201 protein-coding genes (2 of these 201 running past the window's edge) are annotated in these 230686 nt (G+C 64.1%); 129 read left to right on the top strand and 72 right to left on the bottom strand.

Annotated features, from left to right (window positions below; translation table 11 throughout):
* The 18 genes from ACVWW6_RS33910 to ACVWW6_RS33825 all read left to right on the top strand — a co-directional run.
* Window positions 1–716 carry the 3' portion of an ABC transporter substrate-binding protein gene (locus tag ACVWW6_RS33910; protein WP_011086451.1) on the top strand. 517 nt of this gene lie to the left of the window's left edge, so only the last 716 of its 1233 coding nucleotides appear in the window; the start codon falls outside the window, past its left edge; the stop codon is at window positions 714–716.
* Window positions 717–740: 24 nt separating this feature from the next.
* Window positions 741–1079 carry an NIPSNAP family protein gene (locus ACVWW6_RS33905; protein WP_011086452.1) on the top strand — a complete coding sequence of 113 codons (339 nt, stop codon included), beginning with the start codon at window positions 741–743 and terminating at the stop codon, window positions 1077–1079.
* 35 nt (window positions 1080–1114) lie between these two features.
* The gene (locus tag ACVWW6_RS33900; protein ID WP_011086453.1) at window positions 1115–1909 is read left to right on the top strand and encodes an SDR family NAD(P)-dependent oxidoreductase; all 795 of its coding nucleotides are present in this window, start codon (window positions 1115–1117) and stop codon (window positions 1907–1909) included.
* A gap of 32 nt (window positions 1910–1941) precedes the next feature.
* Window positions 1942–2685: an SDR family NAD(P)-dependent oxidoreductase gene (locus ACVWW6_RS33895; RefSeq protein WP_038966228.1), complete on the top strand. Its 744-nt coding sequence runs from the start codon at window positions 1942–1944 to the stop codon at window positions 2683–2685.
* A gap of 1165 nt (window positions 2686–3850) precedes the next feature.
* Window positions 3851–4903 (top strand): NAD(P)-dependent alcohol dehydrogenase, encoded by a 1053-nt coding sequence (locus ACVWW6_RS33890; RefSeq protein WP_038966229.1) that lies wholly within the window; start codon window positions 3851–3853, stop codon window positions 4901–4903.
* A gap of 1150 nt (window positions 4904–6053) precedes the next feature.
* The gene (locus tag ACVWW6_RS33885; RefSeq protein ID WP_038966206.1) at window positions 6054–7724 is read left to right on the top strand and encodes an aromatic/alkene/methane monooxygenase hydroxylase/oxygenase subunit alpha; all 1671 of its coding nucleotides are present in this window, start codon (window positions 6054–6056) and stop codon (window positions 7722–7724) included.
* A gap of 84 nt (window positions 7725–7808) precedes the next feature.
* Window positions 7809–8849, top strand: coding sequence for a 2Fe-2S iron-sulfur cluster-binding protein (locus ACVWW6_RS33880; RefSeq protein ID WP_456682201.1), 1041 nt, complete (start codon window positions 7809–7811; stop codon window positions 8847–8849).
* Window positions 8850–8904: 55 nt separating this feature from the next.
* Window positions 8905–9975: an aromatic/alkene monooxygenase hydroxylase subunit beta gene (locus tag ACVWW6_RS33875; protein WP_028170759.1), complete on the top strand. Its 1071-nt coding sequence runs from the start codon at window positions 8905–8907 to the stop codon at window positions 9973–9975.
* A gap of 6 nt (window positions 9976–9981) precedes the next feature.
* Complete coding sequence (locus ACVWW6_RS33870) at window positions 9982–10353, top strand: MmoB/DmpM family protein (RefSeq protein WP_011086461.1); 372 nt, start codon at window positions 9982–9984, stop codon at window positions 10351–10353.
* 135 nt (window positions 10354–10488) lie between these two features.
* Window positions 10489–11511, top strand: coding sequence for an amidohydrolase family protein (locus tag ACVWW6_RS33865; RefSeq protein ID WP_456682200.1), 1023 nt, complete (start codon window positions 10489–10491; stop codon window positions 11509–11511).
* Between the two features lie 5 nt (window positions 11512–11516).
* On the top strand, window positions 11517–12350 hold the full coding sequence (locus tag ACVWW6_RS33860; protein ID WP_456682199.1) for an iron-sulfur cluster assembly protein: 834 nt from the start codon (window positions 11517–11519) through the stop codon (window positions 12348–12350).
* Between the two features lie 105 nt (window positions 12351–12455).
* Window positions 12456–14087, top strand: coding sequence for a molecular chaperone GroEL (gene groEL / locus ACVWW6_RS33855; protein WP_028170761.1), 1632 nt, complete (start codon window positions 12456–12458; stop codon window positions 14085–14087).
* A gap of 212 nt (window positions 14088–14299) precedes the next feature.
* A complete protein-coding gene (locus ACVWW6_RS33850; RefSeq protein ID WP_011086465.1) occupies window positions 14300–14794 on the top strand; it encodes a hypothetical protein in 495 nt (164 codons plus the stop codon).
* 99 nt (window positions 14795–14893) lie between these two features.
* Entirely contained in the window at window positions 14894–16960 is a 2067-nt protein-coding gene (locus tag ACVWW6_RS33845; protein ID WP_456682198.1) for a sigma-54-dependent Fis family transcriptional regulator, read from the top strand.
* A gap of 15 nt (window positions 16961–16975) precedes the next feature.
* Entirely contained in the window at window positions 16976–17425 is a 450-nt protein-coding gene (locus tag ACVWW6_RS33840; protein WP_028170764.1) for a hypothetical protein, read from the top strand.
* On the top strand, window positions 17422–17730 hold the full coding sequence (locus ACVWW6_RS33835) for a hypothetical protein (RefSeq protein ID WP_028170765.1): 309 nt from the start codon (window positions 17422–17424) through the stop codon (window positions 17728–17730). The genes ACVWW6_RS33840 and ACVWW6_RS33835 overlap by 4 nt, the downstream gene beginning before the upstream one ends.
* Before the next feature lie 8 nt (window positions 17731–17738).
* A complete protein-coding gene (locus ACVWW6_RS33830; protein ID WP_028170766.1) occupies window positions 17739–18854 on the top strand; it encodes a WD40 repeat domain-containing protein in 1116 nt (371 codons plus the stop codon).
* Between the two features lie 45 nt (window positions 18855–18899).
* Window positions 18900–19082, top strand: a complete 183-nt coding sequence (locus tag ACVWW6_RS33825) for a hypothetical protein (RefSeq protein ID WP_028170767.1) — start codon at window positions 18900–18902, stop codon at window positions 19080–19082.
* Window positions 19083–19091: 9 nt separating this feature from the next.
* Here the strand turns inward: ACVWW6_RS33825 and ACVWW6_RS33820 are convergent, their stop codons facing one another.
* The 4 genes from ACVWW6_RS33820 to ACVWW6_RS33805 all read right to left on the bottom strand — a co-directional run bounded on the left by ACVWW6_RS33820 (window position 19092) and on the right by ACVWW6_RS33805 (window position 24483).
* On the bottom strand, window positions 19092–19412 hold the full coding sequence (locus tag ACVWW6_RS33820) for a hypothetical protein (protein WP_404522808.1): 321 nt from the start codon (window positions 19410–19412) through the stop codon (window positions 19092–19094).
* Window positions 19413–20136: 724 nt separating this feature from the next.
* Entirely contained in the window at window positions 20137–20664 is a 528-nt protein-coding gene (locus tag ACVWW6_RS33815) for a hypothetical protein (RefSeq protein ID WP_028170769.1), read from the bottom strand.
* Window positions 20665–20678: 14 nt separating this feature from the next.
* Window positions 20679–22007: a hypothetical protein gene (locus ACVWW6_RS33810; RefSeq protein ID WP_456682197.1), complete on the bottom strand. Its 1329-nt coding sequence runs from the start codon at window positions 22005–22007 to the stop codon at window positions 20679–20681.
* A 67-nt stretch (window positions 22008–22074) separates the two neighbouring features.
* Window positions 22075–24483, bottom strand: a complete 2409-nt coding sequence (locus ACVWW6_RS33805; protein WP_456682196.1) for a hypothetical protein — start codon at window positions 24481–24483, stop codon at window positions 22075–22077.
* Between the two features lie 509 nt (window positions 24484–24992).
* Here ACVWW6_RS33805 and ACVWW6_RS33800 point away from each other — a divergent pair.
* The 11 genes from ACVWW6_RS33800 to ACVWW6_RS33750 all read left to right on the top strand — a co-directional run bounded on the left by ACVWW6_RS33800 (window position 24993) and on the right by ACVWW6_RS33750 (window position 34905).
* A complete protein-coding gene (locus ACVWW6_RS33800; protein WP_456682195.1) occupies window positions 24993–25691 on the top strand; it encodes an RNA polymerase sigma factor in 699 nt (232 codons plus the stop codon).
* A gap of 141 nt (window positions 25692–25832) precedes the next feature.
* Window positions 25833–26657, top strand: a complete 825-nt coding sequence (locus ACVWW6_RS33795) for a flagellin (protein ID WP_456682194.1) — start codon at window positions 25833–25835, stop codon at window positions 26655–26657.
* A gap of 73 nt (window positions 26658–26730) precedes the next feature.
* Complete coding sequence (fliD, locus tag ACVWW6_RS33790) at window positions 26731–28410, top strand: flagellar filament capping protein FliD (protein WP_456682193.1); 1680 nt, start codon at window positions 26731–26733, stop codon at window positions 28408–28410.
* A gap of 22 nt (window positions 28411–28432) precedes the next feature.
* Window positions 28433–28852: a flagellar export chaperone FliS gene (locus ACVWW6_RS33785; RefSeq protein WP_456682192.1), complete on the top strand. Its 420-nt coding sequence runs from the start codon at window positions 28433–28435 to the stop codon at window positions 28850–28852.
* 174 nt (window positions 28853–29026) lie between these two features.
* Window positions 29027–29299: a hypothetical protein gene (locus tag ACVWW6_RS33780; RefSeq protein ID WP_028170776.1), complete on the top strand. Its 273-nt coding sequence runs from the start codon at window positions 29027–29029 to the stop codon at window positions 29297–29299.
* A gap of 214 nt (window positions 29300–29513) precedes the next feature.
* The gene (locus ACVWW6_RS33775) at window positions 29514–30182 is read left to right on the top strand and encodes a flagellar hook assembly protein FlgD (protein WP_028170777.1); all 669 of its coding nucleotides are present in this window, start codon (window positions 29514–29516) and stop codon (window positions 30180–30182) included.
* Window positions 30183–30201: 19 nt separating this feature from the next.
* Window positions 30202–31467, top strand: coding sequence for a flagellar hook protein FlgE (gene flgE / locus ACVWW6_RS33770; protein ID WP_161535445.1), 1266 nt, complete (start codon window positions 30202–30204; stop codon window positions 31465–31467).
* A 3-nt stretch (window positions 31468–31470) separates the two neighbouring features.
* On the top strand, window positions 31471–31731 hold the full coding sequence (locus ACVWW6_RS33765; protein ID WP_028170779.1) for a hypothetical protein: 261 nt from the start codon (window positions 31471–31473) through the stop codon (window positions 31729–31731).
* 24 nt (window positions 31732–31755) lie between these two features.
* Window positions 31756–32211 carry a flagellar protein FlgN gene (locus tag ACVWW6_RS33760; RefSeq protein ID WP_456682191.1) on the top strand — a complete coding sequence of 152 codons (456 nt, stop codon included), beginning with the start codon at window positions 31756–31758 and terminating at the stop codon, window positions 32209–32211.
* 21 nt (window positions 32212–32232) lie between these two features.
* On the top strand, window positions 32233–33981 hold the full coding sequence (flgK, locus tag ACVWW6_RS33755; RefSeq protein ID WP_456682190.1) for a flagellar hook-associated protein FlgK: 1749 nt from the start codon (window positions 32233–32235) through the stop codon (window positions 33979–33981).
* A gap of 15 nt (window positions 33982–33996) precedes the next feature.
* Window positions 33997–34905 carry a flagellin gene (locus ACVWW6_RS33750; RefSeq protein ID WP_161535442.1) on the top strand — a complete coding sequence of 303 codons (909 nt, stop codon included), beginning with the start codon at window positions 33997–33999 and terminating at the stop codon, window positions 34903–34905.
* 261 nt (window positions 34906–35166) lie between these two features.
* On the opposite strand, the gene ACVWW6_RS33745 is transcribed toward ACVWW6_RS33750, so the two are convergent.
* From ACVWW6_RS33745 to ACVWW6_RS33720, 6 genes are all read right to left on the bottom strand, one after another.
* The gene (locus tag ACVWW6_RS33745; protein WP_456682189.1) at window positions 35167–36486 is read right to left on the bottom strand and encodes an ATP-binding protein; all 1320 of its coding nucleotides are present in this window, start codon (window positions 36484–36486) and stop codon (window positions 35167–35169) included.
* Entirely contained in the window at window positions 36483–37196 is a 714-nt protein-coding gene (locus ACVWW6_RS33740) for a response regulator (RefSeq protein WP_038966216.1), read from the bottom strand. Before ACVWW6_RS33740 ends, ACVWW6_RS33745 begins: the two co-directional genes overlap by 4 nt.
* A gap of 100 nt (window positions 37197–37296) precedes the next feature.
* Window positions 37297–39258: a MacB family efflux pump subunit gene (locus ACVWW6_RS33735; protein ID WP_456682188.1), complete on the bottom strand. Its 1962-nt coding sequence runs from the start codon at window positions 39256–39258 to the stop codon at window positions 37297–37299.
* A gap of 1 nt (window position 39259) precedes the next feature.
* Entirely contained in the window at window positions 39260–40492 is a 1233-nt protein-coding gene (locus ACVWW6_RS33730; protein WP_028170786.1) for an efflux RND transporter periplasmic adaptor subunit, read from the bottom strand.
* Window positions 40489–42015 carry an efflux transporter outer membrane subunit gene (locus ACVWW6_RS33725; protein WP_456682187.1) on the bottom strand — a complete coding sequence of 509 codons (1527 nt, stop codon included), beginning with the start codon at window positions 42013–42015 and terminating at the stop codon, window positions 40489–40491. Before ACVWW6_RS33725 ends, ACVWW6_RS33730 begins: the two co-directional genes overlap by 4 nt.
* A gap of 254 nt (window positions 42016–42269) precedes the next feature.
* Window positions 42270–42635: a hypothetical protein gene (locus tag ACVWW6_RS33720; protein WP_049832366.1), complete on the bottom strand. Its 366-nt coding sequence runs from the start codon at window positions 42633–42635 to the stop codon at window positions 42270–42272.
* A gap of 348 nt (window positions 42636–42983) precedes the next feature.
* Between ACVWW6_RS33720 and bamA the strand changes: the two genes are divergently transcribed.
* Together bamA and ACVWW6_RS33710 are read left to right on the top strand one after the other, a co-directional pair.
* A complete protein-coding gene (gene bamA / locus ACVWW6_RS33715) occupies window positions 42984–45446 on the top strand; it encodes an outer membrane protein assembly factor BamA (RefSeq protein ID WP_456683214.1) in 2463 nt (820 codons plus the stop codon).
* A 743-nt stretch (window positions 45447–46189) separates the two neighbouring features.
* Window positions 46190–46405 (top strand): hypothetical protein, encoded by a 216-nt coding sequence (locus tag ACVWW6_RS33710; RefSeq protein ID WP_161535439.1) that lies wholly within the window; start codon window positions 46190–46192, stop codon window positions 46403–46405.
* Between the two features lie 551 nt (window positions 46406–46956).
* Here the strand turns inward: ACVWW6_RS33710 and ACVWW6_RS33705 are convergent.
* Complete coding sequence (locus tag ACVWW6_RS33705) at window positions 46957–59343, bottom strand: beta strand repeat-containing protein (protein ID WP_456682186.1); 12387 nt, start codon at window positions 59341–59343, stop codon at window positions 46957–46959.
* Between the two features lie 1309 nt (window positions 59344–60652).
* Between ACVWW6_RS33705 and ACVWW6_RS33700 the strand changes: the two genes are divergently transcribed.
* From ACVWW6_RS33700 to ACVWW6_RS33635, 14 genes are all read left to right on the top strand, one after another.
* Window positions 60653–61537 (top strand): helix-turn-helix domain-containing protein, encoded by an 885-nt coding sequence (locus ACVWW6_RS33700; protein ID WP_456682185.1) that lies wholly within the window; start codon window positions 60653–60655, stop codon window positions 61535–61537.
* A 190-nt stretch (window positions 61538–61727) separates the two neighbouring features.
* Window positions 61728–62801 (top strand): ABC transporter substrate-binding protein, encoded by a 1074-nt coding sequence (locus ACVWW6_RS33695; RefSeq protein WP_028170792.1) that lies wholly within the window; start codon window positions 61728–61730, stop codon window positions 62799–62801.
* A gap of 60 nt (window positions 62802–62861) precedes the next feature.
* A complete protein-coding gene (locus ACVWW6_RS33690) occupies window positions 62862–63686 on the top strand; it encodes an ATP-binding cassette domain-containing protein (protein WP_028170793.1) in 825 nt (274 codons plus the stop codon).
* Window positions 63683–64939 carry a sugar ABC transporter permease gene (locus tag ACVWW6_RS33685; RefSeq protein ID WP_028170794.1) on the top strand — a complete coding sequence of 419 codons (1257 nt, stop codon included), beginning with the start codon at window positions 63683–63685 and terminating at the stop codon, window positions 64937–64939. The genes ACVWW6_RS33690 and ACVWW6_RS33685 overlap by 4 nt, the downstream gene beginning before the upstream one ends.
* Before the next feature lie 27 nt (window positions 64940–64966).
* On the top strand, window positions 64967–65695 hold the full coding sequence (locus tag ACVWW6_RS33680; protein ID WP_456682184.1) for an SDR family oxidoreductase: 729 nt from the start codon (window positions 64967–64969) through the stop codon (window positions 65693–65695).
* Between the two features lie 22 nt (window positions 65696–65717).
* On the top strand, window positions 65718–67343 hold the full coding sequence (locus ACVWW6_RS33675; RefSeq protein ID WP_456682183.1) for an FGGY-family carbohydrate kinase: 1626 nt from the start codon (window positions 65718–65720) through the stop codon (window positions 67341–67343).
* A gap of 170 nt (window positions 67344–67513) precedes the next feature.
* On the top strand, window positions 67514–68845 hold the full coding sequence (locus ACVWW6_RS33670) for an extracellular solute-binding protein (RefSeq protein WP_456682182.1): 1332 nt from the start codon (window positions 67514–67516) through the stop codon (window positions 68843–68845).
* Window positions 68842–69879 (top strand): ABC transporter permease subunit, encoded by a 1038-nt coding sequence (locus tag ACVWW6_RS33665; RefSeq protein ID WP_080667992.1) that lies wholly within the window; start codon window positions 68842–68844, stop codon window positions 69877–69879. The genes ACVWW6_RS33670 and ACVWW6_RS33665 overlap by 4 nt, the downstream gene beginning before the upstream one ends.
* A gap of 4 nt (window positions 69880–69883) precedes the next feature.
* Entirely contained in the window at window positions 69884–70804 is a 921-nt protein-coding gene (locus ACVWW6_RS33660) for an ABC transporter permease subunit (protein WP_028170799.1), read from the top strand.
* Between the two features lie 9 nt (window positions 70805–70813).
* Window positions 70814–71575, top strand: a complete 762-nt coding sequence (locus tag ACVWW6_RS33655) for a glycerophosphodiester phosphodiesterase family protein (protein WP_028170800.1) — start codon at window positions 70814–70816, stop codon at window positions 71573–71575.
* Window positions 71572–73101 (top strand): alkaline phosphatase D family protein, encoded by a 1530-nt coding sequence (locus tag ACVWW6_RS33650; RefSeq protein ID WP_456682181.1) that lies wholly within the window; start codon window positions 71572–71574, stop codon window positions 73099–73101. The genes ACVWW6_RS33655 and ACVWW6_RS33650 overlap by 4 nt, the downstream gene beginning before the upstream one ends.
* Window positions 73102–73198: 97 nt before the next feature.
* A complete protein-coding gene (locus ACVWW6_RS33645; RefSeq protein WP_456682180.1) occupies window positions 73199–74146 on the top strand; it encodes a sugar-binding transcriptional regulator in 948 nt (315 codons plus the stop codon).
* A gap of 45 nt (window positions 74147–74191) precedes the next feature.
* Entirely contained in the window at window positions 74192–75316 is a 1125-nt protein-coding gene (locus tag ACVWW6_RS33640) for a zinc-dependent alcohol dehydrogenase (RefSeq protein ID WP_456682179.1), read from the top strand.
* Window positions 75317–75357: 41 nt separating this feature from the next.
* Entirely contained in the window at window positions 75358–75735 is a 378-nt protein-coding gene (locus tag ACVWW6_RS33635) for an NUDIX hydrolase (RefSeq protein ID WP_456682178.1), read from the top strand.
* 6 nt (window positions 75736–75741) lie between these two features.
* Here the strand turns inward: ACVWW6_RS33635 and ACVWW6_RS33630 are convergent, their stop codons facing one another.
* From ACVWW6_RS33630 to ACVWW6_RS33605, 6 genes are all read right to left on the bottom strand, one after another.
* Entirely contained in the window at window positions 75742–77361 is a 1620-nt protein-coding gene (locus ACVWW6_RS33630; RefSeq protein ID WP_456682177.1) for an inositol monophosphatase family protein, read from the bottom strand.
* Window positions 77362–77431: 70 nt separating this feature from the next.
* Window positions 77432–78736, bottom strand: a complete 1305-nt coding sequence (locus ACVWW6_RS33625) for an ABC transporter substrate-binding protein (protein WP_456682176.1) — start codon at window positions 78734–78736, stop codon at window positions 77432–77434.
* A gap of 29 nt (window positions 78737–78765) precedes the next feature.
* Complete coding sequence (locus ACVWW6_RS33620; protein ID WP_456683213.1) at window positions 78766–79590, bottom strand: carbohydrate ABC transporter permease; 825 nt, start codon at window positions 79588–79590, stop codon at window positions 78766–78768.
* A gap of 50 nt (window positions 79591–79640) precedes the next feature.
* Window positions 79641–80570 carry a carbohydrate ABC transporter permease gene (locus ACVWW6_RS33615; protein WP_456682175.1) on the bottom strand — a complete coding sequence of 310 codons (930 nt, stop codon included), beginning with the start codon at window positions 80568–80570 and terminating at the stop codon, window positions 79641–79643.
* The gene (locus ACVWW6_RS33610; RefSeq protein WP_456682174.1) at window positions 80567–81733 is read right to left on the bottom strand and encodes an ABC transporter ATP-binding protein; all 1167 of its coding nucleotides are present in this window, start codon (window positions 81731–81733) and stop codon (window positions 80567–80569) included. The genes ACVWW6_RS33615 and ACVWW6_RS33610 overlap by 4 nt, the downstream gene beginning before the upstream one ends.
* Window positions 81734–81739: 6 nt before the next feature.
* Window positions 81740–82564, bottom strand: a complete 825-nt coding sequence (locus tag ACVWW6_RS33605) for a metallophosphoesterase family protein (protein ID WP_456682173.1) — start codon at window positions 82562–82564, stop codon at window positions 81740–81742.
* Between the two features lie 408 nt (window positions 82565–82972).
* Here ACVWW6_RS33605 and ACVWW6_RS33600 point away from each other — a divergent pair, with 408 nt between their 5' ends.
* The 15 genes from ACVWW6_RS33600 to dusA all read left to right on the top strand — a co-directional run bounded on the left by ACVWW6_RS33600 (window position 82973) and on the right by dusA (window position 106101).
* A complete protein-coding gene (locus tag ACVWW6_RS33600; RefSeq protein WP_304565636.1) occupies window positions 82973–83263 on the top strand; it encodes a hypothetical protein in 291 nt (96 codons plus the stop codon).
* Window positions 83264–83807: 544 nt separating this feature from the next.
* Window positions 83808–86495 carry a pyruvate dehydrogenase (acetyl-transferring), homodimeric type gene (gene aceE / locus ACVWW6_RS33595; RefSeq protein WP_456682172.1) on the top strand — a complete coding sequence of 896 codons (2688 nt, stop codon included), beginning with the start codon at window positions 83808–83810 and terminating at the stop codon, window positions 86493–86495.
* Window positions 86496–86518: 23 nt separating this feature from the next.
* Complete coding sequence (locus ACVWW6_RS33590) at window positions 86519–88087, top strand: dihydrolipoyllysine-residue acetyltransferase (protein WP_011086502.1); 1569 nt, start codon at window positions 86519–86521, stop codon at window positions 88085–88087.
* Between the two features lie 17 nt (window positions 88088–88104).
* The gene (gene lpdA, locus ACVWW6_RS33585; protein WP_456682171.1) at window positions 88105–89850 is read left to right on the top strand and encodes a dihydrolipoyl dehydrogenase; all 1746 of its coding nucleotides are present in this window, start codon (window positions 88105–88107) and stop codon (window positions 89848–89850) included.
* 45 nt (window positions 89851–89895) lie between these two features.
* Entirely contained in the window at window positions 89896–91230 is a 1335-nt protein-coding gene (locus ACVWW6_RS33580) for a dicarboxylate/amino acid:cation symporter (RefSeq protein WP_304552424.1), read from the top strand.
* 60 nt (window positions 91231–91290) lie between these two features.
* The gene (locus ACVWW6_RS33575; RefSeq protein WP_456682170.1) at window positions 91291–92463 is read left to right on the top strand and encodes an acetyl-CoA C-acetyltransferase; all 1173 of its coding nucleotides are present in this window, start codon (window positions 91291–91293) and stop codon (window positions 92461–92463) included.
* Window positions 92464–92586: 123 nt separating this feature from the next.
* On the top strand, window positions 92587–93312 hold the full coding sequence (gene phbB / locus ACVWW6_RS33570) for an acetoacetyl-CoA reductase (protein WP_011086506.1): 726 nt from the start codon (window positions 92587–92589) through the stop codon (window positions 93310–93312).
* A gap of 68 nt (window positions 93313–93380) precedes the next feature.
* Window positions 93381–95657 (top strand): NADP-dependent malic enzyme, encoded by a 2277-nt coding sequence (locus ACVWW6_RS33565; RefSeq protein ID WP_161535365.1) that lies wholly within the window; start codon window positions 93381–93383, stop codon window positions 95655–95657.
* A gap of 48 nt (window positions 95658–95705) precedes the next feature.
* The gene (locus ACVWW6_RS33560) at window positions 95706–97028 is read left to right on the top strand and encodes an NAD(P)/FAD-dependent oxidoreductase (RefSeq protein ID WP_456682169.1); all 1323 of its coding nucleotides are present in this window, start codon (window positions 95706–95708) and stop codon (window positions 97026–97028) included.
* A gap of 76 nt (window positions 97029–97104) precedes the next feature.
* Complete coding sequence (locus tag ACVWW6_RS33555) at window positions 97105–98496, top strand: cytochrome ubiquinol oxidase subunit I (protein ID WP_456682168.1); 1392 nt, start codon at window positions 97105–97107, stop codon at window positions 98494–98496.
* Window positions 98493–99497, top strand: a complete 1005-nt coding sequence (gene cydB / locus ACVWW6_RS33550) for a cytochrome d ubiquinol oxidase subunit II (RefSeq protein ID WP_456682167.1) — start codon at window positions 98493–98495, stop codon at window positions 99495–99497. The genes ACVWW6_RS33555 and cydB overlap by 4 nt, the downstream gene beginning before the upstream one ends.
* Before the next feature lie 49 nt (window positions 99498–99546).
* Complete coding sequence (locus ACVWW6_RS33545) at window positions 99547–101385, top strand: sensor histidine kinase (protein WP_456682166.1); 1839 nt, start codon at window positions 99547–99549, stop codon at window positions 101383–101385.
* Window positions 101378–102754, top strand: a complete 1377-nt coding sequence (locus ACVWW6_RS33540; protein ID WP_456682165.1) for a sigma-54-dependent transcriptional regulator — start codon at window positions 101378–101380, stop codon at window positions 102752–102754. Before ACVWW6_RS33545 ends, ACVWW6_RS33540 begins: the two co-directional genes overlap by 8 nt.
* A gap of 149 nt (window positions 102755–102903) precedes the next feature.
* Window positions 102904–104622 (top strand): class I poly(R)-hydroxyalkanoic acid synthase, encoded by a 1719-nt coding sequence (gene phaC / locus ACVWW6_RS33535; protein WP_456682164.1) that lies wholly within the window; start codon window positions 102904–102906, stop codon window positions 104620–104622.
* Between the two features lie 483 nt (window positions 104623–105105).
* Window positions 105106–106101 carry a tRNA dihydrouridine(20/20a) synthase DusA gene (gene dusA, locus ACVWW6_RS33530; protein WP_456683212.1) on the top strand — a complete coding sequence of 332 codons (996 nt, stop codon included), beginning with the start codon at window positions 105106–105108 and terminating at the stop codon, window positions 106099–106101.
* A gap of 53 nt (window positions 106102–106154) precedes the next feature.
* Here dusA and ACVWW6_RS33525 read toward each other — a convergent pair whose 3' ends face one another.
* The 6 genes from ACVWW6_RS33525 to ACVWW6_RS33500 form a co-directional block, all read right to left on the bottom strand.
* Entirely contained in the window at window positions 106155–106823 is a 669-nt protein-coding gene (locus ACVWW6_RS33525; protein ID WP_304553772.1) for an outer membrane protein, read from the bottom strand.
* A 220-nt stretch (window positions 106824–107043) separates the two neighbouring features.
* On the bottom strand, window positions 107044–107598 hold the full coding sequence (locus ACVWW6_RS33520; RefSeq protein WP_028170824.1) for a TIGR02281 family clan AA aspartic protease: 555 nt from the start codon (window positions 107596–107598) through the stop codon (window positions 107044–107046).
* Window positions 107599–107626: 28 nt separating this feature from the next.
* Window positions 107627–107830: a DUF1289 domain-containing protein gene (locus ACVWW6_RS33515; RefSeq protein ID WP_011086518.1), complete on the bottom strand. Its 204-nt coding sequence runs from the start codon at window positions 107828–107830 to the stop codon at window positions 107627–107629.
* Window positions 107831–107874: 44 nt separating this feature from the next.
* Window positions 107875–109470 carry a sensor histidine kinase gene (locus tag ACVWW6_RS33510; RefSeq protein ID WP_038966223.1) on the bottom strand — a complete coding sequence of 532 codons (1596 nt, stop codon included), beginning with the start codon at window positions 109468–109470 and terminating at the stop codon, window positions 107875–107877.
* 137 nt (window positions 109471–109607) lie between these two features.
* Window positions 109608–110885 (bottom strand): sodium:proton antiporter NhaD, encoded by a 1278-nt coding sequence (nhaD, locus tag ACVWW6_RS33505; RefSeq protein ID WP_304552532.1) that lies wholly within the window; start codon window positions 110883–110885, stop codon window positions 109608–109610.
* A gap of 21 nt (window positions 110886–110906) precedes the next feature.
* Window positions 110907–111779: an NAD(P)-dependent oxidoreductase gene (locus ACVWW6_RS33500; RefSeq protein WP_011086521.1), complete on the bottom strand. Its 873-nt coding sequence runs from the start codon at window positions 111777–111779 to the stop codon at window positions 110907–110909.
* Window positions 111780–111963: 184 nt separating this feature from the next.
* Here ACVWW6_RS33500 and ACVWW6_RS33495 point away from each other — a divergent pair, with 184 nt between their 5' ends.
* The 5 genes from ACVWW6_RS33495 to ACVWW6_RS33475 all read left to right on the top strand — a co-directional run bounded on the left by ACVWW6_RS33495 (window position 111964) and on the right by ACVWW6_RS33475 (window position 117166).
* Entirely contained in the window at window positions 111964–112401 is a 438-nt protein-coding gene (locus ACVWW6_RS33495) for a VOC family protein (protein WP_011086522.1), read from the top strand.
* 55 nt (window positions 112402–112456) lie between these two features.
* Window positions 112457–113593: an Mrp/NBP35 family ATP-binding protein gene (locus tag ACVWW6_RS33490; protein WP_028170828.1), complete on the top strand. Its 1137-nt coding sequence runs from the start codon at window positions 112457–112459 to the stop codon at window positions 113591–113593.
* Between the two features lie 203 nt (window positions 113594–113796).
* Window positions 113797–114888: a TRAP transporter substrate-binding protein gene (locus ACVWW6_RS33485; protein ID WP_028170829.1), complete on the top strand. Its 1092-nt coding sequence runs from the start codon at window positions 113797–113799 to the stop codon at window positions 114886–114888.
* Window positions 114889–115114: 226 nt separating this feature from the next.
* A complete protein-coding gene (locus tag ACVWW6_RS33480) occupies window positions 115115–115870 on the top strand; it encodes a hypothetical protein (RefSeq protein WP_246740275.1) in 756 nt (251 codons plus the stop codon).
* 207 nt (window positions 115871–116077) lie between these two features.
* Entirely contained in the window at window positions 116078–117166 is a 1089-nt protein-coding gene (locus ACVWW6_RS33475; RefSeq protein WP_028170831.1) for a TRAP transporter substrate-binding protein, read from the top strand.
* Window positions 117167–117556: 390 nt separating this feature from the next.
* Here ACVWW6_RS33475 and ACVWW6_RS33470 read toward each other — a convergent pair whose 3' ends face one another.
* Complete coding sequence (locus ACVWW6_RS33470; RefSeq protein WP_028170832.1) at window positions 117557–117793, bottom strand: hypothetical protein; 237 nt, start codon at window positions 117791–117793, stop codon at window positions 117557–117559.
* A 381-nt stretch (window positions 117794–118174) separates the two neighbouring features.
* Here ACVWW6_RS33470 and ACVWW6_RS33465 point away from each other — a divergent pair, with 381 nt between their 5' ends.
* Window positions 118175–118849 (top strand): response regulator transcription factor, encoded by a 675-nt coding sequence (locus ACVWW6_RS33465; protein ID WP_011086528.1) that lies wholly within the window; start codon window positions 118175–118177, stop codon window positions 118847–118849.
* A 1-nt stretch (window position 118850) separates the two neighbouring features.
* Entirely contained in the window at window positions 118851–120287 is a 1437-nt protein-coding gene (locus ACVWW6_RS33460; RefSeq protein WP_304552534.1) for a sensor histidine kinase, read from the top strand.
* A 39-nt stretch (window positions 120288–120326) separates the two neighbouring features.
* Here ACVWW6_RS33460 and ACVWW6_RS33455 read toward each other — a convergent pair whose 3' ends face one another.
* The 6 genes from ACVWW6_RS33455 to ACVWW6_RS33430 all read right to left on the bottom strand — a co-directional run bounded on the left by ACVWW6_RS33455 (window position 120327) and on the right by ACVWW6_RS33430 (window position 126635).
* Window positions 120327–121613 (bottom strand): M20/M25/M40 family metallo-hydrolase, encoded by a 1287-nt coding sequence (locus ACVWW6_RS33455; protein ID WP_304552535.1) that lies wholly within the window; start codon window positions 121611–121613, stop codon window positions 120327–120329.
* A gap of 121 nt (window positions 121614–121734) precedes the next feature.
* The gene (locus tag ACVWW6_RS33450) at window positions 121735–123336 is read right to left on the bottom strand and encodes a TRAP transporter large permease (RefSeq protein WP_028170834.1); all 1602 of its coding nucleotides are present in this window, start codon (window positions 123334–123336) and stop codon (window positions 121735–121737) included.
* Complete coding sequence (locus tag ACVWW6_RS33445; protein ID WP_011086532.1) at window positions 123333–123872, bottom strand: TRAP transporter small permease subunit; 540 nt, start codon at window positions 123870–123872, stop codon at window positions 123333–123335. Before ACVWW6_RS33445 ends, ACVWW6_RS33450 begins: the two co-directional genes overlap by 4 nt.
* A gap of 293 nt (window positions 123873–124165) precedes the next feature.
* The gene (gene moaA / locus ACVWW6_RS33440) at window positions 124166–125200 is read right to left on the bottom strand and encodes a GTP 3',8-cyclase MoaA (protein WP_456682163.1); all 1035 of its coding nucleotides are present in this window, start codon (window positions 125198–125200) and stop codon (window positions 124166–124168) included.
* 119 nt (window positions 125201–125319) lie between these two features.
* The gene (locus ACVWW6_RS33435; RefSeq protein ID WP_456682162.1) at window positions 125320–125805 is read right to left on the bottom strand and encodes a hypothetical protein; all 486 of its coding nucleotides are present in this window, start codon (window positions 125803–125805) and stop codon (window positions 125320–125322) included.
* A gap of 137 nt (window positions 125806–125942) precedes the next feature.
* Window positions 125943–126635 (bottom strand): HAD family hydrolase, encoded by a 693-nt coding sequence (locus tag ACVWW6_RS33430; protein ID WP_011086535.1) that lies wholly within the window; start codon window positions 126633–126635, stop codon window positions 125943–125945.
* A gap of 151 nt (window positions 126636–126786) precedes the next feature.
* On the opposite strand from ACVWW6_RS33430, the gene rpiA reads away from it, so the two are divergent.
* The 3 genes from rpiA to gor are packed head-to-tail and all read left to right on the top strand — an operon-like array spanning window position 126787 to window position 129501.
* The gene (gene rpiA / locus ACVWW6_RS33425) at window positions 126787–127512 is read left to right on the top strand and encodes a ribose-5-phosphate isomerase RpiA (protein ID WP_011086536.1); all 726 of its coding nucleotides are present in this window, start codon (window positions 126787–126789) and stop codon (window positions 127510–127512) included.
* A 2-nt stretch (window positions 127513–127514) separates the two neighbouring features.
* Window positions 127515–128066 carry a DUF2059 domain-containing protein gene (locus ACVWW6_RS33420; RefSeq protein ID WP_456682161.1) on the top strand — a complete coding sequence of 184 codons (552 nt, stop codon included), beginning with the start codon at window positions 127515–127517 and terminating at the stop codon, window positions 128064–128066.
* A gap of 46 nt (window positions 128067–128112) precedes the next feature.
* Window positions 128113–129501 (top strand): glutathione-disulfide reductase, encoded by a 1389-nt coding sequence (gene gor, locus ACVWW6_RS33415; RefSeq protein ID WP_011086538.1) that lies wholly within the window; start codon window positions 128113–128115, stop codon window positions 129499–129501.
* 13 nt (window positions 129502–129514) lie between these two features.
* Here the strand turns inward: gor and ACVWW6_RS33410 are convergent, their stop codons facing one another.
* Window positions 129515–130522: an alpha/beta fold hydrolase gene (locus tag ACVWW6_RS33410; RefSeq protein ID WP_456682160.1), complete on the bottom strand. Its 1008-nt coding sequence runs from the start codon at window positions 130520–130522 to the stop codon at window positions 129515–129517.
* Between the two features lie 373 nt (window positions 130523–130895).
* Between ACVWW6_RS33410 and ACVWW6_RS33405 the strand changes: the two genes are divergently transcribed.
* On the top strand, window positions 130896–131345 hold the full coding sequence (locus ACVWW6_RS33405) for a hypothetical protein (RefSeq protein ID WP_211433979.1): 450 nt from the start codon (window positions 130896–130898) through the stop codon (window positions 131343–131345).
* 140 nt (window positions 131346–131485) lie between these two features.
* On the opposite strand, the gene ACVWW6_RS33400 is transcribed toward ACVWW6_RS33405, so the two are convergent.
* Window positions 131486–132625, bottom strand: a complete 1140-nt coding sequence (locus ACVWW6_RS33400; protein WP_456682159.1) for a hypothetical protein — start codon at window positions 132623–132625, stop codon at window positions 131486–131488.
* A gap of 402 nt (window positions 132626–133027) precedes the next feature.
* Between ACVWW6_RS33400 and ACVWW6_RS33395 the strand changes: the two genes are divergently transcribed.
* Window positions 133028–133231, top strand: coding sequence for a hypothetical protein (locus ACVWW6_RS33395; RefSeq protein WP_038966238.1), 204 nt, complete (start codon window positions 133028–133030; stop codon window positions 133229–133231).
* Here ACVWW6_RS33395 and ACVWW6_RS33390 read toward each other — a convergent pair.
* The 5 genes from ACVWW6_RS33390 to ACVWW6_RS33370 form a co-directional block, all read right to left on the bottom strand.
* Window positions 133216–133401 (bottom strand): hypothetical protein, encoded by a 186-nt coding sequence (locus ACVWW6_RS33390; RefSeq protein ID WP_038966239.1) that lies wholly within the window; start codon window positions 133399–133401, stop codon window positions 133216–133218. The two genes, ACVWW6_RS33395 and ACVWW6_RS33390, sit on opposite strands and share 16 nt — an antisense overlap.
* Before the next feature lie 75 nt (window positions 133402–133476).
* Window positions 133477–134706, bottom strand: a complete 1230-nt coding sequence (locus ACVWW6_RS33385; RefSeq protein ID WP_456682158.1) for a carboxylate-amine ligase — start codon at window positions 134704–134706, stop codon at window positions 133477–133479.
* Between the two features lie 20 nt (window positions 134707–134726).
* Window positions 134727–135554 carry a class II glutamine amidotransferase gene (locus ACVWW6_RS33380; protein ID WP_028170843.1) on the bottom strand — a complete coding sequence of 276 codons (828 nt, stop codon included), beginning with the start codon at window positions 135552–135554 and terminating at the stop codon, window positions 134727–134729.
* A 102-nt stretch (window positions 135555–135656) separates the two neighbouring features.
* Window positions 135657–136253, bottom strand: coding sequence for a redoxin domain-containing protein (locus ACVWW6_RS33375; RefSeq protein WP_028170844.1), 597 nt, complete (start codon window positions 136251–136253; stop codon window positions 135657–135659).
* Between the two features lie 41 nt (window positions 136254–136294).
* Complete coding sequence (locus tag ACVWW6_RS33370; protein WP_456682157.1) at window positions 136295–138055, bottom strand: MOSC domain-containing protein; 1761 nt, start codon at window positions 138053–138055, stop codon at window positions 136295–136297.
* Between the two features lie 185 nt (window positions 138056–138240).
* On the opposite strand from ACVWW6_RS33370, the gene ACVWW6_RS33365 reads away from it, so the two are divergent.
* From ACVWW6_RS33365 to ACVWW6_RS33345, 5 genes are all read left to right on the top strand, one after another.
* Window positions 138241–138621: a nuclear transport factor 2 family protein gene (locus tag ACVWW6_RS33365; protein WP_011086548.1), complete on the top strand. Its 381-nt coding sequence runs from the start codon at window positions 138241–138243 to the stop codon at window positions 138619–138621.
* Window positions 138622–138985: 364 nt separating this feature from the next.
* Window positions 138986–139447 (top strand): tellurite resistance TerB family protein, encoded by a 462-nt coding sequence (locus ACVWW6_RS33360; RefSeq protein ID WP_028170845.1) that lies wholly within the window; start codon window positions 138986–138988, stop codon window positions 139445–139447.
* A 2-nt stretch (window positions 139448–139449) separates the two neighbouring features.
* The gene (locus ACVWW6_RS33355; RefSeq protein ID WP_028170846.1) at window positions 139450–139812 is read left to right on the top strand and encodes a hypothetical protein; all 363 of its coding nucleotides are present in this window, start codon (window positions 139450–139452) and stop codon (window positions 139810–139812) included.
* A complete protein-coding gene (locus ACVWW6_RS33350; RefSeq protein ID WP_011086551.1) occupies window positions 139809–140447 on the top strand; it encodes a TerC family protein in 639 nt (212 codons plus the stop codon). The genes ACVWW6_RS33355 and ACVWW6_RS33350 overlap by 4 nt, the downstream gene beginning before the upstream one ends.
* 48 nt (window positions 140448–140495) lie before the next feature.
* Window positions 140496–141077 (top strand): TIGR00645 family protein, encoded by a 582-nt coding sequence (locus ACVWW6_RS33345; protein ID WP_011086552.1) that lies wholly within the window; start codon window positions 140496–140498, stop codon window positions 141075–141077.
* Between the two features lie 101 nt (window positions 141078–141178).
* Here ACVWW6_RS33345 and ACVWW6_RS33340 read toward each other — a convergent pair whose 3' ends face one another.
* Both ACVWW6_RS33340 and ACVWW6_RS33335 read right to left on the bottom strand, forming a co-directional pair.
* On the bottom strand, window positions 141179–142147 hold the full coding sequence (locus ACVWW6_RS33340; protein WP_456682156.1) for a helix-turn-helix domain-containing protein: 969 nt from the start codon (window positions 142145–142147) through the stop codon (window positions 141179–141181).
* A 161-nt stretch (window positions 142148–142308) separates the two neighbouring features.
* On the bottom strand, window positions 142309–143247 hold the full coding sequence (locus ACVWW6_RS33335; protein WP_456682155.1) for a LysR family transcriptional regulator: 939 nt from the start codon (window positions 143245–143247) through the stop codon (window positions 142309–142311).
* Window positions 143248–143410: 163 nt separating this feature from the next.
* On the opposite strand from ACVWW6_RS33335, the gene ACVWW6_RS33330 reads away from it, so the two are divergent.
* Complete coding sequence (locus ACVWW6_RS33330) at window positions 143411–143989, top strand: hypothetical protein (protein WP_456682154.1); 579 nt, start codon at window positions 143411–143413, stop codon at window positions 143987–143989.
* Window positions 143990–144040: 51 nt separating this feature from the next.
* Here the strand turns inward: ACVWW6_RS33330 and ACVWW6_RS33325 are convergent, their stop codons facing one another.
* The gene (locus ACVWW6_RS33325; RefSeq protein ID WP_011086556.1) at window positions 144041–145123 is read right to left on the bottom strand and encodes a substrate-binding domain-containing protein; all 1083 of its coding nucleotides are present in this window, start codon (window positions 145121–145123) and stop codon (window positions 144041–144043) included.
* A gap of 114 nt (window positions 145124–145237) precedes the next feature.
* Between ACVWW6_RS33325 and ACVWW6_RS33320 the strand changes: the two genes are divergently transcribed.
* Complete coding sequence (locus ACVWW6_RS33320) at window positions 145238–146722, top strand: aldehyde dehydrogenase family protein (RefSeq protein WP_456682153.1); 1485 nt, start codon at window positions 145238–145240, stop codon at window positions 146720–146722.
* A 201-nt stretch (window positions 146723–146923) separates the two neighbouring features.
* The gene (locus ACVWW6_RS33315; RefSeq protein ID WP_038966250.1) at window positions 146924–147187 is read left to right on the top strand and encodes a hypothetical protein; all 264 of its coding nucleotides are present in this window, start codon (window positions 146924–146926) and stop codon (window positions 147185–147187) included.
* 4 nt (window positions 147188–147191) lie between these two features.
* On the opposite strand, the gene ACVWW6_RS33310 is transcribed toward ACVWW6_RS33315, so the two are convergent.
* Window positions 147192–148088 (bottom strand): alpha/beta hydrolase family protein, encoded by an 897-nt coding sequence (locus tag ACVWW6_RS33310; RefSeq protein ID WP_456682152.1) that lies wholly within the window; start codon window positions 148086–148088, stop codon window positions 147192–147194.
* Window positions 148089–148269: 181 nt separating this feature from the next.
* Here ACVWW6_RS33310 and ACVWW6_RS33305 point away from each other — a divergent pair, with 181 nt between their 5' ends.
* The 3 genes from ACVWW6_RS33305 to ACVWW6_RS33295 all read left to right on the top strand — a co-directional run bounded on the left by ACVWW6_RS33305 (window position 148270) and on the right by ACVWW6_RS33295 (window position 151879).
* Window positions 148270–149658: a class II 3-deoxy-7-phosphoheptulonate synthase gene (locus ACVWW6_RS33305; RefSeq protein ID WP_028170853.1), complete on the top strand. Its 1389-nt coding sequence runs from the start codon at window positions 148270–148272 to the stop codon at window positions 149656–149658.
* 4 nt (window positions 149659–149662) lie between these two features.
* Window positions 149663–150016 carry a diacylglycerol kinase gene (locus tag ACVWW6_RS33300; protein ID WP_027544511.1) on the top strand — a complete coding sequence of 118 codons (354 nt, stop codon included), beginning with the start codon at window positions 149663–149665 and terminating at the stop codon, window positions 150014–150016.
* A 105-nt stretch (window positions 150017–150121) separates the two neighbouring features.
* A complete protein-coding gene (locus ACVWW6_RS33295) occupies window positions 150122–151879 on the top strand; it encodes an NAD+ synthase (protein ID WP_456682151.1) in 1758 nt (585 codons plus the stop codon).
* 121 nt (window positions 151880–152000) lie between these two features.
* Here ACVWW6_RS33295 and ACVWW6_RS33290 read toward each other — a convergent pair whose 3' ends face one another.
* From ACVWW6_RS33290 to ACVWW6_RS33270, 5 genes are all read right to left on the bottom strand, one after another.
* Entirely contained in the window at window positions 152001–152393 is a 393-nt protein-coding gene (locus tag ACVWW6_RS33290) for a cytochrome C oxidase subunit IV family protein (RefSeq protein WP_028170855.1), read from the bottom strand.
* A 9-nt stretch (window positions 152394–152402) separates the two neighbouring features.
* Window positions 152403–153125, bottom strand: a complete 723-nt coding sequence (locus tag ACVWW6_RS33285) for a heme-copper oxidase subunit III family protein (protein ID WP_039184281.1) — start codon at window positions 153123–153125, stop codon at window positions 152403–152405.
* A gap of 15 nt (window positions 153126–153140) precedes the next feature.
* Window positions 153141–153848 (bottom strand): cytochrome c oxidase subunit 3, encoded by a 708-nt coding sequence (locus tag ACVWW6_RS33280; RefSeq protein WP_456682150.1) that lies wholly within the window; start codon window positions 153846–153848, stop codon window positions 153141–153143.
* On the bottom strand, window positions 153845–155620 hold the full coding sequence (locus ACVWW6_RS33275) for a cbb3-type cytochrome c oxidase subunit I (RefSeq protein ID WP_456682149.1): 1776 nt from the start codon (window positions 155618–155620) through the stop codon (window positions 153845–153847). Before ACVWW6_RS33275 ends, ACVWW6_RS33280 begins: the two co-directional genes overlap by 4 nt.
* A gap of 68 nt (window positions 155621–155688) precedes the next feature.
* Window positions 155689–156522 carry a cytochrome c oxidase subunit II gene (locus ACVWW6_RS33270; RefSeq protein ID WP_011086566.1) on the bottom strand — a complete coding sequence of 278 codons (834 nt, stop codon included), beginning with the start codon at window positions 156520–156522 and terminating at the stop codon, window positions 155689–155691.
* A gap of 554 nt (window positions 156523–157076) precedes the next feature.
* Between ACVWW6_RS33270 and ACVWW6_RS33265 the strand changes: the two genes are divergently transcribed.
* On the top strand, window positions 157077–157985 hold the full coding sequence (locus ACVWW6_RS33265) for a DUF2189 domain-containing protein (protein WP_028170858.1): 909 nt from the start codon (window positions 157077–157079) through the stop codon (window positions 157983–157985).
* 42 nt (window positions 157986–158027) lie between these two features.
* Here the strand turns inward: ACVWW6_RS33265 and ACVWW6_RS33260 are convergent, their stop codons facing one another.
* Entirely contained in the window at window positions 158028–159227 is a 1200-nt protein-coding gene (locus ACVWW6_RS33260) for a DUF2865 domain-containing protein (RefSeq protein WP_456682148.1), read from the bottom strand.
* A 141-nt stretch (window positions 159228–159368) separates the two neighbouring features.
* Complete coding sequence (locus ACVWW6_RS33255) at window positions 159369–159674, bottom strand: hypothetical protein (RefSeq protein ID WP_028170860.1); 306 nt, start codon at window positions 159672–159674, stop codon at window positions 159369–159371.
* 290 nt (window positions 159675–159964) lie between these two features.
* On the opposite strand from ACVWW6_RS33255, the gene cysS reads away from it, so the two are divergent.
* From cysS to ACVWW6_RS33235, 4 genes are all read left to right on the top strand, one after another.
* The gene (cysS, locus tag ACVWW6_RS33250; protein ID WP_456682147.1) at window positions 159965–161347 is read left to right on the top strand and encodes a cysteine--tRNA ligase; all 1383 of its coding nucleotides are present in this window, start codon (window positions 159965–159967) and stop codon (window positions 161345–161347) included.
* 115 nt (window positions 161348–161462) lie between these two features.
* On the top strand, window positions 161463–161954 hold the full coding sequence (locus ACVWW6_RS33245; RefSeq protein ID WP_456682146.1) for a GNAT family N-acetyltransferase: 492 nt from the start codon (window positions 161463–161465) through the stop codon (window positions 161952–161954).
* Window positions 161955–162132: 178 nt separating this feature from the next.
* Window positions 162133–163746, top strand: a complete 1614-nt coding sequence (cimA, locus tag ACVWW6_RS33240) for a citramalate synthase (RefSeq protein ID WP_456682145.1) — start codon at window positions 162133–162135, stop codon at window positions 163744–163746.
* A gap of 129 nt (window positions 163747–163875) precedes the next feature.
* Entirely contained in the window at window positions 163876–164253 is a 378-nt protein-coding gene (locus tag ACVWW6_RS33235; protein ID WP_456682144.1) for a VOC family protein, read from the top strand.
* Between the two features lie 181 nt (window positions 164254–164434).
* Here the strand turns inward: ACVWW6_RS33235 and ACVWW6_RS33230 are convergent, their stop codons facing one another.
* Window positions 164435–165040 carry an LOG family protein gene (locus tag ACVWW6_RS33230; protein ID WP_028170865.1) on the bottom strand — a complete coding sequence of 202 codons (606 nt, stop codon included), beginning with the start codon at window positions 165038–165040 and terminating at the stop codon, window positions 164435–164437.
* 200 nt (window positions 165041–165240) lie between these two features.
* Here ACVWW6_RS33230 and ACVWW6_RS33225 point away from each other — a divergent pair, with 200 nt between their 5' ends.
* The 4 genes from ACVWW6_RS33225 (at window position 165241) to ACVWW6_RS33210 (ending at window position 169888) form a co-directional block, all read left to right on the top strand.
* On the top strand, window positions 165241–167196 hold the full coding sequence (locus ACVWW6_RS33225) for an ABCB family ABC transporter ATP-binding protein/permease (protein ID WP_456682143.1): 1956 nt from the start codon (window positions 165241–165243) through the stop codon (window positions 167194–167196).
* Window positions 167197–167273: 77 nt separating this feature from the next.
* Window positions 167274–167978, top strand: coding sequence for a phosphatidylserine decarboxylase (locus ACVWW6_RS33220; RefSeq protein ID WP_257784524.1), 705 nt, complete (start codon window positions 167274–167276; stop codon window positions 167976–167978).
* Window positions 167979–168065: 87 nt separating this feature from the next.
* Window positions 168066–168947 (top strand): CDP-alcohol phosphatidyltransferase family protein, encoded by an 882-nt coding sequence (locus tag ACVWW6_RS33215; protein WP_028170867.1) that lies wholly within the window; start codon window positions 168066–168068, stop codon window positions 168945–168947.
* Window positions 168948–169168: 221 nt separating this feature from the next.
* Window positions 169169–169888 carry an RraA family protein gene (locus ACVWW6_RS33210; protein WP_038966252.1) on the top strand — a complete coding sequence of 240 codons (720 nt, stop codon included), beginning with the start codon at window positions 169169–169171 and terminating at the stop codon, window positions 169886–169888.
* A 9-nt stretch (window positions 169889–169897) separates the two neighbouring features.
* Here the strand turns inward: ACVWW6_RS33210 and ACVWW6_RS33205 are convergent, their stop codons facing one another.
* Window positions 169898–170191: a hypothetical protein gene (locus ACVWW6_RS33205; RefSeq protein WP_028170869.1), complete on the bottom strand. Its 294-nt coding sequence runs from the start codon at window positions 170189–170191 to the stop codon at window positions 169898–169900.
* Window positions 170192–170292: 101 nt separating this feature from the next.
* Here ACVWW6_RS33205 and ACVWW6_RS33200 point away from each other — a divergent pair, with 101 nt between their 5' ends.
* The 8 genes from ACVWW6_RS33200 to ACVWW6_RS33165 all read left to right on the top strand — a co-directional run bounded on the left by ACVWW6_RS33200 (window position 170293) and on the right by ACVWW6_RS33165 (window position 180142).
* Entirely contained in the window at window positions 170293–171117 is an 825-nt protein-coding gene (locus ACVWW6_RS33200; RefSeq protein ID WP_456682142.1) for an SDR family NAD(P)-dependent oxidoreductase, read from the top strand.
* A gap of 214 nt (window positions 171118–171331) precedes the next feature.
* Window positions 171332–172105 (top strand): motility protein A, encoded by a 774-nt coding sequence (locus ACVWW6_RS33195; protein WP_011086581.1) that lies wholly within the window; start codon window positions 171332–171334, stop codon window positions 172103–172105.
* A gap of 24 nt (window positions 172106–172129) precedes the next feature.
* Window positions 172130–172960 (top strand): OmpA/MotB family protein, encoded by an 831-nt coding sequence (locus ACVWW6_RS33190; protein ID WP_011086582.1) that lies wholly within the window; start codon window positions 172130–172132, stop codon window positions 172958–172960.
* Between the two features lie 256 nt (window positions 172961–173216).
* On the top strand, window positions 173217–175115 hold the full coding sequence (locus tag ACVWW6_RS33185; protein ID WP_456682141.1) for a potassium transporter Kup: 1899 nt from the start codon (window positions 173217–173219) through the stop codon (window positions 175113–175115).
* 140 nt (window positions 175116–175255) lie between these two features.
* Window positions 175256–177187 (top strand): potassium transporter Kup, encoded by a 1932-nt coding sequence (locus ACVWW6_RS33180; RefSeq protein WP_161535336.1) that lies wholly within the window; start codon window positions 175256–175258, stop codon window positions 177185–177187.
* A 310-nt stretch (window positions 177188–177497) separates the two neighbouring features.
* Window positions 177498–177824: a rhodanese-like domain-containing protein gene (locus tag ACVWW6_RS33175; protein WP_028170872.1), complete on the top strand. Its 327-nt coding sequence runs from the start codon at window positions 177498–177500 to the stop codon at window positions 177822–177824.
* An 8-nt stretch (window positions 177825–177832) separates the two neighbouring features.
* A complete protein-coding gene (locus tag ACVWW6_RS33170; RefSeq protein ID WP_456682140.1) occupies window positions 177833–179011 on the top strand; it encodes an aminotransferase in 1179 nt (392 codons plus the stop codon).
* Window positions 179012–179017: 6 nt separating this feature from the next.
* Complete coding sequence (locus tag ACVWW6_RS33165) at window positions 179018–180142, top strand: polyamine ABC transporter substrate-binding protein (RefSeq protein ID WP_011086587.1); 1125 nt, start codon at window positions 179018–179020, stop codon at window positions 180140–180142.
* A 103-nt stretch (window positions 180143–180245) separates the two neighbouring features.
* Here the strand turns inward: ACVWW6_RS33165 and ACVWW6_RS33160 are convergent, their stop codons facing one another.
* The 6 genes from ACVWW6_RS33160 to ACVWW6_RS33135 form a co-directional block, all read right to left on the bottom strand.
* Window positions 180246–181178 carry a lipid A biosynthesis lauroyl acyltransferase gene (locus ACVWW6_RS33160; RefSeq protein WP_456682139.1) on the bottom strand — a complete coding sequence of 311 codons (933 nt, stop codon included), beginning with the start codon at window positions 181176–181178 and terminating at the stop codon, window positions 180246–180248.
* 8 nt (window positions 181179–181186) lie between these two features.
* Window positions 181187–182464 carry a beta-ketoacyl-ACP synthase gene (locus tag ACVWW6_RS33155; RefSeq protein ID WP_011086589.1) on the bottom strand — a complete coding sequence of 426 codons (1278 nt, stop codon included), beginning with the start codon at window positions 182462–182464 and terminating at the stop codon, window positions 181187–181189.
* A 12-nt stretch (window positions 182465–182476) separates the two neighbouring features.
* Complete coding sequence (locus ACVWW6_RS33150) at window positions 182477–183688, bottom strand: beta-ketoacyl-ACP synthase (RefSeq protein ID WP_161535333.1); 1212 nt, start codon at window positions 183686–183688, stop codon at window positions 182477–182479.
* Window positions 183685–184155, bottom strand: a complete 471-nt coding sequence (locus ACVWW6_RS33145) for a 3-hydroxyacyl-ACP dehydratase FabZ family protein (RefSeq protein ID WP_161535332.1) — start codon at window positions 184153–184155, stop codon at window positions 183685–183687. The genes ACVWW6_RS33150 and ACVWW6_RS33145 overlap by 4 nt, the downstream gene beginning before the upstream one ends.
* A gap of 10 nt (window positions 184156–184165) precedes the next feature.
* The gene (locus tag ACVWW6_RS33140) at window positions 184166–184453 is read right to left on the bottom strand and encodes an acyl carrier protein (RefSeq protein ID WP_007592476.1); all 288 of its coding nucleotides are present in this window, start codon (window positions 184451–184453) and stop codon (window positions 184166–184168) included.
* A 235-nt stretch (window positions 184454–184688) separates the two neighbouring features.
* The gene (locus tag ACVWW6_RS33135) at window positions 184689–185030 is read right to left on the bottom strand and encodes a hypothetical protein (RefSeq protein WP_028170878.1); all 342 of its coding nucleotides are present in this window, start codon (window positions 185028–185030) and stop codon (window positions 184689–184691) included.
* Window positions 185031–185351: 321 nt separating this feature from the next.
* On the opposite strand from ACVWW6_RS33135, the gene ACVWW6_RS33130 reads away from it, so the two are divergent.
* Window positions 185352–185978: a ParB-like protein gene (locus tag ACVWW6_RS33130; protein WP_028170879.1), complete on the top strand. Its 627-nt coding sequence runs from the start codon at window positions 185352–185354 to the stop codon at window positions 185976–185978.
* A gap of 15 nt (window positions 185979–185993) precedes the next feature.
* On the opposite strand, the gene ACVWW6_RS33125 is transcribed toward ACVWW6_RS33130, so the two are convergent.
* Window positions 185994–186149, bottom strand: coding sequence for a hypothetical protein (locus ACVWW6_RS33125; RefSeq protein WP_165448149.1), 156 nt, complete (start codon window positions 186147–186149; stop codon window positions 185994–185996).
* 275 nt (window positions 186150–186424) lie between these two features.
* On the opposite strand from ACVWW6_RS33125, the gene ACVWW6_RS33120 reads away from it, so the two are divergent.
* Window positions 186425–186568 carry a hypothetical protein gene (locus ACVWW6_RS33120; protein WP_165448150.1) on the top strand — a complete coding sequence of 48 codons (144 nt, stop codon included), beginning with the start codon at window positions 186425–186427 and terminating at the stop codon, window positions 186566–186568.
* 19 nt (window positions 186569–186587) lie between these two features.
* Here the strand turns inward: ACVWW6_RS33120 and ACVWW6_RS33115 are convergent, their stop codons facing one another.
* Entirely contained in the window at window positions 186588–186791 is a 204-nt protein-coding gene (locus ACVWW6_RS33115) for a hypothetical protein (RefSeq protein WP_011086594.1), read from the bottom strand.
* A gap of 89 nt (window positions 186792–186880) precedes the next feature.
* On the opposite strand from ACVWW6_RS33115, the gene ACVWW6_RS33110 reads away from it, so the two are divergent.
* The 3 genes from ACVWW6_RS33110 to ACVWW6_RS33100 all read left to right on the top strand — a co-directional run bounded on the left by ACVWW6_RS33110 (window position 186881) and on the right by ACVWW6_RS33100 (window position 190662).
* Window positions 186881–187669, top strand: a complete 789-nt coding sequence (locus ACVWW6_RS33110) for a Crp/Fnr family transcriptional regulator (RefSeq protein ID WP_232675185.1) — start codon at window positions 186881–186883, stop codon at window positions 187667–187669.
* 276 nt (window positions 187670–187945) lie between these two features.
* A complete protein-coding gene (locus tag ACVWW6_RS33105; RefSeq protein WP_165405372.1) occupies window positions 187946–188113 on the top strand; it encodes a hypothetical protein in 168 nt (55 codons plus the stop codon).
* The gene (locus tag ACVWW6_RS33100; protein WP_456682138.1) at window positions 188110–190662 is read left to right on the top strand and encodes an HAD-IC family P-type ATPase; all 2553 of its coding nucleotides are present in this window, start codon (window positions 188110–188112) and stop codon (window positions 190660–190662) included. Before ACVWW6_RS33105 ends, ACVWW6_RS33100 begins: the two co-directional genes overlap by 4 nt.
* Here the strand turns inward: ACVWW6_RS33100 and ACVWW6_RS33095 are convergent.
* The 3 genes from ACVWW6_RS33095 to ACVWW6_RS33085 all read right to left on the bottom strand — a co-directional run bounded on the left by ACVWW6_RS33095 (window position 190659) and on the right by ACVWW6_RS33085 (window position 193750).
* On the bottom strand, window positions 190659–191162 hold the full coding sequence (locus tag ACVWW6_RS33095) for an MgtC/SapB family protein (protein WP_060911555.1): 504 nt from the start codon (window positions 191160–191162) through the stop codon (window positions 190659–190661). The two genes, ACVWW6_RS33100 and ACVWW6_RS33095, sit on opposite strands and share 4 nt — an antisense overlap.
* Window positions 191163–191184: 22 nt before the next feature.
* Window positions 191185–191766, bottom strand: a complete 582-nt coding sequence (locus ACVWW6_RS33090; protein ID WP_456682137.1) for a peroxidase-related enzyme — start codon at window positions 191764–191766, stop codon at window positions 191185–191187.
* A 244-nt stretch (window positions 191767–192010) separates the two neighbouring features.
* On the bottom strand, window positions 192011–193750 hold the full coding sequence (locus ACVWW6_RS33085; protein WP_028170883.1) for an ATP-binding protein: 1740 nt from the start codon (window positions 193748–193750) through the stop codon (window positions 192011–192013).
* Window positions 193751–194189: 439 nt separating this feature from the next.
* Between ACVWW6_RS33085 and ACVWW6_RS33080 the strand changes: the two genes are divergently transcribed.
* Window positions 194190–195158 (top strand): catechol 2,3-dioxygenase, encoded by a 969-nt coding sequence (locus ACVWW6_RS33080; RefSeq protein WP_011086600.1) that lies wholly within the window; start codon window positions 194190–194192, stop codon window positions 195156–195158.
* Window positions 195159–195161: 3 nt separating this feature from the next.
* Here ACVWW6_RS33080 and ACVWW6_RS33075 read toward each other — a convergent pair whose 3' ends face one another.
* Together ACVWW6_RS33075 and ACVWW6_RS33070 are read right to left on the bottom strand one after the other, a co-directional pair.
* Window positions 195162–198686: a molybdopterin cofactor-binding domain-containing protein gene (locus tag ACVWW6_RS33075; RefSeq protein WP_456682136.1), complete on the bottom strand. Its 3525-nt coding sequence runs from the start codon at window positions 198684–198686 to the stop codon at window positions 195162–195164.
* Window positions 198686–199168, bottom strand: coding sequence for a (2Fe-2S)-binding protein (locus ACVWW6_RS33070; protein ID WP_456682135.1), 483 nt, complete (start codon window positions 199166–199168; stop codon window positions 198686–198688). The genes ACVWW6_RS33075 and ACVWW6_RS33070 overlap by 1 nt, the downstream gene beginning before the upstream one ends.
* Before the next feature lie 249 nt (window positions 199169–199417).
* On the opposite strand from ACVWW6_RS33070, the gene ACVWW6_RS33065 reads away from it, so the two are divergent.
* The 8 genes from ACVWW6_RS33065 (at window position 199418) to ACVWW6_RS33030 (ending at window position 207700) form a co-directional block, all read left to right on the top strand.
* On the top strand, window positions 199418–200875 hold the full coding sequence (locus ACVWW6_RS33065) for a 6-hydroxynicotinate reductase (protein ID WP_456683211.1): 1458 nt from the start codon (window positions 199418–199420) through the stop codon (window positions 200873–200875).
* On the top strand, window positions 200872–201771 hold the full coding sequence (locus ACVWW6_RS33060) for a UPF0280 family protein (RefSeq protein ID WP_456682134.1): 900 nt from the start codon (window positions 200872–200874) through the stop codon (window positions 201769–201771). Before ACVWW6_RS33065 ends, ACVWW6_RS33060 begins: the two co-directional genes overlap by 4 nt.
* A 27-nt stretch (window positions 201772–201798) precedes the next feature.
* On the top strand, window positions 201799–202383 hold the full coding sequence (locus ACVWW6_RS33055; protein ID WP_011086605.1) for an amino acid synthesis family protein: 585 nt from the start codon (window positions 201799–201801) through the stop codon (window positions 202381–202383).
* A gap of 80 nt (window positions 202384–202463) precedes the next feature.
* Complete coding sequence (locus ACVWW6_RS33050) at window positions 202464–203666, top strand: ABC transporter substrate-binding protein (protein ID WP_271556445.1); 1203 nt, start codon at window positions 202464–202466, stop codon at window positions 203664–203666.
* 174 nt (window positions 203667–203840) lie between these two features.
* Window positions 203841–205730, top strand: coding sequence for an ABC transporter permease (locus ACVWW6_RS33045; RefSeq protein ID WP_456682133.1), 1890 nt, complete (start codon window positions 203841–203843; stop codon window positions 205728–205730).
* Window positions 205727–206518, top strand: a complete 792-nt coding sequence (locus tag ACVWW6_RS33040; protein ID WP_028170890.1) for an ABC transporter ATP-binding protein — start codon at window positions 205727–205729, stop codon at window positions 206516–206518. Before ACVWW6_RS33045 ends, ACVWW6_RS33040 begins: the two co-directional genes overlap by 4 nt.
* On the top strand, window positions 206515–207219 hold the full coding sequence (locus ACVWW6_RS33035; RefSeq protein ID WP_011086609.1) for an ABC transporter ATP-binding protein: 705 nt from the start codon (window positions 206515–206517) through the stop codon (window positions 207217–207219). The genes ACVWW6_RS33040 and ACVWW6_RS33035 overlap by 4 nt, the downstream gene beginning before the upstream one ends.
* 25 nt (window positions 207220–207244) lie before the next feature.
* Window positions 207245–207700, top strand: coding sequence for a MarR family winged helix-turn-helix transcriptional regulator (locus ACVWW6_RS33030; protein ID WP_011086610.1), 456 nt, complete (start codon window positions 207245–207247; stop codon window positions 207698–207700).
* Between the two features lie 113 nt (window positions 207701–207813).
* Here the strand turns inward: ACVWW6_RS33030 and ACVWW6_RS33025 are convergent, their stop codons facing one another.
* A complete protein-coding gene (locus ACVWW6_RS33025) occupies window positions 207814–209010 on the bottom strand; it encodes an amidohydrolase family protein (protein WP_456682132.1) in 1197 nt (398 codons plus the stop codon).
* A gap of 156 nt (window positions 209011–209166) precedes the next feature.
* Here ACVWW6_RS33025 and ACVWW6_RS33020 point away from each other — a divergent pair, with 156 nt between their 5' ends.
* The 4 genes from ACVWW6_RS33020 to ACVWW6_RS33005 all read left to right on the top strand — a co-directional run bounded on the left by ACVWW6_RS33020 (window position 209167) and on the right by ACVWW6_RS33005 (window position 212085).
* Window positions 209167–209940: a ferredoxin--NADP reductase gene (locus ACVWW6_RS33020; RefSeq protein WP_011086612.1), complete on the top strand. Its 774-nt coding sequence runs from the start codon at window positions 209167–209169 to the stop codon at window positions 209938–209940.
* A 106-nt stretch (window positions 209941–210046) separates the two neighbouring features.
* Complete coding sequence (locus tag ACVWW6_RS33015; RefSeq protein ID WP_028170891.1) at window positions 210047–210373, top strand: hypothetical protein; 327 nt, start codon at window positions 210047–210049, stop codon at window positions 210371–210373.
* A 109-nt stretch (window positions 210374–210482) separates the two neighbouring features.
* Window positions 210483–211739, top strand: coding sequence for a cytochrome P450 family protein (locus ACVWW6_RS33010; RefSeq protein WP_161535322.1), 1257 nt, complete (start codon window positions 210483–210485; stop codon window positions 211737–211739).
* 112 nt (window positions 211740–211851) lie between these two features.
* Window positions 211852–212085 (top strand): hypothetical protein, encoded by a 234-nt coding sequence (locus ACVWW6_RS33005; protein ID WP_028170893.1) that lies wholly within the window; start codon window positions 211852–211854, stop codon window positions 212083–212085.
* Window positions 212086–212107: 22 nt separating this feature from the next.
* Here ACVWW6_RS33005 and ACVWW6_RS33000 read toward each other — a convergent pair whose 3' ends face one another.
* From ACVWW6_RS33000 to ACVWW6_RS32985, 4 genes are all read right to left on the bottom strand, one after another.
* On the bottom strand, window positions 212108–213361 hold the full coding sequence (locus ACVWW6_RS33000; protein WP_161535321.1) for a DUF763 domain-containing protein: 1254 nt from the start codon (window positions 213359–213361) through the stop codon (window positions 212108–212110).
* A gap of 153 nt (window positions 213362–213514) precedes the next feature.
* On the bottom strand, window positions 213515–214438 hold the full coding sequence (locus tag ACVWW6_RS32995) for a PepSY domain-containing protein (RefSeq protein ID WP_456682131.1): 924 nt from the start codon (window positions 214436–214438) through the stop codon (window positions 213515–213517).
* A 180-nt stretch (window positions 214439–214618) separates the two neighbouring features.
* Entirely contained in the window at window positions 214619–215422 is an 804-nt protein-coding gene (locus ACVWW6_RS32990; RefSeq protein ID WP_456682130.1) for an ABC transporter substrate-binding protein, read from the bottom strand.
* Window positions 215423–215436: 14 nt separating this feature from the next.
* Entirely contained in the window at window positions 215437–216414 is a 978-nt protein-coding gene (locus ACVWW6_RS32985) for a tripartite tricarboxylate transporter substrate binding protein (RefSeq protein ID WP_456682129.1), read from the bottom strand.
* A gap of 110 nt (window positions 216415–216524) precedes the next feature.
* Between ACVWW6_RS32985 and ACVWW6_RS32980 the strand changes: the two genes are divergently transcribed.
* The 7 genes from ACVWW6_RS32980 to ACVWW6_RS32950 all read left to right on the top strand — a co-directional run bounded on the left by ACVWW6_RS32980 (window position 216525) and on the right by ACVWW6_RS32950 (window position 222719).
* Window positions 216525–217229, top strand: coding sequence for a TetR/AcrR family transcriptional regulator (locus ACVWW6_RS32980; RefSeq protein WP_456682128.1), 705 nt, complete (start codon window positions 216525–216527; stop codon window positions 217227–217229).
* Window positions 217230–217258: 29 nt separating this feature from the next.
* The gene (locus ACVWW6_RS32975; RefSeq protein WP_456683210.1) at window positions 217259–218143 is read left to right on the top strand and encodes an amidohydrolase family protein; all 885 of its coding nucleotides are present in this window, start codon (window positions 217259–217261) and stop codon (window positions 218141–218143) included.
* Window positions 218140–219441, top strand: coding sequence for a C4-dicarboxylate transporter DctA (gene dctA / locus ACVWW6_RS32970; RefSeq protein WP_456682127.1), 1302 nt, complete (start codon window positions 218140–218142; stop codon window positions 219439–219441). The genes ACVWW6_RS32975 and dctA overlap by 4 nt, the downstream gene beginning before the upstream one ends.
* A gap of 67 nt (window positions 219442–219508) precedes the next feature.
* On the top strand, window positions 219509–220222 hold the full coding sequence (locus tag ACVWW6_RS32965; RefSeq protein ID WP_011086622.1) for a PIG-L deacetylase family protein: 714 nt from the start codon (window positions 219509–219511) through the stop codon (window positions 220220–220222).
* Window positions 220219–220902 carry a 4-carboxy-4-hydroxy-2-oxoadipate aldolase/oxaloacetate decarboxylase gene (locus ACVWW6_RS32960; protein WP_456682126.1) on the top strand — a complete coding sequence of 228 codons (684 nt, stop codon included), beginning with the start codon at window positions 220219–220221 and terminating at the stop codon, window positions 220900–220902. Before ACVWW6_RS32965 ends, ACVWW6_RS32960 begins: the two co-directional genes overlap by 4 nt.
* 27 nt (window positions 220903–220929) lie before the next feature.
* The gene (locus tag ACVWW6_RS32955) at window positions 220930–221799 is read left to right on the top strand and encodes a hypothetical protein (protein ID WP_456682125.1); all 870 of its coding nucleotides are present in this window, start codon (window positions 220930–220932) and stop codon (window positions 221797–221799) included.
* A complete protein-coding gene (locus ACVWW6_RS32950) occupies window positions 221796–222719 on the top strand; it encodes a DUF1932 domain-containing protein (protein ID WP_456683209.1) in 924 nt (307 codons plus the stop codon). Before ACVWW6_RS32955 ends, ACVWW6_RS32950 begins: the two co-directional genes overlap by 4 nt.
* An 18-nt stretch (window positions 222720–222737) precedes the next feature.
* Here the strand turns inward: ACVWW6_RS32950 and ACVWW6_RS32945 are convergent, their stop codons facing one another.
* The 3 genes from ACVWW6_RS32945 to ACVWW6_RS32935 form a co-directional block, all read right to left on the bottom strand.
* On the bottom strand, window positions 222738–223043 hold the full coding sequence (locus ACVWW6_RS32945) for a hypothetical protein (RefSeq protein WP_060913046.1): 306 nt from the start codon (window positions 223041–223043) through the stop codon (window positions 222738–222740).
* Between the two features lie 175 nt (window positions 223044–223218).
* Window positions 223219–224424 (bottom strand): amidohydrolase family protein, encoded by a 1206-nt coding sequence (locus ACVWW6_RS32940; protein WP_456682124.1) that lies wholly within the window; start codon window positions 224422–224424, stop codon window positions 223219–223221.
* 79 nt (window positions 224425–224503) lie between these two features.
* A complete protein-coding gene (locus tag ACVWW6_RS32935; RefSeq protein ID WP_304552682.1) occupies window positions 224504–225745 on the bottom strand; it encodes an amidohydrolase family protein in 1242 nt (413 codons plus the stop codon).
* A 142-nt stretch (window positions 225746–225887) separates the two neighbouring features.
* Here ACVWW6_RS32935 and ACVWW6_RS32930 point away from each other — a divergent pair, with 142 nt between their 5' ends.
* Entirely contained in the window at window positions 225888–226307 is a 420-nt protein-coding gene (locus ACVWW6_RS32930) for a nuclear transport factor 2 family protein (protein WP_456682123.1), read from the top strand.
* 174 nt (window positions 226308–226481) lie between these two features.
* Window positions 226482–227390, top strand: a complete 909-nt coding sequence (locus ACVWW6_RS32925; RefSeq protein ID WP_028170907.1) for an amino acid ABC transporter substrate-binding protein — start codon at window positions 226482–226484, stop codon at window positions 227388–227390.
* Between the two features lie 66 nt (window positions 227391–227456).
* Here the strand turns inward: ACVWW6_RS32925 and ACVWW6_RS32920 are convergent, their stop codons facing one another.
* Entirely contained in the window at window positions 227457–228683 is a 1227-nt protein-coding gene (locus ACVWW6_RS32920) for an MFS transporter (RefSeq protein WP_456682122.1), read from the bottom strand.
* 92 nt (window positions 228684–228775) lie between these two features.
* Here ACVWW6_RS32920 and ACVWW6_RS32915 point away from each other — a divergent pair, with 92 nt between their 5' ends.
* Together ACVWW6_RS32915 and ACVWW6_RS32910 are read left to right on the top strand one after the other, a co-directional pair.
* Window positions 228776–229261, top strand: a complete 486-nt coding sequence (locus ACVWW6_RS32915) for a MarR family winged helix-turn-helix transcriptional regulator (protein WP_028170909.1) — start codon at window positions 228776–228778, stop codon at window positions 229259–229261.
* Window positions 229262–229263: 2 nt separating this feature from the next.
* Window positions 229264–230686: the 5' portion of an FUSC family protein gene (locus ACVWW6_RS32910; RefSeq protein WP_456682121.1), read on the top strand. Its footprint extends 626 nt past the window's final position; 1423 of the gene's 2049 nt are visible here — the first part of the coding sequence; the start codon lies at window positions 229264–229266; the stop codon falls past the right edge of the window.

Raw genomic sequence — 230686 nt, 5'->3', positions numbered from 1 at the left:
CCGACTATGCGTTCGGCCATGCTGCCGAGGCGGACGCGGCGAAATTCGTTAAGGCGGCCGGCGGCACCGTGCTCGGCTCGGTCCGCTATCCCTTCGGGTCGACCTCGGACTTCTCGTCCTTCCTGCTGCAGGCTCAGTCGAGCGGCGCGAATGTGATCGCCTTTGCCAATTCCGGCAATGAGCTGATCAACTGTCTGAAGCAGGCCCAGGAGTTCGGTCTGGACCAGGGCGGCGCGCGCATGGCGGCGCTGGTCGGCTATGTTACCGACGTCATCGGCATGGGCCTGTCGACGGCCAAGGGCCTGTCGCTCACCGAGACCTTCTACTGGGATCTCAACGAGCGAACGCGCGCCTTCATGAACCGGGTGAAGCCGCGCCTGGCAGCAAACGTCTATCCCAACATGAGCCAGGCCGGCGACTACGCTTGCGTGCTGCACTACCTCAAGGCGGTGAAGGAGCTCGGCGCCGAGCAGGCCAAGCGCAACGGGCGCGAGGTCGTCGAGCTGATGAAGAAGATGCCGACCGACGACGACTGCTTCGGTCAGGGCATGATCCGCGCCGACGGGCGCAAGATCCATCCGGCCTATCTCTTCGAGGTGAAGAAGCCCGCGGAGAGCACGTCGACCGGCGACGTCTACAAGCTGGTCTCGACGCTGAGCGCAACCGAAGCGTTCCGGCCCCTCGACGAGGGTAGCTGCGCGCTCGTGCGCAGCTGAGAGAGCCAACCGGGAGATCCTCCGATGACCGAGCAAGCCATTGTCGACCTGCGTGTCTACACCATCCGCCTGCGGAAGATGGCGGAGTTCATCGAGGTGTTCGACCGGCTCGCGATACCGGTCCAGCTCAAATATCTGGGGCGTCCGCTTGGCATGTTCACGAGCGCGGTCGGGCCGCTCAACCAGATCGTTCATCTCTGGGGTTTCCCCGACATGGGAGAGTTCGAGCGCCGGCACGCCGAGCGCGACAAGGATCCCGACTGGCCGGCTTACTTGCAAGCCTCAGAGCATCTCATCGTCGCGCAGGAGAACCGGCTGATCCGCAGGATCGAGCTGCTGTCCTTGTCCGGCCTCGCCACCTGAGGCGCCAATCGCCTTTCCAACCTTGGAAGCCCCGCATGGCATGGATCAATCTTTCCGCGAAAGTTGCCGTCGTCACGGGCGGTGGTGCGGGCATCGGGCGCGGCATTGCGCTCGGCCTTTCGGCGGTTGGCGCGACCGTCGTCGTGCTCGACCGCGACGAGGCCGGCGCGGCTGTCGCGGCGGAGATTAGCGCAAGCGGTGGCCGCGCGGAGTTCCTAGCCTGCGATGTCACCCGCGATGACAGCGTCGCGCGCGCCGCCGGCGAGGTGGCGGCGAAAGTCGGCGAAGCCACAATCCTCGTCAACAATGCTGGCACGATGTTGCCGGGCGGGCTCGACACCACGAGCATGGCGGATTGGGACCGCATTCTGTCATTGAACCTGACCGGTTACCTGCGCTGCGCGCGGGCCTTCGGAGAGCCGATGCTGGCGCGCGGCGCAGGCGCCATCGTCCATGTCGCATCGATCTCGGCCTCATTTCCGCAGAGCTACAGCGGCGCCTACAGCGTGAGCAAGGCCGGCGTGGCCGTGCTGTCCCGCCAGCTCGCGGTCGAATGGGGACCGCGCGGCGTACGCAGCAACGTCGTCAGCCCGGGCATGATCCGCACGCCGATGACCGAGGCCATCTATCAGACCCAGGGCGTGTACGAGGCGCGGCGGGCGTTGGTGCCGGCACGGCGCATCGGCCGCCCCGAGGACATCGCCGATGCGGTAGTCTTCCTCGCGAGCGAGCGCGCGAGCTACATCACCGGTGAGGAGATCGTCGTGGACGGTGGCTTCACCCGGACGCTGATGGGCACGATTCCGCGCCCGGGCTTCGAGAAGAGCTGAGCTCGGCAAATCGGGTCGAACGGGAGGGTGTGGTGCTGCTCGAGGGAAAGGTTGCCGTCATCACCGGCGCCGGCTCCGGGATTGGAGCGGCGATTGCGCGACTGTTTGCCGTCGAGGGGGCGAAAGTCTTGCTCGGTGATCTCGCCGAAGGCGGAGCCGCGCTTGCGGCCGGGCTTGCCGCCGATGGTCACGCGGCGGGCTTCCAGCATGTCGACGTCACCGATGAGGCCTCAGTCGCCGAGCTGATGCAGGCAGCCGTCACGCTGTTCGGCCGGCTCGACATCCTCGTCGCCAATGCCGGCATTCCCGAGCGCAAGTCGCCGATCCACGAGCTCGATCTCGTCGACTGGCGCCGCGTGATCGACGTCGATCTCACCGGGGTGGCGATCTGCAACAAGTTCGCCGCAGGCATCATGCGTGCGACCGGTGGTGGCGCGATCGTCAACATGGCGTCGATCCTTGCTCACGTCGGTCAGGAAAACAGCAACGCCTATTCGGCCGCGAAAGCCGCGGTGGTCAATCTCACGCGCTCAGTTGCGTTGACCTATGCGCTCCAGGGTATTCGCGCGAACTGCGTTTCTCCGGGCTATGTCGATACGCCGTTGCTGGCCAAGTTGCCGGAGGCGACCCGCCAGGCGATGCTGGTGCGGCAGCCGATCGGGCGCTTGGCGCGGCCTGGGGAGATTGCTGAGGTTGTGGCCTTTCTTGCGAGCGACAAGGCCTCGATCATCACGGGCGCGTGTGTCAATGCCGACGGCGGCTACACGGCAATCTAATTGATCGCGTCGCGCCGGCGTGGCTATGGCGCAGAGCTGACGATTTTGGATCAGCTTGGATTAGGCTAGCCTGAGTTAGCTCAACTTGGCCCATGATGGATTGGACAGAGAGTTCAAGTTCTTCAATAAGTTAGAAGGCGGCGTGTGCACGATGTGTGCACGGAGAGATCAACAAAAATCTACCGACACCCAATTTGGGGAGCCAACAGCGCTCCAATTTCTGGGCTGGTGACGACTGGTTTGTCTGCGGCAGTCCCGCAGACTGTCGCGTTCAAGACGTCTGGGTAGGTTCAAATCCTGTCCCGGCAACCAACGATCGATACTAAGTCGCCAAGAAGCCCGGCCTCCGGAAGGAGGTCGGGCTTCGTTTTGCCCGCAGCAAAGCTCAAGATCGCGGCCAGATCGCCGTTGAGCACGATTCCTAGCTCGTTCCCGTCGGGCAGAAGCGTCACCCGCTCAACCAAGGAAGCCCATACGCCAGATACGAATAAGCAATAATGCCGGCTTGCTGCGAATTGTAGATCTGCGCGCGAGAATACTAGGACTCAGTTCTGACCTTGCGTGAGATGGACAAAGCTGAAGTCAAGATTTGCCCCGTCTTTGGCATACTGCCGCTCTGCTTTGGTCAGGTTCACGACATCTCCTTTCGAGAACAGATCCAGTAAGAAGATCGGGACGTCGAGCGCATACGGCTCCTTGCGATGACCGTAAGCTCCAGCTCGAAAGGTGAGGACGGAGACGCAAATAGATCAGGGCGAAATTGGCACACTCAGATGGTTGGGGATCTCGAGATCGAAGGCGCGCCGGTGGAAGTCGCCTCGTGGGCCACGCGGATCATCGAGTGGACCGGTTTGGCCATCCAGTTAACCTCCTTGCGCGGCAAGCAATGCGCAGCAAAGTCCAGCTGCTCTCCTTTTTGTCGTGCTTAGCTTGACCATCGATCCTCCCAATGGTGGAGGACTTTAGATAACGCTGATCCGTGCCTGGTAGTATCGGGCTGTTTCAGCACGGTGATCTATCATCTTCGCGCTGCGCCGCAGCAGGACTGTTGGCGCGTATCCAACAGTGGCTGTTGGCGCCGCGACACAAATCCGCTGGCACAAAAAATGCTGAGGCTGAAATCGCCGATGGCGCACCGAAGTTCGCCGGGGAGACGGAGGAAATGATGAGAGCCCAAGTATTGAGAGCCTACGACGAGAAACTTTCCAACGACCTTTGGGTCGGGGAAGAGAAGGTGCCTGATCCGAAGTTGACGAAATCAACCGACGTCATTGTCCGCATAGGTGGTGCGGGCGTATGCCGAACCGACCTTCACATCGTCGAAGGCGTGTGGAAGCCGCACATGGATCCGAGCGGTGACAAGCTGCTTCCCCTCATTATGGGGCACGAAAATGCAGGCTGGATCGAAGAAGTTGGCAAGGAAGTCGAGGGACTAAAGAAGGGCGATCCTGTCATCGTCCATCCGAAGATCAGCGGCGGGACGTGTCTCGCCTGTCGCCGAGGATTCGACATGCACGGTCCTGGAACGTTCCCAGGCCTCGATTGCAACGGCGGCTATGCAGAGTTCCTTTGCACCTCAGAACGCAACATCGTCCCGCTGCCACGGACTTTGGCGCCAAAGGATGTCGCGCCATACGCCGATGCAGGCCTCACCGCCTATCGCGCTGTCAAGAAGGCCACGCGTCACCTTTTGCCAGGCGAATCTTGCGTTGTTATCGGTGCGGGAGGATTGGGCCACATCGGAATCCAGTGCCTCAAAGCGATGTGTGCGGCCGACATTATTGTCGTCGACAAGTCCGAAGCATCGCTGAAACTAGCCGAAAAATCGGGCGCCGATCATCTCGTGAAAGCTGACGGCAACGAAGTGGAAGCCGTTCTGGGTCTGACCGGCGGAAACGGTGCGGAAGCGGTGATCGATTTCGTCGGCGAGAAGGGCACGACGTCGAAGGGCCTGGCGATGACTCGTCCGATGGGCAGCTACTACGTCGTCGGTTACGGCGAAGACATTCGGGTGCCGACAGTCGACATGGTGATAACCGAGAAAAACATTATCGGCAATCTGGTCGGCACGTGGGCCGAACTAACCGAGTTGATGGCCCTTGCGGACCGAGATCTGGTTGAACTTGCCACGACCGAGTATCGCCTTGCGGACGCCAACAAGGCCTTGCACGATCTCAATGCAGGCGAAATTCATGGGCGGGCCGTGTTAATCCCTTGAAGGATAGCTGCATCATCCATCGCGAGCATGCATTTCCTCGCGATGGATCGAGCGAGCGGCCGTCGTCATGCCCGTGTGGTGTCGTCTGACGCCGTCACCGGAGCCCAGCTGCGTGAGATCTTATGCTGGTCACGCGCTGCAACAGTTCAATCAGATCGGTTTCACACAAGCTCATATCGCAGTGCAAACACCGCAAGGGTGGAGGAGTGGTCTGATCTCCGGAGTCTCATTGTACGCCATCGTCTCAATTTGCATCGTTGTCAATCTCATATCGACAAGATCGCTTAGGAACGCCGCATGAGGTTCGTCCTCGTCAATGGCAGAACACCGTGGCTGAAGACGTTCTGCATGTCTTGCTGCGAGCCCATTCACGCTCACTATCTGAGAGAATTCAGTACCGGTCTCCCTTTCTGCGATCACGATTGCTACGCCCAGTACACCGAGCGCTGGATCGAGAAGGTTCGGCAATCAAAACGGTCGGCCGGTTTCGAGGACTATCGCTAGTCCGAATGGACCGGGCAACGAACCAGTCTCGTATGCGCGGCCTTCAACGTGAAAGACGCCTGTCGCATCGAGCGGACCGCGTTCGATTCCGAAAGCGCTCGACGTATTGCCCGGGGCAATTTCTGGCACTGTTGCAGCGCAAACATTGCGCCGCGAAGTGGCGGTCTCCGCGTTGCGCCGATTCTCATTTTGCAACTCTTGTCGCAGTTTGCATTTCCGCAGGTCGCTAACTGGGAGCCGCGAAGTCTCCGTCAGCGCCGATCCTCACCTCCGGCAATCAGAAATCAATTTGGCGGGGCAAGAGAGCGCTGGCACGCCCATTGCAAAGCTGTTTGGGACAACAACGCTGACTGCTCCGTCCGGGGCGAGCCGCGAAAAGAACGAGGGAAGGGGATGTCAAGCTGAGGGCGAACCTTGCGCGGGGTCACTCAATTGCGATCGGAGGACGGCTGGGTCCGAAGATCGCTCCTGATCATCCCTGAGGTGTTCCACAGTCATCCTGAGACCCTTGCCGATATCAAACGTCCGGCCGCGCAAACGGTCGCGAGGTGGCCCGTAACGCACGGGTAAGCACTGCTCGGTCCGCGAAGGTCCAGGCAGGCGGAATATCGATGTGGTTTCTGACCCGATCAGGAGGAAAGACGAGATGTCTGGAACGCTAACACTCAACAAGATCACCGCCCAGCGCGGCATTTCCGTCGGTGAGGCTGCAAAGAAGATTGCAGATCTCGGATGGAATCCGTCCTACGTCCAGGAAGCGATGACCTTCCCCACCGACTACAAGATCACGAAGGCGCCCAAGGATCCGATGAAGCAGGTCCTTCGCTCCTATTTCCCGATGCAGGAGGAAAAGGACAACCGCGTCTACGGCGCCCTCGATGCCGCGCTTCGCGGCGACATGTTCCGCAACGTCGAGCCACGTTGGGTCGAGTGGATGAAGCTGTTCCTGGCGATCATCCCGTTCCCGGAAATCTCGGCGGCGCGTTCCATGGCGATGGTCGGGCGCCTCGCACCCGGCGAAGATCTCCGTACTGGCTTCACCATGCAGATGGTCGACGAATTCCGTCACTCGACCATCCAGATGAACCTGAAGAAATGGTACATGGAGAACTACATCGACCCGGCCGGCTTCGACATCACGGAGGAGGCGTTCGGCAAGTGCTACGCCACCACGATCGGTCGCCAGTTCGGTGAAGGATTCATCACCGGTGACGCCATCACGTCGGCGAACGTCTACCTGACCGTCGTCGCCGAGACGGCGTTCACCAACACGCTGTTCGTCGCCATGCCGTCGGAGGCGGCGCGCAACGGCGACTATGCGCTGCCAACCGTGTTCCTCTCGGTTCAGTCGGACGAGAGCCGCCACATCGGCAACGGCCACTCGATGCTGATGTCGATGCTGAAGGAGCCGGAGAATCACCTGCTGCTCGAGCGCGACATGCGCTATGCCTTCTGGCAGAACCATGCCATCGTCGACGCGGCGATCGGGACGTTCATCGAATACGGCACCACGAACCGCGACAAGAACAAGGAGTCCTACGCGGAGATGTGGCACCGCTGGATCTTCGAGGACTATTACCGGACCTATATGCTGCCGCTCGAGAAGTACGGCATCAAGATCCATCATGACGACGTGCAGGCCGCCTGGAAGCGGCTGACCGAGAAGCACTACGTCCACAAGGTCGCCCAGTTCTTTGCCGTCGGCTGGTCGGCGAACTTCTGGCGTATCGAGGCGCAGACTGAAAAGGACTTCGAGTGGTTCGAGCACAAGTATCCGGGCTGGTATGCGCAGTTCGGCGAGTTCTGGAAATGGTACGAGAAGCTGTCGCATCGGGGTCAAACCAACATCCTATTCAACAGCGACGTCGGCTACGTCTATCCGCATCGTTGCTGGTCGTGCCTCGTTCCGTGCCTCATCCGTGAGGACATCGTCACCGACGAGATCGACGGCAAGCTGCACACCTTCGCCCATGAGCTCGATCGGTGGACGGCCGTCGAAGCGTTCGCCGGCGAGTACCAGGGTCGTCCGACCCCGGCGATGGGGCGGTTCAGCGGCCGTCGCGAGTGGGAAAGCGTCTACCACAATGTGGATATTGCCGACGCCATCAAGGATCTCGGCTTCGTGCGCACGGACGGCAAGACCTTGGTCGCGCAGCCGCATTTGCGCTTCGACCAGAAGGAAATGTGGACGCTCGACGATGTCCGCGGCCACATCCTCAAGAGCCCGCTACAGACGCTGCGGGAGATGAGCCCGGCCGACCGCGAGAAGCATCTCGCCGAGTATCGCAAGGGATTCACTATCAATCCCTGCAACTAAGTGAGACGGAAGGGGCCGGCTGCGGCCGGCTCCTTCCCGATCGCTCCCCGGAAGATATGAAAGCGTTCGTTTGAGGAGGCCCCTATGGGCGCGCCCGCTAATGTCGTTCGCCTGCAACCGGTAGGCATAGAGTTCGAGGTCGAGGAGAACGAAACTGTTCTCGACGCTGCGTTTCGCCAAGGGATCGCGCTGCCGCATGGCTGCAAGGAGGGGCAGTGCTCGGCGTGCAAATGCGTCCTTACCGGAGGCGATGTCGAGTTGAAGAAATACTCGACGTTTGCCCTGAACGAGATGGAGCGAGGCCAGGATTACATCCTGCTCTGTCGGACCTTGGCATACTCGGATCTGGAGGTGGAGCTCCTCAACTATGACGAGGAAGTGCTGTCGAAATCGATTCCCGTCAAGGATTTCACGGGCACCGTTACGAGCGTCTCTGCACTGACCCATGACATCCGCCGCCTCGAAATCACACTGGAGCAACCTCTGAAGTTCTGGGCGGGTCAATATGTCGACATCACGCTCCCGGGACCAGAGACGATTACGCGCTCGTTTTCCATGGCAAATTCGCCGGGCGAAAGCCAAAATCTCGCGTTCATCATCAAGAAGTACCCCAATGGGCGCTTCTCCTCACGACTCGACGGAGATCTCGCCGTCGGAACCGAAGTCGGAATCAAAGGACCCTACGGGACCTGCTTCCGACGAGAAAACAAAACGGGAGCCATGATCCTGGTCGGTGGCGGATCCGGAATGTCGCCGCTGTGGTCTATCCTGCATGATCACATCAGCTCCGGGGAAGTTCGTCCGGTGCGCTTCTTCTACGGAGCCAGGACGCAGAACGATCTCTTCTATCTCGACCATTTCGCGGAGCTCGCCGCCAAGCATCCGGAGTTCACCTTCGTCCCGGTTCTCTCCCATGCGGCCGACGACACGGCCTGGGGCGGAGCAAAGGGCTTCGTGCATGAGGCAGTCGGAGAGCACCTTCGCGGTGCGGACTATGGTGAAGACGTCGACGTCTATGCCTGCGGACCATCGCCAATGATCGAGGCGCTGACGCCAGTGTTGCAGATGAGCGATGTCGGGTCGGACCGCATCTTCTTCGACAAGTTCACGCCGGCGAACAACTAAGACGCCTCGACCGCCCAACGAGCTAGAGCCCAACAACAGGAGGAGGAAGACGACCATGACTGCCGTTCAAACCGTATCAGCCAAATCCGGTGCAGCAGGTTCTGCGGTGTTTCCGGATTCGGATAGCCGCAGATACCGCTATTTCGAGCCCCGCAGCAAGCGAGCCACGCACTACGAAGACGTGACGGTCGACGTGCAGCCGGATCCGGAACGATACCTGTTGCAGGACTGGATCATCTCTTTCCCCAACGGCAAGGGTGCATACACCAAGGACAACACGGGGGCCCTCAGCTCGAATTGGCATGCGTTCCGTGCTCCCGACCAGGAATGGGAGCGCACTCACTACCAGCGCCAGTCCAAGATCGAAGCCATGGTCCAGGCCGTGATCGCCAACGGTCGCAAGTCCGGGGCACCGAAGAGCTTCGACAAGGCCTGGATCAAGATCTTGCAGAACCATCTCGGTGCGTGGAAGCACGCCGAGTTCGGTCTCGGCACGTCGCTGATGCAGGCTCAGCGTTACGGCTACACCCAGATGATCAACAATGCGACGCTGACGAACTCGTCCTACAAGCTTCGCCTTTCACAGGATATTACGCTGTATCTCGCCGAGATCGGAATGGACATTCCGGGCTTCGACGACACGGCCGGCAAGCGCGTCTGGTTGGAAGACAAGGGCTGGCAGGGAACGCGGGAAGCGATCGAGTCGATCATGGGCTCGGCCGACTATCTCGAGCAGTATTTCGCCACCAACATCGTGTTCGAGCCGCTGGTCGGCGAACTGTTTCGCAGCGGCTTCCTGATGCAGGTAGCCTCGTCTAACGGCGACTTCATCACGCCGCCGGTGATTTCGTCCGCGGAAGCGGACTATGAGCGCAATCTCGCGAACACGATCGACCTGATGCACCTTCTGGTGACCGACAATCAGCATGGCGCCCACAACAAGAAGCTGTTCCAGGGGTGGGTGAACAAGCATGTTGCGCTCGCCAACAAGGCGGCCGCCGGCCTGCAGCCGATCTGGTCGCAGCCGCATTCGAAGCCGGTGCAGTACGCCGATGCGCGTGCGCAGTCGGTCGAACGCATCAAGAAGATTCTCGGCGAGCTCGGCCTCACCCTTCCCAAGGAGTAAATTGCAATGTCCGTCGTTTCCAGATCTGCGACCAACCAGAATATCTTCCAGAAGATGGGGGACCTTCGTTTCGAGCAAACGATTTCCCATCAGTGCGGCGTCACCATGAATGACAGCGTCGAGGCGCGCGCCATCGCCGAGTTCATGGCGAAGAAGCCGAACGTGACAGTGACCTATCAGCCGGCCCTGATCCGCATCGACGGCGAGGGAAAGCTGACTTTCAAGATGGATGAAATCAGCGAAATTCTCGGGAAGGAAATGACGGCCGAGATCTTCGAAGTTAATACCTCGACCCACTACGGACGGATGGTGCGTATCGACGACAACACGGTGACGCTGTTCGGAAACATGGACGAGGTCTTCGAATACATCGAGTGAGTCTCCATCGCCTCCCTGACTGGGCGGGGCCGCATCCCCAGCGGCTATGGCCCCGCCGCTTCTCGAAGTGGTCTCGCCCGACCACCGCGCTTCGTTTGATCGACTAGAGCCAACCAGGAATTTCCGGAGAGCAACATGTTCATAACTCCCAGCGGCGAGGAAGTGTTCGTTATCGACGGCCATACCCATTTTTGGGACGGAAGTCCGGCGAATCAGCTCAACGTCCACGGCAAGCAGTTCATCGACTGCTTCTACGCCTACCACACCTCGCTCAGCCCGAAGGACAAGCTCTGGCCGAAGGAGCAGTTCGAGAAATACAGCGCCGACCAGATGTACCACGATCTGTTCGTCGACGGTCCTGACGACATGGCCGTCGTTCAGTCGACCTACCTCACAGAGTTCTACAAGAACGGGTTCAACACTATCGATCGCAACGCCGAGATGGCGAAGAAGTACAAGGACCGCTTCATCGTCAACGGCGCCTTCGATCCACGGGATGGCGAGAGGGCGCTCGAGTACATCCACTACATGAAGGAGACGTTCGGCATCAAGGGTGTCAAGCTCTATACCGCCGAGTGGAAGGGTGACTCGCGTGGGTGGAAGCTCACGGATCCCAACGCCTATCGCTGCCTCGAGCTCTGCCAGAAGCTCGGCATCACCAACATCCATGTCCATAAGGGGCCGACGATCATTCCGTTGGACAAGGATGCGTTCGATGTTCACGACGTCGACCATGCCGCGACGGACTTCCAGGGCTTGAATTTCATCATTGAGCATTGCGGTCTGCCGCGCCTCGATGATTTTTGCTGGATCGCGGTGCAGGAGACGAACGTCTACGGCGGCCTCGCGGTGGCGTTGCCGTTCATCCATGGACGGCCGCGCTATTTTGCCGAAGTGATCAGCGAACTGCTGTTCTGGGTCGGCGAGGACAAGCTGCTTTTCGGGAGCGACTACGCGATCTGGACGCCGCGCTGGCTGGTCGAGAAGTTCTGGAATTTCGAGCTGCCGGAAGATTTGAAGCAGGAGCACGGCGTCGACCTCACCCCGCAGGCAAAGAGGAAGATTCTGGGCCTCAACGCCGCACGTCTCTATGGAGTCGACGTCGAGGCGCAGAAGGCGAAGCGCGGGCAGAAAATCCACGCGACGGCAGCGGAGTAGAGCCGATGAACGCGCTCCATCAGCATGATCGCAAGACCAATGAGGTGTGGGAGCGCCTCGCGCTGGTCACGGATCCCGAGCTGGACGAACCGGTCACCGAGCTTGGATTCGTCGAGCGGGTCACGGTCGATCATGTTGATGGAGTCGACATCGTCTTTCGCCTGCCGACCTACTGGTGTTCGGCGAACTTCGCGTTCCTTATGGCCGACGATATGCGTCGGGCGGTGTCCTCGCTGCCTTGGGTTCGCGAAGCCCGCCCGCAGCTTCGGGACCATATGGTCGCCGAGGAGATCAACCGGGGCGTCCGCGAGGGTAGGTCGTTTGGCGAGGCGCTCAAGGATTTCGCAAGCGGCGGTTCACTTGACGATCTGCGGGAGAAATTCCGCCGCAAGGCGTTCGAGCGGCGCCAGGAGGTCATGATCCTGGCATTGCGCGGGCTGGGTTATGAGGATCCCGCGATTTGCCGCATGAGTCTGAGCGCGTTTGACGCGAGCAACTTCGACTCGGAAGAAGTTGCGCGCCAGAAGCCGCGCTATCGCGAGCTTCTGGTTGAGCGGCGCCTCGCCGATCTCCCGGCCGATCCGGCCTTTGTTACCTACGATGGGGCCCCCATCAAGCGCCACGAAATGGCGTCGTATTTGCAGCGCTTGCGAGGCGTACGCATCAACATGGAGTTCAACAGCTCGTTATGCCGGGGCCTTCTTGCGGTGCGCTATCTCGAGCTGGACGCGGATCGCGCGGAGCAGACGCCAGCTCCGTGCGGAGGTTGCGGCAGTGGCTGCGCCGTGCGGTCTTCCGGATCGCCCGCAATGAACAAGCATTCCGCGGCGCTTGCGTGAGGTCGCGCTGATACGCGTGCGACCTGTGGGTGCCAACAAAAAGGAGCGGACATCAAGTTCGCCCGGCCTGACGACCGAGAAACGATCACGTGGGAGTGAAACGCAATGCCAAAAGTCTTGCTGCATGACATAGAAGCTCGCCGCGCTCTTGCGCGTGGAGTCCAGAAGCTGGCCGCCGCGATCGAATCGACGCTCGGTCCCAAGGGCATGAACGCGATGGTCGACAGGCCGATCGGCACGCCCATCGTGTCGCGCGATGGCGTTACCATCGCCTCCGAGATCGAATTGCCGGATCGCTTCGAGAACATGGGCGCCCAGGTGGTACGCGAAGTCTCGATGCAGACCAACGAAGTCGCTGGCGACGGTACGACGACGGCGATGGTACTCGCGAACGGTCTCATTCAAGGCGGCGTCGCGGCCCTCGAGCGCGGCGCCAAGGCGGTCGATCTCTGCAAGGGGATCGACCGCGCCGTCGAAGTCGTCGTCGAGAGCCTGAAGAGTGCGGCAATTCCGGTCTCGGACCGCAGGACGCTACAGGCGGTGGCAACGATTGCGTCGACCGACTCTCATCTGGGCGATCTAATCGCCGAGGCGGTCGAGCGCGTCGGCAAGGATGGTATCATCAGTTCCGACTACGGGTTGACCACGAGTACGACGCTCGAGGTGGTCGAGGGCATGTCGTTCGACCGTGGCTACATTTCGCATCACATGGTAACGGACGTGGAGAAGATGGAGGTGGTGCTGGAGCAGCCCTACATTCTCCTGACGGACCTGAAAATCAAGGCGCCGGGCGAGTTGGTGGCGGTGCGCGCGAGGGTCGCGGAGACCGGGAAGCCGCTTGTCATTGTCGCCGAAGAGATCGCCCCGGAAGTGGTTGTCACGCTGCTCGGCGAAGGCAACCGCGGCAAGGTTCTGGTGGTCAATCCGCCCGACTACGGCCACTGGCGCAAGGCCATGATGGATGACCTCGCCATCATCACCGGGGGGCGGGTCATCGCCCGCGAACTCGGGGGCATGCTGGAAGAGGCGAGCCTTGCCGACCTCGGCACTGCGCGGCAGGTTCGGGCCAGTGCGCGCGAAACGGTGATCATCCGGGGCGGCGGGGACGATGCGGCGATCGCCGCGCGCCGACAGCAGGTGGCCAAGCAGCACGATCTGGCGCCGCCGAACATCGAGCAGGACAAGCTCAAGGAACGCCTGGCTAAGCTCTCGGGTGGGACCGCCGTGATCTTTGCGGGCGGCGTCACGCCGGTCGAGCAGAAGCGTACGATCCAGTTGATCGACGATGCGCTCAGCGCGGCGCGTGCTGCGGCCGAGGAGGGCATCGTGCCGGGGGGCGGGACGGCATTGGCGCAGTGCGCGCCGGTGGTGGTGCGCGCCCTCGGCAACATCAACGGAGACCTGGGTGAAGGCATCAAGCTGGTGCGCGAGACCCTGTCGCGTCCTGCCGCTTTCATCGCCCGAAATGCCGGCCATGATGCGGCGAAGGTTGTGGCCGAGCTGCAAAGTTCGCGGGCCGGGGTCGGGTTCGACGCTGCAAACGGCGTGTTCATCGACATGGTATCTGCCGGCATCGTCGACCCGGTCAGGGTGACGTATACCGCGCTTCGAAATGCCGCTTCCGTGGCCACGCTGGTGCTGACGACCAACACGCTGGTTGCCGATGTGCCGGAGTATGTCGATCCGACGCAGGGTCCTGCGTTGGGCGGCGGGGCAGAAAAGCTTGGGCGGGCCTGAAGCAGATGAACGCGGTTCGCGTTCCGCCAGGGCGTCAATGGCCGACGTGGCGCGCCAAATACGGCGATGGCTTGACCGTCACGATCGAATGAATGGACGGTGACAACGATCTGGAAACAGCTACAATCTTGCGAGCTTCGGCATGAGCCCGAAGGAGGCAAATCATAAGCCTCCACGGTCATCCGACCAGCCGGGGCAGGAGGAACCGGGACATGGCCTACATCATCTCCAAGCGCGACGGTCCGCACCGCGAAGAGCTCAAGGCGAAGGACTTCCTTCAGAAGAACCGCACGAAGATCAATTCGCTCGCCAATCATCTGACGCTCGGGCGCTGGCAGGAGTTGCGCAATCCGACGCCTCCCTCTGAGCCTCAGCCGTCGGGCAAGCTTTGGTCCACGCCTCGGGCTCGCCCGAGGGAGATCGAGCCCTATGTTCGGATCAGCTATAACGGCCGCGTCGTGATTGCCGATCTCGCGTCAGGGCGGCAACTCCATTTTGTCGGTGAATTGCGCGGCGGCGGGCAATCGCGACACTTCGCTCTGGCGACGCGAGAGAATGGGATCTTCGAGCCGCTCGATGTCGAATTGCACAGGGTCCTGATAGACCTTGAGGGAGTGAGCGTACCCGATGAGGCGTCGGAAGCGCGCCTGGAGCAGATCATCTCAGGCCGTCTCGGTTTGGATGCGATCGCCAGAACGGTCGAATGATCTGCGTAAGCCGAGCCGGTGAGAGCACGATCTCATTGGCCGGCTCATGTCGTTTCTGCTGATCAAGCTGCTGTTTGCCAATATAGGTTTGGTGCTCCAATGCTGACGGAAACCTTCATGGCTAAGCCGCCGTTTTCCCTGGAAGGCTACAAAATCCTGGAGGCCGCGGATGCGGAGCAGGGACGGCCGTACGATGAACGGGAGACCAACAAGGCGTGGGAAAACTTCCTGACATTCGGAGATGCAAAGCGCGAGAGCGCTCTGGTGCGAGGCATCATCGAAGAATCATGGCAGCGCAGCATCAAGTCGGGGGTCAACGCCCATTGCAGGGGCAGCAGCTTCGTGACTTCGCCGGACGATCTCTATGAGCTGCGTCTGAAGAACGATGATCTGCTAGGCTCCAGCGCCCAGACTTTCCGCCGCGTTGCGGAAGTACTTGGCGATGCGGCCACAATGCTGGTCATCACCGACAGGAATGGTGTCGTGCTTGATGTCGGGGGCGATCAGAGGACGATCGATGCCGGGCACGATATTCGCCTCGAAGTCGGCGCCGCCTGGGGAGAGACGGTGACCGGCACCAACGGAATTGGCACGGCGCTCGTCACAGGAAAGCCGGTTCATGTCCACGCCGCGGAGCATTTTTCCGAGGGCATCAAGGCCTGGACCTGCGTCGGTAGCCCCATTCGTAGCCCGATCGACGGCAGCATCATAGGCATCATCGATTTTTCCGGCCCCCAGGCGATCTTTCATCGTCACAATGTCGCGCTGGCGGTGATCGCGGCCAATCATATTGAGCTTGCGCTCTCGGAGAAGATCCGGCTCGAAAGAATACGCCTGCTCGAGGCAAGCATTTGTCGAATGCCAGGGATGGGCAGTGCCGACGGCGTGGTGATCCTGGATCGGTTTGGTCGGGTCGTCCATCACAACGATATGGCGTCGGCTCGCTGGCGGCGGATCACGCAGTCTCGTGAGTTGAGCATTGGGTCACAGATCCTTCCAAGTCGCGAAGGCCTGTTGGGCGAAGACTTGGCCGAGGGGTTGCCCGAGGAGCTGCGCGAGCAGCGGATCGAGCCACTGATCGTTGACGGGGTCGTGAAGGGCGCAATGCTCGTGCTTGCTTCGAAGCCGCGAACCCATCCTGCTGCATCCGAGATGTCGCCGACAGCCCGCACTGCCCTGATGTCGGCAAAGGAAGCGATCGTCGGATGCAGCGAGGCACTGCTGGACGTGGTGCAGAAAGTTGAGCGGGCGGCCCTCGGCCGGACCGCGATCCTGCTCGAGGGCGAGACGGGCGTCGGCAAGGAACTGTTCGCCCGCCTGGTTCATGCCGCCAGTCTGAAGACGGGCAAGGAGCCGTTCGTTGCCTTCAATTGCGGTGCGGTGTCGAAAGAGTTGCTCGGCGGCGAATTGTTCGGGCATGCGCCGGGCGCTTATACCGGCGCTACGCGCGAGGGAAGGCCCGGGCGGTTCGAATTTGCCAATGGCGGCGTGCTCAGCTTAGACGAGATCGGCGAGATGCCGATGGACCTGCAACCCTACCTGCTCCGTGTGCTGGAAGAGCGCGCGGTGTACAGACTGGGTGACAGCAAGGCGCGCCCGGTGGACGTTCGGCTGGTGGCGTCGACCAATCGGAATTTGAAGCAGGAAGTGGCCGAGGGACGTTTCCGCAAGGATCTGTACTTCCGGATCGGCGTCGTCAAGTTCACCATCCCGCCGCTCCGCGATCGGCTGGGCGATGTCGAGATCCTGATCGATCACTTCAACAGGCAATTCGCCACGATCTACAGCACCCAGCCGCTGCGGTTCGAGGCGGCCACTATGGAGTTGCTGCGCCGCTATTCCTGGCCGGGAAACGTTCGCGAGCTGCGTAATCTGATTGAGAACCTCGTGCTGATGACGATCACCGGCATCGTCACTCCCAGGGACCTGCCAGAGGATTTCGTGGAGGTGGCGCCGGCTCAACCTCCCTCAATCTCCGTGCAGTCGGAGAATAGCGCGACGGGATCGGAGAGTGACGAGATCGCGCGCTTTGACGAGATGGAACGTCGTGCCATCGAGAGAGCCGTCGCAAACGCCGGCGGCAATATTGCCGCTGCCGCGGAAAAGCTGGGGCTTTCGCGCGCTACGCTGTACCGCAAGTTGCACCAATACCGTTCCCGGACCTAGCGATCGGGGGCTGGCATGGCGGCTGTCTGGGATGAACAAAAGGGCGGGGAAGGTCCGGCCCCCGCGGCGACGCTGGCCTCGCAGATCCTTGCGCGCGCCGACCGCGACGTCACTTTCGTGATGCGCCTGGTTGGCGAAAGCCAAAGCTTGCTGGTGCGACATTTCATCATGTTCATCGAGACCGAGCTCGCAAAGCGCGGCATGAGCTACAGCGTACATCCGCTACTGCGCCCTTTCGTCGAAACGCATGCACGCGAGCTGTCGGATTTCGTATTGCAGGGTATCGGCTTGCGGCATCAGTTCGGCCTCCAGACCATCGAGACGATGGCGGGCGATCCTGCGCGGTTGCTGAGGGTCGATTTGTGGGACTCGCTGCAATCTCACGTTAATGACGCGCAGCAACACTTCGTATCCGATGCCCGGGGCCTCCAGCGGATCCTGGATCAAATCGAATCGAGCGCATGAGTGTCGATCCGGAAGTCCTTGTCGAAATGCTGAAGGAGCGGTTGTTCGTCGTTCAGCAGATATCGGCCGCTCAATCGTGGAACCTTCTGAACCGTCAGCTTGCTGGTGGAGCAGAATTCGAGATTCAGAGGATTGAGCAGGAGATTGCGGCGACAGGCGGTTCGCATGCGTTCGCCTACGCTATCGAGGAAGCGCACGAGCGCTTGAAAGAAGCAAAGGCCGGAATGGCAACATGCGACGCCCAATGCGCCGCGCTGGAACGACGCCTTGAAGAACTCGACAGGTGTATTGCGACCGGCAGGTGAGACGACCGATGGACACGATGGAAGCTGAGACCGCTACGCTCTATGAACTGCTTGGTCGGCATTGGACCATGGGGGCGCTCGTTACGAACGCGACGTTCGACGCTGCGGGACAGGCAGTGGCGTTCGCGCTTGCAGACGGCTCTCTAGCCATCGCTCCGCTGGCCGATAGCGATCCGCCGAAAGATCGCTATCGTATGGCCTTGGACGGCGGCCGGTCGACGATCTCCCCGCGGCGGAATCCGGTCCCGCCGTTGACGAAAGTCGTCATCAGTGATGCTTCGCTTCATCTCGCCTCGATCGAGCCTTCGGGCTTCATCGCAAGCGATGGCAGCCAGTTATTGCATGTGTCGGCATCCGGTGTCACCCGACAAGCCGCGAAGCTCGGGGCACCGATTGATCTCGTCGCCCCGGTGCATGCCGGCGGCATTCTGGCTGCTTCCGGCGAGTCGGTCATATACTGCGATTCCAACGGCGAGGTCGGATGGCTTCAGAAGCGTGCGGGAGGCCGTTCATCCGCGATGGCCGTCTCGCCAGACGGTCGGAGCTTCGCGATAGGAGCTGACGGTTGCCTGCTCGTGCGTGCCTTCGGACCGCGGCCTGAGCCCACCGTCTCAATGGCCTTGGGCTCAATCTCGAGCTTGTCGTGGAGTCCCGACGGAAGCTGGTTGGCGATGTCCGTCGCAGAAGTTGGCATCGTGCTGTTGCGCCTTGCCGATGCGCGGACCGTCCGGATGTCCGGCTATCCTGCGGGCGTTACGTCTCTTTCGTGGAGTGCAGACTCGCGCGTTCTTGTTACGAGCGGGGCCTACCGCTTGATCGCATGGGACGTTTCCAGCCTCGACGACGGAAGCGAGCAGCCGACGAGCCTCAGCACCGGTCGTGGCGGATTCATCCTCGTCAAGGCGGTAGATATGCACCCCGGGCGTCCCCTGGTCGCGGCAGGGTACAGCGACGGCAGGGTCGTCGTCGCGAGGATCGGACATCCCGACGAATTGGTTGTCAAACCGCCCGGTGGGGGCGCCGTCCAGGCCCTTCGATGGTCCGCCGATGGCCAGCATCTTGCAGTCGGAACGTGCGGCGGAGAAGCGGCGATCGTGACGTTTCCGCCGCAAATCTTCAAGTAACAGCGAACCGGGGCGGAGAGCCTTGCGAGCACCAGGAGGAAATCCATGACAGTAGCACGATTGCTAAATGAAGCCGAAAGTAAGGATCAGTTCTTCAAAGAGCTGGCGGAACTATCGGAGCGCATGATCGCCGCGCACGGAAAAGAGTTCTCGATGGGCGCCTTGGTGCTGGCGGCGAGGTTCATCGTCGAAAATAGGGCGTTCGAGCGAAGCGCAGCAACACAGTGACGTGTCGTCTTACTGCATACGATCGCGGCAGCGGCGGGTGCGGTAGGTCATGGCGGAGCTATTTTCGTCAAACACGCCGAGCGGACGTGCCCCTCTAGTGCCCCGGCTTTTCCGGGGCACGTAGTCGAACTTGACCATTCCCAGCTCGATGACTTCGTCTTCATGTTGATCTAGGCCAGTCGTCTCGACATCAATCAGGATGCCAGTTTTGGTCACTTGCTCGTCGGATGGAGTGAAAGCTTCCCGACGCACCAAGCGCCGAAGCACACGATGGTCGGAGGATTTGGCCAATGCCTCGGCCATGGCGGCCAGGGGCAGGTCCTCTAGCATTGGGGGTTTCGATCCTCGGGCTACAGCTGCCCTGCATCGCGGCTGGATCTATCACGGAGGCTCAGTTGGCGCTTACCCGGAGTTATTCTTAGAAAGCGTTCTATTACGTAAATAGCTGATTTTACCGGCGCGCCGGACACGGGTCGAACGTGTGACCTTTGCCTTCGGAGGCAATTGTCACTTTTCGCGGCCAGCGTTGGAATGGCGCGTTCAAGCAAGCACAAGAGCCGGGTGTCGCGCGCTCTCACAACCACCGATTCCCGGGCGGCGCAGTTTGCAGCCGAAGGTGCGGAGGTACGATTGTCGATATGGCGGGCTCGGGCCTTATTTGCTGGAGCTAGCTCAAACTTGCCCATGATGGATCGGAGCGAGAGTTCAATATTTTCAGTTGGTTAGAGGGCGGCATGTGCACGATGTGTGCACCGGGAGATCAAGAAAAATCTCTTCACAGCTAACGTGATCAGGCCTAGGGCACCTTCAAGAAGACTCTCGCTATATTGGCGACGACTTCCAGTAGTTGCTCGACAACCCCGTGACCGACCGGGCGACAATCCCGAACTCGACACAATAGGCGCGGATCAAGTTGATGACGGCAGTCTGCTGGCGGATGAAGAGACGGTGTGCGCCCCAGTTATAGGCGTGCCGCGAGTTGCGTAGATCTTTCCGTCATCACATCCACGATCAAGGCTTCTCCGATCAATCGGTTCAGCTCTTGGATCCCTACTTAGTTCATCTGTGCAAACGTAGGCTTGCTCTTTGTGCTGTCGATGATACCGCGAAGTTCTGCGTCCGTCGCGATCAGGCTCGACATCCGCCAGAACAGATGCGCGAGCCGGGTGAAGATCAACCGCTCGCGCTCCGCGGGCGTGGCGTCGTCAGGGACGGTCACGGTCTCGAGCCCGACCACGTGGCGGCAGTCCGGCCAGATCGCGATCGATTGCGCGATCGCCGAAAAGCAGCGCGGGTCCTCGCTGTCGTCGTGCGACGCCGGAAGACCGGGATACTGCACCGGCGCGACATGGAATTTGTAGGCGCCGTGGCCGAGCCGAAGCAGGAATTTCTGGGACACGGGAATGTCATTGGCAAAGGAGACCAGGCGGGCGTCACGCAGGATGTCGGGTGCGATGGCGGCAAGATCCTGGGCGGAGAGCGCGGAGCAGAAGGCGAGATCCGGATTAAACTCGCGCAGCAGATTTGCGAGCGGGCGCTGCTGCTGGACGGTCTGGGTAAGCAGGATGATGGTCTTGAGCATGGCGCTGATGTCCGTCAGGGAAAGGGATGGCGGGCGGTCACGACCGCGTGATCGGCGGGGTGATGTGCATGCGCGGCGAAGAAATCGCGCGGGATCGACTGGCCCGGCGCAATCTCAAGGATGCGATAGCGCGCCTGCTGTGCCGCCGCCTGGGCAGCACCGAGATCGTCCTTCAGGGCGCACAACGATAGCTCGAAACGCTTGTATCCGCCGCAATCGGCTGCAAAGGCGCCGGTTACGGCCTCCACCGTGGCGGCCACCGCGCGGGCGTCATTGGCCTCGATGTCGCGCAGGATCACGGCGACGCCGTTCTCGTTGGCGGCTTCCGACGTCATGACCATGAAGGCGTCGCGCGCGCCGGTTCGGCCCGCACGGCGCGCTGCGCGGACGAGGCCGGCGAAGCCCGGATCGGGGCCGAGGCTGGTCGTCGTGGTCTGCTCGCTGTGCAGGATGGTGGCGCGTGCGGCGGCGAGGTCGCCTTTCATGGCGTGGTAGGAGCGCGGCAGCCACACCGTGTCGAGCGGCCCTTCCGAGGAGGTGAGGCCCCAGGCCTGGTCGAGCAGATAGCCGTCCCAGATTGACGGATATGACGCCGCGAGATGGTGCCAACTCCGCAGCAACTGCCCGGCGCGCGCGGTGCGGCCGAGATAAAGCGTGCGCGCCGACATTTCCCAGCGGTTCCATTTGTGGAGCGCGACGTCGCAGCCGAGCGCCGACGGCAGCAAGGGCGCCTCGCACAGGGTTGCGCCGGCTTCGACGAACAGTAGCGGCTCGCTGTAGCGTTGCCACATCCGGGCCAGGAACTCGGCCTTCTCGAAACAGAGCACTTGTTCGCCGAGCTCGGCCGCGACCGGCTCGATATGCGAATCGAGCTCCAACTCGTCGAGCGATCGGCGCAGGCTGCGAATGTCGTCGGGATCGCTGCCGAATGGATAATAGGAGACGATGCGCGGCCGGATCGTGGCGCCATCGGCGCTCGCTGACAGCTTTGACCAGCCGATGCCGCCCCACCACAATTCGTGCGGGCCCTCGGCGCTCGGGCTGACCGTGCCAAACTCGGTGAGTTTCGACTTGAGGAAGTCGAAGCCGGGATTTTCGCCGAAGGGAATGACGACGGCGCAGCCGGAATGCAGCGAGCGATAGAACAGCTCGGCCGCGGCACCGCTCGGCGGCTCCGTCAGGACGATGACCCCGCCGTGACGCTGCCCCTCATAATGGCCGCCGAGCGTCGGAGCGCCGTAGCGGTCCACCAGCCAGGCGAGGCGGTTCCGCTGGATCCGGCCGAGCCGGATGTTCGCCGACCGCAGGAGGTTGTCGAGCTTTGCGTGCGTGTCGTCGGTCAATTCCCGTGCCCCCTTGCGTCATGCCGGCCCGTACACTCCAACGGCCGAGGGGGTTAATCCGGGCGCACTAATCGCGATGGTCCGCGTGACCGAGTGGGGTGATGGCCACCGAATAGATCGCGATCTCGCGTGCCAGCGGGCCGACCGGGATCAGCAGGCAACCTTCGTCGTCCGTAGCGTGATAGGAGGCTCCGGTCAGCGTCAGGCCCGCATAGGTCAACCGTTCCGCCGGGACGCCCGCCACGTCCTGGCTCTCGGCGGCGTCGCGAACGCTGTCGCCGAGCTGCATGGTCACGCCGTGAAGCTGACCGTCGCGCGCGGCCTTCGCCAGCGGCAGCGCGATCATGGCGATGGCCATGGCGCGCGATACCGGAATGCGCAGGCGCAGTTCGCCAAGTCCGGTGCGGAACATGGTGACGGTTTCGACCGCGGCGTCACCATTCGCCCGGAACAGTCCCACCTGCAACGCGCCGCAAGGCGTCTCCTCGAAGACATCGGCGGGCAAGCGGTTCGCTCCGAACAAGGCGTAGAGATAGGCGTGCGACGGGGACAAGCCAGCAAAGCTGCCCGCAAGCCACATCGGCGGCGCGGCCGAGGTGCACGCGGCGGTTAGGCCTTGCGCGGTGAGTTGATCGCGGATGAAGCCCGTGTCGAGCATCGGCGCCAACGCGTGCCTCCCGAGGTTGATGTCGTGCTTGAGCTCGCCGAGCAACGCCAGTTCGTCGTCGTCCGGGAGCAGCAGGAGCCGCGCCAACGTCGCCGCGCTCCAGCGCGCTGCGATATCGGGCGCCGCATGGGGCTCGAGCCCGATGGCGGCAGCAATTTTGCCAGCGTTTGCCGCATAGGCGAGCGCGCCCGCCTGGATCTCCGAGGCCAGAGCAATCTGGACTCCCGGTCGCGGATTGATCTCGCGCAGCACCTGCGCGCCGTCGTAATCGTGCACCGAGCCGTCGGCAGAGCAGCAGATCTGCTCGAGTAGGGCCACGTTGCGGATCAGCATGCGCTTGACGTGCGGGGTGACCACGAGATCGGAGATGAAGCCTTTAGCGGTATCGCAGTCGGCAAGATCGTCAAGAGTGTCGTCAAGCGAGATCAAATAGGCGCCGTGCAGGCGGATCGCGATGCCCTCCTGGTCGAAGATGCGGCGCAGCGCCTTCTGGACGCTGCCGGAATAGCCGAGATCGGCCAGCACGAGATCGGTGCAGCGACCGAAATCCGGGATGACATGCCGGAGATAAGCAAGCAGCCGGGCGCGCTGGCCTGCGGCAAGCTTGGTGATCTCCCGCGCGTCCATCAGCTCGGGCAGGGCATCCGCCAGCGCAGCGCCGGTCGCGATCCCGTTGGGACATTGTGCGAAGAAGTCCGCGACTGCTGATGGCAGCACTTTCAGCATGTCGCGAAAGGTCGGCGCGTCGATCTTCAAGACTTTTCCGAGCAGGTCGAGCAGCGGCTGCATGGTGTCAGCCGAGGCGATCAGGCTGACGCGGCGGTTGATTTCGACATAGGCGGATGCGGCGTCACGACCGCTGTGCCAAATCCGGTGCGACAGAAAGCCGTCGCGCCCGAGGAAGCCGACGGCGACCCGCCGGCCGGGCTCCTCGAGCTCCGCGCAGCGATCAGCAACGAAGACGTCGAACGCCGTCATGATCGGGCCGAGGACCGTCAACCCCAAGTGATAGGCCGGCGGCCTCTCCGCGCTGCGCGCCGCCACCATGCGCCGCAGCGTACGCGCGCCATGGTCAAGCCGCGCAGGCTGCCCCGGGCACAGCAGCTCGAATATCGCGGTCTCGCGCTGGAATCTTGACGCGAGTTGCTGACCGGCCTGCGGATAATAGCGCGGGCGGATGCCGTGGCGCTTCGCGCCCTTGATGTCGGCGCGGTCATTGTCGCCGATATGAAAGGATGCTGCCGGATCAACGTTCTGCTCAGTGAGGTATGTTGCGAACAACGTTTCGCTCTTGCTGCTGCCGTGGTCGCAGGACGCATAGAGGAAGTCCCAGGACAATCCCGGACGGCAGGCGCGCAACAGGCGCGCGAGCTGGTCCGAGTTCCAATAGGTGTCGGAGATGAACCCGACCCGATGGCCCAAATGCTTCATGTCCAGATATTGCCGGAGCATGTCCGGGTTGACGCGGCAGAGCTCGAGCTCGGCGTCGACGAGATCGCGCAGATGTGCGCGCTTCAGGCCGAACAGCCTGAACGGAAAGAAGGAATAGACGTCGTCGATGTGCACTTCGCTGGTCCCCCGCGTCTCCTTCGCGGTCCGGCGTGCACGTGATTCGGCCTGCATGCGATGCTGAACGAAACTGGCGGAAACATTCGGACAAGTTCTTGAAATGCCCGATAGCTCGTAAGTCCTTTCAAACACACCATCCGGCGTCGTGCAGGCGCGCATCAGAAACGTATCGAAAACATCGAACGACCAAGCAGAAACAATTTGCGCGCGACGCTGTGCGTCGACCGTTGCGACGTTCATCCCGAAATTCTCCGCCAATCGAAGCGATCAACGTGTGTGCGGACGAATTCAGGCGTGCGATGGCGAAAATAATCGATGTGCGATTCGAAATCGCGCATCTCGCGCCTGACAGAATAGAAAAATCCGCTAGGTTCGAATTGTGATTCGGCAAAAACTGCCGAGTGAAAAAGTTGTCTCGCGTTCGTTTCCACTCGGAAACAATCGATCATTCGCACGCGTGTCGCGTGATGGGTGCGATCAGTTCAGTGCCGCGTAATCACAGCGTTTTTGTGCAGCTCTGTTCGAGATGAATGATCCGCGATGATGCGAGACGATGTCGATGATTGCAGAACGAGTGCGCGCTTCGCCGCACGCCGTCGGCAATCTTTGCCGGCCGGCCGGCAAAAGCTTCCAACTAACATCTTGAAAAATAACAAAAATTATGCGCCTGGATTGTTTTCGCCTCGCGTTCAACGCCTGGAAGCCGTGCGGAAGATGCGCCGCCGGCATTGCGGGTTGGAGATTGCGGGATGAGTTTTGCGGTGGACGTTTTTGCTCGCGCCGAAGCCGAGATCGCGACGACGATCACGAGCGAAGCGAACGCACCGGTGATCGCGTCGGCTTCGATCGCGCCTGACGGCGAGCCGGTCGCGGCCGATGTCGTGTTCGACGAGGACAGCGAGCTTCTCGATCGGCTTGCCGCTGACGATGAGACCGCCTTCCGGATGCTTGTCGAGCGGCACATCGATCGTGCCTATGCGATCGCGCTGCGCATCGTCGGCAACGCGGCGGACGCCGAGGACGTGGTGCAGGACAGCATGCTGAAGATCTGGAGTCATCGCGGCCGCTGGCAGCATGGCCGCGCAAAGTTCTCGACCTGGCTCTATCGCGTCATCTCCAACCGCTGCATCGACCTCCGCCGCAAGCCGCGCACCGAGAATGTCGATACCGTGCCCGAGGTCGCCGACGGACAGCCGGATGCATCGCGCGTGATCGAGCGCAACGAGCTGAACGGCATGCTGGAAGAGGCGATGCTGCGGCTGCCGGAGCAGCAGCGGATCGCGGTGATCCTGTCGTATCATGAGGACATGAGCAACGGCGAGATCGCAGAGGTCATGGACTCTACCGTGGCCGCAGTGGAATCGCTCCTCAAGCGCGGACGTCAGCAACTGCGCCAGCTCCTGCGCCGGCACGAGCGCGACATCCGCACCGCGTTTACCGACTGCTAATCATAAAATCCGGCTCTCGAAAGATTTCCCGCCTGATCGTTCGGCGCTCCTTCGTTTGAGCGGGTGGACGGGGCTGCGCCCGCGTCGTCATAAGTCTTTCCACGATGCGGCACGTCATGCCCATCAGCACAGGAGCTTCCAATGCCCGCAATCAACACCAATACCGCCGCCAATGCCGCGGTCCGCTATCTCAACGTCAATTCCGCGCAGGAAACCAGCTCGCTCTCAAAACTGTCGAGCGGCTCGCGCATCACATCCGCCTCCGACGACGCCGCCGGTCTGGCGATCTCCACGCGCATCTCGTCCGACGTCACCACGCTCCAGCAGGCGGCAACCAACGCCTCGCAGGCGACGGCGATCCTGCAGACCGCGGACGGCGGCGCCTCCAACATCTCCGACATTCTCGCGCGCATGAAGTCGCTGGCCTCCGAATCCGCCTCGGGCACCACGACTGATTCCAGCCGCGCCTACATCAACTCGGAATTCTCGCAGCTCACCAGCGAAATCGATTCGATCGCCAGCGGCACCCGCTATTCCAGCCAGAGCCTGCTCGACGGCTCCAGCGTGTTTGCTTCCGGCGTCTCTGTCCTGGTCGGCTCGTCCGGCTCCGATACCATCACCATCACGCTGTCGAGCCTGACGGCTTCCTCGCTCAGCGTCACCTCGCTCGACGTCAGCACCCAGTCGGGCGCGACCTCGGCGCTGACTGCGCTGGACACCGCCATCGACACCGTCTCGGCCGCGCGCGCCAGCATCGGCGCCCAGGAGTCGCGCTTCAACTTCAGCGCCGACTCGATCTCGACCCAGACCCAGAACCTGCAGAACGCCAACTCCGCGATCAAGGACGTCGACATCGCGTCCGAGCAGTCGAAGCTGTCGTCGGCCGAGGTAAAGACCCAGGCTGCTGTGTCGGCGCTGGCGGCCGCGAACCAGATGCCGCAGTACCTGCTCAAGCTGCTCGGCTAAGCGTTCGCTTTGATCATGATCTGACCGGGCCGGCAAGAGGCCGGCCCGGCACCTTCCAGGGATCGCCAGGCACGTGACCAGCGTCAGTTCGAGCACCAGCACGACGAGCTCGGGGGTCTCGATCACCACGAGCGGCACGACCAATTCGAGCAGCGTCGACTGGTCGGCGCTGATCCAGTCCGCCGTTGACGCCAAGACGGCGCAGGCGACGACGATCTCGACGTCGATCACCAGCAACCAGGCCAAGATATCGGCCTATCAGACGCTGCAGAGCGACCTGAAGACGCTGTATTCCGGGCTGGCGTCGCTCGCAACGTCGGTGGTCAATTCGCTCGCCACCAACGCATTCTCGACCCGTTCCGCAAGCATCAGCTCGACGGGCGACGTCAGCGCATCGTCGACGCTGTCCATGAGCATCAAGAGCGGGGCCGCCACTGGCGACCATACGCTGACCATCAGCCAGCTCGCGGCCGCGCACAAGGTGGTGGGCACCTCGCAGTCGAGCCAGACCGCCGAGCTCGGCTATTCCGGCACCTTCTCGCTCGGCCTCGCGGGCGGTTCGACATCCGATATCACGGTGACCAGCACGATGTCGCTGCAGGACGTCGTCGATGCCGTCAATGCCCAGACCTCGACGACCAATGTGCAGGCCTCGATCGTCCAGGTGTCGAGCGGCTCCTATGAGATGGTGCTGACGGGCACGGCGGACGCCGCCGACATCACCTATTCCAGCACGTCAGGCGACGATATCCTCAGCAAGCTGGGCGTAACCGACAGCTCAGGGGCCTTCACCGACGTGCTCCAGGCGGCGCAGTCGGCCGAATTCACCCTCGACGGCATCGCGATGACCCGCGACACCAACGACATTTCCGACGTGCTGACCGGGGTCACCTTCAACCTGCTCCAGGCCACGCCGGACGGGACGTCGCTGAACATCAGCATCGAGACCGATACCAGCCAGATCCAGTCGGCGCTCGAGACCTTCGTCACCAACTACAATGCGTTTCGTGACGAGGTCATCGCCCAGCAGGCGACGGGCACTGACGGCACGGCATCCTCGAGTGCAGTGCTGTTCGGCGACGGCACCATGCGCAACATCATGGACGCGCTTCAGAACAGCCTGAACAGCACCGTCCGCGGACTGACGATGGCCGATCTCGGCCTGTCCTTCAACGAGAACAACGAGCTCGAGCTCGATACCTCGACGCTGTCTGACGTCCTGAGCACCAATCTGAGCGGCGTGACAAAGCTCTTGTCTGCGCAGACCACGACGTCATCGAGCCAGCTCAGCGTCGTCAACACCGGAACGTCGCCGCAATCCTTCACCCTGGATTTGACGGTCGATTCCGACGGCAATCTCACCTCGGCCGCAGTCGGCGGCGATTCCTCGCTATTCACGGTCAGCGGCACCACGATCATCGGCGCGTCCGGATCGATCTATGCCGGCATGGCCTTCACCTATAGCGACTCGACCTCGCAGTCGATCACGGTGACGTCGACGTCAGGTCTCGCCACACAGCTCTATCAGCTCGCGAAGAACTATTCCTCGTCGAGCGGTGCGTTGCAAACCCTGATCACCAATCTGACGACACGCGACGACGATCTGCAGCAGAAGGTCGACGATATCAACAGCGCGGCGTCGACGCTGCAGTCCCAGCTCCAGACCCAATATGCGAAGTACCAGGCGGCGATCGAGAGCGCCAACAGCACGCTGACCTATCTGAAGGCGCTGCTGAACTCGTCGAGCAATTGATAGCGTGGAACCCGAGTGAGTGATGATGCATAACCAGATGGCGTACTTGGCCAACCAGGCCTATCGCGGAGCGGCGACCACGGTGCCGCCGCTGAAGGCGGTGTCGATGCTGCTCGGAGGGGCCGCCACCTTCCTGCAGAAGGCGCTCGTGGCGCAGGAGGCGCGGCGCTTCGAGGAAGGACATGAGTACCTGATGAAGGCGACCGCCATCCTGCGCGGGCTCAGCCACAATCTCGATTTCACCAAGGGCGGGGACGTCGCGGAGCGGCTGTACCAGACCTATAGCGCGCTCATCCTGGCGAGCCTCAAGGCCTATGGCCGGCCGAACGCCCGCGAGAGCTTTCGGCGGATCATCGCCGGCCTGGCCGAGATGCGCGAGGCGTGGGAATTCGTCGATGCGGCGAGCCGGGGCGGCAAGGCCGATTCGGCTCCGTCACGGTAGCGGCCGGGCGGTCCCATGGATCCCGTGAATAACCGGGGCGAGGGGGTCCGGGCGGCTGCTTTCGCGGCCGTTCCGGCCGTGCTGGCGCGGCTTGGCGCGGATCACAGCGCGAATTCGGTTTCCGGCGCGCCAGCAATGCTTTATGACGGGCTTGGCGAGGCGGATATCCGGACGATGGACGTCACCGAGTTTGAGGATCTGATCGATCGGCTGGGCGAGGACGTCTCGCGCTGGCCCGACGATCGCCGCCTGTCCGCCGAACAGTTGCTGTCCCGGTCCGCTGAAGCGCAGGCCCTGCTCGCGCAGGCGCAGGCACTCCGCGCGGCGCTGGCCGCGCCGCCGGTGCGCGCGCCGGCGGGGCTCGCCGACCGCATCGTTGCCGCGGCGACCAAGCGCGGCACGGATGCCACCGAGGCGCTTACCGAGGGCGAGACGGCGAGGGGCTGATCGCTCGCGTCGTCGCATCGGCATCGAGATCGTCCCACAGTTCTTCATCTCTGCCTGACGTCTTCACACGGCAGATTTTGCCGAGTCGAACAGTGATCGCGCGTGTGCAAATCCGCGCCTGAATTCCCGTCCGGTCCCGTTTCATCTGCACAGAGATCAGCGCGCAACTGCTCCGTAATGCGAGCGCGCCGGTCGCCTAGAACCGGGGTGTGCGATGACCGTTTCCGCGACGAGTTCCGTCTCAACTGCAACGACGACGACATCATCGTCGTCGAGCTCGTCTTCCGCGTCGTCGTTGACGTCGAGCGACTTCCTGAGCCTGCTCGTCAGCGAGCTGCAAAACCAGGATCCGCTGAACGCGACTTCGACGACCGACTTCATCAATCAGCTCACCTCCTACGCGAATTTCACGTCGCAGCAGTCGATCAACAGCAATCTGACGTCGCTGGCGAGCTCATTCTCCAGCCTCGTGACGCTGAATTCGGTCAACTACATCGGCCACACCGTCGAGGCCAAGACCGATACGGCGTCGCTGAGCAATGGCTCCGCGACGTTCGGTTACTCGCTGTCCTCTGCAGCCTCGAACGTCTCGATCAGCGTCAAGGATTCCTCGGGCAACACGGTGTGGACCGGCACCGGCACCGGCAACTCCGGATCCAACAGCTTCACCTGGGACGGCAAGGACTCCAGCGGCAACCAGCTCTCGGACGGCGGCCAGTACACGATCTCGGTCAACGCGACCGATAGCGCCGGCAACTCCGTCCTCAACTACACGACCGTCACCGGCACGGTGACCGGCATCGACACCTCGACCTCGACGCCGTCGCTCACGGTCGGCGGCGTCTCCGTCAGCGCCGCCAACATCATCGGCGTCACGTCCTGATCTCATCCGGAGTTTTATCATGAGTCTCACCGGCGCACTTTCCTCGGCGATCTCGGCGCTCAGCGCGCAGAGCCAGTCGCTGTCGATGATCTCGGACAACATCGCCAACTCCGACACCACCGGTTACAAGACGACGTCGGCGATGTTCGACGCGCTCGTCACCGCGTCGAGCAACGCGACCTCCTACGCCTCGGGCGGCGTCACCGTCTCCGGCCGCGCCAACATCACCCAGCAGGGTCTGCTTGCAGCGACCTCGAACGCCACCGACGTCGCGATCCAGGGCAGCGGATTCTTCGCGGTGTCGAATTCCACGTCCGGCGGCACGATCTCCTATACCCGCAACGGTGCGTTCACCATCAACAATGCGGGCTATCTGGAGAACAACGGTAACTACCTCGAAGGCTGGCGCACGGACGCCGACGGCAACGTCGTCGGCAATGAATCGGCGAGCAACCTCACGGCCATCAACACGCAGGTCGCGTCCACCAGCGGCAGCGCCACCACCAAGACGACGGTCGCGGCCAATTTGCCGTCGGACGCCGCGACCGGGGACACCTACACCAGCTCGATGACGGTCTACGATTCGCTGGGGGCGGCGAACTCGATGCAGGTCACCTGGACGAAGACCGGCACCAACACCTGGAGCGCGAGCTTTGCCAATCCGACCTCCACGTCGGACACGACGACGGCGACGGGGACGGCCTCGGGCACGATCGCCATCACCTTCAACAGCGACGGCTCGCTCGCCAGCACCAGTCCGAGCCCGGCGACCGTCGTGGTGACCGGCTGGACCGATGGGGCCGCCGACAGCTCGATCACGCTCAATCTCGGCACCGTCGGCAAGACCGATGGATTGACGCAATACGCCTCGGGCGAAACCACGCCCTCCGTCAACGTCACCAGCATCGATTCCGACGGGCTGTCTTACGGCAAGCTCTCCAGTGTCTCGATCGGCAAGGACGGCGTGGTCGATGCCACCTACTCGAACGGCCAGACGATTGCGATCTACAAGATAGCGGTGGCGACCTTCGCCGATCCCAACGGTCTGTCGGCAAGCAGCGACGGCATCTATTCGGCAACCGTGACGTCGGGCAACGCCGCTCTCCAGGCCTCGGGCGAGAACGGCGCGGGCACGATCTACGGCAGCGAGCTGGAATCCTCGACCACAGACACCAGCAGCCAGTTCTCCAGCATGATCTCGGCGCAGCAGGCCTATTCCGCGGCCTCGCAGGTCATCTCGACCGTCAACAAGATGTACGACACGCTGATCTCGGCGATGAGGTGAGTGATGCGTGATGCCAGGGATCATGCCGTCGGCGAGGGGTTGCTGCTGCGCCTGAAGCGGCTGGTGTCGCGCGCCGGTGCAGTGGACCGCGCGAATCCTGGTCGGCTGCTTGCGCTGGTCGACGATGTCGAGAGCACGCGCCGCGCGCTGCTGCGCGAATGCGCGGATATCGAGGACGAGATGCGGCGCACGGCGGCGCGAACCACGGCGATCGGCGCCTATCTGCGCGGCTCGCAGGCCGGCCGCGGCCGGCCGCAGAATTAGAAGAACGATGTGAAGGCAACGAACATGAAACAGGCAGAGCCTACCAGGAGTGCCGCCGGCGGCGATATCAGGATCAAGTCGCTGATCGCGCTGATTGACGTCCTGACCACCCTGGTTGCCGAGGAGAATGCGGAGCTCGCCAAGGGCTTGCCGGCCTCGCGCCTGAGGCAGGTGGACGAGAAGAACCGGCTGGCCGAGTTGTTCGAGCGGACGGTCGCCGAATGTGCCGGGGGCAGCACCAGCCTGCACGTCAGGGACATGATCCTGCGCGAGCAGTTGATGGAGCGGATCCTGAAGCTGCGTGCCGCGATGGACGAGAACCTGGTGCGGTTGCGCGCGGCGATCGAGGCCAGCAACCGCCGGATCGAGGCGGTGATGCAGGCGATCCGCGAGCAGATTGCGGCGGTGTCGCCCTATGGCGCCTCGGGCCACGTCGTCGCCGCGCGGACCGTCTCCAGCGGCACCAGCCGGCGCGCCTGACGCAACGAGGAGGTCGCCGCCGTGTCGCTCGATATTGCACGACTGATCGCCTTCAGCGGGCTCTCGGCCACGCAGGTCCAGATCAGCGTGACGTCGTCGAACATCTCGAACGCCGACACGACCGGTTACACGACCAAGACCGCGAACCAGACGAGCAGCGTCACCAACGGCGTCGGCACCGGCGTCACGGTGACCGGCATCACCTCGACGGTGGACAAGCTGCTCCTGAAGTCGCTGATCGACGCAACCTCTGAACTTGGCGCGGCCGATACCACCAACACTTATCTGACCTCGCTGCAAAGCCTCTATGGCTCAACCAGCACCTCGGACAGCTCGTCGACCGGTACGTCGCTTGCCAATACGCTGGCCGACCTGGAATCGGCGCTGTCGTCGCTCGCGAGCACGCCGAGCAGCGCGTCGCTGCAATCCAACGCGGTGAGTGCGCTCGACGATGTGGTGAGCCAGCTCCGGGAGACCTCCAGCGGCATCCAGAAACTCCGCTCCAATGCCGACAAGGACATCGCATCCTCGGTCGACGACGTGAACAAGAATCTGAAGCAGATCGCCAACCTCAATGCCGAGATCAAGCAGGTCGCAGCGTCCGGCCAGTCGACCGCGGATCTCGAGGACCAGCGCAACACTGCGCTGCAGGATCTCGCCTCGAAGATGAACGTCAGCTACTTCACGGCGTCGAACGGTGATCTTCAGGTCTATACCACCTCCGGCCAGGCGCTGGTCGACAGCACCGCGCATACGATCAGTTACACGACGGCGGCCAACGTCTCGTCGTCGACGAGTTTCAGTGCCATCGCGGTGAACGGCGTCGACATCACGTCCCAGATCACGAGCGGCGATATCGGCGCGCTCGTCACCCTGCGCGACAAGACGCTGCCGGCCGCGCAATCCCAGCTCGACGGGCTGGCCCAGCAGCTCACTTCCGCGCTGAACAGCGTATCCAACAGCGCTTCGTCGGTGCCACCGCCAACCAGCCTGACCGGGACCACGGCGGTCGCGAGCACGGACGCGCTCTCGGCGACCGGCACGGTGCGCATTGCCGCCACCGACCAGAGCGGCAATCTGGTGTCCTATGCCGATCTCGACCTGTCGTCCTACGCGACGGTCGGTGATTTCGTGACCGCGACCAACGGCATTTCCGGCCTGTCGGCATCGGTCGATGCGAACGGCCATTTGATGGTCTCAGCCACCGGTTCAGGCAATGGCGTCGCGATCAACGAGATGACGAGCTCCGTAGGCAGCTCGGGCGAGCGATTGTCTGATTATTTCGGCCTGAACGACATCGTCACAGGAACCAGCGCTGCCGACATTGCGGTCAAGAGCAGCTTCCTCTCAGGCAGCTACGAGCTGCCGCTCGCCACGCTGGATTCGTCATCGACGTTGACCGTCGGCAGCCAGGTGCTGTCATCGGGCTCGGCCACCGTGGTCAACAATCTCTACGACACCCTGACGGGCTCGAGGAGCTTTGCATCCGCGGGTGGCCTCGCCGCATCCACCAGCTCGTTCGCCGACTACGCCGCCACGATCGTCTCGGATGTTGCGAGCAAGGCGTCGCAGGCCTCCTCAACCTATACAGCGAAGGAGACGGCGCAATCGACCTATGCGGATTCGCTCTCCTCGCAGTCGGGCGTGAACCTGGACGAGGAATCGGCGCGGCTGAGCACGCTGCAGAACAAATATTCCGCGGCCTCGGCGCTGATCCAGGCCATCAACACGATGTACTCTGCGCTGCTCAACGCCGTGCAGTCGGGCTGAGGCGGGAGGTTACCGATGGCAATGCGGGTGGCGACCTTCGCGCAGACCAGCTCCTTGATCGCGGATGCGCTGCGCATTCAGTCGGTGATGGCCAACGAGCAGATCCAGGAATCGTCGGGCCAGATCTCGAGCGATTTCGGCGGCTACGGCTCGACTGCTCAGCACGTGGTCAATCTGCAGGTTTCGGTGACGCGGGCGCAATCCTACGTCGACGCCGCGACGCTCGCCGACAGCCGGGTGCAGGTGATGTATTCGGCGGTGGGATCGATGACCGACATGGTCACGCAGTTGCGCTCGCAGCTCAGCGCCGCCTCGACCGGCAGTTCGACCGAGGCGAATTCGGCGATCGCCACCGCGCAGCAATATCTGGAGCAGATGGGGTCGCTGCTGAACACGCAGTATGACGGCCAGTACGTCTTTGCCGGCGGCAAGACCGAGACGGCGCCGGTGGATATCACGAGTTTTGCCACCGGCACAGGCTCCACCGCCACCGCGGACACCTCCTATTACTCCGGCGACGGCGAAATCGCGTCGGTCCGCGTCTCGGCCGACCAGGCCGTGTCCTATGGCGTCACCGCCGACAATTCGGCGTTCGAGGAGGTGATGCGTGTCCTGAAGTTCGTGGCCAACAGCACCTCGCTGTCGTCCTCTGACATCACCCAGGCGCTCGACCTCGCGAGCACGGCGCTGGACGACACGGTGGCGGTGCAGGCCAGACTCTCCGGTGCGGCCTCGCAGATCGAAACGGCGAGCACGCGGCAGAGCGACTACAAGAGCTTTGCCGAGACGCTGTCGAGCGACCTGACCGGCGTCGACGTTGCCGCGATCACCGCGCAACTTTCGACCTATCAGTCCCAGCTCACCGCTTCCTATTCCGCGCTCGGAAAAATCCTGAGCATGAATCTCGCGAGCTATCTGAAATAGTTGCGCAAAGTCGCTGAGCGCCTGGTCCGACGAAGGCGGGCGTGTCAGACGGCTATCGTTCCAGGGTGACTAGCGAGCAGCAATCCAAGATATTTCAGCAGTTGACGAAGCGAACAATTTGGCGCCTGGCCAAAGGTGTGTTGCTGCGAAGCGGAAGGTTGAAGGCAGCGGATTTCAGATAGTTGAAGCAAGCCGAAATCAGCTTCCTGCGCCAACTGAGTGAGCCGAGATCGCGAAAGTTGCGGCAGTGTGATGAGCTTGTTACTCGTTCGCAGACGCTTGGCATCGGCGTTCAGACAGCACAATAGCCACCTTGAGGCCGTGAGGCTGGTTGTCCTGCAGCGACAGGGATCCGCCGTGTGCCTCGACGATACTGCTGGCAATCGACAGTCCGAGCCCGAAGCCGCTGGTCTCGTTCATCGTGCGGGCGTCGTCACCCCGTACGAACGGCTCGAGCATCGCGGCCTTCTTGTCGTCCGGGATTCCGGGACCATCGTCCGAGACCTCGATGGTCGTGACCGCGTCTGCGACGGACAGGGCGACGTTCACTTCGCTGCCGAAGCGAATGGCGTTTCCAATCAGATTGGCGAGCGCCCGCCTGATCTCATCCGGCTTGACCGTGAGCGTGAGCCGCGAGGGGCCGTGGTAATGGACCGCGTGACCGCAGTCCGCAAACTCCTCGCATACCATCTGAACGAGTGCCGCGATGTCCACCAGCGTGGGCCTGGCGCCGCTGCCGCCACGCAGCAGGATGAGAACGGATTCGAGCATCGCCTGCATCTGGTCGAGGTCGCGCAGCGTCTGTGTGCGCTGGGTGTCGTCCTCGATATATTCGGAGCGCAGCCGTAGCCGCGTGATGGGTGTGCGCAGATCGTGGCTGATCGCGGCGAGCATCCGGGTCCGGTCGTTCATTAGCGACGTGATCCGGTTCCGCATCAGGTTCAGTGCCTTCGCCGCCGACCTGATCTCCTCGGGCCCGCTCTCGGGGAGCGGTGCCGAGGACCGGCTCAGGCTGAAGCTCTCGGCTGCCCTGGCAAAGGCCGATAGGGGCGCGCTGAGCGCCCGGCCGGCCCATACCCCGAGCAGCGTAATGCTGATGACCAGGAACAACAGCGTGCTTGCCCAAAGGCCGGTGATAAATCCGGGAATGCTCGGCGTCCTCACTGTCGCATCGAGGACTTCGCCGTCCCCGAGATCGAAGAGGACGCTGTCCTGTTCGGGCGGACGTCGCTGAACGATCTGGACGCGGCCATCGAACGGTGAGGGGATGGCCGTCGTCGGAGTTGCGGACGCGCGAGGCCCGCCCTCCGTCAGTCGAAGTTGCAGGTCAGGAAGGCCGCGACCGATATTCTCAACGAGAACGCGACGTTCGTTTCGCGGCGTCTTGTCGAGAATTCGCACAATCAGCTCGAATTGCTGCAGTGGCTCGTCGGTCAGCAGGCTGGGCTTGGGCCGGCTCACCAGGACATAGCCGGCGATCAGCGCGTGAATCAGCACGAGCGTTGACAGGATCAGCGCGGCGATCTGGCCGCTGATTCGTCGCAGGGTAAAGAGCCTTACGAGCTTGCGGAGCCGGCTCACGCTTCGTCCACCCGCGGCGTGAAAATATAGCCGCCCGTTCTGACGGTCTTGATCATCGAGGTTCCTTCGGTCCTGTCGAGCTTGCCGCGCAATCGGCTCACGAGCACGTCGATGCTGCGCCCGAAGGCGCCGCCCGGCCGCCCGCGCGTCATGTTCAGGAGCGTGTCCCGGCTCAGGATGCGGCCGTGGCGCTCGCAGAAGGATTGCAGCAGGTCGAATTCGGCGCTCGTCAGCGGCACCTGCGCGCCCTCCGGGTCACGCAACTCCCGCATTCGGGAATCGATGATCCAGCCCTCGAATCTCAGGCGGGCCGAGGTCTTTGCCGCGGGCCCCGCCGATCCGCCCAATTGCCGCCGGAGCACGGCGTTGATCCGCGCCAGAAGTTCGCGCGGATTGAACGGCTTTGGCAAATAGTCGTCGGCTCCCATTTCGAGACCGAGGATCCGATCGACGTCGTCGCCCTTGGCGGTCAGAATGATGATGGGCGTCGTGGTATCGACGCGCAGGCGTCGACACAGGCTCAGGCCGTCCTCGCCCGGCAGCATGAGGTCGAGCACGATCAGGTCGACGCGGTTCTGGCTGATGTAGCGGTCCATCTCACGCCCGTTCGCGGCCATGCCGACGTTGAACGAGTTCTCACGCAGATAGCGTGCGACCAGATTTCGTGTCTCTTGGTCGTCTTCGACTATGAGGATGCTCTGGGTGCTCATGGCATGAATGGCGATGTTGCTTGGCGTCGATGCGGGCGGCCGGTCGGTGCCGGAAGACCGCGTTCGAGCCAAACTACCACACGCGGCGAGGGTTTTAAGGTCATTCACGGCTGAGGGCTACCACCGGATCGAAGGATGCGGCGCGCCGCGCCGGGAAATAGCCGAAGAAGATCCCGATCGCCGTCGACGTCAAGAAGGCGGCGCCAATGGAGAAGGTCGAATAGGAGACCTGGAACCCCGGCAGGAGAAGGTTGAGGAGCGCGCCCAGCGCGACTGCGATCAGGATCCCTGCGATCCCGCCGAGCGACGAGATCAGAGTCGCCTCAACGAGGAACTGCTGGAGGATGTCTTCCCGTCTTGCGCCGACGGCCATGCGCACGCCGATCTCGCCGATCCGTTCGGATACGGACACCAGCATGATGTTCATTACACCGATACCCCCGACGACGAGCGAGATGACGGCGATCGCCGCCACGAGGAAGGCGAGGGTCTGCGTCGTGCTGGTGATCGTGCGGCGGATGTCGTCGGTATTGAGGATCACAAAATCCTTGGTGCTGTGGCGCCGCGTGAGCAGCGTGGTGACCGCCTCCTGCGCAAGGTCGGTCGAGACCTCGTCGCTGACGCGCAGCAGGACGCTGCGAAGGGAGCGATCGCCGGTGAACTGGGCCTGCACGGTCGTGTAAGGAAGATAGACGGAGAGGTTCTGGTTGGAGCCAAAACCGCCCTGCTGCTGGGCGATCACGCCGACGACGCGGCATGGCACCTTGCCGACCCAGATCACGCGGCCGATGCCGGCGTTCTGATCGTCGGAGAAGAATGTCCTTCTTGTGTTGTCGTCGATGACGGCCTGACGCTCGATGTTGCGGACGGCGACAGCGTCGAACAGCGCACCCGCCGCGATCTTGGTGCCCTTGACCTGGAAGTAGCTGCGGTCGACGCCGTTCACCAGCACGTTGGATTCGCGGTCGCGGTAGCGCACCGTCGTGCTGGTCGAGACGGTCGGCGTGACGCCGGCGATGAAGGTCTGGCGGTCCAGCGCACGGGCGTCGTCGAGGACCAGCGTCTTGATCTTGCCGGCTCGGGCGTCGCCAAAGTCCTTGCCGGGAAACACCTCGATCGTGTTGGTCCCGAGGTTCGAGATATCGGACAGCACCTTGTTCTGCGAGGCGTTGCCGAGCGCGACGACGGAGGACACGGCCGCGATGCCGATGATGATGCCGAGCATGGTCAGGAACGAGCGCAGCCGGTGCGCCGCCATCGAGAGTAGGGCCATCCGCAGCGTCTCCCGGAAGCGGAAGGCGAGGCCGGACCAACGGCTGGACCTTGTGTCAGGCTTGTCAGCGGGGAGGGAGGCAGCCGCCGTCGCCACGGCGGCGTCGGTGCGCTTGTCCGAAACAACAAGACCGTCGCGCAACTCGATGACGCGGTTGGCACGCTTGGCGACCTCGGGATCGTGCGTGACGATGATGATCGTCTTTCCCTCGCGATGCAACTCCACCAGGATTTTCAGGACCTCTTCGCCGCTGCGGCGATCGAGTGCACCGGTTGGTTCGTCCGCGAGTACGACCTCGGCCCCGTTCATCAGGGCGCGCGCGATCGAGACCCGCTGCTGCTGGCCGCCGGAGAGCTGGTTGGGCCGATGACCGCGCCGCTCGGCCATGCCGAGCCGGGCCAGCAGGCGTTCGGCCCGCGCCTGCCGTTCGCTCGCGGTATCGCCGGCATAGACCGCGGGGATCTCGGCATTTTCGAGCGCCGACAGTTCGGAGAGCAAATGGTAGCGCTGGAAGATGAAGCCAAAGTGCTCGCGGCGCAGCGCGGCCAAGGCGTCGGCGTCGAGCGCCGCGACGTCCTCGCCGGCGACGCGATAACTGCCGGAGGTCGCGTGATCCAGGCAGCCCAGGATATTCAAGAGTGTCGACTTGCCCGATCCGGAGGAGCCGATGATGGCGACGAGTTCGCCGCGATCGATGTCCAGCGTCACGTCCGCGAGCGCGGCGACCTTGGTGTCGCCGGTCATGAACTCGCGGCAAATGTGGCTGAGCGCCAGAATCGGTTCGGTCATGTCACGATCCCGCTGGCGGGCCACCTTGCGGGAAGCCGCGGGAGGTCGGCCCACTGTTCGACGATTCTCCGGTGATGACGTGCTCGCCCTCGCTGAGGCCGGACTTGACTTCCACGGTGGTGCGATCGTTGAGCCCGATCTTCACATCGCGCTGGCGGACCTCGCCGGATGTGTCCAGCACGCGAACGGTGTTACGGCCGTCAGGCTGCCGCGTCAGCGCCAGCGCGGGGATCGTCTTGGTGCGCTTGGACTCGCCGATGACGATATGGACCTCCGCGGTCATATAGGTGCGCAGCCGCAATTCGCGGTTCGGCACCTTGAACACGCCGATATAGTAGATGGCGGTGCTGGTGGAACTCGACGACGACGAGCTCGACGTCGAACTCGTCGAGCTGGAGGAGAAGCTCGAATCGCTCTTGATCGATTCCGGCGCCGGCTCGATCTGCTCCAGTGTGGCCTCGTAGCGGTGGTCCTGGTCGCCGAGGATGGTGAAATACACCGCCTGTCCCGGCTGCACCTTGACGATGTCGGCCTCCGAGATCTCCGTGCGCACGGTCATGGTCTCGAGCTGGCCGAGCACGACGATGGTCGGTGCCGACTGCACCGCGTTGACGGTCTGTCCTTCCTGAGCCACGGCGGCAAGAACCGTTCCGTCGATCGGGGCGGTGATACGGGTGTAGTCGAGATTGACCCTGGCGGTCTCGACCGCCGCCTGGGCGCCCGCGATCAGCGCCTCCAGCGCCGCGATCTGCGCGCGGGTCTGCTTCGCGGTGGCGTCGGCGTTGTCGTAATCGCTGCGGGAGGTCGCGCGCTGCGCAAGGGTGGCCTGCTGGCGCGCCAGATTGGCCTCGGCCAGGACCAGCGTCGCTTCCTTCTCGACCTTCTGGGCGCGATAATTGTTCAGCGAGGCCTCCGAATTGCGAAGGTCGTTCTGCTTGGTGACGGGGTCGATCTGGGCGATGACGTCGCCCGCCTTCACGGTATCGCCGACGCGCACGTTCAGGGACGTGATGCGACCGGACACCTGGGCGCCGACCGCCGTGAGCCGCAGAGGTTTCAGCGTTCCGCTGCCGAGCACTTCCTCCCGCAGGTCGCTGACCGTCACCGGTGCGGTGATATACGCCGTCGTCTTCGCCGATCCGCTGCGGAAATGCACGGCGGCGGCGACGCCGATCGCGGTGAGGAGGCACGCCAGCGCGAGCCATGTTCGCGATCCCCTGGCAAGGATGTTCATCGCAGGGCCTCCCGGGCGTGCGGCCCCGTATTGGCGTCGACGATCAGCGGCGTCGCGGCATCGACCGGATCGACCCACCCGCCGCCGAGCGCCTTGGCCAGCGTGACATAGTACTTGGCGATGGCGACCTGGCTTTGGATCAGCGAGTCTTCGGCCGAATAGAGCGAGCGTTCGGCGTCAAGCACATCCAAAAAGTTCGACGATCCGGTCTCGAATAGCGAGCGCGAGAGCCGTGCGGCCTCACGATAGTTTTTTGCCGCTTCCGCTAGCTTGCCGGCGCGTGCCTTCTCGCGCGAGAGCGCCACCAGCGCATTCTCGACGTCTTCGAGCGCGGACAGCAGGGTCGAATGGAAGGTGGCAAAGGCCTGGTCCCGCTGCGCCTCGGCGATCCTGACGGTCGCGTAGCGCTTACCGGCGTCGAACACCGGCACGGTGATGGAGGGGCCGACCGACCAGCTCACGCTGGAATATTTGGCGAGGTCGCCGGCGCGAATCGCCGATGTCCCCACCGATCCCGTCAGCGAGATGCTGGGATAGCGGTCGGCCTCGGCGGCGCCAATTTTTGCGGTGGCCTGCGCAAGCTTGCGTTCGGCGCTCGCGACGTCCGACCGGTTGGTCAGGAGATCAGCGGGAACTCCCGTCGGTAGCGGCATGCGCGGCGCGGGGACCGGCGCCGATTTTGCGAAGAGGCCCGATACTGCAGTCGGAGCGCGGCCGAGCAGGATGCCGAGGCGATGCGTATCGGCGGCGAGGGCCGCCTCGTAGGTCGGAATGTTGGCTTCCGTGCTGGCCGCCTGGGCCGAGGCTTTGGCGAGATCGACGGCGGTGGCGCTGCCGGCCTCGTATTTCGTGCGCGTTAAACGCTCGGTGTCGCGCTGCGAAGCGGCCGTTCGCCTCGCGAGCGCGATGCGCGCCTGATAGCCGCGTGCATCGACATAGTAGGCGGCGACGTCGCCGAGCAGGGTGACGAGGCTATATCTCAGCTCGTCTTCGGCCGACTGTTCGGAGCGAATCGCGGCCTCGATGTTGCGCTGTGTGCCGCCGAACAGATCGAGCTCCCAGCTCGCGTCGAAACCCGCCTGGTACAAGGTGTAGGGGGACGTTCCGATAGCGACGCCAGAAGATCCTGCGCTGCTGGTCTTGTTGTCAGTCACCGAACCCGACCCGGTGACCGACGGGAACAAGCCCGATGCGGTTTGCGCAACCGTGGCTCGCGCCTCGCGGACCGATGCCTTTGCCTTCGCGAGGCTCGGATTTGCTTCCACTGCTTCGCCGATGAGCTGGGTGAGCAGGGAGTCGCGCAGACGAAACCACCATCGTCCGAGTTCGCCGGTGCCCCTTTGGTGCCGGGGCGCGTTGGCCCATTGGGTCGGCAGCGTCACGCGAGGCGGCCCCATATAGTCCGGCCCGACGGCGCAGCCGGCGAGCAGGCTCGTAACGATGACGGCGCCGCACAAGCGCTTGGTTGGCGAGGTCAGTCCCGGGCAGGCGCTCTGCTGATGCCGCTCCTTTCTCGAGGGCAAGTCTGTTGCGGTCGGCTGAAAGGGCATCGAAACGGCTGGCGTCCATGTCGTGGGAATGCGGATGAAAATCGAACCGCATTCTGGCGCTTGAAGAGCGAGGTCGGCCTGTTGCCGGACCGGAATGAGGGCCAGTAGCACGCGCACTATGGCCTTTCAGCAGGCGGAATGTTGCTGAATGTAAACAGCGATTGCGACTTGTACGGAGCCGAGACGAGGCGCATGCCTGGCCTCGCCGGCTGCTTCTGCGCCGCTGCCTAGAACGGAAATCCCGGGGAGAGGCCGCCGAGGTCGAAAGCCGGATAGAGCGGCTGCCAGTCGAGCGGCCGGTTATTGTTCTGGCGCGCAAATGAGATCCCCGGAGGAAATGCGTAGTCGGTGAACTTGCGCTCGCCGGGAAGCACCTCGGTCCCGCCGTCCAGCCAGGATCTCTTGGTGACATAGATGCGCGTGTGCGGTCCGGCCTGGTACGAGCGGTTGGGGCCGCGAGGCCCGTAGGCGTAGACATCGGCATTCTCCCGCTGCTTTCGCTCGGCTGCCGTTGCACCATCGATTGCCGCGAGCGACGCGACGAGCGTAGCAATGAGGGCCGAAATTCTTGTCGGGCGTGCGATCGAGATCACGTTTGTCTCTCCGGAATTGACCAAGCCTTCGCGGCCTCTCGCACCGGCGGGCGATCAAGTAAATCGCTCACTTGTTGCGGGACGTTGCCCGCCCAAACCGACAAGCGATCGCGCAGGACGCGCGTTGCAGCCGCCTCTGCTGCTGAAGAGCGTTCTGCGGGCCCTCGTGCAGGCCTGTTCGGGCGTGTCCGTCGCGGCGATAAATCCAAATCGTTAGCAACGATCCAGCAACTTTCGAGCCACACCACCGCCACAGCGTTTTCGTCTCAGAGCGGTCAGTTGCTCGTGAGGTGTGGAATGAAGGTTTGGCGAAATTGGGCGATCGCGGCCGCGATCTGCGGGATCGCGATGGCGGCCTGCGTTGTCATGGTTGGGTTGCCGACAGCCGCGGGCGCTCAGGTGTCGCAGAGTATCGTCGTCGAGGGCAATCGCCGCGTGGAGGCCGAGACCGTTCGCTCCTACTTCAAGAGCACTCCGGACGGCCGGCTCGACCAGGCCGCGATCGACGATGGCCTGAAGGCGTTGATCGGCACGGGGCTCTTCCAGGACGTCCAGATCAGGCGCGCGGGCATGCAGGTCGTGGTCTCGGTGGTGGAGAACGCGGTCATCGGCCGCGTCGCTTTCGAAGGCAACAGGAAGATCAAGGACGAGCAGTTATCCGCGGAGGTGCAATCCAAGCCGCGCGGCGCCTTCTCGCGTGCGATCGTGCAGTCGGACACGCTGCGCATCGCCGAGATCTATCGACGCTCCGGCCGTTACGACGTGCACGTGACGCCCGAAATCGTCGAGCAGCCGAACAACCGCGTCGATCTCGTTTTTACGATCGCGGAGGGCGCCAAGACCGGCGTCAAGTCGATCGATTTCATCGGCAATGTCGGCTATTCGGCGGCACGGCTGCGCGACGTCATCAAGACGCATGAGGGCAATCTGCTGAGCTTCTTGGGCAACAACGACGTCTACGATCCGGACCGGATTGAGGCCGACCGCGATCTGATCCGTCGCTTCTATTTGAAGAACGGCTTCGCCGATGCGCAGGTCGTTGCCGCGCTTACCGAGTATGATCCCGGGCGCAAGGGTTTTCTCGTGACCTTCAAAATCGAGGAAGGCCAGCAATATCGCGTCGGATCCGTCGATTTTCGCTCGACCGTGCCGGGTTTCGATCCGGCCGCGTTGCGCAGCTATTCGCGGGTCAATGCGGGTTCACTCTACAATGTCGAACTGGTCGAGAAGTCGGTCGAGGATATGCAGATCGAGGCGTCGCGCAGAGGCTTTGCCTTTGCCGTCGTGCGTCCGACCGGCGACCGCAACTTCGAGGCCCAAACAGTGTCCGTTGTCTTCTTCATCGACGAAGGGCCGCGCACCTACATCGAGCGGATCAACGTTCGCGGCAACACCCGCACGCGCGACTATGTCATCCGCCGCGAATTCGACCTCTCCGAGGGCGATGCCTACAACCGCGCGCTGGTCGACCGTGCTGAACGGCGGCTGAAAAACCTCGACTTCTTCAAGTCGGTCAAGATCACCACGGAGCCGGGCTCCTCCAGCGACCGCGTGATCCTGATCGTCGATCTCGAGGAGAAGTCAACCGGCGATTTCTCGATCTCGGGCGGTTACTCGACCTCCGACGGCGCGCTGGCGGAGGTCAGCATCTCCGAACGTAACCTTTTCGGGCGCGGGCTCTACGGAAAGGCGTCGGTGACCTACGGCCAATATTCCCGGGGCGTGACGCTCTCCTTCGTCGAGCCCTATTTGCTCGAGCAAAGGATCGCGCTTGGGCTCGACTTGTCCTATCGCCAGCAAAAGGCGAACAGCTACACCAGTTACGGCGTGACCACGCTGGGGCTCTCGCCGCGCGTTGGCCTCGCCTTGCGCGAGGATACGTCGCTGCAGTTGCGCTACTCGCTCTACCAGCAGCGCATCGAGCTTTCGAGCGCCTACAACAACTGCAACAACAATGCGTCGAATGCCTCGCTGGCCTACAATCCGACGCCCGCCTACATCAAGAACGTGCTTGGCGGCGTTGATCCCGTCTATTCCAGCGACTCCTCGTATTACGGCTACGGCTGCTATGGCGACGGCGAGTCGTCGTTGCCCGTGCGCAAGGAGTTGTCGGACGGCGCGTCCTGGACATCGGCCGTCGGCTACACGCTGACTTACAATACGCTCGACAACAACAAGAACCCGACGGACGGACTGCTGATCGACTGGCGGCAGGATTTTGCTGGAGTCGGCGGCAATGTCAGCTACCTCAAGACCGCCGTTGACGGAAAATACTACGCGCCGCTGGTGGCTGAGATCGTCGGGCTCCTGCATCTGCAGGGCGGGGTGCTCAACAAAGTCGGCGACAAGGATCTCCGCATGCTGGATCACTTCCAGATGGGTCCGAACCTCGTCCGCGGCTTTGCATCCAACGGTATTGGTCCGCGCGACATTTCGCACGCCAGTTTCGGCGCGACCGGCGATGCCCTGGGCGGAACGAAGTACTGGGGCGCATCGGCCGAGCTGCAAATGCCGTTCTGGTTCCTGCCGAAGGAGGTTGGGCTGAAGGGCGCGGTCTATGCCGATGCGGGTTCGCTCTGGGACTATCAGGGGCCGACGTCCTGGAGCGCCACGGGCGAAGTCAATTCGGCGGCGTGTCCCACCTGCGGGCTGCAATACGACGACAGCAAGGTCATCAGAAGCTCCGTCGGCGTCGGGTTGATCTGGCAATCGCCCTTCGGTCCGCTGCGCTTCGACTACGCCATCCCGCTGACCAAGGGAAAATACGACACCGTCCAGCAGTTCAGATTCGGGGGAGGGACGTCGTTCTAAGCTGCAACATCGTCGCGTTCGGCCGGGCTTCGGCTGGGCAAATGTTTCTGTACTTGCGAAAGCATTGCGCGATGTTTCCCGAGAGGTGTGGACGCTTGAGAGGACGAAGGCTTGTGGCAATCTGCGGCGGAAGTCGCGAGGAGTGACGACATGCGTAGACTGACCTTGGCATTGATGATCGCGTTCTGCGCGGCGAGCGGCGTTTCGGCCCAACCGTTCCCGCCGCCGCCTCCGCCGCCTGGCCCGCCCGGCTTCGGATCGCCGCCGCCTCCACCGCCGCCAAGGCCCATGCGCCTGCGTTGCGTGGCATTTCCTCCCGGTCCTCCGAGACCACCTCCGATCGTTTGCCGCGCTCCTCCGGCGCCTCCCGGTGCGCCGTGCGCATGCCGCGGCCCGCTCGGCCCGATACCGGGCGTGGTCAGGTAGACTTGCTGCTGCGCCGTCTCTCCCTGCTTGGCCAAAGATTGCCGGTGGCCGGGGAGACAGGTACCGTATGCGCAAACGATGCCGGCCTCTCTGACGGTGTGCAGCTTGCCATCCTCAAAGCGCTGCTCCGAGGTCGTAGCACTCGAACGCGAAGCGCACGCCGTGCTCCTGGCCCAGCCGCTTCATGATGGTCTCGATGTTGACGAAGGAGTTCTCGAAATAGGAATTCTTGCCGCCGTCGAGGAACGGCCTCTCCCAGTTGAACTTGTAGCGCTGATTTCGCCATATTCGACGAGCTTGCAGACGATGAGCAGACGATGCTCATTGGCAAGCATGCGCATCAGGGCGGCCACCCCCTTTGCCTGCCTTTCGAGTTCGTTCGTATTCATTCGGCGCATAACGGTGTTTCATTAGCATTAGCGTGCCAGCGGTCAAATATCGGGGCGAAAATCCGGGTTTGGCCGGTCAATGAATGGCCTGCGATTGAATGGGCGCAGCATATGCATGCGATTTATACTCACATCGCTGAATGAGTATAACCGAAGCCATCGCTCTCCAGGATCTCTGACATACGCCATTCGGGTGACGTGTGCACTCCCGCTCCCGCGCACGCGACGTGTGCACTGATAATCCGAAGAGGCGATTTCCGCTTCCAATTCAAGCAGATATCGTCCTAGAAGAGCCAATCTACGGAAGCCTCGTCAAACGAGAATTCTCAGTCGGTCCAATCACATAAAGGGCTGATCGGAGTTAAAATACCTCAATAAGATGAATAGCTTGGACCGCAAATTTGCCAACGCGCCGATGATGGATTGGAACGAGAGTTCAAGTTTTACAATTGGTTAGACGCCGGCGTGTGCACGACGTGCACCGGGAGATCTAGAAAAATCTTACGACAGCATATGAGCGCAGACGTCTTAAGGCGCTGGAAACCGCTGCGCAATGGGTGGGCGCAGGGAGGCAGTTTATCAATGAAGCGCGGAGTTCGTTGACCCTCCCGCGCAACCGCAGGACGGATCATCGTCGATCTCTACGCGGCCCGCATTTCGGCGAGGCACATCAGGTGTGGGCAGGGTGCGGTCCCCTAGGCCAGGATGAAGTTCGAATCGTGCAGCGTTCCGACGTAGTTGGTCAGGTGGATCTCGACATCGTTTGCATCCAACACGCCGTCGCCATTGACGTCGATCTGAAGGGTTGCATTCCCGCTTGCATTGTCGACGCGCGCCTCGGATTGCGGAGCTTGCGCCGTTCCGTCGAACGTCCCGGTGCCGACGAAGTGAACCGCTCCGGTGAATCCATTCGGCCCGGTCATGTTCTTGAACGTGAACGTGTCGCTGGTTGCATCGAAATTGACGATGGTATCGCCATTGCCGGTCTGCGAGTCGCCGACGGCGTTGAAGTTGAAGTTCACGGCCGAGGACCCGACGGTGATCATGTCGGCGCCGGCCCCGCCGGTTATCGTCGTGGCGGTCGCGCCGGTGCCGATGGTGATGAAGTCGTTGCCGGCGCTGCCGTTGACGGTCTCGGTATTGACGACCGTGACGCCGCCAGCGGTCGATTGGAAGTTGATGGTGTCGTTGCCGGCGCCCATGTCGAACACCGTTCCGAACGACTGTTGCGTCACGGTCAGCGTGTCGTCGGAAGCGCTTCCGTTCAGCTGCGCCATATTGAACAAGCTGTCGAGCGAGTTGACGCCGGCGGCGAGGTTCAGCGTGTTGTTGCCCTGTGCGAGGTTAACCGAGACGCCGGTGACGTCGTTCAGCAATGTCAGTGTGTCGTCGGACGGCGCGCCCGAGAAGTCGTTGCTGCTGATGGATTCGACGTTGCTGACCGCAACGGAGTTGGTGCCGCTAGCCAGTATGAGCGTGTCGTTACCGCCGCCGAGATCGATGGCGATGCCCGACACATCGTTGTTGAGCTGCACGAAGTCGTCCAGCGCGTTGCCGTTGATGTGCTGGATGTTCAACACGGTCAGCGATAGGCCGCCAGAGCTGAAGTTCAGAGTATTGTCACCCGCACCGAGATCGATGATCGAATTGTTGTTCGGCCCGAAGACGCCGTCAGTCACCGTCAGCACGTCATCGGATGACGTTCCGTTGATGTGCTGGACATTGAAGATGTCGACCAGCGAGTTGGCGCCTGCGGCGAGATTCAGCGTGTTGTTGCCGTTGCCCAGGTTAACCGAAACGCCGGTGACGTCGTTCAGCAGCGTCAGCGTATCGTCCGAGCTACCGGAGAAATCGCTGCCGTTCACGTTTTCTACGTTGTGGACGGTGAGTGAGTTGAGGCCGTTGGCGAGACTGACAAAGTCGTTGCCCGCGCCGCCATCGATCGACAATCCGTTGGCGTTGTTGGTCAGGCTGATGAAGTCGTCGCCGCTGCTGCCGAGGACGTTTTCGACGTTGGTCAAGGTGAGTGAGGCGCCACCGGTCGCCAGGATCACGGTGTCGTTGCCAGCGCCGAGATCGATCGGATGCCCGAAGCTGCTGCCTCCAACCATAAGGTAATCGTCGCCTGCCGTTCCGTGGAGAGCGTTGCCGTTGGCTCCGAGGCCCATGCTCGAGATGTCGATCGGGTTGGCTGCTGTCCCCGAGGCGAGCAGGGTGGTGACGTCGCTAAACTGGAGAACCTCGACATTGGTGAGAACGTCGGTGCCGTCCCGGGCGGAATTGGAATCCGCGACCTGGATCTGTCCGCCTGCGAGGGTCGTGATGGTGTAGGCCGAGGAGGGACCGGTATAGATGGCCATGTCGGTTCCGGCACCACCATCGATCGTGTCGGCGCCGGCCTGGCCGGTGATCTGGTCGTTGCCGCCGCCGGCATTGATCGTGTCGCTACCGCCGCCGCCGAAGAACAACTCATTGCCGCCGCCGCCGATCAGGGTGTCGTTGAAGTTCGATCCCTGGACGGAATTGACGCCGCCGGTGATGGTGTCGGTACCGACATTGGCGAGATCGCCGCCGGCCGTGCCATGTGCGGTCCCGAGCGACAGGTCGACCGTCACGGCGGCCGCCGCCTGCGCATAGGCGATGCGTGTGTTACCGTTGCCGGTGATGGTGTCGTTACCGCCGAGGCCCTCGAACAGGTTGAAGGTGCCGCTATTGAAGGTGCCACTATCGGTGAATCCGGTCGCGTCGTAGGTGTCGGCCAATTGGCTTCCGGTCGCGCTGTTGACGCCGGAGAAGGTATCGGTTCCGACGGAGGCATCTCCCGTCGCAGTGCCGGCGGCGAGGTGGATCGTCACCCCGGCAGCAGCGCTGCTGTAGATCACCCGGGTGTTGCCGTTACCCACGATGGTGTCGTTACCGCCGAGACCTTCGAACTGGTTGAACGTGCCGTTGTTGCCGATATTGAGGGCTCCGGCGGTGCCGAATGTGCTGGCGTCGTATGAATCGTTGAAATTGGTGCCCTGGATCGCTTCGATCGAACGCAGCGTGTCGTTACCGATGGACGCATCGCCCGTGGCTGTTCCCGCGCCCATATTGACGGTCACCGGACCAGTCGAGAAGTAGATGTTGTTGTAGCTCGCGAGGTCGAAGCCGCCGCGGCCATCGATGTAGTCGTTGCCGGCGAGACCGGTGAAGGTTTCGGTACCGGTGGCGTTGTTGCTGCCGAGCAGGGTGTCGTCGAACATCGAAGCCTGGATGGCGTTGACGCCGGAGAAGGTGTCGCTGCCGGTCGAGGCGTCACCCGAGTCGGTTCCGGCCGCGATGTCGACCGTCACTCCGCCGGTGGCGTTGACGAAGGCAAGGCGCGTGTTGCCGTTGCCCGTGATGCTGTCGTTGCCGCCCATGCCGTTGAATTCGTTGAAAGTACCGTTGGAGCCGGGATTGACACCGGATCCCGAGAAGCCGACGGCATTGTACGTGTCGACGAAATTGGTGCCGCGGATGGATTCGATGGAAACGAGCGTATCTGTCCCGATCGTGGAGTCTCCGGTCACGGTTCCGGCTGCCATGTTGGCCGTGATACCGGACGCCGTTGCCGGGTCGAGCGCATAGTCGGCGCGGTCGAAACCACCGCGCCCATTGAGCGTGTCGTTGCCGCCGCGGCCGTCGAATATCTCGACCGTGCCGCTGGCGTTGTTGCTGCCGAGGAGGGTGTCGGCGAAGGCGGAGCCGATCACGGCAGCAAAGCCCGATCCGACGAGGGTATCGGTGCCGACATTCGCCGTATCGCCTGCGGCGGTGCCGTGGGCGGTTCCGGCCGCGAGGTCGACCGTCACGGCTGCGGCTGCGCTGACATAGGAGAGGCGCGTCATCGGCGCCCCCTGGCTGTTGGCATCGCTGATAATGGTGTCGTTGCCGCCGCGGCCTTCGATCTCGTTGAGGCCGAGCGGATTTCCCGCAATACCGCTGTCGCCGAGGAACCCGGACGTATTGATCGTGTCAGCGAAGTCGCTGCCGACGATGGCCTCGATGTTGACTAGCGTGTCCGAGCCTGATCCGCCGGTCACCGTACCCGCGGCAAGGTTGACGGTGATGGCGCTGGTGGCGTCGGTATAGATCGCGCGATCGAAGCCCTGGCCGCCGTCCAGCGTATCGTTGCCGCCGAGCCCCTGTAGCTTGTCGTTGCCGCCAAGGCCCTGGATGGTGTCGTCGCCGGCCGTGCCAACCAGATTATTGTTGCTGGCATCTCCGACGACGAGTGCGCCCGTCGTGACGCTGATCGTGATGGTTTTGTCGAAGGTGAGCCCTCCGGAATCGGTGTCGCGCACGACCACCTGCTGTGGGCCAGCGGACAGTGCGCCCGCAACCACCAGACTGTTGCCGCTGACCGCAAACTGGCCCCCGGCATTGTCGAGCAGCGAGAACGTTGCACTATCGCCCACATCCGGGTCGACCCCCGAGAGTGTGCCGACAACCGTGCCGTTGGCCGTTCCCTGCGGCACGGCGGCGTTGGACAGTGAAATGGCGGTCGGCGCCTCGTTGACGTTGGTCGTCGCGATGATGAACGTCGTGTCGTGGGACAATCCGCCGGAATCGGTGGCACGGATCGTGACCTGGTGGGAGGCCGCCTGCTCGAAGTCGAGCACGGCGGTGGTGACCAGATTGCCGTTCGAGATCGCGAACAGGCCGCCGGCATTGTCCGTGAGCGTGAAGGTGGCGCTGTCGCCCGCATCCGGATCGATCGCCGACAGGGCGCCGACGACGGCGCCGGCCGCGCTGTTCTCCGCAACCGAGGCGTTGGACAGCAGCACGGCGGTCGGCGCCTCGTTGACGTTGCCAGTGGCGATGGTGAAGGTCTTGTCGAAGGACAGCCCACCGGCATCGGTGGCGCGGACGGTGACCAGGTGCGAGGCTGCCTGTTCGTAGTCGAGCGGGGCAGTGGTGACGATATTGCCGTTGGCGATGGCGAACAGGCCGCCGGCATCATTCGGCAGGGTGAAGGTGGCAGAATCGTTCGCATCCGGATCGATTGCCGCGAGGCTACCGACGATGGTGCCGGCGGGCGAATTCTCCAGAACGGACGCGTTCGTCAGGGTGACGTCGGTCGGAGCCTCGTTCACATTGGTGACGCCGATCTGAAGCGTCTTGCTGAAGGTGGCACCCGCGGTATCGGCGACCTGCACGACGACCTGATAGGAGGCCGCCTGCTCGAAGTCGAGCGGTGCCGTGGTCACGAGGTTGCCGTTCGAGATCGCGAACAGGCCGCCTGCGCTGTTCGTCAGCGTGAAGGCGGCGCCGTCGCCGGCGTCCGGGTCGGTGTCCGACAGCGTGCCGACGACGGTGCTGGCGGGGCTGTTCTCCGCAACGGTCGCGTTGGAAATCGCGATGTCGGTCGGTGCGTGGTTCGGCGCGATCACCGCGAAGTTGGCATCGCTTAGCGAGCCGGTGAGGCCGTTCATGACGACCACGATGTCGCTGCCGTCGATCGTGCCGTTGCCGTCGACGTCGATCTGGAGCTGGGTCTGGCCGCCGACATTGGCGAGGATCGCCTCGGTATGCGGTGTCGCGGGCGAGCCGTCGAGCACGCCCGATGCCATGAAGTGCACCGAGCCTGCGAGACCTGCGACGCCGTCCAGCAGGAACTGGTCGTGCGCGGCATCGAAATTGTTGATCGTGTCCTCGCCGGTCATCGTGGAGGAATCGGATGCATCGGTGTAGCGGATAATGTCGGTCGCGGCGCTCGCCGTGATGACGTCGCTGCCAACGCCGCCGGTCACGGTCGTGGTGCCTGACGCGTTGGCGATGGTGATGAAGTCGGTCTGGCTGCTGCCGTTGACGTGTTCGACATTGGCGACGGTGACACCACCGGTGAAGCCGGTCAGATTCAGCGTGTCGTTGCCGGCACCGAGGTCGATGGTGTCGCCGCCGGCGTCGTTCAGCATGGTCAGGACGTCGTCCGACGCCGTGCCGTAGATGTGCTGGACGTTGAAGGCGGTGATCGAATTGGTCCCGGCCGCAAGGTTCAGGGTGTTGTTGCCCTCTTGCAGATTGACGGTCAGGTTGCTGACATCATTCAGCAGCGTCAGCGTGTCGTCGGACGCGGCGGAGCCTGTGCCGCCGATATAGTCGCCGGTGCCAACGTTCTGGAGGCCGGTCAGCGCGAGGCTGTTGCTTCCAGCCGCGATTTGCAGGCCCGAATTGCCGCCGCCGAAGTCGATGGCGAGGCCGCTCTGGTCGTTGGTCAGGGTGTAGAAGGCATTGGCCGACGTGACGACCATATGCTCGACATTGTGGAGCGCGAAGCCTCCAAATTGCGAGCTGACCGTCAGCGTGTCGTTGCCGGCGCCGAGATCGATCGATACATCGTTGTTCGGCGAGTATAGGCCGTTGGCGATCGACAAGGAATCGTCGGAAGCCGTACCGTTGATGGTATCGACGCTGAAGATGTTGACGAAGGCGTTGGCGCCGGCGGCGAGGTTCAGCGTGTTGATGCCGTTGGCGAGGTTGACCGACAGTCCAGTTACATTGTTGAGCAGGCTCAGCGTGTCGTTGGAGAGGCTGCCGGTCGCGAAGTCGCTCCCGTTCAGGTTCTCGATATTGCTCGCGCTGACGGAGTTCGAGCCATTGGCCAGATTGACGGTGTCGTTGCCGCCACCCATGTCGATGGTCAGGCCGTTGACGTTGGAGGCGAAGCCGACGAAATCGTCGCCGGCGGTACCGACGAGATACTCGACATTGGCGAGGTTGAGGTTGTAGCCGCCGGTGACGCCGAGGATCACGGTGTCGTTCGCGCCGGCGCCGAGGTCGACGAGGTGGCCCGACAGGCCCTGGTTGATCTTGACGTAATCGTCGGCCGATCCGGTCGCCGACGTGAACGGATTGGTGGCCGCGTTGAAGTACAGCCTGATGTCGGAGAGGTCGACGGGGTTCGCGGCGCTGCCCGACGTGATCAGGACGGTGCCGTTGGTGAATTGCAACGCTTCGACGTTGGTCAGCGTATCCGTGCCGTCGCGTCCGGCGACGTTGTCGGTCACCGTGGCGTGGCCGGCGCCGTCGGTCGAAATCGAATACTGAGTCTTGGTTCCGGAATAGATGGCGATGTCGCCGCCGGCACCGCCGTTGATCTGGTCGTTGCCGCCGTTGCCGACGAACATGTCGCTGCCGGCGCTGCCGATCAGGGTGTCGGCGAAGGCCGAGCCGGTTACGCTGAAGACGCCGGTGAAGCTGTCAGTCCCGATCGCCGCCAGATCGCCCGCCGCGGTCCCGTGAGCCGTGCCGAGCGACAGGTCCACCGTGACCGCCGCCGTGGCATTGGCGTAGATCACGCGGGTATTGCCGTTGCCGGTGATGATGTCGTTGCCGCCCAAGCCCTCGAACTGGTTGAATGTGCCGTTGTTGCCGACGTTGAACGCGCCGGCCGCTCCGTACCCGGTCGCGTTGTAGGTGTCGGCGTTCACCGTGCCCTGGATGCCCTCGATCGAGCGCAGCGTATCGGTGCCGATCGAGGAATCGCCGACGACGATGCCGGCCGCCATGTTGATGGCGATGCTGCCGGTCGACAGGTAGATGTTGTTGTAGCTGGCGATGTCGAAGCCGCCGCGGCCGTCGATATAGTCGTTACCGGCATTGCCGGTGAAGGTCTCGGTCACGGCCGTGTTGTTGCTGCCGTAGATCGTGTCGTCGAACATCGATCCCTGCACAGCGTTCACGCCGCTGAAGGTGTCGGTGCCGACCGAGGCGTCTCCGGTGGCGGTGCCCGTGCCCGGCGTCGCGCCGGTTTGCAGGTCCACGCTCACGCCGGCGGTCGCATTGTTGAAGCTGATGCGGGTGTTGCCGTTGCCGATGATGGTGTCGTTGCCGCCACCACCGGTGAATTCGTTGAACGTCCCGTTCGATCCGGCATTGATGCTGGTCCCGGAGAACCCGGTAGCGTCATAGGTGTCGGCGAAATTGGTACCCCGGACCGCTTCGATCGAGATCAGGGTGTCGGTCCCGACGGAGGCGTCGCCCGTGACGGTGCCGGCGGCCAGGTGGACCGTGATGCCCGATGTCGTGGTCGGATCCTGGTTGTAGTCGGCGCGGTCGAAGCCGCCGCGGCCGTCGAACGTGTCGTTACCGGCGAAGCCCGAGAACACTTCGACGGTGCCGAAGCCGTTATTGCTGCCGCGCAAGATGTCGTCGTGGCTCGAGCCCCAGACCGACTGGATGCCTCCGTGGAACGTGTCGTGCCCGACGGACGCGTCGCCGTCGGCGGTGCCGGCGGCGAGGTCGACGGTCACGCCGGCGGTGGCGCTCACATAGGAGACCCGCGTCAGGAAGGCGCCCTCGGCGTTGACGGTGCCGGTGATGCTATCGTCGCCGCCGCCGCCCTCGAATTCGTTGTAGCCGATCGGGGAGCCCGGGATGCCGGAGACCCCGGTGAATCCGGTCGCATCATAGGTGTCGGCGAAGGCACTGCCGACGATGCCTTCGATGTTGACGAGCGTGTCGCTGTCGACGCCCGCGCCCGACGCGGTGCCGGCGGCCATGTTGATGGTGACGCCGCCGGTCGCATCGGTGTAGAGCGCGCGATCGAAACCAGCGCCGCCATCGATATGATCGTTACCGGCATTGCCGGCGATCCGGTCGTTGCCGGCTCCGCCGAACAGCAGATCGGCACCGTCGCCGCCCGAGATCTGGTCGTTGCCTTCGCGTCCGTCGATGGTGTCGATGGCTGCCGTTCCGGTCAGGACGTCATTGCCCGACGTGCCGAGGACGGGGCCGGCTGGACTGGCGACCACCGCCTGGCTCACCTGGGTCGACAGATTGTCGACATAGGTCTGGGTCACCGCGGAGGTTTGGTTGGGGTCGGCGAAGTTGGTGATGGCCGCGAGCGAGGCTGTTGCGTCGCCCTGGGCGACCTGGGCCGCCTGGGCGATGGTGGTGACGTCCTGGGCGCCCTGGATGCTGGCGTTGGCGGCCTGGACTACGCTGGTCACGGTCGTCAGGGCGTCGGAGCTGACGCCCGCGCTGGTCGCGATCGACTGGACCGATGCGCTCGAGGTCAGGATGGTTTCGCCGGGATTGAGCGTTACGCTGCCGGGGTTGGCGATGGCGTCCGCGATCGCAGCGACCACATCCGTCGACGAAACGCCGACGGCGGACATCTGCGCAATCGTGCTCTGCACCTGGACGCCGGCCGACAGCACGGCGGTCGCTGCCGTGTCGCCGGAGACGGCGGCGGGGACCGGATCGAAGGTCGTGATGTCGATATGGGTCGGGTCGATCCCGAAGGCGGTTGCGACCTGGTTGGTCGCATCGGCCGTCGAGACTCCGGTCGCGGCGATGGTCGTGATCAGGGTGGTCAGCGGCGTGACGACCGTAGATCCCTCCGGCGCCTTGAGCGTGCCCGAGAAGGCGAGCCCGGTGGAAATGTCGGTCCCGCCGGACATGATGAGGGTGCCGTGGGGGTTGTGCAGGGTGAAGCTGCCATCGGCATTGGTGACGGCCGAAGCCTCACCCGTGTCGTAGGTGCCGTTGCCATTGGCGTCTGCGAACACGAACGCGCCGGCGACGTAGCCGTCGACCGCGCGGGCGCTGGAGTCGCTCTGACTTGCCGAGACGTTGACCGTCATCAGGCCCGAGGCGAAGGCCTGTTGGCCGTTTTCGATCGATGCGACCGAGACGTTGAGCACCAACGTGTCCTGGTGCGCGTCGGCTCCGGGGATCAGTGCAAGCGTCGCCAGCGTGGCGGCGTCGGAGGGCACCTCCCAGTGGCCGTCGCCGTCGAAGAAGGTGCCGTGGTTGAGCGTATAGCCGGACGGAATGCCGGTGATGACGATCGGCGCCAGCGTGCCGCTATCGTCGACCAGATGGGCCGCAATGGAGAGCGAAATCGGGGCGTCGTCGGCGCCCGAGGCGGTTGCGATTTGCAGGGCAGGGGCGTCCTGGGTGCCGTGGATCGTGAACGCAACAGGCTTTTGCGTGCCGTCGACGGAGGAGACGGTGAAGGTCTCGATCCGGACCTCGTCCGCCGCGAGGCCCTGCACCGCAGCGTTATTGACGCTGTAGGTGTAATGGCCGTCGGCGGTGATGGTGAGCTGGCCGAGATTGCCCGCAGCCGATACCACATTGGTGGCGAAGGCGGACTGATCGTGATCCGCATCGCTCACCGTCAACTGGCCCGACACCGACAGGGTCGGCGTCGTTGCGTCTTCGGTGACGTCGTGCGCCTGCGGATCGCCGATGGTGGCCGCATCGTTGGTGCCGTGAACGCTGAACGAAATCACCTTGGCGGTGCCGTCAGACGAATGAACGGTGAAATTGTCGATATGGGTATCGCCAGCCGCGAGCGACTGGGTCGCGGAATTCGCAACCGCGTAGGTGTAGGTGCCGTCGGCCGCCAGTGTCAGGGTGCCGAGATTGCCGGCGCCCGTGATGGTGCCGGGCTGGAACGAGGACTGGTTCTGGTCCGGATCGACCACCGTCAACTGGCCTGACGCGACGAGGTTGCCGGAGGGCTGAACGCCGCTGTCTTCCGTGACGTCGTGGGTTTGCGGATCGCCGATGGCGGCGGCGTCGTTGGCGCCATGGATCGTGAAGGAGACGACCTTTGACGTGCCGTCGACCGATTTGACGGTGAAGGTGTCGACCTTGCTGTCAGCGGCGCCGAGATATTGCACGGCGCTGTCGGCAACCGCGTAGGTGTAGGTGCCGTCGGCCGCCAGCGTCAGGGTGCCGAGATTACCGGCGCCCGTGATGGTGCCGGGCTGGAACCAGGACTGGTTCTGGTCCGGATCGACCACCGTCAACTGGCCTGACGCGACGAGGTTGCCGAAGGGCTGAACGCCGCTGTCTTCCGTGACGTCGTGGGTTTGCGGATCGCCGATGGCGGCGGCGTCGTTGGCACCATGGATCGTGAAGGAGACGACCTTCGACGTGCCGTCGACCGATTTGACGGTGAAGGTGTCGACCTTGCTGTCAGCGGCGCCGAGATATTGCACGGCGCTGTCGAGGACCGAGTAGGTGTAGCTGCCGTTGCTCTGTAGCGACAGCGTGCCGATATTGCCGGCTCCCGGGGCAACGGTGGTCTGGAACGCGGCCTGGCCGGCGTCGGGATCGCTGATCGAAATGGTGCCGGATGCCGTCAGCGTGCTGCCGCCGACGTCCTCGGTCACGCTGGCGTTGGTGGGATCGCCGATCGTTGCCGGCGTGTTCGCCGGGGTCCCGCCGTGAATGGTGAACGAGACCTGCTTGGTGGTGCCGTCGAGCGAGGTGACCGTGAAGACATCGACCTTCGAAGCGCCGGTGCCGAGCTGGGCCGCCACGCTTTCCGCAACGGAATAGGTGTAGCTGCCGTCGGCCGCGAGCGTCAGATGCCCGGAATTTCCCGCCGCCGAAACCACCGTGGTTTTGAACGCTCCTTCGCCTTGATCGGCGTCCGAGATCGAGATCGAGCCGGTCGCGGTCAAGCTGGACTTGGTCGGGTCGGAATAGACATCGTGCACGCTGGGAGTGCCAATGACTGCGGCATCGTTGATGCCGTGGATGGTGAAGGACACCTGCTTCTGGGTGCCGTCGTAGGCGGTCACCGTGAAGGTCTCGGTCTTGGTCTGCCCGGCGCCGAGATACTGCACCTTGGAATCGTCAACCGAATAGGTGTAGGCGCCGTTGGTCGCGATCGAGAGTGCGCCAAGCGTGCCCGCCGCGGCCGTCACGGTGGTCTTGAAGGTGGACTGGTTCTGATCGGCGTCGGAGATCGAAATGGTGCCGGAGGCGGTCAGCGTGGTGGGATTGGCATCTTCGGTCACGTCATGCACGGTCGGCGTGCCGATGATGGCGGCGTCGTTGGCCCCGTGGATAGTGAACGACACCTGCTTGGTGGTGCCGTCGAGTGCCGTCAGGGTAAAGGTATCGACCTTGGTATCGCCGGCGCCGAGATACTGCACCGCGCTGTCGAGCACGGCGTAGATGTAGGCGCCGTCGCTGCCGATGATCAGCACGCCGAGATTGCCGCTGCCGGCCAGCAGCGCCGGCTGGAATGCGGCCTCGCCCTGGTCGGCGTCGGTGATCGAGACGGTGCCGACCGCGTAGAGGATCGGGTTGGTGGCGTCCTCGGTCACATCGTGCACGGTCGGCGTGCCGATGATCGCGGCGTCGTTGACGCCATGGATGGTGAAGGACACCTGTTTGGTGGTGCCGTCGAGCGAGGTGACCGTGAAGGTATCGACCTTGGTCTGTCCCGCGCCGAGATATTGCACGGCGCTGTCGGCGACGGAGTAAGTATAGGTGCCATTGGCTGCAAGGACGAAGTTGCCGAGCGTACCAGCGGCCGACGTCACCGTCGTCTTGAAGGCGGCCTGACCCTGGTCGGCATCCGAGATCGAGATCGACCCTGAAACCGACAGGGTAGGCTGGCTGGCATCCTCGACCACGTCGTGCTGGGTCGGCGTTCCGATCACGGCTGCGTCGTTGGTGCCGTGGATGTTGAAGGTGATCTGCTTGGTGGTGCCGTCGAGCGCGGTGACCGTGAAGACATCGGTCTTGACCTGGCCGGCTCCGAGATATTGCACCGCGCTGTCGGCGACCGAATAGCTGTAGCTGCCGTTGCTCTGCAGGACCAAATTGCCGAGGTTGCCTGACGCCGAGATTACGGCGGTCTTGAACGCGGCCTCGCCCTGATCGGCATCCGAAATCGAGAGCGTGCCGGTCGCCTTGAGGGTGGGGCTGGTGGCATCTTCCACCACGTCGACGACGGTCGGCGTGCCGATGATGGCGGTGTCATTGACGCCGTAGATGGTGAAGGCCACCTGCTTCTGGGTGCCGTCGAGCGAGGTGACCGTGAAGCTATCGACCTTGGTGTCGCCGGCGCCGAGATACTGCACCTTGCTGTCTGCTACCGAGTAGACGTAGGAACCGTTGGCAGCGATGGTGAGGGTGCCGAGATCGCCTGAAGCGGCGATGACCGTCGTCTTGAAAGCCGCCTGCCCGGCATTGGCATCCGAAATCGAAATCGATCCCGCCGCAACCAGCGTCTGCAGATTGGTGTCTTCGGTGACGGTCGAATTCGTCGGCGTACCGATGATCGCGGCTGAATTTGACATGGCTGTGCCCCTCCCCAAAATTTATTGGTTAGCTGTCCAAACCCGGTTGGCTTTGTCAGTGTCGGCGCTCAAATGTTGCGTCGGTTGGATGGAAGTAAAAGCGTTTGGCGATCTGCAAAATTTTGGAGAATGTTTCTGAGAATGCGAAGTGCGTCAAGCTGGAAACAGAAAATAGGGAAAACTACGTACTGAAACTTAACAGGAGCGCACTGCACCATCGAACAAACAGCCCTCGGTTGCATCACGCGAGCATGGCGTACGCCCTTGTATGACCGCAGAAACTTCGATGCGGACGTATGTCATATCAACTCAAAAGAGAATTCGCATCGCGAAACATCCTCAGTTGGCGCCTGTTCTACGACGTGCCCGATTGCACACAAAGGAAATTTCAATGCGAAGACGGATCGCCAGTTGGCTGCTCAGATGCGATTGACACTTCGCAAATGTTGCTGACCGTCCGGCGATGAAATCAAAGAAATGGAGGCTCTTATGGTCACCGCACAAGCCATCCACATAGCACCGGCCATTTCCGACATGACCCAAACGGGGCAATCTTAGCCCACTGCTTTTGCTCGCAGTGGCTGCGATGCTGCGCCTCGCTCTTCCTCAGCTGTGCCTTGCTGAGACCACCCTTGGTCTTCGCCGGCGGGCTCTTCGAATTTGCCGCGCAATGTCATGTGGCATCGGGCGTTGCTGACGTCGATGAATGCGCAGCCGGATGTTTTCGGCGCTCCTGGACATTTCACGGTGGGCTCATGGGGCAAGGGTGAAAGACGGTCTTCTGCATTGTCTTTGGTAGGACGAACCTTGCTATGATTGGCCCCAATAGGTCATAGATTGCTGGAGTTAGCTCAAACTCGCCCATGATGGATTGGAGCGAGAGTTTAGGGTTTTCAATTGGTTAGATAGCTGCGTGTGCGCGGCGTGTGCACCGAGAGATCCATAAAAATCCAGTCATGATCATTGTGGGCGTACGTTTTGAAGAGCAGGGCCGCGGTCGTCGCAGCTCATTCCGTGGGTTGAACGCGAGTGGCAACATCAGCCTCAATCACCGGAGGCCTTCCGCGCAATCGTGACCTGCTGTGCGCAACGCCGTGCGTGTGGGGCGCCGTTTCGCGGAGAGTGTGGCCCCCCGGTTACGGGGCCGTGTGCTGCACATCAAAAAAGTATCGGTTGCATATTGAAATCGTGGTGGCGGGCCCGGATACCGGTCGCTACGATCCCTAATGAGAGGAAGCGCTGAGCAATTCAGCCGATAAGGGGACAGGGGCGGATCATCAAAAACCGCACCGGCCCGAAGGGAGCGGATATGGAACCGGACCTGGAAGTTGTCCAGATACGGCGCGGCGAATCGTTCAAGGCGTGGTCGCACGGCTACCCATTCCACACGGTCCGTTGGCATTTCCACCCTGAATACGAGCTGCACCAGGTCGTGGCAACCAGCGGTCGGTATTTCGTCGGCGACTTCATCGGCGAGTTCGAGCCGGGCAATCTCGTGCTGACCGGCCCCAACCTGCCGCACAATTGGGTGAGCGATCTGCCGCCGGGGAGCACCATCCCGCTGCGCGGACGCATCCTGCAGTTCAGCGAGGAATTCATCGGCGACCTCACGAAGGTCATGCCCGAGCTCTCGGGCCTTGCTGCGCTGCTGGAATTCTCGCGGCGCGGCGCGCTCTTCACCCGCAGCACCAGCGACAAGATTGCTCCGCTGATGGAGGAGATCGCGGCGGCGAACGGTGTGCGCCGGATCGAGCTGTTCCTGATGATCCTGGGAACGCTCTCCCGCGCCCGACGCGCGCGTCCGCTCTCCAGCCCGAACTATTTGCCTGACCCCTCGGGATACATGTCCGCAGGGATGAACAAGGCGCTCGCCTTCATCCGGCAGAACCTGACGCAGCCTTTCGGTGAAGCTGAGCTCGCGGCGATCGCAGGCCAGTCGCAAAGCGCGTTCTCGCGTTCCTTCCGCCGGCACACCGGCATGTCGCTGGTGCAATACGTCAAGCGGCTCCGCATCAATCTCGCCTGTCAGATCCTGATGAGCGACGAGCAGGCGTCCATCACCGACATCTGCTTCGAGGTCGGCTTCAACAATCTCTCCAATTTCAACCGGCAGTTCTTGGCCGAGAAAGGCATGCCGCCTTCGCGGTTCAGGCGATTGCTCGCGCAAAACAGCAATACGGCCCGCGCGGCCTAGCCGGCGAAAATAGCAAAGGAGGACGACCACACCGGGAAGAATGACGTGGGCATGCCGATGGCAGCCCGCGACAGGAATCGCTTGTCCAGGAATTCGCCGCGCAGCACCGGCACTCAATCACCGACCGCGACGGAAGCACGCATCTCCAAAGATCAACCACGTCACTCCAGTTCTGGAAAGGAAAGTCCGAATGAAAAGCTTCTCCCCGAAACATGCGGGCAGGCTGGCCCTGGCCCTCTCGCTGCTCGGCACCACGGCGATGCACTCGCAGGCCGCCGAGGTAAAGGACGGAACTGTTGCCTTCCTGATGCCGGACCAGGCCTCGACCCGCTACGAACAACACGATTATCCGGGCTTTGCCGCAGAGATGAAGAAGCTCTGCGAGAGCTGCAAGGTGATCTACCAGAACGCCAGTGCCGATGCCGCGCGGCAGCAACAGCAGTTCAACGCGGCGATCTCGCAGGGCGCCAAGGTCATCGTGCTCGACCCCGTCGACTCCACCGCTGCAGCGTCCTTGGTCAAGATGGCACAGTCGCAGGGCATCAAGGTCATCGCCTATGACCGGCCGGTCCCCGACGCCAAGGTCGATTTCTACGTGTCCTTCGACAACGAAGCCATTGGCAAGGCCATCTCCGAATCGCTCGTCAAGCATCTCAAGGCCGCCAACGTCACGGCGAAGGAGGGCGAGGGCGTGCTTGAAATCAATGGATCGCCGACCGATGCCGCCGCCGGACTCATAAAGAAGGGCATTCACGCCGGTCTCGACAAGAGCGGCTATCCCATTCTGGCCGAATACGACACGCCGGACTGGGCGCCGCCGAAGGCGCAGCAATGGGCTAGCGGCCAGGTCACCCGCTTTGGCAAGAAGATCCTCGGCGTCGTGGCCGCCAATGACGGCACCGGCGGTGGCGCAATTGCCGCCTTCAAGGCCGCAGGCATCGATCCAGTGCCGCCGGTGACGGGCAACGATGCGACGATCGCCGCGCTTCAGCTCGTCATCTCCGGCGATCAGTACAACACGATCTCCAAGCCCAGCGAGATCGTGGCCGCTGCGGCCGCCCAGGCGGCGGTGAGGTTCCTCTCCGGCGAGACGCCCAAGGCGGAAACCACGCTCTTCAATGCGCCATCGAAGCTGTTCGTGCCGGCGGTCGTCACCCAGGAGAACCTGAAGGCGGAGATCATCGACAAGAAAATCCAGACGGCCGATCAGCTCTGCACCGGCCGATATGCCGCCGGCTGCAAGAAGCTTGGCATCACGCAGTAACCGCGCCTGTCCCGGCCGCGCGCGGCGGCCGGGACAGGCGACGAGAGGACGGACTGGCACATGACCACGGTCTCGGATGTCGATCCCACGCAGGACGGGCTGCGCAAGCCCGTCTTGAGTCTTCGCGGAATCTCCAAGCATTTCGGCGCCGTGTCCGCCCTGACCAACGTCGATCTCGACGTGCATGCCGGCGAGGTCGTGGCGCTCGTGGGCGACAACGGTGCTGGCAAATCCACCCTCGTGAAGATTCTGGCCGGCGTGCATCAGCCCACCTCAGGAACGATCGCATTCCGTGGTGAACATGTCGTCCTGTCCGATCCATCCACCGCACTCGGCCTCGGCATCGCCACCGTTTTCCAGGACCTGGCGCTCTGCGAGAATCTTGATGTGGTCGCAAATATCTTCCTCGGCCGCGAGCTCAATCCAGTGCGGCTCGACGAGGTCTCCATGGAGCTCCGCGCCTGGACGCTGCTCAACGAATTGTCGGCGCGGATCCCGAGCGTGCGTGAGCCCGTTGCGTCGCTGTCCGGCGGCCAGCGCCAGACCGTGGCGATCGCGCGTTCGCTGTTGACCGAGCCGAAGCTCATCCTGCTCGACGAGCCGACTGCCGCGCTTGGCGTCGCCCAGACCGCGGAGGTGCTCGACCTCGTCGAACGCGTTCGCGCCCGCGGTCTCGGCGTCATCATGATCAGCCACAACATGGAGGATGTCCGCGCGGTCGCCGACCGGATCGTGGTGCTGCGCCTCGGCCGCAACAACGGCGAGTTCGAGCCCGGCGCGTCCAACCAGGATCTCGTCACCGCGATTACCGGTGCGGATGAAAATTCGGTCTCGCGCCGCGCCAGCCGGCGCCACGCCCAGCAGTCGCCGGAGCTTGGTCGATGACCGACGACACGCAACAGGCTCCGACGGGGCGGCTGTTCGACCGCAGTGACGAACGGGTCAAGCATGCGGACACGCTTGGAAGCGCCATCGGCGCTTTCGTCGACCGCGTGCGGTCGGGCGACCTCGGTTCGCTGCCGGTGGTCGTCGGGCTCGTCGTCATCTGCACGGTGTTCGAGAGCCTCAATCCTGTATTTCTCGCGCCGAACAATCTGGTCAATCTGCTGTTCGATTGCTCGACAGTGGGCGTGATCGCTCTCGGCATTGTCTGTATCCTGATGGTCGGCGAGATCGATCTGTCGGTGGGGTCGGTCAGCGGATTTGCTTCGGCGCTCGTTGGCGTGCTCTGGGTCGGTCAGGATTGGCCGGTCGCCGTGGCAATCGCCACGGCGTTGGTGCTGGGCGCGGCCATCGGTGCGCTCTATGCGTTCCTGTTCAACCGTCTGGGAATGCCGAGCTTCGTCTCGACGCTGGCCGGCCTGCTGGGGTGGCTCGGGCTTCAGCTTTATCTGCTCGGCTCCTCCGGCTCGATCAACCTTCCGTATGGATCGCCGTTGGTGAATTTCGGGCAGATGCTCGTGATGCCGCCGATCGTATCCCATGTGCTGGCGGCGGTGGCGAGCCTGATCGTGTTCGTGACCGGCTTCCGGACGGCCGCGCGCCGGCGGGCGGCGGGGCTATCGGCCAGCTCGCTGGGCCGCATGGTGCTGAAGGCACTGCTGGTCACCATCGTGCTCGAATTCGTCGTCTATTATCTCAATCTCGGGCGCGGCATTCCCTGGATGTTCGGTCTGTTCGTCGGCTTGTGCGTGGTCATGAACTACGCATTGACTCGAACCAAATGGGGCCGCTCGATGTCTGCCGTCGGCGGTAACCGCGAGGCGGCCCGCCGGGCCGGCATCAACGTCCGCCGTGTCTATGCGACGGCGTTCGTGTTGTGCGCCACGCTGGCAGCCGCCGGCGGAATTCTCGCCGCAGCGCGGCTGGCATCGTCCAGCCAGCAGGCCGGGACCGGGGATGTGAACCTGAATGCGATCGCAGCCGCGGTCATCGGCGGCACGAGCCTGTTCGGCGGCCGCGGCAGCGCCTATTCCGCATTGCTCGGCGTCATCGTCATCCAGTCCATCGCGAGCGGTCTCACGCTGCTCGATCTATCGTCGTCGCTACGGTACATGATAACGGGCGCCGTCCTCGCCATTGCGGTCATCGTCGATTCGCTGGCAAGGCGCTCACGCCTTTCCCATGGCCGAGCTTGAATAGCGCTCACAAGAAAAGGACAAGCCTTGGCCCAGGAACTTGCAGGAAAAGTTGCCGCGATCACCGGCGCCGCGTCGGGCATCGGTCTCGAATGCGCCAGAACAATGATCGCGGCAGGGGCGCGGGTGGTGCTGATCGACCGGGCCGAGGAGGCGCTGAGCCTCGCCTGCGCCGAGCTGGGCGCGCAGGCGATCCCGCTGCGCATCGACCTCACGGATCCCGCGAGCGTGGCAACCATGATGCCGCAGGTGCTGCAGAAGGCGGGCCAACTGGACATCTTCCACGCCAATGCCGGCGCCTATGTCGGCGGCGAGGTCCTTCTCGGCGATCCCGACGCCTGGGACCGCATGCTCGATCTGAACATCAATGCGCTGTTCCGGTCGATTCATGCGGTGCTGCCGCATATGGTCGAGCGCAAGAGCGGCGACATCATCGTCACCAGTTCGATCGCCGGTCTCGTCCCCGTCGTCTGGGAGCCGATCTACACCGCGTCCAAGCACGCGGTGCAGGCCTTCGTGCATACCCTGCGCCGGCAGGTCGCCAAACAGGGCTTGCGCGTCGGTGCCGTTGCGCCCGGTCCGGTCGTGACCGCACTCCTCAAGGACTGGCCCAAAGCGAAGATCGAGGAGGAGATGGCGGCCGGTGGCTTGATGCAGCCGGTGGAAGTCGCAGAGGCGGTGCTCTTCATGTTGACGCGTCCGAGGAACGTCACCATCCGCGACCTCGTCATTCTGCCGCAGAGCAACGACCTGTAGCAGCTTCCGATCGGCGATCCAGATGACCAAGCAATCCGGTAACCGCTGTTTTCTCGGCATCGATGTCGGCACCGGCAGCGCCCGCGCCGGCGTGTTCGATCGCTCCGGCAGACTCCTTGCGAGTGATAGCGCGCCTGTCGCGCTTTGGCGCGAGACCGGCGACGTGGTCGAGCAGTCGAGCGAGGACATCTGGCGAGCCGTATGCCGCAGCGTGCGCGGCGCGGTGGCGCAGGCCGGCATTGCGCCGGACAGTATCGTGGGCATCGGCTTCGACGCTACCTGCTCACTGGTGGTGCTGGGCGAGGGGGGCGCGCCGCTGCCCGTTGGCCTGTCGGGCGATCCTGCTCGCAACGTCATCGTATGGATGGATCACCGCGCCGCCGATCAGGCGCGCCGGATCAACCAGACGGGCGAGGCGGTTCTCGACTATGTCGGCGGAACGATCTCGCCCGAGATGGAGACGCCGAAACTGTTGTGGCTCGCCGAAAACATGCCCGACACGTTTTCCCGTGCGTGGCAGTTCATGGACTTGACCGATTTTCTCACCTGGCGTGCGACGGGGAGCCTGTCTCGCTCCATCTGTACCGTGACGTGCAAGTGGACCTATATGGGTCATGAAAACCGATGGGACGATCAATTCTTCCGCAGGGTCGGCCTCGGCGTGCTGGCGGACGAGCAGTTCCGCAGGATCGGCACCGAGATCGTGCCCGGCGGAACGGGGTTGGCGGCGGGCCTGACGGCGGAGGCTGCGGCCGATCTCGGACTCGCGACGGGTACGCCGGTCGCTGCCGGCCTCATCGATGCACATGCCGGCGGTGTTGGTACGGTGGGTGCGCGCGGCCCAGCGGGCACGGTGCTGACGCGCATGGCCTATGTGTTCGGAACGTCCGCCTGTACCATGACGACCACGCCGGATCCGTCCTTCGTTCCCGGCGTTTGGGGACCCTATTACTCTGCCATGGTGCCGGGGCTTTGGCTCAATGAAGGCGGGCAGTCGGCGGCTGGCGCAGCGATCGAGCATCTGTTGCAGATGCATCCGCATTCCGCGCAAGCAACGCAGGCTGCCAACCAGAAGCAGCAGACGCTTGCCGATTGGCTCGCTTCGGAAACCGAATCCCGCGGCGGTGACGGAATGATTCCGCAATTGGTCGGCGAGGTTCATGTCGTCCCGGAATTCCTCGGCAATCGCGCGCCGTTCGCGGACCCTGACGCGCGTGCGCTGATTGCGGGGCTCGATACGCGCTCGGATCTGGAGAGCCTGGTGGCGCTTTATCTTGCCGGGCTGTGCGGTCTCGGTTGCGGGGCCAGGCAGATCGTTCGTGCCCAGCAGGACAAGGGCATCGCGGTCGATACGATCGTGGTCAGCGGTGGCGCCGCAAAGAGCCGCCTTGTGCGGCAAGTCCTCGCCGATATGACGGGTTTGACGGTGGCTGCGTCGGCATCCCCGGAGGCCGTCCTGCTCGGCTCCGCGATGCTTGGATCAGTTGCATCGGGCGACCATGCCAATCTCGGCGAGGCGATGCAGGCGATGTCGGTTATGGGAGACATCTCTCGACCCCAGGCCGCTCTCGCAGACTGGGCCGATCGGCGCTTTCGAGCCTTCGAGGCCCTGCAGAAGGTCGGTCGGGCCATAAGAAGTGCTACGTAGCCCCATTGCCAGCTGGACCGGGCGTACCCAGGCACGGCTTGCATCCAACGTCGGGCGCGGCCTGCGTTGGAGAGGACATTCGACCCTCTTTCATCATCTCCACACATATGTCATTATAAAAATACAAATGTATAATCCGGGTCTTTTTGCCCGGCGAGGGAGGGCTGCCCATGGGTAGGAAAGTCGCATTCATTGCGGCCTTGTTCGGCGCGTTGGCATTGGTTGGTCCGGCGCAGGCGCGGGTCGAGGTCCAGTGGTGGCACGCCATGAGTGGCGTCCTCGGCGACCGGCTCAATGAGCTGGTCGAGAAGTTCAACAAGTCGCAGGACAAGTACACGGTCGTCGCGGTCGCCAAGGGGAACTATGATGAGGTGACCAACGGCGTGATCGCCGCCTATCGCGCCAAGCGGCCGCCGGAGATGGTGCAGATCGCCGAGCGCGGTTACATGACGATGCTGCTTTCAGGGGCCATTGTCCCCGTGCAGGATCTGGTGGAGCAGAAGGGTTACAAGATCGACTTCTCGGACTTCGTCAAACCCGTGGCAAGCTTCTGGAGCTACAAGGGCCGGATGTCGGCGATGCCCTTCAACTCGTCGACGCCGATCTTCTGGTACAATAAGGATCACTTCCAGAAGGCGGGCTTTGACAAGCCGGCCGACACCTGGCAGGAGCTGGAGAAGCAGCTCTATACCATCAAGTCCAAGGGGATCAGCGAGTGCGGCACGGTGCTGCCCGGCGACTTCTATTGGAGCCTGCTCGAGAACTACAGCGCCATCAACAACCAGCCTTACGGTACGCTCGCGAACGGTTTCGACGGGCTCGGCACCGAGTTCGTCTACAACAAGACGAAGGTGGTCTCGCAAGTCGCACGGCTCAAGAAATGGCTCGACGACGGCGTGATGCAGATCGCGGGCCAGGGCTTCAGTCCCGAACAATTGTTCACGTCGGGCCGGTGTTCTACCTTCGTCAATTCGACCGCATCGCACGGCAACATCGAGCGCAATGCGACCATCAATTGGAGCGCCACCTTCCTGCCGCACGAGAGCGACATCAATCCGCCTCTCAATAGCACCATCGGGGGTGGGGCCATCTGGGTCATGAAGGGCCACACGCCGGAGCGATACGAGGCCGTCGCAGCCTTTCTGGATTTCGTCGCGCAGCCGGAAACCCAGGTCTGGTGGCATGGCGCAACCGGCTATGTTCCCGCCACCAATCGCGCCTATGCGCTCGCACGGGAGCGGGGCTATTACAAGGGTCATCCGACCAGGGAGATCGCGGTGCTGCAACTCTCGCGCGGCACGCCGAACGAGAACTCGCGCGGCTTCCGCTTCGGCAACTTCGTGCAGACGATGCTGGCCCAGCGCCAGGAGGTCGAGGCGGTGTTCGCCGGTCAGAAGCAGCCGCAGGAGGCCATGGATGACGCAGTCAAGCGGGGTAACGAGATCCTGCGGCAGTTCGAAAAGCTGAATGCCGGGAAGACTCCGGAAGCCGATCGTCCATGACGTCGCGCCTGTCCATCCCGTGGCGCGAGGCACGCGCACCCGTGCTTCAGGGAAGGCACAGGGGCGGTGGGTCCAAGGCCGTGCCGGCGGCTGCCGCCGGCAGATCGCATACGTCAGGGAGAACGCGGCGGCGTGAGGAGGCCGGGCTGAAGCGGGCCAATTTCGGCGACGGTCCCGGCCTGCCGACGCTGCTGTTGCTGCCGCAATTGCTGATCCTGCTGTTCTTCTTCTTCATTCCGTCGCTGCGGGCGCTGATGCAGTCTGTTCTGCTCAGCGATCCGTTCGGGACCAACGTCCAGTTCGTGTGGTTCGACAATTTCAAGACGCTGCTTGCGAGTAACGACTACCGCCAGTCGATCGCGGTGACGTTCTGGTTCACGGTGGCGCAGAACGTGCTCACATTGGGCAGCGCGCTCGTGCTGGCCTTTGCCACTGACAGGATCGTACGCGGCCGTTCGGCCTATCGCACGATCATCCTGCTGCCATATGCCATCGCGCCGGCGATCGCCGGCATCCTGTGGGCCTTTTTGTTCAATCCGGCGGTCGGCCCGCTCGCGCAGGTGCTGCACGGGCTCGGTATTGCATGGGACCCCAACCTCAATCCGACCGATGCGCTGATCCTGGTGACGCTGGCCGCGTCATGGAAGCACATCTGCTACGACTACATCTTTCTGGTCGTGGGGTTGCTCGCGGTGCCGGTGTCGCTGATGGAGGCTGCCGCCGTGGATGGCGCGGGACCGATCCGCCGCTTCGTCTCGATCGCGCTGCCGATGCTCGGGCCGACCATCTTCTTCCTCACGGTGATGAACTTCATCTATGGCTTCTTCGAAACCTTCGCCATCATCGATGCCGTGACCAAAGGCGGCCCGGCCGGTGCAACCAACATTCTGGTCTACAAGGTCTTCGTCGACGGCTTCGTCAATCTCGATCTCGGCTCTTCGGCTGCACAGTCGGTTCTCTTGATGAGCTTTGCGCTGATCTGCACGCTGCTGCAATTCCGCTACTTCGACCGCAAGGTCAACTACGGGGTCTAGCCGCATGGTGGAACGCTCACCGGTCCTTAACATGCTCTGCCACGCGATCTTGATCGCCGGCGCGCTGATGGTCTGCGTACCGCTGTATTTCGCGTTCGTGGCTGGCTCGCTCACGGTGGCCGAGGTGCAGAAAGTGCCGTTGCCATGGCTGCCGGGAGGCCAGTTCTTCGACAATCTGCAGTTGGCCTGGAGCAAGGGCAATTTCAGCCGCACCTTCGCCAATTCGATTATCGTGGCGCTCGGCATCACGGCCGGCAAGATCGCGGTATCGCTGCTCTCGGCCTTCGCCATCACCTACTTCCGATTCCGCTATCGAATGCTCGCATTCTGGCTGATCTTCACGTCGCTGATGCTGCCGATCGAGGTCCGGATCGTGCCGACCTTCGAAGCCGTGGCAAATGCGGCGCTGCCCCTGCAATGGCTCTTGGACACGCTGCATGCCGCGGATCTCTGGGGCTGGATCAGTGGTCACGACGTCGCGATCACGCTCGAATGGAACATGGTCAACACCTATCCGGGGCTGATCCTTCCGCTGATCGCCTCAGCCACTGCCACGTTCCTTTTTCGCCAATTCTTCCTGACGATCCCGGAGGAGCTGTGCGAGGCGGCGAGGCTGGATGGCGCCTCGCCGCTGCACTTCTTCTGGAGCATCCTGCTGCCGCTGTCCGTTCCGAACATGATGGCGCTCGCCATCATCCTGTTCCTGTTCGGCTGGAATCAATATCTCTGGCCATTGCTGTTCACGACCGATAAGGACATGGTAACGGCGGTCATTGCGTTGAAGGGCCTGATCCCCCGCTCCGACAGTGAGCCGGCCTGGAACATCGCCATGAGTGGTGCGCTCCTCACGATGTTGCCGCCGGTGTTGGTCGTCCTATTGTTGCAGCGCTGGTTCATCAAGGGTCTTATCGACAGCAGCAAATAGGGACTGATCATGGTTTTCATCGCCGGGCATCGCGGCGGACGCAATCTTTGGCCGGAGAATAGCCTGACGGGCTTCCGCAACCTGTGCAAGGAGGGCGTCGATGCGGTCGAGTTCGACGTCCATCAGAGCACGGACGGCGGGCTTGTCGTGATCCATGATCCGCTGCTCGACCGCACCACATTCGAGAGCGGACCGGTGGGCGAGCGCAGCCTGCGACGCTTGACGGCAACACGTCTTCGCGATGCCGGTGATGAGTGCATTCCGACCCTGGACGAGGTGCTCGACGTGTTCAGCGAAACCGAGCTCGAACTCCACATCGAGATCAAGACGGATGCGCTTGGCAATTCCTATTCGGGCCTCGAGGCGCGGCTGATCAGCGAGATCAAGCGCCGGGGCCTGGAACGGCGTGCCGTCATCACCTGCTTCGTGCCCGGCGTGATCGAGACCGTGCTCCGGCGGTGGCCGGAGGCGCGGGTGCTCGTTTCGCTCGACCGTCGTTCGGCAGAGATGATGGGCGGAATTAAGCCCGCGTTTGCTCAATTGGCCGCCATTCCCGGCTGCATCGTCGCGGTCGAAAAATCACTCCTGGGGCTCGCGTTGCCGCTCGCCCTCAAGATGCTCGGATCCGAGCGTCTCGGTGCATGGGTGACCAACGAGCCAGAGGAGATCGCTTACTGGCTTGCCCAACCGGTGCGGCAGATCACGACCGATCGGCCGGATCTCGCCGTGAGCATTCGCCGCAGGCTCGAAACGATGCCGGCGCGCCCATGATTCCCCGCCGTCGCTTTCTCGTGGGATCGCTGGCGAGCGCCGCCTTGGCCGCGCCCGCCGGGTTCGTGCGGGCAGCGCCGGTCTCATTCAGCGCAGATCCTTTCACGCTCGGCGTCGCCTCCGGATGCCCGCGTGAGGATCGCGTCATCCTGTGGACCCGCCTTGCTCCGCAGCCGCTCGAGGGCGGCGGCATGCGGGACGCGGCAGTGGACGTCGAATGGCAGGTTGCGGAGGACGAGGCCTTCTCGCGCGTCGCCTCCCACGGCGTCGTGCGGACGACCGCGGAGCTTGCGCATTCCGTGCATGCCGAGGCGACGGGGCTGCGGCCGGACCGCGTCTACTGGTATCGCTTCCGTGCCGGCCCGGCGCTCAGCCCGGTCGGACGCACCCGCACCGCGCCCGCCAGGGCGGCGCGGCCTTTACGTTTTGCTTTCGCATCCTGCCAGCAATACGAGCAGGGCTATTTTACCGCCTACCGCGACATGGCCGCGCGCGATCTCGACTTCGTCATGCATCTGGGCGACTACATCTACGAGAAATCCTGGGGATCGCGCCACGTCCGCCAGCATGGCGTTGGAATTCCGACGACGCTCGAGGAATTCCGCAACCGCTACGCGCTCTACAAGGGCGATCCCGACCTGCAAGCGGCGCACGCCGCCTTTCCCTGGCTCTCGGTCTGGGACGACCACGAGGTAATGGACGATTATGCCAATGATCGCTCCTACACCGTGCGCGATGCCGCTCAGTTCCTGAAGATCCGCGCGGCCTCCTATCAGGCCTATTACGAGCACATGCCGCTGCCGCCCTCGGCGCGGCCCCGCGGCGCGGACGCCACGATCTATGAGCACTACCGCTTCGGCGAGACGCTCGACGTGCTGTTGCTCGACGATCGGCAGTATCGCTCGACATCCGCCTGTGTCGGAAGCGGGCGGCCGACTTGGGTGAGGGACTGTGCAGGCCGGACCGACGAAGCGCGGACGATGTTGGGCCAGGAGCAGGAGCAATGGCTCGATGCGCGCCTGCGCGATTGCCGCGGCCGCTGGACCATCGTCGCGCAGCAGACATTGATGGCGCAGGACAAGCGGGAAGGGGACGATGGCGCGCATTTCTGGATGGACGGCTGGGATGGCTATCCCAATGCACGCCGCCGTCTTCTTGATTCGCTCGTGGCGCATCGCCCGCGCAATCCGATCGTGATCGGCGGCGACCGCCACGCCTTCTTTACCGCCGATCTGAAGCATGATTTCGCCCGGCCGGATGGACCGACCATTGCGACCGAGTTCGTCGGCACGTCGATCACCTCAGACGGTCCGAGCGAAGCCAGCGTGCGCAAGGCGCTGGCGGAGAATCCACATCTGGTCTATGCGCGTGGCGACAAGCGGGGCTATGCGACCGTGGAGCTCGACGCCCGGCATTGCACTATGGGATTCGAGGCGCTCGACGACGTCAAGGACGCGGGAAGCGCCGTGCGCCGGCTGACGAGCTTTGTGGTCGAGGATGGCGTGCCGGGCGCGAAGGCCGCATGACGAAATCCGCATGGCAGAGATTTGACGACCAACGAAAGATCGCCTCAAATGCTCCGACGTCTGACTGTGCCTTGAGGCCGCTGCGGGGGGCTGCGCCGTGACTGATCAAACCATCCTGCGGGTCGCTTGGCTCTACTACATGGAGAACCTGACCCAAGCCGAGATCGGCGAGCGGCTGGGGCTGACCCGCGCTCGCGTCAATCGCATGCTGTCGGATGCCCGGCAGACCGGTATCGTCAACATCCGCCTCAACTCCGCCTTTGCGAGCTGCACGGAGTTGGAGCACCGCTTGCGCCGGGAATGCGGTCTCGAGGATGCGGTCGTCATCCCGAGCCCGGAGAATCCCGAGCAGGTCGGCAGCCTGATCGGGATGGCGGCGGGCGCGTATTTATCGAAGTTCCTCGAACAGAAGCGGCCGCGCATCATCGGTATCGGCTGGGGCGCGACCTTGCGTGAGACCATCCGTTACGTCACGCTGGCGGACTATCCCGAACTCTCCATCGTCTCCATGATGGGGGGCCTGTCGCGTGGACTCGAGCTCAACACCTTCGAGATTGCGGGTGAGCTCGCGCACCGGCTGCACGCCCAGTGCAGCTATCTGGCCGCCCCGATCTTTGTCAGCAGCCGGCGCTCGCGCGACACCTTCCTGGCCCAAGAGGTCTATCAGGAGGTGCTGAACAGCGTTGAGAAGATCGATCTAGCGCTGTTGAGCATGGGAGATCTGACGCCGCGCTCGCTGCTGATGCGGCATGGGCTGCCGCCGGACGTTCGTGCCGAACACCTGCGGGCGGCAGGTGCCGTCGGCGACGTCCTGGCGCAGTTTCTCGACAAGACCGGCCGGCCCATAGATCACGGCATCAACAGCCGCGCCATCGCGCTGCCGCTCGAGAAGCTGGCACGCGTGCCGACGTCGATGCTGATCGCCGGGGGGCTCAACAAGGCGCCGATCATCGCCGCGGTGCTGCGCGGCCGGATCGGCAAGGTGCTGGTGACGGACGAGAACACCGCCGTCGCCGCGCTGAAACTGATCGACAAGCAAAAATAGCCGCATTCTCGCAACGGAGACGGGATCCCGCGCCTTCAGCACCGGGTGCGACAGCCCGCGCGCGGGCCGAAACGCCTGCAAAAGCATTTGTCACCCCACGGTTACATATGTAATATAGGGGAGACAATTGCTCAGAAGGATGGCGTCGACATGCGCGCTGCGGTGCTCCAGGACATTCGTGATATCCGCGTCCTCGATATCCCCGAGCCGAGGCCGCTAGCGGAGGACGAGCTCATCGTCCGCGTCAAGGCCGTCGGCGTCTGCGGCAGCGACTTGCATTCCTATCTCGAGGGCGGAACAACTGGCCCGACGCGCGTCAGACCATTCGTCCTGGGCCACGAGTTCTCGGGTGTCCTCACGCCGGACTCGGCGCGAAAAGCGGGGTTCTCGGCCGACGCGTTGGTGGCGGTCGATCCTTCCATTCCCTGCGGCCGTTGCGAATGGTGTCACCGCGGTCACACCAATCTCTGCCCCAACGTGAAATTCCTGGGCTACGCGCCTCACAACGGCGCCATGGCCGAATTTGTCTGCGTGCCCCGATCCGCCGTGCATCTGGTGCCTGACAGCATCGACCCGGCCGGCGCGGCGATCTTGGAGACGCTTGGCGTCGCGATCCATGCGATGGATCTGGCGCACCCGCGGCTTCTGGAAAGCGTGGCGGTGCTCGGCTGCGGGCCGGTGGGATTGCTGCTCGTGCAACTGGCGCGGCTTGCAGGTAGCGGAAAGATCATCGCGATCGACCCCGTCGAGCAGCGTACTGAACTGGCCTGCGACCTCGGGGCGGACGTAGCATGCCGCAGCTACGCCGAGGTCGGTGACGCCACCGAAGGCCGCGGCGTCGATCTGGTGATCGAGGCAACCGACTCATCGCACGGCTTCGAGCATGCGGCGCGCTGCGCCCGTATCGGTGGCCGGGTCGTCCTCGTCGGCATCCCGGAGAATAATCAGTACATCCTCAGCGGCGCGGAGTCGCGTCGAAAGGGCCTGTCGATCAAGTTTTCACGACGCATGCCGGAAGTTTATCCGCGCGCCATCGCGCTTGCGCAAGGCGGGCAGGTCAAGCTGGCGCCGCTGGCCACGCATCGATTCTCGCTCGACCAGACGCCTGCCGCGTTCGAGCAGCAGGTCGCGCGGCGCGATGGCATCATCAAGGCGATCATCTGCCCGTAGATTGAGCACTATCTCGCAAGTGCTCGGCAGGACTGGTGCCAATGGCGAAATCGTCGAAGTTGGTCGTCGCAAAAAAAGGGCGCGTTCTCATGGTGCGCCGCAGGCGCGACGGGCTCTGGATGTTTCCCGGCGGCCGAAGGAGAGCAGGCGAGAGCGACAGGAGCTGCCTTCGTCGTGAGATCAAGGAGGAGCTTCCCAAGCTGAAGCTCGGGCCGTTGAAACTATGGAAGGAAGTGAAAGCGAGAAAGAGCCGAACCGGCCGGTGGATGAGTGATGCGATCTTCCTGGCCAAGAAGGTGTCGGGGCGCCTGAAGGTCGGCGACAAGAAGGAGATCGATCGAGCGGTTTGGCGCAAGCCGCGCGGCGCCAGACTGACCCCGACCTCGCGCTACATCCGCGATAAGCTGTTTCCGAGATAAGCCCGGTCACTCCAGCGCCCGGCGCAACAGCGCCAGCAATTCCTCGTGGATCAATCCGTTGGAGGCGATCTTGTCGAGATCGTCGTTGCGGCACGGACGCCCCGTCAGTGTCGTGACCTTCCCGCCGCCGGCCCACACCATCGGCAACGCGGCAGCGTGCGAAACGATGTCGGCTTTCAAGGAGACAAAGCCGTCCAGGCGACCCGAGGCCACCATCGTCGTCTCGAAGGCGCCCGAGACGACGATACGCACGCCGCGCGCCACTTTGCCGAGCAGTTCGATGACACGTGTCGTCCGCTGGACTTCGTCGAGCGAGAAATGCGAGGTCAGAATCACCGAGACGACCGCATCCGACAGCGAACGCGTCGTGGAGACGCGGGCGGGCACGCCATCGATCGTTGCACCTTCCCCCGCGAGATAGCGCGCAGTCAGTCCGATCTTGGGAGCGTTGATCAGGCCAAGTTTCGTCTCACCGCCGACCTCGTAGGCGACCGTCACGGAAAACCACGGCAGTCCCCGCGCGTAGTTGATCGTGCCGTCGAGCGGATCGATGATCCAGCGCGCAGCATTGTCCCCTTGGCTCGCGCCGCTCTCCTCGGCCAGGATGCCGGCATCGGGCGTCAGCGCCTTCAAGCCCGCGACGACGATCGCCTCGGAGGCAAGATCCGCCTCGGTGACGATATCGAGCCCGTCCTTGCGCTCTGTGCGCAACGGGGTGGATTGCATCGCGACCAGCCTGGCCGCAGCCTCGGCAACAACGGCCTCTGCGCGGCCTAACAGCGTCGGAAGGCTCTTGCGCTCCTCGATTCCCGGATCGTCCTGATCGGGCGCGATGTCGAACGGGCGACCATAATCTCCGATCGGAACGAGATGGCTGCTGATGCCCATGTCCGGCCGCCAATGGTGCAAGGCAAATCCCGGCGGCTCCTTGATGAAGCGGTTACCACGGCCGGGCCGCAGGTCGAGCGCGACCTGGTGCGCGGTGCTTGGCGCCACGTAGCCCACGGTCCCCGCGTAGCGCACCGTGATCGAGCGGTGATAGTGACCGCACAGCACGCGTTCGATATCCGGATGGTCCTTGATGATTGCGTTGAGCGCTGCAGCCTCGCTGATACCCAGCTCGTCCATCCCGTCGGCTCCGACGAGGAACGGCGGATGATGAATGATAATGACCGTCGGCTTGCCGCCTCCAGCCGCGAGCACTTCGCGTAGCCACTGCTGCCGTGCCGCGCAGAAAGTCCCGTGGGTCCGTCCGGCCTCGACGCTGTCGAGGAAAATCAGCCGGACCGGGAAATCGTTCACGACAAAGTTGATGAAGCCGTCGGACGGAAGATAGCGGTGGCGTGGCCGCAGCGACTGTATGAACCGCTCGCGCCGGTCGTGATTGCCGGGAATGACGAATACCGGCATCGGTAGTCTGGCCAACCCAGCCGCGACAATCTCGTATTCCTCCTCGAGCCCGCAATCCGTCAGATCGCCGCTGACCACGACGCAGTCGGGTTGCGGATCGAGGTTCAGCACGGCGTCGATCGCGTCGTGAAACATCGCGTTGGTATCGATGTCGCCGTACGCTTTCTTGCCATGCGGACGCACATGGAAATCGCTCAGCTGGGCAATGATGAACACGGGAGTCCTGTTCCGGGGAGAACGGCCTTTACCAGCGCTTGGCCACCTGCTGTGGCCGGCTGTCCGTTGCTTACGAACTCTTCATCAAGGCGTTGCTTTCCTTGACCATGCGATCGAGCCCGGCCTCGGCGGTCGTCTCGCCGCGCATGACGGCATGGATGATCTCGCGCTGCGTGCGCCAGATCTTCACGGACTGTCCGCCTGGATAGCCCTGCCAAGGCTTCGCGCGCTCGATCTGCTGCGAGACGGTGCGGAAGTTCGGGTTCTTGTCGTAAAATGGAGCCAGGAAATCGGGCCCCGAGGCGCGCAAATTGGTCGGCATGTAGCCCGTGGTCTCAACCACGATCTTCTGCGCTTCCGGTCCGCTCACGAATTTCAGGAACTCCCAGGCGGCCTGCTGCTTCGCCGGATCTTTCGCCGTGATGATCGCCGCGTTGCCGCCGGTGGGCAGCCCACCCTTTTGCTTGTCGTCGATCGGGAAGGTGCAGGTGCGCAAGGTGAACTTGTCGCCGATCAGGTCGGTGACCTGGCGCAACCGGGCCGGCGTGTCGGCGAAAATGCCGATCTTCCCGGCGATGAACTGCTGACGCGAGGAGTCCCAATCAATCAACGGCATCTTGGCATCGGCTACGAACTTCCGACAGTGAGCGAGCGCGTTGCGCCCGGCGTCGTTGCCGAAACCGGCAGCGGTTTCCGACGCATCGAGCATCTGGCCACCACCTTGCAGGATCAGGGAACGGAACAGCCAGTCGTCGGGCCAGTCGTGGATGTTATAGGCGATGCCGGCGACATCGGACCCCTTGCTCTTGATGTTGACGGCGAGGGCGATCATGTCCGTCCAGTTGTCGGGCATCTTGTCCGGATTGCCGCCCGCCTCCTTCACGAGCTGCGCGTTGAAATAGATGACCGGCAGCGACGCGTTGAAAGCGAGGCCGTAGATCTTGCCGTCGACCGCCCCGAGGGCCAGGATCCCGTCGGAGTAATTGGCCTTGCGCCAGGCGACGTCCTCCTTCTGCAGCAGCGAGGCGACCTCGGTGATCTGGTTTCGTTTCACCAGCGTGCGCACGAGCTCGGCGAGCAGGTGGTAACCGGAATAGTACACGTCCGGCAGCTGGTTGGTGACGGCCTGCCGCAGCATGGTCTGATGACCTTCGTCATAGCTCGCCGCCGGTGCCCGGAACTGGATCTTTATGCTCGACTGCCGCTTCATGAACTCCTGTGCGATCGGCTCATGGAACTTGGCGAAAGCGGGAAAGGCATAAAGCACATCCAGCGTAACGTCCTGCGCGTAGGCCGACCGCGTCAGAAACGAACTTGAAAGCGCGGTCGTCCCGACGGCCGCGGCACTCTTCAGGAGGTCTCGGCGATGCAGCATGGCGGTGTCTCCCCTGGCGGTGGTTGAAGTCATTTGATTCCGGTCATCGTGATGCCGGCGATGAAATGCCGCCGTGCAATTAGGAAGGCGATGACCAGCGGCGCCGTGATGATGGTGGCGCCGGCGGCGAGCGTCCCGTAATTCGAGCCCAGCTCGGAATCGGCGAAGTACATCATGCCGAGCGGTGGCGTTGCGAGCTTGGTGTCGGAGACGACGATGAGCGGCCAATACAGGTCGTTCCAGTGCGCCACGACCGAGAAGATCGAAAACGCCGCGATGGCCGGCCAGACGCTCGGCACGACGATGCGCCACACGATCTCGAACTCCCCGACACCGTCCAGCCGAGCGGCCTGGATGATCTCGTCCGGATAGGACTTGAAGAACTGGCGGAACAGGAAAATCGCGAACACCGACAGGAAGAACGGCATCATCATCGAGAGGTAAGTATTGAGAATGCCGAGCTCGGCGAACGCGATGTAGAGCGGGAGCGAGGGCGCCTGGACCGGAATGCAGAGTCCGAGCAGGACCAGCGAAAACAAGATCGGCCGTCCCGGAAATTTCAGCTTGGCGAGCGCATAGGCGCAGGGAATCGCGACCAGCAGCTGGACGACGAGGATTCCGCCGCAGACGATGAGACCGTTGAGCAGAAAGCGCAGGAGTGGCGCGGTGCTCAGGGCAGATTCGAAGTTCTGCCATCCGTAGAACTGGCGCGGCCAGAGCCGGAACGTCGCCTCGAAGATCTCGCCCGGCGGCTTGATGGCGCTCGTCAGCATGAAGACGAACGGCAGCAGCATGAAGACGGCACCGCCGATCAGCACCGCATGGACGAGCGCAAGCGACACGAGGTGCCGCATCCGGATCGCCACCGGTGTAGGCGGACGGGCGATCGTGGCCGATGTACGCGTCAATAATGCACCCGTCGATCAAGGATGAAGGTTTGCAGCACCGAGAACACCAGCGTAAACGCCAGGAAGACGAGTGTGAGCGTCGCCGCATAGCTCATGTGAAAGTACTGAAATCCCTCCAGATAGATGGCATACAGGAGCACCTCGGATGCGCCTCCGGGGCCGCCACGCGTCATCACCGCAACCGTGTCGAAGATCTTGAACGCGGTGATGAAGGTCGTCACGGTCACGAACATCGTCGTCGGACCGAGCATCGGCCACGTCACCTTCAGGAAGCGGTCGATGGGATGGCTTGCGCCGTCAATATCGACGGCCTCATAAAGATCGCGGGGAATCGCCGAGAGGCCGGCAAGGAACAGCACCATGTTGAAGCCGACGAGCTGCCAGATGCCGATCGCGGCGAGCGTCGGGATGACGAGGCGCGGCTCGCTCAGGAAAGCTGTCTCGGCGAAACCCAGCCCCTTGAGAGTGTGATTGATCAGCCCCAGGGTCGGGTGCAGCAGGAACTGCCACATCGTGGCCATCGCGATGAGCGTCGAGGTGACAGGAAGGAAGTAAATAACCTCATAGAGGCTGCGCGTGCGCTTGCGCTGGTGGATCAGGATTGCGACGAGCAGCGAGATCAGGACGCCACCCGGCACGACAATCGCCACGTAGAGCAGCGTGTTAGTCACCGAGCGCCGAATCACGGGATCCTGCAGCGCCGCGCCGAAGTTCTTGAGGCCGACGAACGAGAAATCGAGCGCGCCCAACTCGTAGTTGGTGAAACTCAGGAAGGCGAGTGCAGCCAGCGGCGCCAGATTCGTGAGGACCAGCAGGATGAAGGCCGGAGCGGAAAAACCGAGGCCCGCGAACCGCTCGATCCATCGCTGGCGGCTGGCCGGCGGCGCCGCGTCGAGCGGAGTGATTTGAGCCGCGACCGTGGTCATCGGACCTCGCTCGCGCGGCGCACATCGCGGCTGGCCGCCGTACGGCTTTCCACCTCGATGCGCCGGCCGTTGTGGTCGAATACGTGACAATCCCGCGGCTCAAAGGCGAGCGTGGCCTGGCCCTCGGGTATCGGCATGTCGTTGTCGACCCGGCAAAGCACCGCGACCTCCGGAGAGGCCACGAGGTCGAAGTGAAGGATGCTTTCCGAGCCGAGATTTTCGCGGCGCCGGAATCTGCACGTGACGACGCACGGTCCGCTTCCGATCCGCATCGCTTCCGGGCGCACGCCGACCGTCAGTTCCGGCGCCGGCGCGTTGCGAACATCGATCGGCAGCGTCCGGCCGAGCAGCTCGACCTGGCCGCTGGGCCCCACGCGGGCCGGAAATAGATTAATCGCAGGATTGCCAATGAACTGCGCGACCGCGATCGTAGCTGGCCGTTCATAGACATCGGCGGGGGTGCCGAGCTGGAGTATGTCGCCGTGATCCATCACGGCGAGGCGATCGGACATCGTCATCGCCTCGATCTGGTCGTGTGTCACGTAGATCATCGTAACGCCGAGACGCGCGTGCAGCTCGGTCAGCTCGCCGCGCATGTGCACGCGCAGCTTGGCGTCGAGGTTCGACAAGGGCTCGTCCATCAGGAAAGCCTGCGGATGACGCACCATTGCGCGGCCGAGCGCGACGCGCTGCCGTTGGCCGCCCGAAAGCTGTCCGGGGCGGCGGTGAAAGAAAGCTTCGATGCGAAGCTGCTCGGCGACGGCTCGCACCTCACGCGCGATCTCGCCCATGACGCGCCTGCGGCGAGGCGACAAATGACGCATCAAGGGCAGGCGCTCGAACAGGTTGAGGCGCGTCATGGTGAGCGGCAGTGCTATGTTGTCGAACACCGACATGTGGGGATAGAGCGCGTAATTCTGGAACACCATGGCGATTCTGCGCTCGTGAGGCCGCATATGGTCCACCGAAGTCCCTCCGATCGACACCGAGCCGCGGTCCTGAGATTCGAGGCCGGCGATGATGCGCAGGAGCGTCGACTTGCCACATCCGGAGGGGCCAACCAGCGTCACAAACTCGCCGTCCGCAATATCGAGGTCGATGTCGTTGAGGACGGATGTGTCGCCGAAAGCCTTATGGATGCCGCGCAATGTGAGGCCGGCCATCGCAGATCACGCCTCAGCTTCGCGCGGCGGATAGACTTCGTGCACGACGTCGTCGATCCAGTAATCGGTGAGGCCGGGCACCGGACGAATGCTCACGTCGATATTTTCGCCGTCGATGTCGTAGACCACCGCCCCGAGCCGTGCAGCGCCGCCCATCGGCGGCGCCAGTTTCTGACCGACCAGAAAGCCGGCCGCCGGCCCCCAGACGTAGTGCGTGCCGTTCAGCCGGATCTCGTGCCAGCGATGAAGATGGCCGCTGGCCACGATCTCCACCCGGTAGCGTTGCAGCAGATCGAGAAGGGCGCGGCGCGGCTCCGGCTTGACCGACCAGTAACCGGTGTCGGCCTCGGTCGGTGACTCGATGAACAGCGGCCGGTGCGTGAACCAGGCAAGGCGACGCCCCGCAGCATCGGCCATCGCGGCCTCGAGCCATTCGGTCTGCCGCGCGTCTTCGGAGCCGCCGCCGAAGATCATCGAATTGAGGCCGATCAGGCGCCAACCGTCCGCATCGCGTAGCCAGCGGTCGTCACCGAAGTGGCGGCGAAAGCGATCGAGCCGCTCGCTATTTACCGGCTGATGCGGATTGCCGACCTCGCCAACGTCATGATTTCCCGGAACTGCCACGACAGGGACGCCGAGCGAGGCCAGTTGAGCCGCGCAATATGCCGCGTCGGTCTCTTGATCGGCCCCGTCGACCGTCACGTCGCCGGTATGTATGACGAGATCTGGCTTATGCTGCCCAATCCAACGGGCAAGCGGCCCCCAGTTTGCCTCGAAGTGCTGCTTGCTCGGGCTGAGATGCGTATCGGAAATCTGAATAACTCGGACCATGACGCCTCTGCTTTAGGTCGCGTGTCATGCCGTGCGTTGGGCGCGCAGCGGTCTCTCGCTCGAATCAAACGCCTTACTTCTCGCTGCGCGAGGTTGGGATAGTCATCGCAGTCGCTTGACGTGAGGTTTCTGGCGCTCTCCCGTCCCTTGACGCCGCTAAACGGCTTGGATGCGTTCGATAATTATACATATGATCACCAATGGAGACAAATGTAATTTCAAGGCCGGAGTCTGAAGGACGTAGATCACCAGGGCGCGAGCAGCAGATTGTCACGATCGGCGGGCTATGATGTCCGAGCCGCGCATCCTGACGATCGGCGAGGTCTCGCTCGGATTGATGCAGAAGAAGAAAGTCGGCATTTGCTTACGACGCGATCAGAAGCATCATTGTAGCAACGGAGCGGGCAAATGACGATCGAGTTGAGCCGACGAGGATTTTGCATCGGAACCGCTCTGATTGGGCTTCAGGCCATCTCCTCCGGTGCCTTCGAGCGGACCGAGGAAGGCACCGTCAAGCTCGGTTTGGTCGCGCCAATGAGTGGTCCGAATGCCCGTTACGGCGCCTTCTCGCTGCGCGGCGCGCAAATCGGCCCGCTTGTCAGCTCACTCAAAATGATCCGGCCGCCTCACACGGAATTGAGCTGCTGGACCATCTTTGCTGAGGCCGCTCCTAGGCTCTTGTCATTAGCTCATTCCTGACCGGCGTTGCTTCTCTCTTGCCCCGCCGCGGTTTTCATTTCGGCTGAACAGGAAGCGCTTACGGGGCAAAGATATGCGCGTGCCGCTTTGTAATCGCGCTCACTCGGGTGACCGGGCGCACCCTTGCGCGGATGCTTCAGTCTCAGCGGGCCGGTCGGGTGGCGGCATCGCGAACCCTTCTGTCGGGGCGATCCGATATTTCGGGTGGTTGCCCTGGCCGGTTTTCCGGAGCTTCAGACGGATTCCGCCCGGATGCCCTCGCGGGAGCAATGATCTATCCGGCAAAACCAAGCAAACTGAAAGGCATCGCTGGGAAGGCCGTATTCTTCCGTGGGCTGGCACGAATGCTGCTTAATGATCTGTCAAAAGAAGCGACAGCTCTAAAATAAACCGTGCGAGGGGACGTTCAGATGCCAGCCAACATTCAACTCACGACCTAAAGCGACCGGGATATCGACCGTTCGGCATTGCGCGCGTCCGCATGAACGCGGGCCGCAATGAACCTTGGCGCTCGACTTCGGCTTGGCATGCAATGGAGAAAGTAATGACGCTCGCGGACGCTCACGATCAGGACCCGCAGGAAACCCGGGAATGGCTTGATGCCCTGTCGGCGGTCCGCGGGCACCGCGGCAATGAACGCGCCGAGTTCGTCGTCAATGCGATGCTCGATGCGGCGCGACACAGCGGCCTTCAGATCGAACAGTCGCTGACGACGCCTTATTGCAATACAATCCAGCCGGAGCAGCAACCTGCGCTGCCGGGCGACCGCGCGATCGAGCACAAGCTTCGCTCCATCATCCGCTGGAATGCGCTGGCGATTATTCTGCGCGCCAACAAGGAAAGTTCGGAGCTCGGCGGCCATATCGCGAGCTTCCAGTCCGCTGCGACGCTCTACGACATCGGCTTCGGCCATTTCTGGCACGCGCCGACCGATGCCCATGGCGGCGATCTGATTTTCGTTCAAGGACACTGTTCGCCCGGTATCTACGCGCGCGCCTTTCTCGAGGGGCGGTTGAGCGAGGAGCAACTTCTCAGCTTCCGGCAGGAGACGAGCGGCAAGGGGTTGTCGAGTTATCCGCATCCTTGGCTGATGCCGGATTTCTGGCAGTTCCCGACGGTGTCGATGGGCCTGGGGCCGCTGATGGCGATCTATCAGGCGCGGTTCCTGAAATATCTCGAGAACCGCAAGCTGGCCGAGACGTCCAACCGGAAGGTCTGGGCGTTCATGGGCGACGGCGAAACCGACGAGCCGGAATCGCTCGGCGCCATCTCACTCGCCGGCCGCGAGAACCTCGACAATCTGATCTTCGTCATCAACTGCAACCTGCAGCGGCTCGACGGACCCGTTCGGGGCAACGGCAAGATCGTTCAGGAACTCGAAAGCGTATTCCGCGGTGCGGGCTGGAACGTCATCAAGGTGCTATGGGGCTCCGGGTGGGACCGCCTGCTGGAGAAGGATAAGAGCGGGCGGCTGCTCAGGCTCATGGAAGAATGCGTCGACGGCGAATACCAGGACTTCAAAAGCAAGAGCGGCGCCTACATTCGCGAACACTTCTTCGGCAAGTACGAGGAAACGAAGCAACTCGTATCTGATATGAGCGACGACGAGATCTGGCAGCTCGCGCGCGGCGGCCATGATCCCGAGAAGGTCTTCGCCGCCTACACCGCCGCCGTAAACCACAAGGGCCAGCCAACGGTCATTCTGCCGAAAACCGTCAAGGGGTACGGCATGGGCGAATCCGGCGAAGGCCAGATGATCGCCCATCAGGCGAAGAAGATGACGCAGGACGCGCTGCGTGGCTTTCGTGATCGCTTCCAGGTGCCGGTCGCCGACGCGGACCTTGCCAAGGTGCCTTTCCTCCGGCTGCCGGAAGATAGTCCGGAAATGAAGTATTTCCGGGCGCAGCGTGAAAAGCTCGGCGGCTACCTGCCGCAACGCCGGCGGAAATCCGCGTCCTTGCAAATTCCACCGCTCTCGACGTTCCAGCGCTTGCTCGAAAATACCGGCGACCGCGAGATCTCGACGACGATGGCCTTCGTGCAGTTGCTCGGCACCCTTGTGCGCGACAAGGTGATCGGCAAGCACATCGTGCCGATCGTGCCGGACGAATCTCGCACCTTTGGCATGGAGGGCATGTTCCGGCAACTCGGCATCTATTCGTCAGTCGGCCAGCTCTACAGGCCGCAGGATGCCGACCAGCTGATGTACTACCGCGAAGACAAGAGCGGGCAGGTATTCCAGGAGGGCATCAACGAAGGCGGTGCGATGTCGAGTTGGATTGTCGCGGCAACGTCTTACTCGACGAACAACGTGCCGATGATCCCGTTCTACATCTACTACTCGATGTTTGGCCTGCAGCGTGTCGGCGATCTCGCCTGGCTTGCAGGCGACATGCGCGCACGCGGCTTCCTACTCGGCGGCACGGCCGGCCGAACTACGCTAAACGGCGAAGGCTTGCAGCACGAGGACGGCCACAGCCACGTGCTCGCGGCCACGATCCCGAACTGCATCTCCTACGATCCGACCTTCGCCTATGAAGTCGTGACCATCGTGCGCGAAGGCATGCGCCGCATGTATGAGGCGCAGGAGGACGTCTACTACTACCTCACTCTGATGAACGAGAACTATCCGCATCCAGCGCTGGCCGATGCAGGCGAAGGGGTGGAGGAGGGGATTCTCAAGGGACTCTATCTCCTGAAAAACGGAGGCGAGACCGCGAAGAAGGGCCTCCGCGTCCAGCTAGTCGGGTCGGGCACGATCCTGCGCGAGGTGATCGCGGCCGCCCATCTGCTCAAGGCAGACTTCGGCGTGGCCGCGGACGTCTGGAGCGCAACCAGCTTCAACGAGCTGCGTCGCGATGGCATGGCGGCGGAGCGCTGGAACCTGCTGCATCCGACCGAGCCACGTCGCGAGAGCTGGGTTGAATCGCAGCTCAAGGGACATCCGGGGCCGGTCGTGGCGTCCACCGATTATATGCGCAACTACCCCGACCAGATCCGGGAATATGTACAGGCGGCGGGGCGCCGCTACGTCGTGCTCGGCACCGACGGGTTCGGCCGTAGCGACTATCGCGTGAAGCTGCGCAAATTCTTCGAGGTCGACCGGCACTACGTTGCGGTCGCCGCCCTCAAGGCGCTCGCCGATGAGGGAGCGATCAAGCCCGCGGTCGTGGCCGAGGCCATCGCCAAATATCAAATCGATGCCGGGCGCGCTGCGCCGTGGACCGTGTGAGGCTGGGAGCCGAGGGCAGAGCAATGAGTGGGCTGATCGACATCAAGGTTCCCGATATCGGCGACTTCAAGGACGTCCCGGTGATCGAGGTCTTCGTCAAGCCGGGCGACAAGGTAAAGGCCGAGGACCCGCTGGTCGCGCTCGAGTCCGACAAGGCGACCATGGAAGTGCCGTCACCGCGCGATGGCGTGGTGAAGTCCGTGGTCGTCAAGGTTGGCGACAAGGTAAGCGAAGGTGCGGTGATCGTGCAATTCGAGGGCGCGGGCGCCGAGCAGGCCGAAACGCGCCCGGTCGTCAGTGCGCCGCCGTCGCCGGTCAGCGCGCCGGCCGGTGTGGCCGAGGTACGCGTCCCCGACATTGGTGACTTCAAGGACGTGCCGGTCATCGAAATCTTCGTGAAGCCCGGCGATAGCGTCAAGGCGGAGGATCCGCTGATTGCGCTCGAATCGGACAAGGCAACGATGGAAGTGCCGGCTCCGCTCTCGGGTACGGTGCGCGAGATCAAGGTGAAGACGGGTGACAAGGTCAGCGAGGGCGCGATTATCCTCGTGCTCGCGACCGGTGACGCATCCGCTGCGGCGAACGCTGCCGCGCCCGCACTGGCACCCGCATCACAGGCGACAGCCGCGGCATTGGCGGTGCAAGCCGCCGGGGTCGACGAACAAGCCTTCGCGCTGGCCTATGCCGGTCCGGCGGTGCGCAAGTTGGCGCGCGAGATGGGCGTCGATCTCGGCAAGATCAAGGGCTCGGGCAATCACGGCCGGATTGTGCGTGAGGACGTCGAGGCCTCTGCCAAGGGTGGTGCGCCCGCCGCCAAGCCGCAGGCTGCGGCGGCGAGCGGAGGCGGTGTCGGCAGCATCGATCTTCTGCCCTGGCCCAAGATCGATTTCGCGAAGTTCGGGCCGGTCGAGCGCAAGGAGCTCGGCCGCATCAAGAAGATCTCGGCAGCCAATCTGCATCGCAACTGGGTCGTCATTCCGCACGTCACAACTCATGACGAGGCCGACATCACCGAACTCGAGCAGTTCCGGGTCAAGATGAACAAGGAGCTGGAGAAGAGCGGCGTCAAGCTCTCGCTGCTGCCGTTCATGGTGAAAGCGGCCGTTGCGGCGTTGAAAAAGTTTCCGGAGTTCAACGCCAGCCTCGACGGCGACACCCTGGTCTACAAGAATTACTGGCACATCGGCTTTGCAGCGGACACGCCGAACGGACTGATGGTGCCTGTCATCCGCGATGCCGACAAGAAGTCGTTGCCGGAGATCGCCAACGAGATGAACGCGCTCGCCAAGCTTGCGCGCGAGGGCAAGATCAAGCCGGACCAGATGCAAGGGGGCACTTTCTCGATCTCGTCGCTCGGCGGCATCGGCGGCATCTACTTCACGCCGATCATCAACGCGCCGGAAGTCGCGATCATGGGCGTATGCAAGGGATACTGGAAGCAGCATTCGCCTGACGGCAAGACTTGGGCCTCGCGCCTTACCTTGCCGTTGTCGCTGTCCTGGGATCACCGGGTCATCGACGGCGCGGCCGCCGCCCGCTTCAACGTCTACTTCGCCAGCGTGCTCGCCGATTTGCGGCGGGTGCTGTTCTGAGTTCGGGGGAGAGCAGCATGGCTCAGCAGATCGAAGTGAAGGTTCCTGACATCGGCGACTTCAAGGACGTTGCGGTGATCGAGGTCATGGTGAAGCCCGGCGAGACCGTGGCGGTCGACACCAGCCTCATCATGGTCGAGTCCGACAAGGCGTCGATGGAGATCCCGTCCTCGCATGCCGGAATCGTCAAGGAGGTCAAAGTCAGGGTTGGCGACAAGGTCAGTGAAGGCTCGATCATCCTCGTGCTGGAGACTGCGGGGGCCGCGGCCGCTCCGCCGCCTGCGCCGGCGTCAAAGCCTGCCGCTACGTCGTCCGCAGCTGCGCCTGTCCCGGCATCTCATTCCGGCAAGGCGGATATCGAATGCGAGATGCTGGTGCTCGGCGCCGGGCCCGGCGGCTATTCGGCCGCTTTCCGCGCCGCCGATCTCGGCATGAAGACCGTGCTGGTTGAGCGTTACGACACGCTCGGCGGCGTCTGTCTCAATGTCGGCTGCATTCCAAGCAAGGCGTTGCTGCATACGGCGTCCGTCGTCGATGAGGTCAAGCATCTCCCGGACCACGGAATCTCGTTCGGTGCGCCGCAGATCGACCTCGACAAGCTGCGCGGGTTCAAGGACGGCGTGATCAAGAAGCTGACCGGTGGTCTCGCCGGGATGGCCAAGGCCCGCAAGGTCGAGGTGGTGACCGGCGTCGGTGCCTTTCTCGATCCGCATCATCTTGAAGTGGTCACTGCGGGCGGCAAGAAGACGATCAAGTTCGCCAAGGCGATCATCGCTGCTGGCAGCCAGGCGGTGAAGCTGCCGTTCCTGCCCGAGGATCCGCGCATCGTCGACTCGACGGGCGCATTGCTGCTGAAGTCGATCCCGAAGCGCATGCTGGTGATCGGCGGCGGCATCATCGGGCTCGAGATGGCGACGGTCTATTCGGCGCTTGGCGCGCGCATCGACGTGGTCGAAATGCTCGACGGCCTGATGCAGGGCGCCGACCGTGACCTGGTCAAGGTCTGGGAGAAGATGAACGCGAAGCGTTTCGACAAGGCGATGCTGAAGACCAAAACCGTCGGCGCGAAGGCGACCGAGGCCGGAATCGAGGTCAGCTTCGAGGGCGAGCAGGCGCCGTCCGGGCCGCAGGTCTATGACCTCGTTCTGGTAGCCGTCGGCCGAAGCCCGAACGGCAAGAAGATCGGCGCCGAGAAGGCTGGTGTCGCGGTGACCGATCGCGGCTTCATCGACGTCGACAAGCAAATGCGCACCAACGTGGCGCACATCTTTGCGATAGGCGACATCGTGGGCCAGCCGATGCTGGCGCACAAGGCCGTGCATGAAGGCCATGTGGCTGCCGAAGTCGCCCATGGCGAAAGATCCTATTTCGACGCGCGACAGATCCCGTCGGTCGCCTATACCGATCCCGAAGTCGCCTGGGCCGGCAAGACCGAGGACGAGTGCAAGGCCGAGGGCATTAAGTTTGGCAAATCGGTCTTCCCCTGGGCGGCGTCCGGCCGCGCCATCGCCAATGGCCGCGACGAGGGTTTCACAAAGCTGTTGTTCGACACGGCGACGCATCGCGTCATCGGCGGCGGGATCGTCGGCACGCATGCGGGCGATCTGATCAGCGAGGTCTGCCTTGCGATCGAAATGGGGTGTGAGCCGGCCGATATCGGCAAGACCATTCATCCGCATCCGACGCTCGGCGAGTCCATCGGAATGGCAGCGGAGGTCTTTGAGGGCCACTGCACCGATCTGCCGCCGCAGAAGAAGAAATAGCGCGGGCTGCTAACGCAGGACACAGCGAGATCACGGAGGAGACACATGTCTGTAGCGACCACCGCGGCGTCCGGAGCGATAGCTGCGACGCATAAGAAGCCGTTCTACCGAGTTCTCTATGTTCAGGTTCTCGCGGCGATCGTGCTCGGCGTCATCGTCGGCTGGCTTTGGCCGGATATCGGCAAGAACGACTGGATCAAGGCGATGGGCGACGGGTTCGTCAAGCTCATCAAGATGGCCATTGCGCCGATCATCTTCTGTACGGTCGTCTCCGGCATTGCGCACATTTCCGAAGTGAAGAAGGTCGGCCGCGTCGCGGTCAAGGCGCTCGTCTACTTCGAGGTCGTTTCGACCTTTGCCCTGGCGTTGGGCTTGGTCGTCGCCAACGTGCTGCGTCCGGGAGCGGGTTTCCAGGGGCAGTCGAATGCTGCGGCCGTCGCCGGTTATGCGAAACAGGCGAGCGAGATGAAGTCGGTGGACTTCGTCCTCCACATCATCCCGGACACGGTGGTCGGGGCCTTCGCGCAAGGTGAGATCCTGCAGGTCCTGCTGTTCGCCATCCTGTTCGGCTTTGCGCTGATGGGGCTCGGCGAGCGGGCTCATACCGTCCGCTCGTTCGTGGACGATGTCGCCCACGCGATGTTCGGCGTCATCTCGATCGTGGTCAAGGTCGCGCCCATCGGTGCCTTTGGTGCGATGGCCTATACGATCGGTCGCTATGGCCCCCAGGCGCTCGGCAATCTCGCCGGCCTGATCGCGACTTTCTATCTCACTGCGTTTCTGTTCGTGGTCGTTGGTCTCGGGATCATCGCCCGTATCGCCGGCTTCTCGATCTTCAAGTTCCTTAAATACATCAAGGATGAGCTGCTGATCGTGCTCGGCACGTCGTCCTCGGAGAGCGCTCTTCCGCAGATGATGGAGAAGCTGGAGATTCTCGGTTGTTCGAAGTCCGTCGTCGGACTGGTCGTGCCGACCGGCTACTCGTTCAATCTTGACGGAACCAACATCTACATGACGCTGGCGACGCTTTTCATCGCCCAAGCGATGAACGTCGATCTCTCGTTCGGTGAGCAGATGACGATCCTCGTCGTTGCGATGCTGACGTCGAAGGGCGCTTCCGGCATCACGGGCGCGGGCTTCATCACGCTTGCCGGTACGCTCGCCGCGGTCAGGCCCGAGTTGCTTCCCGGCATGGCGATCGTGCTCGGCATCGACAAGTTCATGAGCGAGTGCCGGGCCCTGACGAACCTGTGCGGCAATGGCGTTGCCTGCGTCGTCGTCGCCTGGTGGGAGGGTGAGCTCGACCGCGAGAAGCTGCGCGTCGCACTCGATCGCAACGTCGATCCGACCGACCTCGAGGTCGCCGTAACGACGGGCTAAGGGCACGATGGTGCCAACCGATCACCGCCCGGACATCACGGGCTATCAAGGGAGTTGGTCATGACGGATGTGGTAATTGTCTCCGCGGCGCGGACGCCAGTCGGTTCCTTCAACGGGGCGTTCGGCGCGCTGTCCGCACACGAGCTCGGAGCTGTCGCAATCAAAGGCGCCCTGGATCGCGCGAAGGTCTCGCCCGAGGATGTCGACGAAGTCATCCTGGGGCAGGTGCTATCCGGTGGTGAGGGGCAGAACCCCGCGCGGCAGGCCGCGATGGCGGCCGGCATTCCGCAGGAGAAAACGGCATGGGGCATGAACCAGCTCTGCGGCTCGGGCCTGCGGTCGGTCGCGCTTGGGCTGCAGCAGATCGCCAATGGTGATGCCAGGATCATCGTCGCCGGCGGCATGGAGTCCATGTCGATGGCGCCGCATCTGTCGCATCTGCGGAACGGCACCAAGATGGGCGACGTCAAGTTCGTCGACTCCATGCTGAAGGACGGCCTTATGGACGCCTTCCACGGCTATCACATGGGCGTCACGGCAGAGAACATCGCGGCCAGATGGCAGATCACCCGCGAGGAGCAGGATGCGTTCGCGACCAGCTCGCAGAACAAGGCCGAGGATGCGCAGAAGGGCGGCCGGTTCAAGGATGAGATCGTTCCGGTCACCGTCAAGACCAGGAAGGGCGACGTCGTCGTCGACCAGGATGAATATATCCGCCCCGGCACGACGCAGGAGTCGCTGGCCAAGCTGAAGCCCGCTTTCAACAAGGAAGGTTCGGTGACGGCGGGCAACGCTTCGGGCCTCAACGACGGCGCGGCCGCTCTGGTGTTGATGAGCGCGGACGAAGCCAGCAAGCGCGGCCTGGCGCCTCTTGCCAGGATCGTCTCGTGGGCCACGGCCGGCGTCGATCCGGCGGTGATGGGTTCGGGGCCGATTCCGGCCTCGCGCAAGGCGCTGGAAAAGGCTGGCTGGAGGGTCAAAGATCTCGACCTCGTCGAGGCCAACGAAGCCTTTGCGGCCCAGGCCATCGCCGTCAACAAGGACATGGGCTGGGATCCGTCGATCGTGAACGTGAACGGCGGCGCCATCGCCATCGGCCATCCGATCGGTGCATCCGGCGCCCGCGTGCTGACGACGCTGCTGTTCGAGATGCAGAAGCGGGGTGCGAAGAAGGGGCTTGCCACGTTGTGCATCGGCGGCGGCATGGGTGTCGCCCTAACGGTCGAACGCTAGAAGAGCAAAGCCGGTTTTTAGAACCGGAGAGAATCGCGGACGGCACCACGCCGTCCGCGAACGACAACGGCTGGCCGAGCGCCGGCAAATAGAGATTGAACCGACCAGGATCAGGAGGAGATCATGTCCAGAGTTGCGGTGGTGACCGGCGGAACGCGCGGTATCGGCGAGGCGATTTCGATCGCGCTCAAGGCGGCCGGCTACAAGGTAGCGGCGAGCTATGCCGGTAACGACGAGGCGGCTGCGAAGTTCAAGAGCCAGACCGGCATCAACGTCTACAAATGGGACGTCTCGAACTACGACGCCTGTGCCGCGGGTCTCAAACAGGTCGAGGCCGACCTTGGTCCGGTGGACGTGCTGGTCAACAATGCCGGCATCACCAAGGACGGCATGTTCCACAAGATGACGCCGGAGCAATGGTACGCGGTCATCAACACCAATTTGAACTCGCTGTTCAACATGACGCGGCCAGTGTGGGAAGGCATGCGCGAGCGCAAGTTCGGCCGGGTGATTTGCATCTCCTCGATCAATGGTCAGAAGGGCCAGATGGGCCAGGTCAATTATTCCGCCGCCAAGGCAGGTGATATCGGCTTCGTGAAGGCGCTGGCTCAGGAAGGGGCTCGCGCCGGCATCACCGTCAACACGATCTGCCCCGGCTATATCGCGACCGAGATGGTCAAGGCGATCAATCCGGAGATCGTGGCCAAGAACATCCTGCCCCAGATTCCGGTCGGTCGCCTCGGCGAACCACACGAGATCGCGCGCACGGTCGTGTTCCTCGCCTCCGACGATGCCGGCTTCATCACGGGATCGACGATCTCGGCGAATGGCGGCCAGCACATGATCTGAGGCCGCTTGAGAGCAGAGGGAGGCCGCGTATCGGCTTCCCGAACGAGGGAATCAAGTCGAGGGATACGATGGACCAGGATCTGAAGGAAGCCGCACTCGAATACCATCGCCTGCCGACGCCGGGAAAGATCTCGGTGGTGCCGACCAAGGCGATGGCCACCCAGCGCGATCTGGCGCTGGCCTACTCGCCCGGCGTGGCGGAGCCCTGCCTGGTCATTGCGGAGGATCCGTTGCAAGCAGATGTGCTGACGGCGCGCAGTAACCTCGTCGCCGTCGTCACCAATGGAACCGCCGTGCTCGGCCTTGGCAATATCGGCGCATTGGCTGGCAAGCCGGTCATGGAAGGCAAGGCGTGCCTGTTCAAGAAATTCGCGGGGATCGATGTCTTCGACATCGAACTCGCCGAGGAGAATCCTGATGCGCTGGTCGAGACGATCGCCAGGATGGAGCCAACCTTTGGCGGTATCAACCTGGAGGACATCAAGGCGCCGGAATGCTTCTACATCGAGAAGAAGCTCCGCGAGCGGATGAAGATCCCGGTCTTTCACGACGACCAGCACGGCACTGCGATCATCGCCGCGGCGGCGATCCTCAATGGACTGAAGCTGGTCAAGAAGGACATCGCCGACGTCAAGCTGGTGTGCTCCGGCGCGGGCGCTGCGGCGCTAGCCTGCCTCGATCTGATCGTGAGCCTTGGACTGCGCCGCGAGCGGATCATCGTGACCGATGCCAAGGGCGTCGTGTATGCCGGCCGCGCCGAAAGCATGGACGATAACAAGGCGCGCTATGCTGTGAAGACGGAGGCGCGCAAGTTAGATGACATCATTCAGGATGCGGACATCTTCCTTGGCCTGTCGGCCGGCAAGGTGCTGACCCCTGAGATGGTCAAGAAGATGACGCGCGATCCCCTGATCTTCGCGATGGCCAATCCGATTCCGGAGATCATGCCGGAGGACGCGCTGGCGGTCCGCCCCGATGCGATCATCGGCACGGGGCGTTCGGACTACCCTAACCAGATCAACAATGTGCTGTGCTTCCCGTTCATCTTCCGCGGCGCGCTCGATTGCGGCGCGACCACCATCAATGAGGAGATGAAGCTTGCGACGGTGCGCGCGCTGGCGGACCTGGCCATGGCTGAGGTGCCAGAGGTGGTCGCCACAGCCTACAAGGGCGAGGACCTTCGCTTCGGGCGCAACTATCTCATTCCAAAGCCGTTCGATCCACGTCTCATCGAGATGATTGCGCCGGCGGTGGCTAAGGCGGCTGCCGATACGGGTGTTGCCAGGCGTCCGATCGTCGATATGGACGCTTATCGACAGAAGCTGAGCCGCTTCGTCTATCAGTCCGGAAATGCGATGCAGCCGGTCTTTTCGGTGGCGAAGGGGAGCGGAAAATCCCTTGTTCTGGCGGAGGGCGAGGATGAGCGTGTGCTGCGGGCCGCACAGGTCATCGCCGACGAGCGGATCGCAAAGCCGCTGCTGCTTGGCCGGCCGGCGACGATCGAACAGCACATCAAGGCCTTCGGTCTCCGGCTCAGACCCGGACAGGACTGCGAGATCATCGATCCGCACGATGCGCAGGTCTATTCCAAATGCGCCGATGTTTATCATGCGCGCAGGAAGCGCGACGGCGTGTCGGCGGCCCTTGCGCTGTCGGAGACAAGGAGCAACGCGACCGTGCTCGCCTCGATCCTGCTCGAGCGGGGGATCGGCGATGCGATGCTTTGCGGGGTGATCGGGCGAACCGCCGATCACCTGGCCGCGATCAAGAACGTGATCGGGACGAGGGACGATGTGCGGACCCTCGCCGTGATGCAGATGCTCATTCTCCCGCAGCATCAGCTGTTCATCTGCGACACGCACTGCAATCTCAATCCGACTGCCGAGCAGGTTGCTGACATCGCGTTGCTGGCGGCCGCCGAAGTTAAGCGGTTCGGCATCACGCCGCGCGTGGCGCTGCTTTCGCATTCGAGCTTCGGAAGCTCCGCGGTCCCGGAAGCGCACAAGATGCGGGAAGCGCGCACGATCATTCGCGAGCGCTCGCCCGACCTCGCGGTGGAAGGCGAGATGCGTGGAGATGCCGCGCTTTCGCAGTCGGTGCGTGACCACGAGTTTCCGGAGTCCGGCTTCGCAGGGCCTGCGAATGTATTGGTGATGCCCAATCTCGACGCCGCCAATATCTCCTACAATCTGCTGCGGATGGCTGCGGGGCAGGGGCTGACGGTCGGCGGCATTCTGCTTGGCGCGGCAAAGCCGGCGCACATTCTCACGCCGTCCTCCACCGTCCGCCGCATCGTGAACATGGCCGCTGTCGCAGCCGCGGATGCGGTGTCGGAGAGAGACTGATTGGAGATCCGGCTGGGCGGACTGTGAACACGATCGATCGAGGCCAACATGAGTGAGGCGCAATCGGGAAAACCCCGGGTCGTGATCGTCGGCGGCGGGGCGGGCGGTCTGGAACTCGCAACCCGCCTCGGCGACAAATACGGCCGCAAGGGCAAGCTCGAGGTCACGCTGATCGAGCGCAACCGCACCCATGTGTGGAAGCCGAAGCTGCACGAGATCGCCGCCGGAAGCATGGATATCGCGGCCCACGAGGTCGACTATCTCGCGCAGTCCTATTGGCACGGCTTTCGCTACCGGATCGGGGAGATGATCGGAATCGACCGGGAGCGCCGTCAGGTGCTGGTGGCGCCCTATCTCGATGCCGAAGGCCGTGAGGTGACGCCGAAGCGGAGCTTTGACTATGACGTCCTCGTCATCGCTGTCGGCAGCCAGAACAACGATTTTGGCACGCCGGGCGTCGCGGAGCACGCGATCAAGCTGGAATCGCAGGCAGATGCGAAGCGCTTTCACGAGCGAATGGTCAATGCGTGTATCCGCGCCCATGCCCAATCCTCGCCCCTTGGGGAACACCAATTGAAGGTCGCGATCATCGGAGCCGGTGCGACCGGTGTCGAGCTTGCGGCGGAGCTGCACCGGACGACCCGGGAGGTGGTGGCCTTTGGTCTCGATCAGGTCGATGCGCAGAAGGACATCAGGATCACGCTGATCGAAGCCGCGGACCGGGTGCTGTCCGCGCTGCCGGAACGGGTTTCGAAAGAGACAGAAAAGCTGCTCATCAAGCTCGGCGTCGACCTGCTGGTGGGCGCCAAGGTCTCCGAAGTCGGGTCGGGCCATGTGAGCCTGACGGACGGACGGATCATTCCCGCCGAACTGATCGTCTGGGCGGCGGGCGTCAAGGCGCCCGATTTCCTGAAAGATATCGCAGGCCTCGAAACCAACCGCATTAATCAGCTTGTCGTACGGCCGACGTTGCAGGCCACGCGCGACGATAACATCTTTGCGATCGGCGACTGCTCGGCCTGCTCATGGGGCGACCGGGGCAACGTGCCGCCGCGTGCGCAGGCGGCGCATCAGCAGGCGTCCCACCTTTATTCGCAGATCCCGCGGCATCTGCGGGGCGAGGCAATCAAGGACTATCGCTACCGTGACTTCGGATCCCTGGTCTCGCTCGGCGAGTTCAGCACGGTCGGCTCGATGATGGGGGCGCTGGTGGGCGGCAGCCTGGTCTTCGAGGGGCTGTTCGCGCGGATGATGTACCTGTCGCTGTACAAGATGCACGAGCACGCCCTGCATGGTTCGGTGAAGGTAGCGCTCGACACGTTGGCCCGCCTGATCACGCGGCGGACCGAACCGCATGTGAAGCTCCACTGATTGCGGTCGCGGAGAGAATGGATGTCGTGTGGGCCGTTGTGCACATGGCGCGGTGCCTGACCTGGAGAGGATGCTGATGGACGCCGTGTTCCTCGCGCGTATCCAGTTCGCCGCGAACATCACGTTTCATATCCTGTTTCCGTCGATCTCGATCGCACTGGGCTGGGTGCTGCTGTTCTTCCGCCTGAGGCATCTGCGCGCAACCGACCCGCAGCAGAAGCTGGACTGGCTGCGCGCCTATCGGCTGTGGACCAAGGTGTTCGCATTGACATTTGCGCTCGGGGTGGTCAGCGGCGTCACTATGAGCTTCCAGTTCGGCACCAACTGGCCGGGCTACATGGAGCGGGTCGGCAATATTGCAGGCCCGCTGCTGGGCTATGAGGTGTTGACCGCGTTCTTCCTGGAAGCGGGCTTTCTCGGTGTGATGCTGTTCGGCCACCGCCGCGTCGGCGAGATGATTCATCTGGGGGCGACCTTTCTGGTCGCGCTCGGCACGTTGATGAGCGCGTTCTGGATCCTTGCCCTCAATTCATGGATGCAGACGCCGGCCGGATACGAGATCGTCGACGGCCAATTCCATGCGAAGAATTGGCTGGAGATCGTCTTCAATCCATCCTTTCCTTATCGCTTCGTCCATATGGTATTTGCATCGTCGCTGACTTGCGCGTTCCTTTTGATCGGGATCAGTGCTTGGCAGCTTCTGAAGGGCGCTGCGACAACGAGCGTGTCGCGTGTGCTGCGGACGGGGCTTGTGTTCGCAGCGCTGGCGGCACCCGCACAGATCGTGGCCGGCGATTTTCACGGGCTCAACACGCTCGAGCATCAGCCGCAGAAGATCGCGGCCGTTGAAGGCATCTGGGAAACCACGCGTGGCGCGCCGCTACTGCTGTTTGCGATTCCCGACGATGCGACCCGGTCAAACCGTTTCGAACTGCGGGTGCCGAAGCTCGCGAGCCTGATCCTCCGCCACGACCCTGAAGGAGAGCTGAAGGGGCTGAACGAGTTTCCATCGGCCCATCCGCCGGTGCTGCCGCTGTTCTGGTCGTTCCGTATCATGGTGGGGACGGGCATCCTGATGCTGCTGGTCAGTTGGGTCGGCCTCTGGCGGCATTGGCGCGATGGCTGGGATTTTTCCCTTATGCCGCGACCACTGCTCAAACTGTTTGCCGGCATGACCTTTGCCGGGTGGGTTGCAACGATCGCCGGATGGTACGTCACCGAGATCGGACGCCAGCCCTTCATCGTGTCCGGCCTGATTCGAACCAGCGAAGTTGCCTCGCGCGTTCCGTCGGCGAGTATCGCGCTGACCCTGGCAATCTACGTCACGCTCTATGTCGGCCTGCTGGCGGCCTATGTCGGCGTGCTCAAATACATGGCGGAGAAGCCGGACAAGAGCACGGCGTCGGTCATGTCGGAGGAGTTTGCGGAGGACCCGCATCGGTATCAGGGCCGCGGAGAGTTCGCATGATGGTGATGTCCTTCGACGAGATGCTGCCACTGATCTTCATCGGGCTGATGGGGGTGTCGCTGCTCGTCTATGTCGTCAGCGACGGCTACGACCTCGGGGTCGGCATGCTCATGCACCGCGCGACGCCCGAGGAGCGCGATACTATGGTCGCGTCAATCGGCCCGTTCTGGGATGCGAATGAAACCTGGCTCGTTCTCGGCGTCGGCCTTCTATTGGTCGCCTTCCCGAAGGCGCATGGGCTGGTCCTGTCGGAGTTGTACCTGCCGAGCGCGCTCATGCTGGTCGGCTTGATTCTGCGCGGCGCAGCGTTTGATTTCCGGGTCAAGGCGAAGGCGGCCCGGAAGGCGATGTGGGATCGCATGTTCATCGCCGGGTCGATGCTGGCGTCCATCTGCCAGGGCTGGATGCTTGGCCGCTACATCAGCGGGTTCGGCGAAGGCTGGAATTATCCGATCTTCGCTGGCGCAATTGCGGTGGCGCTTCCGATGGCCTATGCGCTGCTCGGCGCGACATGGCTCGTTATGAAGACGCAGGGTGAACTGCAGGAGAAGGCGATCGAGTGGAGCAAGATCGCTTGGGCACCCATGGTCCTGGGCCTGATCCTAATCTCGATGGCAACGCCATGGATCAGCGAGACCGTCCGCGTCAGGTGGTTCACGCTGCCGGCGATCATCGCGGTGGCGGCGATCCCGATCACTTCCGGCGTTGCGCTGCTGGCAGTTCGCCGTCTGCTGGGGGCGCCAGCCGTGCGCGGAGCGCTGTGCTGGCTGCCCTTCGCGCTGCTGGTCCTGGTCTTCTTCCTGAGCTTCCTCGGGCTCAGCTACAGCATCTATCCGTTTGTCGTAATCGACCGGCTCACGGTCTGGCAGGCCGCCAGCAGCTCGGAGTCGCTGAAGGTGATCCTGATCGGGGTCTGCGTGACACTACCGGTCATCATCGCCTACACCGGATTTTCCTATCGCGTATTCCGAGGCAAGATCATAGAGTTGGACTATGCGTGAGCGGTCGTCCGCAGTGGCCGGCGCTCCACAGTTTGTGCTGGTTCAGGAGATGACGGAGCTTCCATCCCTGGTGAGCGTCAAGGGACCTGCCAAAGTCAGTTCGGTGGTGCCCGTTTCCACGCGTTGGCTCGTTCGCGGCGTATTTGCCATCGCGCTGGTCGCCGCGGCGGCGTGGCTGGGATACATGGTCACGTTCCGCCGGGGACTGGACCATCTGCACGCTGCGGCCCAGCAGCGGCTGGCCGTCGAGGCCGCCAGGCTCGACGGCTACTTGTCGAGATTTGAATATCTTCCGTCTCTGCTGGAGACATCGCCCAGCGTGTTCCGGTTGCTCGAGGCGCCCAGCGATCCTGCACTGCAGCAAAACGTCAGCCTGTATCTGAAGTCGATCAACCTGCTTGCGGGAGCCGACAATCTCTATGTCCTTGGCGTCACCGGCGCGACATTGGCCGCGGCTGATTTCGACCAGCCCGGCACGCCCTTCGGCGAAAACCTGTCGTACCGGCCCTATGTCAGCGAAGCGCTCTCGAACGGCCGGGGCGCGTTCTTCGGCGTCGGTATCACGACCGCGCGCGCCGGCTATTATCTGTCCTATGCCCTGAAGGACAGCGGGACGACGAAAGGGATCGCCACCGTCAAGGTCAATCTGGATTCGTTCGAGCGGGCGTGGCGCAACACCGACAACGACATTCTCCTGGTCGACGAGCGCAGGGTGACGATTCTTGCCTCCCGCGACGAGTGGCGCTATCGCCCGATGGCGCCGCTGTCGGTTCAAACACGCGATGACATTGCGCGGTCCAAGCCCTATGGGAATCACGACCTGGCGCCACTCGGATGGCGCTTCGTCGCCCAGTCGGACGGCGGCACCGCACGGATCACTGCGGAGAACGGCACTGCCTATACGGTCAGCGAGCTCCCGATCAATCGAGGTCTGTGGAAGCTCGTTCTGCTCGACGACGAGGTGTCGACGCGGCAGACCGCAGTCGTCATCGGCATCATTTCGGGTCTCGCCGCAATCGTCGCACTGCTGGCGTTCGGCCTTGTCGAGCAACGCCGGAGAGAGATCAAGCAGCGCTTGGCGAGCCGGGCCGCGTTGCAGGCGGCCCACGACACGCTCGAAACGAGGGTGCAGGAGCGCACCGCTGAATTGCGGGCAGCGCAGGATGAGCTCGTTCATGCCGGCAAGCTGGCGGCCCTCGGCCAGATGTCGGCGGGCATCGTGCACGAGCTGAACCAGCCGCTGGCGGCGCTGCAAACCGCCGCCGACAATGCGGTCCTGCTGGTCGACCGCGGATTGATTGACGATGCTCGCGGAAATCTCACGCGCATTGGCGAACTGGTGCGGCGGCTCGGCCGTCTGACCAGCCAATTGCGGGTGTTCGCCTACAAGTCGAGCAGCCCGCTTGGTGCGGTGTCCGTCGAGCATGCGGTGGCTGAATCGCTCAAGATTCTCTCCGGGCGCGTCAGGGAGGGCGGCGTCGCCATCGCGACGGAGGTCGACGCGAAACTCTGCGTGATTGCCGATCAGACGCGGCTCGAGCAGCTGTTGTGCAACATCGTGGCGAACGCGCTCGATGCCGTGGAGAGCGTCGAGCGGAAGTCGATCGTAATCCGGGCGGGCAGGGAAGAGGCGCCGACCGCCCGCTGCCGCATCGCGATCAGCAACAGCGGGCCGGCGATCGCCTCCGACGTCCTGCAGCGCATGTTCGAGCCGTTCGTGACGACCAAGCCCGCAGGCAAGGGGCTCGGCCTTGGCCTGATGCTCTCCAATCACATCGCACGTTCGTTCGGCGGCGAGCTGCATGCGCGAAACCTGACGCCTGATGGTGCTGAATTCGTCGTGACCCTTCCATTGGCAGACATAGCAGAGGCGGCCTCGCATGGGTGATGACCAATCGATCGGCGTGATCTATGTCGAGGACGATGACGACGTCCGGATCGGCGGCGTCCAGGCGCTCGAGCTCGCAGGATTTTCCGTTTCCGGATTTGCCTCGGTTGAGAGCGCCTGCGGCTCTGTTCGGGCAGATATGCCTTTTGTCGTGGTCTGCGATGTGCGCCTGCGCGGGCGTAGCGGTCTCGACTGGCTGTCCGATCTGCGCCGACTGGACCAGAATCTGCCTGTGATCCTGATCACGGGTCATGGCGATATTTCGATGGCCGTGCAGGCAATGCGGACCGGCGCTTATGACTTCATCGAGAAGCCCTGCTCCTCGGAGCAGTTGATCTCGGTGGTGCGCCGGGCGGCGGAGAAGCGGCGGCTGACGCTCGAGGTGCGATCGTTGCGTTCCGCCTTGGCGGACCGCAAGGGAATCGAGACGAGCTTGCTCGGCCGATCACCGCAGATCCAGGAGGTGCGCCGGCTCGTCTCCACCTTGGCGGCGACCAATGTCGACGTCACGATCTATGGTGAGACCGGAACGGGCAAGGACGTCGTCGCGCGCTGCCTGCACAATCACAGCGGTCGCCGCGGCGGCAATTACGTCGCGGTGAATTGCGGCGGTCTACCGGAATCGCTCGTCGAGAGCGAACTGTTTGGCCACGAAGTGGGCGCCTTCACCGGCGCTACCCGTCAGCGAATCGGCAAGATCGAATACGCCAATGGCGGAACACTGTTCCTCGACGAGATCGAGAGCATGCCGCTGAGCGTGCAGGTCAAGCTGCTGAGGTCGCTGCAGGATCGCTCGATCGAGCGGGTCGGCACCAACAAGCCGATTGCGGTGGATTGCCGTGTCGTGGCCGCGAGCAAGGTGAACCTGCTCGAGCTCAGCGAAAAGCGGCTTTTTCGTGCCGATCTCTACTACCGCCTCGGCGTCGCCTTCATCGAGCTGCCGCCGTTGCGCGAGCGGAGGGAGGATATCCCGCTGCTGTTCGAGCACTTTACCCTGGATGCGGCGAGGCGGTTCGAGCGTGACGCGCCGATCCTCGACGAGCAGACCGTGTCGCACCTACTGGCCTATTCGTGGCCGGGCAACGTGCGCGAACTCCGCAACGTCGCCGACCGTTTCGTGCTCGGTGTCCTCGACGGCAAGGCGATCAACAAGTTGGGTTTCGGAACGTCGGACGTGTCGTTGCCGCGGCAGCTGGAGAACATCGAGCGCTCGATCATCGAGGACGCGCTCCGGCGCAAGCAGGGCGACGTCCAGGCAACGGCCGCGCTTCTCAGCATTCCGAAGCAGACGCTGTACGACAAGATCAAACGCCTCTCCGTGAATGTCGATGGCATCAGGGAGGGTGCGGCCGTCCGCTCCGGGTCCTGAGATCGCAGCGGACGGTGGGACGAACCGACCGACCCGCACATGCGGGCCCAGATAGCTAGCAGGCTCTCGGTGCAGCCGAGGGCAAAGGGCGCCGGCAGAAGCCGCCCGTTATCGGAAGGCAACGAACCAATCAGATCTTGAGGAACGCCATGAATCGGCCATTCAACGTGCCTGATGAATTTGTCGAGGGCTTTATGAAGGCGGGGGAAAGTCTGTGGCGATCGCTTGGGTGGGCACCGAACAGCAATCGTGACAGGGCGAACCTCGGCTCAGCCTTGAATTCATCCGGGCGTCTCGCCGAATTGCAGGCCGAGCACATGAAGCGGATATACCAGCTCACCGAGCACGTCATCAAATCGGCCACCGGCGTGCAAGGCGAAGGAGGTATTGAGCCTGCGCGCGGCGATCGCCGGTTCAACGCCACGGAATGGCGGGACGATGCGGCCTATAGTCTGTTGAAGCAATGCTATTTGCTGAACGCGCGCTACTGCGTCGACTTCGTCGAGGCGCTCGATCTCGACGAGAAGGAAAAGCATCGACTGCGCTTCTTCACGCGCCAGCTCGTCGAGGCGATGAGCCCGACCAATTTCCTGGCCACCAATCCGGATGTCATCAAGCTCGCGACGGACAGCGAAGGTCAAAGCCTCAAGGCGGGCCTGGAGAACCTGATGAGCGATCTGGGCAGGGGTAGCCTGACGATCACGGATGAGGAGGCTTTCGAGGTGGGAAAGGATGTCGCCGCATCCAGGGGCGCGGTTGTGTTCGAAAACGAGCTGTTTCAGCTCATTCAATACGCGCCTGCGACGGAGCAGGTGGCCGCCCGGCCTCTGCTGATCGTGCCGCCCTGCATCAACAAGTTCTACATTCTCGACCTCCAGCCGGCCAATTCGTTCGTTCGATTCGCGGTCGAGAACGGCTTCACGGTCTTCGTGGTTTCATGGCGCAACCCGGATGCCTCCTGTGGCCACATTCGATGGGACGACTACGTTGAGGATGGCGCCATACGCGCCATCGACATCGCCCGATCGATTTCGGGTGTAGACAAGATCAACGTCCTGGGTTGGTGTGTCGGCGGAACGATCTTGTCATCCGCACTCGCCATTCTGCGAACGCGCGGCGATGAATCGGTTGCCAGTGTGACGTTGCTGACGACCATGCTCGACTTCCGGGAACCCGGCGATCTTGGCGTATTCGTGGACGAGGAAGGGGTGCGGCAGCGCGAGCAGACGATCGGGAGGGAAGGCATCTACCGCGGCGCCGAGCTCGGCTTCGTCTTTCAGACGCTGCGGTCGAAGGAGCTGATCTGGCCGAACGTGATCAACAACTATCTGAAGGGAAAGTCGCCGGAGCGTTTCGATCTGCTGTTCTGGAACGCGGATGTCACCAACCTTCCCGGACCGATGTATTGCTTCTACATCAGGAACATGTACCTGGAGAACAATCTTCGGGAGCCGAACCGGTTGACAATGTGCGGCACTCCTGTCGATCTGGCCCGGGTCGATCTGCCTGCTTACGTGCTGGCGACCGCCGAAGATCATATCGTGCCGTGGCGATCGGCCTATCGCACCACCGGCCTGTTCAGTGGCAACACCCGCTTTGTGCTCGGCGCCAGTGGGCACATTGCCGGCGTGATCAATCCCGCCTCCAAGAACAAGCGAAGCTATTGGCTGTCGGACCAGCGATGCGACGATCCCGCCGCGTGGCTTGCGAGCGCCGACGAAAGGCCGGGCAGTTGGTGGAACGATTGGATCGCGTGGCTCAAGCCGTGGGCTGAAGACCGGGTGCCCGCCCGGACGCAACTCGGCAGCAACCTCTATCCGCCGGGGGAAGCGGCACCGGGCCGATATGTGAAAGCGAAGGCGAACTGACATCGTTGAACGGTCATGGAACGATTGGAAGGTAGCGGGAGCGTTAGCCGTTCAAAGCGGTCGCTGAGCGAGGCGATCTCATCATCAGAAATGACTATGGGTTGCTCTTTGTACCGTTTGACGATGTCGATAGGTTACTAAAAGCTGCCACAGGAAAGTCCGAGCGGAGCGGAAGCAGATCTCGAACATTGTGGCGGGCGCGCAGGGATTCTTCTCTGCGCGAGCTGGGCTGCGAAGGTCTCGATTGAAGAGGGAAATTCGTGAGCAGAAATTATACTCACACCGCGAAGTGAGTATGACTCAGGCAGCACGCCTTGACCTCCGCCTGACGTGTGCACTGAGAATCCGAAGAAGCGATTTCCGCTTCCAATTCATGCAAATATCGTCCTAGAAGAGCCAGGCTACGGAAGCCCTCGTCAAACGAGAATTCTCAGTCGGTCTAATCACATAAAGGACTGATCGGAGTTGAAATACCTCAATAAGATGAACAGCTTATGGCGCAAATTTGCCGTGGCGCCCATGATGGATTGGACCGACCGGCATTGCCGGGTGTTCCACCGTCATCTCACGCGGCGGGCGCTGCTCTATACGGAGATGCTGACCACCGGCGCCATCATCCATGGCGACCGGGGGCGGCTGCTCGGGTTCGATGCGTGCGAAAACCCGGTGGCGCTTCAGCTTGGCGGCTCGGATCCGAGCGAGCTCGCGCAGGCCGCGCGCATCGGCGAGGCGTTCGGCTATGACGAGATCAATCTCAATGTCGGCTGTCCGTCCGATCGCGTGAAGGATGGCCGCTTTGGTGCCTGTCTCATGGCGGAGCCGGAGCTGGTGGCGAGGTGCGTCGATGCGATGAAGCGCGCAGTTGCCGTGCCGGTCACGGTGAAGTGCCGCATCGGAATCGACCACCAGGATCCGGAGGTGGCGCTCGATACGCTTGCGCGCGCGGTGGTCGCAGCGGGCTGCGATGCGCTGATCGTGCATGCCAGGAAAGCCTGGCTCAACGGCCTGTCACCGAAGGAGAACCGCGATATTCCGCCGCTCGACTACGAGCGCGTCTATCGGCTCAAGCGCGCGATGCCCGATGTGCCCGTCATCATCAATGGCGGCATCCCAGGCATCGACGAGGCGAAGGCGCATCTCGAACACGTCGATGGCGTAATGCTCGGCCGGGCCGCCTATCAGGAGCCATGGCGGCTGCTCTCCGTCGATTCCGATATCTTCGGCGAGGCGGCGCCGCATGCGACCATGCAGGACGCGCTCGAAGCGATGATGCCTTATATCGAGGCGCAGCTCGCGCGCGGTACGCGGCTGCACGCCATCACACGGCATTTCGTCGGTGCATTCCACGCCGTGCCCGGCGCGCGTGCCTTCCGCCGCCATCTTGCCGAGCAGGGGGTAAAGCCGGGCGCCGGTCTCGACGTGCTGCGCGATGCGATCGCGCGCGTCGGTGTGCGTGCGCCGGCGGAGGCGGCCGCCTGACTGCCGCGACGTGAAGAGCCGGATCGCAACATCCGGCTCTTCGTCGATCGGCCTCAACGGAACAGGTCGAAGTGATAATTCACGCCGACGCGGAAGGTGTGGAATTTCGCGGCGTTCCAGTCCGGCAGGTCGTCGTGCTTGAACTCGGTGTAGAGATATTCGGCCTTGGCCGACCATTTCGGCAGGAACGCCCATTCGACGCCGCCACCCGCTGTCCAGCCCATCTTCATCTTGTTGATCGGACCGTCCTTGAATTCGCCGGCGGCAAGGCCGGCGGTCCCGAAGAACAGCAGGCGTGAATCCATCGTCGCGATGCCGGCGCGGGCGCGGCCGGTCATGTACCAGGGCAGGCTGACCGCGGCGCTGTTGAGCGCGTCGTGGTTCTTGATGTCTGCGCCTTCGAAGTCGTTCTCGATGCCGACCACGAACATCGGCGAGAGCTGGTAGTTGTAGCCGATCTGCACGCCGCCGACGGCGCCCTTGACCTTGCCGCCAGTCGCGCCAGCGAGATTGTTGAAGGCGTCGTCGCCGCTCTCGGCATAGCCGGCGTTGAAGCCCGCATAGAGACCCGTCCACGAATACACCGGCTGCGGTGCCGTATAGGCGGAGGCGGGCGCTGCATAGCGCGGCGACAGGTCGGCAGCGCAGGCGCTGCCTGCGGCGAACACAGCCGCAAAGGGCAGGGCGCACATCGTGCGGCGTAACGCGGCTCTTGCAGTCATCATTCACAATCTCCCACTTGGCCGCGTCCCTTCGGGAGCAGCGCCTGTCCAACCCCGATCCGGGACTGCGATTGTTATAAACCGACTAGGCGGTTTGTAAATAGCCCAAATGCCAGACCGCGGCGCTTTCGCGGCGCGCCAACTGAAGTCGTGGTCTGGATGGGTCACAGCCCGCGCGATCGAGCCTGTCGGCTGGCGAGCGGCGGCTCGCGTCGGCGCTCTAGTCGACCGCCATCCGCGCGCGGCGGGGGCTGCCCTGGAGCTCCGGATAGCCGGTGAGCATCAGCTTGTCGGCGCGCACGCCCCAGCTCTCCAGGCGGTCGAGGAAGCTCATGCCGAGCAGATTGGTCTTCATCTGCCCGCGCTGCACGACGAGGGCCGGCACCGATTTCTCGACGAGGTGGCCGACGGCAAGACGGTCGAGCGTGAGCCGGGCCGCCTTGGTGTGGCCGCCCGCGGTTTCGAGATCGACGTCATATTCGAGCATCTCGAGCGGCAGCCCGATCGCCTTTGCGGTTTCCCAGGTCAGCACCACGGAGGTCGCACCGGTGTCGATCACCATCGGTGCGGCGACGCCGTTGATCTTCGCGCGCAGCGCGAATTCACCGCCCTGGCCGCGCTGGATCTGCACGGCGGGTGCCGGTGTGACGGTCTGGGTGCGGAAGATGTGCGAGACCTTGTTGCTCGCGCGCGCGATCTGATCGGGATCGCCATAGGCGACGACGGCACCGGCGGTGCCGGCAAGCATGACGAGAACGAGCAGGAAGCGGATCATTGCGCACCTCCATATGCGCGCCGGCCGGTCAGGCGTGTTTCCGCGATCCCGCGATCGGCGCAAGTCCAGCTTCCGCCATGCGTGCCGGCAGCAGCGCCATGACCGAGAGCCGTTCCGCGCTTTCCATGGCGTGCCAGCGCGCGATCTCCGGCAAGGTGCGGCCGCAGCCGAAGCACAGCTTGGTCTTGGGATCGATCATGCAGACGGCGACGCACGGCGTTTCTTTGCTCATTTCGGCATAGTGAGGGATGGTCGGGCATTTCTGCAAGCATATCGTTAAGAGCCCGTGCCTGCGCTCATGATCGGCTTGTGGCGCGGCCGGCGCTTCTCGTCAGGCGCGAGGGAGCCCTCAGGCTGGAGCGGCGGAGAATCATCTGACAGCGGCGCCAGCGCGCTCATCACGCGCTCCGGCGGGAAGGTGACGATCACCTCGGTGCCGATGCGCAGCTTCGATTTCAGCGTGAACGTGCCGCCATGCAGGTCGATCAGGTTCTTTGCGATCGGCAGGCCCAGCCCTGCGCCCTGTTCGGCCGACTTGATCGAGTTGGAGCCCTGGCCGAAGGAAGCGAGCACGACCGGAATCTCGTCCTCGGGGATGCCGGAGCCGGTATCCCTCACCGAGAGATATTGTCCGCCCGAAGCTGTCCAGCCGGCCTTGAGCCAGATCTCGCCGCCCTGCGGCGTGAACTTGATCGAGTTGGAGAGCAGGTTGAGCACGACCTGGCGGATCGCGCGCTCGTCGGCCCAAAGCCGCGGCATGGCCTGCTCGAATACCTCGTGGATGGTGATGCCGCGGCTGGAAGCGCGCAGCTTCATCAGATGGTGGCAGTCGGCGACGATGCCGACCAGCGACACGGCTTCCTCGTTCAGCTCGTAACGGCCGGCCTCGATCCGCGACAGATCGAGAATCTCGTTGATGAGGTTGAGCAAGTGCACGCCGGAATTGTGGATGTCCGCCGAGTACTCCTTGTAGACCGGCACGGCATGCGCGCCAAAAATCTCGCTCTTCATCACCTCGGAGAAGCCGAGGATCGCGTTCAGCGGCGTGCGCAGCTCGTGGCTCATCTGCGCGAGGAAGCGCGACTTGGCGACATTGGCGGATTCGGCGCGGTGGCGCGCCTCGTCCGAGATCGCCTTGGCCTGCTCCAGTTCGCCGATCAGCGCGTCCTTCTCGGCGCGCGCCTCGAGCGTGGCGAAGGTCGAGGAATGCAGGCGATGCGCAAGCAGCACGAAATAGCCTTCGGCGGCGAGCGCGAGTGCGGCCAGGATGTAATTGTCCAGCGAGCCGGTCACCGCAAAGCTCAGCGCCATGGCGACTGCGACCGGTGCGGTGGCGGCAAGGGCGGCGATCGGCAGATTGGCGGCGAGCATGCTCGATACTGCGATCACCAGCAGCATCAGGAACATCATCAGCGTTTCCGTGACCATGTCGAGCACGGGATGGATCAGGATCGCCATCCAGCACAGGCCGTAGAGCAGGTCGAGCACGACGAAGCGTGTTCGCCACGCGCGCGTCGCGGCGGGCGAGGCGGGCTCGGTCAGGAACCGGCGGCAGCTGCGGATCATCGCGCCGTGGATGCAGAGCATGCCGGCGGTCCAGGCCGCGGCCGGGATCGGCTGCATCCACAGTCCGAACAGCACGCCGGTCGCAACCACCAGCAGCATCACGACATAGGAGGCCGACAGCCGCGTCTGGGCATATTGGCGCAGCATCTCGGCGTCGAACGCCGGCCGGGTTCCACTGGTCGACGTTAACTTATCGCGCGCCTCGCGCACCCGCTGCGCCGCAGCCCTTCGGCTGCTCGCCGATGGAGCGCTTACCGGCTCGGCCGGAAGCTGGACAACCTCAGGCTTTTCAGCGGGGTTACTCATCAAGCAACACGATTCCTGCCCACGCCGGACGCGGGCCTTCTGCATTGTCTATCTCTGGCAAGAAATCCTTAAGAGCTGACTTAAGGAGCTAAAGAATTACGTTAACCGGGCGTTAATCTGGAGCCGGTCCGAACCGCTCAATGCAGCGCCGCGTACTGCGCGATGTACACCACCGCACCGGCCAGATAGCCGGCGAGCGCGGGGCCAGCGATGCGGCGGGCATACCAGAGGAACTCGATCCGCTCGAGCCCCATCGCGGCAACGCCCGCGGCCGAGCCGATGATCAGGATCGAGCCGCCGGTCCCGGCGCAATAGGCGATGAACTCCCAGATGAAGCTGTCCGGCGGATAATGCGCGAGGTCGTACATGCCCATGGTCGCGGCAACCAGCGGCACGTTGTCGATGATGGCGCTGAGCAGGCCGAGCACGACGACGATGACGTCCTGTCGGCCGAGCGTGGCGTCGAGCCATTTGGCCAGCATCGAGAGCAGGCCGGCATGGTCGAGGCAGGCGACCGCGAGCAGGATGCCGACGAAGAACACGATCGAGGTCATGTCGATCCGTCCCAGCGCATGCACCAGCGTGAGGGGCTGGCGCACATGCTCGTCCTTGTGCCGGTGCACGATCTCGCCGACCAGCCAGAGCACGCCGAGCCCGAACAGGATGCCCATGAAGGGCGCCAGATGCGTCACCGCCTTGAACACCGGCACCGCGATCAGGGTGCCGAGCCCGAGATAGAACATCAGGTTGCGCTCGAACCGGTCGACAGCCAGCAGCCCGGTGTCCTTCGACGGCGGCGCGATGGTCTTGCCCTTGAGCGAGAAGCTGATGAAGGCGAGCGGCACGAGCAGATTGAGGAGCGAGGGCAGGAACACCGCGCTCATGATCTTCAGCGGCGAGATCTGCCCGCCGATCCAGAGCATGGTCGTGGTGACGTCGCCGATCACGGTCCAGGCGCCGCCGGCATTGGCGGCAATGACGATGAGGGAGGCGAACAGCAGGCGGTCGTCGCGACGGGCGATCAGCTTCTGGATCAGCGAGATCATGACGATGGTGGTCGTCAGATTGTCCAGGATCGCGCTCAGGAAGAACGTCACGAAGCCGATCAGCCAGATCAGCACCACCTGGCTGGTGGTGCGGATCAGCGAGGTGATGACCTCGAAACCATCATGGGCGTCGATCACCTCGACGATGGTCATGGCGCCGATCAGGAAGAAAACGATCTGCGCGGTGGAGCCGACGGACTCGTCGAGCTGGCGGCCGACCAGCGCGTGGTCGCCCGTCGCGATCGCGTAGACACTCCAGAGCAGGCCCGCACCGAGCAGCGCGGAAGCGCTCTTGTTGACGCGAAGCGGGTGCTCGAGCGCGATCGCCGCATAGGCCAGGACGAAGATGGCGGCGATCGCGATCAGCAAGGTCGTTCAGATGGTCAGGTGTCAGCGGTTGAGGCGCGCGAGCAGGCTGGACGTATCCCAACGCTTGCCGCCCATCTTCTCGACTTCGGCGTAGAACTGGTCGACCAGCGCGGTCACCGGCAGGGTGGCGCCGTTGCGGCGGGCTTCGGCCAGCGAGATCGACAGGTCCTTGCGCATCCATTCGACCGCGAAGCCGAAATCGTACTTGCCCTCGTTCATGGTCTTGTAGCGGTTCTCCATCTGCCACGACTGCGCCGCCCCCTTGGAGATGGTCTCGATTACCGCGGCGACGTCGAGGCCACTCTTCTTGGCGAAGTGAATACCCTCGGAGAGGCCTTGCACGAGGCCGGCGATGCAGATCTGGTTGACCATCTTGGTCAGCTGGCCGGAGCCGGCGGGCCCGAGCAGTTTGCACATCCGCGCATAGGCGCCTGTGATCACCGGCTCAGCGCCGGCATAGGCGTCCTCGGCGCCGCCGCACATCACCGTCAGCACGCCGTTCTCGGCACCGGCCTGGCCGCCGGAGACCGGGGCGTCGATGAACTTGAAGCCGGCCTTGGTGGCGGCCGCGTCGAGCTCGCGCGCGACTTCGGCGGAGGCGGTGGTGTGGTCGACGAAAGTCGCACCCTTCTTCATGCCGGCGAAGGCACCGTCGGGGCCGATCGTGACCGCGCGCAGGTCATTGTCGTTGCCGACGCAGCACATCACGAAATCCTGGCCCTCGGCGGCGGCCTTCGGGGTCGCCGCGGTCTTGCCGCCGAACTTGTCCGCCCATTCCTTCGCCTTGGCCGCGGTGCGGTTGTAGACGGTGACCTCATGGCCCCCTTTTTTCACGAGGTGTCCGGCCATGGGGAAGCCCATCACGCCGAGACCGAGGAAAGCGACTTTAGCCATGTGTGGTACCTTGTCCGTAGTTTGGGTTTTACGGTTCTTGCCGGGCGGGGCGCGCCGGGTTCCGCCGTGAAGGCGGATCGGGGCGCACCATAAACCCTTGAGGGCGGAGGGCAACGGCTTCGTTTGGCGGCCCCCTGTGCTAGGATGGCGGGACTAAAGGACTTCAAAAAAAGGGAGCGAAAGCATGGGCGGCGTGAGCGTTGGCGTCCTCGATCATTTCAACATCCGGACCCGTAATCTGGCCGAGACGGTGCGCTTCTACGAGGATGTGCTGGGCCTGGAAAAAGGCGCCCGGCCGAATTTCGCCTTCCCGGGTGCCTGGATGTACAGCGAGGGCAAGCCGGTGGTGCACCTCGTCGATATTTCTCCGACCTCGGAGCCACAAAAGCCGGATTCCGGCGTTGTCCACCACGTCGCCTTCGTCAGCCGCGGTTTTGACGGCATGAAGCAGCGGCTGACGTCCAAAGGGATGAAATTCGACTCCCGCCAGGTGCCCGGCGGCGACCTCTGGCAGATCTTCGTGCACGACCCCAACGGGGTGATGATCGAGCTGAATTACGAGGCAGCCCTGGAGCAGGGGGCGGCGCCCGCCGAGATGGCTGACGATATCGGCAGGCAGTAGCCTTTTGGGCGTTTCCGCTCTAATGGGGCACATCCTGGACTCAAGGAGATGCGCTTTGAGCGTGACGCAGCAACAGGTTCTCGACAGCCTCGCCCGGATCAAATCGCCGCGCGGGGTCGCGCTTCCCAATGCCAATGTGCTGAGCGCGATCAGCGCCTCTGACGGCAAGGTGTTCTTCTCGATCAATGTCGATGCCGCGGAGGCGCGGGCCTGGGAGGCCGTCCGGGCCGAGGCCGAGGCCGCCGTGCGCGCCATTCCCGGCGCCACCACCGTGATGGTGGCGCTGACCGCCGAGCGCAAGCCGGGCTCTGCACCTCCGCCGCCGCCCACGCCAAGCCGCGGCACGCCGGGCGTGCAGCCGGTCCATGCCCACAAGCCGCCGCAGGGCGGTGGGTCGCCGATGGCGCGGCAATCGGAGATTCCGGGCGTCGCCGCCGTGATCGCGGTCGCCTCGGGCAAGGGCGGCGTCGGCAAGTCCACCACCGCGCTCAATCTGGCGCTGGGCCTGCGCGATCTCGGCCTCAAGGTCGGGCTTCTGGATGCCGACATCTACGGCCCCTCGGTGCCGCGGCTGACGGGCCTGCGCGACAAGCCGGAGCTGGATGGCGAGCGCAAGATGATTCCGCTCCGGCGCTTCGGCCTCGCGATCATGTCGATCGGCTTCCTGGTGGAGGAAGAGACCGCGATGATCTGGCGCGGTCCGATGGTGATGTCGGCGGTCACGCAGATGCTGCGCGACGTCGCATGGGGTAGCCTCGACGTGCTCGTCGTCGACATGCCGCCGGGCACCGGCGATGCCCAGCTCACGCTGGCGCAGAACGTGCCGCTGAAGGGCGCCGTGATCGTCTCGACCCCGCAGGACCTGTCGCTGATCGACGCGCGGCGGGGGCTTGCGATGTTCCGCAAGGTCAACGTGCCCGTGCTCGGCATCGTCGAGAACATGAGCTACTTCCAGTGCCCGCATTGCGGCACGAAATCCGACATCTTCGGCCATGGCGGAGCGCGCCACGAGGCCGAGAAGCTCGGAGTCCCGTTCCTGGGCGAGATCCCGCTGCACATGGCGATTCGCGCTACCTCGGACGCCGGCAATCCCGTCGTCGACAGCGAGCCGGACGGCCCCCATGCGGCGATCTACCGCGCCATTGCGGGCCAGGTTCGGGACCAGCTCAAGGGCGCCATCGCGGCGGCCTGAGCGGGGCGACGCCAATCCATTGGGGACATGCGACTTTCGTAGAGCCCCGTCATGCCAATGTCGCGTTCCGCAGGCGGGGCTTCCGTGTTAAACGCCCACGGCAGTCAAGCCCCATCGGTTCGACGCGGCCCAAGCGCGTCGCCGGAATGAGCGGCGGCAAAGAGGAAGTTCGGGGGAACGCCCCAGCAAGGAGAGACCTGAAAATGAAGCGTCGTGATTTCCTGAAAGTGTCGGCAGCAGGCGCGGCGGCGACAGCCGCGGTGGCCTCGCCGGCGATCGCTCAATCATCGCCCGAGATCAAGTGGCGCCTGACCTCGAGCTTCCCGAAGTCGCTCGATACGATCTATGGCGGTGCCGAGCAGGTGGCGAAGTACGTCGCCGAAATGACCGACAACAAATTCCAGATCCAGGTGTTCGCGGCCGGCGAAATCGTCCCCGGCCTCCAGGCGCTCGATGCGACCTCGAACGGCACGGTCGAGATGTGCCACACCGTGTCGTACTACTATGTCGGCAAGGATCCGACCTTCGCGATCTTCGCCTCGGTGCCCTTCGGCCTCAACGCGCGCCAGCAGAATTCGTGGCTGTACCAGGGCGGCGGCAACGAGCTCGCCAACGAGTTCTTCAAGAAGTCGAACGTGATTGGCCACCCCTGCGGCAACACCGGCACCCAGATGGGCGGCTGGTTCCGCAAGGAGATCAAGACGGTTGCCGATCTCTCCGGCCTGAAATTCCGCATCGGCGGCATCGCCGGCCAGGTGCTTCAGAAAGTCGGCGTCGTGCCGCAGCAGCTCGCCGGCGGCGACATCTATCCGGCGCTGGAGAAGGGCACCATCGACGCCGCCGAGTGGGTCGGCCCCTATGATGACGAGAAGCTCGGCTTCGCCAAGGTCGCCAAGTACTACTACTATCCGGGCTTCTGGGAAGGCGGTCCGACCGTCCACGCCTTCACCAACCTGGACAAGTGGAATTCGCTGCCGAAGAACTACCAGGCGATCCTCACCAACGCGATGGCCAATGCCAACAGCTGGATGGCCGCGCGTTACGACATGCAGAACCCGTCGGCGCTGAAGCGTCTGGTGGCCGGCGGCACGCAGCTTCGTCCCTTCACCAACGAGGTCCTCGAAGCCTGCCTCAAGGCGACCAACGAGCTGTGGGGCGAGATCTCGGCCAAGAACGCCGACTTCAAGAAGTCGATCGACGCCATGCAGGCCTACCGCTCCGATGAATATCTGTGGTGGCAGGTTGCCGAGTACACCTACGACAGCTTCATGATCCGCTCGCGCACCCGCGGCTGATCTTCGAAGAAGTCGCAAGATCGGAAAGCCCGGCCTCCAGACGAGGCCGGGCTTTTTCTTTGCTGGTGCATCCAGGGTCAGAAACAAAAAATGTCTAAAACAACCCCATGCATAGTAGAAGTGGGGCCGGGGCGCCTTGCTCGGTGGATGCTGCCAACAGTTTGACGGGGCGGGGCAAATCAGCGGGACAGAGCAATCATGGAGCAGCCGGTGCCGACGGGGCGATTTGCCCGACGGCGACCGGAACGACATCGTCATTTGGCGCGCATCGGCCCCCCCGTCATTGCGAGCGCAGCTTGGCCCCGCCGCATTGCATTCGCGGCACTGGCTGCGCTCTGCGAAGCCGCTTGATTCGTCGGGCAAAACAGTGCCAGAAAGCGATCATCGCAGAATCCGAAATTTGTCCGATGATCCCTGGAGTGACGATCGCGGATCGCGTTGGGGGCTTGCCATGATGACGCATGCAAGGCTGCTTGGAATCGTTGTCGCTGTAACGTGGCTCGGGTGGTCTGCGGCATCGGCGGCCGGCGGTATGTCGAAAGATATTTGGAAGGGGGCCTGGAAATTCGAGATCGATCGCCAGGATAGGCCGTACCTCGGCTATTACGACACCAGGGGCAAGACAGTATTTCGCATCGGCTGCGGCGCGCATTTCGAGATGGATGCGGTCTATCCGGGGGAAGCGCCGAAACAGGACCACACCAAGGCCTCGATCACGATCGCCAACGGCAAGACGCAGATGGATTTCGCCGGCTTCACCTACGCCGGTCCCGAGTCCTTCCCGCCGAACACCACAATGTTCAACCAGCCGGACCTCGGCTATCCCGAGCTTGCAGAAGACAAATGGCGCGCGCTGGAAAATCGCGTCTTCAATCTTCTGGACTCCGGGCAGCCGCTGACGATCTCGGCCGAGGGCAAAAGCTACGTGCTGCCGCCGGTCGAGCTGCCGCGCTGGCGGCCGCGCTTCCAGAAAATCTGCTGACGCGCCCTCCGCTCGCGCACCCGCGGCTGACGATGATCCAAGCGCTACGCCTTAAGTCGCACGCCGCAAGACTCGCGCCTCCGGAGGAGGCCAGGCTTTTTCTCTGCCGCAGTGCGATGACGATGGAATTCCGTTGGGCCTTGCGTCATGCTGGCCCCAAGCCTCGGCAAGAAGGCTTCACAATCAGATCCATCAGGGCAGGAAATCATGAAGAGAAGAGACTTCATCAAGGTCACAGGACTTGGTGCGGCCGGCGCCGCCACGCTCGCCGCTCCCGCGATCGCGCAGTCGATGCCGGAAATCAAATGGCGCATGCCGACGAGCTGGCCGAAATCGCTCGACACGCTCTTTGGCGGCGCCGAGATGATGTGCAAGATGGTTGCGGAAGCCACCGACAACAAATTCCAGATCCAGATCTTCGCGGCCGGCGAGATCGTGCCGGGCCTCCAGGTACTCGACGCCGTGCAGAACGCCACCTGCGAGATCGGCCACACCGCCTCGTACTATTATTTCGGCAAGGACCCGACCTTCACCTTCGGCTCGGCGGTGCCGTTCGGGCCCAACATGCGCATCAACCAGGCCTGGTACATGCAGGGCGGGGGACGGGAAGTCCTCAACGAATTCTACAAGAGCTACAACGTCGTCTCGCTGCTTGCGGGCAACACCGGCTGCCAGATGGGCGGCTGGTTCAGGAAAGAGGTCAACACGCCCGAGGATCTCAAGGGCATGAAATTCCGCATCGGCGGCTTTGCCGGCCGCGTGCTCCAGAAGCTCGGCGTGGTGCCGCAGCAGCTCGCCGGCGGCGACATCTATCCGGCGCTGGAGAAGGGCACCATCGACGCCGCCGAATGGGTCGGCCCCTACGATGATGAGAAGCTCGGCTTCTACAAGATCGCGCCGCACTACTACTATCCGGGCTGGTGGGAGGGCGGGCCGATGCTGCTGGCCTTCGTCAATCTCGACAAGTGGAATGCGCTGCCGAAGTACTATCAAAGCGTGCTGGAGCAGGCCGGCCACTACGCCAACAATTACATGATGGCACGCTACGACACAGCCAATCCGCTCGCATTGAAGAAGCTGCTCGCCAACGGCGCCAAGCTGCACGCCTTCTCGCCGCCGATCATGGAGGCCTGCTACAAGGCCGCGAAGGAGCTGCACGCCGAAGTCGGTGCGACCAACGCCAACTTCAAGAAGGTCCACGACTCTCTCGCCAAGTTCACCGGCGATGGCTACGCCTGGTTCCAGGTCGCGGAAGTCGGCTACGACATCTTCATGGCGCGGCGGTCGCAGAGCTGATCGCGACTTCTGTCGCATGCAGCGCCCCGGAGCGAAGGCTGCGGGGCGTTGCGGTCGCAGCTCTGGAGGTGACAGACTCAAAACATGAAAGACGGCCCATGCTCAATGGACGAGGGGACATGGCAAGAGCTCCGTGGATGCTGCCAACAGCCTGATGCGTCAGGACAAATCAGCTGAAGCAGGCGATGGTCGCGGAGCCGGGGTCCGTGCCGCGTTTTGAGAGCCAGGTCAGGATCAGCCACGGGCAGTCGCACCGATGGATGGCGCTGCCGTTCTTTGAAACGGCAGTTCCGCTGCTTGTCGTGATGGGATTCGCAGCTTGGTCTGACGCTGGTGATCGAGCGCGCGTTCTGAAGTCGCTACGCGCATGTTCGAAGCGTCGAGGTCGGTCTAATCCCCGATGTCATACTGCTTGCTGAGGTGATCGCCGATCTGGACCAGCATGGCGACACATTCGGGGTAGCCGGGTCGATCGGACGTGGCCTGATCCGCGTCGGCGCGAAACTCCCAGGAGGCGCCGTCGCGAACGATGGAAATCGCCATTCCATCAGGGCAGTCGGCGTGGACCTTCAACTCGGCCCTCGCCATTGCGATCAGTTCGCCTTCAGTCTTGACCGGCCTGCTCATGAAGCTCGTCCCTCCGTCCTGGAACAGAAATTTGCCCATATCCGGCAAATTAGCAAACAAGTCCTGGATAGTAACTGATCCATATCATCGGGATCAGGCGCTCACCGGCGGTGGGCTCGGGTTTGGAATCCGATCCTACCCGCGTGCGTGGTGGATGACCGTCGAAGGCCTGAAAGCGGCAATGCCGTCTCGTTGCGCTCCACCGGCCGGCATCGCGGCTTTATCAGGACACTTCTGATCGGCTTACGTGAGCCTGACAGGAAGGCCCGCCGCGTGTTTTTTCGCTGGCCGAGGCGTCCGGAATGGTGGAAGAGAGCGATGATGCGGCCCTGGCCGTAACCTTGGCCGTAAGATGACTCCGGAACATCCGGCGGGACTGAGATGCGCCTTCTGATCGTCGAAGACAATGCCGAGCTGTCGCGGCTGGTGGCCGCCGGGCTGTCGGCGGCCGGCTACGAGAGCGACATCGTGAGCAGCGCGGCCGAGGCGCGCGAGGCGGTCGGCAGCGTCAGCTATGCCGCGATGATCCTCGACCTCGGCCTTCCCGACGGCGACGGCCTGTCGGTGCTGCGCGAGCTGCGCCGGCAGATGGAGCCGCTGCCGGTGCTGGTGCTGACCGCGCGCGGCGGCTTGCAGGATCGCGTCAACGGCCTGCGCAGCGGCGCCGACGACTATCTCGCAAAGCCGTTCGCGATGGAGGAGCTGGTGGCACGGCTGGAGGCGATCCTGCGCCGGCCGGGCCAGCTGCTCGGCCGCTCGCTGCGGTTGGCCAACCTCGTCTACGACACCGAGAGCCGCCAGATCTTCATCGACGACCAGCCGCGGATCATCTCCGCGCGCGAGGCCTCGGTGCTCGAGATCCTGCTGCGCCGGCAGGGGCGGGTGGTGCCGAAGAAGAACGTCGAGGATCACATCTTCGGACTCGAGGGCGAGGTCGCCTCCAACGCCGTCGAGGTCTACGTCTCGCGGCTGCGCAAGCAGCTCACCGAACACGGCGCCAAGGTCGTGATCCACACCATCCGCGGCGTCGGCTATCTCATGGCCGAGGAGAAATAGCGTGTCCGCCGCCCGGTCATTCACCAGGCCGACGTTCAAATCGCTGATCTCGCGCATCGTGTTCCTCCACATCGTGGCGGTCGCGGTGGTTGCGATCTTCCTGCCGCTGGTGCTGTTCTGGCTGCTCAACTCGGAGGTCGACCAGCTGCATCGCGATGCCATGCGCGCCCAGGCCGAGGTGCTCGCCGAGCGCATCGTCCCGCAGGCGGACGGCACGTTGACGTTCAATCTGCCCGACAGTCTGAGGGGCCTCTATTCGGAAGCCTATGGCCGCTACCAGTACGACATTCGCGATGCCGACGGACGCGTGCTGTTCTCGTCGCGGCGAAAGACCGGCGATACTGCCCCACCACGCTTGTCCGAGACGATTTCCGGTGCCGGCGTGAGCCGCGTGATCGAGGGCAGGACGGTGCGCATCCGCGTCGCCGAGGATCTTTCGCATCGCGACGTCATCATCGACGACATCATCTCGAACTTCTTCCGGCGGGTCGGGTGGATCACCATCCCGATCCTGCTGATCCTGCTCGCCACCGACATCATCATCTTCCGTCGTGCGGTCGCGCCGCTGTGGAAGGCCTCGGAGGAGGCCAGCAATATCGGCCCGGCGCGCACCGACATCCGCCTGCCGACGGAGCAGATCCCGCGCGAGATCATGCCGCTCGTCACCGCCGTGAACCAGGCGCTCGATCGCCTCGAGGACGGCTTTCGCGTGCAACGCCAGTTCACCGCGGACGCCGCGCATCAATTGCGTACGCCGCTTGCGATCCTGCGCACGCGGATCGAGACGCTCGGCGACCGCGAAGCAAGGCAGGCGCTGCACGCCGACATCGAGAGCATGAGCCGCATCGTCGCCCAACTGCTGGAGATCGCCGAGCTCGACACGCTGGTGCTCGATCCCGGCGAGACCGCCGACCTGCGCGCCGTCTGCACCGAGGTGGTCGGCGCGATCGCGCCGTTCGCGCTCGCCCAGCACAAGGACATCGCACTCAGGGGCACCGACGCGCCGGTGATGGTCCACGGCAATTCCGAGATGCTCCAGCGCGCGATCTTCAACCTCGCCGAAAACGCCATCAAGTTCACCGCAAAGGATACGTCCGTCGATGTCGAGGTCGGTGACGACGGTGTAGTGCGCGTGCGCGATTGCGGTCCCGGCATCGCGGACGCCGAGCGCGAGCTGATCTTCCAGCGCTTCTGGCGCGCCGACCGCCAGCGCAGCGACGGCGCCGGTCTGGGGCTCTCGATCGTGCGCGGCGTGGCGGAGGACCATGACGCGACGGTGGCGGTGGAGAACCTTCCCGGTGGCGGCGCGGAGTTCACGCTGCGGTTTCGGCTGGCGGAGAGGGCAGGCGGCCCCTCTCCCCTCATATCCGCCGAAGCCTTGGCGAAGGCGGATGTGGGAGAGGGTGGCATAGGCGGCCTTCGGCCGCCGTCCTCATAACGCCGATGCTTTGCATCGGCGTCCACTTTAGGGCGGCCGCTATTTCAGCTTACCCGTGGACAGGTCCATGATCATGCGCGTGGCCAGATAAAGCCGCGGCACGATGCTGTTGATCTGCACATATTCGGCATCGTTGGAGTGCGCGCCGAAGCCCGACAGGCCCATGCCTTCCACCACGGCTCCGCTGGTCTTGAGCGCGGCAAACGCGGCGTCGGTGCCGCCGCCGGTCGCCTTCTCGTCGACCTTGAGGGACAGTCCGATCTCCCCATAGATCGTCTTGCCGTAGGCCGCGACGCGGCGCGAGGCGTCGTTGGCTTCCAACGGCGGACGACGCACCTCGAATTTCAGCTCGACCCTGGAGTCGGGCAGCAGGCGATTCTTGATCTTCTCCTGCAGCGCCTTCTGCAACTCGTCGAAATCGGCGACCTTGAGCGCACGCGCATCGGCCTGGGCCGTGGCGTCGGCCGGGATGACGTTGCGGTTGGTGCCGGCCTTGGAGACCGTCCAGTTCAGCTTCAGGCCCTGCTCTGGCTTGGACAGGTCCTTCATCTGCAGCACCTGGTGCGAGAGCTCGTACAGCGCGTTGACGCCGCCCTCGGGCCGCGCGCCCGCGTGCGAGGACTTGCCCTGCACCGTGAGATAGGCCGAGCCGATGCCACTGGTGGCGAGGCGCAGCGTGCCGTCGGTGCCGCCGCCTTCGAACGAGAACACCACGTCCTGATCCGCGGCGAATTTGGCGATGGTGCTGCGCCAGCCGGGCGAGGAGATCTCCTCGTCCCCATTGGTGAGCACCGTGAGCGTGCCGTAATCCTTGAAGTTGAGTTTCTGGAGCATCGCCACGGTATGGAGAATGAGCGCGACGCCCTGCTTGTCGTCGGCAATGCCGAGGCCGTAGGCCTTGTCACCGTCGACGCGGAACGGTTGGTCCTTCAGCATGCCCTTCAGGTACACCGTGTCCATGTGGGCGATCAGCATGATCTTCTTGCTGCCGGTGCCCTTGAACACGGCGTGCACGGCCGGGCCGATTGTCTCGGGCGTGTCGTCGAGGCGATAGATGTCGGTGGGGTACAAAATCTCCACTGTGCCGCCGAGCTGCTTGAGCTGGCCGGCAACGCGCTCGGCAATCTTTTCCAGGCCGTCGATGTCCTTGCTGCCCGATTCGATGCCGACGAGATCGCGCAGCGTGTCGAGCAGCGGCTGCTGCTCCTTTTGCGCCAATGCATGGACATCGGTCATCGGTTCCGCATGCGCAAACGTTGCGGCACATGCCAGCCAGAGCGATGCGATCAAGGGAGTGAACGACGGAGCAGGGTGCGATCGGGACATGCGCGGCGGTCCATCAGTTGGAGGATGGCCCGGTATGCCCGTGTTTGCGGCGCGTGTCACGTGCGCGGACGCGCGCGTCAAGAACCGCCGAGGCGGAACATGACGGCGATGGTCATGGCCGCTACTTCTGCGGCGGTCCGAGATCCAGCGGCGGCAGCTCGATCTGCGGCACCTCGATCCTGACTTTGTCGAGATCGACGTTGAGAGGCTTGTCGAGCAGGCCCGTCACGGTGATCGGGAAGATGATCACGAGCATCACCATGATCAGCTGGAGGCCGATCCAGGGCATCGCGCCCCAGTAGATGTCGGAGCTCTTCACTTCCTTCGGCGCCACGCCGCGCAGGTAGAACAGCGCAAAGCCGAACGGCGGATGCAGGAACGAGGTCTGCATGTTCACGCAGAGCATCACGCCGAACCAGATCAGCGCCGCGTCCGGTCCCACCACGGGGGCGAGGATCTTCTGCGCGATCGGCGCGATCATCGGCAGGATGATGAAGGCGATCTCGAAGAAGTCGAGGAAGAAGGCCAGGAAGAAGATGAAGAGGTTGATGAAGATCAGGAAGCCCCAGACGCCGCCGGGCAGCGAGGTCAGGAGGTGCTCGAGCCAGACGCCGCCGGAGACGCCGAGGAACACCACGGAGAAGCAGGTCGAGCCGATCAGGATGAAGGTGACCATGCAGGTGAGGCGCATGGTGGACTGGTAGCCCTGCGTGATCAGGTCGCGCAGGTCGGGGATGCGCGCGGCCCGGATGCAGATCCACGCCACCGCCAGATAGGTAAGGGCGAAGGCGAGCTTGAAGATCAAATTCTCGCTCATCATCATCGCGACGATGGTGCCGACGCCGGCGGCGATCACGCCTGTTATCAGGATCTTGCGGTCGGTCGAGGTGAAGTCCTTGTGGTGGATCGCGGCGAGCACGATGGCGCCGACGGCACCCATCGCGCCGGCTTCGGTCGGCGTGGCAAGGCCCATCATCATGGTGCCGAGCACGACGAAGATCAGCACGGCCGAGGGGATGATCCCCATCAGGCACTTCTTCCACAGCGGCCAGCCGGTCAGCGTGCGCGCCTCCTTCGGCACCGGCGGCACGTGGCCCGGCTTGATCAGGCCGAGGATGAACGTGTAGCCGGCGAACAGCATGATCTGGAACACCGAGGGGCCCCAGGCGCCGAGATACATGTCACCGACCGACTTGCCGAGCTGGTCGGCGAGCACGATCAGCACCAGCGAGGGCGGCACCAGCTGCGTGATCGTGCCGGAGGCGGCGAGCACGCCGGTGATGTAGCGCATGTTGTAGCCGTAGCGGATCATCACCGGCATCGAGATCAGCGCCATGGCGATCACCTGCGCGGCCACCGTGCCGGTGATGGCGCCGAGGATGAAGCCGACGATGATGACCGAATAGCCGAGGCCGCCGCGGATCGGGCCGAACAGCTGGCCCATCGAATCCAGCATGTCCTCGGCCAGCCCGCATCTCTCCAATATGGCGCCCATGAAGGTGAAGAACGGGATCGCGAGCAGCAGCTCGTTGGAGAGCACGCTGCCGAACACGCGCCCGGGAATCGCCTGAAGGAAGTTGAGATCGAAGAAGCCGAGATGGATGGCGAGGAAGCCGAAGGAAAGGCCGACGGCCGCCAGCGTGAAGGCGACGGGGAAGCCGATCAGCATCGCCAGAACCAGGCCGCCGAACATCAACGGCGGCATCATCTCCAGCGTAATCATTGGGTCGGCCTCTCGTACTTGGCGTCGATCGTCACATAGCCCTGGAGAGCCGCGATACGCTTGATGACCTCGGAAACACCCTGGAGCGCCAGCATCACGAAGCCGGCGGGGATCACGAACTTGATCGGCCAGCGGATCAGGCCGCCGGCATTGGCCGACGTCTCGCCGACGCTATAGGCCTGCATGAAGAACGGCCAGGACAGATAGGCGAGCAGGAGACAGGAGGGAATCAGGAAGAACAGCGTGCCGATCATGTCGAGCCAGAGCTGGCCGCGCTCGGACAGGGTCAGGTAGAAGATCTCGACCCGCACATGCTCATTGCGCTTGAAGGTGTAGGCCGAGCCGAACATCACGAGGATGGCGAACATGTACCATTGCAGCTCGAGCCAGCCGTTCGACGAGTCGTTGAAGGCGTAGCGGATCATGGCGTTGGCCGCGCTGACCAGGCACGCCAGGAGCACGAGCAGGTTACAGACGTACCCAATCTTTTCGTTGAGGGCGTCGATGGCGTTGCTCAGCGCCAGCAATGGACGCATCTTACTTTCTCTCCGTCGCGGCCTTACATTTCACGGAAGGCTTCAGCACGCATCGCTCGGCTCGCGTGCAAGATGCACACGACCGCACGGATTGTATTCCGGAGCGATTGCGGCGTCAGTCCTCCCCTCGTGCCTTGCCGTCTTGACCGCGACCGCCAACGGGCGGGCCGGCTTATTGTTGCCGGGCAAGCAAAGGCGGTCGCACCAAATCAGTGGCGTCACGTGCCGTCAATTGGAAAATGGACAAATTGACGCGCCGTCAAAAGCTTAGGTTAGCGGAGCGGGGCCGATCCTCAGCCGCCGGTGACGCTCATGTGCCTGGAGACGCTGGGGCGGTTGTGGCGGCGGTCGATGATGAAATCGTGGCCCTTGGGCTTCAGCCCGATGGCGCGGTCGATCGCATCCGCAAGCAGCATGTCGTCGTCCGATGCACGCAGAGGTTTGCGCAAATCGGAGGCATCCTCGTGGCCGAGGCAGGTGTGCAGCGTGCCGGTGCAGGTGATGCGCACCCGGTTGCAGGATTCGCAGAAATTATGGGTCATCGGCGTGATGAAGCCGAGCTTGCCGCCGGTCTCGGCGACGCTGACATAGCGCGCCGGGCCGCCGGTGCTCTCGGCCAGGTCCGTCAGCGTGAATTGCTGGGCGAGGCGCGCGCGCACCAGCGACAGCGGCAGATACTGGTCGATCCGGCCTGCGCCGATCTCGCCCATCGGCATGACCTCGATCAGCGTCAGGCCCATGTTCTTGCCGTGGGCCCAGCGCATCAGTGAAGGTAGCTCGTCCTCGTTGAGGTTCTTCAGCGCCACCGCGTTGATCTTCACGGCGAGCCCCGCGGCACGCGCAGCCTCGATGCCTTCCAGTACCTTGTCGATCTCGCCCCAGCGGGTGATCTCGCGAAACTTCTTGGGATCGAGCGTGTCGAGCGAGACGTTGATGCGGCGGACGCCGCAATCGGCGAGCTCCCGGCCATACTTTGCCAGCTGCGTGCCGTTGGTGGTCAGCGTCAGCTCGCTCAGGGCGCCGCTCGACAGATGGCGCGACAGCGAGCGCACCAGCGTCATCACGTTGCGGCGGACCAGCGGCTCGCCGCCCGTGAGTCGCAGCTTCTTCACGCCCTTGGCGATGAAGGCCGAGCAGAGCCGGTCGAGCTCCTCCAGCGTCAACAGGTCCGCCTTGGGCAGGAACGTCATGTCCTCCGACATGCAGTAGAAGCAGCGCAGGTCGCAGCGATCTGTGACGGAAACCCGCAAATAGCTGATGGTCCGCCCGAACGGATCGGTCATGGCGCTGGACAGCGCTGCGCGGGGGTTCGCGGAAGATCCGTTCATACCAAATGCCTTGTCACTTACGGCGACGGCGCACCTTTGCTTCAACGGTGCTCTGAAAGCAATCTAAGCATCGGACGCGGCTAGGACAATCGGGTGGTATACGTAACTCAGCCCTTGGATCAACGCTTGCCCGCGTTCGGATCGGGGAACGGCGAGCCGGCTGCGGCCGGTTCGGCTGCTGCGGGCGCGGCTGCGACCGGTTTCGGCTTCTTCGGCCGGTGCGCTTTCCTCACCGGCTTGGGCGGCACCGCCGGCTTGAGTTCCGCAAACACCGGATTCGGATCGGTGGTGACCGAGGCGGGCGTGGTGAGATCGCCGGGGTTCTTGATGATGTTCACCGGGACGCTCGCCGGCTGGTACTTGGGCAGCGCGAAGGCGACCGTGAACGGCGCGTCCGGGGCGGGAACCGAGACCGAGCAGGGGGTCTTGCAGCCCGGACCGAGCGAGGTCGAGGCATCAGCCCCCGGGGGATTGGATTCGAGCCGGACCTGAACGGTCGGGGGCGCCGATTTGAAAATGTCCCAGGACATCGAGGAGCAGCCACCAAGACTTATTGCCCCCAGGAGGCTCGCTCCCGCTAGCGCAATCGCGATCACACGACGCATCAACCACCCACTTCTACTGCGACGAACCGCCACATCCCGGGCGGACCTTAGGGACGTCGCTGAGGGCAGGCAACCGGCGCGCCGCGCATAGTTAATAGTTGGTTAACGCGGGGGTATCTTCGCTTTTTGCTGAGATTTCAGGACCTTGCCGAACCCAGCGGCGTCATCAGGCTGGTGGCTGCGGCCGGCAGGTCACGCATGTGATGGATCAGCCGGTCCGGCTTCAGCTCGGCGATCGGCACGTCCGTGTAGCCGAAGCTGACCCCGATCACGGGCACCCCGGCGCGCCGGGCTACCCCGACATCGGTTCCGGCGTCGCCGACCATGATGCTGGCTTTGACCTCGCCGCCGGCGCGGGCCACCGTTTCCCGGAAAATGGCCGGATCGGGCTTCTGGACGCCAAAGGTGTCGGCGCCGCAGATCGCCGCGAAGCGGCGGCTGAGGTCGAGCTGGTCCAGCAGGCGCTTGGACAGCCACTCCAGCTTGTTGGTGCAGACCGCCAGGCGATGGCCCTGCGCCGCAAAATGGTCGAGCGCGGTCTCGAGCCCTTCGAAAGGCCGGGATTCGACCGCGATATGCTCGGCGTAATAGGCGATGAAATCCGCCGTCATCCGGTCCATGTCCGAAGGCGTGACGATGCGGCCCTCGGCCTCCAGGCCCCGCTCGATCAGCTTGCGGGCGCCGGCGCCGATCATGTTGCGGGCCGACTGCATCGGCACCGGCGGCAGGCCTTCGCGGTCGAGCACGTAATTCAGCGCGGTGATCAGGTCGGGCGCCGTATCCACGAGCGTGCCGTCGAGATCGAAGACGATGGTGTGAGGGGAGGTCATGGTCCAAGCGCTATCGGTCCGGCCGTGCCGGCGCAAGGGGCGATGCCATAAGATCAGCTTATAGGCCTGTTCCCGCGCGGAAAACGAGGCTACATAGGCCGCCGCAAGCAACCTATCGGCGGCACACTCTCAATTCAGGGGCGGGCGCATCGTGAACATGGACCAGTTGAAGCGGCAGGCTGCGGCGCGCGCCCTCGAGGAGGTGCGTGACGGCATGCAACTCGGGCTCGGCACCGGCTCGACCGCCAAGCATTTCGTCGAGCTGCTCGGCGAGCGCGTCGCGGCCGGACTCAAGGTGATCGGCGTGCCGACCTCCGAGGCGACGCGCCTCGATGCGACGCGCTGCGGCGTGCCGCTGACCACGCTCGACGAGATCGATCATCTCGACATCACCGTTGACGGCGCCGACGAGATCGATCCCGAGCTCAACCTGATCAAGGGCGGTGGCGGCGCGCTGCTGCGCGAGAAGATCGTGGCGGCCGCATCGGATCGCATGATCGTGATTGCCGACGACACCAAATGGGTGCCGACGCTCGGCCGCTTTCCGCTGCCGATCGAGGTCATCCCGTTCGGGCTCGGGGCGACGCGCCGGGCGATCGAGACGGCATTTGCGCAGTGCGGCGTTTCCGGGCAAATGGCGGTCCGCAAGGCCAAGGGTGGGGACAAGGATGGCCACGTTTTCGTCACCGATGGCGGCCACTGGATCCTCGATGCCCAGCTCGGACGGATCGTGGATCCGCCCAGCCTCGCCAAGGCGTTGAGCGCCATCCCCGGCGTGGTCGAGCATGGGTTGTTCATCGGCTTGGCCAGCTCGGCTGTTCTGGCGGGTGGCGAGGGAATTCGCGTGATTGAACGGCGAAAGCCGAAAGGAGACTAGGAATGAAGAGCGTTTTGAAATTCTTGCCGGCCGCGACCCTCGCTGCGGGACTGGCCCTCTCGGCTGCCCCGGCCATGGCGCAGCAGCCGGCGCCGGCCCAGCCCAAGGCCGCCGCGGCGCCGGCTCAGCCGAAAGCCTCGCCGGCGGCGGTTGCGGCGGCCAAGGAAATTCTGCAAATCAAGAACGCGACGGCGATGTATCAAGGCGCCGTGCCCGGCCTGGTCGAGAAGACCAAGATCGCGCTGATCCAGCAGAACCTGAACTATCAGAAGGATCTCAACGAGGTGGCAGGGGTCGTCGCCCAGCAGCTCAACGGCCGCCAGAACGAGATCGGCGAAGGCATGGCGCAGATCTATGCCAGCGAGTTCACCGAGCAGGAGCTGAAGGACCTCGTCACCTTCTACAAGTCGCCGCTGGGCAAGAAGCTGATCGACGCCGAGCCGCGCGCCATCGGCCTCAGCATGGCCTTCATGAACTCCTGGGCCCAGAACTTCTCCGAGACCGTGATGGTCGCCTTCCGCGCCGAGATGCGCAAGCGTGGCAAGGAAATCTGACAGTACCTATCTCATAGGGAGTTCCTGAAAGAGGTCGGAGTGGACAATGGCTGAATTCGACGTCGACCTCTTTGTCATCGGTGGTGGTTCGGGCGGCGTGCGTGCCGCCCGCATCGCGGCTGGCCACGGCGCCCGCGTCATGATCGCGGAAGAGTACCGCATGGGCGGCACCTGCGTGATCCGCGGCTGCGTGCCGAAGAAGCTGTTCGTGATCGGCTCGCATGTCCGTCACGAGATCGAGGACGCCGCCGGATTCGGCTGGACCATCCCGTCCATGAGCTTCGACTGGGCGACGCTGATCGCCAACAAGGACAAGGAGATCGCGCGGCTGGAGGCGGCCTACACGACGAATGTCGAGAAGTCGGGCGCGCAGATCGTCAAGAGCCGTGCGGTGATCGAGGACAAGCACACCGTCCGCCTGCTCGAGAACGACAGGAAGATTACAGCAAGATACATTTTGATCGCCACCGGCGGCGCGCCCAACCATGGCGCCTCGATCCCCGGCATCGAGCACGTGATCTCCTCCAACGAGGCGTTTCACCTCAAGACGCTGCCGAAGCGGATCGTGATCCAGGGCGGCGGCTACATCGCGCTGGAATTCGCCGGCATCTTCGCGGGCTACGGCTCCGACGTCACCGTGATCTATCGCGGCGACAACATTTTGCGCGGCTTTGACGAAGACGTTCGCACTCACGTTCGCAGCGAGATGGAGAAGCAGGGCATCACCATTCTCACCGGTTGCACGGTGGCGAAGGTCGATCGCCATGGCGAGGAATTCACCACCCATCTGTCGAACGGCTCGAGCGTGGCTTCCGACCAGGTGATGTTCGCGATCGGCCGTCATCCTTCCGTCGCCAATCTCGGCCTGGAGAAGGCCTGCGTCGCCATCAATCCGAAGAACGGCGGCATCGCGGTCGACCATTTCTCGAAGAGCTCGGTCGACAGCATCTATGCGATCGGCGACGTCACCCATCGCCACAACCTGACGCCGGTCGCGATCCGCGAGGGTCATGCGTTCGCCGACACCGTGTTCGGCAAGCGCGAGGTGAGGGTGGATCATGCCTATATCCCGACTGCAGTGTTCTCGCAGCCGGAGGTCGGCACCGTCGGTCTGACCGAGACCGAAGCGCGCGCGCAGTTCAGTCACGTCGACATCTACAAGACGACCTTCCGCCCCATCAAGGCGACGATGTCAGGCCGCGATACCCGCGTGCTCATGAAGCTCGTCGTCGATGGCACGTCCGACCGCGTGCTCGGCTGCCACATCGTCGGTGACGCCGCCGCCGAGATCACCCAGGCGGTCGCGATCGCGGTGAAGATGAAGGCGACCAAGGCCGATTTCGACGCGACCATCGCGCTGCATCCGACCGCGGCCGAAGAGCTCGTCACCATGCGCACCCCGACCGCGCGCCACGTGCGTCAGGCGGCGGAGTAGGGGCGTTCCCGTCTCAATGCAACGTTCCGGCCGCGGCTTCCTCGACTGCGGCCATCAGGTCGGCCGTGTTCGATTGCTGGATCATGTGACCCGCGTCCGGGACACGGTGCATCTTGCTGTGCTTGATCTCGTCATGCAGACGGCCCGACTGCTCGTCGATGTCGATGAGGCGATCGTCTTCGCCGGCCAGGATGGTGACCGGCATGGCCAGTTCGCCGTAGGTCTTCGCCGACAGCATTGCCGCAGGGACCATCAGCGCCGCCTCGGCGGCGCCGGCACGAAGCTGCGAGGGACGCACGGCCAGTGACTTAGGGAAGCCGTCGAATTTTTGCGGGACGGATTTCGGTCCGAACAGCTGTCGCAGCATCGCCGGCCACATCAGGCGGCTAAGGATTGGCGAAATCGTGTGACTGAGGATATCGCCGAATCCCGGCATCGCCGGCCCGGCCATCGCCATCATGGCATCGGTGCGGGCGGTCGGGAAATAATAGCCCGATGCCAGGATCAAGGCCTCGACCGTCGAGGGGTGTCTGCTTGCCAGGGCGATCGCAACCGACGCTCCCCAGGAATGTCCAAGCACGATCGCCTTTTCGACGCCGATATGCGCAAGCGCGTCCTTGAAGAGATCGGCTTGCGCCGCAGGCGTCCACACCACATTGCGCGGCCGCAGGCTGTGGCCGAAGCCGGGACGGTCGAACACGATGACGCGATAGTCTTTCGCGGCGAGGTCGATCAAGCCGCTCGACTCGAAATCCTGGATCATGCTGCCATTGCCATGGAGCAGGACCAAAGGGCGTCCGGATCCGCGCTCGACGTAGTGCAGGCGAACGCCGTCGATGTCGATGAACCGTCCTTGTGGCGGGTTATCGCGTTGTGCCTTGTCGGCAAGCCGCCGATTGACGACCGCGGCCGCAGCCATCAGGCCGGCTGCTGCGATGAGCGCGGAGGCGAACGGATATTCCGCAAGAGCATGAAGGGTCGTCGCCGCCAAAGACGGCGAACGCTTTTTCAGTATGCGCATATGACACTTTCGCTGACCGCAGCCAGCTGTTGGAGAGTAGGAAGGGACGCTTCCGTGTCGACTCGGACCTCGCCTTTGTCGTGCCAACGGAGGGCACGCATGGCCAGATTCCATTCTTGGAGACGGCATGCGCATTCACGGGTCATGTCGTGCAGACGCAACAGGAGGCGTGGAGATATGTTCCTAACCCCAATTGATGCGGCAAGCAGGTCGCATCATGGCCGTTGGTCGGACGCCAAGGGCGGTTTCTCAGGATCGCGCTCTGGTGAATGTCGTGTGAGGCACCATATCCAGCATATCACTGGCACAGACATCACAGGCGCCAGTGACAGAGAGACGCTGCCGCGCTCCCGCCACAAACAGGAGGCGCGCGATGAACGTCTTGCTTTATCCTCTGCATCTATGCCGTAAGTTCGAACGTCGCTGGAGCGCGAAAGTGATTCAGGACGACGGCCAATTGCCGCCGTCGCAAGGGACGGACGGCTGTACTGCCTGCGGGCGGCTCGTCGTGGCTCCCGTGCACTCGACCTATTTGCCCACCGGGAAGCTCGTCAATCAGTGGCGGTGCCCGGTGTGCCGGAACGCCTGGCAGACCTCTGCAGATTCCGCGAGCAGCACGGATCTTCAATCGAACCGGTCCGAGCATCTCCGGGAGAACGCCGGACACTGTCTGGCCCTGGAAGGCACCGCGCCCGACGACACGGAGCGCAAGCAGTTCAGGCGCATGGGCGATGCCTGGCTCGCTCTTGCGGACACGCAGGATTGGCTCGACGGCGTGACGCCGCCGGTCTCGCGACCTTCGCCGCAAAGCGCGCAGGCCTGATCCCGTCGACCTTCCCGACGTGCCTCAAGGACATTGCATGATTGAGACGCGCAACCGCGTATGTCAGGCGGGCGCTGCGGCGGATCATTGCGCTAAATGAGATCTCGACGGCCCGCTTCGGCGGGCCGTTGTTTTGGGCGCTAGGCGTATAGATACCCGACCGGCCTGCCTTCGGTGCGCAGGGGACGGATGTCCTTGTGCGTGATGATCTGACCGGCCAGGCCGTCGATCTCGTCGCGCTGCGTCGCCGTCCAGCTGCGAAGGTCGTTCATGCCCTTGAGCAGGCCGAGCCGGAGGACCTGGGTGTTCTCACCGACGCCAATGAGGTTGATCGAGCTCTTGCCGGCCGTCACCACGTCGCCGGCAGAGAGCTCAAAGGTCGCGCCTGACTTGTTCTTGAATTCGGCCGTGCCGCGGATGACGCGATAGATCACGACCTCGCCCTTGGCAAACGTGGTGCCGTCCGCTGTTGCCGACGTGCTCTTCGGCAGCAGCGACTGACCGGGCGGGTCGGTTGCGATGATGTGGCCGGTGACGAGATGCCCGCTCGGCACCTCGATGCCGATATCGCGCACATGGACCGGCATGGCCGATTTGACCGAGCCATCGGTGAGCGGCTTGAACAGCGCATCCAGCGCCAACGGGTCCTGAAGCCAGAAGCCTGCATCGGCGGGACGATCATGCAGAGGATGGCTCCAGGCCACACGCGGCGTCTCGGCCTCGTTGATATGGCTCGGACCGACGATGGTCGGGTTCGGAAAGGTGGTGGGATCGGTGATGAAGGCTTCGAGGAATTTGCCCGAATAGCCCATCGAGATCGGATCGGGCACCACCGTCTGCGGCGTCTTCAAGTTCTCTTCGGTCGACAGGCCCGACCAGGTGTAGAAGAGCTGGCGATGCACGATCGCGCTTTGCAGCATCACAGCGCCCGGGCCGACACTGTAGAAGCGTCCGTCGTAGTCGAAGGTGAATGCGCCCGAGGTGACCAGCACGAGCTGAAAGCCGCCGGGCGGAAGATGAAGATGGAAATCGGTGGGGCCGGTGTCGGGGCGGTAGATCGGCAGATTGGTCGCGACTTCGTGCAGGAGGAAGGTTTCGTTGTTGGCGTGAAAGCCCTCGTTGGCGCGATTGTAGAGGGCTTGCGGCCGGTAGGTCGCCTCAAACTTCGCATTCTTGTCGCGGTCGATCGCGACGAAGTCCTGATCGTTCAGACGAAGGGGCGTGCCATTCGGACGGGTGAGGCCGGTGAATTTGAGATCGCCCGCAGCATGCACGTTCATGGCATTCTCCGATCTGATCCGCTCGTCCCGGCTGCCCTGATGGCGAGGGCGGGGACTTGGAGCCTGATAATGCTCTGCGAATCTTGGGCCAGTTCGGTTGCAGGGCAGCAGAGGGCCTCCGCGGGGCGGGATGGCGAGACCGGACGGCAGAAAATCCAGTGGTTCCGCCGAAGGTTAGACCGCGCGTTGAGCGGGATTGCCCGACCGTCCTGCCGAACCTCGCGATCTCGCGAACGTGGCGCAAACTGTCTAATTTGTCGGCAAGCCCTGACGGGCAGCGTGCAGGGCATGGCTGCTCCCGGGCGCAACCGCGGAACGCATTCGGCTCGGCGGGATTAGGCGTCCTAGGTTGCCTTTCGACCGAGGCAGCAGGTCTCGTCCGGCTCTAACCCGGGAGTTTCCATGCAAGACGGCTACGCAAGGCCGCAGGAGGCCGCCCGCTACATTGCGGAGATCTGCACCGAGCTGCGCGAGATCGCGCACACGGCCGGACTTTCATTCCTGGCTCACCTGCTCAGCATGGTGATCCTGCAAGCCGGAAGGCATTGCAGCACCGAGGGACAGGAATTCCGTAAGACGTCCGAAGCCGCTCATTCGAACGACTGAAGCGCGGCGCGCTCGGGCTTGCCGGAGGGGCTGTCCGCCCACTTCGCCATGTCCATCGTTCGGGCATCGACACCTTCGCACCAGAAGCAGCTCGATTCCGTCGCGCCCTTCTCGGACAGGATGGGCACCAGGCCGTGGCCGCAGCCGGCGCAACAGGTGATGTCGGTCATGCTTTTCTCCAAGACACTGCACGAGACACGGCAAATTCCGGAATGCCGTTATCGTTCCCAAAGCTTGCGCGGGCGCTATGTCGGCGCAGACGCGGTGCGTCCGACCGGAGCGCTCGTCCCTGATATCGTCGATGCAGCGATCCAGCGTGACACGGCTGCGATGTCGTTGCCGTTTTCACGGTAGGCGCGAAGCTGGAATTCCGCCGAGCTGCCACGTTCCACGATGGTACGGCAATGCTCGACCTCGGCCGCGCAATTCAGCGCATCCGCGTCCTCGACGATGTCGTCGATCAGGCGGGAGAGCAGCTCCGAGATGGTGACTGGCCCGTCCTTCGAGGCAAAGATGCAATCGGTGCCGTAGCGCTGGGCGCGCCATTTGTTCTCGACGGCGATCGCGCGCTCGACGACCGTGACGGTTTTCGACAGATGAGGCCGCCGATACAGATGTCGCGTCAGGCAGCGATAGAGCGAGGCGATGGCAACGGCGTCGTCGACGAAGGTGCAGGTGTCGGGCGCGCGAAGCTCGAGGGTCGGATGCTTCATGGAAGGGCGCATCGCCCACCAGATGTGACTCTCGTCAGGGATCACGCCGGAGCGCTGCAATGCGCCGACATACTCGTCGTAATCATTCCTGCTCTCGAACAGTTCGGGCAGGCCGGTGCGCGGCAGCTCGGAATAGGCCGCCAGGCGGTAGCCCTTCAGGCCCGTCTTGTGCGAGTTCCAGAACGGGGAGGACGCCGACAGCGCGATGAACAGCGGCAGATGCGGCAGCATCGCCCGCATCACCGCCATGCGCTTCTCGGGATCGGGCAGCTGGACGTGCACATGCATGCCGCACATCATGTTGCGGTGGCCGATGCTGCGCAGATCCTCGATCATCTCCTCGTAGCGCGGCTTCGGGCTCGGTTGCGACATGCGCCAGACGGCGGTCGGATGGGTGCCGCAGGCCATGATCACGAAGCCGTACTGGGCGGCAACGTTCGCGACTTCGCGGCGGAGAAAGCGCAGCTCTTCACGCGCGTCGTTGACGTCGACGTGAACGTTGGTGGCGACCTCGAGCTGGGATTGCAGCATCTCTCGCATGGCCTGGCCGCCGGTCGACCAGTTCGCCGACTCGAACAGCTCGTTGGGCGTCTGGATCGCGACGTCCAGGCTGCGCCGATCGGCGAGGAAGTATTCCTCCTCGATGCCGAATGAATATTCAGCCGCCTTGCCACGGCCGCCGGCCGAGCGAATGACGAGGTGCTGCTTGTCGTCGGAGGAATCGAGACGCAGCAATTTCAAGACGTCCGAAGCAAATGTCATCGTGCCACCCGGCGAAGGCATTACCTGCGGGAAATAATCCTCCTGACGGGGGCGGGTTCCGCGTCAGCCCCACTGGAAATTGCAAGGTCGAACGGAACAATTTTCGCGCTTTCGGACGCGCGCGCGATCAGGGCGTGATTCGGCGGCACTTCCGTCCAGTCCGATTCCTTGTCGAACGGCTCGGACACGACGACGACCTGGCCGCCGGCCTCGCGGAAATAGAGCGTGTTGGCGGCATCGTTGACCGCGACGCGAAACGCATAGAGATCCCTCCCGTTGGCGATCGCGCTGGTGAAGCGCAGCCGCTCGCGAAGCTGGCCTTCGTTGACGAGACCGACGAGCGATTGCAACACGGCCTGAGTTGCTCGAAGCGGATCGTTGTCGAGGCCGGCGCCCATGATGGCGAGGAAAACGGCTTCGGAGTCGGTCGTCCCCAATCGCGACGGATAATACGCATCCGGGATCAGCGCCTCGACCTTGCGCCGCAGCCGGTTCCAGCTGCCGACGAATCCGTTGTGCATGAACATCCATTGGCCGCAGGCGAAGGGATGGCAATTCTGCCGCGTCACCGCCGTGCCGGTGGCGGCGCGGACATGAGCGAAGAAGAGATGCGAGCGCAGATGGCGGCAGAGATAGCGCAGGTTTTCATCCGACCAGGCCGGGCGCGTCTCACGGTAGAGGCCGGGCTCCGGATGCTCGCCGTACCAGCCGAGCCCGAAGCCGTCGCCATTCGAACCCGCGGTGGACTGGAGCGAGCGGATGCTCTGCGCGATCAGCGAATGCTCGGGCTCGGTGACGTAAGGTTCGAACGAGGTGGTCTCGCCCCGGTATGCGATCCAGCGGCACATGCAGGTTCCAGTCGAGGGGTTATTCTTGAGGTGCACCAACAAACCCGACGGCGTTTGTGTTCCCGACAGAAGCCGCGGCGACCGCGCGACACCCGCCTGTGTCTAATCCTGCTCGTCGAGTACCTTGGACGGAGCCTTGCCATACGGATAGAAATGCTCCTTGCGGCCCTGATCCCAGAGCGCCTTGAGCCCCGGTGCGGTGATGTCCCAATCCGGACGGCACTTCATGCTGACGGCCCTGAGATCCTGGCGAAGCTCTTCGACGGTCGGGCGGCCGAAGAACCAATAGCCATTGTAGATCTTGTGAACGACGAGGCGGGGCTCCAGCACGACGACGTGCGGGATCATCGGATTGTGGACCGGATCGGTGTATTCGGCGATGTCGAGATCCTTCTGAACGATACGCCTGGCATCGGAGAGGAAGGGCCAGTGAGCTCCGACCCCGCTGCGGTACTCGTTGGTCTGGAGGATCGTGTCGGTGGTGATGGTGACCATGCGGCAGTAGCCCACCTCCATCTCGCGATGGAGTTGCAGCAAGCCCTCGGCCTGGCGTCGATCCTTAGGACAGAAGCCGCCGCGGCCAAGGACGAGCACCATGGGATCATCGCCTTGCAAATCCGAGAGCTTGCGGCGTCTGCCGGTGTGGTCACTGAGCTCGTAGTCGGGGAAGGTGACACCTTCCGTGATGTCGGGCCGCATTTGAATCGCTCCATGGTTTGGCGAGGGTGTGTCGAAGCCGGTCAAAGATCGATCACGACATCTGCCTTCGGTTGCGAGCAGCAGATCAGGACATTGCCGTCCGCCGGCGGGTCGAGCGGATCGGGCGCGTAGCTGACCTCTCCGGCTACGAGCCCGCTCTCGCAGTTGTGGCAAACCCCGGTCCGGCACGACCAGCGCACCGGGACGTCGCACGCTTCGGCCAGCTCGAGCAGGCTGGCATAGGATGGTCCCCAGCGGACATTGAGGCCGCTGCGCGCGAATGACACCATCGGGCCCGGGCCGGGTGCTCCGACCGGCGCATGCGCGGGTGTCCGCGGCGAAGCCGCGATGCCGGGCGTCAGCGATGGCCTCGCGCCGAACAGTTCGGTGTGGATGCGATCGGGCGCGACGCCCAATGCGGCCAGGCCGGCCGTGAGATCGCTCATGAAAGCGGCCGGCCCGCAGAGATAGAAATCGCCGTCGCGCGGCATGTTGAGCCGTTCGATCAGGTGCTGATCCAGATGTCCGGCGCTGTCGAAATCCGCTCCCGGACGATCGGCCGGATCGGGTGCGCTGAAGCAGACGTGGCTGTGATAGTGAGCGAGTCCGGCCAAAAGCCCGCGCGTCTCGGCGGCGAACGCATGCTCGCGGCCGTTGCGCGCGCCGTGCAGCCACCAGACGTCTCGCGTCGACCCTTCCGCGACGAGCGCGTGGAGCATGGCGAGCACCGGCGTCACGCCGATGCCCGCGCTGAGCAAGACGACGGGCCGCGCATCCTGCCGGAGCGTGAAGCTGCCGCGTGGCGCACCGACTTCGACGACGTCGCCAACTCGGAGACTGTCGGCGATATAGAGGGAGGCCGCGCCGTGCGCTTCCCGCTTGATGCTGATGCGGTAGGGCGGGGCATCGGAGCGGCTCGACAGCGAGTAGCTGCGCGTCATCGCCTGTGCCTCAGAGGGCCCGAGCCGCACGATGACAAATTGACCGGGCAGGGCGGGAGCCGCGCGATGCCCGTCCGTGGGTTCGAGGATCAGTGACGTCACGGTGCCGCTTTCGGCGATCTTGCGCGAGACGCGAAACGGACGGAAACCGCGCCAGGCAGGAGGTGGGCTCGCCGCCGGGCCGAGCCCGGCGTTTCCTGCGGCAATCTTGCTTGTGCGCTGCTGCTCGAGCAGCGCTGCGAAGGAACGATTCCAGCCGCGGCTCAGCGCCGGAATCCGCAGCGCGCGCTCCAGGCGGTCGCGCGGGTGAGGGGGCAAGTAAAGCAGCGCGTTGATCTCGAACACGCTCATGCTTTCGGGACCGCTGGCGAGAAGCGTGATCTCGTCACCGGCCTCCACGTCGCCTTCCTCGATCACGCGAAAATAGAAGCCGGGCCGGCCGTGCCTGACGAGCAGTGCGGGCATGTCCGGCTCGTCCATGCGAATGCCCAGCCGGTAGCAGGTGACGCGCGGCTGCGTCACCTCGAACAGGGCGGAGCCGATCCTGTAGCGGTCTCCGATGCACACGTTGGTGTCGGCAAGGCCTTCGACGGTGAAGTTCTCGCCGAATTGACCATGAACGAGATCCGGTCGCCCCAGATGTTCCTGCCAGTACCGATAGGACTCGTCCTGGTAGACGAAGACGGCGCGCTGTTCGCCGCCGTGGCCGGCCGTATCGCCCTGGCCGTCGCCGTCGATGTTGAGCCTGCGCACCCTGCGCGGCCCTTCGACGGGGGCCTTCCAGATGCCGGTATGGACGGTCTTGCCTTGCCAGGCGAGGTCGCGCGGCAGGCCGACATTGACGGAAAGCAGACGTGCCATCACGGTTTCCTCGACCCTAAGGTGCGACCCGATCCGACGGGTCGCCTGCACGCTAATCTGCATCCAATTCGAACTGTTAGCTCGTTAGCCGTTGTTAGACGTTGCAAGGGAACCCTTGCCGCCGGAGTCCTGCGTCATCAGATCAAGGCGGCGGGAGGCGGTTTCATTCGGGATCGGAGGTCGAGATGGACGATCGAGCCAGATTGGCGGCGCTCCAGCGCCATTGGGACGCTTCGGACGCGAACGATTTCGAGGCCGAGCACGCCATCTATCGCGACGACGCGGTGCTCGACTATCCCCAATCGAGCGAGCGCATCCACGGCCGGAGGAACATTCAGGAGAGCCGCCTCGTGCAGCCGAACAAGAAGCGCTTCTCGGTTCGGCGGATCATCGGCGGCGGCGATCTCTGGGTGAGCGAGTTCGTGCTGACTTATGACGGCGTGCCGTCCTACGTCGTGAGCATTATGGAATTCCGCGACGGACTGGTAGCGCACGAAACGCAATATTTCGGCGACCGGTTCGATCCATCACCCTCGCGTGCGCATTTGGTTGAGGTCGTGAGGTAGGAGCGGTGCCCGTGCCCACACTCCGTCATTGCGAGCGCAGCGAAGCAATGACGGTGGGGATGCAGCGCGTCCTGGACATGCGCACCACTGCTTAACCAAACATGGCAACACGGAACCGATGCGGCGGCTGGTCGCAGTCTCATCGCCTTGATTCCGACAGACCCATCTTTATGTCTGAGGCGAACAAGAATCCGGGCCCCTCTGGCGAGGCCGCCGACGAATGTCGGCAAACCTCGTGATGTCGGATGACCTGTCCCGCGCGAATGCGATGGATCGGCCGATCGTCGGGTCTTCTCTGTTCCCTCCGACCCAATCGTCCCCATCGCAGCTCCGCGCGGCCATTTCGCAACGTTGAGGAGCATCGATGTCTGACGCCAAATACTCAAACCCGATCGAACTCGAGATTGCCGAACCGTCCAGCCTCAACGAGCAGGCAGCGGCGGCGCTGATCATCGCCGGTGCGCTTGTCGCGGTGGCCGACCGGCGCGTTTCGCCGGTCGAGCGCGACGAGGTGATCCGTTTCATCAGGGATCGCGGACTGGCGCCGCATATCGGCGACGACCGATTGTTCGCGATGTTCGACGAGCTGGCGGAACGGCTCGAGGAGCCCGACTTTGCCAATGTGGTGATCGACACGCTGCGCCCGGTCTCGAACATGTCACTCTCGTCCCATCTGATGGAGCTGTCGGAGCGCGTTGCGGCCGCGGACGAGGACGTGCATCCCCATGAGGTGCAGGCGATCAAGCTGCTGCGGCTGCTGACGCTGGTGTTGCCGCGCGCCAAGCAGGTCGGACCGGGTGCGGCAGGCCCCGTCCCAAAGGAGTGAGCATGAGCGCGGCATCGGACGAGCATACGACCCGAACCGAGGGCACCACCGGCCAGATGGCCGGCGGTGACCCGCGCCTCGACAGGCTCGTCCATCGCCTGCCGCCGCGCATGGGCGACACCGTCACCTATCTGCTCAAGCCGTCCAGCCGCTGGGTGAGAATCCCCTCGGGCGCGCTGCTCGTCGTCGGCGGCGTGCTCTCCATCCTGCCGGTGCTCGGCATCTGGATGCTGCCGCTCGGCCTCGCGCTGCTTGCCGAGGACGTGCCGGCGCTGCGCTCGTCCCGGTCGAAGGTGTTCGACTGGATCGAACGCCGCAAGCCGCAATGGCTCGAACCGTCCGCATCGAAGAATGATCAATCATGATTGAATTCATCACCGCCGACGCGCTGACCGCGCTGCTTCAGGTCGTCCTGATCGACCTCGTGCTCGCCGGCGACAACGCCGTCGTCATCGGCCTTGCCGCTGCCGGGCTGCCGGCCGAGCAGCGCCGGCGCGCCATCGTCGTCGGTATTGTCGCGGCGACTGCGCTCCGGATCGCCTTTGCCGGCGTCGCGACCCAGATCTTGCAGGTGATCGGCCTCCTGCTCGCCGGCGGCGTGCTGCTGCTCTGGGTGTGCTGGAAGATGTGGCGCGAATTGCGCGAGCAGGCCGCGCATGGAAGCGGGCTTGCGTTCAGCCATGGCGGCGGCGGAAGCGCGGCATCGGCACCGCGCAAGACCTTCGGCCAGGCCGCGTTGCAGATCGTCGCGGCCGACGTCTCGATGTCGCTCGACAACGTGCTCGCGGTCGCGGGCGCGGCGCGCGAGCATCCCTACATCCTGGCCTTCGGCCTGCTGCTGTCGGTCGCGATGATGGGTGTGGCCGCCGATCTGCTCGGCCGCGTGCTCCAGAAGCAGCGCTGGATCGCCTATGTCGGCCTCGCCATCATCGTTTACGTCGCCTTCGAGATGATCTATCGCGGCTCGCTCGAGCTCGCGCCGGTCATCGCGAGTCTCTGAGGCCGAATCTCTTGGGCGACATCTCTTGCCTGCACTCCGGAGTGATCAATGATTTCTGAACCCAAAGCACCTTCGGCCGCGCCTTCGCTGCCGCAAATCGGCCCGTTCGCCCAGCTGATCTTTGGCTCGCGCTGGCTGCAGGTGCCGCTCTATGTCGGCCTCATCATCGCACAGGGCGTCTACGTGCTGCTGTTCCTCAAGGAGCTCTGGCACCTGGTCGTGCACTCCTTTGACGCCAGCGAACAGCAGATCATGCTGGTCGTGCTCGGACTGATCGACGTCGTCATGATCTCGAACCTGCTGGTGATGGTTATCGTCGGCGGCTACGAGACCTTCGTCTCGCGGCTGAACCTGAGCGGCCATCCCGACGAGCCGGAATGGCTCAGTCACGTCAACGCCAGCGTGCTCAAGATCAAGCTTGCGATGGCGATCATCGGCATCTCCTCGATCTCGCTGCTTCGGACCTTCATCGAGGCCGGAAATCTCGGAACCACGCGCAGCAATTTCACCGAGACCGGCGTGATGTGGCAGGTGCTGATCCACCTGACCTTCATCATCTCGGCGATCGGCATTGCCTGGGTCGATCGCCTGAGCGAAAGCGGACACCGCAAGCAAGCGGGTCACGGCTGAGCGCCTGGCGGGCCGAGATCGAGGTCGGCGAGGGGCGGCGAGGCGGTTTCGCTTGCGCGGAGCGAGCTGCTCGCGATCGCGCGATTTTGACCGGAGAAATCTCAGAGGTGCGGACTGTCGTCCGCAAAATCGCGGGCCTGCGCCAGCGTCCCGGACGGCATCTCGCCGAACGTCGTCCTGTAGAGTTTCGAGAATTCGCCCATGTGCCAGAAGCCGTTCGCGAGCGCCGCGGCCTTCACGGTCATTCCGTTACCTCCGGTCAGGAGCTGCGTGCGGGTCGACCACAGCCGCTTCAGCCTGAGATGGTGATGCAGGCTGACGCCATGCACCGCCTGTGTCGCGCTCTGGAGCGTGCGGACGGAGACGCCGAGCGCATTTGCGAGATCGCCGCTGTAGAGCGGGATGCCGCCGGACAGCGTGGCCGCCTCGTCCAGCCGCGCGACCAGCTTGCGATGCTTGTCGAACGATCCGCGCCGGCGGTCTTGCGCGTCGACGGGGGCAAGGGCGGCATCGAGGCCCGCGAGCAGCCTTTCCTGGATCGGCCGGTCGATGGCTTCGAATTGCCTGGGATCGTTGCACCGTGAGGCCAGGCAGAACATGTCGAGAATCGCGGCGCGCAGGCCCGCCATCGTGTCGCCGCTGAGACGCGTGAATTCGAGCCCGGTCTCGTAGTCCGCCCAGCCGCGATGGCGCATGTCGGAGTTGAAGCGCAGCATCAGATAGGTGTTGGCGTGATGCTCGACCGCCTCGGTGGGCACCTTGCCGCGCACGATTCCGATCATCGAATTGTCGATCTCGCGCCCGTTGGCGGTGAAATGACAGGCGAGCGGGATGACGAGGCCGACGCCGTGATCGGTGCCGATGTTGGCCTGAAGGCGCCGGGCGAAGGTTCGCTGGAGCACGAACAGACCATCCTGGAGCGGCAGGATGGCGCGGTGCAGCGAGAACTCGCGCGGCTCGAGCGGTGTGCTGATGCCGCCGCCCAGCACCTCGCTTGGACGAAAGGACTCGAAGTCGCTGTAGCGCTCGATGCCCAGGACTCGCGACGGCTTGAGCCAACGTACCGGCATCTCGGATCCCGTGATCTCAGGCGTTCGGCGTGTGCCGGCGCGTCCTCGACCTCGCGCGCGCGACATCGGCCGGAAATGTTGCCGGAGCAACCGTGCTTCAGGCAAGTCCGCAAGACCACGGGGCGCGCGGTCGCCTCCAAGCTGGCCCGTTTGCCGAGATGTCACGCCGTCTGCGGATAGGCCGCGTTCTCGCGCCGCTCGCGGTCGCCCAGTTCGCGCACCAGTTCCTGGAGAAAGGACTCGGTGTAGGCGGGCGGGGTGCGCTCGGCGCGAACATAGATGCCGAGGTCGGACCAGACCGGGCTGCCGGCATTGTCGAGCGGCAGGAAGACGAGCTGGCTCTCGCGCGACAGCCGGCCGATGCCAAGCTGGGTCTGGAAGGCGACGCCGACGCCGCGTGCGGCAAGCTCGCGCATCAGGTCGATCGAATTGGCCTGGATCGCCGGCTCCGGCGTCTCGGAGAGCTGTGCGATCAGCGGCTGGAGCAGATGATAGATCGACAGCTCCGGCAGCGCATTGATGACGGGGAAGGCGAGGCATTGCTCCAGCGTCACTGTCTTGCGGCGCGCCAGCGGATGCTCGCGCGATACCACTGCGCCGAGGCGGAACCGCTTCAAGGCGACCTGGCGCAGGTCCGGCGGATGGCGGAGCGCCATGGCGATGCCGATGTCGGCCTCGCCGCGGCTCAGGGCCTCGAGCACGTCCGACGATCCCTTCACCTCGGTGGTGAAGCTGACGCGGCGGGCGCGGCCGCGGTGCGAGGCGATCAGGTCCGGCAGCACCGATTCCGTCAGCGACTCGATGCAGGCGATGCTGACGGTGCCGCGCCAGTTGCCGGACAGGGACGCGACGTCCGCGCGGAAGCGGTCGAGGTCCTGGAGCACGTTCATGACATGCCGGGCCAGCATCTCGCCGACCGTCGTCAGCGTCAGGCCGCGCGCATTGCGCTCGAACAGGGGCGATCCAACCTCTTGCTCGAGCTTGAGAATCTGGCGGCTGACCGCCGAGGAGGCAACGTTCAGGACGCGCGCCGCAGCCCGGATCGAGCCGGTGCGGCGGACGGCGTGGAAGTACTGGATGGCCGGTGAGTGAAATCGCATGGGTCCCCCGGGCGCGAACTATAGCCGTTGCCGAAACGGCATCAACATGTACGAAATTCTCTGCTTTTCGAGAGCGCTGGTCCCCCCTAGGTTCGCCGCCGGCTCGGCCGGGTCCCAACGAGGGCCGCCGGGCCTGCGCAACGACGCGCCAGGGGATTTCGGGGTGAATGAGAACATCGCTTGCGAGCTGGAGCACGAGCCGGACACCCGTCTGGTCGATCGCCGTCGGGCGGCCGCCTATGTCGGCGTGACCGCCGGCCGTTTCGAGCAATTGGTGCGCGACAGCGTCGTGCCGCCGCCGGTCATGGTGGACAACAAGCGGCGCTGGCCGATCGCATTGCTCGATGTCGCCAAGGACGCGGTGGTTGGCAGCATGCCGGGCCTTCCGCCGGTCATGGCCGATGTCGCGACAGAGGCGCGCCCCTGCGAGCGCGACCCTACGCCGGCCTCGCACGAACTGCCCGACCAGGCGTGGTTCGAGCAGCGCGCGCGGTTCGTGCAGCGCGTCCGCCGCTCGCTGCTCTCGGGCAACGAGATCCGTCTCCTGCGCGAGTTCAAGCTGCTCAAGCAGAACCAGATCAGCATGTTCGGCTACTACGGCAGTTTTGAAGCGCTGATGGTGCGCGGCTACATCGTCGAGATCGACCGCAAGCCGCCGTCGAGCCGTCCGCTTGTGACCTATCGCCTGACCGACCGCGGCGAGCAGGTGGTGTCGGCGCTCAAGGACGAGCCGGTCGTTTGACCGGACGCGTAGCGGCAGTCCGTCAAGGTAAAAACGAGCCTCGGCCGTTCATCAGCGCACGGCGTGCATCTCCAGAAACGCCTTCACGCCGGTGACCGCGCCGGTGTCGGACGGGACGTAACCGGGCAGGCTGGCGACGGCGGCACGAAAATCGGCGCTGCGCATGATATCGAGGATGCGCTGCATCGGCTCGGTGTCGAGGAAGGCGCGTTTGCAGACGAAGAAGTAATCCTCGGTCACGATGCGAATGAAATCGAGGCCGAAGTGGCGAGCGGCCGCCTCGACGCCGAAACTCGCATCCGCCATGCCGCTCGCGACATAGGCGGCGACCGCGGCGTGGGTGAACTCGATCTGCTGCGCGCCGTTGATGCGGCTTTCGTCGATGCTGTGTGCGGCGAGCAACTGGTCGAACAGAAGGCGCGTGCCGGAATCATGGTCGCGGTTGACGAAGCGGACCTTTGGCCTGGTCAGGTCCTCGATCGTTTCGATGCCAAGCGGATTGCCGCGCGCGACCATCAGCCCCATCTCGCGCGTGACGAAGCTGATGACGCGGTCCTCGCGCGGATCGAGCCATTCGCGCGCCGCCTTGATGCCTTGTGCCCGCAGCGCGCCGTGCGGCAGATGCAGGCCGGAGAGATCGCAGGCGCCCTGCGCCAGCGAGACCAGCGAATGCTGGTTGCTGACATAGCGCAGGTCGACGCCGATGCCGGGCTCGCGGTCGAGGAATTCGCGCAGCTTCGCCACCGCAAAGCCGTGGCTGGCGTGCACGCGGATCACCGAGGGGCGCTGCTCGAGGAACGGCTTGATCTCGCTTGCCAGCTCCTGTGCCAGGTTTTCCAGCTGCGGCCCGAGCCGGGCCTGCATTCGTTCGCCCGCCCATACCAGCCGCTCGCCGAACGGCGTGAGCCTGGAGCCCTTGCCGCGCTGGGTCTCGACCAGCGGCGTGCCGAAGAACTCCGACCATTGCTCGATCAGATTCCAGACATGCCGGTAGGAGAGGTGCGCGTCGGCGGCCGCGCTCGTGATCTTACCGGTCTTCCGGATTTCGTTGAGAACGCCGAGCATGACCACCGCCGTGCGCGGACTGCCCTCCTGGCGAAACCGCCAAACTGCCTCGATCTCGATCTGGAGCATGAAACAACCTTATGAAGTGAAGTTCATATGGTGAGTGAGCCATAGGCACACGATATCATATTTACTGCGGCAATCTCCGTCCTAATCTGGCATACCAGAACAGGATGAAATATGATGTCAGTTGCATATGACTTTGCGCATTCGCCAGCCAGCGAGTTCATGGCCCGGCCGCAGCATCTGCTCATAGACGGCCGCCGCGTCCCCGCGAGCTCCGGCCGCACCTTCAAATCGCTCAATCCGGCGACCGGGCAGGTCATCGCCACCGTCGCCGAAGGCAACGAGGCCGATGTCGAGCATGCGGTGGCGGCCGCGCGCCGGGCGTTCGAGGGCCCGTGGCGCACGATGCGCGCCTCCGAGCGCGGCCAGATCCTGCTGCGCTGGGCCGAGCTGCTCAAGGCAAACGCCGAAGAAATCATCGAGCTCGAGTCGATCGATGCCGGCAAGCCGATCTCCGCGACGCTGCGCCAGGACTTCCCGGCCGCCATCGACACGCTGATCTACTACGCCGGCTGGGCCGACAAGATCAGCGGCGACGTCGTGCCGGTGCGTGACGATGCCCTGACCTACACCGTGCGCGAGCCGGTCGGCGTGGTCGCGGCCATCGTGCCGTGGAATTTCCCGCTGATGATCGGGATGTGGAAGCTGGCGCCGGCGCTGGCCTGCGGCTGCACGATCGTGATGAAGCCGGCCGAGCTGACCTCGCTGTCGGCGCTGCGCGTCGCCGAGCTCGCGCTTCAGGCCGGCCTGCCGGCAGGCGTCTTCAACGTCGTCACTGGCCCCGGCCGCGTCGTCGGCGACGCGCTGGTCAATCACCCTGACGTCGACAAGGTCACCTTCACCGGTTCGCCGGGCGTGGGTCGTGGAATCATGAAAGGCGCGGCCGGCAATTTCAAGCGCGTCTCGCTCGAGCTCGGCGGCAAATCGGCCAATGTCATCTTCGAAGATGCCGATCTCGAAGCAGCCTCGAAAGCCGCGGCCTCCGGCATCTTCTTCAACGCCGGCCAGGTGTGCTCGGCCGGCTCCCGCGTGCTGGTGCAGGAGAAGGCCTATGACGAAGTCGTCGAGCGTCTCGCTGCACGCGCAAAATCGCTGAAGATCGGCGATCCGCTCGACCGCAAGACCGCGCTCGGGCCTGTCATCTCCGAGAAGCAGATGAAGTCGATCCTCGACTATGTCGATGTCGGCCAGCAGGAGGGGGCGAGCCTCGTCACCGGCGGGACGCGGGTCGGCGAGCGCGGCTACTTCATCAGCCCCGCGGTGTTCGCGAATGTCGAACACGAGATGCGGATCTCGCAGGAGGAGATCTTCGGCCCCGTCGTCAGCGTCATCAAGTTCAGGGATGAGGCCGATGCCTTGCGGATCGCCAACGGCACCGCCTACAGCCTCGCCGCCGGCGTCTGGAGCCGCGACATCGGCAAGCTCCAGCGTTTTGCCAAGCGGGCGCGCGCAGGCACGGTCTGGATGAACACCTATGGCTATACCGACGTGCGCCTGCCCTGGGGCGGCGAACGCGACTCCGGCCTCGGTCGCGAGCACGGTACCGCCGCGCTCGACAATTTCACCGAGCCGAAGGCGGTGTGGATGAACTTAGCCGTCTGATTTGGCCGTCTGATACCTCCCGAGCGGCCAAGCCTGGAGCCCGCCTGATCGTTCGGTCAGGCGGGCTCTCTTTTTCGAGATCGATAAAATTGTCTGCATCCCGCTCAGCGGCGGCAAACCCTGCGAACAAGAAGCACGGCGCCTTAAACCTGAGCTTTGGAACCAATGCGCATCCTGTCCGCAAAAGGGCAGGGCATCAGCATGTCAATTCTCAAGGAGATCGTCGCTGCGGTCGCGGGAGTCTACGCGCTCCTGTTCGTCTGCGACGCAGTGTTCGGGGTCGGCGAGGCGCGCTTCGACGACGCCTATTACAGCGCCAGCTTCTACGCGCCGCGGCCAAAGGAATTCCGCTTCGCCGGCGATACGCCGCCGGCCGTCCGCGTCAGCGATGCCTTCGCGCAGTTCGCGCCGGGTGAAGCCAGGCCGAACAGGCGCTACTCGTCGCTGACGACGATCATTCGGTAACGGCTCACTCGCCCTGGATCCATTCCGCCACGCCGCGCCACAGCGTGTCGCGGTGTTCGGGGCGGAAGAAGCCGAAATGGCCTATTCCCTTGGCCCCGATGTCGGACGGCTTCACCGTCAACACCTCCGGCTTGATCGCCGTGAATCCGCCTGTGAGCAACTCGACCGCGGGCCGCGTCGCCCAGGGATCGTCGGAGAAGCACAGCGCGCGCAACTCGCCCTTGAATTTTGCGAAGTTCTCCAGCGCGGGCAGTTTTGAATCGAAGAGATAGCGCGGGCTCGAGACCCAGTTGGCCCATTGCAGGAACACGCCCTTGGGCAAATCCTCGCCAATGCCGGCCCAGCCCGGCGCGTAGCCGAATGCGTGGGCGAGCGGCACGCCAATGAGGTTCATGAAGGCGAAGACGCGGTATTTCTCCGGCGAGGTCATCAGCCGCCAGGTCGCCGCCTGCGAGGCGACGAACGCGGCGCGCGAGATGTCGGTGTTGTTCGCGATCAGCCCGAGCGCCTGGCCGCCGAAGGAGTGGCCGATATAGGCGAGCGGCAGCGTGTTGTAGCGCTCGCGCATCCAGCTCACCGCGGCGGTGACGTCGAGCGCCGCCCAGTCCGACATCGAGGCCTTGAAGCCGACCAGCGATTTCGGCTGATTGTAGCCGACCATTGCCGGCAGCCGGGAGTCGCCGATGCCGCGATAGTCGTAGGTCAGCACCGCGCAGCCGCGATGGGCGAGGTAGGAGGCAAAGCCGCGATAGATTTTTCGCGGGACGGCGGTGGCCGAATTGATCAGGACGGCATTGCGCTTGGCGGCGCGCGGCAGGAACAGGGTGCCGCTCAGCGCATACCCGTCGGTCGCCGGGAAGCTGATCTCGTCGATGAAAACGTCGTCGCGCGCCGCGTCCATGGGCCGCCGGTGTCCTGCCAGTTTCCTTAGCCTTCCCAAGCAAATGCGAATTTGGCTTTCCCTGCAAGGGTTTGCAGTGCGGAATGGATTTACAACTGGCGGCCGGGAGCCAGCCTGTGTATAAGGCGGCCCTCGCAACCCACAGATCAGGTTGTGCTTTTTGCTTCACGGAGAGATTGCGATGTCCGAGCGGTGGACGCCCGAGTCCTGGCGCAGCAAGCCGGTGCTACAGGTGCCCGATTATCCCGACGCCAAGGCTTTGGCCGACGTCGAGGCGCAGCTTGCGACCTTTCCGCCGCTGGTGTTCGCGGGCGAGGCGCGCAATCTGAAGAAGGCCTTGGGCCGCGTTGCGGCGGGCGAGGCCTTCCTGCTCCAGGGCGGCGACTGCGCCGAGAGCTTTGCCGAGCACGGCGCCAACAACATCCGCGACTTCTTCCGCGTGCTGCTCCAGATGGCGGTGGTGCTGACCTATGCCGGCGCAGTGCCCGTGGTGAAGGTCGGCCGCATCGCCGGCCAGTTCGCCAAGCCGCGCTCCTCGCCGACCGAAAAGGTGGGCGGCGTCGAGCTGCCGAGCTATCGTGGCGACATCGTCAACGACATCGCCTTCACCAAGGAAGCGCGTGTGCCGGATCCGCAGCGCCAACTGATGGCCTATCGCCAGTCGGCGGCGACGCTGAACCTGCTTCGCGCCTTCGCGACCGGCGGCTACGCCAATCTCGGCAGCGTGCATGAGTGGATGCTCGGCTTCCTCAAGGACTCGCCGCAGTCCCGCCGCTACAAGGAGCTGGCCGACCGCATCTCGGACGCGCTCAACTTCATGCGCGCCTGCGGCCTCGATCTGGAGAGCCATCCGGAGCTGCGCGCGACCGATTTCTACACCAGCCACGAAGCGCTGCTGCTCGGCTACGAGCAGGCCATGACCCGCGTCGATTCCACCACCGGCGACTGGTACGCGACATCGGGCCACATGATCTGGATCGGCGATCGCACCCGCCAGCTCGACCACGGCCATATCGAATATTTCCGCGGCATCAAGAATCCGATCGGGCTGAAGTGCGGCCCGTCGCTCAAGCCCGACGAATTGCTGAAGCTGATCGACGTGCTCAACCCCGACAACGAGCCGGGCCGGCTGACGCTGATCGGCCGCTTCGGCTCCGACAAGGTCGGCGAGCACCTGCCGAACATGATCCGCGCCGTGAAGCGCGAGGGCAGGGTGGTGGTCTGGTCGTGCGATCCCATGCACGGCAACACCATCACCTCGACGTCGGGCTACAAGACGCGGCCGTTCGACCGCATCCTGTCCGAGGTGAAGTCGTTCTTCGCGATCCACGCCGCCGAAGGCACCCATGCCGGCGGCGTGCATCTGGAGATGACCGGCCAGGACGTCACCGAATGCCTCGGCGGCGCCCGCGCGATCACGGACGAGGATCTCAACGACCGCTATCACACGGTCTGCGACCCGCGCCTCAATGCCGAGCAGTCCATCGACATGGCTTTCCTGGTCGCCGAACTGCTCAAGCAGGAACGCGCCGGCAAGGCCAGGCCGATGCCGGTCGCCGCGGGGCTCTAAGACCTTGCTGCGGATCTGGAAGGCCACGATCAATTCGCGCAACGGTCTGGCCTTTGCACTTCGATCGGAGCAGGCGGTTCGCGAGGAGATCTTTGCGCTCCTGCTGTCGCTGCCGCTGGCCTGGTTCATCGGCGCGACCGCGATGCGCGCGGTCGAGCTGGTCTGTGCTGTGGCGTTCGTGCTGGTGGTCGAGCTGCTCAACACAGCGGTGGAAAAGCTCGCCGATCGCCTGACCCTGGATCACGACAAGCAGATCGGGCAGGTCAAGGACATGGGCTCGGCGGCCGTCGGCGTCGCGCTGCTGATGGCCGGCGCGTTCTGGATCTTTGCCATCGTCGAGCGGTTGGGTTTCGTCTGAAGCGCTCATCGCGCTTCAGGTTGTTGTTTGAGCATGATCTCTTCGGAAAACCGTTCCACACTTTTCCGGATCGTGCTCTAGCCATTGGATTGGACGGGGGCGGCCATGACCGAACGTCTCAACGCATTCGCGGTCACGCTCGCTCAGCTCAATCCGACCGTGGGCGACGTCGAGGGCAATGCCGCCAGGGCGCGGGCCGCGCGCGTGCGGGCGGCTGCCGATGGCGCCGATCTCGTGCTGTTTCCGGAATTGTTCATCGCCGGCTACCCGCCGGAGGACCTGGTGCAGAAGCCGGCCTTCCAGGCCGCCTGCCGGGCCGCGATCGAAAGCCTCGCGCGCGAGACAGCCGATGACGGGCCGGCGATGCTCGTCGGCACGCCCTGGGTCGAGGACGGCAAGCTCTACAATGCCTGCGCGCTGCTCGACGGCGGCCGCATCGCTGGCTTGCGCTTCAAATGCAATCTGCCGAATTACGGCGTGTTCGATGAGAAGCGGCTGTTCGCGCGCGGGCCTGCCGCGGGGCCGGTCACGGTACGCGGCGTGCGCATCGGCGTGCCGATCTGCGAGGACATCTGGCTGGATGAGTCTGAGGACTACGAGAACGTGGTCGAGACGCTGGCCGAGACCGGCGCGGAGATCATTCTGGTGCCGAACGGCTCGCCTTACGCCCGCGACAAGAACGACGTGCGCCTGTCGGTCGCGGTCGCGCGCGTCACCGAGAGCGGCCTGCCGCTGGTCTATCTCAACCAGGTCTGCGGCCAGGACGAGCTGGTGTTCGACGGCGCCTCGTTCGCGCTCAACGGCGATCTCTCGCTCGCGGCGCAACTGCCGGCGTTCGCGGAAAGCATCACCACGCTGCGCTTCACGCGTAACGGCGAGGATTGGCGCTGCGCCGGGCCGATCGCCGCGCAGCCGGAAGGCGACCACGCCGACTACGCGGCCTGCGTGCTGGGCCTGCGCGACTACGTCGCCAAGAACGGCTTTCCCGGCGTGCTGCTCGGCATTTCCGGCGGCATCGATTCCGCGCTCTGCGCAGCGATCGCGGTCGACGCGCTCGGCGCCGACCAGGTGCATGGGGTGATGCTGCCCTATCGCTACACTGCGGCAAGCTCGATCGCGGACGCCGGCGAGCTCGCGGGCCATCTCGGCATCCGCTACGAGGTCCTGCCGATCGCAGAAGCCGTGACCGGCTTCGAGACTATCCTGTCCGGCATCTTCATGAATCTGCCGCCTGATATCACCGAGGAAAACCTTCAGGCCCGCACCCGCGGCACGCTGCTGATGGCGATCTCCAACAAGACCGGGCTGATGGTGGTGACGACAGGCAACAAGTCGGAGATGTCGGTCGGCTACGCCACGCTCTATGGCGACATGAACGGCGGCTTCAACCCGATCAAGGACATCTACAAGACGCAGGTGTTCCGGTTGGCGGCGCTGCGCAATTCCTGGAAGCCCGACAGCGCGCTCGGGCCGGCCGGCGAGGTCATTCCCCCCGACATCATTACCCGTCCGCCGACGGCGGAATTGCGCGAGAACCAGACCGATCAGGATTTGCTGCCGCCCTACGACGTGCTCGATGCCATCCTTGAGCGCCTCGTCGAACGCGAGGAGCCGCTGGACCGGATCATCGCCGCCGGTTTCGACCGCGAGACGGTCACCCGCATCGACCATCTCCTCAACGTCGCCGAATACAAGCGCCGCCAGGCCGCGCCCGGCGTGAAGGTCACGCCCAGGAATTTCGGCCGCGACCGCCGCTATCCCATCACCAACCGCTTTCGCGACAGGGGCGAGCCGCTGCCCGCGCCGGACGACACGTTGGTCTCGCGCGACAACGGCAGATCTGCGGACGCGTTTGAGGGGTAGGGGAATCCGACTCCTGCCGCGGAGTACTGGATGCCCCGTCGGAGCCTGTCATCGGGCTCGCCGGAGGCGAGACCCGGTGGCGGGGCATGACAGTGGAGCGAGGTGCGAACTCACATGAGCGCTACGACGGTGTTGCGAAGAACAGCACCCGAAGCAAGTGCGTGTATTCGGACTCGAGCACCATGATCGCCACGAATACCAGCACCAGAACCGGCGGTAGCAGGATGGCATAGGCCAAGGCCAGTCGCTCCCAGGCCATGTGCATGAAGACGGCGACGATGAGACCGGCCTTCAACACCATGAACAGCAGGATCAGCGACCATCTGAGATTGCCGTGCAGCCCGAAATAGTCGACGAGGTAGGAGCAGGTGCTGAGAACGAACAGCCATGCCCAGACCACGAGATAGAGCTTGATCGGGTGCTGCTGGCCCTTGGTGTGAGCCGCCGCTGGAGCGGCTGCGGCGTGCACATGAGCCTGGATCTGTCCTTCCATGTGTACCGTGGCGTTTGTCATGTGCCGACCTCACCAAAGGTAGAAAAAGGCAAAGATGAACACCCACACGAGGTCGACGAAGTGCCAGTACAGGCCGGTGATCTCGACGATCTCGTAGTAACCCTTCCGGCTCGTGAAGAAGCCGCGTCTTTCGACATCAAAGTCTCCCCGCCAGACCTTGCGCGCGATCGCGATCAGGAAGATGACGCCGATCGTCACATGGGTGCCGTGGAAACCGGTGATCATGAAGAAGCTTGAACCGAACTGCGCCGCGCCCCACGGATTGCCCCAGGGACGGACGCCCTCCATGATCAGTTTGGTCCATTCGAAGGCCTGCATGCTGACGAACGTCGCGCCGAATGCCGCCGTGACCAGCATCAGGATCGCGGTCCTGACGCGATCCCTGCGGTAGCCGAAATTGACGGCCATCGCCATCGTCCCGCTGCTGCTGATCAGGATGAAGGTCATGATGGCGATCAGGATGAGCGGGATGTGCTTGCCCCCGATATTGAGGGCAAAGACTTCGCTGGGATTGGGCCACGGCACGGTCGTCGACATCCGTGCGGTCATGTAGGACAGCAGGAAGCAACTGAAGATGAAGGTGTCGCTGAGGAGGAAGATCCACATCATGGCCTTGCCCCAGGACACGTTCTTGAAGGCGCGCTGATCCGACGCCCAGTCGGCGGCGATACCCTGCCAGCCTTCAAGCCGGGCAGGCACTTGTCCGGTGTCTCTCAGCGCGGTCTCGGCCATCTCGTCTCGTCCTTCCTAGCTCAGCAATTGGCGACAGATGTCGACGAAATCGTCCGTCCAGCCCGTGAGGAGACCGAGCAGGACCAGCCAGACCAGCAGCAGGAAATGCCAGTAGATGGTGCACAGCTCCACACTCAGGCGCATCTCGGCCGTCCCGGTGTCGTGCCGCCATACCCCCGCTGTGGTTCGGCCGAGCGCAACCAGGCCGCCGGTCAGATGCAGCCCGTGCACCGCGGTGATCACGTAGAAGAAGGCATTGGCCGGATTGGACGCCATGAAATAGCCGGCGTCGCTCAGTTGATGCCATGCCAGGAGCTGCCCCGCGAGAAACGCGATCGCCGACGCTCCGCCGGCGAGCAGGCCGACGATGACGCCGTCGATGTCGTTGCGGCGTGCGGCCATGAGGGCCCATTGCAGCGCGACGCTGCTCAGGACCAGCACGCCCGTGTTGAACCACAGCACCTTTGGCACCGGCATTGTCCGCCAGTCCACCATGTTCATGCGCATGGAGTAGGCGCTGATGAACAGCGTGAACAACGAACCGGCAACAGCGAGAAACACGCCAAGTCCGACCTTCGCTGCCGGCCAGGTCATGGCGTCGGTGCCGGGGAAATCATCGATCGGACCTGCCTCCAGCCACGGTTTCGCAGTCAGCCGTTGCTGCGAGAGCCACCATCCGACGATGACGGCGATCACGGCCAGGAACAGGATAACGGCGCTCACGGAGCAACTCCCTGAACGGCCCCCGTCGGGGGCGGCTGGTTCTGCGGAATGAAGTCCTGCGCCGCGCCCGGCACGCTGTAATCATAGGCCCAGCGATAGACGATCGGGAGCTGCTTGCCCCAGTTGCCGTGCCCTGGCGGCGTCTCCGGCGTTTGCCACTCCAGCGTCGTCGCTCGCCACGGATTGCCGCCCGAAGGCCCGCCCTCGAACAGGCTCCAGACAAGATTGAACAGGAACACCATCTGGGCGAAACCCACCGTCAGCGCCACCACGGTGATAAAGGCGTTCAGCGAGTGGGCCGACGGCGGGATGAACGCCGCGTCGCCGAGTTCGAAGTATCGGCGCGGAACGCCGAGCAGCCCGAGATAATGCATGGGAAAGAAGATCAGGTAGGCGCCGAGGAACGTAACCCAGAAGTGGAACTTGCCCAGCACGTCGTTCAGCATTCGCCCCGTGACCTTCGGGTACCAGTGGTAGATCGCCCCGAGCACGACCATGATTGGCGCGACGCCCATCACCATGTGGAAATGCGCGACGACGAACATGGTATCCGACAGGGGCACGTCCACGACGACGTTGCCGAGGAACAGTCCGGTAAGCCCGCCATTCACAAAAGTGATGATGAAGCCGAGGGCGAACAGCATCGGCACCGTGAGATGGATGTCGCCATGCCACAGGGTCAGCACCCAGTTGTAGACCTTGATGGCGGTCGGGATGGCGATGATCAACGTCGTCGTGGCGAAGAAGAACCCGAAATACGGGTACATGCCGCTTACATACATGTGGTGCGCCCACACGACGAAGCTGAGCGCTCCAATCGCCACGATGGCCCAGACCATCATGCGATAACCGAAGATGTTCTTTCGCGCATGCGTGCTGATCAGGTCGGAGACGATGCCGAAGGCGGGCAGGGCGACGATGTAGACTTCGGGGTGACCGAAGAACCAGAACAGGTGCTGGAACAGGAGCGGGCTGCCGCCGCCATATTTGCTCAGCTGGCCCATCTCGACGAGGGTCGGCATGAAGAAGCTGGTCCCCAGCAGACGATCGAGCAGCAACATCACCGAGCCAACGAACAACGCGGGGAATGCCAGCAGCGCCATGACGGTGGCCGTGAAGATGCCCCACACCGTCAGCGGCAGGCGCATCAGCGTCATGCCGCGGGTGCGCGCCTGCAGCACGGTCACCACATAATTCAGCCCACCCATGGTGAAGCCGATGATGAACAGAATCAGGGAGGACAGCATGAGGACGATGCCCCAATCCTGTCCGGGTGTGCCCGACAGAATCGCCTGTGGCGGATACAGCGTCCAGCCGGCGCCGGTGGGGCCGCCGGGCACGAAGAAGGCCGAGGCCAGCACCAGGACTGCGAGCAGGTAGACCCAGTAGCTCAGCATGTTCACATAGGGAAAGACCATGTCCCGTGCGCCAACCATCAGCGGGATCAGGTAATTGCCGAAGCCTCCGAGAAACAACGCCGTGAGCAGGTAGATCACCATGATCATGCCGTGCATGGTGATGAACTGGAGGTACTGGTTGGCATCGATAAAGGAGAATGTGCCGGGAAATCCCAGTTGCAGTCGCATCAGCCACGACAGGACCAGGGCCACCAGTCCGATGGCGGAGGCTGTCAGCGAGTACTGTATGGCGATCACCTTGGCGTCTTGCGAAAAGACATACCGCGTCCACCAGCTCCTGGGATGGTAGAGCTCGACATCGGGCACTTCGGCAGGCGGAATGTCTGCAATCCTGTCATAGGGGACATCGACCATAGAGCACCTCCTCGGTCGTTTCCTTCGGGGGCGATCAGCTCGTCTTCACGCGCCCGACCTGCATTCTCCTAGTCGTCGCCGGAATTGTACTTCGCCCTCACAACGGCATTTCGACCTGACAATCCGGCAAACGTCTTCTGCTGCTCCAGCCAGGCGTGATAGTCGCTCTCTGCCTCGACGATGACCTTGGCGCGCATCTGGTAGTGAGCAGCGCCACACAGCTCCGCGCAGAGAACATCAAAGGTTCCGGTTCGGATCGGCCTTATCCAGAAATAAGTGACCATGCCCGGCACCATATCCATCTTGGCCCGGAACTCAGGCACATAGAAATCGTGCAGGACGTCAACGGACCGGAGCAAAACCTTGACCGGCTTCCCGATCGGAAGATGCAGGTCGCCATTTTCGATCACGACGTCGTCCTGGCCGTGCGGATCGTCGCGATTGAGACCCATCGGGTTCTCAGGACTGATGTTGCGGACATCGGACGTGCCCAACCGGCCATCCTTCCCCGGCAAGCGGAAGCTCCACTGCCATTGCTGGCCCATGATCTCGACCTCGGTGGCATCTGCCGGAACGGTCACGAACTGGTGCCAGACGACCAGGCCGGGTGCGAGCATGGCAGCGACGCCGACGCCGGTCCCGACACTGAGCCACCATTCAAGCTTCTTGTTTTCGGGATTGTACGCGGCCTGTCTTCCCTCCTTATGGTGAAAGCGAAAGACGCAATAGGCCATGAACAGGATGACCGCGGTAAAGACGAACCCGGTGATCCAGAACGTGATGTTGATCGTGTCGTCGATATAGCCCCAGTTGGTGGCGATCGGCGTCCACCACCACGGGCTGAAGAGGTGAAACAGCACCGAACCGATCGCGATCAGAAGCAGTATCAGTGCGACAGCCATCCTGAACCATCCTTGCCAACAAAGGCTGCGGATACGAATCCAGGGCGGAGCTCGCGTCTGTCGCGATGGCTGACTTTCTCTATGCTGGTTCTATGCTGACATATGCGCCATCGCCGCGCCTCTTGCCTCGCCCCTTCAACCGGTCGCGATATCAAGAGAAGTTCGCGACCGCCAATCTCACCGGAGCTGGGGGCGTCTATATTTCTAAAATGATCCCCCGCGAACCCGGCGTCAATAGCATGTCAACGAGCTTAGGCGGCGTGGGCGATCCATGTTGCCGTGCAAGCTCGCCATCGTCAGTCGCATTCTCGATGTGATGCATCGCACAAAATATGCGACGCACAATTTCACCCAGCCGGGAGCGCTGGTCATTCCACATCGCACGCGCTAAGCTTGGAGCGCAGGTCGCGACGGGTTTCGTCCGGCTAAGCTCCTTCCTCGTTGAGCCTGGAACTGCCGTACTCGGCTCGATCGCGTCTCCCGCACTTAAGGGCGGACACGCGTGGCCGGAAAGCGCGCCGTTCTCCGCCGCGACTTCAGAGGAGGGTGTGTCCATGGCCACTCTTTATTCCGACAAGATCGTCAAGCGGCACCTGTTCGGTGAGGCGGTCTCTTATCCCATTCGCAAGATCGGCTTGCTCGACTTGAAAGAGGTGCTGCGCCTGGGCTGGGAAGATTTCCAGGCGATGCCGAGTCACGCGATCGTCGTCTGCGTGATCTATCCGGTTCTCGGTCTCGTCCTGTTCAGGATGGTCCTCGGCTATTCGGTCCTGCCGCTGCTGTTTCCGCTGGCCGCCGGGTTTGCCCTGATCGGTCCCTTTGCCGCGATCGGCCTCTACGAACTCAGCCGCCGCCGTGAGCGCGGCGAGGAGGTCGATGCATGGGATGCGGTCAAGGTGCTGCGCGCACCGTCCTTCGGCGCCATGCTCGAGCTCGGCGTGCTCTTGCTCGTCCTGTTCGGGGTCTGGATCGGCGTCGCGAACGCGATCTATGTCACCATCTTCGGTCACGCAGCGGCTGCAAGCATTCCGGACTTTGCAACCCGCGTGCTGACCACGCCGGAAGGATGGTCGCTCATCATCGTCGGTTGCGGTGTCGGCTTCCTGTTTGCGGTCGCGGCGCTATGCGTCAGCGTCGTATCGTTTCCGTTGATGCTCGATCGGCATGCGACGGCGATCGATGCGATCCGTACATCGCTGCAGGCGGTGGCCGCCAATCCGGTCGCGATGGCGGGGTGGGGGCTGATCGTCGCGGCGCTGCTCGTGGTCGGCTCGCTGCCGTTCTTCGTCGGTCTCGCTGTCGTCCTCCCGGTGCTCGGTCATGCGACCTGGCACCTTTATCGGAGAGTGGTCGAGCCGAATCCGAATCCGCCGGACGAACCGCCGCCCCCGCCGAAGGGGAAGCGCTATGCCGCGGATTTCCCGGCCAATCTCTTCCCGTGGAGCCGCGAGGGCGAGCAGTAGCTGCGAGACCCGGTGGGCGGATGACGGTGCGGCAGGGCTGAGCTACTTCTGCTGCTGCGGCAGGAAGGTCGGTCCGACTGAACGGATCGGCTTGTTCTCCGAGCTCGTCGGAGCCGTGCCGGTATCCGCCGGCGGCGTCGCGGCCGGTGCGGTGGCCGTCGTCGGCGCCGGAGCAGCTGTGCCCTTCTTGGCCGTCGTTGCAGCCGCGCCCTTGTTGAGCCGCTGCTGCTGCATCTTCTTGGCGCTCTCCTCGGTGACGATGATGTCGCCCTGCTGCTCGGCTGCGGCCTTGTCGTCGGCCGACTTCAACGCATCCGCCCAGGTCTGGCCCGCCGCCTTGCAGGAGCAGGACGGGTTGAACTCGCTGCGGAATTTGAATGCGGTCGGCAACGCCGTGTAGGGCTGGCCGCTGATCGAGACCGCGGAGTTCATGTCTTCGCCGGGATTGCGATGGGTGTAGAGCACGGCTTCCGCGGCCGGGCACAGCGCCTTGCAGGTCTTCTCGTCGTCCGGGAAGCGCGCCGGCACGGTCGCAAACGAGACCGGGAAATAGGCGCCGTCGCAGGTGCGCACGCATACGGTGCGGTAGGTGCCCGATTGCGGGCCGAGATCGGAGGGCGGCACGCTTTGCGGATTGTTGGGGTTGTTGTTGCCGCCGAACAGATTGCTCAGGAAGTTGCCGCCGCCTTGCGCCTGCGCGGCGTTGGCATATTGCGGGCCGCAATTGTTCTGGGCGAGGGCCACCAGCACCGAGCGGCGCTGGCTGTCGCGTTCCGGGCTGAAGCCGCCGGGGCCGCCGCCGCGCAGGCGTTCGAGATTGCCGGTGATCTGGTCCAGATTGGCGCGCATCTGCTGGATCTGGGTGTTGACCGGGCCGCACTGCGCCGACTGGCCGTTGAACAGTGAGAAGAAGCCGGAGGAATCGCAGCCCATGCGCTTGGCCTGCATGGTGACGCGGTCGAGCTCGGCCTGCTGCTTGGCTTGGGAATCCTGATAGCGGCGGATCTGGTCTTCACGCGCGGGGTCACCGCCGCCGCCACGATCGAGCGCGGCGAGCTGGCCTTCCAGCCGCGCGCACATCGGATTGGGGCCTAGCCCGTTCTGGCCGGGCTGAGGCGGCGGTCCGGGCGGGCCGGCCTGCGCGAAAGCGGCGTTGGCGAGCATGACGGTGCTCAGGAGCACGGTGCAGGCAAGGATCGAGCGGGCACGGGAGAGAGTCAAAAATTCAGGCATATCCGCCATTCTAGCGAGGTCACGGCCCAGTGTGACTTTCCAACGTGGCTTGGGGGCGAAGCGCGCCCTCCCATAGCCGCTTCCTGCGGCATCGTCACGTCGTTTCAGGGGCCAAAGATTGGGCCTAAGGTCCGCCAGTTCCGAGCGAATTCAGCGCTGGCAGGTGATTGCGACATATTCGTCGCAATGGCCATGGGAGCAGTTTGCGCCGGTTTTGGGGACAGAGCCGGTAATTTCGTCGGGATCGACCCGGCGATAGCTTGAGGCCTGGGCAAAATCCCGTGACTGGCAATAGGTGCGCGCGACCTGCGCGCCGCATCTGTCGCCCTTGGCCAGGCACTGGTCGATGCCGTAGCCGTCCGCCTGGTTGGCGATGATGAAGACGCGGGTCTCGGCGAATGCGCCGGACGCTGCGATGATGGCGGCACAGGAGACGAGTGCAAACAGGGATCGCATGGGTGGCACCGGGGGCTGGGGGAACCGCCAGCTTCCGAATAAACTCAAAAGGTTAATGATGATGAACCATCATGGCGGGGCGGCCGCGCTTTGCGGAGATAAAACGGCATTTTCGCGGCTCTCTTGACGCGGGGGCGCCTGATAGCCCATATGTGGCCGCATGTACGGTCTCCTCGCCATTTGCGCCATTTGCCGCGAGATTACGAGCTAGCGATTCGCTGGCTGGAGCCGTCTTTTCTCAAAAACATTGAGAGCCTTGGACGCCCGGCCAACAGCCGACGGGTATCCATATGGAATTGCGCCTCTACGATACGCTGACCAAGGAAAAGCGCACCTTCGTGCCGCTCGATGCGAACAACGTCCGCATGTATGTCTGCGGACCGACGGTCTATGACTTCGCCCATATCGGCAATGCCCGGCCCGTGATCGTGTTCGACGTGCTGTTTCGGCTGCTGCGCCATCTCTATGGCGAGGCGCACGTCAAATACGTCCGCAACATCACCGACGTCGACGACAAGATCAACGACCGCGCCGCGCGTGATTTTCCAGGGCTGCCGCTGAACGAGGCGATCCGCAAGGTCACCGAGCAGACGGGCAGGCAGTTTCACGCCGACGTCGACGCGCTGGGCGCGCTCCGGCCGAGCGTCGAGCCGCGCGCGACCGAGCATATCGGCGAGATGCGCGAGATCATCGAGAGGCTGGTCGCCGGCGACTTTGCCTATGTCGCCGAGGACCATGTGCTGTTCTCGCCGCAGGCGATGAACGCGGCCAATTCCATCCTGCCGCGCTACGGCGCGCTGTCCAATCGCTCGCTGGACGAGATGGTCGCCGGCGCCCGCGTCGATGTTGCGCCCTACAAGAAGGGCAGCACCGACTTCGTGCTGTGGAAGCCGTCCAAGCCCGGCGAGCCGTCGTGGCCGTCGCCGGCCGGCATCGCCGCGCAGGGGCGCCCGGGCTGGCACATCGAGTGCTCGGCCATGGCCTGGAAGCATCTCGGCGAGTACTTTGACATCCACGGCGGCGGCATCGATCTCGTGTTTCCGCATCACGAGAACGAGGTCGCCCAGACCTGCTGCGCCTTCCACCGAGAGCGCATGGCGAACTACTGGATGCACAACGGCTTCCTGCAGGTCGAGAGCGAGAAGATGTCGAAGAGCCTCGGCAACTTCATCACCATCCATGAGCTGCTGGCGGATTGGCCGGGCGAGGTGCTGCGCCTGAACATGCTCAAGACGCATTATCGTTCGCCGATCGACTGGACCATGAAGTCGCTGGAGGAGAGCGCCAAGACGCTCGACGACTGGTATCGCGTCGCGGCCGACGTCGATCCCGGCCGTCCCGCCGCGTCCGTGGTCGAGCCGCTGCTCGACGACCTCAACACCTCCCTGGCGATCGCGGCGCTGCATGGCCTGCGCAACAGCGACGTGAGCGCATTGGCAGGATCGCTGCGGCTGCTCGGCTTTCTCTCCGAGAGCGCCGAGCAGTGGGAAGATCGCAAGCAGAAGGCGAGCGGGGTCGATGCCGGAGAGGTCGAGCGCCTGATCTCGGAACGGACCGCAGCCCGTGGACGGAAAGACTTCAAAGAGTCCGACCGCATCCGCGATCAGCTCGCCGCGATGGGCGTTGCGATCAAGGACTCCAAGGAAGGGACGACCTGGGAGTTTTCGCGATGAAGCGGCCCGACACGCCTTTTCCGCGGCACTGGCTCTACTACATCGCGCTGAAGGTCCTGCTGCTCGCTGCCGCGGTGGCGCTGGCGCTCAAGCTCTATGGGATGTGGTGAAGACGATGGGACAGACTTTGCCAAAGCCGGGCTTGCGGCCCTTCCTGCCGGCTGACGTTCCGGTGCTCGCCGCGATCTTCGCCGCGAGCATCGAGGAGCTGACCGGCGAGGACTATACCGAGGCGCAGCAGCAGGCCTGGATGGAGGCGGCGGAAAGCGAAGAGTTCGGCAAGCGGCTCGCCGCCGATCTGACGCTGATCGCGACGCTGGAGGGCTCGCCCGTGGGCTTCGCCTCGCTGCAAGGGGCCGATCACATCCGCATGCTCTATGTGCATCCGGCAGTCAGCGGGCAGGGCATCGCGACCATGCTGGTCGATGCGCTGGAGAAGCTTGCCGGCGGCCGCGGCGCGAAAAGCCTCTCGGTCGATGCCAGCGACAACGCGCAGGGCTTTTTCGCCAAGCGCGGCTACGTCGCCATGCAGCGCAACAGCATCACCGTGAACGACGAGTGGCTGGCCAACACCACCATGAAGAAGACGCTCGGAGCACCGCAATGAGCAAGGAGCGTGGTCACCAAGCGCGATCCTCTCTCCGCTCCCTCCCCCCTTGTGGGGGAGGGTTGGGGAGGGGGGTAGCCCCGCACTCCGACCACCCGTGTGGCACCCCCCTCCCGACGATGCTGTGCATCGTCGACCTCCCCCACAAGGGGGGAGGTAACAAGAACGGACGCTCGCGATGAGCTCGGCACAAGCAAAGAAAGAGCGCCTCTATCTGTTCGACACCACGCTGCGCGACGGAGCGCAGACCAACGGTGTCGATTTCACGCTGACCGACAAGCAGATCATCGCCGCGATGCTGGACGAGCTCGGCATCGACTATGTCGAGGGCGGCTATCCCGGCGCCAATCCGACCGACACCGAGTTCTTCGGCAGCAAGCCGAAGCTCAATCACGCGCGCTTCACCGCCTTCGGCATGACGCGCCGGGCAGGGCGCTCGGTCTCGAACGATCCGGGCGTTGCCGGTCTGCTCGAAGCCAAGGCCGACGCGATCTGCTTCGTGGCAAAGTCTTCGGCCTATCAGGTGCGCGTCGCGCTTGAGACGACCAAGGAGGAAAACCTCGCCTCGATCCGCGACAGCGTCGCAGCCGCCAAGGCCGCCGGCCGCGAGGTGATGCTCGACTGCGAGCATTTCTTCGACGGCTACAAGGAGGATGCCAGCTTCGCGCTCGCCTGTGCGAAAGCCGCCTATGAGGCCGGCGCGCGCTGGGTGGTGCTGTGCGACACCAACGGCGGCACCATGCCGAACGAGGTCGAGGCCATCGTCACCGAGGTGACCAGGCACATCCCCGGCGCTCACGTCGGCATTCACGCCCATAACGACACCGAGCAGGCGGTGGCGAATTCGCTCGCCGCCGTGCGCGCCGGCGCGCGGCAGATCCAGGGCACGCTGAACGGCCTCGGCGAGCGCTGCGGCAATGCCAATCTTTGCTCGCTGATCCCGACCCTGAAGCTGAAGCAGGAGTTTGCCGACGCCTTCGAGATCGGTGTGACGCGGGAGAAGCTCGCTACCCTCGTCAAGGTGTCGCGCACGCTTGACGACATGCTCAACCGCGTGCCGAACCGGCATGCGGCCTATGTCGGCGAGAGCGCCTTCGTCACCAAGACCGGCATCCATGCCTCCGCCGTGCTGAAGGATCCGCAGACCTACGAGCATATCTTGCCGGAACTGGTCGGCAATCACCGCAAGGTGCTGGTCTCAGACCAGGCCGGCCGCTCCAATGTGATCGCCGAGCTCGACCGCTCCGGCATCGCTTACGAGAAGAGCGATCCGAAGCTGACGCGGCTGGTCGAGGAGCTGAAGGAGCGCGAGGCGGCCGGCTACGCCTACGAATCCGCCAACGCCTCGTTCGATCTTTTGGCGCGCCGCACGCTCGGCAAGGTGCCGCATTATTTCGAGGTCGAGCAGTTCGACGTCAATGTCGAGCAGCGCTACAACGCGCTCGGCGAGCGCGTCACGGTGGCGCTTGCGGTGGTCAAGGTCGACGTTGCCGGCGAGCATCTGATCTCGGCGGCCGAAGGCAACGGTCCCGTCAACGCGCTCGACGTCGCCTTGCGCAAGGACCTCGGCAAGTACCAGAAATATATCGAGGGCCTGAAGCTGATCGACTACCGCGTCCGTATCCTTAATGGCGGCACCGGCGCGGTCACGCGCGTGCTGATCGAGAGCGAGGACGAGAACGGCGACAGCTGGACCACGGTCGGCGTGTCCCCGAACATCATCGACGCCTCGTTCCAGGCGCTGATGGATTCGGTGATCTACAAGCTCGTGAAATCGGGCGCGCCGGCGTAGTTTTGATGCTGTCATTCCGGGGCGGTCCGCAGGACCGAACTATGGTGCGCAATTGCGCACCTGAGAATCTCGAGATTCCGGGTTCACGCTGCGCGTGCCCCGGAATGACTGTGGGAGGGGAGCGCACCAATGATCGATCACATCTCCGTCGGCGTCAGCGATCTCGATCGCTCCGCAACATTCTACGAGGCGACGCTCGCCGCCCTCGGCCTGACGCGTCTCGTCACGCGGCCGCAGACGGTCGGCTTCGGCAAGGCCTATCCGGAGTTCTGGATCAACTTGCGCGAGGGCATGCCGCCCGTAGCCCCGGAGAGCGGCGTGCACATCTGCCTGCGGGCGAAGACCACAGCCGAGGTCGATGCGTTTCATGCCGCCGCGCTGTCCGCCGGCGGCGCATCCGACGGCGCGCCGGGCATCCGCCCGCACGATCGCGTGCGCTACTACGCGGCCTTCGTCGTCGATCCCGACGGCAACCGGATCGAGGCGGTGACGTTTCCTGCGGAATAGAGCGTTATCGCCACGAAGGCGGTGCGCTCCCTCTCCCGCTTGCGGGGGAGGGTTGGGGTGGGGGTATCTCCACGGGCGAGAACCCCCAAGAGGAGAGAACCCTCACCCGCCGCTATGCGGCGACCTCTCCCGCAAGCGGGAGAGGTGACGGAGCCCGCGGTGAAATCGAGCCAACCAATCGTTACAGCTTGCGCGCGACTTCCGGAGCGAGCTCTTTTTCCGCCTCGGCGAGCTGTGCCACGGCGGCCTTCAGCTTCGGCAGGATCTCCTCGACCCGATCGGCCTTGAGGATGTCGACCGAGAGGCCGGCACGGATGAACTCGGTCTGGCGCATGTGCGACAGCAGCGAGAACAGCGGCTCCCAGAAATTGTCGATATTGGCGAGCAGCACGGGCTTGGCGTGACGGCCGAGTTGCTTCCAGGTCAACTGCTCGACCAGCTCCTCCAGCGTGCCGACGCCGCCCGGCAGCGCCACGAAGGCATCGGAGCGCTCGAACATCAGCCGCTTGCGCTCATGCATGTCGGGGGTGACGATCATCTCCTGCACCCGCGTCAGCGCGTTCTCGCGCATCCGGAGGAATTCGGGAATGATGCCGGTGACGGTGCCGCCATTATCGAGGACGGAGGTTGCGACCGAGCCCATCAGGCCGAGCGAGCCGCCGCCATAGACCAAGCGGATGTTGTTCTCGGCGAGCGCCTTGCCGAACGCCTTGGCGCCTTCGGTGAAGCGGGGATTGGTTCCGGGGCCGGAGCCGCAATAGACACAGACGGTTTTGATCGTGCTCATTGGTGCCATGATGCATTGCAGCGAAGAGGCGTCAAGCCCAATCGGTGATTCGGACCTCCCGGAAATCTACCGGTAAATGGCGACAAACAATCAAAGATTCGCCATCTGGCGGGGTGCGCTCGCTCCCGGAAGCTTCTATATGACGAGCGAAAATCGTTAATCGCACCGCGCCCGCATCCGGCGGGCTTTCAGGCTTCTTGATGAACCAACCTCATTCGCCGCCCGGCGCCGACGTGCCAGATCCCGCCGGCGGGCCGCTCGAGCGGGCCACCCTGATGGGCACGCTGGCGCACCTGTGGCCCTATATCTGGCCGGGCGACCGCTTCGACCTGAAGATGCGCGTGGTCTGGTCGATGGTGCTGCTGCTCGCCGCCAAGCTGATCACGCTGACGGTGCCGTTCAGCTTCAAATGGGCGACGGACGCGCTGACCGGCGCGAACACCGCGCCGGTGCTGCCCGACAACTGGCACCTCTGGGTGATCGCCTCGCCATTGCTGCTGACGGCGAGTTACGGCGCGACGCGCATCCTGATGGCGGTGTTGACGCAGTGGCGCGACGGCCTCTTCGCGCGCGTCGCCATGCATGCGGTGCGCAAGCTCGCCACCATCACCTTCATCCACATGCACGAGCTGTCGCTGCGCTTCCACCTCGAGCGCAAGACCGGCGGCCTGACGCGCGTGCTCGAGCGCGGCCGCGAGGGCATCGAGGTCATCGTGCGCATGGTGATCCTTCAGCTGATCCCGACCATCGTCGAGGTTTCGCTGCTGCTCGCCGTGCTGCTCTGGCAGTTCGACTGGCGCTACGTGGTGGCGACGCTGATCACGGTCGCGGTCTACATGTACTACACCTACATCGCGACCGAGTGGCGGATCGGCATCCGCCGCAAGATGAACGATTCCGACACCGAGGCGAACACCAAGGCGATCGACTCGCTGCTCAACTACGAAACCGTGAAATATTTCGGCGCCGAGGCGCGCGAGGCGCAGCGCTACGACCGCTCGGTCGCGCGCTACGAGGAGTCGAGCGTCCAGGCCTATACGTCGCTCGCGGTGCTCAACACCGGCCAGGCCGTGATCTTCACGCTGGGGCTGACCGCCACCATGCTGATGTGCGCCATCGGCGTGCGCAACGGCACCAACACGGTCGGCGATTTCGTGCTGGTCAACGCCATGATGATCCAGCTCTACCAGCCCCTGAACTTCATGGGCATGGTCTATCGCGAGATCAAGCAGGCGATCATCGACATCGAGAAGATGTTTGGCGTGCTGGGACGCGAGGCCGAGATCAAGGACGGCCCCGACGCGCAGCCGCTGGTCATCTCCGCCGGCATCGTGCGTTTCGAGGACGTGCGCTTCGCCTATGAGCCGGCGCGTCCGATCCTGAAGGGCATCAGCTTCGAGGTGCCGGCCGGCAAGACGGTCGCGATCGTCGGGCCGTCGGGCGCCGGCAAGTCGACCATATCGCGGCTGCTGTTCCGCCTCTACGACATCTCCGGCGGCAGGATCCTGATCGACGGCCAGGACATTCGCGAGGTCACGCAGGCGAGCTTGCGCGCGTCCATCGGCATGGTGCCGCAGGACACCGTGCTGTTCAACGACACCATCCGCTACAACATCCGCTACGGACGCTGGGACGCCAGCGATGCCGAGGTCGAGGAGGCGGCACGCCTCGCGCAGATCGACAATTTCATCCGCATGGCGCCGAAGGGCTATGAGACCCAGGTCGGCGAGCGCGGCCTGAAACTGTCGGGCGGCGAGAAGCAGCGCGTCGCGATCGCGCGCACGGTCTTGAAGGCGCCGCCGATCCTGGTGCTGGACGAGGCGACCTCCGCGCTCGACACCCACACCGAGCACGAGATCCAGGGCGCCCTCGACCGCGTGGCGAAGAACCGCACCTCGCTGGTGATCGCGCACCGGCTTTCGACCATCGTCGGCGCCGACGAGATCATCGTGCTGGACCAGGGCCGGATCGCCGAGCGTGGCACCCACGCAAAGCTGCTCGCGCAGGGCGGCCTCTATGCCAGCATGTGGAACAGGCAGCGCGAGGCGGAGGCCGCGCGCGAGAAGCTGGCCAGGATGGCCGATACCAGCGAGGCGCCCAACCGGCAACCGCCGCCGGTCGAGGACGCCCTGACGACGCCTGCGGCTGCGGAGTGATCTTGTCTCCGGTCCCAACTCTGGCCTAAACAACTCCACCGCGCGGGACGCCCTGCGCCATCAACCCAGAGCGGCAGATAGCGATGTCCATTCTCGATTCCATCCAGCGTCAGATCCCGCCGATCCACAAGGAGGGCTATCCCTTCATCGGCGGCTTTGCGCTGGCAAGCCTGATCCTGTTCTGGCTGTGGTCGCCTTTGGGGTGGATCGGCACCATCCTCACCGTATGGTGCGCGCTGTTCTTCCGCGACCCCGTGCGGGTGACGCCGGTGCGCGAGGGGCTGGTGGTGTCGCCGGCCGACGGCCGCGTCTCGATGATCACCATGGCGCTGCCGCCGGCCGAGCTCGGGCTCGGCGACCGGCCGCTGCCGCGCATCTCGGTGTTCATGAGCGTGTTCAACTGCCATGTGAACCGCAGCCCGATCGCGGGCAGGGTGGACCGCATCGCCTACCGGCCCGGCCTCTTCATCAATGCCGAGCTCGACAAGGCGAGCGAGGACAACGAGCGCAACTCGCTGGTGATCACGACGCCCACGGCACGGATCGGCGTGGTCCAGATCGCAGGCCTGATCGCCAAGCGCATCGTCTGCTTCGTCAGGGAGGGCCAGGCGATCGGCGCCGGCGAGCGGTTCGGCCTGATCCGTTTCGGCTCGCGCCTCGACGTCTATCTGCCAGTCGGCACCAAGGCGCTGGTGTCGGAAGGGCAGACCGCGATCGCCGGCGAGACGATCTTGGCCGATCTTGCCGGCGACGACCCGAGTCGCGCCTACCGCGCCAATTAACCAATAAGTCGGTCCCTGGGGCCCTTCCGCCGCAATGGCGGAGGGGGACGCGGCTTGCTATATCTCGCCTCAAGGTGAGGACGAGCCATGACGCCCTATGACATCAAAGACCCTGACGTTCGCCGCCGGCGGTTCCGCCCGATTCCGGTGCGGATGCTGGTGCCCAACGTCATCACGCTGCTGGCGATCTGCGCCGGCCTGACGTCGATCCGGCTGTCGATCGAGGGGCGGATGTCGCTCGCCGTCTACGCCATCGTGTTCGCCGCCGCGCTGGACGGCATCGACGGCCGCATCGCGCGCATGATCAAGGGCCAGTCCAAGTTCGGGGCGGAGCTCGACAGCCTCGCCGACTTCGTCAATTTCGGCGTGGCGCCCGGACTGATGCTGTATTTCTGGCAGTTGCACGAGCTCGGCAATGCCGGCTGGATCGCCGCGATGGTGTTCGCGATCTCCGGCGGCCTGCGTCTTGCGCGCTTCAACGCCACCATGGACGATCCCAACAAGCCGGCCTTCGCCGCCAATTTCTTCACCGGCGTGCCGGCGCCGGCCGGTGCGATCACGGTTCTGCTGCCGATCTATGTGGCGTTCCTCGATCTCGGCCGCGCGCCCGCGGCGGTGACGGCGGCCTACACGCTGCTGATCGCCTTCCTGATGGTGTCGCGCCTGCCGGTGTTTTCCGGCAAGACCAAGCGCATGCGCGTGCCGCCGGAACTGGTGCTGCCGGCCTTCGTCGCGGTGATCGTCTTCATTGCTATCCTGATCGCCTATCCCTGGCACGTGCTGTCGATCGGCACGGTGCTGTATCTTCTCGCTTTGCCGCTCGGCTACAAATCCTATCGCGACCAGGCGCGCGCGATGGAGGCTGCCACGCCTGCGGGAGGCGAGATCTCGTCGCCGCCGTCGGCGCCGACGCTGGCGAACCTGTCGGAGCCGCCGCACGACGACGACCGGCCCGGACGGCTGCACTAAAGCGCGATGAGATTTGGCTGAAACCTCATCGCGCTTTAGGTCGTTGTTTGAGCATGATCTTTTCGGAAAACCGCTGCGCACTTTTCCGGATCATGCGCTGAGCGTTTTTCGCGGATATCTGCCATGAAGGCGCGCTGAGTTGGGTTGAGGCCCGATCTCGGCTATATCGCCCTGTGCCGGCGGCATCGCGTCAATCAGCCGCCAATCTGGGAGAGAACGCCGTGACTGATACCGCGACCGGGCCGCTGCCCGCTTCCGTCCTCGAAGCGCTGGGCCGCTATGACACCCCGACGATCTGCAACGCCATGGAGATCGTGGCACCCGAGCGCCGGCTGATCGGCTACACCACCAAGCAACTGGTTTGTCCGTTCCCCGACCTGCCGCCGATCGTCGGCTATGCCCGCACGGTTGCGATCCGCTCGGTGCTGAAATCCTCGCTGCCTGCCGAAGAGCAGTCGAAGCGCCGCATCGAATATTACGAATATGTCGGCACCGGCCACGGGCCGCGCATCTCGGTGATCCAGGACATCGACGGCCCCGACGTCGGCTACGGCGCGTTCTGGGGCGAGGTGCAGAGCAACGTGCACAAGGCACTCGGCTGCCTCGGCGTCATCACCGACGGATCGATCCGCGACATCCCGCAATGGGCCCCTGGCTTCCAGGCGCTGGCCGGCTCGATCGGCCCGTCGCATGCCTGGGTGCATGCGGAGAGTTTTGGCGGCGAAGTGCGCGTCGCCGGCATGACCGTGAAGTCCGATGATCTCATCCACGCAGATCAGCACGGCGCCATCGTGATCCCGCTCGACGTCGCCGCAAAGCTGCCCGAGGCCGCCGAACTCTGCGGCCGCCGCGAGACGCCGATCCTGGAGATCGCCCGCAGCCCCGACTTCTCGCTGGAGAAGCTGAAGGCGGCGCTGAAGCGCTCGGCGGAGATCCACTGAGCTTGCAGCTTACGGCCGCGATGCCGGCCGCGGGTCGCCCTGTTCCGTCAGAAACAGGGCGGCCTGATCCGGCTCGGCGAACATTGCGGCGGCGCATCCGATCAGGGTGAAGCCGCCGGCGAGATCCCACAGGGTGATGTCGTCCGCCTTGTCAGGACCTTGAACCAGGCGCGCTGCGATCACTGCGAAAGCGGCTTCGACAAAGAGCAGGACGCTGAACGCCGGCAGGACGAGTTCCGGTTCGAGCAGATGAAGCGCCAGAACCGCAGGAAGCGCGGTGAGAAGGCCGAACAGCGTCAACATTGCAAAACGGCTCCTGCGATGGAGCATGCCGCACCGGCCATAGAATACTGTATGATTCCTGGTCACGCATGTGGCCTAGGGCCGCACTCGGAGGGCCTGCGATGAAGATGAATGACAAAACGGTCCTGATTACTGGCTCGACCGACGGCGTCGGCGGCTACGTCGCGCGCCGGCTGGCGGCCGAGGGCGCGAAGGTCCTGATCCACGGCCGCGATGCGGCGCGCGCAAAGACGCTGATCGACGAGATCGTGAAAGCCGGTCATGCCGCGCCGATCTTCTATCAGGCGGACCTGTCGTCGATGTCGGGCACGCGCGCACTCGCGGAAGCCGTGAAACGTGATCACCAGCGTCTCGACGTCTTCGTCAGCAACGCCGGCATCGGCTCGCAGAGTGACGGGCCGCAGCGTCAGGTCAGCGCCGACGGTCATGAGCTGCGCTTCGCCGTCAATTATCTCTCCGGCTTCCTCCTCGCCCATCTCTTGCTGCCGCTGCTGAAGGCCGCGGCGCCGTCGCGCATCGTCAACGTCGCCTCGCTCGGCCAGCATCCGATCGACTTCGACGACGTCATGATCACCAAGGGCTATAGCGGCTCGCGCGCCTATGCGCAGAGCAAGCTCGCGCAGATCATGTTCACGATCGATTTCGCCGAGGAAGTGAAGGGCGCGGGTGTCACCGTGAACTCGCTGCATCCGGCGACCTACATGAACACCACCATGGTGCGGGCCGGCGGCATCACGCCGATCTCGACGGTGGAGCAGGGCGGCGCGGCGATCCTGCGCCTCGTCGAGGGCGACGACGTCGCAGGCAAGAGCGGATTGTTCTTCAACGGCATGAATGAGGCGCGCGCCAATCCGCAAGCCTACGATGCCGACGCACGCAAGCGTCTGCGCGCGCTCAGCCTGGAACTGGCGGGCATCTCATCTTAGCCCCCGCGCAAACATGGTTAGCGAAGTGTTGAGATTCCCGTCGGGGGTCGGCAAAGCCGGCTTTCTCCTGGCGCGCTGCGCCGGTCCGGCGCGCCGGCTCAACTTAACCTTTACGCGGCTTTAAGGGCGGCCCTCTAGGGTTTCCGATGCGGTTCGGGGTTGGGCCGCGCCAGCGGCCAGGACGGCCGTTGTTGCGTACGCGTTGGAGTCTCTCATGGATATCATGACGGGCGTTGGGCTCACGGCGGGCATCATCGTCATCGCAGCGATGATCTTCATGGGCGGCGACCTCCACATGTTCATCTCCGAACATGCGATGATCATCATCTTCGGCGGCTCGATCTCCGCCACCATGATCCGCTTTCCGCTCAGCGCGCTCCTGCACGGCCTTCCGCTCGGCGCCAAGTTCGCCTTCACCATGAGCCGGCTGTCGGCGCACGACCTCGTTGACGAGCTCGCCCGCATCGCCGAGATCGCCCGCAAGCAGGGTCCGGTGGGTCTCGAAAAGGTCGAGACCGACGAGCCGTTCCTCGCCAAGGGCATCCGCTATGTCGCCGACGGTTACGACCTCGACTTCATCCGCGACAATCTCGAGCGCGACCGCGACAACTTCCTGATGCACCTCGACGAGGGCAGCAAGATCTATCGTGCCATCGGCGACTGCGCCCCGGCCTTCGGCATGATCGGCACCCTGATCGGCATGGTGCAGATGTTCGCGAACATGACCGACCCTTCCAAGCTCGGCCCGTTCATGGCGACCGCGCTGCTCGCGACGCTCTACGGCGCGCTCGTCGCGAACCTGTTCTGTCTGCCGATCGCCGACAAGCTGCACGGCAAGCTGCTGGATGAAGAGACCAACCGCACCCTGATCATCGACGGCATCCTGATGATCCGCGACTCCAAGAGCCCGACGCTGGTGCGCGAAATGCTGCTGGCCTATCTGCCGGAGAAGCATCGCCACGCCGAAGGCGAGCCGGTGCCGGCGTAACGCCGCCCGCCGGGACAGACAGCCATGGCCAAGAAGAAGCGCGGCGATGCTCACGGGGGCGGTCACGGCTGGTTCGTGACCTTCGCCGATTTGATGGGCCTGATGATGAGCTTCTTCGTGATGCTCGTCGCGTTCTCGACGCAGGACGCCAACAAGCTCAAGATCGTCGCCGGTTCGATGCGCGACGCCTTCGGCGTGCAGAGCGAAGCGCGCTACGCCGGCATCGTCGAGTCCGACGGCCTGCCGACGCGCCCGCGGCTGAAGAACGTCGATCATATCCAGCCCGAGGATGCCTCCAACACGCCGACCCCGGACCAGGAGGACCGCGACCGCACGTCGGGGGCGAAGATCAAGGTCGACCGCAATTTCGCGCTCGCCGCGGCCTCGCTGCGGCAGGCCTTGCAGGACATGCCGGAACTGACCGAGATGTCCAAGCACATCATGTTCGAGGAGACCAAGCAGGGTCTCAATCTCGAAATCGTCGACCAGGACGGCCGCTCGATGTTCGCCGACGGCTCCAAGGTGCCCTATGACCGCACCCGCCGCCTGGTCGAGAAGCTGGCGATTCCGCTCAAGGCCACGCCGCTCCGCGTCTCCATCGCCGGCCACACCGCGGCCGGCTTCGTGCCGACCCGTAGCGACTACGGTGCCTTCGATCTATCCGCCGACCGCGCCAATGCCGTGCGGCAGATCCTCGAGCGCGAGGGCCTGCCGGCCTCGCACATCTTCGCCGTCTCCGGCAAGGCGGACACCCAGCCGCTGTTTCCGGACGATCCCTCGCTGGCCGCCAACCGGCGCGTGACCATCACCCTGATGCGCGAGGATCCGCCATTGCCGCCGAATTTGAAGCCGTAGGCATGATCCGGAGAAGTGGGCACCGGTTCTCCTTCGCGATAAACGCGAGACGCGTTTGCGCGGGGATCATGTCCAAACGATAAGCCCCTTGCGCTACCATCTTACCTGAGGCATCTCGTCGCGCAGGCGACGAGCGTGGCTGCGCCGTCACAGCATTCGGCCCGGCGCCTGCTAAGGTGGGGTGCCGATTGACAGGCGCGCCGGAAGCGTCAAAAGGCGCCGGATCAAATTCAGGGACGAAGCGTTTTCCATCCACATGACGGCGAGCATCACATCGACCGAGACCCAGGAAGGGCCGGTCACATCGGGCTTTTGGGCGCTCACGCTCGGGAGCATCGGTGTCGTTTTCGGCGACATCGGCACCTCGCCGCTCTACGCATTCCACGAGGCGGTGCGGGGCGCGGCCCATGGCGAGCCGGTCACGCGGGTCATGGTGCTCGGCGTGCTCTCGCTGATCCTGTGGGCGCTGCTGATCGTCGTTACCGCCAAATACGTCCTGCTGCTCCTGCGCGCCGACAACAACGGGGAGGGCGGTACGCTCTCGCTGATGGCGCTCGGCCAGCGCGCGCTCGGGCGGCGAAGCTGGTTCCTGCTCGCGCTCGGCGTGGTCGGCGCCTCCATGTTCATCGGCGATTCCATGATCACGCCGGCGATCTCGGTGCTGTCGGCGGTCGAGGGCTTGAAGCTCGCGACGCCCGCCCTGGAGCACTACGTCGTGCCGCTCACCGTCCTCATCCTGGTGCTGCTGTTCGCGGTCCAAAGCAAGGGGACCGCGCTGGTGGCCTCGGCCTTCGGGCCGGTGATGGTGGTCTGGTTCACGTGTATTGCGGTGATGGGCGCCGTCCACATCGCCGACGATCCGTCGGTACTTGCCGCGATCAATCCCTATTACGCGCTGCAATTCCTGCTGTCGCACGGCACGATCGGCCTGGTGACGCTGGGCGCCGTGTTCCTGGCGGTGACCGGCGGCGAGGCGCTCTACGCCGATCTCGGTCATTTCGGCCGCAAGCCGATCCAGGCGGCTTGGATGTTCTTCGTGCTGCCCTCGCTCTTGATCAACTATTTCGGCCAGGGCGCGCTGGTGCTGTCCGATCCCAGCGCGATCGAGCATTCCTTCTATCGCATGGTGCCCGAGCATCTGGTGCTGCCGCTGGTCGGTCTTGCGACGGCGGCGACCGTGATCGCGAGCCAGGCGGTGATCACCGGCGCCTATTCGCTGGTCTATCAAGCCGTGCAGCTCGGCCTGCTGCCGCGCTTCGAGGTGCGCTACACCTCCGAAAGCCATGCCGGCCAGATCTATCTGCCGCGCGTCAACCGGCTGCTGCTGATCGGCGTGATGCTGCTGGTGCTGTTGTTCCACACCCCCAGCAATCTGGCTTCGGCCTATGGCATCGCGGTCTCCACCACCATGGTCGCCGACGGCATCATGGGCTTCGTCGTGATCTGGAAATTGTGGAACTGGCGCGTGGCTACGGCGGCTGCCGTGATCCTGCCCTTCGTCGTCGTGGACATGAGCTTCTTCAGCGCCAATCTGCTCAAGCTGCTCGAAGGCGCCTGGGTGCCGCTGCTGTTCGGCGCAGCCATGGCGGGGACGATCTGGACCTGGCGGCGGGGCTCGGGAATCCTGATCCAGAAGACGCGCCGGATCGAGGTGCCGCTGGACGATCTGATCCGGAGCCTGGAGAAGCGGCCGCCGCATATCGTCAAGGGCACGGCGGTGTTCCTGACCAGCGATCCATCCTTCGTGCCGACCGCGCTGCTGCACAACCTCAAGCACAACAAGGTGCTGCACGAGCACAACGTGGTCCTGACCATCGAGACCGCGCATACGCCGCGGGTCGATCTGTCGGAGCGGTTCCGGATGGAGAAGATCAGCGACAAGTTCTCCAAGGTCCGCCTGCGCTTCGGCTTCATGGAGCAGCCGAACGTCCCCAAGGCTCTCGCGATCGCGCGCAAGCAGGGCTGGCAGTTCGACATCATGTCGACGTCGTTCTTCGTGTCGCGGCGGTCGCTGAAGGCCTCGGCGCAGTCGGGGATGCCGCTCTGGCAGGACCACTTGTTCATCGCGCTAAGCCGGTCCGCCAACGACGCTACCGACTATTTCCAGATTCCCACGGGGCGGGTGGTTGAAGTCGGCACCCAAGTCACCATCTGAACGCAATTGGCGGATCCATGCAAAATTTGCATGGCGAGGGCCCAAAAACGGGCTAGGCTATGCCGACAGCGCAGGACTATAAGCCCGCGCTCTTCCGCCGTTGTGCAGTGAAGCATTTTTAGAGGCCACCGGGCTCTCCCATGACAAGCGACGTAGCAGTTCCCGCCCCGGAAACGGCGGCGGCCAATGGCCATGGCGAGGCCCACACCACGGCCCGTTTCGGCGCGCTGACGCTCGGCAGCATCGGCGTGGTCTATGGCGACATCGGCACCAGTCCGCTCTACGCGTTCCGCGAGGCCGTGACGGCGGCCTCCTCGGGCACCGACGGGCTCGCTACGCCGGCGGCCGTGCTCGGCGTGCTCTCCCTGATCCTGTGGGCGCTCATCGTCGTGGTGACGCTCAAATACGTCGTGATCCTGCTCCGCGCCGACAACAACGGCGAGGGCGGCACGCTCGCGCTGATGGCGCTGGCCCAGCGCGCGGTCGGCACCGGCGGGGCGACCATCGTCCTGCTCGGCATCATCTCCGGCGCCCTGTTCTACGGCGACGCCGTCATCACCCCCGCGCTTTCGGTGCTGTCGGCGATCGAAGGCATGAAGGACGTCACGCTGCGGTTCGAGCCCTACATCGTGCCGCTGACCGTAATCATCCTGGTCGGCCTGTTCGCCGTGCAGTCGCGCGGCACCGCCCGCGTCGCCGCCTTTTTTGGCCCGATCATGTGCGTCTGGTTCGCGGTCATTGCAGTGGCGGCGATCCATCCGATCATCGCGCAGCCGCAGGTGCTGTTCGCGCTGAACCCGCTCTATGCCGTGTCCTTCATGCTCCACCACGGCATCATCGGCTTCGTGACGCTGGGCGCGGTGTTCCTGGCGGTCACCGGTGCCGAGGCGCTCTATGCCGACCTCGGCCATTTCGGCAAACGGCCGATCCAGACCGCCTGGCTGTTCATCGTGCTGCCATCGCTGGCGCTGAACTATCTGGGGCAGGGGGCGCTCGTGCTCGGCGATCCCGGGGCGATCGAGAGCCCGTTCTTCCAATTGTTTCCGCAAGGCTGGATCCGTGGCGCCATGGTCGTGCTCGCCACCGCCGCCACCGTCATCGCAAGCCAGGCCGTCATCACCGGCGCCTATTCGCTGACACGCCAGGCGATCCAGCTCGGGCTGCTGCCGCGCTTTGAAATTCGCCATACGTCTGAAGCCCATTCCGGCCAGATCTTCATCCCGCGCATCAACCAGCTCCTGCTGGTCGCGGTGGTGCTCCTGGTGCTGCTGTTCCGCTCCTCGAGCGCGCTGGCGTCCGCCTACGGTATCTCCGTCACCGGCACCATGGTGGTCACGGCGATGATGGGCTTCGTCGTGATCTGGAAGGTCTGGCGGTGGTCGCCGCTCGCGGCGGCCGCGCTCATCGCGCCCTTCCTGTTCCTCGACCTGACCTTCCTGGCCGCCAACCTGCTCAAGGTGTTCGAGGGCGGCTGGGTACCGCTCGCGCTCGGTGCGCTCATGATCATCCTGATGTACACGTGGCGGCGCGGCAGCCGGCTGCTGTTCGAGAAATCGCGCAAGCTCGAGTTCCCGCTCGCCGACCTCGTGGCCATGCTGGAGAAGCGGCCGCCGCAACGCGTGCCCGGAACCGCCGTGTTCCTGACCTCGGACCCGCTCAGTGCCCCGACCGCGCTGATGCATAGTCTGAAGCACTACAAAGTGCTGCACGAGAAGAATGTCATTCTCACCATCGAGACCGCGCAGACCCCGCGGATCGACCCGGCCGAGCGCGTCAGGCTGGAGCAGATCAGCCCGACCTTCTCCAAGGTGACGCTGAAGTTCGGGTTCATGGAATCGCCCAACGTGCCGAAGGCGCTGGCGATCGCCCGCAAGCTCGGCTGGCAGTTCGACATCATGTCGACCTCGTTCTTCCTGTCGCGCAGGGCGCTGAAGCCCGCCGCCCATTCCGGCATGCCGCGTTGGCAGGACCGGCTGTTCATCTCGCTCAGCCGCTCCGCCAACGACGCCACCGACTATTTCCAGATCCCTAGCGGCCGCGTGGTCGAGGTCGGAACGCAGGTGACGATCTAGCGTCCGAGTTGGCGCACGTCCGTCTCCACCGCTGTCATCGCCCGGCCTTTGACCGGGCGATCCAGTATTCCAGAGACGGCAAGGGGATACGGCGAGGCCGCGGCGTATTGGATTCCCCGCCTTCGCGGGGAATGACACCGAATGCGTGGTGAGGGCATCCTCAACGCCGGACTTCAAGTCGCTGCGATTTAGCTTTAACTTGCGCCGCGCGGCTCAAGCCTTTGGAGCGCTTGATTTTCGTCTCCCGAGAGGCGAGGTTGCCGCCCGCCGGGATCGCCCCGGCATGCGGCTCGCGACGTTGGAGGATGATGTGGCAAATCAAGTACAGGATCTGACCCCGGACGAGGTCTCCAAGGGTGTCGCGGAGGGACGCTATCTGCTCGTCGACGTCCGCGAGCCGAACGAAGTCGACGCCGAGGCCTATCCCTACGGCGTCGTGGTTCCGCTCTCGACCTTCGACCCCAAGGCGATCCCCGATCCCCAAGGCAAGGAGGTCGTGTTCGCCTGCCGCTCCGGCAAGCGCTCGGTGACGGCCTCGCTCGCGGCGCAGGCGGCGGGCCTGCCTTACGACAAGCATCTGGCCGGCGGCATGCTGGGCTGGAAGGCGGCAGGTCTTCCCAGCAAGGTCGGTGGCTGATCCGGCCGATGTCCAAGAGCTCGTCCCTGAACAAGGTCTTCGCCGACCTTCCCGTCACTATCTTTGAGGCGATGTCGCAGGCCGCACGCGACAACGCCGCCATCAATCTCGGCCAGGGCTTTCCTGACGATCCCGGCCCCGAGGACATCCGCCGCGCCGCGGCTGACGCCTCGCTGAACGGCTACAACCAGTACCCGTCGATGATGGGCCTGCCGGAGCTGCGCCAGGCGATCGCAACCCATTACGGCCACTGGCACGGCCTCAAGCTCGATCCGATGAGCGAGGTGATGGTCACCTCCGGCGGCACCGAGGCGCTGACCTCGGCCATCCTCGCGGTGGTGCAGCCCGGCGACGAGGTGGTCTGCTTCCAGCCGGTCTATGATTCCTACCTGCCGATCATCCGCCAGGCCGGCGGTATTCCGCGCCTCGTCCGGCTCGAGCCGCCGCACTGGCGGCTGAATGAGGACATGCTGAAAAGCGTCTTCAATTCAAAGACCAAGGCGGTGCTCTTCAACAATCCCTTAAATCCCTCCGCGGTGGTCTATCCGCGCGAGGACCTCGAGCTCTTGGCGCGCTACTGCCAGGAGTTCGACGTCATCGTGATCTGCGACGAGGTCTGGGAGCACGTCACCTTCGACGAGCACAAGCACATCCCGCTGATCACGATTCCGGGTATGCGCGAGCGCACCATCAAGGTCGGCTCGGCCGGCAAGATATTCTCGCTGACGGGGTGGAAGATCGGCTTCGTCTGCGCCGCGCCGCCGCTCTTGCGCGTCGCCGCCAAGGTGCACCAGTTCCTGACCTTCACCACCGCGCCGAACCTGCAGGCCGCCGTCGCCTATGGCCTCGGCAAGTCCGACGACTACTTCCTGTCGATGCGCAAGGACCTGACCCGGAGCAGGGACCGGCTGACCAAGGGTCTCGAAAGCCTCGGCTTCCCCGTGCTGAAGTCGCAAGGGACCTACTTCCTCACCGTCGACCTGTCGCCGCTCGGGCTCAACGAGAGCGATACCGAGTTCTGCTGGCGGATCGTGAAGGACTACAAGGTCGCGGCGATCCCGGTCTCGGCGTTCTACGAGCAGGACCCCGTGACCTCGGTGGTGCGCTTCTGCTTCGCCAAGAAGGACCAGACGCTTGACACCGCCTTGGAGCGGCTGTCGGACGCCGTGCGTGGACGCAAGAGGTAGACAGAGATGACGAACGTCGGCCGCTCCGGACTTCGCTTTGGTCTTGGCTTTGGCCTCGCGATCGCCGCAGCGCTGACGTTGCTCTCCGCCCCCGCAGGCGCCGAGGAGCGGGTCGTCAACTTCTACAACTGGTCCAACTACATGGCGCCTGATGTCCTTGAGGCCTTCACCAAGGAGACCGGCATCAAGGTGGTCTACGACACGTTCGACGCCAACGAGACGCTGGAGACGCGCCTGATGGCCGGCAAGTCCGGCTACGACGTCGTGGTGCCGACGGCCTATTTCCTCCAGCGCCAGATCAAGGCCAACATCTTCCAGAAGCTCGACAAGTCGAGGCTGCCGAACCTTAGCCATGCCTGGCCTGTCGTGACGCAGCGCCTCGGCATCTACGACCCCGGCAACGTCTACGCCGCCAACTACATGTGGGGCACCACGGGCATCGGCTACAACGTCGCCAAGGTGAAGCAGATCCTCGGACCCGACGCGAAGATCGACAGCTGGGACATCGTCTTCAAGCCGGAGAACCTCGCCAAGTTCAAAGACTGCGGCGTGCACATGCTCGACTCCGCCGACGACATCTTTCCGGCGGCGCTGAGCTATCTCGGGCTCGATCCGAACTCGACCAAGCAGGCGGACCTCGAGAAGGCCGCCGATGCCGTCGCCAAGGTTCGCCCGTCCGTGCGCAAGTTCCACTCGTCCGAATATCTGAGCGCGCTTGCCACCGGCGAGATCTGTTTCGTGGTCGGCTGGTCCGGCGACATCATGCAGGCCCGCGCCCGCGCTGCGGAAGCCAAGAGCGGCGTCGAGATCGGCTACACGATCCCGAAGGAGGGCGCGCAGATGTTCTTCGACAATCTCGCGATCCCCGCGGATGCCAAGAACGTCAGCGAAGCCTATGAGCTGATCAACTATCTCTACCGCCCGGACGTCGCCGCCAAGAACTCGGACTTCCTGTCCTATGCCAACGGCAACCTCGCCAGCCAGAAGCTGGTCGATCCGAAAATCCTGGGCGACAAGAACATCTATCCGGACGAAGCGACGCTCGCAAAACTGTTCGTCATCACGGCGCGTGAGCCGGCGACCCAGCGCATCATCAACCGGCTCTGGACCAAGGTGAAGACGGGGCGCTGACGTGCGGCACCCGTTATTGCGAGCGAAGCGAAGCAATCCAGAATCGATTCGCGGAGACGCTCTGGATTGCTTCGCCGCTTCGCTCCTCGCAATGACGGCGTAGCTAGCGCCACCTGCGGTGCAGCCACAACCACTGCTCGGGATGCTCGCGCACCCAGCCTTCCACCACGTTGGTGATCGCCTGCGTCGTGCCCTGGATGTCGATCTTGCCGTCGGCATCGCGGACCGGCGGGACTTCCTCCGTCAGCTCCGCGGCGAAGCGGCCGCCGGGCTTGCGGATGACGCGGACGCCGTGGATCGGGCATTCGACCTGGCGCAGGAGGCGCGCCAGCATCGGATTGGCGCGGGTCTTGCGCCCGAAGAAGGTGACCTCGACGCCGCCGGTCAGGTACTGGTCGATCAGCATGGCGACGTGCTTGCCGTCCTTCAGCGCCTGCGCGAGGCGTAGCGGCGCATCGCGCCCCGCAGGGATCAGCGTGCCCATGTTGACCTGGCGCATCTCCTGAATGATGCGGTCGGCGGAGGCGATGTTCGGCCGGCGATAGAGGATCGCGGCATCCAGCCCGTGCGCGACGGCAGCGAGCGCCGGCAATTCCCAGTTGGCCAGGTGCGCGGCGAAGATCAGCGCCGGCTTGCCGTCGTCTCGGATTTGGTCGAACAGCTCGATGCTGCGCTTGGGCAATTCGATCCGGCTCACTTCCGGATGGTCGCGGTCGTAATCCCAGACGTGGTCCATATGGGCGAATTCGGCGCCGACGCGGCCGAGATTGTCCCAGACGCCCATCAGGATCTGTTCGATCTCCTCCGGCGATTTCTCCGGAAACGCCGCTGTGAGATTGGCGCGGCCGATCCGGTGCTCGCGCAGGCGCGGGCCGATCATTTTCACGGCGCGTGCGAAGAAGTCCGAGGTCTTGACCGGATCGAAATAGCGCGTGGTGCGCAGCATGCCGACGGTGGCAGCGCCGATCAGGCCGCCGCCGATCGACTTGGCAGCCTCCCGCGCGCGGGCCTTCGTGCTCGCAGGAAGCAGCCCCATGCGTCCGGTCAGGCCGGTTCGCGGGTCAGGATCAGCGAGGCGTTCTGGCCGCCGAAGCCGAACGAGTTCGACATGACAGCGGTCACGCGCGCATCGCGCGCCTTGTTGCCGACGACGTCGAACAGGATCGTGGGATCCGGGGTCTCGTAATTGATCGTCGGCGGGATGCGCTGATGCTCGAGGGTGAGCAGCGAGAAGATCGCTTCCACGGCGCCTGCGGCCGAGATGGTGTGGCCGACCATCGACTTGTTGGAGGTGACCGGAATCTTCGAGACGAGATCGCCGAACACGGCCGATGTCGTGTTGTACTCCATCTTGTCGTTTTCGGGCGTCGCGGTGCCGTGCGCGTTGATGTGGTCGATCTGGTCCGGCGTCATGCCGGCATCGGCAAGCGTCTTGTTCATGCAGCCGATGATCGGCTTGCCGTCGGGCGAGGAACGGGTGCGATGGAAGGAATCGGTGAGCTCGCCGCAGCCGGCGATCACGCCGAGGATTTTTGCACCGCGCGCAGTCGCCGCTTCATAGCTTTCCAGCACCAGCGCGCCGGCGCCTTCGGCCATGACGAAGCCGTCGCGGTTCTTGGAGAAGGGGCGGGAAGCCGCCTGCGGCGGATCGTTCTGGGTGGACAGTGCCGAAAGCAGCGAGAAGCGCACCAGCGCTTCCGGATTCACCGTGCCGTCGGTCGCGACGCACAGCGCGGCATCGGTCTCGCCGCGGCGGATCGCTTCCACGCCGAGCTGGATCGAGGTCGCGCCCGAGGCGCAGGCCGTGGACAGCGAGATCGGCGAGCCCTTGGTGCCAAAGGTCTCGGCGAGATGGGCTGCGACCGAGCCGAACATGAAGCGGTGATGATATGCGCTGTACTTGCCGCCGCCGGAGATGCGCAGCAGGTCGTCATAGGTGAAGTCGAGCTTGCCGACGGCGCGGCCGAGCTCGCGGCGCTGCGGCCATTCGACTTCGACGGGCGCGACCGCGAGGAAGAGGGGGCCCGGGAAATCGGCGTTGGCGCCGATGCCGGCCTGCTCGAGCGCTTCCTGCGTGACCATCTCGGCCATCCGCTCGGACAGGCCGGTGGAGGAGAACGGATCGACGCTGACGAAATCGACCGTGCCGGCCATCGTCGTCTTCAGGCCGTCGACCGGAAAGCGCGTGATGGTGCGGATGCCGGATTCGCCGGCGACGAGCTTCGCCCAATTGTCCGCCTTGCCGGCGCCGAGCGAGGTCATGATGCCCATGCCGGTGACGACGACGACGGGACGCCCGAATTTGTCGCGTGGTGCAGTCATGTCGATCCCCCGCTAGAGCTGGCTTACGGCCTCGACCAGCGCCATGCCTTCGCCGCGCCAGTGTCCGGCCCCCACGACCACAATCTGGGTGGGTGCCCCCTGCATTTCAATCTCGGTCCCTGTGGAATCGTTCGGCGGGAACAGTGCGCCGCGCGAGATCGACAGCGCGGCGAGCGCGATTCCGAGCGGGAATTGCGTCTCCATGGTGTGTCCGAACATCGTGCCGGTCGAGCGAACCGGGAAGTCGGCGTGGTCCTTCAGGAAGCCGCGCTCCTCGGATGTCGCGGGCTCTGCGCCGGTCGCGCCAGTGATGATCGCGCCCTTGCCCTCGCGCTTCGGCAGCTTGGCCCAAAGCTTCTCCAGCGTCGCCGCCATGTCGCCGGGCTGCTTGCGCCGGGCCAGATCGGCCACCACGCTCGACAGTTTCGCGAACGGCTTTGCGCCGCGGGCTTCCGCGTGCGCGCGCGATTCCAGCACCAGGAAGGCACCGGCCGAGCCGAGCGCGAAGCCGGCGTGGTCCTTGCGCGCCCAGACGGGAGCGAACTTGTCCTTCAGGTTGAAGTCGCCGAATTCGTAGAGGACCATGAGGTCCTTGCGCTCGCCATTGTGCGAGCCGCCGATCAGGGCGATGTCGCTCTCGCCCGAGGCGATGCGCGCGAGCGCGATGCGGGCCGCATCGGCGCCCGCAACCTCTTCGCCCATGAAGGTGCGCGAGGTGCCGCCGAGCCCGTGCACGATGGCGATGTTGCCGGCGAGGAGATTGGAGAGCTGGGCCAGAAACAGCGTCGGCCTGAGATCGCTCATCAGGCGTTCGTTGAGGAAGCCGGGCGCATTCGCCCCCTTGGCCTCGGCCGTGAGCACGCCGGTGTCGACGTTGAGATCGCGCTCGCCGCCGCCGGCGGCCACGACCATATCGATCTTCGACAGGATATCCTTGTTGCCCTTGATCCCCGCAGAGTCGAGCGCGAGGCCCGCGGCATAGGTGCCGATGCGCTGCCAGGCTTCCATCTGGCGCTGGTCGCCCTTCTTCGGGATCTGGCTGTCGAAGGAGACCGGCATCAGCGGATGCACGATGTAGGGCGCAAAGCCCTTCTCGTCGACATTGATGCGCTTCTCCTGGAGCGCGGCCCAGTTGGCGTCCAGGCCCTCGCCGAGCGAGGTGGCAAGGCCAATGCCGGTGATCCAGACTTCCGTCTGGCCGGGCTTCGAAGCGGTGTCAGTCATGGCGATACGGCCTGCTGCGGAAAGCCGACGCGCTCGGCGACTTTCGCCATGTATCCGCGCATGTCCGCGTTGGGGAAGGGGATCAGCGTGAAGGTGAGCGCCGCGTTCGCGCGCAGCTTGCCGCCGACCTTGATCTTGGCTTCGGTCATGGCGTAGCCCGAGCCCTCATAGGAGAGGCTCGCCTCGATGCTCATGAGGTCGCCGGGGAACACCGAGCCACGCACCTTGGCCTCCTTCACGGCGGCCAGGATCGGCATGCGCTCGAACTTGAACACGCCGAGCTGAAGCCAGCCCGAGGCCTGCGCCATCGATTCGATCAGGAGCACGCCGGGCATCAAGGGATAGCCCGGGAAGTGTCCCTCGAAGACGGTGCTTTCCTTCGGGACCTGGGCCTCGACGACGATCGTCTTCTCGTCGACCCTGAGGTCGACGATGCGATCGATCATGTGAAAGTATTCGAGTTGCATGGCCGCCCGATTAGGCGCTCGCGCCCTTGGCTGCAACCAGCTCGTCGATGCGCGCGCACAGGTTCTTCAGCACGAAATATTGTTCGGTGGTCGCTTTGCCGTCGTTGACCTCCTGGGTCCACTTTTCCAGCGGCAGCTTGATGCCGAACTGCTTGTCGATCGCAAAGGCGATATCGAGGAAATCGAGGCTGTCGATGCCGAGGTCATCGATGGCGTGGCTATCCGGCGTGATCGTGTCGCGCGGAATGTCGCAGGTTTCAGCGATGATCGTAGCGACCTGATCGAATGTGGAGGACATCACTAAGCCTTTGATATATTGCAGATATTTGTCAGATGTTCCAGAGTGGCATGGCGGGTGGGCATCGCGCCCCTGATGACGCCCTCAACCCCCCTCTGGCCGGGTCGAGAGCCCGTATATCGGAGCGCCGCCCTGAGTTCAATGGAGCCGGGCAGGCCAAGGGGACAGCAAGGGACGGAGCTGGGGATGCCTGCCGGAGCCCCTTTGCGGCGGGGGATCGGCGGCGGGCCGGGGCCTAGATGTGCGGCGTCGTGATCTTGGCGCAGTCGCGGCGGCCCATCAGCACGCAATCCTGGGTCCGGCGCAGGTCGGCGATGCTCACGGCGAGCCAGATCCCGATCGCGGTCAGCGCGATGGTGAAGGCGAGCGCGGCGATGTTGGCGAGCATGCGGTGGCGGAAATCGTCCGGCTCGGTGCGGGGCTGCTCGTAGCGCGACAGGTCGAGCGGCTTGGGCGCGCCGCGCATCGGCTGCACGGTGCCGTTGCCCCGGTGGACCGTCGGGGAGGGGGAGGTGCGCGGCCTGAACTGGAGCACCCGGTGCTCCTCATCAGAGCTTATGGGCCGCTGGGATTTCATGGTGCGAGGATCACTCCGAAGCAGCGGTTTTTGATAGCATACGTGGTGAACGCGTTGCAGAAAATCTTCTCAACGCGTACGTGCATTGCGCTTTTGCACGACCTCTTCGCGAGGGCCCGCGACAGCGGTCGTCATGCCGGTGTCAGGATGCGCGGGGTTGCGCTGCAAAACAGCCATGGCACCTGCCGTGCCCGGTCCCGCGAACATCGGCTTGTGATCTCCCTTTGCGCGCCGAACGCATTTTGTCGCCGCAAGGCCCATGGCATAATCATGGAACCTGGACCACCGGTTGCAACCAACAATGTGAGGGGCTCTTCGACCATGACCACGAACGCGCGCGAGCCGAGGGTGCATCCGGTGCCGATCCTGTCGCTTCGGCCGACGCAGATGACGGTCGGCATGCGCGAGGTCAAGGAGAAGCGCAAACGCTGGCGCGAGCACGACAGCAAGAAGCAGGCCGATCTGCTCGGCAAGCACATGATCCCCGTCGTGTACGGGCCGGACAAGCGTTACTACGTGATCGACCATCATCATCTCGGCCGCGCATTGCACGACGAGGGCGTCAAGGAGGTGCTGGTGACTGTCGTCGGCGACCTCAGGATGGTCGAGCGCGAGGCCTTCTGGGGCGTGATGGACAACAAGCGCTGGGTCTATCCCTACGATTCCAAGGGCGAAAGGCGGCCGTTCCGCGACCTGCCGAAATCGGTCGCCGATCTCAGGGACGATCCCTTCCGCAGCCTCGCCGGCGAGCTCCGCCGCCTGGGGGGATTTGCCAAGGACACCACGCCGTTCTCCGAATTCCTGTGGGCCGACTATCTGCGCCGGAAATTGTCGCGCAAGGCGGTGGATGCCAATTTCGACAAGGCGCTGGAAAAGGCGCTGTCCGCGGCCAAGAGCAAGGATGCGATCTATCTGCCGGGCTGGTGCGGGCCGGCGGACGACGATTAGGCGCGGCGGCTCAGATCAGTCGCGCTGGAAGATCTTGGCGCCGGGGTAGATGCGCCGGGCGTAAGTCACGACCAGCGCGCGCTCCTGGGTTTCCAGGAAGGGCGTTCGGATCCGGCTCGATCCGATGATGAGGTGCCATAGGCCATTGAGCTTCTGAATGACGACGTTCATGTGAGTGATCCTCGAAGACTTTGCACTCCTGCAAATGTTGCCTGTTGCGGCAGTCTTGCGATTTCAGGATCGTGAGCGCGTGCGTAAAATTCCCGACACGGCTCGCACCCGCTGCAAGACAGCAGCAACTACCTATTAGTGTATGGCGGCTGCGGCCCCGCGACAGGACCTCATCACAGCCTCTTGAGCGAAGCCATTTTCTGTTCGCACGAAACCGTCCTGAAACAGAGCCGTCCCATCTGTGTGGGGTAGTCGAGCTCACACAGGAGGCTAAAATGCGCCGTCTGGTTTTCGCAATTGCCTTGCTCGCGGTCGCCTCAGCAGGAATCTCGGCATCGTTTGCCGCAGTTCACCACGCCAAGACGTTGACGTTTTCCGAGCGCTTTGCCCCGGCGCTCGAGTTGATGGCGAAGCGCTAGCGGCGTAGCGCGTCGCAGATCACTTCGGGGCTTGCGGACCGGGCGGGGACAGCAGGCGCTCCATCTCCGCGGCCGCCTCGCCGTCGCGCGCCTTCTGCAACAGCGTGTGGCGCTCGGCGCCGGCCGGTAGCTTCCTGGCGGCGGCGCGGGCCTCTTGTGTGAACTTGTCCAAGCGCTCCTGGAGAGACAGGGCCGGTTTTGTACGGTTGCGTTTCTTGGTCATGGTTTGGCCTTTCCGGCGCGGAGCCAACCATGCGGACGCGAGCGGCGTCCTTAACTTTTGTTGGAACGGGGGCGGGGATCGCGGGTTTCATGACGGCGGCGCCCGGCGCGCCATGGGTCCAATTCATGCAAACGGAGCGACTTCGCGTGCCCAGCGACACGATCCGTGCTGCGCTTGTCAGGCGTTTGCGCGTCTCTTCCGGCATTTCGGAGGAGGATGTCAGAGAAATCGAAGCGCTTCCGATCGCGGTGAGACAGTATCCGGCGGAGACGCCCGTGGTGAGGGATGGCGAGCGGGCTACCGAATGCTGCCTGATTGTCGAGGGATTTTGCGCGCGCTCCAAGACGATCGCGAGCGGCAAGCGACAGATTCTCTCCCTGCACATTCCGGGCGAGATCCCGGACCTGATGAGCCTGTTCCTGCACGTGATGGACCATGAGCTCTCGACGCTGACGCCATGCACGCTGGGCTTCATCAGCCACGATACGCTGCGAAGATTGCACCAACGCAGGCCGGTCGTCGCCGAGATGTTTTGGCGGGACACGCTGATCGACGCCGCGATGTTTCGCGAGTGGATCGTCAATGTCGGCCAGCGTCCGGCGCCTGCACGCCTCGCCCATGTCATGATCGAGCTGCGCGAGCGCCTCAGGGTGATCGGTCGCGTGGACGGCAACACTTTCGAGATGCCGCTGACCCAGGAGCAGATCGGCGAGGCCCTGGGGATCACGGCGGTCCACGCCAACCGGGTGATCAAGCAGTTGCGCCAGGAGGGGATCGTGGAATTTCAGCGCGGCCGCGTCACCGTACTCGACGAGCAGAAGTTCTTGGAACTCGCGGATTTCGACGGCCGTTATCTCCACCAGTCCCCGACGCTTTGAGCCGCCCGATGCCGCGGTCGGCCGTGCGCGGCCCGTCGTCGTGGACTTCCGCTGGCGGGGTGCGCCGTTCCTGAAAGTGTCGATTACGCTGGATGTTGAGGAGGCGCAGGCGGCGGACCGGGCCGAACGTGCGGCCCAACGGCGCAGGTAAAATTGACGTATCGCAAATCGGCGTCGGCGGCGGCCGCTAAGGTCCGCCGGCATGACAGCCGAACCAGCATTGCGCTCCCGCGTCGCCAGGTGGGCTCCGGATCATGCCGACCTGGAGACGCGACGATGAGCCTGATCCTTCGCATTCTGTTTGTCCTGGCCGGAGCCATCACCGCGCTGTTCGTCGCGCGTGATGCGCTGAACTTCACAATCATCCAGACCTTCGTCGCCATACTGCTCGTGACGGCCGTCCTGCTCGCTGGAAGTCTCTGGAGCCTGCGGCGGAAGACGTGAGCGCCACGGAAGCCAAAAGACCGGCCGGGCTGAGCGAGGCCGAGGCTCGGGCGCGGTTGGAAGAGGACGGCGCCAACGAGTTGCCTCGGCCCGAACGACGCAGTCCGCTCCGCATCGTCATGGAAGTGCTGCGCGAGCCGATGCTCGTGCTGCTGCTTTGCGGTGGGCTGGTCTACCTCGTGCTCGGCGATCTCAGGGAAGCGCTGATCCTCTTGGTCTTCGGTGCGATGTCGATCGTGATCACGGTGGTGCAGGAGACCCGGACCGAGCGCGTACTGGAAGCCTTGCGCGACCTGAGCAGCCCGCGCGCGCTCGTGGTGCGGGACGGTGCGCGTCGGCGCATCCCGGGCCGCGAGGTCGTGCGCGGCGACCTGCTCGTCCTCGGCGAAGGCGACCGGATTCCGGCCGACGCCGCGCTGGTGGACGCGCGCGATCTGCAGATCGACGAGTCGCTGCTGACCGGCGAGTCGGTGCCCGTCCGCAAGCGGGCTGCCGGCAAGGCCATGTCAGCCGATCAGCGGCCGGGCGGCGAGGATCAGCCCTTCGTGTATTCCGGTTCTCTCGTCGTGCGGGGCGAGGGGCTGGCGCTGGTCGAGGCCACCGGCCCGCGCAGCGAGATCGGGAAGATCGGGCTGTCGCTGCGCGGCTTGCAAACCGAGCCGCCCCGGCTTCGGCAACAGACCGCAAGACTGGTGCGGCTCTGCTTCCTCGGCGGCGCGGTCGTCAGCGTGGCCGCCGTCGCGCTCTACGGAGTCTTGCGTGGGGACTGGCTGCAAGCGCTGCTTGCGGGCATCGCCATCGGCATGGCGATGTTGCCGGAAGAATTTGGCGTCGTGCTCACGGTCTTCATGGCGATGGGAGCCTGGCGGATTTCGCAGGCGCGCGTCCTGACGCGGCGAGCCGCAGCCATCGAGGTCCTCGGCTCTGCGACCGTCCTGTGCACCGACAAGACCGGGACACTGACGCAGAACCAGATGTCCGTCGCGGAGTTGCGGCTGCTCGACGGGGCACGCATGCGTCCGGAGAGCGCCGGGCGGGATGACGCCAGGCCTGAATTCATCGAGCTGGCGCGTTGCGGTGCCCTGGCGAGCTCTCCGGAACCGTTCGACCCGATGGAGAAGGCTCTGCATCTGTTCGCGCAGGCCGCCTTGCGGGGAGGCGATGCGCCGGACGGCGACCGGACGCTGGTGCGTACCTACGGTCTGCGCCCCGAGCTGCTGGCCATGACGCAGGTCTGGCGCACGGCCGGCCGGGCGGACCTCGTCGCATGCGCCAAGGGCGCGCCCGAGGCGATCGCGCGCCTGTGCAGGATGAACGCTGCTGATCAGGATTCGGTGCGAGATGCCGCCAGCGCGATGGCGAGGGACGGGCTTCGCGTGCTGGGGGTGGCCGTTGCCGCCTGCGATGACGCTTCACTCCTGCCGACCCAGGAGGATTTCGCGTTTCGATTTGTCGGCTTGGTCGGGCTTGCCGATCCGCTGCGGCCCCATGTCCCGGAGGCGGTTCGCGAATGCCGCGCGGCGGGGATCCGCGTCGTCATGATCACGGGCGATTATCCGGCAACCGCCGTTGCCATCGCGAACCAGGCCGGACTCGATGTCCGTGACGTCATGACCGGCGATCAGGTCAGGCTGGCGGATGATCCGGAGCTCGCGAAACGCGTCGGGCATGTCAACGTGTTCGCCCGGGTTTTGCCGGAGCAGAAGCTGCGCATCGTCCAGGCGATGAAGCTCAACGGCGAGATCGTGGCGATGACCGGCGACGGCGTCAACGACGCGCCTACGCTCAAGGCCGCCCACATCGGCATCGCGATGGGAGGGCGCGGGACCGACGTCGCGCGAGAGGCGTCGGCGATCGTGCTGCTCGACGACGATTTCGGTTCGATCGTGTCGGCTATTCGTCTGGGCCGCCGCATCTACGACAATCTGCGGAAGGCGATGGCCTTCATCTTCGCCGTTCATGTGCCGATCGCCGGACTTGCGCTGCTGCCCCTGGTCTTCGGGCTGCCGCTGATCTTCAGTCCGGTGCACATCGCATTTCTGGAGCTGATCATCGACCCCGTATGCTCGCTGGTGTTCGAGGCGGAGCGGGACGAGCGCGATGCGATGACGCGTCCGCCGAGGCGGCCTGATGCCGCGCTGTTCTCGTGGGCACTGGTTGGCTGGAGCGTGCTTCAGGGTGCCCTCGCATTTGCCCTGACCGCCATCATATTCGTCGGCGCGCTTCGTTCCGGCCTCGTCGCCGACGAGGCGAGGACGCTCGCCTTCGTGACGCTGGTCGTCTGCATTGTCGCTCTGGTCCTGGTCAATCGGTCCTTCAGCGCATCGTTCGCGTCCGCATTCTTCCGTCCAAATCCCGCATTGACCTGGATCTTCGCGGGGGTGGCTCTCGTTCTCGCCACCGCGCTGCTCTGGCCGCCGGCCTCCAGCCTGTTCCGCTTTGGTCCGCTGCATGCGGACGATCTGATGATCGCGCTCGGCGCGGGGCTGCTGGTGCTGACGGTGCTCGAATTGCTGAAACCGCTGTGGGCGCGGCGGCTTCGGTTCTAGCTCTCATCCGGGGAGCGCGTCTTCGGCGGCGCATCGGTTTCGTGCGTCTCGTCCCTGGCGCCGAGCATCCGGTGCAGCCAGTGCTCGGCGCGGTTGCCGACGGTGAGAATCAGGAAGGCCAGTGTCAGCGCCGTTCCGACGATCGGCCACTGACCGACGCCGCAGGCGATGCCGAGGCAGGCGGCGAGGAAGGTGCAGGCGGCACTGGTCAGGCCGCGGACGCGAAACCTGTCGCTTTCGTGGACGATGACGCCGGCACCGAGGAAGCCGATGCCGGTGAGGATGCCCTGGATGACGCGGCTTGCCGCATCGGTGATCTTGCCCGCCTCGGCGAACTGCACGGCCAGCAATACGACGGTTGCGGTCGAGAGCCCGACGATGCCGAGCGTCTTCAGCCCGATCGGCTTGCCGTGCAGGTCACGATTGAGGCCGATGGCGCAGCCTGCGAGCGTGGCGACGCCGAGGCGCAGAAGGATCTCGGGCCAGTTCAGCACGGTCATTGCTCGTCAGCCACCGCGTCATTCATTTCTTCGGCAGCCGGCCCATCAAGTAGAACTCGTCGTTCGGCCGCATGCCGGTGAAGTTCGCCAGCCGGTTCGACAGCGCGAAGAAGGCCGAGATCGCGGCGATGTCCCAGATGTCGTCGTCGCTGAAGCCGTGCGGCGCAAGCGCGGCGAAATCCTCCTCCGAGATGCGCTGCGCGTCGGCCGAGACCTTCATCGCGAAGTCGAGCATCGCCTTCTGCCGCGGCGTGATGTCGGCCTTGCGATAGTTCACCGCGACTTGGTCGGCGATCAGCGGGTTCTTGGCGCGGATGCGCAGGATAGCGCCATGGGCGATCACGCAATACTGGCACTGGTTGGCCGCCGAGGTCGCCACCACGATCATCTCCCGTTCGGCCTTGGTGAGGCCGCCGTGCTTCTCCATCAGCGCGTCGTGATAGGCGAAGAACGCGCGGAACTCGTCCGGACGATAGGCCAGCGTGAGGAAGACGTTCGGCACGAAGCCGCTCTTCTCCTGCACGGCGAGGAGGCGCGTGCGGATGTCGTCAGGCAGCGTGTCGAGGGCGGGAGCTGGGAAGCGTTGTGCGGCTGTTTTTGTCATTGGTTGTTTCTTCCGGATGGCGGCCGGCAACCATAGTCGATGCGGGCGCGGGGCTCAACGTGCCACGGGGCACCGGTTGGCGCGGCGCGACGGCGCATCTGCGGTTTGGATGCGCATCGGGGAATGGCGCTCATTCACCTTGCTCCGTCATTGCGAGTGCAGCGAAGCAGTCCAGAGTGTCTCCGCGGTGGGATTCTGGATTGCTTTGCTGCGCTCGCAATGACGAGTTGGATGGAGCGTGGCGTTACCGCAGCGGCTTCTTCAACAGCGAGAAGCGGTCGGGATCGAGGCCCATCGAGGGCTGCAGCATCGGGGCTTCGGCGGTGCCGAGCGTCTTCGCGGGTGGCGCCTGGAACACCGGGTCGTTCGGGACGTCGCGCTGCGAGGTGGCGCCGCGCCAGCGCTCGAGCACGGCGCTGACGAAATGCATGTCGTGACCGGAGGTCACCGACGGCACGCTGCTGATGGTGGCTTCGCCGCGCGGCAATTGGTGCGGCGGCACCTCCTTGAAGCGCAAGCGCGTCGGCAGTGCGACGCCTTCGCCGAACGCCAGCACCTCGCGGGTGCCGAGCGAGGGCACGAAGGAGAGTAGGTTCGCGGCCGCATCCGACACCGCGGCGCGCAGCAGCGCCTGGTCGCGCTCGTTGGCAAGACGCATCGTGAACAGCGTGTTGCACTGGGAGATGATGGTGGCGTCGAGCTCGGCCGGACGCTGGGTGATCAGCCCGAGATAGACGCCGTATTTGCGGCCTTCCTTGGCGATGCGCGACACCGCCTTGCGGGTCGGCCCGAAGCCCACATTGCGGTCGGCGGAGGCGTAGCGATGCGCTTCCTCGCAGACGAACAACAGCGGCGAGACGCCGTCGCTCCACAGGCCGAAGTCGAAGGCCATGCGGCAGAGCACCGAGACGACGGAATCGATCACTTCGGCCGGGAAGCCGGCGAGCTGCATGACCGTCATCGGCTTGCCGTTGGCCGGCAGGCGGAACAGATGGCTGATCACCTCGGCCATGGTGTCGCCGCCGACATTGGCGTTGTCGAACATGAAGGCGTAGCGCGGATCGTTGCGCACCGCCTCGATACGCGAGATCAGCTTGTGATAGATGATGCGCGAGGAGCGGTTTTCGAGCTTGCCCATGCGCTCGTCGATCAGCGACATCAGATCGACGAGACGATAAGGCACCGGCGTGTCGACCGTGTAGCCGATCTGCTTGGGGTCGATGCGCTTGAGGCCGATGCGGTCGGCGTTCTGGTACTGGGTGTAGACGCCCTTGGCGAGCGGGATCACCTCGGCGAGGATATCGAGCTCCTCCGGGACGCCCGCGCGGCCGCCGAACAGCACGTCGACGATTTCCTCGAAGTTGAACAGCCAGAACGGCAGCTTCAGGTTCCGCGGGTTCAGCACCAGCGCGCGGTCGCCGAAGCAGCGGCCATATTCGTTGTGCACGTCGAGCAGGAAGATGCGCAGGTTCGGGCGCGCCTTCAGGATCTCGTTGAGCAGCAGCGAGACGCCGGTTGATTTGCCGACGCCGGTCGATCCCAGCACGGCAAAATGCTTGGACAGCATTTCCTCGACGTCGACATAGGCGATCACCGAGCGGTCCTGCTGGAGGAAGCCGACGTTGATCTGGTCCGATCCGGTCGGCGCGTAGATCGTGCGCAGCTCCTGGCTCGTGATCAGGTCGACCGCGTCGCCGATGGTCGGATAATTGGTGACGCCGCGCTGGAATTTGGCCTTGTCGGCGGCGTTGAGGATCTCGCCGAGCAGGTCGACCGAGGCGATGGCGATGTAATTGTCGGCGCTCGACAGATTCTCGCAGGAGACCTCGGTGATCATCGCGACGATGACCGAGCTGGCGCAGCGAATGCTGACGAAACGGCCGACGGTCGCCCGAACCTCCGAGATCGGCATCTGGCTTGCCGCCAGAAGCCCGACCCGGGCGAGCGATCCACGTACCGAAATCACGCGTCCAAAGGATGTCACGATGAATGAACCTGGCAAGAGCACGGGGGTTGCACCGGACTATGCGCGGCCGCGGCTGCACAAACGGTTAAACGGCAGCCGCGGCCGCTTCGTTAAATCCGCGACAATTCGGCCGATAGATTCGTTCCTGATGCATATCTGTGGGCGGAAACGGCCGGAAAGTGCTGCTTTTTGGGGCCAGCAGGCTTTCGATCGAATTAGGGAAGATTTTACCATTCGGGCAGTCCGTCCGCCGTTCGGGGATGGTTCTGCTCAAGCGCGGGGCGCCATTCGGTCCGGGATGCAAGGGTTGGTTTGTTGACGGGACCTAATCATTTGTACATTAGTACAAATGAACCCGCGGCCTCGGTGCCGCCTCCGGGCGCGTGAGCCAATTGCGGCCCTGTGCCCGAATGCGCGATCCGGTTCCTGCGGATCGCAGCCACGCCAGGAGGAAAGCATGCAGCCCGAACCGATCCTCGATCTTGCCCATCTCGGCCATATGGAGCTGCTGACGCCCAAGCCCGACGAGAGCCTGAAATTCTTCGTCGACGTGATGGGCATGACAATCAGCGGCCGGAAGGGCGAGTCGGTCTACCTGCGGGGCTGGGACGATTACGAGCGCTATTCGCTCAAGCTCACGGCGTCGAAGACCTCAGGCATGGAGCACATGGCGCTGCGCGCGCGCAGCCAGCAGGCGCTGGAGCGCCGCGTCGCCGCGCTCAAGGGCTCCGGGTTCGACATCGGCTGGATCGACGGCGACATGGGGCAGGGGCCGACCTTCCGCTGCCGCGACCCCGACGGCCACATCGTCGAGCTCTATTACGAGACCGAATGGTATCAGGCGCCGCCGGAACTGAAGCCGGCGCTCAAGAACCAGGCGCAGCGTTTTCCCGCCCGCGGCGTCAATGTCCGCCGCCTCGACCATCTCAACTGCCTCGCCGTCGACATCAAGGCCAACCGCGAGTTCTTCGAGAACTATCTCGGCTGCCGGCTCACCGAGCAGATCGTGCTCAACGACGGTCGGGAAGCGGCGATGTGGCTGACGATGTCGAACAAGAGCTACGACTTCGCCTATTCGCTCGACCATTCCGGCACGCCAGGCCGCTTCCACCACGTCACCTACGCGCTCGACAGCCGCGAGGAGATTCTTCGCGCGGCGGATATCTTCCTGGAGAACGGCATCCACATCGAGACCGGTCCGCACAAGCACGCGATCCAGCAGACCTTCTTCCTCTATGTCTACGAGCCCGGCGGTAACCGCGTCGAGGTCGCCAATGCCGGCGCGCGCCTCATCCTCGCGCCCGACTGGAAGCCGATCGTGTGGACGGAAGAGGAGCGCAAGAAGGGCCAGGCGTGGGGCCTGAAGACGATCGAGTCCTTCCACACCCACGGCACGCCGCCGGTGGAAGTGAAGAAGCACGCATAATATTCAGTGGGCAGGCGATCGCACGCGTGCGATCGTTTCGCGCACGCCTGTCCAGGCCGGCTTGTCGGGGGCGAACTGCCTGCGCAGGAACGTGACGAGCTCCTCGATCTGCGCGTCGCTCATGCTGTTCCTGAACGCGGGCATGTAGCCGAGATCGCTCGATGCGGGCTCGGCGATGCCGTGCAGGATCACCTGCACGAGATTGTCCGGTGATGCGCTGTGCAGATTGCTGTTGAGCGCGAGCGAGGGCCGGCTGCCGAACAGCGGCAGGCCGCCGACCTCGTGGCAGACGGCGCAGGCGCCCTGATAGAGCCGCGCGCCGGTGGAGGCGGCGGTGGTGACTTGCGTTGCGCTCTCGAGCCTGGCGGCAAGCGCATCCGGCGCCTCGGTGGCGGCGTCGTTGAACGAGTTGAGATAGACGGCCATCGCGCGAATGTCCTGGTTGGGCAGGGCCGTGAGATCCCTGACAACAGGCGCCATCGGGCCGGCGGCGACGCCGTGATAGCGCGACAGGCCGGTGCGCAAATAGGCGTAGAGCTCCTCCTCGCTCCAGGGGATCGGTGCCTGCGACAGCGACGTCAGCGGCGGCGCCTCCCAACCCTCGGCAAAGCCGCCGGCGAGATAGGCCTCGCGCTGCTCGGCGCCGAGCGCGTTGCGCGGCGAATGGCAGGCGCTGCAATGGCCGAGACTTTCGACCAGATAGGCGCCGCGATTCCACTGCGCGGACTGCGCGGGATCGGGCTTGAAGTCCTTCGTCTGATGGAACAGCGCGTTCCAGCCCGCGAGCAGCGGGCGAATGTTGAACGGGAAGGCGAGCGTATTCGCGGGTGGCGTCGCGCGCACCGCGGGCTGCGCCATCAGATAGGCGTAGAGCGCCTGGAGGTCGGCCTCGCTGGTCTTCGAAAAATGCGTGTAGGGGAAGGCGGGATAGAGCTGCCGTCCGTCGCGATGCTGCCCGTCGCGCATCGCGCGCTCGAAGGCGGGATAGGACCAGGCGCCGATGCCGGTCTCGACGTCGGGCGTGATGTTGGTCGCGTAGATCGTGCCGAACGGCGTCGCAAGCGCGCGGCCGCCGGCGTTGGGCGCACCGCCGATCGTGGTGTGGCACTCCGCGCAATTGCCAAGCGCGGCAAGCTGCGCGCCGCGGGCGATGGTTGCCGCGGAATAGACTGATGCATCGGGCCGCGCGATCGGCGCGATGGCGCGGCCGGGCAAGAGGGCGGCGCCAACGCCGATCGCGGCGGTGCAGACGGCGGCAATGGTCGCAAAGATGCCGGCGCGCCTGGCGAACGGATTCTGCCAGATGCGCGATGGCTGCGGCGCTGCGGGAGCGGGCAGGGCCTGCGGCGCGGCCGGCGCGTCGCCGTGCAGGCCCCGGAGGATGCGCTCGGGCGTGAACGGGGGCTCGCGGAAGCGCACGCCGGTGGCATCGAAGATCGCATTCGCAATTGCCGCCGCGCTCGGCACCGAGGCGGACTCGCCGACGCCGAGCGGCGGCTGGTCCGGCCGCGGCAACATCAAGACGTCGATCTTGGGCACGTCGGAGAAGGGGATGATCGGATAGGCGCCCCATTCGCGCGCCGCCACCGCACCGCGCTCGAACGAGACCTCCTCCATCAGCGCGCGGCTGGTGGACTGGATGACGTTGCCGTGGATCTGGTGGCGCACGCCGTCCGGATTGATCATCAGACCGGAGTCCTGCCCGGCGACGACGCGCGTCACGCTGACGTCGCCGGTCGTCTTGTTCACGGCGACGTCGGCGACCCAGGCCGACCACGCCGCGCCATAGCCCGGAAACTTGCTGTGGACATAGAGCGCATAGGCAAAGCCGCGCCCGTGCACGACCTCGCCGTCCTTCTCTTCGCGGACCGGCCGCGGCGTCCAGCCCGCGCGCTCGGCCACCGCATTGACGAGATCGACGGCGCGCTGGTCTTTCAGGTAGCGCAGCCGGTATTCGATCGGGTCGACGCCGGCTTCCGTTGCGACCTCGTCGATGTAGGATTCATGCGCAAACGTGTTCGGCAGCGCCGAGACGCCGCGAAGCCAGGACGCGCGCACGATCGGCGCCATGTCATGGGCGACGACGCGCATGTGGTCGTAGTCGTAGGGCGGGATCGCGGTGCGGTCGCCCATCTGGAGCACGGCCGGATCGGGCGAGACGCGACCGGTCAGCAGCAGCGCCAGCGTCGGCGCGGCGTTCGAGGGATAGCGCGTGGCGAGGTCGTAAGCCGCGACGCCGCCGTCGGCGTCCAGGCCGCCATTGACGTCGATGAGCTGCGCGGTGCCCTTGGGCTCCCAGGCGTGCTCCTGCTCGCGCGTCAGCTGCACGCGCACCGGACGGCCGACCGCGCGCGACAGCAGCAGCGCATCCGCGGTGACGTCGTCGGCGCAGTTGCGGCCGTAGCAGCCGGCGGCCTCCAGCCGGATGACTTCGATCTCGCTCTCGGGGCGCTCGATCAGCAGCGCCAGATCGCCGCGCAGCAGATGCGGATTCTGCGTGCCCGACCAGACGCGGATGTCGCCGCTCTGGAAGTCGGCGACCGCGCAGGACGGGCCGATCGAGGCATGCATCTGGTACGGCCACACATAGGTGCGCTGCATCGGCTTGGCGGCGCCTGATATCGCCGCATTGACGTCGCCCTTGTCGATCAACGTCCGCGGCGTCGACGGATTGGCGCGCAACGCGGTCTCGACATCGGCGAGGTCGGTGAGGGTGGGCGTCGGCTTCCAGCTCACCTTGAGCTGCTCCGCGGCGCGAATCGCATTCTCCTCGCGCTCGGCGACGATTCCGACGAAATCGCCGATGTGCACGACGGCTATGATGCCGGGAACGTCGCGCACCGAGGATTCGTCGACCGCGAGCAGGCTGGTGCCGACGAACGGCCCGGCATCGACGCCGGCATAGGGCGGACGCACGACGCGGCCGTGCAGCATGCCAGGCAGGCGGACGTCGTGCACGAAGGTCAGCTCGCCCGTGGCCTTCGCCGGCAGATCGACCCGCGGCATCGACTGGCCGACGATGGCGTAGTCGCCGACGGGCTTGACGGCGACGTCGTCGGCAAGCTCGAGCCGGATCGTCTCGCCGCCGATCAATTCGCCATAGCTGACGCTGCGGTTGTCGTGCCCGCGCACGAGGCCGTCTTCGATCTTGAGGTCGGCCTCCGGCAACTCCAGCCGCCCGGCTGCGCGCGCGATCAGGAAGTGGCGCGCCTGCGCCGCGGCCTTGCGCAGGGGCACGGCAGTGATCTGGATGGTTTCACTGGCGATCGTGGCGCCCTGGTTCGGCACGACAGCGGTATCGCCGAGCACGATGACGACGCGCGCAAACGACACGTCGAGCTCCTCGGCGACGATCTGGCCGAGCGCGGTGCGGATGCCGGTGCCGAGATCGACATGACCATTGTAAGCGGTGACCGAGCCGTCTGCGGTGATGCGGACGAAGGTCTCGGATGTGATCTCGTCCACGGTGCGGACGACGACGAGCGAGCCTGATTGCCGCTCAGCTCCGTTCGAGGCAGGGGAGGCCATCAGTCCGCGGCCTCGGTGAGCTGCCCCGATGCGCGCATCACGGCGCGCAGGATTTCGACATGCGTGCCGCAGCGGCAGAGATTGTAGCGCAGCGCCGCCAGCGCTTCCTGTTCTGTCGGCTGCGGGTTGATCGCGAGCAGCGCCTTGGTGGTCATGATCATGCCGTTGAGGCAGTAGCCGCATTGCGCGGCCTGCTCGTCGATGAAGGCCTGCTGCACCGGATCAGGCTTGTCGCTTGTGCCGAGCCCTTCGAGCGTCACGATGTCGCGTCCCGCGCAGCCGCCGGCCGGGATGACGCAGGAGCGCGCGGCGGCGCCGTCGATCAGGACAGTACAGGTGCCGCATTCGCCGAGGCCGCAGCCAAATTTCGGACCGTTGAGCGCGAGGTCGTTGCGCAGCACATAGAGTAATGGCGTTGCGCGCTCTGCAGTGATCTCGTGGATCCTGCCGTTCACGGTGAGGCGGATCGGTGTCTGCGTCATCCTGTTCCCAAGCCCCGCGACGATCGGGTCGCAAAATTGTACGTTGCGACGATACCGTTTGTACACAAACGTGCAAGCGGCCATGCCGCAGTGCAGCGCGACTGCCCGCTTTGTGGACAAAGGCGGCAGGCAAATGAGGTTTTATTCGGCAGCGCATCTTTTCGCGCGCGCCGCCGCTTGACAGCTATCGGGACCGCGCGCAACATCGTTCGTATACGAATGATAACCGCAGTGTCCGCTGGCTTGCACATGGTGACTGAAACGACGAGCGCCGCCACCGACAAGATCCGCTGCGATGCCTGTCCGGTGATGTGCTACATCAAGCCGGGCGCGGCGGGCGCCTGCGATCGCTATGCCAATCACGACGGCAAGCTCGTTCGCGTCGATCCGCACGTGATCCTGGAGCGCACCGTTTCGCATGGCGGCAAGCTCGTGCCGTTCAGCCGCACGGAAGACTGGGACGGCAAGATCGTCCACGAACCCTCGACCTTCGTCACCGCGATCGGTGCGGGCACGACCTATCCGGACTACAAGCCGGCACCGTTCATCGTCTCTGCGGAAGTCGACGGCGTCGACATGGTGACCGTCGTCACCGAGGGCATCTTCTCCTATTGCGGCATCAAGGTGAAGATCGACACCGACCGCTATCTGGGCCCGGAGACCGCGACCGTGCGCGCGCAGGGCGAGGCGGTCGGCCACGTCACCACCAGCGAATACGGCTCGCAGATGCTGTCGCTCGGCGGCGTGCATCATCTCACCGGCGGCTCCAAGAAGGAGGGCCGCGTCACCTGCGATACGCTGATGGACCTCGCCAATTGCACGGCGGTCGAGCTCACCATCGACGGCGGCGCCACGGTGGTGGTGCAGGCCGGCCAGCCGCCGATCGTCAACGGCGCGAAAGAAGAGCGCATGCGCGTCGGCTGCGGCTCGGCGACGATCGGCATGTTCGCCAAGCAATGGCATGGCAAGGTCGACGAGGTCGTGGTCGTCGATGACCACATCACCGGCGTGCTCTCAGAGCACCAGGCCGGCAAGCTGCTCGACATCGCCGACACCGGCATCAAGATGAAGGGCCGGCGCTCGACGCCCGGCCGCTATTTCCAGGTCGCCGATCCCGGCACGGGGTGGGGCGGCACCAACATTTCCGATCCGCTCGCGATCCTCGGACCGTTCGATGCGAAGGAGGCCAAGCCAGGCCTCTCCATGCTGATGGTTTCTACGACGGGCGAGCATTCGTCCTATTACGTGCTCGACGAGGCCTTGAAGCCGGTCGAGACCGAGATGCCGGCCGATCTGAAGTTCTCGGTCGAGCGCATTCAGGAGAATTGCGAGCCGGCGCTGTGCACCGTGCTGTTCATGGCCGGTGCGGGCGGCTCGCTGCGCGCGGGCGTCACCGACAATCCGGTGCGGCTGACGCGCTCGGTGAAGGACGCGCTGACACGCGTCACCAGCGGCGGCGCACCGGTCTATGTCTGGCCCGGCGGCGGCATCACTTACATGGTCGACGTGACGCAGATGCCTTCAGGCGCGTTCGGCTATGTGCCGACGCCGGCGCTGGTCGCGCCGATCGAGTTCACGATGAAGCTGTCCGACTACGCCGCGCTCGGTGGACACATGGATTACGTCAAGCCGCTCTCGGAAGTACAGAACGGCGAGGATGTCCGCCAGTTGCCCTGGCAGAACCCGATTCCAGGGCCCCGGGCATGACACGGCTCCCGCAAATCGCATTGCTGTCTGATGGTCGGCGGCTGCATTTGCAGGATGGGCCGATTGATCTGATCGTCGAAGCGAGGGGGGGCGCGGGCGAGGTGCGTGCGGCCTATGACGCCGCAGCGCGCCGCTTCACCGGACTGCTCGATGAGCTCTGCGTGGAGCTGACGGAGCTGCGCAAGGCAGCGGAACCCGGAACGTGCCCACTGAAGGGCGCCGTTGCGCGCCGCATGTATGCCGCCGTTGCGCCCTATGCCCCCGATTGCTTCATCACGCCGATGGCCGCGGTGGCGGGCAGCGTGGCCGAGGAGATTCTGGGCGCAATGCTGAACGCGGCGTCGCTCGACCAGGCCTATGTCAACAATGGCGGCGACATCGCGCTGCATCTTGCGCGAGGCGAACATTTTTCGGTCGGCCTGATGGACCGGCCCGATCGCGACGGCGTGATGCGGAGAATGAAGGTCGATGCTGACGATCCCGTGCGGGGGATCGCGACCAGCGGGCGCCACGGCCGCAGCTTTTCGCTCGGCATTGCCGACGCCGTGACGGTGCTGGCGGCAACGGCCGCGCAGGCCGATGCGGCGGCCACGATCATCGCCAACGCTGTCGATCTGCCCTGGCATCCCGCCATCGTCCGGCAGCCCGCGAACGAGCTTCAGCCCGACAGCGATCTCGGCGCGCGTCTTGTCACCCGCAACGTCGGCGAATTGTCGCCGGCCGAGATTTCGGCCGCGCTGGAATCTGGCGCGGAATGTGCACGGCAATTGTTCTATCGCGGATTGATCGAGGGTGCCGTGTTGCAGCTCAGTGGTGATATGCTCGTCATCGGAACAAAAGATATTGAACGGCAACGATCGCGCCCGTCTGTGCTGGAGAACGCGGTTCATGCCTGAGCAGGGAAGAGCCCAAGGGAAACAATCATGAGCGCGATCATCCGCAAGATCGTCACGGTCGTCGAAGAGACGCAAATGGAGATGGGCCGCCAGGTCTCGCCGCCGACCCGGCGCGCCGCGGCCATCGCCGTGATCGAAAATCCCTTTGCCGGACAATATGTCGAGGATCTCGCGCCGCTGATCGCGATCGGCGAGGAGCTTGGCGAACTGCTGTCGAAGCGCGCAGTCGCGGCGCTCGGGATCGACGGGGCGAAGGTGCAGAGCTACGGCAAGGCGGCGGCCGTCGGTGAGAATGGCGAGCTGGAGCATGCGGCCGCGATCCTTCATCCGAAGATGGGCGCGCCGGTGCGGAAGGTTCTGAGCAAGGGCGCAGCGCTGATCCCTTCGTCGAAGAAGCGCAGCGGCCCCGGCACGACGCTCGATATCCCCCTGGGTCACAAGGATGCGGCCTTCGTGCGCAGCCACTTCGACGGCATGGAAGTACAGATCAACGACGCGCCGCGCGCCAACGAGATCATGGTCGCGGTCGCCGTTACCGACAGCGGCCGTCCGCTGCCGCGTGTCGGCGGGCTGACGGTTGCGGAGATCAAGGGCGAGGACGGTCTGAGATAGAGTTTGAACCGGGGAGGCGGGCACTGCTTCCCCGACAAGATCACGCTGAAGACGTAGAGAGTTCAAAACTGGAGGTTGGGATGCGAGCGAGAAACTATTTTGTGGGCGCGGCCTTCGCGCTTCTGGCCGGCGGCATGGCTCATTCGGCCGTGGCACAGGACATCAAGATCGGCGAGATCAACAGCTACTCGCTGCTGCCGGCCTTCACAGAGCCCTATCGCAAGGGCTGGCAGCTCGCCGTGGAAGAGATCAACGCGGCCGGCGGCATCAACGGCAAGAAGCTCGTCGTCGTCTCCAAGGACGACGGCGGCAAGCCGGCGGATGCGCAGACTGCGGCCAACGAGCTGGTGTCGAGCGAGGGCGTCGCGATGCTGACGGGGACGTTCCTGTCGAACATCGGTCTGGCCGTCAGCGACTTCGCCAACCAGAAGAAGGTGTTTTTCCTCGCGGCCGAGCCGCTGACGGACGCCGTGACCTGGTCGAAGGGCAACAAGTACACCTTCCGCCTGCGGCCCTCGAACTACATGCAGGCCGCGATGCTGGTGGAAGCAGCCAGCAAGCTGCCGGCAAAGCGCTGGGCGACGATCGCGCCGAACTATGAGTACGGCCAGTCGGCAGTTGCCGTGTTCAAGAAGCTGATGTCGGAGAAGCGTCCCGACATCCAGTGGGTGGACGAGCAGTGGCCGCCGCAGGGCAAGATCGATGCGGGCCCGGTGGTGCAGGCGGTTGCCGCGGCCAATCCCGAGGCGATCCTCAACGTCACCTTCGGCGCCGACCTCGTGAAGCTCGTGCGCGAAGGCAACACCCGCGGCCTGTTCAAGGGGCGCGAGGTCGTGTCCTTCCTGACCGGCGAGCCCGAATATCTCGATCCGCTCAAGGACGAGACGCCGGAGGGCTGGATCGTCACCGGCTATCCCTGGTACTCGATCAAGACGCCCGAGCATGATGCGTTCCTGAAGGCCTACCAGGCCAAGTACAACGACTATCCGCGTCTCGGCTCGATCGTCGGCTACCAGACCATCAAGTCGGCGGCCGCGATCCTGGCAAAGGCCGGCTCGACCGATCCGGAGAAGCTGATTGCCGCGGCGGAGGGCCTGTCCATGCCGTCGCCGTTCGGTGAGATCACCTTCCGCAAGATCGACCACCAGTCGACCCTCGGCGCTTACGTTGGCAAGACCGCGCTGAAGGACGGCAAGGGCGTGATGGTGGACTCTTCTTACAAGAAGGGCGCGGACTATCTGCCCAGCGATGCCGAAGTCGAGAAGCTGCGGCCGAAGGACTGATCTCTTTCTTCTCCCTCGCCCCGCTTGCGGGGAGAGGGTCGGGGTGAGGGGGAGCCTCCGCGAGGGAGGTAACTATCGAGCTCGCGGAGACTCCCCCTCACCCGAATTGCTCCGCAATTCGACCTCTCCCCGCAAGCGGGGAGAGGTGAAGCAACACCTGAACCCGGACCGCCGATGGCCTTTTATGTCGTACAGTTTCTGACCGGTCTCGCCAGCGCAGCGTCGCTGTTCCTGGTGGCCTCGGGCCTGTCGATCATCTTTGGCGTGACGCGGATCGTGAATTTCGCGCATGGCGCCTTCTACATGATCGGCGCATACATCGCCTTCACGCTCACCGAGCGGCTTTCGGGCGCGTTCGGTTTCTGGGGCAGTATCGTCGCGGCCGCGCTGGCCGTGGCGCTGATCGGCGTCATCGTCGAGATGGTGCTGCTCCGCCGAATCTATCACGCGCCCGAATTATTCCAGCTGCTCGCGACCTTCGGCCTGACCCTGATGGTCGAGGACCTCGTCGTGCTGATCTGGGGGCCCGACGATCTCGTCGGCCGCCGCGCGCCGGGCTTCAAGGGCGCGATCGATTTCTTCGGCCAGAACATCCCGAGCTATGACCTGTTCCTGATCGGGCTCGGCCCGGTCGTGCTCGGCATTCTCTGGCTGCTGTTCCAGCGCACGCGCTGGGGCGTGCTGGTGCGCGCGGCAACGCAGGACCGCGACATGGTCGCGGCTCTCGGCGTCAATCAGAAATGGCTGTTCACGTCGGTGTTTGCGGTCGGCGTCTTCCTCGCCGCGCTCGGCGGCGCGCTCCAGATCCCGCGCGATGCCGTGCATCACGCGATGGATCTGCGCATCATCGTCGAGGTCTTCGTCGTGGTCGTGATCGGCGGTCTCGGCAGCATCGTCGGCGCCTTCGTCGCGGCGGTGCTGGTCTCCGAGCTCAACGCTTTCGGCATCCTGATCTTCCCGAAGATTTCCATCATCCTGGTCTTCCTGGTGATGGCGGTGGTGCTGATCGTCCGCCCCTGGGGCCTGTTCGGCAAGCCGGAGGCGCCGGCGCGCAGGACGCCGGGTCTCACCGTCAATCCCTGGCGCCCGCTGTCGTCGAACGAGCGGCTGGCCGCGCTGGCAACGCTCGTCATTGCCGCAACGCTGCCGCTGTTCGCCGGCAACTACGCGCTGACCGTCGGCTCGGAGATCGCGATCTTCGTGATCTTCGCCGTCAGCCTGCACTTCCTGATGTCGGTCGGGGGACTCGCGTCTTTCGGCCACGCCGCCTATTTCGGTCTCGGCGCCTACGGCATCGCCTTCCTCGCCAAGATGGCCGGACTGCCGATGATCGTCTGCCTGTTGCTCGGGCCGCTGCTCGGCTGCATGGGCGCCGCGGTGTTCGGCTTCTTTGCCGTGCAGCTCTCCGGCGTCTACTTTGCGATGCTGACGCTCGCCTTTGCGCAGATCGTCTGGTCGATCGCGTTCCAATGGGTGAGCGTCACCGGCGGCGACAACGGCATTCTGGGCGTCTGGCCGGAAAAATGGGCGGCGAGCCCGTCGCACTTCTATTGGCTGGCGCTCGGTGTCGCGGCGCTCGTCACGTTCGCGCTGCGGGCCATGGTGTTCTCGCCGTTCGGCTACGCGCTGCGGGCCACGCGCGACTCGCTCCTGCGCAGCGAAGCGATCGGTATCAACGCCAAGCGCATCCAGTGGACCGCCTTCGTGATCGCGGGCACGACCGCCGGCATCGGCGGCGCGCTGTTCGCCTATCTCAAGGGCAGCGTCTTCCCGGACAATCTCGGCATCTCGCTTTCGGTCGACGCGCTGGTCATGGTGCTGCTCGGCGGCGTCGAGACGGTGTCGGGCGCGGTGATCGGCGCCATCGTCTACAAGGCGCTCAACATCTGGCTGGTCAGCCAGACCGACCTGTCGAAGCTCGTGCTCGGCGGCTTCATCGTGCTGATCGTCGTCGTCTTCCCCAAGGGCATCGTCGGCATGCTGGAGATGCTGGCGCAGCGTCGCAGGAAGACATCGCCGCCGGGATCTCCCTTGCTTGCCAAGCCGATCGAGTCCGCCGAATGAGCGTCGCACCCCCACTTCTCGCGGTCGAAGGCCTGACCAAATCCTATGGCGGCATCCATGCCGTGCGCGGCGTCTCGTTCTCGCTGCGCGCCGGCGAGATCCTGGCGCTGATCGGCCCGAACGGCGCCGGCAAGAGCACCTGCTTCGACATGCTCAACGGCCAGAACAAGCCGGATTCCGGCCAGGTCCGCCTGCTTGGCGAAGAAACCACCGGCAAGAAGCCGCGCGAGATCTGGCGGCTCGGGGTGGGGCGTACCTTCCAGATCACCGCGACGTTCGCGACCATGACGGTGCGCGAGAACGTGCAGGTTGCGCTGATCTCGCACGGGAAGCAGCTGTTCAATCTCTGGGGCTCGGCGCCGAAGTTCGATCGTGGCGAAGCCGGCCGCTTGCTCGAGCTCGTCGGCATGAGCGGCTATGCGGATCGTCCCTGCGGCGAGCTCGCCTATGGCGACCTCAAGCGGCTCGAGCTTGCGGTCGCGCTCGCCAACCAGCCGAAACTCTTGCTGATGGACGAGCCGACCGCCGGCATGGCGCCGCGCGAGCGCGTCGATCTGATGAGGCTGACGGCTCAAATCGCGCGGGAGAAGTCGATCGGCGTGCTCTTCACCGAGCACGACATGGACGTGGTGTTCGAGCACGCCGACCGCATCATCGTGCTCAACCGCGGCACGCTGATCGCCGAGGGCTCGCCCGCCGAGGTGCGTGGCAACCCGCAGGTGCAGGCGGTCTATCTCGGCGAGGGGCTCGTCTACGATGCCCGCCATCGCGACGGAGCCTCGGCATGAAACTCACGGTGCAGGACCTCAACAGCCATTACGGCCCGGCGCATATCCTGTTCGACATCGGATTCGAGGTCGGCGAGGGCGAGGTGGTGGCGCTGCTGGGCCGCAACGGCGCCGGCAAGTCGACGACGTTCCGCTCGATCGTCGGCCTCGTGGCGCAGCGCTCGGGCCGCATCATGTTCGAGGGCAAGGACGTGTCGGTGCGGCCGACGCACGAGATCGTGCGCGAGGGGCTCGGCTACGTGCCGGAGGAGCGGCGAATCTTCACCGATCTGACGGTGGAGGAGAATCTCGAAGTCGGCCGGCAGCCGAAGCGCCCGAACGCGCCCTACTGGACGCGCGACAAGTTGTTCACGCTGTTTCCGAACCTCGGCGAGATGAAGAACCGCCCGGGCGGCCGCATGAGCGGCGGCGAGCAGCAGATGCTCACCATCGCGCGCACGCTGATGGGCAACCCGTCGCTGGTGCTGCTCGACGAGCCGTCGGAAGGCCTGTCGCCGAAGATCGTGGAACAGATGGTCGATGCCATCCTGACCATGAAGAAGGAGGGCGTCAGCATCGTCGTCTCCGAGCAGAATCTGCATTTCGCGCGGTTGATTTCCGACCGGGCCTATATCATCGAGCGCGGCCGCATCTGCTTCGGCGGCACCATGGCCGAGCTCGACGCGCGTCCGGACATCCGCGACGCGCATCTGTCGTTGTGACGGCAAAGGGAAGGTCGGGGAGCGGATGGCGAGAAGCGTTGCGGCGAAGAAGAGCGTCAAACCGGCAAAACCGCCTTACGTGCTCGACGAGCAGGTCGGCTTCATCCTGCGCCAGGTCTGGCAGCGCCACAGCTCGATCTTCTCCCGCGATATCGGGACCAATCTGACGCCGACGCAATGGGCGGCGCTGTCAAAGCTCGCCGAGACCGGGCCGTGCTCGCAGAACCAGCTGGGACGGCTGACCGCGATGGACGTCGCAACCATCAAGGGCGTGATCGACCGCCTGACGGCGCGCGGCCTGACTGAAACCAGCCAGGATCCCGAGGACGGGCGACGCCTGCTGGTGAGCCTGACGCGTGCCGGTCAGCAGCTAGCCGAGAAACTGGCGCCGAATGCGCTCGCCATCACCCGCGAGACGCTGGCGCCGCTCGACGCCAAGGAGCGCGAGATGCTGATGGCGCTGTTGAGCAAGTTGCGGTGAAATTGACTGTCATTCCGGGGCACGCGCGCCGCGCGTGAACCCGGAATCCGGAGATTGTTGCTCGAGATTCCTGGTTCGCGCTCTCGCGCGCCCCGGAATGACGGCAAGTGCCGTCACTTCGCCACCACTTCCGGCACCCGGCCGGCCGGCGGTGTGTTGCGGCTGCGCTGGGTGCGGACGATGCCGTCGATGATGGTCATGCCGATGCCGGGGAGGTCGCCGAGCTGGACGCTCTCCAGGATGTTCTTGCCCGGCGAGTGCTGTGCCTTGTCCATGATGACGAAATCCGCAGCGCGGCCGACCTCGATCAGGCCGCAATCGAGCTGCCGCATCCGCGCGGTGTTGCCGGTGGCGAGGCAGAAGGCGATCTCGGCCGGCAGCTCTCCGATCGAGGACAGCATCGAGACCATGCGCAAGATGCCGAGCGGCTGCACGCCGGAGCCGGCCGGCCCGTCGGTGCCGAGGATGACGCGGTGCAGGTCGCCCATTTCGCGCGCGATGCGCAGCGTATAGAGCGCCGAGCGCTCGTTGCCGTTATGAACGATCTCGAGCCCGCGCTTGCAGCCCTCGCAGATGCAGCGGATCTGGTCGTCGGGAAGGGCGGTGTGGCCGCCATTGATGTGGCCGACCACGTCGGTGTCGGCCTCCAGCACCACGTCCTTGTCGATCAGGCCGGAGCCGGGGATCGAGGGGCCTCCGGTGTGGATCGTGCTCTGGATGCCGTATTTGCGCGCCCAACCCACCATCTTGCGCGCAGTGGGTCCATCCTTGACGCCACCGAGGCCCACTTCGCCGAGCAGCTTGACGCCGGCGGCGGCCAATTCCTTGAAGTCTTCTTCGACCATCTCGCATTCGATGACCGGCGCACCGGCATGAACCTTCACGCCGCCCGGACGCAACGTCCAGAACGCGCGCTGGGCGAAGATCGCCATCGCCTTCAGCCCCACCACGTCGCGGGGGCGGCCCGGCATGTGCACTTCGCCTGCCGAGATCATGGTGGTGATGCCGCCATGGAGGGAGCTGTCGATCCAGTTGATCTGGTTCTGGCGCGGCGTCCAGTCGCCGGCGACGGGGTGGACATGGCTGTCGATCAGGCCGGGGGTCACCGTGGTGCCGTTGGCATCGACGATGGTGGTCGCGCCTTCCGTGTCGAGATCCTTGAAGCGGCCGATCGCGGTGATCTTGCCGTTCTCGGCGACGATGGTGTCGCCGTCCAGGATCGGCTTTTCCAGCGCGCCCGACAGGATCAGGCCGATATTGCGGATCACGAGCTTCGAGGGTCCGGCGGCCTGGGGTGCGTCATGCGCCATGGAAGGGGTCCTTTTCCTTAACTGCAACGCTGCCGATCTTGGGCAGCCTTGACCAAGGGATCAAGCCGGATTATTCATTAGTACACGAATGATCGTGTACAAACGACGCATAGCTGACCGCCTCGGAACCGCAACGTAGCGACACGGAAGGGTGAGATGAGCAATTTCAACCAGGAAAGCGTTTTGAGCGTCCACCATTGGACCGACACGCTGTTCTCCTTCAAGACCACCCGCAGCCCGACCTTCCGCTTTCGCAACGGTGAATTCACCATGATCGGGCTCAAGGTCGGCGAGAAGCCGCTGCTGCGGGCCTACAGCGTCGCCAGCGCCAATTACGAGGACACGCTGGAGTTCTTCTCGATCAAGGTGCCGGACGGCCCGCTGACCTCGCGGCTCCAGCACCTGAAGGAAGGCGACGAGATCATCGTCAGCCGCAAGGCCACCGGCACGCTGGTGATCGACAATCTGGAAGAGGGCCGCAACCTCTATTTGATCGGCACCGGCACGGGCCTCGCTCCGTTCCTGAGCGTGATCAAGGACCCCGAGACCTACGAGCGCTTCGAGAAGGTGGTGCTGCTGCACGGTTGCCGCCACGTCAAGGAACTCGCCTATGGCGAGATGATCACCGAGCATCTGCCGAAGGATGAGCTGCTCGGCGAGTACATCCAGAGCCAGCTTATCTACTACCCGACGGTGACCCGCGATCCCTTCCGCAACCGCGGCCGCATCACCGACCTCATCACCTCGGGCAAGCTGTTCAGCGATATCGGCCTGCCGGCGCTGGAGGCCGCGCACGACCGCGTCATGATCTGCGGCAGCCCGGCGCTGGTCGCTGACACCCGCGTGCTCCTGGGCGAGCGCGGCTTCATCGAGGGCAATCACGGCGAGCCGGCCCAGTTCGTGGTCGAAAAGGCGTTTGCCGAGCGCTAAACGCGGAATTCTTGCGCAATAAGACCGTATTTTCGCCGCGTGGCGCCCGTTGCGGCGCCGATTCGGCGCGCGATACACTGTGGGAACGAATCAGCGGAGTTCCCACATGGTTGCGGACAGCGACAGCAACATCGCCTGGCACCGGGTTCAGTTGAAGAAGAACCGCGCCGAGTTGAAGGCGCTCGAGACGGCGCGCTTCACGATGGGCGAGATCGCCTCGTCGAAGCGGAACGGCCAGACCCAGAAGGCGGTCGCGGAACTGAAGCGCAAGATCGCGCAGTCGGAACGCGCGATCGCCGATTACGACAAGCGCACGCGCCGTCCGCTTACCACCGATCTGCAAAGTCTCAGCAGCGGCAGCTGGAGCCATTGGGACGCCTACACCAATCAGCAGCAACGCAAGACCGGGCCGCGCTCGCCGGGCCGCGGATAGGCTCTGGTCGCGAGCATCGCGCTGGCGCAGCCAGCACCGGTTCCGGCCCTTGCACGTGGGCCCTCGCGCACCATCTGGTTGAGACGCCACCAACCAATCCGGTGATCCCATGGCACCGCGCCTCGATTTCACCAGCGAGGCCTTCTTTCGCGATCCGCCCGCGGCGATCGCGGCGCTGCGCGCCTCGGGCCCCGTGGTTGCGACGCGATTTCCTCTCGTCGGCGATGTCTGGATCACCACGACCCATGACGCCACCGCTGAGGTCCTGAAGGACGGCACCACCTTCACGCTGCGCAAGGAGGACGGCAAAGTCGCCGGCCTGCGCTGGTGGATGCCGAAGCTCGTCACCACCATCGCCAACAACATGCTGACCATGGACGAGCCCGATCACACGCGGCTGCGCAGCATCGTGGACGAGGCATTTCGCCGCCGCGCGATCGTGGCGATGGAGCCACGCATTCGCGCCATCGCCGACGGCTTGGCGAACGACCTGTTTGCCGATGGCAGCCCGGCCGACCTCGTCCAGTGCTACGCCCGCATCCTGCCGGTGTCGGTGATCTGCGAGCTGCTGGGCCTGCCTGCGGCCGATCGCCCGAGATTCATCGCCTGGGCCAACAAGATGTCGTCGCTGACGAATGTCGTCAGCTTCTTCCGCCTGCTGTTCGCGTTCCGCAAGATGCGCGCCTACCTCGAACAGCAGTTGCAGATCGCGCGCGTGCAGGGCGGCGAGGGCCTGATCGCCGAGCTGGTCCAGGTCGAGCGCGAGGGCGGCCAGATCACGCCGGACGAAATGGTGTCGATGGTGTTCCTGCTGCTCGCGGCAGGCTCGGAGACCACCACGCATCTGATCAGCGGTTCGGTCTACGAGCTGCTCAGGAATCCGGCCTTGCGCGACTGGCTGGAGGAGGATTGGAGCCGCATCTCACTCGCCGTCGAGGAATTCCTGCGCTTCGTCTCGCCCGTGCAGTTTTCCAAACCGCGCTATCTGCGGCGGGATGTCGAGCTTGCGGGCGTACGGCTGAAGAAGGGCGACCGAGTCATGGTCATGCTTGCCGCCGCCAACATGGACCCGGCCGTGCACGACCGCCCGGAGCGGCTCGACCTTACGCGCAAGCCGAACCGCCACATGTCGTTCGGAACGGGAATTCATTTCTGTCTCGGCCACCAGCTTGCGCGGATCGAAGCGACTTGCGCATTGCAGGCGCTGCTTGCGCGATGGCCGAAACTCGAGCTCGCCGTGGACCCCGCGCAAATCCACTGGCGCAAGCGGCCGGGTATGCGTGCGATCGCGCGATTGCCTGTCGTTGCCGGCGGGAACCGCAGGCCGAGCCGTGGTGCCGCCGCCGAGCCGTTGCTCGCGGACTGACGCAGCGCACGCCGTGCCGGGAACAATGGCGCGCATCATCTTGCGTGGAGTGCGAAACAATCTCCGTCGCGCAGGCGTTGCACCAATGCACGCAGCAGCAAGGGAGCAGTCCATGCCCAACGGCGGCAAGACGCATATCGGATCAGGCGCGCGCGGCAAGGGCGCGGGGACTGGCGCACTCACGGACATCGCAAAGGACAAGGTCGGCGACAACATGATCCTGTCGAACCGCGACAAGGCGCAACATTCCGACATTCGCGGCATGGACGGAAAGTTCATCCAGACGGAGCAGTACCAGGATCATTCGGCCAACCGGCTGCTCGACGACGAGGAGGCTGAAGACTAGGCGAGAGCCCCGAGCGGCAGCTTCAGGAGCCGGCCGATTTCTTCGGAGCGACGAGATCGCGCTCCCAGCCGAAGACGGAGCGGCCGTCGAGCTCGGGAGAGGCCGCGCGCTCGCCGGCGATGTAAGCCTCGACCGACGGTCCACGCGCGGTCCGCTCCAGCCGTCGCGCCTGGTCGTCGAGACGCCTGAGCGCCTGCATCTCTTCCTCGCGTCCGAGTTTTGCGTTCTGGATCGCGCCTTTCAGCACGCGGATGGTCTCGTCATAGACCTTGATCGGGACGGGGTAGGGGTGCCGGTCCTTGCCGCCATGAGCGAGCGAGAAACGGGCGGGATCGTTGAAGCGATAGGGGGCGCCGTGCACGACCTCGGCCACCATCGCCAGCGAACGCACCGTGCGAGCGCCGACGCCGGGCGTCAGCAACAGCTCCGGGAAGTCGACGGGGCCACGCTCGGCGGCCGCAGCCAGCGTGCCGTGCAGCCGCCGCGCGAACACGTCCTTGGGCCTGACATCGTGATGCGCGGGCATGATCAGGTGCGGCAGCATCGCCTGCGCCGGTTCGGGTGCGGCTCCGGTGAGCCGCTCGAATTCGGCGACGATGCGATCGGGACCGAGATCGCCGAGGAGTTCGAGCTGCGCGCTGCGCGAGATATCGGCGCGGTGGTCGGTGAGATTGACGATCTCGCCTTGCTGCGGCCCGTCGATCGCGCTGTGCGGCGCGTCGACGAAACTCTTCAAGGCCTCGGAATGCCAGTGATAGCGGCGGGCCTGCCGCTTGTCGCCGTTCATGCCCTGCTGCACCACCGTCCACTTGGCGTCGGCCGTGACGAAGAAGCCGTGGAGATAGAGGTCGAAGCCGTCCTGCACGGCCGCGCTGTCCACCTTCGCGACCAGCCGGCTGGCGCGGGTGAGCTTTACGCCGTCGAAGCCGACGCGCTCGCCGAGCTGCAACAGCTCGTCCGGCGTCTTGCGCGAATGCTGGCCTCGGCCACCGCAAACATAGATCCCGAGTTCGTCCTGCAGCGGGCCGAGCCCGCGCTTCAGCGCGCCGATCACGGAGGTGGTGATCCCCGAGGAGTGCCAGTCCATCCCCATTACGGCACCGAACGACTGGAACCAGAACGGATGCGACAGCCGCTGGAGAAATGCATCGCGGCCGTAATGATGCACGATCGCCTGCGTGACGATCGCGCCAAGCGAGGCCATGCGGCTCGCGAGCCACGGCGGAACCCGTCCGGTGTGGAGAGGAAGATCGGCGCTGCCGGTACGTCTGGTCATGGGTGCGGCAGACTAGCGCGATCCGGCGACCGTTGCACGAGGGGAATGCTGCATTGTGCTGCGCGACGAGGGAGACGTGACCATCCCTCTCCACAAGATGCGGGACGCTCAGCCGGGCCGGTATGCGCAATTGAATGCGTACGCGTTCTCCGATCAGGCGGCCTTGGCAACGGTTGCGCCAGGTTGCTTGTTCGATCGCGCTCGCGGCTTGCGCAGCTTCCGCCGCGCCCAGATCAGGAGGCCCGTTGAGAGCAGCGTTAGCAGTGCAATCGACGTCACGACGTTCAGAGGCGAAGCGATCAGGGCCGACCAGTTTCCCTCATGGATCAGGCGCGGCCAGTTGCGCGGCAGCGGTGTGACGCCCGATGAATTGACGGCATAGGCGCGCAGCTCCCCGTCCTCATAGATCCGCGCCATCATGCGACCGCCGCGCGCGCCGATCGAGATCACATGCGACAGCTCGTGCGAATCTGCGACCATGCGAACAGCGTCGGGCAAGGCAACGGGACGTCCGCCGCCGGCTGGAGCGGCGCCGCTCTGGAACGTCAGGCCGAACGCCATGCACAGGCCGGTCAGCGGGCTCAGCAGGATCAGCGGCAACGCAAACCATGCGGTGCCCTTGTGCCATCCGGACAGCGAATTGCGCAGGCGCGGCAGTCCCATGAGGAGGCCGAGCACCATCAGGGACACCATGGCGATGGTCGAGCTTGTCACCAGCCACGCCTGGCCGAGCAGCCGTTCATGCGTGACGCGGGCCCACAGGAAGAGATCGGGGAGGCTGGAGCCCGCGGCAGCGGGCTCGCCCGTTGCGAGATCGATCGCCGAGGTGCCGGCGCCTTGCAGCGTCATGCGCTGGCTCGCGGCATTGACCGAAAGCCCGCGCGCCTTGCTATCCGGATCATACCGTTTCACCAGCTCGACGATGCGCCCGGCGTCGATCGCCGGACCACTGATGCCACTGACTTGCACCAGCGGCTCGAAGGACAGAATCAGTCCGGTGGCGATGATCGCGAGCAGGGGCAGCGCGAAGACCAGCGTGATCCATCGATGCAGTGTCAACAATAGAGGTTTGTTCATTCTCGGTCTCCGGCGATCTCACGCTTTCGTCGCCCAGCGCAGCCAAGAAGACCAATGACGCTTTGTCCATGTTGCTGCGTTGATTTGCAGCAAACGGAGTAAGCGATGTTGGCGAATGCCAATCGCTTGCACCTGGGTGGAGAGCGTCTGGCGGTCCGCGGAGCGGGCGGAGAATTGAGTCTACTTGCGCGTCGCCTTGGTCGCGCCGCGCAGGCCGGCCTGCTGCTGGATCGTGTCCAGCGCGCCGGAGGACTGCTCTTCCGTCACGAAGCGATTGAGCATGGGAAGCGCGTCCTCGCGTCCCCGGGGGATCGCGATGGCCATGTGCTCCAGCCCCCAATTGCCGTCGAGGATTTTCGCGCCCGGCATCTGGTCGGACATCTCGAACAGCGTCGGCTTGTTGGTGGCGTAAAGGTCGATCTCGCCGCGCCCGAACATGCCGATGGCGGCCTTGACGCTTTCGGCGGGAACGATGGTCGCGTTCTTGAACTTCGCCGGCAGCGTTCGCTCGGAGGTCGAGCCCTTGGTGACGCCGATCTTCACGCCGGGCTTGTCGATATCCTCGACCTTGCCGACCGGCGAGTTCGCCGGAACGAGATAGCCGAGCTCGATCGCCAGCACGGGCTGGCTGAAGCTGACCTCGCTGGCACGGGCCGGCGTGGCATTGGTCACGGTGAAATCGACCCGGCCGTCGTGAATCGCGGTGACGATGTCGGCGACGCGCTCGAACCTGACATAGTCGACACCGACGCCGAGCCGTTTTGCAAGCTCGTCGCCGAGATCGTAGGCGAGGCCGTGCGGCTTGCCGGCCGCATCTGTGACCATCGACGTCGGGCTGCCCGGATAGATGCCGACCCGCAAGGTGCCGCTCGGCGCCAGGAGCTTTGCTTCGCCGTCGGCCTTCGCGAACGAGCCGGAGAGGCCGACGGTTGCAAACGCGAGCAGGGCGGCGAGCGCACCGTGCCTCCAGGAAGATATCCTCATCAGACGATCCCGCCTTACTGCGCGCGGATGTTGGCGGCCTTCAGCACCGGCTCCCATTTGGTCGCCTCGGCGTGCATGTAGGCATCAAAGTCCTTGGCGGAGGAGCCGACCGGAGCTGCGCCGATCTTGCCGAGCGTCGACAGCACGCTGGGGTCTTGCAGCGCGGCCTTGAGGTCGGTATCGAGCCTGGACACGATCTCCGGCGGCATTTTTGCCGGGCCCAGCACGCCCCACCAGACCGAGACGTCGTAGCCTGGCACGCCAGCCTCGGCGATGGTCGGAACATCCGGCAGCGCCTTGGAGCGTTCGGCTGATGTCACCGCGAGCGCGCGCACCGGGCCGCCTTCGAGCTGGCCGATCGCCTCTGCAAGCGGATTGATGCTGAGCGGGATCTCGCCGGCGATGACGGCGGTCAGTGCCGGCGCGCCGCCCTTGTAGGGGATCGCGACGATCTTGGTGCCGGACATGTATTTGAGCAGCTCGCCGGCAAGATGCGCGGACGTGCCGTTGCCGGACATGCCGTAGGAGAGCTTGTCCGGCTCCTTCTTGGCAGCGGCCAGGAGATCGCCGAGCGTCTTGTAGGGGCTGTCCTTCGCCACCACGATTGCGAGTGGAGAAGAGGCCACTTCGGTGATCGCAGTGAAATCCTTGAACGTGTCATAGGGCACGCTCGGGTAGATGAACTGGTTGAGCGGATGGCCGCTCGCGACCAGGATCAGCGTGTAGCCGTCGGGTGCGGCCTGCGTCAGCGCCTGCGAGGCGACGATGCCGCCGGCGCCGGGACGGTTGTCGATCACCGGCTGCTGGCCCCAGGTCTTGGCCAACGCCTGGCCCAGCGTGCGCGCGAGCACGTCGACCGCACCGCCGGCCGCGTAGGGCACCAGGATGTGGACCGGCTTGCTCGGATAGTTCTCGGCCTGCGCGGCGTTCGCCGCCAGCAGCAAGCCCGCACCGACCACGAGCCGACCAATTGTTGTGTTCAAACCCAGCATTTTCCCAGCACTCCATTCGCGCCCCTGCGGCGGTCTTTCGAACCGCCCGGGGACGTCTCGCATCGTTGTTGTTGACGAGACCTGATCTTTTGTACGATAGTACAAATAACATGGTACGCAAGCCCACCAGCAAGGAAACGGCCCGCAAGCCGAACATGCGCGAGGCGATCCTCGCCGCGGCCGAGGAGCTGTTCGCCACCAACGGCTTCAATGCCGTGTCCGTGCGCGACATCGCACAGGCCGCCGGCGCCAATCCCGGCAGCGTGACCTATCATTTCAAGACCAAGGACGGCCTGTTGCTGGAGATCTACCGGCGCCATTGCGGGCCGATGAATCTCCGCCGCTCCGAGCTGCTCGCCGCCGCCAGGCGCGTGCGCGATCTCCAGGACCGGCTGGAGGCGATCGTGCGGGCCTATGTGGTGCCGGCCTTCACCTCGGGCAGCGATCTTGCCGGTGGCGGGGCGCGCTTTACGCGGCTGCGTGCCGTGATGTCGGCGGAAGGCAATGAGGTTGCGCGAAAAATCATCGCGCAGACCTTCGACGACACCAGCCACGCCTTCATCGACGCGGTCCACGACAGCCTGCCGCACATTCCGCGCACCGACATCGTCTGGCGCAGCCATTTCCTGCTCGGTGCACTCTATTATTCGCTGGTGACGCCGGACCGCGTCTCGCGCCTGTCGCGCGGCGAGGCCGACGGCAGCGACGCCGCCAGCGCCATCGAGCAACTGGTGCAAGCCACCGTCGCCGCGTTCCAGGCACCGCCGCTCGACCAGCCGGCGCGCCGGCGGCAGGTCGTCAGCAGCAAGACTTGAAGAAGCGGTCACGCTCGGCGGTTCACCTGATGACGATGATGTACACGCCGACGATTCCGCCGCCCGATCCGAACACGCGCACGCCGAAGTTCAAGCTGCCGAAACTGTCGTGCGACGCGCATTGCCACATCTTCGGACCCGGCGCGAAATATCCCTATGCGCCCGATCGTTCCTACACGCCGCCGGACGCACCGCTGGAGGATTTCCGTGCGCTGCACGCCAAGCTCGGGGTGGAGCGGGCGGTCATCGTCAATGCGAGCGTGCACGGGACCGACAACACGGTCGCGCTCGATGCGATCGCAGAGAGCAATGGCGCCTACCGTGCGGTCGCCAATATCGACGACACCATCACCGAACGTGGACTTCGCGTGCTGCACGACGGCGGCTTCCGCGGCTGCCGCTTCAATTTCGTCCGCCATCTCGGCGGCGTTCCCGACAAGCGCGTGTTCGACCGCATCGTTGCGATGGTCGCGCCGCTCGGCTGGCACATCGACCTGCATTTCGACGCGATCGACCTGCCTGAATATGCCGACATGCTGACGAAGCTGCCGCTGAGCTACACCATCGACCACATGGGGCGGGTGAAGGCGTCGGACGGGCTCGACCAGCTTCCGTTCAGGATTTTGATCGAGCTGATGCAGCGCGACGAGAAATGCTGGGTCAAGATCTGCGGCTCCGAGCGTGTGTCCTCGGCCGGCCCGCCCTTCACTGACGCCGTGCCGTTTGCGCGCAAGATCGTCGAGACTGCGGTTGACCGTGTCATCTGGGGCACGGACTGGCCGCATCCCAACGTCAAGGTGATGCCGAATGACGGCGACCTCGTCGATTTGATCCCGCTGTTCGCGCCGGAGCCGGAGGTCCAGCAGAAGATCCTCGTCGACAACCCCGCGCGCCTGTTCGAGTTCGACCAATGACGTCATTCGCGATCGACAAGCCGCGCGGCCGCGCCTGGTGGAAGGAGCTCTGGATCCAGGTGCTCATCGCCATGGCGGCCGGCATCGCGCTTGGGATCGTAAGCCCCGAGGCGGGTGCCAAGATGCAGCCGCTTGGGGATGCCTTCATCAAGGCGATCCGGATGCTGATCGCGCCGATCATCTTCTGCACCGTCGTGCACGGCATCGCCCATATGGCCGACATGGCGCGCGTCGGGCGCGTCGCGGTGAAGGCGATCGTCTATTTCGAGATCATGACCACGATCGCGCTGATTATCGGGCTCGTCGCGGTGAACCTGCTCAGGCCTGGCGTCGGCATGAACATCGATCCCGCCAGCATCAATGCCAGCGCGATCGAGCCATACGTCAAGCAAACTAGCGTCATCGGCTTCGTGCCGTTCCTGATGAACATCGTTCCCGCCACGTTCATTGGCGCGTTTGCCGAGGGCAACATCCTCCAGGTGCTGTTCATCTCCGTTCTGTGCGGCTTTGCATTGGTGCAGCTCGGCGAGCGCGCCGCGCCGCTGGTGCATCTGATCGACCTCGCCGCCAAGATGGTGTTCGCCGTCGTCGGCTTCGTGATGTGGGCGGCGCCGATCGGGGCGTTCGGCGCCATTGCCTTCACGGTCGGCAAGTTCGGCGTCGGCTCGCTGGCCTCGCTCGGTAAGCTGCTGGGCGGCTTCTATCTCACTTGCGTCATCTTCATCATCGTGGCGCTCGGTCCCGTGGCGCGGCTGTGCGGCTTCTCGCTGCTCAAGCTGATCCGTTACATCTGGGAAGAGCTGCTGATCTGCATCGCCACGACCTCGTCCGAGACCGTGCTGCCGCGGATGCTGACCAAGCTGGAGAAGGCGGGCTGCGAGAAGAGCGTGGTTGGCCTCGTGATCCCGACCGGCTATTCCTTCAATCTCGACGGCACCTGCCTTTACCTCGCCGCGGCCTCGGTGTTCCTGGCGCAGGCGACCAACACGCCGTTCGGGCTCGCCGAGCAGGTCGAGCTGCTGCTGATCCTGCTCGTGACCTCCAAGGGCGCGGCGGGGATCGCCGGCGCGGCCTTCGTCGTGCTGGCGGCGACGCTGTCGGCGACCGGCACCATTCCGGTGACGAGCGTCGCGCTGGTGCTCGGCATCCATCGCCTGATGTCGCAGGGGCTGACGCCGACCAATTTGATCGAGAACGCGGTTGCGACCATCGCGATCGCCAAATGGGAAGGCGCGCTCGACGGCGAGCGCTTGAGGCGCGTGCTCGACGGCGAGGAACAAGCGGCCATCACAGCCTGATGAATTGGCTGCCTGCATGAGGCGGGTGGCCTATGATGCCTACGAACGAAAGAGGGGAGTTTGTCCCATGAAAACAGGTCTCGTCGTCACCGCCCATCCGGGCGATTTCGTCTGGCGCGCCGGCGGTGCCATCGCGCTGCATGCGAAAAAGGGCTATCGCATGAAGATCGTCTGCATGTCCTTCGGCGAACGCGGCGAGAGCCAGTTTGCCTGGAAGGAGAAGGGCGCGACGCTGGAATCGGTCAAGGCCGGCCGCAAGGACGAGGCGGAGCGGGCGGCCAAGCTGCTCGGTGCCGAGATCGAGTTCTTCGACTGCGGCGACTATCCGCTGAAGCTGACGGAAGCGCATTTCGACCGCATGGTCGACATCTACCGCGAGCTCAATCCGAGCTTCGTGCTGACGCATGCGCTGGAAGACCCCTATAATTTTGACCATCCGAACGCCGCGCATTTCGCGCAGGAGACCCGCGTGGTCGCGCAGGCCATGGGCCACAAGCCCGGCGCGCAGTACAAATATTCGGCTCCGCCGGTGTTCCTGTTCGAGCCGCACCAGCCGGAGCAGTGCAATTACAAGCCGGACCTGCTCCTCAAGATCGACGAGGTCTGGAAGGAGAAGTACGAGGCGTTCCAGATCCTGGCCGCACAGAAGCATCTCTGGGGCTATTACGAGCGCGTTGCGCTCAACCGCGGCATCCAGGGCAGCCGCAACACCGGCGTGCCGATGACGTATGGCGAGGCCTATCAGCGGCTGTTTCCGACGGTTGCGGAGGAGCTGGCATGAAGTCCGTCGTCGTTCGCAGCATCAAGCGTGCCGATCCCGCCGGAATGGCGGAGTACGGCGTCTCGACCGTGCACGAGGCCTATGGCCGCATCGGCCTGATGAAGCCATATTTGCGTCCGGTCTGGGCAGGTGCTGCGATCGCTGGTCCCGCCGTCACCGTGCTGGCGCAGCCCGGCGACAACTGGATGATCCATGTCGCGGTCGAGCAGTGCAGGAAAGGCGACATCCTCGTCGTCGGCTGCACCACCGACAACACCGATGGCATGTTCGGCGAGCTGCTCGCGACCTCGCTCCAGGCGCGTGGCGTGCAGGGGCTGATCATCGATGCCGGCTGCCGCGACGTCAAAGCGCTGCACGAGATGAAGTTTCCGGTGTGGTCGCGCGCGGTCTCGGCCAAGGGCACGGTCAAGGCTACGCTCGGCTCGGTCAACGTCCCCGTGGTCTGCGCCGGCGTCAACGTCGATCCCGGCGACATCATCGTCGCCGATGACGACGGCGTAGTGGTGGTGCCGAAGCGCTATGCTGCCGAGGTCGCCGTAAAGGCGAAGAAGCGCAACGCGGACGAAGGCGGCAAGCGCAAGCGGCTGGCCTCGGGCGAACTCGGTCTCGACATGTACGGCATGCGCGAGGCGCTGGCGAAGGCCGGTCTTGTCTATGTCGACAATCCCGAGGACGTCTGAGCGAAATAAGGGAAGCGGAGCGGGCGGATGGATCGTCTCAAGCTGAAGGCCGTGCTCGGAAGTCACCCCCATGTCCAGGCGGTGAAGAGCGGCGAGCTGCGCTCCGACCTGTTCGACCTCGACTTCATCGAGTACACGCCGACCAACACCGCGTTCAAGCCGATGGTGCGCGAGCAGGCGTTCGATGTCTGCGAGATGGCGATCGTCACCTATCTGATGGCGAAGGCCCACGGCAAGCCGCTGGTGCTGCTGCCGGCGACCATGCTCGGGCGTTTCCAGCATTCCTATGCGCTGTATAATCCCTCGCATGGGACGCTCGGGCCGTCCGATCTCGAAGGCAAGCGCGTCGGCATCCGCTCCTTCACGACGACGACGGGCGCCTGGATCAGGGGCATCCTCGCCAACGATTACGGCGTCGATCTCGACAACATTCGCTGGGTGACGTTCGAGGATCCGCATGTCGCCGAATATGTCGACACCACCGAGCGCGCGCCGAAGGACAAGAAGATCCTGCAGATGCTGCTCGACGGCGAACTCGATGCCGTCCTCGGCGAGACCTCCAACGATCCCAGGCTGAAGCCGCTGTTCCCGGATCCTGCGACGGAAGCCGCCACATGGCACGCCCGCCGCGGTGTCGTGCCGGTCAATCATCTCGTGGTCGTGACCGAACAGCTTGCGAAATCGCGGCCTGATGTGGTCGCGGGCGTCTATGATCTCCTCAAGCGGAACAAGGCGCAGGTGGGACCCGCCGCAACGCCGGACCTCGTCCCGTTCGGGATCGAAGCCAACAGGAAGCCGCTCGAATTGATCGTCGACTATGCATTCCAGCAGGCGTTGATCCCGCGCCGCTATGCGGTCGAGGAGCTGTTCGACGAGACGACGCGAGGATTGAACTGATGTCGGATCCGAGACGATGGCAGATTGGGCTGGTCGGCTACGGCGAGGTCGGCCGGATATTGGCCGAGGATTTGCGCCAGCAGGACATCAAGGTTGCCGCCTATGACATCAAGCTCGGTGGCGAGCAGGACGCTGCGCTGAAACAGCATGCGGCGAAGTTCGGTGTTGGCCTTGCGGCGTCTCACGCCGAGCTGACCGCGAAATCCGATTTCATCATCTCTGCGGTCACGGCAAGCCAGGCCGTGCCGGTCGCAAAGGCCTGCGCCGCCGCGATCAATCAGGGCACCTGGTTCCTCGATTTCAACTCGGCCTCGCCCGGCGCCAAGCAGCGCGCCGCCGCGCTGATCGACGGCGCTGCCGGGCGCTACGTCGAGGGTGCGGTGATGACCTCGGTGCCGCCGTATCGCATCAAGGTGCCGCTGCTGCTCGGCGGCCCCGGTGCCAGGGAGCTGGAGCCGCTGCTGAACGCCATCGGCTTTGCGGCGAAGGTCGCGAGCGACAAGCTCGGCGTGTCCTCCGCGGTGAAGATGTGCCGCAGCATCATGATCAAGGGCCTCGAGGCCATGGTCATCGAAAGCTTCACCACCGCGCGCGCCTATGGCGTGGAGGATGCCGTGCTGGCCTCGCTCGCAGAAACGTTTCCCGCCATCAATTGGGAGACGCAGGGCGCCTATTTCTTCCAGCGCGTGATCGAGCATGGCCGCCGGCGTGCCGAGGAGGTGCGCGAAGTTGCCGAGACGGTACGCGAAGCGGGACTGACGCCGTGGTCGGCGCAGGGCACGGCCGAGCGGCAGGCCTGGGTGGCCGATCTCGCCGATGAAGGGCTGTTCGGCACCAGGGGCACCGGGGAGTTTGCCCGTAGCGCCGACTGGCGCATCGAGGCCGACCGGATCCTCGCGAAGATCAATCGCGCGAAGTAGGGCGACGCCAGCCCAGGACTATGCCGCGCCAACGCCCATGAGCTCGTCGCGGGTGCGTTCGATCAATGCCATCAGGCTTTCGGCCTTGCGGACCAGCCGATCACTCGCAGCTTCAGTCCGGAATTCTGCGCGGATCGCCCGAATGCACTTGTCGGCCGTGTCGAGCGCCATAAGCGCACGTGTCAGGTCATCCTGAGTCTGGACATCAGCGAGATCGAGGTCCGACAGGACGTGCCCGATGCCGTCGAGCCGCTTCACGGCGACCTCGCTGGGTGTTCTTGCTCGAACGGAATGAATGTCGATGCTGCTGAATGCGCTGAACATGTCCATGCTTCCCCGTTGAATGCAGACTTCAGTGCAGGCCCTACTATGACCGGCACCGCGGGACTTGCAATGCGCGCACCTATCGGGAATCGGAGAGAATCTACTATCCGGGATTCTACCGTATTCGGAATTCTGGAAAGCTTGGCGGTAAAATCGAACGGAAAGCGGCCGGTCGTCAGCAGGATTTCCCTACTATCCTGCCGTTCGCGGCGACGAGCCTGCCGTCCTTGTAGACGGAGCGCCCTTGCGGCACCGCGACGACGGCCTCGGGAACGTGTTCTGCATTCAGCGCCACGAAATCGGCCTTCGCGCCGATTCGCAGGCCATAGCCTTCGAGCCGGAGCGCCTTTGCGCCTGATGCGGTGACGACGTCGAATGCGGCGCGCAGTTCCTCGTCGATGTTGAAGCCGGAACGGTAGCCGAGCGTCGTGGCCCGGCGCAGCATGTCGCCGTCGCCATAAGGCCACCAGGAATCGCGGATGTTGTCGTTGCCGCTGAAGACGGTCACGCCGGCATTGCGCAAGGCGAGGATCGGCGGAAACGGCCGCGCGCCCGGCGCGTTGGTCATGATCGCGACGCCTGAGCGGGCGAGGATGTCGGCGACCTTCTTGAGGTAATCCGCGGGGATGTCGCCGAGCCCGTAGGCGTGGCTGACTGCAACGCGCCCCTCCATGCCGAGCGCGCGCGTGCGTGCCGCAATCTGCTCGATCTCGAAGGCGCCCAATGTGCCCATGTCGTGCAGATGGATGTCAATGTCGACGCCGTGCTTATTGGCGACGCCGAACACGACGTCGAGATGCTTTTCAACGTCGCGATCGAAGCTCGCGGGATCGAGCCCGCCGACGAGGTTGGCGCCAAGTCCGATGGCCTCGTCGAGCAGTTGCGCCGTGCCCGGGCTCGACAGGATGCCGCTCTGGGGAAAGGCGACGAGCTGGATGTCGATCAGGCCGTTGTATTCCTCGCGCACGCGCAGGATCGTCTCGAGCGATTTCAAGCCGACCGAGCCGTCGACCATGACGTGGCTGCGCATCTGCGTGGTGCCGTGTCCGATGCAGAGATCGAGCTGGTTGCGCGCCCGCACGTCCATCGGCGCGGCCTCGGCCATGTTTTGCGCCTGGAAGGCGACGCGTTCGTGCACGTTGAATCCGTCGGTGCACGGCTTGTGCGGCCGCCAGGCGTCGCCATAGAAACTGGTGTCGAGATGAATGTGGCCTTCGACGAAGCCGGGAACGACGAGGGCATCTTTGAGGTCGATCGTCTCGGCACCGGCGGGTGGCTGGTCAACGGACGTGATTGCGGCGATGCGTCCGTCCTTGACCGCGATGTGATGGCGGGTGCCGCCGTCGAAGCGTGCGTTGAGGAAGAGTGTGTCGAAGGCCATCCGGTTCCTCCATTGGATGATCTGCGGAGTGTTGCGCGGGCCGCGGGGCGGGCGCAAGGCACGGCAAGGTGAGGGCTGCTCAGCGTCCGGGGCTGAACAGAGTGGGCCGCTGCCGCGCAAAAGTCTGCCGGCCAGCCTTGAAGCCCATCATGACATCAGGAAGCTCGGCGATGGCGAAGCGGCTGTCTTGCGTGTCGAGCACGATGAGATCGGCGGGATTGCCGACCTTGATGCCGTAATCGCCGAGGTTCATCAGCCGTGCCGGCAGTTCGGTCACGAGATCGAGGCAGATGTCGAAGTCGCTGACCGAGGCGTGGGCGACGTTGGCGTAGAAATTCGCCATCCGCAGCAGCGAGGCGTCGCCGAACGGCGTGAACGGATTGAGCACGTTGTTGGTCGCGACCGAGCACAACACCCCGTCTCCGGCGAGCTTGTGGGCGAGCGTCAGTCCGCGCGGCGCGTTGTGGGTGGCCTCGCGCCCCATCAAATAGAGATCGGTCGCGGGCAGCACGGTGACGGCAACGCCGGCTTTCGCCAGTTGCGCGGTGGCGGCTTTCAGCGGCTCCGGCGGCAACGCGGAGAGTTTCGTGGCATGACCAACCGCCACGCGTCCCCCGTAGTTGTGCCGCTCGGTTTGCCGGCACACCTCGTCGAGGTGCCACCAGGATGGGTCGAGGTCGAAATCGAGATGGAGATCGACGTCGACGTCGAATTCCTGCGCGAGATTGAAGATGCGCTCGAGGTGAGCATTCGGGTCGGTGTCCATATAGGGACAGCCGCCGATGGTCTCGCCGCCGTCGCGCAGCGCCTGGATCAGCAGGTCCTCAGCTCCGGGGTCGTTGGTCAGGCCCTCCTGCGGAAAGACGCAGAGCGACAGGTCGATCGCCCAGGCATAGTCGCGCTTGAGCGCCTTGACAGCTTCGAAGCCGCGCAAGCCGATACGCGGGTCGATCTCGACATGCGTGCGCATGCGCGTCGTGCCGTGCACGATCGCGCGCTCGAGCACGCGGGCACCGCGCGCATAGACGTCCTCGACCGTAAAGTCCTTTTTCATCCCGGCAACGGCACGGATCGCCTCCGAGACGCTGCCGTGATTGTGCCCGCAGCGGCCGAGCAGGCAGGCCTTGTCGAGGTGGATGTGGGTGTCGACGAAGCCGGGCAAAGCGAGGTGTCCGCCGACATCGACCTCGACGGCCTCGCAGGTCAGCCCTGGCTCGATCGCGGCGATGCGGCCGCCCTTCACGCCGATATCGACGGGTGCGGCGGATGATCGCAACAGCGCGTTCCGGAAGATCAGGTCGAAGGCGGTCTGACTGGTCATGGCACTTGCGGGCGGAATTTAGAGCAATCGGCCGAGATTGGCGGCTCCAGATTGTCGGCAGTCTAGCGAAGGAAATGTTCAAAATATATGCACGGAGTTCGCGGGAGTGGCGTTAGTATTCCGCAAACCCGGGAGAATTAGCATGTCCGTTGCCGCACGAGCCGAAACCGCTCCGTTGTCCGATGCCGCGATTGTGGAAGCCTATCTTACGGCATCGATGATCCCTGATCCCGATGCTGCGGCAGCCTATATGGCGCCGGGTACGGTGATTACCTTCACCGGCGGACGCGAGTTCGATCATCCGCGCGGCCTGACAGGCTTCAACGCCAAGCGCTACCGCTGGGTCAAGAAGAAGATGGACCGATTCGACGTCTGCCCCGGCGATGGCGAAACCATCGTTTATGGCGTCGGCACGCTTTACGGCGAGTGGAAGGACGGTACACCGTTCGAGGGCAACCGTTACATCGATCGCTTCGTGGTGCGGAACGGCAAGATCACCAAAATGGACGTCTGGAACGACAGCGCGGAGCGCATCCTGGTCCAACGGAGCATCGACGCGTAAGGGCTATCTCGGTGCCCGGGGCGAGCCGCTCCGCCGGAGACAACTGCCGCGCGTCATATCGAAAGTCGCGATAGCTGGTAGACGCGGCCTCGTCTGGCGGCTGGCGCATGTCTGGGCTATCACCGCCGCGATCGCGTCTCGACACGAGTCGACGACCCCCTTGAGGAGCAGCCGATGCGCTTACCCACCGTTATCCTGGCCCTGACATGTCTTGCGGGCGCAGCTTCAGCCGAAGACCTGTCGGGCACGCTCCAGAAGGTCAAGGAGACGAAGAAGATCACGCTCGGCTATCAGGAGGCGTCCGTTCCCTTCAGCTATCTGGACGGAAACCAGAAGCCGGTCGGCTTTGCCATGGACATCTGCCTGAAGATCGTCGACGCCGTGAAGAAGCAGCTTGGCATGCCCGACATCGCCGTCGAGACTCTCGCGGTGACGTCGTCGAACCGCATCCCGCTGATGGTCAACGGCACGCTCGACCTGCATTGCTCGGCGACCACCAACAACGCCGACCGCCAGAAGCAGGTCGCCTTCACCAACACGCACTTCCTCAGCGCGACGCGGTTTGCTGCGAAGAAGGCCGCCAAGATCAACACCATCGACGATCTCAAGGGCAAGGCGGTCACGGCAGTGGCCGGGTCGGTCAACCTGACCCAGCTCGCCAAGGTCAACACCGAGCGCACTCTCGGCATCAACATCATGCCGGCCAAGGACCAGGCCGAGGCCTTCCTGCTGCTGGAGACCGACCGCGCCCAGGCCTACGCGCTCGATGACGTCCAGCTCGCGGTCGCGATTGCGCGCTCCAAGGAGCCGGCGCTGTTCATGATCAGCGAAGAGACGTTCTCGAAGCCGGAGCCCTACGGGATCATGTTGCGGCGGGAGGACGCGCCGTTCAAGGCGCTGGCCGATCGCGCCACGGCAGAGCTCTACGCAAGCCCGGAGATCGAGGTGCTTTACAGGAAGTGGCTGGAATCGCCGACGCCGCCGAACGGCCTGAACTACAACGTCCCGATGTCGCCGGCCCTGCGCAATGCCTACAAGAAGCCGAGCTCGAGCGCCGATCCGGATGTCTATGTGGTGAACTGAGGCGAGGTGGTTTTCACCTCTCCCCGCTGGGGAGAGGTGGGCACTGCGAGCTCAGCTTGATCTAAGTTAGCGCGTCCGCGGCGTATCCAGCAACTGGCCGGCCAGCGCCGCGCCGATTGCTGCAATCGCAGCCATCGCCAGCGCCCAGGTCGCGAACAGCCGATGACCGATCAGCGCGCCGCTCAAGAGCGGGGCGCTGATATTTGCGCCCGACATCAGGGACTGATTGAGGCCCATGATCATGCCCTGACGGTTGACCGCGGTCGCGCGCGACAATTCCGCGGTCAGCGTGCTGCGGGCGAACATGGTGCCCACGATGATCAGCGTCAGATAGATCGCGAGCAGGCTGACATTGTTGCCGGCCGCCAACCCCGCGAATCCAAGGCCCATGCAGGCGAACGCTGCCATCACGATGGCGCGGTCGGAAGCGATCAGGTTCGCGCGCGCGATCAACAGTCCCTGGACCATCATGTTGATGAAGCCCGCATAGGCGAACATCCAGCCGAGCTCGCGTGCCCCGAAGGGATGCCCGTCCCAGGAGAACCGCGCCGAGAGGAACAGGCCGATCTGCGACAGGAACATCGAATTGACGAAGAAGAAGACGATGAGCAGGCCGAGCAGTCGCCAGGCGTAGCGCATGCCGAGCAGGCTGCGCGTCAGCGTCGGCTCAGGCACGCGATGCTGGTAGAGCGGCTCGGAGGCCGGATGATCGGGCGGGAGTAGGGCGATGGTCGCGAACATGCTGATCAGCGAGAGCGCCGCCGCAGCCCAGATTGGCGCGGTCTGGCCGTAGTGCACGAGGAAGCTCGACAGCGCGGGGCCGAGCAGCAGCCCGGTTCCGATCGCGCCGCTGGTCATGCCGAGCGCCTGCTTGCGCGTTGCCGGCGCGCTGTGCTCGGCGGCATAGGCGTGAGCGACCGAGATGTTGCCTGATGTCAGGCCGTCGATGATGCGCGCCAGGAACACCAGTGTCAGGTTGCCCGCCAATGCCAGCAGCACAAATCCAATGAACGTCCCGATTTGGCTGACCAGCAGGACCTTTCTGCGACCGTAGCGGTCCGAGAGCATGCCGACCACGGGGCCGGCAACGAGCTGGCAGACGGCATAGACCGAGATCAGCGCACCGAGCAGGAAGGGCGTGGCGCCGAGCCGCTGCGAATAGAACGGCAGCAGCGGCAGGATGATTCCCATTCCCGTGGCATCCACGGCTACGACGACGAAGGTCGGGACGAGCGTCAGCGCGCTCTCGCCCGCTATCGCCTCTCGTGCCTCAATCGCGGAACCCGGTCCCATCCTGCGTCGTCCCCGTTCGCATTTGCGTGATCGATCGCGCTACGCCGGGTTATATAGTTGCAGGCTAATAGTTCGCGTCCTATCTAATTTGCATGGCACCCTCGCAAGGCTTTATCCATGCCGAAATCGGCCGGCTCATCACGCGCCTCGGCAGGATGTGGCGGCGCGAGTCCGATCAGGCCTTGTCCGATCACGGCCTGTCCTATGCGACCGCGATTCCGCTGCTGCTGCTGTCGCGCCAGGGTGAGAACGTGCGTCAGGGCGTGCTTGCCGACGAGCTCGGCATCGAGGGGCCATCGCTGGTGCGTCTGATCGACCTGCTCCAGGCCGAAGGCCTGGTGGAGCGCCGCGAGGACCCGACCGACCGGCGTGCCAAAACGCTACATCTGACGAAGGCGGGCGAGGCCAAGGTCGAGGAGACCAATCGCGTGCTGCGTAGGGTGCGGGCAAGCCTGCTCAAGGATATCGGCGCGGATGAACTTGCGATAACCTTCGAGACGCTCCAGCGCATCGAGCAGCGGGCCGGTCGCCTGCATGAAGCCAAGATGTTTGCCAGGACGTTTGCAGAGTCGAAATAGTCATGCGCGCAGACGAGCCGTTCCTGGTCCGCCACGCGGACCTCGTTTTCGCTTTGAAGACGTTCGCCGCGTCGATGCTGGCGCTCGTCATCGCGCTCGCCATGGACCTGCCGCGGCCCTATTGGGCGATGGCGACAGTCTACATCACCTCGCAGCCGCTGGCGGGCGCGACCAGCTCGAAGGCGTTCTTCCGGGTGATGGGCACGCTGGCTGGCGCGGCCATGACGGTCGCGCTGGTGCCGAACCTAATCGATGCGCCGGAACTCCTCTGCCTCGCCATCGCGCTCTGGGTCGGGCTCTGTCTTTATCTCTCGCTGCTCGACGGCACGCCGCGCAGCTACGTCTTCATGCTGGCCGGATACACGGTCGCGCTGATCGGCTTTCCCTCGGTGTCGGAGCCCGGCGCGATCTTTGACACTGCGGTGGCAAGGCTTGAGGAAATCTCGCTGGGTATCATCTGTGCCAGCCTGGTCTCGACCATCGTATTTCCCCGCAGCGTCGCGCCTGCTGTGGCTCACCGGGTCGACGCCTGGCTGGCGGACGCGCGCCGTCTCAGCCAGGTCGTGCTGTTGCGCGAGGGCACCAGCGAAACGCATCGCGCCAAGCGCCTCAAGCTGGCGACCGACATCGTCGAGATCGACACGCTCTCCACCCATCTCGCCTATGACCGGCTGACCGATCGCAATGCGGTGACCGGCCTCGGTGAAATCCGGCTGCGCATGCTGACGCTGTTGCCGGTGATCGCCTCACTGGAGGACCGGCTGGCGGCGCTCGGCGAGGAGGCCTTGCGGCGGCAACCCGGGCTGAAACGGCTCCTGGAGGATCTCGCGCAATGGATCGCGAGCGATGTCGGCGCGCGCCAGCCGGCCGAGCGAATCCGGGCCGCGATCTCGGAGCAGCAGGCGGTGCTCGATGACGGCGCCGACTGGGAACGGATCATCACCACCAGCCTGTTGTTGCGGTTGCGCGAGCTGGTCGACCTCTCGCGCGATTGCCGTGCGCTGACCGAGGCGATTGCCGAGAGCCGCAATGTTGCAACGATCGACCTGGCGTTTCATTCCGAGGCCGGTGCCGCGCCCGTCCGCCACCGCGACCGCGGCCTTGCATTGTGGTCGGCGGCCGGCGCGGTCGTGGCCATCCTGATCTGCTGCGCGTTCTGGATCGGGACCGGCTGGCCAGACGGCGCATCGGCGCCGATGATGGCAGCGGTCGCATGTTCGTTCTTCGCGGCGCAGGACGAGCCCGCCCGCTTCATTCGCAGTTTTGGCCGGTGGTCGCTGGTCGCCATCGTCGTCGTTGCGGTCTATCTGTTCGCGGTGGTCCCCGCGATCTCCCATATCGAGGTCCTGGTGGTCGCACTCGCGCCGACCTTTCTGCTCTACGGCTTCTTGATCGGCCGTCCGGCTACGGCGGGAACCGGGACGG

It is taken from the genome of Bradyrhizobium sp. USDA 3311, assembly GCF_054062495.1.
This window is presented reverse-complemented; position numbering and strand designations above follow the sequence as displayed.

Bases quoted from the DNA above. Each gene is read 5' to 3' on its own strand.
- ACVWW6_RS33905 (WP_011086452.1), top strand. From the start codon at position 741: ATGACCGAGCAAGCCATTGTCGACCTGCGTGTCTACACCATCCGCCTG.
- ACVWW6_RS33900 (WP_011086453.1), top strand. From the start codon at position 1,115: ATGGCATGGATCAATCTTTCCGCGAAAGTTGCCGTCGTCACGGGCGGT.
- ACVWW6_RS33890 (WP_038966229.1), top strand. From the start codon at position 3,851: ATGAGAGCCCAAGTATTGAGAGCCTACGACGAGAAACTTTCCAACGAC.
- ACVWW6_RS33885 (WP_038966206.1), top strand. From the start codon at position 6,054: ATGTCTGGAACGCTAACACTCAACAAGATCACCGCCCAGCGCGGCATT.
- ACVWW6_RS33880 (WP_456682201.1), top strand. From the start codon at position 7,809: ATGGGCGCGCCCGCTAATGTCGTTCGCCTGCAACCGGTAGGCATAGAG.
- ACVWW6_RS33875 (WP_028170759.1), top strand. From the start codon at position 8,905: ATGACTGCCGTTCAAACCGTATCAGCCAAATCCGGTGCAGCAGGTTCT.
- ACVWW6_RS33870 (WP_011086461.1), top strand. From the start codon at position 9,982: ATGTCCGTCGTTTCCAGATCTGCGACCAACCAGAATATCTTCCAGAAG.
- ACVWW6_RS33865 (WP_456682200.1), top strand. From the start codon at position 10,489: ATGTTCATAACTCCCAGCGGCGAGGAAGTGTTCGTTATCGACGGCCAT.
- ACVWW6_RS33860 (WP_456682199.1), top strand. From the start codon at position 11,517: ATGAACGCGCTCCATCAGCATGATCGCAAGACCAATGAGGTGTGGGAG.
- groEL (WP_028170761.1), top strand. From the start codon at position 12,456: ATGCCAAAAGTCTTGCTGCATGACATAGAAGCTCGCCGCGCTCTTGCG.
- ACVWW6_RS33850 (WP_011086465.1), top strand. From the start codon at position 14,300: ATGGCCTACATCATCTCCAAGCGCGACGGTCCGCACCGCGAAGAGCTC.
- ACVWW6_RS33845 (WP_456682198.1), top strand. From the start codon at position 14,894: ATGCTGACGGAAACCTTCATGGCTAAGCCGCCGTTTTCCCTGGAAGGC.
- ACVWW6_RS33840 (WP_028170764.1), top strand. From the start codon at position 16,976: ATGGCGGCTGTCTGGGATGAACAAAAGGGCGGGGAAGGTCCGGCCCCC.
- ACVWW6_RS33835 (WP_028170765.1), top strand. From the start codon at position 17,422: ATGAGTGTCGATCCGGAAGTCCTTGTCGAAATGCTGAAGGAGCGGTTG.
- ACVWW6_RS33830 (WP_028170766.1), top strand. From the start codon at position 17,739: ATGGACACGATGGAAGCTGAGACCGCTACGCTCTATGAACTGCTTGGT.
- ACVWW6_RS33825 (WP_028170767.1), top strand. From the start codon at position 18,900: ATGACAGTAGCACGATTGCTAAATGAAGCCGAAAGTAAGGATCAGTTC.
- ACVWW6_RS33820 (WP_404522808.1), bottom strand. From the start codon at position 19,412: ATGCTAGAGGACCTGCCCCTGGCCGCCATGGCCGAGGCATTGGCCAAA.
- ACVWW6_RS33815 (WP_028170769.1), bottom strand. From the start codon at position 20,664: ATGCTCAAGACCATCATCCTGCTTACCCAGACCGTCCAGCAGCAGCGC.
- ACVWW6_RS33805 (WP_456682196.1), bottom strand. From the start codon at position 24,483: ATGAACGTCGCAACGGTCGACGCACAGCGTCGCGCGCAAATTGTTTCT.
- ACVWW6_RS33800 (WP_456682195.1), top strand. From the start codon at position 24,993: ATGAGTTTTGCGGTGGACGTTTTTGCTCGCGCCGAAGCCGAGATCGCG.
- ACVWW6_RS33795 (WP_456682194.1), top strand. From the start codon at position 25,833: ATGCCCGCAATCAACACCAATACCGCCGCCAATGCCGCGGTCCGCTAT.
- ACVWW6_RS33785 (WP_456682192.1), top strand. From the start codon at position 28,433: ATGATGCATAACCAGATGGCGTACTTGGCCAACCAGGCCTATCGCGGA.
- ACVWW6_RS33780 (WP_028170776.1), top strand. From the start codon at position 29,027: ATGGACGTCACCGAGTTTGAGGATCTGATCGATCGGCTGGGCGAGGAC.
- ACVWW6_RS33775 (WP_028170777.1), top strand. From the start codon at position 29,514: ATGACCGTTTCCGCGACGAGTTCCGTCTCAACTGCAACGACGACGACA.
- flgE (WP_161535445.1), top strand. From the start codon at position 30,202: ATGAGTCTCACCGGCGCACTTTCCTCGGCGATCTCGGCGCTCAGCGCG.
- ACVWW6_RS33765 (WP_028170779.1), top strand. From the start codon at position 31,471: ATGCGTGATGCCAGGGATCATGCCGTCGGCGAGGGGTTGCTGCTGCGC.
- ACVWW6_RS33760 (WP_456682191.1), top strand. From the start codon at position 31,756: ATGAAACAGGCAGAGCCTACCAGGAGTGCCGCCGGCGGCGATATCAGG.
- ACVWW6_RS33750 (WP_161535442.1), top strand. From the start codon at position 33,997: ATGGCAATGCGGGTGGCGACCTTCGCGCAGACCAGCTCCTTGATCGCG.
- ACVWW6_RS33740 (WP_038966216.1), bottom strand. From the start codon at position 37,196: ATGAGCACCCAGAGCATCCTCATAGTCGAAGACGACCAAGAGACACGA.
- ACVWW6_RS33735 (WP_456682188.1), bottom strand. From the start codon at position 39,258: ATGACCGAACCGATTCTGGCGCTCAGCCACATTTGCCGCGAGTTCATG.
- ACVWW6_RS33730 (WP_028170786.1), bottom strand. From the start codon at position 40,492: ATGAACATCCTTGCCAGGGGATCGCGAACATGGCTCGCGCTGGCGTGC.
- bamA (WP_456683214.1), top strand. From the start codon at position 42,984: ATGGCGGCCTGCGTTGTCATGGTTGGGTTGCCGACAGCCGCGGGCGCT.
- ACVWW6_RS33710 (WP_161535439.1), top strand. From the start codon at position 46,190: ATGCTCATTGGCAAGCATGCGCATCAGGGCGGCCACCCCCTTTGCCTG.
- ACVWW6_RS33705 (WP_456682186.1), bottom strand. From the start codon at position 59,343: ATGTCAAATTCAGCCGCGATCATCGGTACGCCGACGAATTCGACCGTC.
- ACVWW6_RS33700 (WP_456682185.1), top strand. From the start codon at position 60,653: ATGGAACCGGACCTGGAAGTTGTCCAGATACGGCGCGGCGAATCGTTC.
- ACVWW6_RS33695 (WP_028170792.1), top strand. From the start codon at position 61,728: ATGAAAAGCTTCTCCCCGAAACATGCGGGCAGGCTGGCCCTGGCCCTC.
- ACVWW6_RS33690 (WP_028170793.1), top strand. From the start codon at position 62,862: ATGACCACGGTCTCGGATGTCGATCCCACGCAGGACGGGCTGCGCAAG.
- ACVWW6_RS33685 (WP_028170794.1), top strand. From the start codon at position 63,683: ATGACCGACGACACGCAACAGGCTCCGACGGGGCGGCTGTTCGACCGC.
- ACVWW6_RS33675 (WP_456682183.1), top strand. From the start codon at position 65,718: ATGACCAAGCAATCCGGTAACCGCTGTTTTCTCGGCATCGATGTCGGC.
- ACVWW6_RS33670 (WP_456682182.1), top strand. From the start codon at position 67,514: ATGGGTAGGAAAGTCGCATTCATTGCGGCCTTGTTCGGCGCGTTGGCA.
- ACVWW6_RS33665 (WP_080667992.1), top strand. From the start codon at position 68,842: ATGACGTCGCGCCTGTCCATCCCGTGGCGCGAGGCACGCGCACCCGTG.
- ACVWW6_RS33660 (WP_028170799.1), top strand. From the start codon at position 69,884: ATGGTGGAACGCTCACCGGTCCTTAACATGCTCTGCCACGCGATCTTG.
- ACVWW6_RS33655 (WP_028170800.1), top strand. From the start codon at position 70,814: ATGGTTTTCATCGCCGGGCATCGCGGCGGACGCAATCTTTGGCCGGAG.
- ACVWW6_RS33650 (WP_456682181.1), top strand. From the start codon at position 71,572: ATGATTCCCCGCCGTCGCTTTCTCGTGGGATCGCTGGCGAGCGCCGCC.
- ACVWW6_RS33635 (WP_456682178.1), top strand. From the start codon at position 75,358: ATGGCGAAATCGTCGAAGTTGGTCGTCGCAAAAAAAGGGCGCGTTCTC.
- ACVWW6_RS33625 (WP_456682176.1), bottom strand. From the start codon at position 78,736: ATGCTGCATCGCCGAGACCTCCTGAAGAGTGCCGCGGCCGTCGGGACG.
- ACVWW6_RS33620 (WP_456683213.1), bottom strand. From the start codon at position 79,590: ATGCGGCACCTCGTGTCGCTTGCGCTCGTCCATGCGGTGCTGATCGGC.
- ACVWW6_RS33615 (WP_456682175.1), bottom strand. From the start codon at position 80,570: ATGACCACGGTCGCGGCTCAAATCACTCCGCTCGACGCGGCGCCGCCG.
- ACVWW6_RS33610 (WP_456682174.1), bottom strand. From the start codon at position 81,733: ATGGCCGGCCTCACATTGCGCGGCATCCATAAGGCTTTCGGCGACACA.
- ACVWW6_RS33605 (WP_456682173.1), bottom strand. From the start codon at position 82,564: ATGGTCCGAGTTATTCAGATTTCCGATACGCATCTCAGCCCGAGCAAG.
- ACVWW6_RS33600 (WP_304565636.1), top strand. From the start codon at position 82,973: ATGACGATCGAGTTGAGCCGACGAGGATTTTGCATCGGAACCGCTCTG.
- aceE (WP_456682172.1), top strand. From the start codon at position 83,808: ATGACGCTCGCGGACGCTCACGATCAGGACCCGCAGGAAACCCGGGAA.
- ACVWW6_RS33590 (WP_011086502.1), top strand. From the start codon at position 86,519: ATGAGTGGGCTGATCGACATCAAGGTTCCCGATATCGGCGACTTCAAG.
- lpdA (WP_456682171.1), top strand. From the start codon at position 88,105: ATGGCTCAGCAGATCGAAGTGAAGGTTCCTGACATCGGCGACTTCAAG.
- ACVWW6_RS33580 (WP_304552424.1), top strand. From the start codon at position 89,896: ATGTCTGTAGCGACCACCGCGGCGTCCGGAGCGATAGCTGCGACGCAT.
- ACVWW6_RS33575 (WP_456682170.1), top strand. From the start codon at position 91,291: ATGACGGATGTGGTAATTGTCTCCGCGGCGCGGACGCCAGTCGGTTCC.
- phbB (WP_011086506.1), top strand. From the start codon at position 92,587: ATGTCCAGAGTTGCGGTGGTGACCGGCGGAACGCGCGGTATCGGCGAG.
- ACVWW6_RS33565 (WP_161535365.1), top strand. From the start codon at position 93,381: ATGGACCAGGATCTGAAGGAAGCCGCACTCGAATACCATCGCCTGCCG.
- ACVWW6_RS33560 (WP_456682169.1), top strand. From the start codon at position 95,706: ATGAGTGAGGCGCAATCGGGAAAACCCCGGGTCGTGATCGTCGGCGGC.
- ACVWW6_RS33555 (WP_456682168.1), top strand. From the start codon at position 97,105: ATGGACGCCGTGTTCCTCGCGCGTATCCAGTTCGCCGCGAACATCACG.
- cydB (WP_456682167.1), top strand. From the start codon at position 98,493: ATGATGGTGATGTCCTTCGACGAGATGCTGCCACTGATCTTCATCGGG.
- ACVWW6_RS33545 (WP_456682166.1), top strand. From the start codon at position 99,547: ATGACGGAGCTTCCATCCCTGGTGAGCGTCAAGGGACCTGCCAAAGTC.
- ACVWW6_RS33540 (WP_456682165.1), top strand. From the start codon at position 101,378: ATGGGTGATGACCAATCGATCGGCGTGATCTATGTCGAGGACGATGAC.
- phaC (WP_456682164.1), top strand. From the start codon at position 102,904: ATGAATCGGCCATTCAACGTGCCTGATGAATTTGTCGAGGGCTTTATG.
- dusA (WP_456683212.1), top strand. From the start codon at position 105,106: ATGAACAGCTTATGGCGCAAATTTGCCGTGGCGCCCATGATGGATTGG.
- ACVWW6_RS33525 (WP_304553772.1), bottom strand. From the start codon at position 106,823: ATGACTGCAAGAGCCGCGTTACGCCGCACGATGTGCGCCCTGCCCTTT.
- ACVWW6_RS33520 (WP_028170824.1), bottom strand. From the start codon at position 107,598: ATGATCCGCTTCCTGCTCGTTCTCGTCATGCTTGCCGGCACCGCCGGT.
- ACVWW6_RS33515 (WP_011086518.1), bottom strand. From the start codon at position 107,830: ATGAGCAAAGAAACGCCGTGCGTCGCCGTCTGCATGATCGATCCCAAG.
- ACVWW6_RS33510 (WP_038966223.1), bottom strand. From the start codon at position 109,470: ATGAGTAACCCCGCTGAAAAGCCTGAGGTTGTCCAGCTTCCGGCCGAG.
- ACVWW6_RS33500 (WP_011086521.1), bottom strand. From the start codon at position 111,779: ATGGCTAAAGTCGCTTTCCTCGGTCTCGGCGTGATGGGCTTCCCCATG.
- ACVWW6_RS33495 (WP_011086522.1), top strand. From the start codon at position 111,964: ATGGGCGGCGTGAGCGTTGGCGTCCTCGATCATTTCAACATCCGGACC.
- ACVWW6_RS33485 (WP_028170829.1), top strand. From the start codon at position 113,797: ATGAAGCGTCGTGATTTCCTGAAAGTGTCGGCAGCAGGCGCGGCGGCG.
- ACVWW6_RS33475 (WP_028170831.1), top strand. From the start codon at position 116,078: ATGAAGAGAAGAGACTTCATCAAGGTCACAGGACTTGGTGCGGCCGGC.
- ACVWW6_RS33470 (WP_028170832.1), bottom strand. From the start codon at position 117,793: ATGAGCAGGCCGGTCAAGACTGAAGGCGAACTGATCGCAATGGCGAGG.
- ACVWW6_RS33465 (WP_011086528.1), top strand. From the start codon at position 118,175: ATGCGCCTTCTGATCGTCGAAGACAATGCCGAGCTGTCGCGGCTGGTG.
- ACVWW6_RS33455 (WP_304552535.1), bottom strand. From the start codon at position 121,613: ATGTCCCGATCGCACCCTGCTCCGTCGTTCACTCCCTTGATCGCATCG.
- ACVWW6_RS33450 (WP_028170834.1), bottom strand. From the start codon at position 123,336: ATGATTACGCTGGAGATGATGCCGCCGTTGATGTTCGGCGGCCTGGTT.
- ACVWW6_RS33445 (WP_011086532.1), bottom strand. From the start codon at position 123,872: ATGCGTCCATTGCTGGCGCTGAGCAACGCCATCGACGCCCTCAACGAA.
- moaA (WP_456682163.1), bottom strand. From the start codon at position 125,200: ATGAACGGATCTTCCGCGAACCCCCGCGCAGCGCTGTCCAGCGCCATG.
- ACVWW6_RS33435 (WP_456682162.1), bottom strand. From the start codon at position 125,805: ATGCGTCGTGTGATCGCGATTGCGCTAGCGGGAGCGAGCCTCCTGGGG.
- ACVWW6_RS33430 (WP_011086535.1), bottom strand. From the start codon at position 126,635: ATGACCTCCCCTCACACCATCGTCTTCGATCTCGACGGCACGCTCGTG.
- ACVWW6_RS33420 (WP_456682161.1), top strand. From the start codon at position 127,515: ATGAAGAGCGTTTTGAAATTCTTGCCGGCCGCGACCCTCGCTGCGGGA.
- gor (WP_011086538.1), top strand. From the start codon at position 128,113: ATGGCTGAATTCGACGTCGACCTCTTTGTCATCGGTGGTGGTTCGGGC.
- ACVWW6_RS33410 (WP_456682160.1), bottom strand. From the start codon at position 130,522: ATGCGCATACTGAAAAAGCGTTCGCCGTCTTTGGCGGCGACGACCCTT.
- ACVWW6_RS33405 (WP_211433979.1), top strand. From the start codon at position 130,896: ATGAACGTCTTGCTTTATCCTCTGCATCTATGCCGTAAGTTCGAACGT.
- ACVWW6_RS33400 (WP_456682159.1), bottom strand. From the start codon at position 132,625: ATGAACGTGCATGCTGCGGGCGATCTCAAATTCACCGGCCTCACCCGT.
- ACVWW6_RS33395 (WP_038966238.1), top strand. From the start codon at position 133,028: ATGCAAGACGGCTACGCAAGGCCGCAGGAGGCCGCCCGCTACATTGCG.
- ACVWW6_RS33390 (WP_038966239.1), bottom strand. From the start codon at position 133,401: ATGACCGACATCACCTGTTGCGCCGGCTGCGGCCACGGCCTGGTGCCC.
- ACVWW6_RS33385 (WP_456682158.1), bottom strand. From the start codon at position 134,706: ATGACATTTGCTTCGGACGTCTTGAAATTGCTGCGTCTCGATTCCTCC.
- ACVWW6_RS33380 (WP_028170843.1), bottom strand. From the start codon at position 135,554: ATGTGCCGCTGGATCGCATACCGGGGCGAGACCACCTCGTTCGAACCT.
- ACVWW6_RS33375 (WP_028170844.1), bottom strand. From the start codon at position 136,253: ATGCGGCCCGACATCACGGAAGGTGTCACCTTCCCCGACTACGAGCTC.
- ACVWW6_RS33370 (WP_456682157.1), bottom strand. From the start codon at position 138,055: ATGGCACGTCTGCTTTCCGTCAATGTCGGCCTGCCGCGCGACCTCGCC.
- ACVWW6_RS33365 (WP_011086548.1), top strand. From the start codon at position 138,241: ATGGACGATCGAGCCAGATTGGCGGCGCTCCAGCGCCATTGGGACGCT.
- ACVWW6_RS33360 (WP_028170845.1), top strand. From the start codon at position 138,986: ATGTCTGACGCCAAATACTCAAACCCGATCGAACTCGAGATTGCCGAA.
- ACVWW6_RS33355 (WP_028170846.1), top strand. From the start codon at position 139,450: ATGAGCGCGGCATCGGACGAGCATACGACCCGAACCGAGGGCACCACC.
- ACVWW6_RS33350 (WP_011086551.1), top strand. From the start codon at position 139,809: ATGATTGAATTCATCACCGCCGACGCGCTGACCGCGCTGCTTCAGGTC.
- ACVWW6_RS33345 (WP_011086552.1), top strand. From the start codon at position 140,496: ATGATTTCTGAACCCAAAGCACCTTCGGCCGCGCCTTCGCTGCCGCAA.
- ACVWW6_RS33340 (WP_456682156.1), bottom strand. From the start codon at position 142,147: ATGCCGGTACGTTGGCTCAAGCCGTCGCGAGTCCTGGGCATCGAGCGC.
- ACVWW6_RS33335 (WP_456682155.1), bottom strand. From the start codon at position 143,247: ATGCGATTTCACTCACCGGCCATCCAGTACTTCCACGCCGTCCGCCGC.
- ACVWW6_RS33325 (WP_011086556.1), bottom strand. From the start codon at position 145,123: ATGCTCCAGATCGAGATCGAGGCAGTTTGGCGGTTTCGCCAGGAGGGC.
- ACVWW6_RS33320 (WP_456682153.1), top strand. From the start codon at position 145,238: ATGTCAGTTGCATATGACTTTGCGCATTCGCCAGCCAGCGAGTTCATG.
- ACVWW6_RS33315 (WP_038966250.1), top strand. From the start codon at position 146,924: ATGTCAATTCTCAAGGAGATCGTCGCTGCGGTCGCGGGAGTCTACGCG.
- ACVWW6_RS33310 (WP_456682152.1), bottom strand. From the start codon at position 148,088: ATGGACGCGGCGCGCGACGACGTTTTCATCGACGAGATCAGCTTCCCG.
- ACVWW6_RS33305 (WP_028170853.1), top strand. From the start codon at position 148,270: ATGTCCGAGCGGTGGACGCCCGAGTCCTGGCGCAGCAAGCCGGTGCTA.
- ACVWW6_RS33295 (WP_456682151.1), top strand. From the start codon at position 150,122: ATGACCGAACGTCTCAACGCATTCGCGGTCACGCTCGCTCAGCTCAAT.
- ACVWW6_RS33290 (WP_028170855.1), bottom strand. From the start codon at position 152,393: ATGACAAACGCCACGGTACACATGGAAGGACAGATCCAGGCTCATGTG.
- ACVWW6_RS33285 (WP_039184281.1), bottom strand. From the start codon at position 153,125: ATGGCCGAGACCGCGCTGAGAGACACCGGACAAGTGCCTGCCCGGCTT.
- ACVWW6_RS33275 (WP_456682149.1), bottom strand. From the start codon at position 155,620: ATGGTCGATGTCCCCTATGACAGGATTGCAGACATTCCGCCTGCCGAA.
- ACVWW6_RS33270 (WP_011086566.1), bottom strand. From the start codon at position 156,522: ATGGCTGTCGCACTGATACTGCTTCTGATCGCGATCGGTTCGGTGCTG.
- ACVWW6_RS33265 (WP_028170858.1), top strand. From the start codon at position 157,077: ATGGCCACTCTTTATTCCGACAAGATCGTCAAGCGGCACCTGTTCGGT.
- ACVWW6_RS33260 (WP_456682148.1), bottom strand. From the start codon at position 159,227: ATGGCGGATATGCCTGAATTTTTGACTCTCTCCCGTGCCCGCTCGATC.
- ACVWW6_RS33255 (WP_028170860.1), bottom strand. From the start codon at position 159,674: ATGCGATCCCTGTTTGCACTCGTCTCCTGTGCCGCCATCATCGCAGCG.
- cysS (WP_456682147.1), top strand. From the start codon at position 159,965: ATGGAATTGCGCCTCTACGATACGCTGACCAAGGAAAAGCGCACCTTC.
- ACVWW6_RS33245 (WP_456682146.1), top strand. From the start codon at position 161,463: ATGGGACAGACTTTGCCAAAGCCGGGCTTGCGGCCCTTCCTGCCGGCT.
- cimA (WP_456682145.1), top strand. From the start codon at position 162,133: ATGAGCTCGGCACAAGCAAAGAAAGAGCGCCTCTATCTGTTCGACACC.
- ACVWW6_RS33235 (WP_456682144.1), top strand. From the start codon at position 163,876: ATGATCGATCACATCTCCGTCGGCGTCAGCGATCTCGATCGCTCCGCA.
- ACVWW6_RS33230 (WP_028170865.1), bottom strand. From the start codon at position 165,040: ATGAGCACGATCAAAACCGTCTGTGTCTATTGCGGCTCCGGCCCCGGA.
- ACVWW6_RS33225 (WP_456682143.1), top strand. From the start codon at position 165,241: ATGAACCAACCTCATTCGCCGCCCGGCGCCGACGTGCCAGATCCCGCC.
- ACVWW6_RS33215 (WP_028170867.1), top strand. From the start codon at position 168,066: ATGACGCCCTATGACATCAAAGACCCTGACGTTCGCCGCCGGCGGTTC.
- ACVWW6_RS33205 (WP_028170869.1), bottom strand. From the start codon at position 170,191: ATGTTGACGCTGTTCGGCCTTCTCACCGCGCTTCCTGCGGTTCTGGCG.
- ACVWW6_RS33200 (WP_456682142.1), top strand. From the start codon at position 170,293: ATGAAGATGAATGACAAAACGGTCCTGATTACTGGCTCGACCGACGGC.
- ACVWW6_RS33195 (WP_011086581.1), top strand. From the start codon at position 171,332: ATGGATATCATGACGGGCGTTGGGCTCACGGCGGGCATCATCGTCATC.
- ACVWW6_RS33190 (WP_011086582.1), top strand. From the start codon at position 172,130: ATGGCCAAGAAGAAGCGCGGCGATGCTCACGGGGGCGGTCACGGCTGG.
- ACVWW6_RS33185 (WP_456682141.1), top strand. From the start codon at position 173,217: ATGACGGCGAGCATCACATCGACCGAGACCCAGGAAGGGCCGGTCACA.
- ACVWW6_RS33180 (WP_161535336.1), top strand. From the start codon at position 175,256: ATGACAAGCGACGTAGCAGTTCCCGCCCCGGAAACGGCGGCGGCCAAT.
- ACVWW6_RS33170 (WP_456682140.1), top strand. From the start codon at position 177,833: ATGTCCAAGAGCTCGTCCCTGAACAAGGTCTTCGCCGACCTTCCCGTC.
- ACVWW6_RS33165 (WP_011086587.1), top strand. From the start codon at position 179,018: ATGACGAACGTCGGCCGCTCCGGACTTCGCTTTGGTCTTGGCTTTGGC.
- ACVWW6_RS33160 (WP_456682139.1), bottom strand. From the start codon at position 181,178: ATGGGGCTGCTTCCTGCGAGCACGAAGGCCCGCGCGCGGGAGGCTGCC.
- ACVWW6_RS33155 (WP_011086589.1), bottom strand. From the start codon at position 182,464: ATGACTGCACCACGCGACAAATTCGGGCGTCCCGTCGTCGTCGTCACC.
- ACVWW6_RS33150 (WP_161535333.1), bottom strand. From the start codon at position 183,688: ATGACTGACACCGCTTCGAAGCCCGGCCAGACGGAAGTCTGGATCACC.
- ACVWW6_RS33145 (WP_161535332.1), bottom strand. From the start codon at position 184,155: ATGCAACTCGAATACTTTCACATGATCGATCGCATCGTCGACCTCAGG.
- ACVWW6_RS33140 (WP_007592476.1), bottom strand. From the start codon at position 184,453: ATGTCCTCCACATTCGATCAGGTCGCTACGATCATCGCTGAAACCTGC.
- ACVWW6_RS33135 (WP_028170878.1), bottom strand. From the start codon at position 185,030: ATGAAATCCCAGCGGCCCATAAGCTCTGATGAGGAGCACCGGGTGCTC.
- ACVWW6_RS33130 (WP_028170879.1), top strand. From the start codon at position 185,352: ATGACCACGAACGCGCGCGAGCCGAGGGTGCATCCGGTGCCGATCCTG.
- ACVWW6_RS33125 (WP_165448149.1), bottom strand. From the start codon at position 186,149: ATGAACGTCGTCATTCAGAAGCTCAATGGCCTATGGCACCTCATCATC.
- ACVWW6_RS33120 (WP_165448150.1), top strand. From the start codon at position 186,425: ATGCGCCGTCTGGTTTTCGCAATTGCCTTGCTCGCGGTCGCCTCAGCA.
- ACVWW6_RS33115 (WP_011086594.1), bottom strand. From the start codon at position 186,791: ATGACCAAGAAACGCAACCGTACAAAACCGGCCCTGTCTCTCCAGGAG.
- ACVWW6_RS33110 (WP_232675185.1), top strand. From the start codon at position 186,881: ATGACGGCGGCGCCCGGCGCGCCATGGGTCCAATTCATGCAAACGGAG.
- ACVWW6_RS33105 (WP_165405372.1), top strand. From the start codon at position 187,946: ATGAGCCTGATCCTTCGCATTCTGTTTGTCCTGGCCGGAGCCATCACC.
- ACVWW6_RS33095 (WP_060911555.1), bottom strand. From the start codon at position 191,162: ATGACCGTGCTGAACTGGCCCGAGATCCTTCTGCGCCTCGGCGTCGCC.
- ACVWW6_RS33090 (WP_456682137.1), bottom strand. From the start codon at position 191,766: ATGACAAAAACAGCCGCACAACGCTTCCCAGCTCCCGCCCTCGACACG.
- ACVWW6_RS33080 (WP_011086600.1), top strand. From the start codon at position 194,190: ATGCAGCCCGAACCGATCCTCGATCTTGCCCATCTCGGCCATATGGAG.
- ACVWW6_RS33075 (WP_456682136.1), bottom strand. From the start codon at position 198,686: ATGGCCTCCCCTGCCTCGAACGGAGCTGAGCGGCAATCAGGCTCGCTC.
- ACVWW6_RS33070 (WP_456682135.1), bottom strand. From the start codon at position 199,168: ATGACGCAGACACCGATCCGCCTCACCGTGAACGGCAGGATCCACGAG.
- ACVWW6_RS33065 (WP_456683211.1), top strand. From the start codon at position 199,418: ATGGTGACTGAAACGACGAGCGCCGCCACCGACAAGATCCGCTGCGAT.
- ACVWW6_RS33060 (WP_456682134.1), top strand. From the start codon at position 200,872: ATGACACGGCTCCCGCAAATCGCATTGCTGTCTGATGGTCGGCGGCTG.
- ACVWW6_RS33055 (WP_011086605.1), top strand. From the start codon at position 201,799: ATGAGCGCGATCATCCGCAAGATCGTCACGGTCGTCGAAGAGACGCAA.
- ACVWW6_RS33050 (WP_271556445.1), top strand. From the start codon at position 202,464: ATGCGAGCGAGAAACTATTTTGTGGGCGCGGCCTTCGCGCTTCTGGCC.
- ACVWW6_RS33045 (WP_456682133.1), top strand. From the start codon at position 203,841: ATGGCCTTTTATGTCGTACAGTTTCTGACCGGTCTCGCCAGCGCAGCG.
- ACVWW6_RS33040 (WP_028170890.1), top strand. From the start codon at position 205,727: ATGAGCGTCGCACCCCCACTTCTCGCGGTCGAAGGCCTGACCAAATCC.
- ACVWW6_RS33035 (WP_011086609.1), top strand. From the start codon at position 206,515: ATGAAACTCACGGTGCAGGACCTCAACAGCCATTACGGCCCGGCGCAT.
- ACVWW6_RS33030 (WP_011086610.1), top strand. From the start codon at position 207,245: ATGGCGAGAAGCGTTGCGGCGAAGAAGAGCGTCAAACCGGCAAAACCG.
- ACVWW6_RS33025 (WP_456682132.1), bottom strand. From the start codon at position 209,010: ATGGCGCATGACGCACCCCAGGCCGCCGGACCCTCGAAGCTCGTGATC.
- ACVWW6_RS33020 (WP_011086612.1), top strand. From the start codon at position 209,167: ATGAGCAATTTCAACCAGGAAAGCGTTTTGAGCGTCCACCATTGGACC.
- ACVWW6_RS33015 (WP_028170891.1), top strand. From the start codon at position 210,047: ATGGTTGCGGACAGCGACAGCAACATCGCCTGGCACCGGGTTCAGTTG.
- ACVWW6_RS33010 (WP_161535322.1), top strand. From the start codon at position 210,483: ATGGCACCGCGCCTCGATTTCACCAGCGAGGCCTTCTTTCGCGATCCG.
- ACVWW6_RS33005 (WP_028170893.1), top strand. From the start codon at position 211,852: ATGCCCAACGGCGGCAAGACGCATATCGGATCAGGCGCGCGCGGCAAG.
- ACVWW6_RS33000 (WP_161535321.1), bottom strand. From the start codon at position 213,361: ATGACCAGACGTACCGGCAGCGCCGATCTTCCTCTCCACACCGGACGG.
- ACVWW6_RS32995 (WP_456682131.1), bottom strand. From the start codon at position 214,438: ATGAACAAACCTCTATTGTTGACACTGCATCGATGGATCACGCTGGTC.
- ACVWW6_RS32990 (WP_456682130.1), bottom strand. From the start codon at position 215,422: ATGAGGATATCTTCCTGGAGGCACGGTGCGCTCGCCGCCCTGCTCGCG.
- ACVWW6_RS32985 (WP_456682129.1), bottom strand. From the start codon at position 216,414: ATGCTGGGTTTGAACACAACAATTGGTCGGCTCGTGGTCGGTGCGGGC.
- ACVWW6_RS32980 (WP_456682128.1), top strand. From the start codon at position 216,525: ATGGTACGCAAGCCCACCAGCAAGGAAACGGCCCGCAAGCCGAACATG.
- ACVWW6_RS32975 (WP_456683210.1), top strand. From the start codon at position 217,259: ATGACGATGATGTACACGCCGACGATTCCGCCGCCCGATCCGAACACG.
- dctA (WP_456682127.1), top strand. From the start codon at position 218,140: ATGACGTCATTCGCGATCGACAAGCCGCGCGGCCGCGCCTGGTGGAAG.
- ACVWW6_RS32965 (WP_011086622.1), top strand. From the start codon at position 219,509: ATGAAAACAGGTCTCGTCGTCACCGCCCATCCGGGCGATTTCGTCTGG.
- ACVWW6_RS32960 (WP_456682126.1), top strand. From the start codon at position 220,219: ATGAAGTCCGTCGTCGTTCGCAGCATCAAGCGTGCCGATCCCGCCGGA.
- ACVWW6_RS32955 (WP_456682125.1), top strand. From the start codon at position 220,930: ATGGATCGTCTCAAGCTGAAGGCCGTGCTCGGAAGTCACCCCCATGTC.
- ACVWW6_RS32945 (WP_060913046.1), bottom strand. From the start codon at position 223,043: ATGTTCAGCGCATTCAGCAGCATCGACATTCATTCCGTTCGAGCAAGA.
- ACVWW6_RS32940 (WP_456682124.1), bottom strand. From the start codon at position 224,424: ATGGCCTTCGACACACTCTTCCTCAACGCACGCTTCGACGGCGGCACC.
- ACVWW6_RS32935 (WP_304552682.1), bottom strand. From the start codon at position 225,745: ATGACCAGTCAGACCGCCTTCGACCTGATCTTCCGGAACGCGCTGTTG.
- ACVWW6_RS32930 (WP_456682123.1), top strand. From the start codon at position 225,888: ATGTCCGTTGCCGCACGAGCCGAAACCGCTCCGTTGTCCGATGCCGCG.
- ACVWW6_RS32925 (WP_028170907.1), top strand. From the start codon at position 226,482: ATGCGCTTACCCACCGTTATCCTGGCCCTGACATGTCTTGCGGGCGCA.
- ACVWW6_RS32920 (WP_456682122.1), bottom strand. From the start codon at position 228,683: ATGGGACCGGGTTCCGCGATTGAGGCACGAGAGGCGATAGCGGGCGAG.
- ACVWW6_RS32915 (WP_028170909.1), top strand. From the start codon at position 228,776: ATGGCACCCTCGCAAGGCTTTATCCATGCCGAAATCGGCCGGCTCATC.